At 63.9% G+C, this 228,722-nt stretch carries 209 protein-coding genes, 1 tRNA gene, 1 other RNA gene, 2 pseudogenes and 1 riboswitch (1 of these 214 running past the window's edge); of the genes and pseudogenes, 62 read left to right on the top strand and 151 right to left on the bottom strand.

The window, feature by feature from the left end:
- Positions 1–97: 97 nt before the first annotated feature.
- From AC07NT_RS15785 to AC07NT_RS15820, 8 genes are read right to left on the bottom strand one after another with little or no spacing between them, the layout of a single operon-like run.
- The gene (locus tag AC07NT_RS15785) at positions 98–946 is read right to left on the bottom strand and encodes a hypothetical protein (RefSeq protein ID WP_498600201.1); all 849 of its coding nucleotides are present in this window, start codon (positions 944–946) and stop codon (positions 98–100) included.
- The gene (locus tag AC07NT_RS15790; RefSeq protein WP_498600200.1) at positions 943–1,779 is read right to left on the bottom strand and encodes a hypothetical protein; all 837 of its coding nucleotides are present in this window, start codon (positions 1,777–1,779) and stop codon (positions 943–945) included. Before AC07NT_RS15790 ends, AC07NT_RS15785 begins: the two co-directional genes overlap by 4 nt.
- Positions 1,766–2,707: an MlaD family protein gene (locus tag AC07NT_RS15795; RefSeq protein WP_498600198.1), complete on the bottom strand. Its 942-nt coding sequence runs from the start codon at positions 2,705–2,707 to the stop codon at positions 1,766–1,768. The genes AC07NT_RS15790 and AC07NT_RS15795 overlap by 14 nt, the downstream gene beginning before the upstream one ends.
- On the bottom strand, positions 2,695–3,324 hold the full coding sequence (locus tag AC07NT_RS15800; RefSeq protein WP_498600196.1) for a hypothetical protein: 630 nt from the start codon (positions 3,322–3,324) through the stop codon (positions 2,695–2,697). Before AC07NT_RS15800 ends, AC07NT_RS15795 begins: the two co-directional genes overlap by 13 nt.
- Position 3,325: 1 nt before the next feature.
- Positions 3,326–5,023 carry a caspase family protein gene (locus AC07NT_RS15805; protein ID WP_498600195.1) on the bottom strand — a complete coding sequence of 566 codons (1,698 nt, stop codon included), beginning with the start codon at positions 5,021–5,023 and terminating at the stop codon, positions 3,326–3,328.
- Positions 5,020–6,714: a CHASE2 domain-containing protein gene (locus AC07NT_RS15810; protein WP_498600193.1), complete on the bottom strand. Its 1,695-nt coding sequence runs from the start codon at positions 6,712–6,714 to the stop codon at positions 5,020–5,022. Before AC07NT_RS15810 ends, AC07NT_RS15805 begins: the two co-directional genes overlap by 4 nt.
- Before the next feature lie 11 nt (positions 6,715–6,725).
- Complete coding sequence (locus tag AC07NT_RS15815; RefSeq protein ID WP_498600192.1) at positions 6,726–7,466, bottom strand: ABC transporter permease; 741 nt, start codon at positions 7,464–7,466, stop codon at positions 6,726–6,728.
- A gap of 8 nt (positions 7,467–7,474) precedes the next feature.
- Positions 7,475–9,265 carry an adenylate/guanylate cyclase domain-containing protein gene (locus AC07NT_RS15820; protein ID WP_498600191.1) on the bottom strand — a complete coding sequence of 597 codons (1,791 nt, stop codon included), beginning with the start codon at positions 9,263–9,265 and terminating at the stop codon, positions 7,475–7,477.
- 263 nt (positions 9,266–9,528) lie between these two features.
- Here AC07NT_RS15820 and groES point away from each other — a divergent pair, with 263 nt between their 5' ends.
- Positions 9,529–9,819: a co-chaperone GroES gene (groES, locus tag AC07NT_RS15825; protein WP_174253249.1), complete on the top strand. Its 291-nt coding sequence runs from the start codon at positions 9,529–9,531 to the stop codon at positions 9,817–9,819.
- A gap of 60 nt (positions 9,820–9,879) precedes the next feature.
- The gene (gene groL / locus AC07NT_RS15830; protein ID WP_498600189.1) at positions 9,880–11,532 is read left to right on the top strand and encodes a chaperonin GroEL; all 1,653 of its coding nucleotides are present in this window, start codon (positions 9,880–9,882) and stop codon (positions 11,530–11,532) included.
- A gap of 198 nt (positions 11,533–11,730) precedes the next feature.
- Here the strand turns inward: groL and tal are convergent, their stop codons facing one another.
- On the bottom strand, positions 11,731–12,678 hold the full coding sequence (gene tal / locus AC07NT_RS15835) for a transaldolase (protein WP_498600188.1): 948 nt from the start codon (positions 12,676–12,678) through the stop codon (positions 11,731–11,733).
- 90 nt (positions 12,679–12,768) lie between these two features.
- Between tal and AC07NT_RS15840 the strand changes: the two genes are divergently transcribed.
- Positions 12,769–13,617, top strand: coding sequence for a MurR/RpiR family transcriptional regulator (locus AC07NT_RS15840; protein ID WP_498600187.1), 849 nt, complete (start codon positions 12,769–12,771; stop codon positions 13,615–13,617).
- Positions 13,618–13,642: 25 nt separating this feature from the next.
- On the opposite strand, the gene AC07NT_RS15845 is transcribed toward AC07NT_RS15840, so the two are convergent.
- Positions 13,643–14,251, bottom strand: a complete 609-nt coding sequence (locus AC07NT_RS15845; protein ID WP_498600186.1) for a DUF3047 domain-containing protein — start codon at positions 14,249–14,251, stop codon at positions 13,643–13,645.
- Between the two features lie 271 nt (positions 14,252–14,522).
- Entirely contained in the window at positions 14,523–15,593 is a 1,071-nt protein-coding gene (locus AC07NT_RS15850; RefSeq protein ID WP_498600185.1) for a porin, read from the bottom strand.
- A gap of 294 nt (positions 15,594–15,887) precedes the next feature.
- Between AC07NT_RS15850 and AC07NT_RS15855 the strand changes: the two genes are divergently transcribed.
- Both AC07NT_RS15855 and coq7 read left to right on the top strand, forming a co-directional pair.
- A complete protein-coding gene (locus AC07NT_RS15855) occupies positions 15,888–16,133 on the top strand; it encodes a hypothetical protein (RefSeq protein WP_498600184.1) in 246 nt (81 codons plus the stop codon).
- 18 nt (positions 16,134–16,151) lie between these two features.
- The gene (gene coq7 / locus AC07NT_RS15860) at positions 16,152–16,781 is read left to right on the top strand and encodes a 2-polyprenyl-3-methyl-6-methoxy-1,4-benzoquinone monooxygenase (protein ID WP_498600182.1); all 630 of its coding nucleotides are present in this window, start codon (positions 16,152–16,154) and stop codon (positions 16,779–16,781) included.
- 8 nt (positions 16,782–16,789) lie between these two features.
- On the opposite strand, the gene AC07NT_RS15865 is transcribed toward coq7, so the two are convergent.
- A complete protein-coding gene (locus AC07NT_RS15865; RefSeq protein ID WP_498600181.1) occupies positions 16,790–17,239 on the bottom strand; it encodes an OsmC family protein in 450 nt (149 codons plus the stop codon).
- 59 nt (positions 17,240–17,298) lie between these two features.
- Here AC07NT_RS15865 and ilvA point away from each other — a divergent pair, with 59 nt between their 5' ends.
- From ilvA to AC07NT_RS15880, 3 genes are all read left to right on the top strand, one after another.
- A complete protein-coding gene (ilvA, locus tag AC07NT_RS15870) occupies positions 17,299–18,846 on the top strand; it encodes a threonine ammonia-lyase, biosynthetic (protein ID WP_498600180.1) in 1,548 nt (515 codons plus the stop codon).
- Positions 18,847–18,878: 32 nt separating this feature from the next.
- Positions 18,879–19,658: an enoyl-CoA hydratase gene (locus AC07NT_RS15875; RefSeq protein WP_498600179.1), complete on the top strand. Its 780-nt coding sequence runs from the start codon at positions 18,879–18,881 to the stop codon at positions 19,656–19,658.
- A 31-nt stretch (positions 19,659–19,689) separates the two neighbouring features.
- Positions 19,690–19,766: transfer RNA gene (locus AC07NT_RS15880), tRNA-Met, on the top strand.
- A gap of 73 nt (positions 19,767–19,839) precedes the next feature.
- On the opposite strand, the gene AC07NT_RS15885 is transcribed toward AC07NT_RS15880, so the two are convergent.
- Positions 19,840–21,726: an O-linked N-acetylglucosamine transferase, SPINDLY family protein gene (locus AC07NT_RS15885; RefSeq protein WP_498600178.1), complete on the bottom strand. Its 1,887-nt coding sequence runs from the start codon at positions 21,724–21,726 to the stop codon at positions 19,840–19,842.
- 307 nt (positions 21,727–22,033) lie between these two features.
- Here AC07NT_RS15885 and AC07NT_RS15890 point away from each other — a divergent pair, with 307 nt between their 5' ends.
- Both AC07NT_RS15890 and miaB read left to right on the top strand, forming a co-directional pair.
- Positions 22,034–22,273 carry a hypothetical protein gene (locus AC07NT_RS15890; RefSeq protein WP_498600177.1) on the top strand — a complete coding sequence of 80 codons (240 nt, stop codon included), beginning with the start codon at positions 22,034–22,036 and terminating at the stop codon, positions 22,271–22,273.
- Positions 22,274–22,358: 85 nt separating this feature from the next.
- Complete coding sequence (gene miaB, locus AC07NT_RS15895) at positions 22,359–23,690, top strand: tRNA (N6-isopentenyl adenosine(37)-C2)-methylthiotransferase MiaB (protein WP_498600176.1); 1,332 nt, start codon at positions 22,359–22,361, stop codon at positions 23,688–23,690.
- On the opposite strand, the gene ffh is transcribed toward miaB, so the two are convergent.
- Positions 23,687–25,057: a signal recognition particle protein gene (gene ffh, locus AC07NT_RS15900; protein WP_498600174.1), complete on the bottom strand. Its 1,371-nt coding sequence runs from the start codon at positions 25,055–25,057 to the stop codon at positions 23,687–23,689. The two genes, miaB and ffh, sit on opposite strands and share 4 nt — an antisense overlap.
- Positions 25,058–26,056: 999 nt before the next feature.
- Between ffh and ltrA the strand changes: the two genes are divergently transcribed.
- The 10 genes from ltrA (at position 26,057) to AC07NT_RS15950 (ending at position 38,339) form a co-directional block, all read left to right on the top strand.
- Positions 26,057–27,772, top strand: coding sequence for a group II intron reverse transcriptase/maturase (gene ltrA / locus AC07NT_RS15905; RefSeq protein ID WP_498600173.1), 1,716 nt, complete (start codon positions 26,057–26,059; stop codon positions 27,770–27,772).
- 105 nt (positions 27,773–27,877) lie between these two features.
- The gene (locus tag AC07NT_RS15910) at positions 27,878–28,687 is read left to right on the top strand and encodes a cytochrome C assembly family protein (RefSeq protein WP_498600172.1); all 810 of its coding nucleotides are present in this window, start codon (positions 27,878–27,880) and stop codon (positions 28,685–28,687) included.
- Complete coding sequence (locus AC07NT_RS15915) at positions 28,684–28,911, top strand: PP0621 family protein (protein ID WP_498600170.1); 228 nt, start codon at positions 28,684–28,686, stop codon at positions 28,909–28,911. Before AC07NT_RS15910 ends, AC07NT_RS15915 begins: the two co-directional genes overlap by 4 nt.
- Positions 28,912–30,645, top strand: a complete 1,734-nt coding sequence (locus tag AC07NT_RS15920) for a two-component system sensor histidine kinase NtrB (protein ID WP_498600168.1) — start codon at positions 28,912–28,914, stop codon at positions 30,643–30,645.
- Complete coding sequence (locus tag AC07NT_RS15925) at positions 30,642–32,120, top strand: sigma-54-dependent transcriptional regulator (RefSeq protein ID WP_498600166.1); 1,479 nt, start codon at positions 30,642–30,644, stop codon at positions 32,118–32,120. Before AC07NT_RS15920 ends, AC07NT_RS15925 begins: the two co-directional genes overlap by 4 nt.
- Positions 32,121–32,148: 28 nt before the next feature.
- On the top strand, positions 32,149–32,745 hold the full coding sequence (gene ampD, locus AC07NT_RS15930; RefSeq protein ID WP_498600164.1) for a 1,6-anhydro-N-acetylmuramyl-L-alanine amidase AmpD: 597 nt from the start codon (positions 32,149–32,151) through the stop codon (positions 32,743–32,745).
- Between the two features lie 378 nt (positions 32,746–33,123).
- Positions 33,124–36,024 (top strand): ribonucleoside-diphosphate reductase subunit alpha, encoded by a 2,901-nt coding sequence (locus tag AC07NT_RS15935; RefSeq protein ID WP_498600162.1) that lies wholly within the window; start codon positions 33,124–33,126, stop codon positions 36,022–36,024.
- Between the two features lie 126 nt (positions 36,025–36,150).
- A complete protein-coding gene (locus AC07NT_RS15940) occupies positions 36,151–37,341 on the top strand; it encodes a ribonucleotide-diphosphate reductase subunit beta (RefSeq protein ID WP_498600160.1) in 1,191 nt (396 codons plus the stop codon).
- A gap of 173 nt (positions 37,342–37,514) precedes the next feature.
- Positions 37,515–37,943 (top strand): histone H1-like DNA-binding protein, encoded by a 429-nt coding sequence (locus AC07NT_RS15945; RefSeq protein WP_498600158.1) that lies wholly within the window; start codon positions 37,515–37,517, stop codon positions 37,941–37,943.
- A 69-nt stretch (positions 37,944–38,012) separates the two neighbouring features.
- Positions 38,013–38,339 carry a DUF167 domain-containing protein gene (locus tag AC07NT_RS15950; RefSeq protein ID WP_498600156.1) on the top strand — a complete coding sequence of 109 codons (327 nt, stop codon included), beginning with the start codon at positions 38,013–38,015 and terminating at the stop codon, positions 38,337–38,339.
- An 8-nt stretch (positions 38,340–38,347) separates the two neighbouring features.
- On the opposite strand, the gene AC07NT_RS15955 is transcribed toward AC07NT_RS15950, so the two are convergent.
- From AC07NT_RS15955 to AC07NT_RS15985, 7 genes are all read right to left on the bottom strand, one after another.
- Positions 38,348–39,250 carry a carbohydrate kinase family protein gene (locus tag AC07NT_RS15955; protein ID WP_498600155.1) on the bottom strand — a complete coding sequence of 301 codons (903 nt, stop codon included), beginning with the start codon at positions 39,248–39,250 and terminating at the stop codon, positions 38,348–38,350.
- 17 nt (positions 39,251–39,267) lie between these two features.
- Positions 39,268–40,239 carry a DUF3426 domain-containing protein gene (locus AC07NT_RS15960; RefSeq protein WP_498600153.1) on the bottom strand — a complete coding sequence of 324 codons (972 nt, stop codon included), beginning with the start codon at positions 40,237–40,239 and terminating at the stop codon, positions 39,268–39,270.
- Positions 40,240–40,293: 54 nt separating this feature from the next.
- Positions 40,294–41,190 (bottom strand): 50S ribosomal protein L11 methyltransferase, encoded by an 897-nt coding sequence (gene prmA, locus AC07NT_RS15965; protein ID WP_498600151.1) that lies wholly within the window; start codon positions 41,188–41,190, stop codon positions 40,294–40,296.
- 103 nt (positions 41,191–41,293) lie between these two features.
- Positions 41,294–42,643 (bottom strand): acetyl-CoA carboxylase biotin carboxylase subunit, encoded by a 1,350-nt coding sequence (gene accC / locus AC07NT_RS15970; RefSeq protein WP_498600150.1) that lies wholly within the window; start codon positions 42,641–42,643, stop codon positions 41,294–41,296.
- Between the two features lie 11 nt (positions 42,644–42,654).
- Positions 42,655–43,113: an acetyl-CoA carboxylase biotin carboxyl carrier protein gene (gene accB / locus AC07NT_RS15975; protein WP_498600149.1), complete on the bottom strand. Its 459-nt coding sequence runs from the start codon at positions 43,111–43,113 to the stop codon at positions 42,655–42,657.
- A gap of 127 nt (positions 43,114–43,240) precedes the next feature.
- Positions 43,241–43,786: a TlpA family protein disulfide reductase gene (locus AC07NT_RS15980; RefSeq protein ID WP_498600148.1), complete on the bottom strand. Its 546-nt coding sequence runs from the start codon at positions 43,784–43,786 to the stop codon at positions 43,241–43,243.
- Positions 43,787–43,793: 7 nt separating this feature from the next.
- Positions 43,794–44,348, bottom strand: coding sequence for a hypothetical protein (locus AC07NT_RS15985; RefSeq protein WP_498600214.1), 555 nt, complete (start codon positions 44,346–44,348; stop codon positions 43,794–43,796).
- A 96-nt stretch (positions 44,349–44,444) separates the two neighbouring features.
- Between AC07NT_RS15985 and mpl the strand changes: the two genes are divergently transcribed.
- Positions 44,445–45,836, top strand: coding sequence for a UDP-N-acetylmuramate:L-alanyl-gamma-D-glutamyl-meso-diaminopimelate ligase (gene mpl / locus AC07NT_RS15990; protein ID WP_498600146.1), 1,392 nt, complete (start codon positions 44,445–44,447; stop codon positions 45,834–45,836).
- 21 nt (positions 45,837–45,857) lie between these two features.
- Here mpl and AC07NT_RS15995 read toward each other — a convergent pair whose 3' ends face one another.
- The 6 genes from AC07NT_RS15995 to AC07NT_RS16020 all read right to left on the bottom strand — a co-directional run bounded on the left by AC07NT_RS15995 (position 45,858) and on the right by AC07NT_RS16020 (position 53,384).
- Positions 45,858–46,985, bottom strand: a complete 1,128-nt coding sequence (locus AC07NT_RS15995) for a 3-deoxy-7-phosphoheptulonate synthase (RefSeq protein WP_498600144.1) — start codon at positions 46,983–46,985, stop codon at positions 45,858–45,860.
- A 220-nt stretch (positions 46,986–47,205) separates the two neighbouring features.
- Entirely contained in the window at positions 47,206–48,666 is a 1,461-nt protein-coding gene (gene tldD, locus AC07NT_RS16000; RefSeq protein ID WP_498600142.1) for a metalloprotease TldD, read from the bottom strand.
- 44 nt (positions 48,667–48,710) lie between these two features.
- Positions 48,711–49,601 (bottom strand): NAD(P)-dependent oxidoreductase, encoded by an 891-nt coding sequence (locus AC07NT_RS16005; RefSeq protein WP_498600141.1) that lies wholly within the window; start codon positions 49,599–49,601, stop codon positions 48,711–48,713.
- Between the two features lie 58 nt (positions 49,602–49,659).
- Positions 49,660–50,814 carry a rod shape-determining protein RodA gene (gene rodA / locus AC07NT_RS16010; RefSeq protein WP_498600140.1) on the bottom strand — a complete coding sequence of 385 codons (1,155 nt, stop codon included), beginning with the start codon at positions 50,812–50,814 and terminating at the stop codon, positions 49,660–49,662.
- A gap of 38 nt (positions 50,815–50,852) precedes the next feature.
- A complete protein-coding gene (locus tag AC07NT_RS16015) occupies positions 50,853–52,679 on the bottom strand; it encodes a sensor histidine kinase (protein WP_498600138.1) in 1,827 nt (608 codons plus the stop codon).
- Between the two features lie 3 nt (positions 52,680–52,682).
- Positions 52,683–53,384, bottom strand: coding sequence for a response regulator transcription factor (locus AC07NT_RS16020; RefSeq protein WP_498600137.1), 702 nt, complete (start codon positions 53,382–53,384; stop codon positions 52,683–52,685).
- A 143-nt stretch (positions 53,385–53,527) separates the two neighbouring features.
- Here AC07NT_RS16020 and AC07NT_RS16025 point away from each other — a divergent pair, with 143 nt between their 5' ends.
- The 5 genes from AC07NT_RS16025 to ruvC are packed head-to-tail and all read left to right on the top strand — an operon-like array spanning position 53,528 to position 58,364.
- Positions 53,528–54,115 (top strand): YqiA/YcfP family alpha/beta fold hydrolase, encoded by a 588-nt coding sequence (locus tag AC07NT_RS16025; RefSeq protein ID WP_498600213.1) that lies wholly within the window; start codon positions 53,528–53,530, stop codon positions 54,113–54,115.
- Positions 54,116–54,156: 41 nt separating this feature from the next.
- Positions 54,157–56,226 carry a ribonuclease catalytic domain-containing protein gene (locus tag AC07NT_RS16030; RefSeq protein ID WP_498600136.1) on the top strand — a complete coding sequence of 690 codons (2,070 nt, stop codon included), beginning with the start codon at positions 54,157–54,159 and terminating at the stop codon, positions 56,224–56,226.
- The gene (locus tag AC07NT_RS16035) at positions 56,223–57,080 is read left to right on the top strand and encodes an energy transducer TonB (protein WP_498600134.1); all 858 of its coding nucleotides are present in this window, start codon (positions 56,223–56,225) and stop codon (positions 57,078–57,080) included. The genes AC07NT_RS16030 and AC07NT_RS16035 overlap by 4 nt, the downstream gene beginning before the upstream one ends.
- Positions 57,081–57,087: 7 nt before the next feature.
- The gene (mtgA, locus tag AC07NT_RS16040) at positions 57,088–57,819 is read left to right on the top strand and encodes a monofunctional biosynthetic peptidoglycan transglycosylase (RefSeq protein WP_498600133.1); all 732 of its coding nucleotides are present in this window, start codon (positions 57,088–57,090) and stop codon (positions 57,817–57,819) included.
- Positions 57,816–58,364, top strand: a complete 549-nt coding sequence (gene ruvC, locus AC07NT_RS16045; RefSeq protein ID WP_498600131.1) for a crossover junction endodeoxyribonuclease RuvC — start codon at positions 57,816–57,818, stop codon at positions 58,362–58,364. Before mtgA ends, ruvC begins: the two co-directional genes overlap by 4 nt.
- 12 nt (positions 58,365–58,376) lie before the next feature.
- Here ruvC and AC07NT_RS16050 read toward each other — a convergent pair whose 3' ends face one another.
- On the bottom strand, positions 58,377–60,245 hold the full coding sequence (locus AC07NT_RS16050) for a YhgE/Pip domain-containing protein (protein WP_498600130.1): 1,869 nt from the start codon (positions 60,243–60,245) through the stop codon (positions 58,377–58,379).
- 51 nt (positions 60,246–60,296) lie between these two features.
- Positions 60,297–61,310, bottom strand: a complete 1,014-nt coding sequence (locus AC07NT_RS16055) for an extracellular catalytic domain type 1 short-chain-length polyhydroxyalkanoate depolymerase (protein WP_498600128.1) — start codon at positions 61,308–61,310, stop codon at positions 60,297–60,299.
- A gap of 99 nt (positions 61,311–61,409) precedes the next feature.
- Here AC07NT_RS16055 and AC07NT_RS16060 point away from each other — a divergent pair, with 99 nt between their 5' ends.
- The gene (locus AC07NT_RS16060) at positions 61,410–61,727 is read left to right on the top strand and encodes a hypothetical protein (RefSeq protein WP_498600126.1); all 318 of its coding nucleotides are present in this window, start codon (positions 61,410–61,412) and stop codon (positions 61,725–61,727) included.
- 16 nt (positions 61,728–61,743) lie between these two features.
- On the opposite strand, the gene AC07NT_RS16065 is transcribed toward AC07NT_RS16060, so the two are convergent.
- The 20 genes from AC07NT_RS16065 to mraZ all read right to left on the bottom strand — a co-directional run bounded on the left by AC07NT_RS16065 (position 61,744) and on the right by mraZ (position 84,330).
- Positions 61,744–61,920 (bottom strand): hypothetical protein, encoded by a 177-nt coding sequence (locus AC07NT_RS16065; RefSeq protein WP_498600124.1) that lies wholly within the window; start codon positions 61,918–61,920, stop codon positions 61,744–61,746.
- A gap of 30 nt (positions 61,921–61,950) precedes the next feature.
- The gene (gene lpxC / locus AC07NT_RS16070; RefSeq protein ID WP_498600123.1) at positions 61,951–62,874 is read right to left on the bottom strand and encodes a UDP-3-O-acyl-N-acetylglucosamine deacetylase; all 924 of its coding nucleotides are present in this window, start codon (positions 62,872–62,874) and stop codon (positions 61,951–61,953) included.
- Positions 62,875–62,884: 10 nt separating this feature from the next.
- A complete protein-coding gene (locus AC07NT_RS16075) occupies positions 62,885–65,203 on the bottom strand; it encodes a putative bifunctional diguanylate cyclase/phosphodiesterase (RefSeq protein WP_498600121.1) in 2,319 nt (772 codons plus the stop codon).
- A complete protein-coding gene (locus AC07NT_RS16080; RefSeq protein ID WP_498600120.1) occupies positions 65,200–65,802 on the bottom strand; it encodes a methylamine utilization protein in 603 nt (200 codons plus the stop codon). The genes AC07NT_RS16075 and AC07NT_RS16080 overlap by 4 nt, the downstream gene beginning before the upstream one ends.
- Before the next feature lie 4 nt (positions 65,803–65,806).
- Positions 65,807–66,685, bottom strand: coding sequence for a DUF4394 domain-containing protein (locus AC07NT_RS16085; protein ID WP_498600118.1), 879 nt, complete (start codon positions 66,683–66,685; stop codon positions 65,807–65,809).
- Between the two features lie 134 nt (positions 66,686–66,819).
- Entirely contained in the window at positions 66,820–68,067 is a 1,248-nt protein-coding gene (ftsZ, locus tag AC07NT_RS16090) for a cell division protein FtsZ (RefSeq protein WP_498600116.1), read from the bottom strand.
- A 139-nt stretch (positions 68,068–68,206) separates the two neighbouring features.
- Complete coding sequence (gene ftsA, locus AC07NT_RS16095) at positions 68,207–69,436, bottom strand: cell division protein FtsA (RefSeq protein WP_498600114.1); 1,230 nt, start codon at positions 69,434–69,436, stop codon at positions 68,207–68,209.
- Positions 69,437–69,462: 26 nt separating this feature from the next.
- Positions 69,463–70,254 (bottom strand): cell division protein FtsQ/DivIB, encoded by a 792-nt coding sequence (locus AC07NT_RS16100; protein ID WP_498600112.1) that lies wholly within the window; start codon positions 70,252–70,254, stop codon positions 69,463–69,465.
- On the bottom strand, positions 70,251–71,207 hold the full coding sequence (locus AC07NT_RS16105; RefSeq protein ID WP_498600110.1) for a D-alanine--D-alanine ligase: 957 nt from the start codon (positions 71,205–71,207) through the stop codon (positions 70,251–70,253). The genes AC07NT_RS16100 and AC07NT_RS16105 overlap by 4 nt, the downstream gene beginning before the upstream one ends.
- A complete protein-coding gene (gene murC / locus AC07NT_RS16110; RefSeq protein WP_498600109.1) occupies positions 71,204–72,613 on the bottom strand; it encodes a UDP-N-acetylmuramate--L-alanine ligase in 1,410 nt (469 codons plus the stop codon). Before murC ends, AC07NT_RS16105 begins: the two co-directional genes overlap by 4 nt.
- Positions 72,610–73,671, bottom strand: coding sequence for an undecaprenyldiphospho-muramoylpentapeptide beta-N-acetylglucosaminyltransferase (murG, locus tag AC07NT_RS16115; RefSeq protein WP_498600107.1), 1,062 nt, complete (start codon positions 73,669–73,671; stop codon positions 72,610–72,612). Before murG ends, murC begins: the two co-directional genes overlap by 4 nt.
- Positions 73,668–74,918 (bottom strand): putative lipid II flippase FtsW, encoded by a 1,251-nt coding sequence (gene ftsW / locus AC07NT_RS16120; protein ID WP_498600105.1) that lies wholly within the window; start codon positions 74,916–74,918, stop codon positions 73,668–73,670. The genes murG and ftsW overlap by 4 nt, the downstream gene beginning before the upstream one ends.
- Complete coding sequence (gene murD, locus AC07NT_RS16125) at positions 74,915–76,417, bottom strand: UDP-N-acetylmuramoyl-L-alanine--D-glutamate ligase (protein WP_498600211.1); 1,503 nt, start codon at positions 76,415–76,417, stop codon at positions 74,915–74,917. The genes ftsW and murD overlap by 4 nt, the downstream gene beginning before the upstream one ends.
- A gap of 371 nt (positions 76,418–76,788) precedes the next feature.
- A complete protein-coding gene (gene mraY, locus AC07NT_RS16130; protein WP_498600104.1) occupies positions 76,789–77,967 on the bottom strand; it encodes a phospho-N-acetylmuramoyl-pentapeptide-transferase in 1,179 nt (392 codons plus the stop codon).
- Entirely contained in the window at positions 77,957–79,363 is a 1,407-nt protein-coding gene (locus AC07NT_RS16135; RefSeq protein WP_498600210.1) for a UDP-N-acetylmuramoyl-tripeptide--D-alanyl-D-alanine ligase, read from the bottom strand. The genes mraY and AC07NT_RS16135 overlap by 11 nt, the downstream gene beginning before the upstream one ends.
- A gap of 14 nt (positions 79,364–79,377) precedes the next feature.
- Positions 79,378–80,898: a UDP-N-acetylmuramoyl-L-alanyl-D-glutamate--2,6-diaminopimelate ligase gene (locus AC07NT_RS16140; protein WP_498600103.1), complete on the bottom strand. Its 1,521-nt coding sequence runs from the start codon at positions 80,896–80,898 to the stop codon at positions 79,378–79,380.
- Complete coding sequence (locus tag AC07NT_RS16145) at positions 80,892–82,631, bottom strand: peptidoglycan D,D-transpeptidase FtsI family protein (protein WP_498600101.1); 1,740 nt, start codon at positions 82,629–82,631, stop codon at positions 80,892–80,894. The genes AC07NT_RS16140 and AC07NT_RS16145 overlap by 7 nt, the downstream gene beginning before the upstream one ends.
- Positions 82,628–82,957 (bottom strand): cell division protein FtsL, encoded by a 330-nt coding sequence (ftsL, locus tag AC07NT_RS16150; RefSeq protein WP_498600100.1) that lies wholly within the window; start codon positions 82,955–82,957, stop codon positions 82,628–82,630. Before ftsL ends, AC07NT_RS16145 begins: the two co-directional genes overlap by 4 nt.
- Positions 82,954–83,892: a 16S rRNA (cytosine(1402)-N(4))-methyltransferase RsmH gene (rsmH, locus tag AC07NT_RS16155; protein WP_498600098.1), complete on the bottom strand. Its 939-nt coding sequence runs from the start codon at positions 83,890–83,892 to the stop codon at positions 82,954–82,956. The genes ftsL and rsmH overlap by 4 nt, the downstream gene beginning before the upstream one ends.
- A gap of 9 nt (positions 83,893–83,901) precedes the next feature.
- Positions 83,902–84,330, bottom strand: a complete 429-nt coding sequence (gene mraZ / locus AC07NT_RS16160) for a division/cell wall cluster transcriptional repressor MraZ (protein WP_498600097.1) — start codon at positions 84,328–84,330, stop codon at positions 83,902–83,904.
- A 375-nt stretch (positions 84,331–84,705) separates the two neighbouring features.
- Between mraZ and AC07NT_RS16165 the strand changes: the two genes are divergently transcribed.
- Positions 84,706–87,600 carry an HD domain-containing phosphohydrolase gene (locus AC07NT_RS16165; protein ID WP_498600095.1) on the top strand — a complete coding sequence of 965 codons (2,895 nt, stop codon included), beginning with the start codon at positions 84,706–84,708 and terminating at the stop codon, positions 87,598–87,600.
- A gap of 51 nt (positions 87,601–87,651) precedes the next feature.
- Here the strand turns inward: AC07NT_RS16165 and AC07NT_RS16170 are convergent, their stop codons facing one another.
- From AC07NT_RS16170 to AC07NT_RS16185, 4 genes are all read right to left on the bottom strand, one after another.
- Complete coding sequence (locus AC07NT_RS16170; RefSeq protein WP_498600093.1) at positions 87,652–89,505, bottom strand: type IV pilus assembly protein FimV; 1,854 nt, start codon at positions 89,503–89,505, stop codon at positions 87,652–87,654.
- A 44-nt stretch (positions 89,506–89,549) separates the two neighbouring features.
- Complete coding sequence (gene dksA / locus AC07NT_RS16175; RefSeq protein WP_498600091.1) at positions 89,550–90,512, bottom strand: RNA polymerase-binding protein DksA; 963 nt, start codon at positions 90,510–90,512, stop codon at positions 89,550–89,552.
- Between the two features lie 229 nt (positions 90,513–90,741).
- A complete protein-coding gene (locus AC07NT_RS16180; RefSeq protein ID WP_498600089.1) occupies positions 90,742–91,815 on the bottom strand; it encodes a CobW family GTP-binding protein in 1,074 nt (357 codons plus the stop codon).
- Between the two features lie 129 nt (positions 91,816–91,944).
- Positions 91,945–93,129, bottom strand: a complete 1,185-nt coding sequence (locus AC07NT_RS16185; protein WP_498600087.1) for a class I SAM-dependent rRNA methyltransferase — start codon at positions 93,127–93,129, stop codon at positions 91,945–91,947.
- 87 nt (positions 93,130–93,216) lie between these two features.
- On the opposite strand from AC07NT_RS16185, the gene AC07NT_RS16190 reads away from it, so the two are divergent.
- Positions 93,217–94,962 (top strand): methyl-accepting chemotaxis protein, encoded by a 1,746-nt coding sequence (locus AC07NT_RS16190; protein ID WP_498600086.1) that lies wholly within the window; start codon positions 93,217–93,219, stop codon positions 94,960–94,962.
- On the opposite strand, the gene AC07NT_RS16195 is transcribed toward AC07NT_RS16190, so the two are convergent.
- From AC07NT_RS16195 to dapF, 3 genes are read right to left on the bottom strand one after another with little or no spacing between them, the layout of a single operon-like run.
- Positions 94,959–95,918 (bottom strand): tyrosine recombinase XerC, encoded by a 960-nt coding sequence (locus AC07NT_RS16195; RefSeq protein WP_498600084.1) that lies wholly within the window; start codon positions 95,916–95,918, stop codon positions 94,959–94,961. The two genes, AC07NT_RS16190 and AC07NT_RS16195, sit on opposite strands and share 4 nt — an antisense overlap.
- 3 nt (positions 95,919–95,921) lie before the next feature.
- Positions 95,922–96,584 carry a DUF484 family protein gene (locus tag AC07NT_RS16200; RefSeq protein WP_498600083.1) on the bottom strand — a complete coding sequence of 221 codons (663 nt, stop codon included), beginning with the start codon at positions 96,582–96,584 and terminating at the stop codon, positions 95,922–95,924.
- 15 nt (positions 96,585–96,599) lie between these two features.
- Positions 96,600–97,463, bottom strand: a complete 864-nt coding sequence (dapF, locus tag AC07NT_RS16205) for a diaminopimelate epimerase (RefSeq protein ID WP_498600082.1) — start codon at positions 97,461–97,463, stop codon at positions 96,600–96,602.
- A gap of 82 nt (positions 97,464–97,545) precedes the next feature.
- Between dapF and AC07NT_RS16210 the strand changes: the two genes are divergently transcribed.
- Entirely contained in the window at positions 97,546–98,091 is a 546-nt protein-coding gene (locus AC07NT_RS16210; protein ID WP_498600080.1) for a carboxymuconolactone decarboxylase family protein, read from the top strand.
- Positions 98,092–98,115: 24 nt separating this feature from the next.
- Here the strand turns inward: AC07NT_RS16210 and AC07NT_RS16215 are convergent, their stop codons facing one another.
- Complete coding sequence (locus AC07NT_RS16215) at positions 98,116–99,099, bottom strand: tripartite tricarboxylate transporter substrate binding protein (RefSeq protein WP_498600079.1); 984 nt, start codon at positions 99,097–99,099, stop codon at positions 98,116–98,118.
- A 103-nt stretch (positions 99,100–99,202) separates the two neighbouring features.
- On the opposite strand from AC07NT_RS16215, the pseudogene AC07NT_RS16220 reads away from it, so the two are divergent.
- From AC07NT_RS16220 to AC07NT_RS16235, 4 genes and pseudogenes are all read left to right on the top strand, one after another.
- Positions 99,203–100,054: pseudogene (locus tag AC07NT_RS16220) on the top strand (MBL fold metallo-hydrolase); the annotation flags it as partial.
- Positions 100,051–100,767, top strand: coding sequence for an RNA pseudouridine synthase (locus AC07NT_RS16225; RefSeq protein WP_498600078.1), 717 nt, complete (start codon positions 100,051–100,053; stop codon positions 100,765–100,767). The pseudogene AC07NT_RS16220 and the gene AC07NT_RS16225, both read left to right, overlap by 4 nt.
- Before the next feature lie 63 nt (positions 100,768–100,830).
- Positions 100,831–102,048 (top strand): YjgN family protein, encoded by a 1,218-nt coding sequence (locus tag AC07NT_RS16230; protein ID WP_498600077.1) that lies wholly within the window; start codon positions 100,831–100,833, stop codon positions 102,046–102,048.
- Between the two features lies 1 nt (position 102,049).
- Positions 102,050–103,186: a M48 family metallopeptidase gene (locus AC07NT_RS16235; RefSeq protein ID WP_498600076.1), complete on the top strand. Its 1,137-nt coding sequence runs from the start codon at positions 102,050–102,052 to the stop codon at positions 103,184–103,186.
- 4 nt (positions 103,187–103,190) lie between these two features.
- Here the strand turns inward: AC07NT_RS16235 and nhaR are convergent, their stop codons facing one another.
- Positions 103,191–104,087 carry a transcriptional activator NhaR gene (gene nhaR, locus AC07NT_RS16240; protein WP_498600075.1) on the bottom strand — a complete coding sequence of 299 codons (897 nt, stop codon included), beginning with the start codon at positions 104,085–104,087 and terminating at the stop codon, positions 103,191–103,193.
- A 132-nt stretch (positions 104,088–104,219) separates the two neighbouring features.
- Between nhaR and AC07NT_RS16245 the strand changes: the two genes are divergently transcribed.
- Entirely contained in the window at positions 104,220–104,753 is a 534-nt protein-coding gene (locus AC07NT_RS16245) for an Rrf2 family transcriptional regulator (protein ID WP_498600074.1), read from the top strand.
- 45 nt (positions 104,754–104,798) lie between these two features.
- Here AC07NT_RS16245 and rnpB read toward each other — a convergent pair.
- Positions 104,799–105,118: RNase P RNA component class A (gene rnpB / locus AC07NT_RS16250), an RNA gene on the bottom strand.
- Between the two features lie 90 nt (positions 105,119–105,208).
- On the opposite strand from rnpB, the gene AC07NT_RS16255 reads away from it, so the two are divergent.
- Positions 105,209–106,942 (top strand): NAD(P)/FAD-dependent oxidoreductase, encoded by a 1,734-nt coding sequence (locus tag AC07NT_RS16255; RefSeq protein WP_498600073.1) that lies wholly within the window; start codon positions 105,209–105,211, stop codon positions 106,940–106,942.
- The gene (locus AC07NT_RS16260) at positions 106,939–107,073 is read left to right on the top strand and encodes a hypothetical protein (RefSeq protein WP_498600072.1); all 135 of its coding nucleotides are present in this window, start codon (positions 106,939–106,941) and stop codon (positions 107,071–107,073) included. Before AC07NT_RS16255 ends, AC07NT_RS16260 begins: the two co-directional genes overlap by 4 nt.
- A gap of 9 nt (positions 107,074–107,082) precedes the next feature.
- Here the strand turns inward: AC07NT_RS16260 and AC07NT_RS16265 are convergent, their stop codons facing one another.
- The 12 genes from AC07NT_RS16265 to AC07NT_RS16320 all read right to left on the bottom strand — a co-directional run bounded on the left by AC07NT_RS16265 (position 107,083) and on the right by AC07NT_RS16320 (position 120,274).
- On the bottom strand, positions 107,083–107,376 hold the full coding sequence (locus AC07NT_RS16265) for a hypothetical protein (protein ID WP_498600071.1): 294 nt from the start codon (positions 107,374–107,376) through the stop codon (positions 107,083–107,085).
- Complete coding sequence (locus tag AC07NT_RS16270) at positions 107,373–110,093, bottom strand: bifunctional diguanylate cyclase/phosphodiesterase (protein WP_498600070.1); 2,721 nt, start codon at positions 110,091–110,093, stop codon at positions 107,373–107,375. Before AC07NT_RS16270 ends, AC07NT_RS16265 begins: the two co-directional genes overlap by 4 nt.
- A gap of 147 nt (positions 110,094–110,240) precedes the next feature.
- Entirely contained in the window at positions 110,241–111,116 is an 876-nt protein-coding gene (gene htpX, locus AC07NT_RS16275; RefSeq protein WP_498600069.1) for a protease HtpX, read from the bottom strand.
- A gap of 117 nt (positions 111,117–111,233) precedes the next feature.
- Positions 111,234–111,974: a DUF3025 domain-containing protein gene (locus AC07NT_RS16280; protein ID WP_498600067.1), complete on the bottom strand. Its 741-nt coding sequence runs from the start codon at positions 111,972–111,974 to the stop codon at positions 111,234–111,236.
- Positions 111,953–112,990: a dihydroorotase gene (gene pyrC / locus AC07NT_RS16285; RefSeq protein ID WP_498600065.1), complete on the bottom strand. Its 1,038-nt coding sequence runs from the start codon at positions 112,988–112,990 to the stop codon at positions 111,953–111,955. The genes AC07NT_RS16280 and pyrC overlap by 22 nt, the downstream gene beginning before the upstream one ends.
- Before the next feature lie 61 nt (positions 112,991–113,051).
- The gene (locus tag AC07NT_RS16290) at positions 113,052–113,789 is read right to left on the bottom strand and encodes an amino acid ABC transporter ATP-binding protein (protein ID WP_498600064.1); all 738 of its coding nucleotides are present in this window, start codon (positions 113,787–113,789) and stop codon (positions 113,052–113,054) included.
- 15 nt (positions 113,790–113,804) lie between these two features.
- Positions 113,805–114,473, bottom strand: coding sequence for an amino acid ABC transporter permease (locus AC07NT_RS16295; protein WP_498600062.1), 669 nt, complete (start codon positions 114,471–114,473; stop codon positions 113,805–113,807).
- 1 nt (position 114,474) lies between these two features.
- Positions 114,475–115,197 carry an amino acid ABC transporter permease gene (locus AC07NT_RS16300; RefSeq protein ID WP_498600061.1) on the bottom strand — a complete coding sequence of 241 codons (723 nt, stop codon included), beginning with the start codon at positions 115,195–115,197 and terminating at the stop codon, positions 114,475–114,477.
- Between the two features lie 113 nt (positions 115,198–115,310).
- Positions 115,311–116,210 (bottom strand): amino acid ABC transporter substrate-binding protein, encoded by a 900-nt coding sequence (locus tag AC07NT_RS16305; protein WP_498600060.1) that lies wholly within the window; start codon positions 116,208–116,210, stop codon positions 115,311–115,313.
- A gap of 119 nt (positions 116,211–116,329) precedes the next feature.
- Positions 116,330–117,262 (bottom strand): LysR substrate-binding domain-containing protein, encoded by a 933-nt coding sequence (locus AC07NT_RS16310; protein ID WP_498600058.1) that lies wholly within the window; start codon positions 117,260–117,262, stop codon positions 116,330–116,332.
- 25 nt (positions 117,263–117,287) lie between these two features.
- Entirely contained in the window at positions 117,288–118,391 is a 1,104-nt protein-coding gene (locus AC07NT_RS16315) for a GGDEF domain-containing protein (protein WP_498600057.1), read from the bottom strand.
- A 71-nt stretch (positions 118,392–118,462) separates the two neighbouring features.
- Positions 118,463–120,274, bottom strand: a complete 1,812-nt coding sequence (locus tag AC07NT_RS16320) for an ABCB family ABC transporter ATP-binding protein/permease (protein ID WP_498600056.1) — start codon at positions 120,272–120,274, stop codon at positions 118,463–118,465.
- Positions 120,275–120,314: 40 nt separating this feature from the next.
- Between AC07NT_RS16320 and AC07NT_RS16325 the strand changes: the two genes are divergently transcribed.
- Complete coding sequence (locus AC07NT_RS16325) at positions 120,315–120,734, top strand: acyl-CoA thioesterase (RefSeq protein WP_498600055.1); 420 nt, start codon at positions 120,315–120,317, stop codon at positions 120,732–120,734.
- Here AC07NT_RS16325 and AC07NT_RS16330 read toward each other — a convergent pair whose 3' ends face one another.
- The 46 genes from AC07NT_RS16330 to rfbB all read right to left on the bottom strand — a co-directional run bounded on the left by AC07NT_RS16330 (position 120,735) and on the right by rfbB (position 167,672).
- Positions 120,735–121,220, bottom strand: coding sequence for a thioesterase family protein (locus AC07NT_RS16330; protein ID WP_498600054.1), 486 nt, complete (start codon positions 121,218–121,220; stop codon positions 120,735–120,737). It lies immediately after the preceding gene.
- Between the two features lie 9 nt (positions 121,221–121,229).
- A complete protein-coding gene (locus tag AC07NT_RS16335; RefSeq protein ID WP_498600053.1) occupies positions 121,230–121,994 on the bottom strand; it encodes an enoyl-CoA hydratase in 765 nt (254 codons plus the stop codon).
- A 5-nt stretch (positions 121,995–121,999) separates the two neighbouring features.
- Positions 122,000–122,824 (bottom strand): acyl-CoA thioesterase, encoded by an 825-nt coding sequence (locus AC07NT_RS16340; RefSeq protein ID WP_498600052.1) that lies wholly within the window; start codon positions 122,822–122,824, stop codon positions 122,000–122,002.
- Positions 122,805–123,749 carry an alpha/beta hydrolase family protein gene (locus AC07NT_RS16345; protein ID WP_498600051.1) on the bottom strand — a complete coding sequence of 315 codons (945 nt, stop codon included), beginning with the start codon at positions 123,747–123,749 and terminating at the stop codon, positions 122,805–122,807. The genes AC07NT_RS16340 and AC07NT_RS16345 overlap by 20 nt, the downstream gene beginning before the upstream one ends.
- A gap of 79 nt (positions 123,750–123,828) precedes the next feature.
- Complete coding sequence (locus tag AC07NT_RS16350) at positions 123,829–125,022, bottom strand: acetyl-CoA C-acyltransferase (protein ID WP_498600049.1); 1,194 nt, start codon at positions 125,020–125,022, stop codon at positions 123,829–123,831.
- Positions 125,023–125,042: 20 nt separating this feature from the next.
- Positions 125,043–127,463, bottom strand: a complete 2,421-nt coding sequence (locus AC07NT_RS16355) for a 3-hydroxyacyl-CoA dehydrogenase/enoyl-CoA hydratase family protein (RefSeq protein WP_498600048.1) — start codon at positions 127,461–127,463, stop codon at positions 125,043–125,045.
- Positions 127,464–127,487: 24 nt separating this feature from the next.
- Positions 127,488–127,919, bottom strand: a complete 432-nt coding sequence (locus AC07NT_RS16360) for a DUF2147 domain-containing protein (RefSeq protein WP_498600209.1) — start codon at positions 127,917–127,919, stop codon at positions 127,488–127,490.
- Positions 127,920–127,935: 16 nt separating this feature from the next.
- Positions 127,936–129,732: an acyl-CoA dehydrogenase C-terminal domain-containing protein gene (locus AC07NT_RS16365; protein ID WP_498600046.1), complete on the bottom strand. Its 1,797-nt coding sequence runs from the start codon at positions 129,730–129,732 to the stop codon at positions 127,936–127,938.
- 4 nt (positions 129,733–129,736) lie between these two features.
- Complete coding sequence (locus AC07NT_RS16370; RefSeq protein WP_498600044.1) at positions 129,737–130,483, bottom strand: TetR/AcrR family transcriptional regulator; 747 nt, start codon at positions 130,481–130,483, stop codon at positions 129,737–129,739.
- 123 nt (positions 130,484–130,606) lie between these two features.
- Positions 130,607–131,455, bottom strand: coding sequence for a fumarylacetoacetate hydrolase family protein (locus tag AC07NT_RS16375; protein WP_498600043.1), 849 nt, complete (start codon positions 131,453–131,455; stop codon positions 130,607–130,609).
- A 53-nt stretch (positions 131,456–131,508) separates the two neighbouring features.
- Positions 131,509–132,156 (bottom strand): nucleoid occlusion factor SlmA, encoded by a 648-nt coding sequence (slmA, locus tag AC07NT_RS16380; RefSeq protein WP_498600042.1) that lies wholly within the window; start codon positions 132,154–132,156, stop codon positions 131,509–131,511.
- A 94-nt stretch (positions 132,157–132,250) separates the two neighbouring features.
- The gene (gene argB / locus AC07NT_RS16385) at positions 132,251–133,138 is read right to left on the bottom strand and encodes an acetylglutamate kinase (protein WP_498600040.1); all 888 of its coding nucleotides are present in this window, start codon (positions 133,136–133,138) and stop codon (positions 132,251–132,253) included.
- 40 nt (positions 133,139–133,178) lie between these two features.
- Positions 133,179–135,044 (bottom strand): polysaccharide biosynthesis protein, encoded by a 1,866-nt coding sequence (locus AC07NT_RS16390; protein WP_498600038.1) that lies wholly within the window; start codon positions 135,042–135,044, stop codon positions 133,179–133,181.
- Positions 135,045–135,060: 16 nt separating this feature from the next.
- Positions 135,061–135,438, bottom strand: a complete 378-nt coding sequence (locus AC07NT_RS16395) for an H-NS histone family protein (protein WP_498600036.1) — start codon at positions 135,436–135,438, stop codon at positions 135,061–135,063.
- A gap of 27 nt (positions 135,439–135,465) precedes the next feature.
- Entirely contained in the window at positions 135,466–136,032 is a 567-nt protein-coding gene (locus tag AC07NT_RS16400) for a sugar transferase (protein WP_498600034.1), read from the bottom strand.
- 11 nt (positions 136,033–136,043) lie between these two features.
- Entirely contained in the window at positions 136,044–136,985 is a 942-nt protein-coding gene (locus tag AC07NT_RS16405) for a UDP-glucose 4-epimerase family protein (RefSeq protein ID WP_498600032.1), read from the bottom strand.
- 5 nt (positions 136,986–136,990) lie between these two features.
- Entirely contained in the window at positions 136,991–137,968 is a 978-nt protein-coding gene (locus AC07NT_RS16410; RefSeq protein ID WP_498600031.1) for a glycosyltransferase, read from the bottom strand.
- Positions 137,965–138,972, bottom strand: coding sequence for a hypothetical protein (locus AC07NT_RS16415; RefSeq protein WP_498600029.1), 1,008 nt, complete (start codon positions 138,970–138,972; stop codon positions 137,965–137,967). The genes AC07NT_RS16410 and AC07NT_RS16415 overlap by 4 nt, the downstream gene beginning before the upstream one ends.
- A gap of 74 nt (positions 138,973–139,046) precedes the next feature.
- Positions 139,047–139,610 (bottom strand): acyltransferase, encoded by a 564-nt coding sequence (locus tag AC07NT_RS16420; protein WP_498600027.1) that lies wholly within the window; start codon positions 139,608–139,610, stop codon positions 139,047–139,049.
- A gap of 26 nt (positions 139,611–139,636) precedes the next feature.
- Entirely contained in the window at positions 139,637–140,836 is a 1,200-nt protein-coding gene (locus AC07NT_RS16425) for a glycosyltransferase family 61 protein (RefSeq protein ID WP_498600026.1), read from the bottom strand.
- Positions 140,837–140,862: 26 nt separating this feature from the next.
- Positions 140,863–141,735 (bottom strand): GDP-mannose 4,6-dehydratase, encoded by an 873-nt coding sequence (locus tag AC07NT_RS16430; protein ID WP_498600025.1) that lies wholly within the window; start codon positions 141,733–141,735, stop codon positions 140,863–140,865.
- Positions 141,736–142,965 (bottom strand): class I SAM-dependent methyltransferase, encoded by a 1,230-nt coding sequence (locus tag AC07NT_RS16435; RefSeq protein ID WP_498600024.1) that lies wholly within the window; start codon positions 142,963–142,965, stop codon positions 141,736–141,738.
- 76 nt (positions 142,966–143,041) lie between these two features.
- A complete protein-coding gene (locus tag AC07NT_RS16440) occupies positions 143,042–144,820 on the bottom strand; it encodes an ABC transporter ATP-binding protein (protein ID WP_498600023.1) in 1,779 nt (592 codons plus the stop codon).
- An 18-nt stretch (positions 144,821–144,838) separates the two neighbouring features.
- On the bottom strand, positions 144,839–145,939 hold the full coding sequence (gmd, locus tag AC07NT_RS16445) for a GDP-mannose 4,6-dehydratase (protein ID WP_498600021.1): 1,101 nt from the start codon (positions 145,937–145,939) through the stop codon (positions 144,839–144,841).
- 105 nt (positions 145,940–146,044) lie between these two features.
- Complete coding sequence (locus AC07NT_RS16450) at positions 146,045–147,385, bottom strand: MBL fold metallo-hydrolase (RefSeq protein ID WP_498600019.1); 1,341 nt, start codon at positions 147,383–147,385, stop codon at positions 146,045–146,047.
- Positions 147,386–147,446: 61 nt separating this feature from the next.
- Complete coding sequence (locus AC07NT_RS16455; RefSeq protein WP_498600017.1) at positions 147,447–148,637, bottom strand: acyl-CoA reductase; 1,191 nt, start codon at positions 148,635–148,637, stop codon at positions 147,447–147,449.
- A 7-nt stretch (positions 148,638–148,644) separates the two neighbouring features.
- Complete coding sequence (locus tag AC07NT_RS16460; RefSeq protein WP_498600015.1) at positions 148,645–149,757, bottom strand: LuxE/PaaK family acyltransferase; 1,113 nt, start codon at positions 149,755–149,757, stop codon at positions 148,645–148,647.
- Complete coding sequence (locus AC07NT_RS16465; protein ID WP_498600013.1) at positions 149,757–151,178, bottom strand: AMP-binding protein; 1,422 nt, start codon at positions 151,176–151,178, stop codon at positions 149,757–149,759. Before AC07NT_RS16465 ends, AC07NT_RS16460 begins: the two co-directional genes overlap by 1 nt.
- Positions 151,175–152,077, bottom strand: coding sequence for a transketolase family protein (locus AC07NT_RS16470; protein ID WP_498600011.1), 903 nt, complete (start codon positions 152,075–152,077; stop codon positions 151,175–151,177). The genes AC07NT_RS16465 and AC07NT_RS16470 overlap by 4 nt, the downstream gene beginning before the upstream one ends.
- Positions 152,078–152,148: 71 nt before the next feature.
- Positions 152,149–152,970 (bottom strand): transketolase, encoded by an 822-nt coding sequence (locus AC07NT_RS16475; RefSeq protein ID WP_498600010.1) that lies wholly within the window; start codon positions 152,968–152,970, stop codon positions 152,149–152,151.
- Positions 152,971–152,978: 8 nt separating this feature from the next.
- Positions 152,979–153,746 (bottom strand): SDR family NAD(P)-dependent oxidoreductase, encoded by a 768-nt coding sequence (locus AC07NT_RS16480; protein ID WP_498600009.1) that lies wholly within the window; start codon positions 153,744–153,746, stop codon positions 152,979–152,981.
- Entirely contained in the window at positions 153,730–153,966 is a 237-nt protein-coding gene (locus tag AC07NT_RS16485; protein WP_498600007.1) for an acyl carrier protein, read from the bottom strand. Before AC07NT_RS16485 ends, AC07NT_RS16480 begins: the two co-directional genes overlap by 17 nt.
- A gap of 52 nt (positions 153,967–154,018) precedes the next feature.
- Positions 154,019–154,567: a GNAT family N-acetyltransferase gene (locus tag AC07NT_RS16490; protein ID WP_498600005.1), complete on the bottom strand. Its 549-nt coding sequence runs from the start codon at positions 154,565–154,567 to the stop codon at positions 154,019–154,021.
- Between the two features lie 44 nt (positions 154,568–154,611).
- Entirely contained in the window at positions 154,612–155,643 is a 1,032-nt protein-coding gene (gene pseI / locus AC07NT_RS16495) for a pseudaminic acid synthase (protein WP_498600004.1), read from the bottom strand.
- A gap of 67 nt (positions 155,644–155,710) precedes the next feature.
- Positions 155,711–156,715, bottom strand: coding sequence for a hypothetical protein (locus AC07NT_RS16500; RefSeq protein ID WP_498600002.1), 1,005 nt, complete (start codon positions 156,713–156,715; stop codon positions 155,711–155,713).
- The gene (locus AC07NT_RS16505) at positions 156,712–157,470 is read right to left on the bottom strand and encodes a cytidylyltransferase domain-containing protein (RefSeq protein WP_498600000.1); all 759 of its coding nucleotides are present in this window, start codon (positions 157,468–157,470) and stop codon (positions 156,712–156,714) included. The genes AC07NT_RS16500 and AC07NT_RS16505 overlap by 4 nt, the downstream gene beginning before the upstream one ends.
- A gap of 15 nt (positions 157,471–157,485) precedes the next feature.
- On the bottom strand, positions 157,486–158,790 hold the full coding sequence (locus tag AC07NT_RS16510) for an aminotransferase class III-fold pyridoxal phosphate-dependent enzyme (RefSeq protein WP_498599999.1): 1,305 nt from the start codon (positions 158,788–158,790) through the stop codon (positions 157,486–157,488).
- A 136-nt stretch (positions 158,791–158,926) separates the two neighbouring features.
- Positions 158,927–159,796 carry an aldo/keto reductase gene (locus tag AC07NT_RS16515; protein ID WP_498599998.1) on the bottom strand — a complete coding sequence of 290 codons (870 nt, stop codon included), beginning with the start codon at positions 159,794–159,796 and terminating at the stop codon, positions 158,927–158,929.
- On the bottom strand, positions 159,793–160,953 hold the full coding sequence (gene pseC / locus AC07NT_RS16520) for a UDP-4-amino-4,6-dideoxy-N-acetyl-beta-L-altrosamine transaminase (protein ID WP_498599996.1): 1,161 nt from the start codon (positions 160,951–160,953) through the stop codon (positions 159,793–159,795). Before pseC ends, AC07NT_RS16515 begins: the two co-directional genes overlap by 4 nt.
- A 1-nt stretch (position 160,954) precedes the next feature.
- Positions 160,955–161,953 carry a UDP-N-acetylglucosamine 4,6-dehydratase (inverting) gene (gene pseB / locus AC07NT_RS16525; protein ID WP_498600207.1) on the bottom strand — a complete coding sequence of 333 codons (999 nt, stop codon included), beginning with the start codon at positions 161,951–161,953 and terminating at the stop codon, positions 160,955–160,957.
- Between the two features lie 84 nt (positions 161,954–162,037).
- Positions 162,038–162,715: a class I SAM-dependent methyltransferase gene (locus AC07NT_RS16530; protein WP_498599995.1), complete on the bottom strand. Its 678-nt coding sequence runs from the start codon at positions 162,713–162,715 to the stop codon at positions 162,038–162,040.
- An 18-nt stretch (positions 162,716–162,733) separates the two neighbouring features.
- Positions 162,734–164,161, bottom strand: a complete 1,428-nt coding sequence (locus AC07NT_RS16535; protein ID WP_498599993.1) for a mannose-1-phosphate guanylyltransferase/mannose-6-phosphate isomerase — start codon at positions 164,159–164,161, stop codon at positions 162,734–162,736.
- Positions 164,158–164,703: a dTDP-4-dehydrorhamnose 3,5-epimerase gene (gene rfbC, locus AC07NT_RS16540; RefSeq protein WP_498599992.1), complete on the bottom strand. Its 546-nt coding sequence runs from the start codon at positions 164,701–164,703 to the stop codon at positions 164,158–164,160. The genes AC07NT_RS16535 and rfbC overlap by 4 nt, the downstream gene beginning before the upstream one ends.
- A 13-nt stretch (positions 164,704–164,716) precedes the next feature.
- On the bottom strand, positions 164,717–165,604 hold the full coding sequence (rfbA, locus tag AC07NT_RS16545) for a glucose-1-phosphate thymidylyltransferase RfbA (RefSeq protein ID WP_498599991.1): 888 nt from the start codon (positions 165,602–165,604) through the stop codon (positions 164,717–164,719).
- A gap of 11 nt (positions 165,605–165,615) precedes the next feature.
- On the bottom strand, positions 165,616–166,521 hold the full coding sequence (gene rfbD / locus AC07NT_RS16550) for a dTDP-4-dehydrorhamnose reductase (RefSeq protein ID WP_498599990.1): 906 nt from the start codon (positions 166,519–166,521) through the stop codon (positions 165,616–165,618).
- Positions 166,522–166,616: 95 nt separating this feature from the next.
- Entirely contained in the window at positions 166,617–167,672 is a 1,056-nt protein-coding gene (rfbB, locus tag AC07NT_RS16555; RefSeq protein ID WP_498599989.1) for a dTDP-glucose 4,6-dehydratase, read from the bottom strand.
- A gap of 153 nt (positions 167,673–167,825) precedes the next feature.
- Between rfbB and AC07NT_RS16560 the strand changes: the two genes are divergently transcribed.
- From AC07NT_RS16560 to AC07NT_RS16570, 3 genes are read left to right on the top strand one after another with little or no spacing between them, the layout of a single operon-like run.
- Positions 167,826–168,299, top strand: coding sequence for a phasin family protein (locus AC07NT_RS16560; protein ID WP_498599988.1), 474 nt, complete (start codon positions 167,826–167,828; stop codon positions 168,297–168,299).
- Positions 168,299–168,976: a TetR/AcrR family transcriptional regulator gene (locus AC07NT_RS16565; RefSeq protein WP_498599986.1), complete on the top strand. Its 678-nt coding sequence runs from the start codon at positions 168,299–168,301 to the stop codon at positions 168,974–168,976. The genes AC07NT_RS16560 and AC07NT_RS16565 overlap by 1 nt, the downstream gene beginning before the upstream one ends.
- Positions 168,969–169,223 (top strand): acyl-CoA-binding protein, encoded by a 255-nt coding sequence (locus tag AC07NT_RS16570; protein ID WP_498599984.1) that lies wholly within the window; start codon positions 168,969–168,971, stop codon positions 169,221–169,223. The genes AC07NT_RS16565 and AC07NT_RS16570 overlap by 8 nt, the downstream gene beginning before the upstream one ends.
- Positions 169,224–169,232: 9 nt before the next feature.
- Here AC07NT_RS16570 and AC07NT_RS16575 read toward each other — a convergent pair whose 3' ends face one another.
- Positions 169,233–170,471 (bottom strand): CaiB/BaiF CoA transferase family protein, encoded by a 1,239-nt coding sequence (locus tag AC07NT_RS16575; RefSeq protein WP_498599982.1) that lies wholly within the window; start codon positions 170,469–170,471, stop codon positions 169,233–169,235.
- Here AC07NT_RS16575 and AC07NT_RS16580 point away from each other — a divergent pair.
- Positions 170,470–170,838, top strand: coding sequence for a DUF1840 domain-containing protein (locus AC07NT_RS16580; RefSeq protein WP_498599980.1), 369 nt, complete (start codon positions 170,470–170,472; stop codon positions 170,836–170,838). The genes AC07NT_RS16575 and AC07NT_RS16580 overlap by 2 nt on opposite strands.
- Positions 170,839–170,936: 98 nt before the next feature.
- Here AC07NT_RS16580 and AC07NT_RS16585 read toward each other — a convergent pair whose 3' ends face one another.
- The 9 genes from AC07NT_RS16585 to AC07NT_RS16625 all read right to left on the bottom strand — a co-directional run bounded on the left by AC07NT_RS16585 (position 170,937) and on the right by AC07NT_RS16625 (position 181,620).
- Entirely contained in the window at positions 170,937–171,938 is a 1,002-nt protein-coding gene (locus AC07NT_RS16585; protein ID WP_498599979.1) for a Bug family tripartite tricarboxylate transporter substrate binding protein, read from the bottom strand.
- A 191-nt stretch (positions 171,939–172,129) separates the two neighbouring features.
- Positions 172,130–173,104 (bottom strand): tripartite tricarboxylate transporter substrate-binding protein, encoded by a 975-nt coding sequence (locus AC07NT_RS16590; RefSeq protein ID WP_498599977.1) that lies wholly within the window; start codon positions 173,102–173,104, stop codon positions 172,130–172,132.
- Positions 173,105–173,215: 111 nt separating this feature from the next.
- Positions 173,216–174,484 carry a phenylacetate--CoA ligase family protein gene (locus AC07NT_RS16595; protein ID WP_498599976.1) on the bottom strand — a complete coding sequence of 423 codons (1,269 nt, stop codon included), beginning with the start codon at positions 174,482–174,484 and terminating at the stop codon, positions 173,216–173,218.
- 11 nt (positions 174,485–174,495) lie between these two features.
- Positions 174,496–175,305 carry an ABC transporter ATP-binding protein gene (locus AC07NT_RS16600; RefSeq protein WP_498599974.1) on the bottom strand — a complete coding sequence of 270 codons (810 nt, stop codon included), beginning with the start codon at positions 175,303–175,305 and terminating at the stop codon, positions 174,496–174,498.
- A 148-nt stretch (positions 175,306–175,453) separates the two neighbouring features.
- Positions 175,454–176,770 (bottom strand): ABC transporter substrate-binding protein, encoded by a 1,317-nt coding sequence (locus tag AC07NT_RS16605; protein ID WP_498599972.1) that lies wholly within the window; start codon positions 176,768–176,770, stop codon positions 175,454–175,456.
- Positions 176,771–176,854: 84 nt separating this feature from the next.
- Positions 176,855–177,931 carry a branched-chain amino acid ABC transporter permease gene (locus tag AC07NT_RS16610; protein ID WP_498599971.1) on the bottom strand — a complete coding sequence of 359 codons (1,077 nt, stop codon included), beginning with the start codon at positions 177,929–177,931 and terminating at the stop codon, positions 176,855–176,857.
- Between the two features lie 12 nt (positions 177,932–177,943).
- Positions 177,944–178,873, bottom strand: a complete 930-nt coding sequence (locus tag AC07NT_RS16615; RefSeq protein ID WP_498599970.1) for a branched-chain amino acid ABC transporter permease — start codon at positions 178,871–178,873, stop codon at positions 177,944–177,946.
- 10 nt (positions 178,874–178,883) lie between these two features.
- The gene (locus AC07NT_RS16620; protein WP_498599968.1) at positions 178,884–179,669 is read right to left on the bottom strand and encodes an ABC transporter ATP-binding protein; all 786 of its coding nucleotides are present in this window, start codon (positions 179,667–179,669) and stop codon (positions 178,884–178,886) included.
- 13 nt (positions 179,670–179,682) lie between these two features.
- Complete coding sequence (locus AC07NT_RS16625) at positions 179,683–181,620, bottom strand: AMP-dependent synthetase/ligase (protein ID WP_498599967.1); 1,938 nt, start codon at positions 181,618–181,620, stop codon at positions 179,683–179,685.
- A gap of 142 nt (positions 181,621–181,762) precedes the next feature.
- Between AC07NT_RS16625 and AC07NT_RS16630 the strand changes: the two genes are divergently transcribed.
- Positions 181,763–182,488 carry a Crp/Fnr family transcriptional regulator gene (locus AC07NT_RS16630; RefSeq protein WP_498599966.1) on the top strand — a complete coding sequence of 242 codons (726 nt, stop codon included), beginning with the start codon at positions 181,763–181,765 and terminating at the stop codon, positions 182,486–182,488.
- Positions 182,489–182,504: 16 nt separating this feature from the next.
- Here the strand turns inward: AC07NT_RS16630 and AC07NT_RS16635 are convergent, their stop codons facing one another.
- The 3 genes and pseudogenes from AC07NT_RS16635 to AC07NT_RS16645 all read right to left on the bottom strand — a co-directional run bounded on the left by AC07NT_RS16635 (position 182,505) and on the right by AC07NT_RS16645 (position 186,286).
- Positions 182,505–184,595, bottom strand: a complete 2,091-nt coding sequence (locus AC07NT_RS16635) for a TonB-dependent receptor family protein (RefSeq protein ID WP_498599965.1) — start codon at positions 184,593–184,595, stop codon at positions 182,505–182,507.
- A gap of 30 nt (positions 184,596–184,625) precedes the next feature.
- Positions 184,626–184,940: a c-type cytochrome gene (locus AC07NT_RS16640; protein WP_498599963.1), complete on the bottom strand. Its 315-nt coding sequence runs from the start codon at positions 184,938–184,940 to the stop codon at positions 184,626–184,628.
- A 65-nt stretch (positions 184,941–185,005) separates the two neighbouring features.
- Positions 185,006–186,286, bottom strand: a pseudogene (locus AC07NT_RS16645) (PQQ-dependent sugar dehydrogenase).
- Between the two features lie 344 nt (positions 186,287–186,630).
- Here AC07NT_RS16645 and AC07NT_RS16650 point away from each other — a divergent pair.
- From AC07NT_RS16650 to AC07NT_RS16660, 3 genes are all read left to right on the top strand, one after another.
- On the top strand, positions 186,631–187,935 hold the full coding sequence (locus tag AC07NT_RS16650) for a PQQ-dependent sugar dehydrogenase (RefSeq protein ID WP_498599961.1): 1,305 nt from the start codon (positions 186,631–186,633) through the stop codon (positions 187,933–187,935).
- A gap of 82 nt (positions 187,936–188,017) precedes the next feature.
- On the top strand, positions 188,018–188,584 hold the full coding sequence (locus AC07NT_RS16655; protein ID WP_498599960.1) for a c-type cytochrome: 567 nt from the start codon (positions 188,018–188,020) through the stop codon (positions 188,582–188,584).
- 37 nt (positions 188,585–188,621) lie between these two features.
- Entirely contained in the window at positions 188,622–189,524 is a 903-nt protein-coding gene (locus AC07NT_RS16660; protein ID WP_498599959.1) for a pseudouridine synthase, read from the top strand.
- Positions 189,525–189,569: 45 nt separating this feature from the next.
- Here AC07NT_RS16660 and AC07NT_RS16665 read toward each other — a convergent pair whose 3' ends face one another.
- A complete protein-coding gene (locus tag AC07NT_RS16665; RefSeq protein ID WP_498599958.1) occupies positions 189,570–190,565 on the bottom strand; it encodes a sulfurtransferase in 996 nt (331 codons plus the stop codon).
- Between the two features lie 164 nt (positions 190,566–190,729).
- On the opposite strand from AC07NT_RS16665, the gene htpG reads away from it, so the two are divergent.
- On the top strand, positions 190,730–192,661 hold the full coding sequence (htpG, locus tag AC07NT_RS16670; protein WP_498599956.1) for a molecular chaperone HtpG: 1,932 nt from the start codon (positions 190,730–190,732) through the stop codon (positions 192,659–192,661).
- A 71-nt stretch (positions 192,662–192,732) separates the two neighbouring features.
- Here the strand turns inward: htpG and AC07NT_RS16675 are convergent, their stop codons facing one another.
- The 7 genes from AC07NT_RS16675 to AC07NT_RS16705 form a co-directional block, all read right to left on the bottom strand.
- On the bottom strand, positions 192,733–193,536 hold the full coding sequence (locus AC07NT_RS16675; protein WP_498599955.1) for an SDR family NAD(P)-dependent oxidoreductase: 804 nt from the start codon (positions 193,534–193,536) through the stop codon (positions 192,733–192,735).
- 24 nt (positions 193,537–193,560) lie between these two features.
- Positions 193,561–194,304 carry an SDR family NAD(P)-dependent oxidoreductase gene (locus AC07NT_RS16680; RefSeq protein WP_498599953.1) on the bottom strand — a complete coding sequence of 248 codons (744 nt, stop codon included), beginning with the start codon at positions 194,302–194,304 and terminating at the stop codon, positions 193,561–193,563.
- Positions 194,305–194,427: 123 nt separating this feature from the next.
- Positions 194,428–195,357 (bottom strand): branched-chain amino acid ABC transporter permease, encoded by a 930-nt coding sequence (locus tag AC07NT_RS16685; protein ID WP_498599952.1) that lies wholly within the window; start codon positions 195,355–195,357, stop codon positions 194,428–194,430.
- Positions 195,358–195,435: 78 nt separating this feature from the next.
- On the bottom strand, positions 195,436–196,785 hold the full coding sequence (locus AC07NT_RS16690; protein WP_498599951.1) for an ABC transporter substrate-binding protein: 1,350 nt from the start codon (positions 196,783–196,785) through the stop codon (positions 195,436–195,438).
- Positions 196,786–196,821: 36 nt separating this feature from the next.
- Complete coding sequence (locus AC07NT_RS16695) at positions 196,822–197,724, bottom strand: NAD(P)-dependent oxidoreductase (RefSeq protein ID WP_498599950.1); 903 nt, start codon at positions 197,722–197,724, stop codon at positions 196,822–196,824.
- A gap of 19 nt (positions 197,725–197,743) precedes the next feature.
- The gene (locus tag AC07NT_RS16700; protein ID WP_498599949.1) at positions 197,744–199,675 is read right to left on the bottom strand and encodes a bifunctional 5-dehydro-2-deoxygluconokinase/5-dehydro-2-deoxyphosphogluconate aldolase; all 1,932 of its coding nucleotides are present in this window, start codon (positions 199,673–199,675) and stop codon (positions 197,744–197,746) included.
- Positions 199,675–200,544: a MurR/RpiR family transcriptional regulator gene (locus AC07NT_RS16705; protein WP_498599948.1), complete on the bottom strand. Its 870-nt coding sequence runs from the start codon at positions 200,542–200,544 to the stop codon at positions 199,675–199,677. Before AC07NT_RS16705 ends, AC07NT_RS16700 begins: the two co-directional genes overlap by 1 nt.
- A gap of 175 nt (positions 200,545–200,719) precedes the next feature.
- Between AC07NT_RS16705 and AC07NT_RS16710 the strand changes: the two genes are divergently transcribed.
- From AC07NT_RS16710 to AC07NT_RS16730, 5 genes are read left to right on the top strand one after another with little or no spacing between them, the layout of a single operon-like run.
- Positions 200,720–201,733, top strand: a complete 1,014-nt coding sequence (locus tag AC07NT_RS16710; protein ID WP_498599947.1) for a branched-chain amino acid ABC transporter permease — start codon at positions 200,720–200,722, stop codon at positions 201,731–201,733.
- Positions 201,730–202,473, top strand: a complete 744-nt coding sequence (locus AC07NT_RS16715; RefSeq protein ID WP_498599946.1) for an ABC transporter ATP-binding protein — start codon at positions 201,730–201,732, stop codon at positions 202,471–202,473. Before AC07NT_RS16710 ends, AC07NT_RS16715 begins: the two co-directional genes overlap by 4 nt.
- Positions 202,470–203,201 (top strand): ABC transporter ATP-binding protein, encoded by a 732-nt coding sequence (locus tag AC07NT_RS16720; RefSeq protein WP_498599945.1) that lies wholly within the window; start codon positions 202,470–202,472, stop codon positions 203,199–203,201. Before AC07NT_RS16715 ends, AC07NT_RS16720 begins: the two co-directional genes overlap by 4 nt.
- Before the next feature lie 5 nt (positions 203,202–203,206).
- Positions 203,207–203,827: an ATP-binding cassette domain-containing protein gene (locus AC07NT_RS16725; RefSeq protein ID WP_498599944.1), complete on the top strand. Its 621-nt coding sequence runs from the start codon at positions 203,207–203,209 to the stop codon at positions 203,825–203,827.
- Between the two features lie 53 nt (positions 203,828–203,880).
- A complete protein-coding gene (locus AC07NT_RS16730) occupies positions 203,881–205,386 on the top strand; it encodes a CoA-acylating methylmalonate-semialdehyde dehydrogenase (protein WP_498599943.1) in 1,506 nt (501 codons plus the stop codon).
- 126 nt (positions 205,387–205,512) lie between these two features.
- Here the strand turns inward: AC07NT_RS16730 and AC07NT_RS16735 are convergent, their stop codons facing one another.
- Positions 205,513–207,405, bottom strand: coding sequence for an AAA family ATPase (locus AC07NT_RS16735; protein ID WP_498599942.1), 1,893 nt, complete (start codon positions 207,403–207,405; stop codon positions 205,513–205,515).
- A 255-nt stretch (positions 207,406–207,660) separates the two neighbouring features.
- On the opposite strand from AC07NT_RS16735, the gene AC07NT_RS16740 reads away from it, so the two are divergent.
- Positions 207,661–209,013 carry an alpha/beta fold hydrolase gene (locus AC07NT_RS16740; RefSeq protein WP_498599941.1) on the top strand — a complete coding sequence of 451 codons (1,353 nt, stop codon included), beginning with the start codon at positions 207,661–207,663 and terminating at the stop codon, positions 209,011–209,013.
- A gap of 77 nt (positions 209,014–209,090) precedes the next feature.
- On the opposite strand, the gene AC07NT_RS16745 is transcribed toward AC07NT_RS16740, so the two are convergent.
- Both AC07NT_RS16745 and AC07NT_RS16750 read right to left on the bottom strand, forming a co-directional pair.
- Positions 209,091–209,381 carry a GNAT family N-acetyltransferase gene (locus tag AC07NT_RS16745; RefSeq protein ID WP_498599939.1) on the bottom strand — a complete coding sequence of 97 codons (291 nt, stop codon included), beginning with the start codon at positions 209,379–209,381 and terminating at the stop codon, positions 209,091–209,093.
- 32 nt (positions 209,382–209,413) lie between these two features.
- A complete protein-coding gene (locus AC07NT_RS16750) occupies positions 209,414–210,349 on the bottom strand; it encodes a sensor domain-containing diguanylate cyclase (protein ID WP_498599938.1) in 936 nt (311 codons plus the stop codon).
- 324 nt (positions 210,350–210,673) lie between these two features.
- Here AC07NT_RS16750 and AC07NT_RS16755 point away from each other — a divergent pair, with 324 nt between their 5' ends.
- From AC07NT_RS16755 to AC07NT_RS16770, 4 genes are all read left to right on the top strand, one after another.
- The gene (locus AC07NT_RS16755) at positions 210,674–212,215 is read left to right on the top strand and encodes a WD40/YVTN/BNR-like repeat-containing protein (protein WP_498599937.1); all 1,542 of its coding nucleotides are present in this window, start codon (positions 210,674–210,676) and stop codon (positions 212,213–212,215) included.
- 82 nt (positions 212,216–212,297) lie between these two features.
- Entirely contained in the window at positions 212,298–212,681 is a 384-nt protein-coding gene (locus tag AC07NT_RS16760) for a VOC family protein (protein WP_498600206.1), read from the top strand.
- Positions 212,682–212,689: 8 nt separating this feature from the next.
- Entirely contained in the window at positions 212,690–213,163 is a 474-nt protein-coding gene (locus tag AC07NT_RS16765) for an EVE domain-containing protein (RefSeq protein ID WP_498599936.1), read from the top strand.
- Positions 213,164–213,190: 27 nt separating this feature from the next.
- The gene (locus tag AC07NT_RS16770; protein ID WP_498599934.1) at positions 213,191–213,910 is read left to right on the top strand and encodes a helix-turn-helix transcriptional regulator; all 720 of its coding nucleotides are present in this window, start codon (positions 213,191–213,193) and stop codon (positions 213,908–213,910) included.
- Here the strand turns inward: AC07NT_RS16770 and AC07NT_RS16775 are convergent.
- A complete protein-coding gene (locus AC07NT_RS16775) occupies positions 213,907–214,419 on the bottom strand; it encodes a 6,7-dimethyl-8-ribityllumazine synthase (RefSeq protein WP_498599933.1) in 513 nt (170 codons plus the stop codon). The genes AC07NT_RS16770 and AC07NT_RS16775 overlap by 4 nt on opposite strands.
- A gap of 81 nt (positions 214,420–214,500) precedes the next feature.
- Positions 214,501–214,657, bottom strand: a riboswitch (FMN riboswitch).
- Between the two features lie 161 nt (positions 214,658–214,818).
- Between AC07NT_RS16775 and AC07NT_RS16780 the strand changes: the two genes are divergently transcribed.
- Complete coding sequence (locus AC07NT_RS16780) at positions 214,819–215,307, top strand: c-type cytochrome (protein WP_498599931.1); 489 nt, start codon at positions 214,819–214,821, stop codon at positions 215,305–215,307.
- 22 nt (positions 215,308–215,329) lie between these two features.
- Here AC07NT_RS16780 and AC07NT_RS16785 read toward each other — a convergent pair whose 3' ends face one another.
- From AC07NT_RS16785 to AC07NT_RS16810, 6 genes are all read right to left on the bottom strand, one after another.
- A complete protein-coding gene (locus AC07NT_RS16785) occupies positions 215,330–215,737 on the bottom strand; it encodes a tautomerase family protein (protein ID WP_498599929.1) in 408 nt (135 codons plus the stop codon).
- Between the two features lie 24 nt (positions 215,738–215,761).
- Positions 215,762–217,141 (bottom strand): alpha/beta fold hydrolase, encoded by a 1,380-nt coding sequence (locus AC07NT_RS16790; RefSeq protein WP_498599928.1) that lies wholly within the window; start codon positions 217,139–217,141, stop codon positions 215,762–215,764.
- A gap of 6 nt (positions 217,142–217,147) precedes the next feature.
- Entirely contained in the window at positions 217,148–217,843 is a 696-nt protein-coding gene (locus AC07NT_RS16795) for a molybdate ABC transporter substrate-binding protein (RefSeq protein ID WP_498599926.1), read from the bottom strand.
- Positions 217,844–217,988: 145 nt separating this feature from the next.
- Positions 217,989–218,954, bottom strand: a complete 966-nt coding sequence (locus AC07NT_RS16800) for a tripartite tricarboxylate transporter substrate binding protein (RefSeq protein WP_498599925.1) — start codon at positions 218,952–218,954, stop codon at positions 217,989–217,991.
- 162 nt (positions 218,955–219,116) lie between these two features.
- On the bottom strand, positions 219,117–219,887 hold the full coding sequence (locus tag AC07NT_RS16805) for a hypothetical protein (RefSeq protein ID WP_498599924.1): 771 nt from the start codon (positions 219,885–219,887) through the stop codon (positions 219,117–219,119).
- 60 nt (positions 219,888–219,947) lie between these two features.
- On the bottom strand, positions 219,948–220,976 hold the full coding sequence (locus AC07NT_RS16810; protein WP_498599922.1) for a serine/threonine protein kinase: 1,029 nt from the start codon (positions 220,974–220,976) through the stop codon (positions 219,948–219,950).
- A gap of 132 nt (positions 220,977–221,108) precedes the next feature.
- On the opposite strand from AC07NT_RS16810, the gene AC07NT_RS16815 reads away from it, so the two are divergent.
- Positions 221,109–222,365 carry an HD-GYP domain-containing protein gene (locus tag AC07NT_RS16815; RefSeq protein ID WP_498599921.1) on the top strand — a complete coding sequence of 419 codons (1,257 nt, stop codon included), beginning with the start codon at positions 221,109–221,111 and terminating at the stop codon, positions 222,363–222,365.
- Between the two features lie 21 nt (positions 222,366–222,386).
- Here AC07NT_RS16815 and AC07NT_RS16820 read toward each other — a convergent pair whose 3' ends face one another.
- Entirely contained in the window at positions 222,387–223,865 is a 1,479-nt protein-coding gene (locus AC07NT_RS16820; protein ID WP_498599920.1) for a serine/threonine protein kinase, read from the bottom strand.
- Positions 223,862–224,614, bottom strand: a complete 753-nt coding sequence (locus AC07NT_RS16825) for a metallophosphoesterase family protein (RefSeq protein WP_498599919.1) — start codon at positions 224,612–224,614, stop codon at positions 223,862–223,864. Before AC07NT_RS16825 ends, AC07NT_RS16820 begins: the two co-directional genes overlap by 4 nt.
- A gap of 139 nt (positions 224,615–224,753) precedes the next feature.
- Here AC07NT_RS16825 and AC07NT_RS16830 point away from each other — a divergent pair, with 139 nt between their 5' ends.
- The 3 genes from AC07NT_RS16830 (at position 224,754) to AC07NT_RS16840 (ending at position 227,884) form a co-directional block, all read left to right on the top strand.
- Positions 224,754–226,343: a GMC family oxidoreductase gene (locus AC07NT_RS16830; protein WP_498599917.1), complete on the top strand. Its 1,590-nt coding sequence runs from the start codon at positions 224,754–224,756 to the stop codon at positions 226,341–226,343.
- Positions 226,344–226,485: 142 nt separating this feature from the next.
- Entirely contained in the window at positions 226,486–226,698 is a 213-nt protein-coding gene (locus tag AC07NT_RS16835; protein ID WP_498599915.1) for a hypothetical protein, read from the top strand.
- Positions 226,699–226,825: 127 nt separating this feature from the next.
- Positions 226,826–227,884 carry a DUF6352 family protein gene (locus AC07NT_RS16840; protein WP_498599914.1) on the top strand — a complete coding sequence of 353 codons (1,059 nt, stop codon included), beginning with the start codon at positions 226,826–226,828 and terminating at the stop codon, positions 227,882–227,884.
- A gap of 3 nt (positions 227,885–227,887) precedes the next feature.
- On the opposite strand, the gene icmF is transcribed toward AC07NT_RS16840, so the two are convergent.
- Positions 227,888–228,722, bottom strand: the 3' end of a protein-coding gene (gene icmF / locus AC07NT_RS16845) for a fused isobutyryl-CoA mutase/GTPase IcmF (protein WP_498599913.1). The gene runs 2,459 nt beyond the window's last position; the window shows 835 of its 3,294 coding nt (coding positions 2,460–3,294); its start codon lies beyond the right edge, outside the window — the gene reads right to left on this strand; it ends in the stop codon at positions 227,888–227,890.

A 228,722-nucleotide genomic window follows, 5' to 3' on the forward strand; every position in this document is an offset into this window, starting at 1 on the left:
GGGGATCCGGGACGCTGAGCTCACCTTCTCCCCCACATCTCCGGCACCAACAGCAAACCCCGCCTTGGCGGGGTTTGTCGTTGGGGGGCAGTTGGCTTCAGCGTTCGTGACGAAGCTTCAACGATTGGGCGATCACCGGATAAGTCCCGGGCACCGTCTCCTGCACAAAACTGGAGCCACTGTCCTCATCCTTACGGCTGACTTCCGCCTTGGACTCAGCGGCACCTGCCGCACGGGGATCGCGCAGTGTGATGACCAGCTGCTCGTCGCCCGTGACGCCAGCAAACTCGAAAAACTGATCCGCGCCCAGCGGGGCCAGGACCTCGACACCGGCCTTCAAAGCCACCGCCTCGCTGGGGCTGGGCGGGTAAATCTGCTTGCGCACCCCCTGGGGGTTGATATTTTCGATGACCATCAGCGCGTCGAAGGTCGGCAGTAACTTGATCTTGATGCGGTCACCGCTGCGGAAACCCGCGGTCACAGGACGCAGCCCCGTCACGGCACCGGCCTTGTCGAAGGCAACGACGGCCACGTGCGCACCCTGGTAGTTGGGTTGACCGTTCTCGACCTGTATGGGTTTGGTCGGCAGGTCCGCCACGGTGTTCTCCTCGGCACCCACCGACTTGAAACCGAACAGGCCTGTGATGCCACCACCGACGGTCGAGACAAAACCGGCCTTGGCCGAATTGAGCAGCAACTGCTTGTAGTTGATCGGGTTCGACAGATCATTGGTCAGCTTGCTCTGGCGCCACTCCGTGAAGGCCGACATGGCGAACTTCACGGCGATGTTCAGCAGCAATCCCCAGATAAAGAACTTGGGCTGCACTTCTTCCGAATTGCCCGCGCCCGGCGCGGCGGGCGTTGCCGGCAAGGTCTGCGCCCGCGCAGGCATCAGCAACGAGCACATGAGCAGACCGGCCAGTAGCCGGCTGGCATTTTTCTTCATCGTGAAGTCTCCTTGATGGACTGATCAGCAAGTTGAGCGAGTTCTCTCAATCCGGCCGCCTGCGCCACGGCAGACGCACGCTGGTAGGCCAGGCGCGCTTCGGAAGGAACCGCACGGCGCTGGATATCGCCGATCAGCAACCAGTCGCGAACGATCTTCTCCGGCACGGCCAGTTGACGATCGATGGCCAGGGCCGCCTGTGCGGCTTGCAAGGCAGCTGCACCCTCGCCCTGCGCCCATCGTGCAGCGCCCAGCAAGCGCCAGGCATTGGCCACTTCACGCTCTTCGGATTGTTCGCGCAACTGTGGCAGGGCAGCTTCGGTCAGCGCCACGGTCTGCGCGGCCTTGCCCTGCGCCCAGGCTGCGCGTGCCTGCAGCAATTGCACCCGACCACGCTCGGCACAGCGCGCCTCGCACAGAGATGTCAAACGTGTCAGCTGAGTTGCCGCCGCGTCGGTACGCTCCAGCGCCAGCAGGGCTTGCACCTGCAAGAGCAGGGCTTGCACCTGCAGGGCTTCTTCCCGGACCTCGCTGGCGTGGTCCAGCGCCTGCTGCGACTGCCCCCCCGCCAGCTCCGCCTGGGCCTGCTGCAAACGGTTGCGTGCGGCGGCGCCTGCATCGTCAAAACTGCTGCGCAGCTGGGCCGCCTCGGCGAAATGCCTCGCGGCCGCAACGTAGTCACCCTGGGCGTACCGCCGCGCACCGCTGGTTTCCAGTTCCTGCGCCTGCACGCGCAGACGTGGTTCGGGCGGCGGCTTGGGAGAAGAGCCACAAGCTGCCAGCAGCAGCGCGCCCAGTAAGAGGGCGTAGCGCCATGGCTCAACGCTGCGCACGACTACCCTCCGCGCGCGGATCGCTGTCCGCCTTTAGTGAGGATGAGGCCGGCGCATCGATCAGGTTCTTGATCGGCCAGGCCGTCTTGGCCCCGGTCAATATCTCGCGCACGTCGCCGGCCACGGCGCGACCATCCTGCAGCAGAGGTGGCACCGTGCTCTCAGCCTCTGCCGTGATCTTCTCGATGTGCTCGACGATGCCCTGCGCCTTGTCCAGCAGACCCGGCAGACGGTTGTTGACGGTGGAGAGCGTCTTGTCCAACTGCACCAAGCTGGCCTCGGCCTTGCCCACGGCGCGGGTGGCGGCTTGCCCCACGTCACCCAGCTGCTGGTTGCCGGTCTTGAGCAGGGTGTTAAGCGAGGCCGTGGCCTCGCGCACCTGGCCCAGCGTGGCCGGCAGGCCCTGGCGTGAGTCGGCCAACGTGCCTGTGATGATCTTGATGTCGCCCAGGATGGGCAGTATCTTGTCGCGCAGGCTGTTGGCCATGGCGGTCAGGCCGTCAGCGCGGGTAAAGGCCAGCTTGGCGCCATTGGCTGCAAGCCGCGTGCGGTCCGGGCCCGGCATGATTTCGAGCACAGCCGAACCGACCAGACCTTCCTTGCGCAGCTCAATCACAGCGTCGCGCGTGACGAAACGCATCGAGTCGGCATCGATCTCCAGCTCCACCTCCACCTGGCCATCGGGCCGCAGGGTCACCGCATCTACGGCGCCCACCTTGAAGCCCGCGATCTTGACGGCCTGGCCCTTGTTGATGTCCTGGGCCGATTCGGTCACGAAGGTGAGCACCGCCGTCTGGCGCAGCAGGCCCTGACGCACGAAGATGGCGGCGATGATCAGTACGGTGACCAGCAAGCCGGCCAGCAGGAAGCGCCGTGTTCCCCGGTGCAACAGGGCGACTTCGCTGTCCTGTTCGATCAGGATGGACATGTCTGGACCTCGGGGGACTCCGCCCCCAGTTCTACCGTGCTGCGGCACTGCGGCAACTCCGGCAGGCCATGCGCGTCGAGATCGACGAACAGCGTGGGACGGAAGGGATGGAACTCATGATAGACCGACGTCAGCGCGATCACCGTCTCGGCCTGGCGCCGCGACAGGCCTGCAAAAGCTCGGTCAAACACCAGAAGCTCGGACGGGCGCATCAGCTGCAACATGAAACCGGCCAGCCAACGCTCCTGACGCTCCATGCGCATGGGCTGTTCACGGGCCAGGCTGCGCTGGCGTTCTTCACTGATGCCGCAGAGTTTGAACGCCAAGCGCAGCGTGTGGTCCAAGTCGCGCCGGGCCTGGGCATCGACCTCCACGCCGTAGCTCAAGGCGAGCGACAGATTGGCCGACACCGTCATGGTCCCGAGCAAGCCGCCGTCAGTCGGCAGCACGGCCACACCAGGCACTGTCTCCAACGCGGCCAGGGCAGCATCGATGCTGGCGAGATCCGGCGCCACCAGGCGGTAAGACCCGCCCTGGTCCAGCGGCAGGCGCAGCGCGGCGTCGCCACCATGGCGCAGGCACAGCTGACGCTGCTGGCGTACAGCCTCCCAGCGCACGTCAGCGCACCTCTTCGATGGTCAGCAGGGCAGCGGCGTAACCGGTGGAGCAACGTTTCTTGATCGACAGATTACGCACGCTGGCCGGGTTGGCACATTCCGCATCGGCCGGGGCGGCCGCGCCCACGGTCACCAGCTGGATGTCCTTGGCTGCCACCGAGTCCACCACCGAGAACGGTCCTGCCGGCTTGAGCCCGGCCGAGCTGAAGTCGCGCGGGTTGTCGGTCACGATGGCCAGCAGGGTGTTCTTGCCAGGAGGGCCTTCGGCCGAGAGCTGCCAGGCAGGACGCGGCAGGCGCATGGTACCGCCCGGTTCGATCACGTTGTTGCGGTCGATCTGGTTGGGAAACAATAGATCGAAGGTCTGTCCGTCGGAGCCCACCATGACGAGGTAGACGTAGCCCCCTTCGCGTGAGCTCAGTGTGAAATCGACGGTGTCGACACCGATCTTCAGGGCCGGCTTGGCCGCTGTCAGCGTCACGAGGCGACGGTCGTCACGGCTGTTGTAGATGTCCTGCAGCGCGGCCAGCGTCGAGGGCTTGGCCACTGGCGCCGCTGGAGCGGAAACCGGCGCAGCGGCAGGGGCGGGCGCCGCCACCACACCGACGTTGGCCAGCGGCACCGGCACGGCAGCCGGCGCAGGTGCAAGTGCCGGGGCCGGCACGGCCACCCCGGTGTCCTTGGCGGCATAGCTGAGCACCATGGAAGGGTTGCCGTTCACCGACACATGGTGCGGCAGGAAACCCTGCACATTCTTGAGCTTGTCGTTGATGCGGTCCTGCGCGCAGGCCTGGATCTCGCCGGCCGACAGGCCACCACTGCCATCCGTGTCTTTCGCTGCGCCGGCCAGGCAGGCCAGCCAGGCCTGGGAGGCCACGCCACCGCGACCGGGCTGGTCCAGCGAGACCTCGCTGTCGCGGGCCGCGGCAATGTGCACGAAGTTGGCGCCACCACTACCCGCAGGCTTGGGCGCGTTGATGCTGCGCGTCAGCATATTGGTGGGTTTGACGCAACTCTGCCCGGCGGTATAGGACTTGGGGGCGAAAGGTGCGTTGCCGACCGAGCGTGTGGTCACGCCGCCGGAATGGCAGGCATCGAGGAACACGATGGTTTTCTGCGACTTGGCCGACAGGCGCTTGAGCCGGTCTTCCATCTCGGCATCGGTGAAGGGCTGCCCCTCGACGGTGATCAGGGATTCGGCGCAGCGCTCGACACCCGCCTCCTGCACCAGCTGGCGTCCGCCGTGGCCCGAGTAGTAGATGAACACCTGGTCGTCGCCGCCCAGTTTGCTTTCAAGCTCATCGAAGGCCTTGCGCATCCCTTCGAGCGTGAGCTGCCCGTCGCTCAGCGCGCGGATATTGGCCTGCGGCACACCCATGCGGCGCGCGATCTCCGTGGCCGTCGCGGTGTCAAAGGGCACACCCTTGAGCTTGGGGATATTGCCCTGGTAGTCGCCGATGGTCATGATCAGCGCGTGCGCAGCCACTGCCGGCGGCTTGCTGAAACCGCGGATACCAGTAGTGGCGATCAGGTTGCCTTTTCCGCTGCGTCCATCGTCGAGTTGCAACAGTGCAGCGCCGCCGAGCGGCTTGGCCCCGACCTTCTTGTCGGTGACCGGATCAGCGGCATGACCCAGTGTGGTGATCGAGGCCATGGCCACTGCAGCCAGCCCCCAGGCAAATTGCTTCGTGATTTTCATCTGTGGTTTTCCTGATCAGTGGGAAGTGAAGCGGCCACGCTGACAGTGTCGTTCATCGCAGCGAGAATAGTAGTAAAGGCAGAAGCTGTCCATCCGTTTGTCGTTTCCCAACGAATCAGTTCCTGCCTGCGCGCAAAACGCAAGTGGCCATCGACCACGTCTGCTGCGCGCGTGAGCATCAGGCCTTGCTCGATCATCGCGGCATCTTCCTGCCAGTTGTCAGCAGGGTCTTCGAGCAGCCAGTAGACCAGCATCACATCAGAAAAAACTTTCTGCACAAAACCCGGATCCTCGATCAGATCGACGATGCGTCCGGCCTCGTGCCGGGACCGCGCCACCAGATGGTCCAGGTCACCCTTGAGCCGCCGACGCTGGGCCGCCGCGGCCCCCTCGAGACGAATCGCCAGCACGGCCAGCAGGCGCCGGCCCTGGGTCTGGCTCTCCATGTCCTGCACACGGCTGTTGGCCAGCCAGTTTCTGGCGAGACCGTAGTAAACCCGCGAGAGCGCAAAGTACGACAGCCCCAGCGACAACGGTGCCGAGGCATCGAGGTACCAGTCCGTCAGGTTGACCACGGCAAAGGCCAGCACCACCAACGCACCCTGCAATGCACCGAACACCGTGTCGAACACCTCAATGCGGGTCTGGCGGTACAGGGCGATGGCCATGCACCAGATCAACAGCAGGGCCGCCAGCTTCATCACCCACTTGGGCCGCTCGCGCAGGTAGTCCCCGTTCTTGAAGTTGTCGATGGCCGTGGCCATGATCTCCACCCCCGGATGGATGTGCGCCATCGGCGTGCCCTTGATATCAAACAGGCTGGGCGCGGTGGAGCCGATGATGACGATCTTGTTCCTGAACTCGTCGACCGGCCGTTGCTTCTGCTCGGACTTCAGATCGCGATACACGTCGACGAAGGAGACAAACTGGTAGGAGAAAGGCTTGCCGCGCCAGTTGATCAGCACTTCGGTCTGATCGGCGCCGGGAAAACCGAACTCCTCGGCAATGCGCTGCGGCATCGAGGGGATGCGCCAGCCCGCGTGCTCGATCCAGGTCGGGTACCGTCGGATGATGCCATCCGCATCGGGAGTCACCTGATGCGTACCCAGACGCCCGTTGTCCAGCGCGGCCGGCACCTTGGGCAGGATGATGGCAATCGGTGTCTGCGCTTCGGCCCCTGGTTGGACCGCCCGCGCACTAGGCAGCGCGCCGACCGGGATGCGGCTCAGGCGATCGTTCTGCGGGTCCAGTCGCAACATGGGGAAGAAGGTCGTGGTCGAGCGCGCGATGTCGGCATTGAAGGCCGCGTCACTCTCGGGCCGTTGCACGTCCGGGTCGGAAAACAGGATGTCGAAGACGATGGCGCGCGGCTGCTGCGCCTCCAGCCCACGCACCATGTCCCCCAGCACGCGGTTCGGCCAGGGCCAGCGGCCCTGCTCCCTGGCCATGCCGGCCAGGCTGGCTTCGTCGATGTCGAGGATGACGATGTCCGGATCTGGCTTGGGCGCGAGCAGGCGGTGCGAGATCAGTGTGTCGAAGAGCTTGGTGTCGGCTGCAGCCACCATATTGAGCAGGCCCAGGTCGGCCACTATGAGCGTCGTGAACACCAGGGCGAACAGCAGGTAAGCGCGCGCGCCGAGCCGCCGCACCAGCGAGGCGACCGCGGCCTGCCGGCGTTTGATCCAGTTCATCAAAGACGCCTTCATCGCTTGATCCAGTACACCAGCAAGGCCACCAGCACGTCGACCAGGAACACGGCCACCATACCGTTGCCCACGGCATGGATGGCGATGCCTGATTGATCGCGGGAGGCCCCCCCGGCACTGCTGCCATGGTGGCAGGCGATCACGCCGATCAGCAAGCCCATGATCGCGCTCTTGAGCAGGCTGAGCAGCGTCAACCAGGGATCGGCCAGCTCCAGAAAATGCCCGGTCACCTGCAACAGGGGCAGGCCCTGCAACAATGAGACCGCCAGCCAGCCGCTGGCCACGGCGACGATCTGGAAAAAGATGGTGACCACAGGCAAGCCCAGCGCCAGCCCGATGATGCGCGGCAGCAGCAGGTAATCGGCCGGTGGTATGCCCATGCGACGCAGCGCCTGAAACTCGTCATGCTGGTCCATGACCGCGAGCTCCGAGGCCATGGCCGCGCTGCTGCGCGCCACCATCACCAAGCCCGACAGCAGCGGCGCCAGTTCGAAGAACAAGCCATAAAACAGCCAGGACTGCGCGAGATCGCTGTTCTGCCCAGCCAACGCCGTCAGCTGGGTCACGGCCGCTGCCCCTGTCAACGCCGCCAGCGCACCCGTCACGGGCAGAGCGGCAATGCCCGTTGTGTGGATCTGCCGGTACAGCTGGTAGCGTAGCTGCGGTTCACCCAGACGCGACCAGCGGGTCAGCGCCAGCCAGGTCATGAGGGCATAGCCGTACAGTCGGCTGGTCACCAGTGTCTTCAAGCTTGGGCCGTCCCGTCCACACGCCGGCTCAGCGGCGGATTCCAGCCCCAGACATGCACGTCCGTGTGACCCTTGATGGCCTGTGCGCCCAGATCGACCAGGCCGCCGGCCTGGCCTACGGCCTGTGCCACCTCGTGCGAACAGATCACGGGGTAGCCCAACGTCTTGCTCATGTACTCCAGCTGGGAAGCCGTATTGACCGGGTCACCGATCACTGTGAAATCCCGCCGCCGCCGCGAGCCCACATAACCCGCCACCACCTCACCCACATGGATGCCTATACCGATCTCCAGCGGTGCATGGCCCTGAGCCTTCAGTTCGTCGTTGAGGCGATTCAGGCGCACCAGCATGTCCTGCGCCGCCTCCAGCGCATTGCGCTCCGGTGCGTCCAGCGGCTGCGGCAAACCGAAAGTGGCCATGAGGCCATCCCCGATGAATTTGTCAACGGCGCCGCCACACCCATGGATGGCCGCTCCCATTTCGGCGTAATAGCCATTCAGCAACTCGATCAGCGTCTCGGGCGAGCTTTGCTCGCTGCGGGCCGTGAACCCACGGATATCGGCAAAGAGTATGGTCACCCGGCAACGTTGGCCTGCGGTTTCGGGCTGCAGGCTGCCGCGCAGGATGGCACGCATCACCTGCGGGCTGACGTGGCCGGCAAAGGCCGTGCGCAACGCCTGCTTTTCACGGTAGTGCCGTACCGACTCCCAGGTCAGGCGGGCCAGGAAGGCCAGCAGTGCAACCCCCAGCAGACTGCCCAGGGGCAGGTACCAACCACGCCACAGTCCCAGCACGGAGACACCTGTGATCAAGACCACCACGCTCACCAATGCAAGCGTCTTAACCCAACCATTGCGACCGAACCAGAGCAGCACCATGGCCAGGGCCAGCGGCCAGGACAGGGTGGTCTCCACCGGATCGACCCAACCACGCCCCAGCAGCGAGCGCAGGGCCTGCACATGCACCAGGGCGGCTGGGCCGCTTCGGTTCTCGGGGTCCCAGGCGGCCAGAGCGACCGGCAGGCGGTAACGGGTTTCGTTGGGCAGCAGACTGGCCACCACCACCACCCGCCCCCGGACCAGCTTTTGCAGCTCGTCGGCCTGTCCTTGGCGCAGCCAGGCCAGCACCGTCTGCAGGGAGGTGTATTCGATCGGCCCGCCGACGGTGTAATCGATCAGGCCGCGCGCCGAGCTTTCGCGCCCCAGCACCTTGGCCATCAGGTCGGCCAAAGAAGGGTTGCGGTCCTCGTCGATACAGCGGCGTTGGTTGATGCGACGCACGATGCCATCCCGGTCTTCGCACAGCACCAATGAACTCAAGGCCTCGTCGCCGGCCGCCTGCAGCAACTCGGGGGCGATGGGTCGCAGATGGCGCTCCAAACCCATGGGCTGGCCCAGCACCAGGGGCGTCGTGGCGCGCAGCTTGCGAACCCCGTCCAGCAGGGGCGCATCGACTCCCTTGATCAGGAAATCGTAGGAGCGGACCGGCAGCGGTGCGGCGACCCCCACGACGGCGGGGCGGGCAACAGCCAGACCGGTGAAGAGTTCCCCCAGGTACCGATGCCATAAGGCATAGGGCTCGGGAAAGGACTCGTAGGCCTGCTCGTCCAGGCCGATCACCACCACGTCCTGCGGCAGGGCACCCGGCGCCAGCGCACGCAACCAGCGCGACTGTTCGTCATATAGCGCTTGGTCCACCCGCCGCAGAGTGTGGGTGGCCATCAACCCGAGGACCAGGGCACAGAGAATCAGGAAGCCGACGAAAATCTCGCGTTGTTGCCGAAGCATCTTTTGATTATGGGTCAGGCCTTTGCCCTCCCCTGGCCACAAGCGCTGCGTGCCCCGGCCAGCGTGAACTATTCCCTCCGCCTGTTTCCTGCACACAACGCCGCCCCTGTCCGGCCGCGATCTTGAAAAGGCCTGAAATTGCCTTATGATTAGCACTCACTGGATTCGAGTGCTAACACTCCGGGTCCAATGTCAAGTTAATGAGTGCCAACTTCGGCCCTCAGATCTTCCAACCTCTTGTTTCAAACTCTAGGAGAGCCCTGATGAAACTGCGTCCTCTGGCCGATCGCGTGATTGTCAAACGCGTTGAAAACGAAACCAAGACTGCCTCCGGCATTGTCATTCCCGACAGCGCCGCCGAGAAGCCCGACCAGGGCGAAGTGCTGGCTGTGGGCCCCGGCCGCAAGAACGACAAGGGCGAAATCATCGCCATGAACGTCAAGGTCGGCGACCGCGTCCTGTTCGGCAAGTACAGCGGCCAGACCGTCAAGGTCGGCGGCGACGAACTCCTCGTCATGAAAGAGGAAGACCTGTTTGCCGTGGTGGAGAAGTAAATCGCAGCGCGATTTATCCATCCGACTTAATCATTTGAATTTGAATCTGGAGTAAGACAAATGGCAGCTAAAGACGTAATTTTCGGCGGTGAAGCCCGCGCACGCATGGTCGAGGGCGTGAACATCCTGGCCAACGCCGTCAAGGTGACCCTGGGCCCCAAGGGCCGCAACGTGGTGCTCGAGCGCTCCTTCGGCGCCCCGACCGTGACCAAGGACGGTGTGTCCGTGGCCAAGGAAATCGAGCTCAAGGACAAGCTGCAGAACATGGGCGCGCAGATGGTCAAGGAAGTCGCTTCCAAGACCTCCGACAACGCCGGTGACGGCACCACCACCGCCACCGTGCTGGCCCAGGCCATCGTGCGCGAAGGCATGAAGTACGTGGCCGCCGGCATGAACCCCATGGACCTGAAGCGCGGTATCGACAAGGCCGTGACGGCCCTGATCGAGCAGCTGAAGAAGGCATCCAAGCCCACTACCACCTCCAAGGAAATCGCCCAGGTCGGCTCCATCTCCGCCAACAGCGACACCAGCATCGGCGAGATCATCGCCAATGCCATGGACAAGGTCGGCAAGGAAGGCGTGATCACCGTGGAAGACGGCAAGAGCCTGCAGAACGAACTCGATGTCGTTGAAGGCATGCAGTTCGATCGCGGCTACCTGTCGCCCTACTTCATCAACAACCCCGAGAAGCAGGCTGCCCTGCTGGACAACCCCTTCGTGCTGCTGTACGACAAGAAGGTGTCCAACATCCGTGACCTGCTGCCCACGCTGGAAGCCGTGGCCAAGGCCGGCCGTCCGCTGCTGATCATTGCCGAAGACGTCGAAGGCGAAGCTCTGGCGACCCTGGTGGTCAACACCATCCGCGGCATCCTGAAGGTCGTTGCCGTCAAGGCTCCGGGCTTCGGCGACCGTCGCAAGGCCATGCTGGAAGACATCGCCATCCTGACCGGCGGCAAGGTCATCGCTGAAGAAGTGGGCCTGTCGCTCGAGAAGGTCACCCTGGCCGATCTGGGCCAGGCCAAGCGCATCGAAGTGGGTAAGGAAAACACCATCATCATCGATGGCAACGGCGCTGCCGCTGACATCGAAGCCCGCGTCAAGCAAGTGCGCGTGCAGATCGAGGAAGCCACCAGCGACTACGACCGCGAGAAGCTGCAGGAACGCGTGGCCAAGCTGGCCGGCGGTGTGGCCGTGATCAAGGTGGGCGCTGCCACCGAGGTCGAAATGAAGGAAAAGAAGGCCCGCGTGGAAGACGCCCTGCACGCCACCCGCGCTGCTGTGGAAGAAGGCATTGTGGCCGGTGGTGGCGTGGCCCTGCTGCGCGCCCGTCAGGCTGCTGGCACCATCAAGGGTGACAACGCCGACCAGGACGCCGGCATCAAGCTGGTGCTCAAGGCCATCGAAGCCCCCCTGCGCGAGATCGTCTTCAACGCCGGCGGCGAAGCCAGCGTGGTCGTGAACGCCGTGCTCAACGGCAAGGGCAACTACGGCTTCAACGCCGCCAACGACACCTATGGCGACATGATCGAGATGGGCATTCTGGACCCGACCAAGGTGACCCGCACCGCGCTGCAGAACGCCGCATCGGTCGCTTCGCTGATGCTGACCACCGAGTGCATGGTGTCCGAGTCCCCGAAGGACGAAGGCGCAGCCGGCGGCGGCATGCCTGGCGGCATGGGTGGTATGGGCGGCATGGGCGATATGGGCATGTAAATGCTCCTTGCCTGGGGGCACATGGCGGCGGTGCAAACGCTTGCCGTGTCAAAAGCACTGTCAGCGCGTTTGCGCCTTGCCTTGTGCCCTCATGCTGCATCGGGTGACGTTACGTCACTCGATACTCAAGAAAAAACCCGCAGTGCTAGCACGCTGCGGGTTTTTTCTTGGGTGCCTCTTTGAGCGCGGGCTCAGTCCCTAAGCAGCCCGTATCAACTGATCGAGCTTGGCCGTGTCGGCTGCGAAGGCGCGTATGCCTTCGGCCAGTTTCTCCGTCGCCATGGCGTCTTCGTTGTGCGCATAACGGAAACCCGCCTCGTCGTAATGCACGGCCGGCAGATCCAGCGCACGCGCGGCTTCGGGCTCTAGGGCCCGCTGTACCGGCGCCTCGCTGTCTGCGAGTTGCGCCAGCAGCTCAGGGGCAATGGTCAGCAGATCACAACCCGCCAGCGCCACGATCTGCCCGGTGTTGCGAAAACTCGCTCCCATGACTTCGGTGGCAATGTCGTGGCGCTTGTAGTGGTTGTAGATGGCACGCACGGATTTCACGCCCGGGTCGTTGGCGCCGCTGTTCGCGGCCTCGTCCCAGGCACTGCCGGCGGTCTTCTTGTACCAGTCGTAGATGCGACCTACAAAGGGAGAGATCAGCTGCACCCTGGCCTGCCCGCAGGCCACGGCCTGGCAGAAGGAGAACAGCAGGGTCAGGTTGGTATGGATGCCCCGCCGCTCCAGCTGCGCGGCCGCCTGGATGCCTTCCCAGGTCGCAGCGATCTTGATCAGCACGCGGTCGATGTGGATGCCCTGGGCCTGGTACAGCTCGATGATGCGCTCGGCCCGCGCCACCGTGGCCTGGGTGTCAAAGCTCAGCCGCGCATCGACCTCGGTCGAGACGCGCCCTGGAATCAACGCGAGGATCTCGCACCCAAAACGCACCAGCAGTCGATCAACGATCTCGTCCAGGGCCCGCCCACGAAACTGGTCCACCGTCTGCTGCAACAGCGGGTGGTATTCCGGTTTTTGGACAGCCTTGAGGATGAGCGAGGGGTTGGTCGTCGCGTCCTGCGGCTTGACCGCTGCAAGCTGGTGGAAATCGCCCGTATCGGCCACCACGGTGGTGAACTGGCGCAGCGCATCGAGTTGTTTCATGCCTTGAATTATGAGTGAAATAAAATTACGCTTTGTCGCATTTTCATGTAACCATGCGCGTCTCACCACCGACGCCCAACCGGAGTCCCCATGCTCGACCGCATCCGCGCTTCGCTCCCCTCGCTGGCCCCAGCCGAACAGCGCGTGGGCCAGCTTGTCCTGGCCGATCCGCGTGCCTTCGCCAACCTGCCCGTCAGTGAACTGGCCGACCGCTCGCATGTGAGCAAACCCACCGTGGTGCGCTTCTGCCGCAGCATGGGCTACGACGGCCTGTCCGACTTCAAGCTCAAGCTGGCCGGCACGGTCAGCGAAGGCGTGCCCTTCATCCACCGCAGCGTGGACGTAGACGACAAGACCAGCGACGTGGTGGTCAAGGTGATCGACAACACGGTATCGGCCTTTCTCAAGTACCGCAACAACGCCAGCACCGCAGCGATCGACAAGGCCGCAGCCGTGCTGGCCGCCACCTACAAGACCGGCAAGCGCATCGAGTTCATCGGCGCGGGCAACTCGGGCATCGTGGCGCTGGACGCGCAGCACAAGTTCTTCCGGCTGGGTGTGAACACTGTGGCCTACAGCGATGGTCACATGCAGGTCATGAGCGCGTCTCTGATGGGCCCGGGGGACTGCATGGTGGTCATCTCCAATTCGGGCCGTACCCGCGACCTGATGGACGCCTGCGATATCGCTCGCAAGAACGGCGCCACCACCATCGTCATCACGACCAGCGGCTCGCCACTGGCCATGGCCGGCCACATCCACCTCGCCGCCGACCACCCCGAGGGCTACGACCGCTACAGCCCCATGGTCTCGCGTCTGCTGCACCTGATGATCGTGGACATCCTGGCCACCTGCGTGGCGCTGCGCATCGGCGGCAACCGCCTGCAGCCCATGCTCAAGGAAATGAAAAACAACCTGCGCAACAAGCGCTACGCCTGAGAGACAGCGTCGGGCAGAGCCACGCCTAGGGATGGCGCGCCAGCAGGGCGCCATCCAGCTCGACCGGGCCGTACCAGGCACGGGCCTGTGATTGCGTGTTGTCGCTGTCGGTCATGATGGCCACGCCGATCAGCCGGCCGGGTTCTTCACCAAATACCTTGCGGTAGTCGGCGCGCACATCGCGCTCGTAGTCCAGCCATTGGTTCAGTCGTGCCGGGCCGGATTCCACCACCAGCTTGCGGATGCGCTCGGTACGCGGGTTGGTGATGACGCTGCCGGCCTCGCGTGTCGGGCACCAGACGTACATCAGCGTTGCGTAGGGCAGCGCTTCGCCCGTCATCAACTGGACCATTTCGGACAGCATGCCGTCGCGCAGCGAAAATTGAGAGCGGTCGCCGTCGAAGCTCAAGACCACACGCACCACGGAATCTGCACGGTCACGCCGCGCCAGGTCCGCCGTCGGCATCAATGCCGGCACCCGCCACGAAAAGCGGATCTGCCCCAGATCCTCAGGCGCAATACCCAACTTGCGCCGCAAGAGACTGGCCGAGGACAGGGCCTGTACTTCCATGGCCTCCCGCCCGGCAACGTGCACGGGCAGATAAGCTGTGGCCGCCTTGCCCGGCAGTGGCATGTGCTGCCAGCCATAAAAGGCCTGTGACTCGCTTGAGGCCCGCTCAAGCGAGGATGTCGTTGAGCTGCAGGCCGTCAAGCCCAGCAGCATCAAGGCTATTGCACCGAGCGCAGGAAATACCCCCAGGGTCACTGCTCCCCGTTTGTATTTCGATTGCATCAAAAGCTGAGTCCTGTCCATTAAAAATCAACCATCCCATAAAAAAACCCTGCCACGTTGCCGCGACAGGGTTCTTGACTCTTACCTTCAGCTGGCTTGCGCCAGCGTCAGATCAGAAGTTGTGGCGCAGGCCGACCAGCAGGCGGCTGGTGTCCTTGACAACAGCGGCGCCGGCGTTGTCGGCCTTCTCGACGATGTAGCGTGCGTAGGTGGTCGAACGCTTGCTCAGAGCGTACTGCACACCCAGGCCCGTCATGGTCGAGTCGACGTTGCCGACGAGCTTGTCGTCCAGCTTCTGGATGTTGGCCGACAGGGTCAGGGCGGGAGACAGCGGCACATCGGCAGCCAGGTTCATGCCGGCGTTATCAGCCGTGTCCGTACCAGTCGCGTCGGTAGCCTTGTAGCTGTGACCACCCAGGGTGAACTTGGCGAACTGGAAGTCGTACGACACATAGTAGCTGGTCAGGTCATTCTTGGAGCCAACAGCTGCGGTAGAGGTACCAGCGTTACCACTGCCACCAGCAGTACCACCACTACCGATTTCGCGGGCGAACTTGCTCACGCCAGCAGCGATGGGGCCGTTGGCATAGAACAGGCCGACGTCGGACAGGGCGCCAGCAACGGGGGTGGCGCCGTCGTCAGACTTGGGCGAGTACAACAGAACGAAGCTGAAGCCGGAGAAGTTCGGCGAGGTGTAGGCGATCGAGCTGTCGAAGCGGGTCACGGACAGGCCCATCAGGGTGGAGTAGCCACCAGCACCCAGAGAGACGCGGCCGGCGTCCTTGGTGTTGAAGCTGGCGCCACGAGCACCCTGGACGGTCAGGGTGGGGGAGTTCGGAGCGCCCAGCTTGACGGAACCGAAGGAGCCCGACAGGCCGACGAAGGACTGGCCGGTGCCGTAGGTGCCGCCGCTGCCTTCGGTGGCGGTGTCGGCCGTGTTGAAGTTGGTTTCCAACAGGAAGTCAGCCTTCAGACCGCCGCCCAGATCTTCCAAACCGGACAGGGTGAAACCGGTCGTGCCGATGCCGTCCTTGCTGATACGCGTGCTGTTAACCGTGGTGCCAGCAGTGGTTTCGGTCTTGCTCGAACGATAGGTGGCGTCCAGGGTACCGGAGACGGTCACGTTCTGGGCGAAAGCGCTGGTGGCAGCCAGGGCGGCCACGGCAATCAGGGTCTTTTTCATATTGAAAGTTCTCCAAAGGTTTAACAAGGGGTCCCGAAGGGAGTTTCCGGATCCCCGGGCCAACCTCCTCTAACAAGGAAGTTGGATGTATTGCACCAGAGCCCGATAGCCGGGTCAAAGGAAAACCCCCGAGTCCTCCCGATTCGCCCCAGGTTTCGTTGTGACCCTGCAACATTGCACAAACAAGAGGCAACTCGGCTGGGACGTGGCCACTCCCCCAAAAAATAAGCTCTAAAATTAGACCCATTAAAAGAGTTATTTATGCAAACCTTGCTGGTTGATCGGGCCGTAAGCATGTCCCAATTCAAGAAGAACCCGGCCGCCGTGCTGCGCCAGGCCGAAGGCCGTCCGGTTGCCGTGCTGAACCACAACCGGGTCGGTTTCTATCTGCTGGAGCCCCCGCTGTTCGAAGCCATGCTGGAGGAGCTGGGCCGCCTGCGCCATGCCGCCGCCCAGGCCGAGGGGCCCCCGCCTGAGGCCACCTCCTACAGACCGCTGATTGAGGCCTTGTTGAGCCAGACCAAGGCAGCGCTGGGCTGAATTCAGGACAATTCAGCCATGACCACAGCCACCGACGCCCTACTCTGTGCTGCCGACACAGCCCTGCGCACCCTTTTTGCCCCGCCTCGGGCCAGCCACCCCACGCCTCGCCCGGCCACGCCGGACCGGGAGTTGACGCCAGAGGAAAAGCGCCTTTCGGCCGCATTGATGCGCGTGAACCACGTGGGTGAAGTCTGCGCCCAGGCGCTGTACACCGCCCAGGCCCTGACCACACCCAACCCGGCCCTGCGCGCGCATTTCACGCGCGCCTGCACCGAAGAGACCGACCACCTGGCCTGGACGAAACAGCGCCTGGACGAACTGGGCTCACGCACCTCGCTGCTGAACCCGCTCTGGTACGCCGGCGCCTTTGGCATCGGTCTGCTGGCGGGGCGCCTGGGCAATGCGGTCAGCCTGGGTTTCGTGGTGGAAACCGAGCGCCAGGTGGAAGCCCATCTGATGAGCCATATGGACCGGCTGCCCGCAGGCGACCAGACGTCGCGCGCCATCGTGACGCAGATGGCCGCCGACGAGGTGAACCACGCCGTGGACGCGCAAAAAGCCGGGGCGGTGGAACTGCCCGGGCCGGTGAAGGGATTGATGCGCGCGGCGGCCAGGATCATGACCACCACCGCGCACCATATTTAGTTGGGGACTCAGCCCTCGATCACGTCGAAACTGGTCGTGATCTCAGCCGTCTTGCCCAGCATGATGCTGGCCGAACAGTACTTGTCGTGGCTCATCTTGATGGCACGTTCCACGGCGGCGGCCGGGATGCCCTTGCCGGTGACGGTGAAGTGCATGTGGATCTTGGTGAACACCTTGGGGTCTTCGCTGGCGCGCTCGCTCGTGAGCTTGACGCTGCAGCCGCGCACCTCATGCCGGCCGCGCTTGAGGATGAGCACCACGTCATAGGCCGTGCAGCCACCGGTGCCGGCCAGCACGGTCTCCATGGGCCGCGGGGCCAGGTTCTGGCCGCCGTTTTCGGGCTTGGCCGCATCGGGCGCGCCGTCCATCACCAGCACGTGACCGCTGCCGGTTTCGGCCACGAAGCCCATGTTGGAGCGTGCGCCGGTGGCGCCGGTCCAGCTGACTGTGCATTCCATGTTCTGTTCCTTGTCAAAATGGGGGTCTGGCGTAAATTATCCCCACACCGCCAGCCCTCATGAAAACAAGACCTCTGCAGCCCGCTGACTATCTGAAGAAAATCCTGACCGCGCGCGTCTACGACGTCGCTGTCGAGTCCCCTTTCGAGCCCGCCAAAGCCCTGAGCCGTCGCCTGCACAACAAGGTGCTGCTCAAGCGCGAGGACCAGCAGGCCGTGTTCAGTTTCAAGCTGCGCGGCGCCTACAACAAGATGGCGCATCTGACGCCGGAACAGCTGAAGAAGGGCGTGATCTGTGCCTCGGCCGGCAACCATGCCCAGGGCGTGGCGTTGGGCGCCAACCGCCTGGGCACGCGCGCCGTGATCGTGATGCCCACGACCACGCCACAGCTCAAGATCGACGCCGTCAAGGCGCTGGGCGGCAAGGTGGTGCTGCAGGGCGACAGCTACTCCGACGCCCACGCCCACGCCCTGACCCTGCAGAAGAAGCAGGGGCTCACCTTTGTCCACCCCTTTGATGATCCGGACGTGATCGCCGGCCAGGGCACCATCGCCATGGAGATGCTGCGCCAGCACCAGGGCCCGCTCGACGCCGTTTTCGTGGCCATCGGTGGCGGCGGGCTGATCAGCGGTGTGGCGGCCTACATCAAGGCCGTGCGCCCGGACGTCAAGGTCATCGGCGTGCAGATGAACGACTCGAACGCCATGATCCAGTCGGTGCGCGCGGGCAAGCGCGTCACGCTGCAGGACGTGGGCCTGTTCTCCGACGGCACCGCCGTCAAGCTGGTGGGCGAGGAGACCTTCCGCCTGACCCGCAAGCTGGTAGACGACTACATCGAGGTCGATACCGACGCCGTCTGTGCGGCCATCAAGGACGTCTTCGTGGACACCCGTTCCATCGTGGAGCCTGCCGGCGCGCTGGCCGTGGCCGCCATCAAGCAATACGTGGCCAAGCACAAGACCAGGGGCGAGACCTATGCCGCCATCCTGTGCGGTGCCAACATGAATTTCGACCGTCTGCGCTTCGTGGCCGAGCGCGCCGAGGTGGGCGAGGAACGCGAAGCCCTGTTCGCCGTGAACATGCCCGAGGAGCGTGGCAGCTTCCGCCGCTTCTGCGAACTGATCGGCGACCTGCCAGGCGGGCCGCACAACGTAACCGAGTTCAGCTACCGCATCAGCGACCAGAGCAAGGCCCATGTCTTCGTCGGGCTTTCGACCTCGACCAAGGGGGAAAGTGCCAAGATCGCCACCAACTTCAAGCGCCACGGCTTCCCCTCGCTGGATCTGACACACGACGACCTAGCGCAGGAACATATCCGCCACATGGTAGGCGGTCATTCGACGCTGGCCCGGGACGAGCGCCTGCTGCGTTTCATATTCCCCGAGCGCCCCGGCGCCCTGCTCAAATTCCTGAGCCTGATGCGTCCGGGCTGGAACATCAGTCTTTTCCACTACCGCAACCAGGGCGCGGACTACGGTCGCATTCTCGTGGGCATCCAGGTGCCCAAAGCCGACGACAAGGCTTTCGCCAAATTCCTCGGGGCGCTGGGCTATGCCTATGTGGAGGAGACGCGCAACCCGGCCTATCGCATGTTCCTGCAGGCCTGATCACCCTTTTCGGCAGACACGAAAGAGACACCATGAGTTACGAACTGATCCAGGTACGCACCGAAGCCGACAAGGTCGGCATCATCACCCTGAACCGTCCCAAACAGCTCAATGCGCTCAATGACCAGTTGATGGACGAGCTGGGTGCGGCGCTCAAGGCCTTCGATGCCGACGCGGCGATCGGCTGCATCGTCATCACCGGCAGCGAAAAAGCTTTTGCCGCCGGCGCCGACATCGGAGCGATGGCCAGCTACAGCTTCGCCGACGTCTACAAGGGCGACTACATCACACGCAACTGGGAAACCCTGCGCAGCATCCGCAAGCCGGTGATTGCCGCTGTCAGCGGCTTTGCCCTGGGCGGCGGTTGCGAGATGGCCATGATGTGTGACTTCATCATTGCCGCCGACAACGCCCGCTTCGGCCAGCCGGAGATCAAGCTGGGCGTCATCCCCGGCGCCGGCGGCACCCAGCGCCTGCCACGCGCCGTAGGCAAGTCCAAGGCCATGGACATGACCCTGACGGGCCGCATGATGGATGCGACGGAGGCCGAACGCGCCGGCCTGGTAAGCCGCGTGGTGGCGCTGGACAAGCTGATGGAGGAAACCCTGGCTGCCGCCCTGATGATCTGCGACTACTCGCAGGTGGCCGTGATGGCCGCCAAGGAAGCCGTGAACCGGGCTTTCGAGGGCTCGCTCAACGACGGCATCATGTTCGAGCGCCGGCTCTTTCATGCCCTGTTCGCCACCGCCGACCAGAAGGAAGGCATGGACGCCTTTATCCACAAGCGCAAGCCTGCCTTCCGGGATTGCTGAGCCGCCAAAAAACGCTATAATTTGCGCCTTCGGTGATATAGCTCAGTTGGTTAGAGCGCAGCATTCATAATGCTGATGTCGGTGGTTCAAATCCACCTATCACCACCAGACACGAAACCCCTGCAGGCCCGCTTGCAGGGGTTTTTTATTGCGCCCATGAAATGGCCATGCATGACAGAGGTCAGACTGTCAATTGAATGTGGTCAGGTGGCAGTCCCTCCAAGGAACGTTCATGCATCCGCTGATATGCCTGCTCCAAGTTGCGAGTGAAGGAGCGGGAATCAAACAACGATTTGGTAGCCCGGTGCCGACTTAACTTGTGCTTGATATGCTGCAAAAGTTGCGGCTTTGTTGCCAACTCAATGGCGAGGTCCTCATATTCTTTCTGCGATGAAGTGATCAATTCCGGGAGATCCAATGCCGTGAGCACGCTTGCTGCCACCCGGCTTGCAAAAGATTCCCCCATGCGTGTGAGCACGGGCAACCCGGCCCACAAGGCATCGCTGGCCGTAGTCCCAGCGTTGTAGGGGAAGGTGTCGAGGAAAAGATCGGCGACCCGGTAACGGGCAAGGTACAGCGATCGTTCGACCCGACCCGCGAAAACCAGCCGATCGGCTGCAACCCCGCTCTTGCTGGCTTCTTGCCTGAGATTCTCAGCTACCTGGGGATTGTCTGCATAGAGAAACAAGACACTCCCGTCCACACGCGACAGAATCCGCATCCAGGCACCAAAGGCTTCCGGGGTGATCTTGTAGTTGTGATTGAAGCAGCAAAACACGAAACCGGTCGGGGGAAGCCCAAGCTCATCACGGGTGTAATTTTTGTCTGCGATCTGTCGCTTGGAATCGTTGGCTTGGTAGCTAGGCAAATAGACAATTTTCTCAGCGTAGCCGTCACGGTATGCGTCGGGGATGATCGTCTTATCAGCTATCAGATAATCAATAAAGGACACCCCCATCGTCCCAAGGTAGCCCAGATAACTGACCTGCACGGGCGCCGCCCGCAGGGCGAACACCCGCGTTCTGGCATCTTCGGTGTACCCCCCCAGATCAACCGCGATGTCGATCCCCAAGTCTCGTGACAAGGCCACCACCTCGGCATCGGTCTTTGCATGGCAATCCATGAACCGATCAAATGCCGCGGCGACACGTTGTCGTACCTTGTCCTCCGTGTCAGGAGAAAAAGCAAAACCTATCACTTCAAAATGCGCGCGATCATGTAGCTCCAAGGTCTCTACCAGAAGATGGGAGACTGGGTGATTACGGAAATCGGCCGAAAAATATCCTATGCGTATTTTTTTGCTGGCGCGAGACAACCTCTGCATGCCGCCAGACGCCGCAGATAAGGAAAATTGATGAGCCGCGTAGATTTCTGCCGCCTTGCGCTGTAGAGACAATCTCTCAGTCAATGCCAAAAGTGGGAAAGGCATGCAAACCATCTTGCCTTGCTCCAGATGCTCAATGAGCCTAGGCAGATCCGTCGCCAGGGTTTCCCAGTCACAGGTACGTACTCGCGCGTGAATCAGCGCGCCTTGAAGATATTCTTCTTCGGGATCCAACTCAAGGCTCTTGCTGAAACCGTCTGCCGCCGCCTGATAGCGTTTAAGGCCGAAAAGTATTGTCGCGAGACTATTCCAGGCCTTGGAAGACTGCGGGTTCAACGCAACTGCCTTGCGCGCAGCCAACTCCGCCTGATCAAATCTTTTCTGGTGTGCCCGCAGTTTCGCCAGGTTGACATAAGGAAAGACAAAAGTCGGAACCAGCGTCAGCGCGCGTTTCAGACACCGTTCCGCCTGCTCATGCGCCAGCAATTCAATGAATCTAAGTCCGATGCTGTTTTGGGCGTTCGCATCGTCCCATGCACATGCGCTGGCCTCCTCCAAAGCTCGTATGGCCTCAACACGCTTTTCTACCCCCCCCAAGGCGACGCCCAGGTTAAACCAGGCCTCTGGCAGTCGAGGGGCCAACTCTATGGCTTTCTTGCTCCACCAAATGGCTGTGGCAAATTCGTGCTGCGCGTTGGCTACGTGTGCCGTATTGATGCAATGTGCAATGAATTCCTCGTTCATTTTTCTCCTACTGAATGGGAATTTTCCCATGTCGCCCAGCGCCAAGGTTTCTGGACTCCCAAATGTGTCTCATGCTGCTCGAACCGCAAGGCCATGCCGACCACAGTTATAGTTGGGACTTGTCTCGTTACCGTCCCCCAGCCTCTGGATAAACACCATGAACCGCTGTCTACAGTCATTCTCCCTCGGTCTCCGCCACAAGGGTTTGGGGCTTGCCACCGCCGGACTCCTTGTCTTCGGCAACGCCTCGGCCCAGACCTCAGACCCCCAACGCATTCCCCCCATTTCTATCAGGGCGCAGCGTGGTGTGCTGCAGGTTGTGGCACCGCCCGAAGTCCTCATGGACGGCCAGCCGGCGCGCCTTGCACCTGGCGCACGCATCCGCGACCGCAACAACCTGATGGTCGTCTCCGGCGCACTGCTTGGACAGGAGCTGGTGGTGCGCTACACACGTGACCCGCTGGGACTGATCCATGAGGTCTGGGTTCTCACGGCCAGCGAAGCTGCTGCGGGCGCGCCGCCGCAGCCGGCTCCCACGCAGTACTGACCCTCTTTGCCCGCTGTTGCGGGTGCACGGCGGAGGCCATGCCTCCTGTTGCCATCACCGCAGCGCTCTCTTTCAGGAGCTCATCATGAGCAAAAAAGTTTTCATCAAGACCTTCGGCTGTCAGATGAACGAGTACGACTCGGACAAGATGGCCGATGTGCTGGGCGCCGCCCAAGGCTATGAGCCCACACAGGATGTGGAAGAAGCCGACCTGATCCTCTTCAACACCTGTTCGGTGCGCGAGAAGGCGCAGGAAAAGGTGTTTTCCGACCTGGGCCGTGTGCAGCACCTGAAAAAGAAGGGCGTGAAGATCGGCGTGGGCGGCTGTGTGGCCAGCCAGGAAGGGGCCGAGATCATCCGCCGAGCCCCCTATGTGGACGTGGTGTTCGGCCCCCAGACTCTGCATCGCCTGCCCGAGCTGCTGAACGCGCGCGAGCTGCAGAACCGGCCGCAAGTGGACATCAGCTTCCCCGAGATCGAGAAGTTCGATCATCTGCCGCCCGCCAAGGTCGATGGCGCCACGGCTTTTGTCAGCATCATGGAGGGTTGCTCCAAATATTGCAGCTATTGCGTGGTGCCCTACACACGCGGCGAAGAGATACACCGCCCCTTCGAGGACCTGCTGGTGGAAATCGCCGGCCTGGCCGACCAGGGCGTGAAAGAAGTCAACCTGCTGGGCCAGAACGTCAACGCCTGGCGAGCCCCCATGGGCGGCACGGCCCAGGTTGCCGACTTCGCCACACTGCTCGAATACGTAGCCGATATCCCCGGCATCGAACGCATCCGCTACACCACCAGCCACCCCAACGAATTCACGCCCTCACTGATCGCGGCCTACGAAAGGGTACCCAAGCTGGTTAGCCATCTGCATCTGCCAGTGCAGCACGGCAGCGACCGCATCCTGATGGCCATGAAGCGTGGCTATACCGCGATGGAATACAAGAGCACGGTGCGCAAGCTGCGCGCCATCCGCCCCGGCATGTCGATGAGCAGCGATTTCATCGTCGGGTTTCCGGGTGAGACAGAGGAAGATTTCGGCAAGATGATGAAACTGATCGAAGACGTGGGTTTCGACAACTCCTTCAGCTTCATCTTCAGCCCGCGCCCCGGCACGCCGGCCGCCAACCTGCACGACGATACGCCGCACGAGGTCAAGCTGCGGCGTCTGCAGACACTGCAAGCGGTGATCGAGAACAACCTCAAGCAGATCAGCGCCAACCGCGTGGGCACCGTGCAGCGCATCCTGGTGGAAGGCCCGTCCAAGCGCGATTCCAGCGAGCTGATGGGCCGCACCGAGTGCAATCGTGTGGTGAATTTCAAGGCACCACAAAGACTGATCGGCCAGATGGTTGACGTGACCATCAGCGAGGCCCGGCACTACAGCCTGCGCGGAGAGATCGTGACGGTGGCTGCCTAGAAAGGCATGCCGGGCATGCCTTTGCCCTTCATGCCGCCCAAGCGTTTCATGAGCTTCATCATGCCGCCGCCCTTCATCTTCTTCATCATCTCCTGCATCTGCTCGAATTCCTTGAGCAGACGGTTGACGTCCTGAACCTGCACGCCAGCGCCAGCGGCGATACGGCGCTTGCGCGTGGCCTTGATGAGTTCGGGCTTGCGTCGCTCCAGCCGGGTCATGCTCTGGATGATGCCTTCCTTGCGGCGCAGATCCTTCTCGACCTTGTCGGTGTCCACCTGGCCGGCCTTGGCGGCCATCTGGGCAGGTAGCTTGTCCATCAGGCTGGACAGGCCGCCCATCTGCTTCATCTGCTGCAATTGGGCCAGAAAGTCGTTGAGATCAAAGCCTTCGCCGCTCTTGACCTTGGCGGCCAGTTTCTGTGCCGCCTCCATGTCCACGCCCGCCGTGACCTGTTCAACCAAGGCCACGATGTCGCCCATGCCCAGCACGCGGCCGGCGTGGCGCTGGGCGTCGAAGACCTCCAGCCCATCGATCTTTTCACTGGTACCGGCGAACTTGATCGGCACGCCCGTGACGGCGCGCACCGACAGGGCAGCACCGCCACGGGAGTCACCATCGGTCTTGGTCAGGATGACGCCGGTCAGCGGCAGGGCCTCCTTGAAGGCCCGGGCGGTGTTGATCGCGTCCTGGCCCTGCATGGCGTCGACAACGAACAGCGTCTCGACCGGGTTCAGGACGGCGTGCAACTCGCGGATCTCGCGCATCAGCGCTTCGTCAATGGCCAGGCGACCGGCCGTGTCGACCAGCAACACGTCGAAGAAGTGCCTCTTCGCATAGTCCAGCGCGGCGCGCGCGATGTCGACCGGTTTCTGCTCGGGCGTGCTGGGGAACCACTCGGCGCCGGCCTGCGCCGTGACGGTCTTGAGCTGCTCGATGGCCGCCGGCCGGTAGACGTCGCCGGAGACAGTGAGGACCTTCTTCTTGCGCTTTTCGATCAGGTGGCGCGCTAGCTTGGCCGTGGTGGTGGTCTTGCCAGCGCCCTGCAGGCCGGCCATCAGGATCACGGCCGGCGGCTGGGCCGCGAGGTTGATGTCGGCCACACCCTCGCCCATGGTGGCGGCCAGTTCGCGGTTGACGATGCCCACCAGGGCCTGGCCGGGCGTGAGCGAGCCCATGACCGCCTGGCCCAGGGCCTGGTCCTTGACGCGCGCAATGAAGTCACGCACCACGGGCAGGGCCACGTCAGCCTCCAGCAGGGCCATGCGCACCTCGCGCAGCATGTCGGCCACGTTGGATTCGGTGATGCGGGCCTGGCCGCGGATTTCCTTGACCAGGCGGCTGAGTTTGTCGGTGAGGGCGGAGGCCATGGGTGTATTCCGGTAGACGATGGGACAGCTGCGACTACCGGCGATTGGCTAGGGGCTAAACTGTATCCATGGTGCGACTCGATGTCGCTTCATTCGGCCCCAAGTGGCCGTCTTTCAAAAGAAGGATTCCCCCTCTGAGAAGAGGCGAATTCTACCCTCGTGAGAGGGGTACAAAGTAGCAGTCAAACGGCTCTATTTAGCGGGTCAATTGGATGGGCAACACCCCCAAAACGGCCTGAAATATCCCCTCTCGGGAGGATATTTCGTTGCAAAAAGAGTCTCTGTTACAACTGTTACATCTTCGGATTTAGCAGTACTTTGGAAGGAAGCGTTACCGCTTCCGCTGTCTTGTTTCCTACGAAACCGCCTCTGGAACGAGGCGTCCTTCACCGCACGTGCATCTGGAGCAATCTGGATGTGCGGAGCTGCGGTTAAACGTCCCGTGCTCACGCACACAGGCCTCACGCGAGTGGGGCCGACCTGCTTAACAAGACTGCAGGGAGACGAGAAGGAAAAGGGTACGGGAAATGTAATGTGAACTTGCGCTTGAACCGTCGTTAACAGTAAGTAGCTAACGCTTGTCTCCAACTCTGGTTGGGAGCTACGGCCAAAACGGCAACCGACCTGAGCCAGCCTGTCATGGACTGCTGGCTGTTCCCACCGCGTCGGCGGCGGATAGCAAGTCCCTAACCCCATCACCCCGGCTGCCGCCGGGTTGGGCAGCGGAAGAAACGAGGTAAACCCCACTCATCGCCCGTCCACAAGGACTGGGCAACCGAAGAGTAATCAACGGCGTTGATGGAGGGGGCAGAGGAAGAGGTAGAAAGCGAAGGCCGCTCGGTAATCGAGCGGATAGGGTCAATGACCTACGGCGAAAGCCGGCCAACTTACCTCAGGTGCGACGACGTGAGCCGCCGCGACTTTAACAACGACCCAGAGGGTATCTGACCCTCTGGGTCAGTGCCTTCTTCAATGGGTTCAACCTCATCGGAGAATGGTATGGAAAACACCGGTATCGGTGCTGCGTCTCCGAACGGACCGCTTGATTGGCATTCCATTGATTGGAAGCACGTCATGATGTTCGTCGGGAAGGCGCAGATGCGCATCGCGCAGGCAGAAATGGGTAGGGACTTTCGAAGGGTCAAACGGCTCCAACGAAACCTTATCCGCTCCTGGCAGGCCAAGGCATTGGCGGTTAGGAGAACAACTGAGAACCGAGGGAAGCGGACGAGTGGCGTCGACCGCGTACTCTGGGATACGCCTCAGAAGAAATGGAATGCGGTTGGATCACTGAACCAACCTGGATACCGGGCTCGCCCCCTGCGGCGGGTCTACATCCCAAAAGCGAATGGTAAAGAGCGCCCCCTAGGCATCCCCACCATGCTGGACCGAGCAATGCAGGCTTTACACCTGCTTGCTCTGGAACCCGTCGCCGAATGCGCGGCCGATCCGAACTCCTATGGGTTCCGGCGAGGCCGTTCCACGCACGACGCACGGCAGCAGCTATTCGTGTCTCTCGCCCAAACGGCTTCGGCCAAATGGGTTCTGGACGCGGATATCGAAGGGTTCTTTGACCACATCAATCACGAGTGGTTGCTCCGCCACGTCCACATGGACAGGGCGGTGCTGCGCAAGTGGTTGAAAGCAGGAGTAGTCGACAAGGGTCAACTCCACCGCACGGAGGAAGGTACGCCGCAAGGCGGCATCATCTCTCCGGTGATCGCGAACATCACGTTAGATGGGTTAGAGCGCGACCTCGCCTCGTTCCTCCGAACGACTATGGGGAAGACTCGGGCCGCTGGCGTGAAAGTGAATCTGGTGCGATACGCCGACGACTTCGTGGTAACGGGCAACTCCAAGGAGTTGTTAGAAGCCACAGTCCGACCTTGGATCGAAGCATTCCTGCGCGAGCGGGGACTGCGACTGTCCGAAACGAAGACGCGCGTTGTGCATATCGACGACGGGTTCGACTTCCTTGGGTGGAACTTCCGGAAGTACTCCGGAAAACTGCTCATCAAACCCAACCAGAAAAACGTCAAGGCGTTTTACGGAAAGGTCAGGGAGGTCATCGCCAAGTCACTCTCCAGAGAACTGAAGGAGACGCTCATACAGCGCCTGAACCTCTCCCTCAGGGGATGGGCTCAGTACCACAAAGGCACGGTGGCGAAAGCTACCTTCAATCGACTCGACCACCTGATCTTCTGGCGGTTAATGAGATGGGGGAAGCGGACGCATCCTCGCGAAACGTCCAAATGGGTGTTCACCCATCACTGGAAGCGAATCGGGGACCGCAACGAGTTCGTGGCGAATACCACGGACCGCTGGGGTCAGCCAACACAGCTCCGGCTGTTTCGGCTGGCCGACACCCGTATCGTGCGACATGTGAAGGTGAAGGGGGACTACAACCCCTTCGACCCGACCTGGTTGGTCTACGGCGAGCAGCTACGCGTGCAACGGATGTCCAAAGATATCTGGGACCACCAACGCTGCTCCCTCTGGTTAGACCAACGGGGTCGGTGCGCTCTCTGTGAGCAGGCAATTGATCTTGACAGTGAACGGGATGAGGACCACCACCTCGTCCCGATTGAGCTTGGAGGTAGCGACGCGCTATCCAACCGGGTTCTGCTGCACAGGGTCTGCCACAAGCGTGTCCACGCCCTTGGCTTGAAGGTTGTCAAGCCGGTCCCCAGCACGGGGGACTTTAATCTGGTGTGATGGACGAGGGTTGCTCCCTTAGACTCCATCTCAACAGTGGTCGTGCGTGAGCCGTATGCTGGGAAACTAGCACGTACGGTTCTTTGGGGGGGATATCATCGCAAGATGGTGTCCCTACCCTCCATTTTACCCAGTGCCTCCCCCACCGGCATGGTCTTGGCCGTACTGGCCGCTGCGGCCTATGCCGCCCCGGCCGCCGGCCGCCTGTCAGCGGTGGCGGCACGCCGCATGGTGTTGCTGGCCTGGCTGGTGCACGGTCTGCTGCTGGGCTGGGGCCTGTTGGGAGACAGCCCGCGTTTCGGTTTTGCGCCGGCGCTTTCCGTCACCGTCTGGCTGGTGGCAGCGGTCTACGCCATCGAAAGCCAGATCTACCCCCAATTGCAGACCCGCTGGGCTCTCTCGCTCCTCGGCGCCGGCGCCGTGCTGCTGGCCCTGGTCTTTCCCGGACAGCCCCTGCAAGCCAATGCCTCGGCCTGGTTGCCCCTGCACTGGGCACTGGGCATCGCCTCCTACGGCCTGTTTGCCGTGGCCGTGGTACATGCCCTGCTGATGCTGCGCGCAGAAGAGCGCATCCGTCAGGCGGCCGATCCCCACAGCGGCCTGCCCCTGCTCACATTGGAACGCCTGACCTTCCGTTTCGTCGCCGCCGGTTTCACGCTGCTGTCGGCCACCCTGCTGGCCGGCCTGCTCTTCGATGAGCAGCTCTACGGCCTGGCCTGGAAATGGAGCCACAAGACCGTGTTTTCCGTATTGTCCTGGGGCGTCTTTGCCGTGCTGCTGATCGGCCGTGCGCGTTTTGGCTGGCGCGGCTGGCGCGCCGCGCGCCTCCTGTTCACAGGGGCCGGCCTGTTGCTGCTGGCCTATGTAGGCTCGCGCTTCGTGCTCGAGATCATTCTGGGACGCAGCACCTCATGAAGTTCCTGCTGTTCCTGGCCATCGTGCTGCTGGCCGTCTGGCTCTGGCGCTCGGGCCGCCGCAGCGACAGCCGTTCCGACCAGCCCGCAGCGCCTCCGCCACCCGGCCCGCAGGAGATGGTGCGCTGCGCCCACTGTGGCGTACACCTGCCGCACGGTGATGCCGTCGTCGGCCGCATAGGCCTGTACTGCAGCAACGAGCACCGTCAGAACGCGGAGCCTTGAATGGATCCGCGGGACAACGTGCATTCCTGGTTCGGCCCCTCGCTGCTGGACGAACGGCTGGAAGCCCCCGAAGAACAGCAGGAGTTCAAGCGCCTGTGGCTGGGGTTCATGACGGCGCGTGTCACGCTCGGCCTGGTGCTGCTACTGCTGCAGGCCACCCTCTATGCCCTGGGCCAGGCCGCCAACATCTGGCTGGTGCTGCTCAGCGGCGTCTACTTCACGGCCACGCTTATGGTGCGCGTGGCGCCACGCCCGCGCCCTTTGGGCCAGACCTTCGACCAGTCCTGGCTCTCCAGTATCGGCGTCGACGTGCTGGTTTTCACAGCCCTGCAGCTGCTGCATGGCAGCAGCATCAATTACACCCCGCTGTATGCCCTGCCGGTGCTGCAGGCCGCCGTGCTGGGCTCGCTGACCCTGTCCATGGGCACGGCCGCGGGCATCACCCTGCTGCTGCTGCTGCACAGCGCCTGGCAATCACTTCACCGCCCAGGGGAGGCCACCCCCTTCTTCATCCAGGCGGCACTGACCGGCGCGGGCAGCTTCGTGATCGCCTTTCTGGCCCACCAGCTCTCGGCCCGCCTGGCCAGCGAGCAGCAGCGCGCCCTGCGCAGCCAGCATGCCATGCGCATCCAGCAGCAGGTCAACGATCTGGTGATCGAAGCGCTCACGGACGGCATCCTGGTGGTGGACGTGCGCGGCACCGTGCATGCAGCCAACCCGGCGGCGCGCCAGATGCTGCAGGCTGACGAACGGCCGCTCAAGCACACACCTTTCAACCTGGCCGGTGAACCCGGCTGGCAGGCGCTGGCCGAACTGGCCTTTCAGGTCTTCACCGGGCGGGGTGATTTCCACCATGCCGACATCGGCATCGAGCACGTCGGACAGGGCAATCGGCGCCTGCGGGTACGCACCCGGATGACTGCGGCCCATTGGGGGGAAACCGAGATCCTGTGTGTCATGTTCCTGCAGGATCTGCGCGAGATGGAAGCGCGCATGCGCACCGAGAAGCTGGCAAGCATGGGACGCATGTCGGCCGCCGTAGCGCACGAGATCCGCAACCCCCTGGCCGCCATCACCCAGGCCAACGCCCTGCTGGAGGAGGACATCAAGGATCCACGGCATCTGCGCCTGACCCAGATGGTGCGACAGAACGCCCAGCGCCTGGACCGCATCGTCGACGATGTGCTCAATATCTCCCGCGCCGGCAAGCAGGTCTCCAACTTCGAGTCACGCGTCCTGGAACTGACCCCCAACGTGCAACGCATTTGCCTGGACTGGGCCCAGCAAAGCGACAGCAGCGCCATGCTGGCCCTGCACCTGGCGCCCCATCCCTTGCGGGTGTATTTCGAGCCGGAGCATTTGCGCCGCGTGCTGGTCAACTTGCTGGACAACGCCCGGCGCTATGCCCGCCAACTGCCCGATGCGATCCAGGTCCATGTCCGCGCCGACGCCAGCGGGCAGGCCCTGCTGGCGGTCTGGAGCGACGGCCCGCCCATGGACCCTTCGGTCGAACAGCATCTGTTCGAACCCTTCTTTTCCTCGGAAAGCCGCTCCAGCGGCCTAGGCCTGTATATTTGCCGGGAATTGTGCGAGGGACATGGTGCCGCCATCGGCTATCACCGCGCCCGCCGCATTGCCCGCGACACCCTCATGGACGGCAACGAATTTTTCATCACCCTGCGCCTGGCAGCGCCCGTTCCGCGGCCCGGTGTACGCACGAACGCTGCGCCATGACCACGCCAGCCACCACTGCCAGCCCGCACATCCTGGTCGTCGATGACGAACCCGATCTGCGCACGCTTTACGAGTTGACGCTGCTGCGCGAGGGCTACCGCGTCGATGTGGCGGAGACCGTGGCCGACGCCTGGAATCACCTGCAGGAACAGCGTTATGCGGTGCTGATCACCGACATGCGGTTGCCCGACGGCCTGGGCATCGAGCTGATCCAGCGCCTGCGTGCCCAGCAGCGCAACGAGCGCTGTGTGGTCATCACGGCCTACGGTTCGGCGGAAAACGCCGTGGAGTCCCTCAAGGCCGGCGCCTTCGACTACCTGACCAAGCCCGTCGATCTGCGCCAGTTTCGTACCGTCATCGCCTCGGCCGTGCAGGACGCCCCCCCGCACCGGGCCGTTGAGGTACCGTCGCCCGCCCCCTCCAGCTCGCGCGCAGAGCCCCCCACCTCGGCCGCCGATGCGGCCCTGAAGCGCCTGGTGGGCAACTCGCCTGCCATGCGCCAGGTGCGCGAGCGCATCCTCAAAGTGGCCCGTAGCATGGCCCCGGTATTGGTATGTGGTGAGTCCGGCACGGGCAAGGAGCTGACGGCCCAAGCCCTGCACGCAAGCAGCCACCGCGGCGCGGGCCCTTTGGTGGCCGTCAACTGCAGCGCCATCCCGGAAAACCTGCTCGAGACCGAATTCTTCGGCGTGCGCAAGGGCGCCTACACCGGAGCCAATCAGGATCGTGAAGGCTATTTCCAGGCCGCGTGCGGCGGCACCCTGTTTCTCGACGAAATCGGTGACCTGCCCCTGTCCATGCAATCCAAGCTGCTGCGGGCCATCCAGGAACGCTGCGTGCGGCCCGTCGGCGGCACGCAGGAAGAGACCGTGGACGTGCGCATCGTCAGCGCCACCCACAAGAACCTGGCGCGCGAGGTTCAGGAAGGGCGTTTCCGCCAGGACCTCTACTACCGGCTCAACGTCATCGAGATCGATATCCCGCCACTGCGCGAGCGCCGTGAGGATCTGCCTGCGCTTTGCGAAACCCTACTGGCACGCATCAGTCGGGAGTCCGGCCTACCGGTGCCCCGCTTGCACCCCGAAGCATTGGCGCAATTGGCCAAGCACCCTCTGACCGGCAATGTGCGTGAGCTGGAAAACCTGCTGCACCGCGCCATGGCGCTCAGTGAAGGCGGCGATCTGAGCTTCGACAGCATCGACACCACACCAGACATCCTGGACCCGGCAGCTTCGGATCTGTTGCCCACCGTGCCCGGCGTGCTGCCCCCCACGTCAGAGCACCCGGCCCTGCCTGCCGACCTGCAGGGCCATCTGGACCGCCAAGAACGCGACATCCTGATCAAGGCGCTGCAGGAAACCGGGTTCAACCGCACGGCAGCAGCGGCCAAGCTGGGCCTGAGCCTGCGCCAGATCCGCTATCGGATCGCCCGCCTGAACATCGACACGCCGCAGGGCAACGATTCCGGGGCATGAACACCACCCGGCCGCCCGAAAGTGCCCCATGAGCAAACCACCTGCTCTGGCACACGACCGCCTGTGGGACGGCGGCTGGTACCGCTACGCGCACCGACTGGATTCGCCCAACTTCGGGCCACGCCCACCGGGGTCTGCGGTGGACCTGATCGTCATCCACTCCATCAGCCTGCCACCAGGGCAGTACGGTGGCGACGAGGTACAACGCCTGTTCACCAACACCCTGGACTGGAACGCCCACCCCTACTTCAAGAGTATCGAGGGTATGCAGGTCTCCTCGCACTTTTACATCCGCCGCAACGGCGAGCTCTGGCAGTTCGTGAGCTGCGAAGACCGTGCCTGGCATGCCGGCGTGTCCAGCTACCGCGGGCGCGAGAACTGCAATGACGATTCGATCGGCATCGAACTCGAAGGCCTGGAAGGCAACACCTTCGAGGCTGAACAGTACGAAACCCTGGGCAGCCTGTGCGCTGCCCTCGGGCAACGCTACCCGGTACAGCACATCGCCGGGCATGAGCACGTGGCGCCCGGTCGCAAGGCCGACCCCGGCCCCGGCTTCCAGTGGCCGGAGTTGCGGCGATCCCTGGGCTGGTCATCTCGGTACTTTCCCGAAGACGACGCCTGAGCCACGGGCCCGTGCCCGGCCTCCGCAACAGGGCTTGGAAACCGGTTCGCGCACCCGATGCACGTCCACATGCGGCCCATGCGGCCAAATGCCTTGGAAGGCCGCATGCGTTCTTGTTTTTCATGCGCATGTGCACGCCTTTCAAGGGCTGCGCTACGGTTCTCTTCGCTGCAAGCAATGGCATGCCCGGCGTACTTTTTTATGCACCTTGTCGAGGGAAACGTATCGGCGGCGCTACACTACCGGTAGTGGCTTGTAATCGCAGTTGACCCCATATATAGTGTTTTCTGCTGCAACGCACACCCTGCGAAATGCACCCGCAAGCCGGACCAAAAGCCGAACAGAACCAACAACAGATTTGCTGACGACGAGGAAATAATGCAAACAGCCTTGAACCCCGCCACCCCCGCCCTGCACACCGGTGTCCTGACCATGCAAACCCAGGAAAACACGGCCGCCACGCCACTCAATAATTACCAGATCATCCGCCGCAATGGCGCCGTCGTGCCCTTCGAGCCGAGCAAGATCGCCGTGGCCATGATGAAAGCCTTCCTGGCCGTGCACGGCACCCAGGGGGCGGCCTCCGCCAGCGTGCGCGAGGTGGTGGATGCCCTGACGCAGAACGTGGTGCGCGCGCTCATGCGCTCGCGCCCGGGCGGCGGCACCTTCCATATAGAAGACGTGCAAGACCAGGTCGAACTGGGTCTGATGCGCGGCGGCCACCACGAGATCGCCCGCGCCTACGTGCTCTACCGCGAGCGCCGCACCCAGGAGCGCGCGCAGCAATCCGCCCAGGCTACGCCGAAAGCCCCTTTGCTGCACGTGCTCGATGGCAACCAGCGCGTTGCGCTGGACCTGGGCCGCTTGCAGCAACTGATCGAGAATGCCTGCGCCGGACTGGGCGCTGACATCAAGCCCGATCCCATCATGGCTGAGACCATGCGCAATCTGTACGACGGCGTGCCGATCGACGAGGTCTACAAGGCCTCCATCCTGGCCGCCCGTACCCTGATCGAAAAAGACCCGGACTACACCTACGCCACCGCGCGCCTGCTGTTCCACACCATCGCCCGCGAAGTGCTGGGCCGTGACGTGCCCCAAGCCGGCATGGGCCAGGCCTATGCCGACTATTTCCCCGACTTCATCAAGAAGGGCGTGGACAACGAGCTGCTGAACCCGGACATGCTGCAGTTCGACCTCAAGCGCCTGGGCGCCGCGCTCAAGGCCGATCGCGACCTGCAATTCGACTACCTGGGCCTGCAGACCCTGTACGACCGCTATTTCCTGCACGTGCGCAAGAGCCGTATCGAGCTGCCGCAAGCCTTCTTCATGCGCGTGGCCATGGGCCTCTCGCTGGGCGAGATCGACCGCGAGGCGCGTGCCATCGAGTTCTATGAAGTACTGTCCTCCTTCGACTTCATGTCCTCCACGCCCACGCTGTTCAATGCGGGCACCCTGCGCTCGCAGCTCTCCAGCTGCTACCTGACCACGGTGCCGGACGACCTGGACGGCATCTACGAATCCATCAAGGAAAACGCCCTGCTGTCCAAGTTTGCCGGCGGCCTGGGCAACGACTGGACTCGCGTGCGCGCCCTGGGTTCCCATATCAAGGGCACCAACGGCGAGTCGCAGGGCGTCGTGCCTTTCCTCAAGGTGGTCAACGACACGGCCGTGGCGGTGAACCAGGGCGGCAAGCGCAAGGGCGCGGTCTGCACCTACCTGGAAACCTGGCACCTGGACATCGAAGAGTTCCTGGAACTGCGCAAGAACACCGGCGACGACCGCCGCCGTACGCACGACATGAACACGGCCAACTGGATCCCCGACCTCTTCATGCGCCGCGTGATGGAAAAGGGCGAGTGGACCCTGTTCTCGCCCTCCGACGTGCCGGACCTGCACGACCTGTTCGGCACCGCCTTTGAGAAGGCCTATGTGGTCTACGAAGAAAAAGCCAAGCGTGGCGAGATCAAGCCCAGCAAGACGGTGCCGGCCACCGACCTTTGGCGCAAGATGCTCTCGATGCTGTTCGAGACTGGCCACCCCTGGATCACCTTCAAGGACGCCTGCAATGTGCGCTCGCCCCAGCAGCATGCCGGCGTGGTCCACTCCTCCAACCTGTGCACGGAAATCACGCTCAACACCAGCGATACCGAAACCGCCGTCTGCAACCTGGGCTCGGTCAACCTGCGCCAGCACCTGAAGAACGGTGCCATTGACCAGGAGAAGCTGAAGAAGACCGTGTCCACCGCCATGCGCATGCTGGACAACGTGATCGACATCAACTACTACGCTGTCAAGAAGGCGCGTGACTCCAACCTGCGCCACCGCCCCGTGGGCCTGGGCATCATGGGTTTCCAGGACGCGCTGTACGAACTGCGCATCCCCTACGCCAGCCAGGCCGCTGTGGAATTCGCCGACCAGTCCATGGAAGCCGTCTGCTACCACGCCTACTGGGCCTCGACCGAACTGGCCCGCGAGCGCGGCCAGTACTCCAGCTACAAGGGCTCGCTGTGGGATCAGGGCATCCTGCCGCTGGACACCCTGGACCTGCTGACCCAGGCCCGCGGTGGTTATGTGGAAGTGGACCGCTCCGCCACCCTGGACTGGGAAGCCCTTCGCAAGAAGATCGCCCGTGACGGCATGCGCAACTCCAACTGCGTGGCCATCGCACCGACCGCGACGATCTCCAACATCATCGGTGTGGACGCCTCGATCGAGCCCTGCTTCGGCAACCTCTCGGTCAAGTCCAACCTGTCGGGCGAGTTCACCGTGATCAACAGCTACCTGGTACGCGACCTCAAGCGTCTGGGCCTGTGGGACGACGTGATGGTCATGGACCTCAAGCATTTCGACGGCTCGCTGGCCCCGATCGACCGCGTGCCGCAGGAGGTCAAGGCCCTGTACGCCACAGCCTTCGAAGTCGAAACGCTCTGGCTGGTGGAGGCAGCGGCTCGTCGCCAGAAGTGGATCGACCAGGCCCAGTCGCTCAACATCTACATGGCCGGCGCTTCCGGCAAGAAGCTGGACGATACCTACAAGCTGGCCTGGCTGCGCGGCCTCAAGACCACCTACTACCTGCGCACGATGTCGGCCACGCATGCCGAGAAGTCCACCGTGACAGCCGGCCGTCTCAATGCGGTCTCCTCCGGCGGCGCAGCGAGCGGCGGCATGAGCGCGCTTGAAGCAGCAGCGGCTGCAGCGCAAGCACAGATGGCCACGGCAGCGACCGACATCAAGTTCTGCGCGATCGACGACCCGGGCTGCGAAGCCTGCCAGTGATCACACCGGACTGTCGCGGCAGCTTCATGCTTGCGATGTTATTGAGCAACAAAAATAAGCGGCGATGTGAATGAATACTTTCCATTTCACGTCGTCGCTCTCATAATCCGCTGATTGGAACCTCTTATGTTGTCCTGGGACGAAGAAGTCAAGCCCACATCGTCAATGTCTTATGCCGGCGCTGCCACCAGCAGTCGCCCGACTGAGCTTCCCTTGCAAACGCCTCAGCTGCGTACCGCGCAGCACACGGCAGCGCCGGTCGCTGCCGCTCCTGCCGTCAGCGCGGCGGCGGCCGCCACGCATCGCATCAAGGCCGCCGACAAACGCATCATCAACGGCCAGACCGACGTCAACCAGCTGGTGCCCTTCAAGTACAAATGGGCCTGGGAAAAGTATCTGGCCACCTGCGCCAACCACTGGATGCCGCAGGAAGTGAACATGAACCGCGACATCGCCCTGTGGAAAGACCCGAACGGTCTGACCGAGGACGAGCGCCGCATCGTCAAGCGCAACCTCGGCTTCTTCGTGACCGCCGACTCGCTGGCCGCCAACAACATCGTGCTGGGCACCTACCGCCACATCACGGCCCCTGAATGCCGCCAGTTCCTGCTGCGCCAGGCCTTTGAAGAGGCCATCCACACCCACGCCTACCAGTACATCGTGGAATCGCTGGGCCTGGATGAGTCCGAGATATTCAACGCCTACCTGGAAGTCCAGTCCATCCGCGACAAGGACGAGTTCCTGCTCCCGTTCATCAACGCGATCATGGACCCCAACTTCCACACCGGCACGCTGGAAACCGACCAGACGCTGCTCAAGAGCCTGATCGTCTTTGCCTGCCTGATGGAAGGCCTGTTCTTCTACGTCGGCTTCACCCAGATCCTGGCCTTGGGCCGCCAGAACAAGATGACCGGTGCCGCCGAGCAGTACCAGTACATCCTGCGCGACGAGTCCATGCACTGCAACTTCGGCATCGACCTGATCAACACGATCAAGCTGGAGAACCCGCAGTTGTGGACGCCTGAGTTCAAGGCCGAGATCAAGACCCTGTTCGAGAAGGCCGTCGAGCTCGAATACCGCTACGCCGAGGACACCATGCCGCGCGGCGTGCTGGGCATGAATGCATCCATGTTCAAGGGCTACCTGCGTTACATCGCCAACCGGCGTGCCACGCAGATCGGCCTGGAGGCCCTGTTCCCCAATGAAGAAAATCCCTTCCCCTGGATGAGCGAGATGATCGACCTGAAGAAGGAACGCAACTTCTTCGAAACCCGCGTCATCGAGTACCAGTCCGGTGGCGCGCTGTCCTGGGACTGAAAAATCAATCTATGGCTACCAGAATCACACAGACTGTCTACCGCTCCGCAGAGAGCGGCGCCAGCCTGTGTCACCCCGTTCATGGCGTTGGGGTCCGCCCCAGCCTCATGAATCGCTTCGTGCATCCAACACGCATGAAGTGCTCTTTGTAACTTGATCAAGGAGAATTAGTAATGGCAACTGCAAAAAAAGCGGCTAAAAAGGCCCCCGCGAAGAAGAAGGTAGCAGCAAAGAAGGCTCCGGCCCGTAAAGCTGCAGCGAAGAAGGCTCCGGCCAAGAAGGCCGCTGCCAAGAAGGCTCCGGCCAAGAAGGCCGCGGCTAAGAAGCCGGCTGCGAAGAAGTCCGCAGCGAAGAAGCCGGCAGCCAAAAAGGCTGCTGCCAAGAAGCCCGCCGCCAAGAAGGCTGCGAAAAAGAAGGTAGCCAAGAAGGCTGCCAAGAAGCCGGCTGCGAAAAAGCCTGCTGCCAAGAAGGCTGCGAAAAAGCCTGCGAAGAAAAAGGCCGCTGCGAAGCCTGCTGCTGCCCCGGCCCCCGCGGCTCCTGTGGCTCAGACGACTCTGAACCCGCAGGCCGCATGGCCCTTCCCCACGGCCAGCCGTCCTTAAGACTGCTGAGGCCTCAAGCCCGTTGCCTGCAAAGGCAGCGGGCTTTTTCATTGCACGCCTGAAACCCTGATGAGCACCCTCCTGCCCGCCCTGCCCTTCCTGCACACACAGAACGACGGCAGCGTATTGATCGACGTGCACGTGATGCCCAATGCGGCGAAGACGCAGGCCCACGGCCTGCATGACGGCGCCCTGCGCTTGCGCCTGCATGCGCCGCCCGTGGATGGCAAGGCCAATCTGGCTCTGCAAGCCTGGTTGGCCAAGACACTGGGCATCCCGAAATCGGCGGTAGAGCTGGTGCGTGGTGCCAGTGCCAGGCGCAAGCAGCTGTGCGTGGGTGCCGCTTATGTCGGACAGGCCCGCTGGCAGGGCCTGAAACCCCTGCCTGAGGCCTGAGCCCGCCCTCAGGCGCCGAAAGCCTGAGGCGAGACAGTGTAGTTCTGTGGGCCGCGGTGCGCGATCTTGTGCGAGCCCATGCGGTTGCCGAGTTCGGCGGCCTTGGCGAGCGACCAGCCACGCTCCAAGCCGTAGAGCAGGCCACCGCGGTAGGCGTCGCCACACCCCGTGGGGTCGACCACGGCTGCCGCCGGTACCGGCGGCACCAGAGTCTTGTGGCCCTCGACCCAGACTTCGCTGCCTTCATGGCCCAGCGTGATGACCAGGCCCCGCACCTTGCGAGAGATCTCGGCGGGGCTCCAGCCCGTGCGCTCGCACAGCATCTTGCCCTCGTAGTCGTTCACTGTGACCCAGCTGGCGAGATCAACAAAGTGCGCCAGGTCCTTGCCATCGAACATGGGCAGGCCCTGGCCCGGATCGAAGACAAAGGGAATGTCAGCGGCCTTGAACTGCTCGGCGTGCTGCAGCATGGCGTCGCGGCCGTCGGGCGAGATGATGCCGAGCTTCACATCAGGATGGCGCTCGATGCGGGTGACATGCGCCTGCATCATGGCGCCGGGATGGAACGCCGTGATCTGGTTGTTGTCGCGGTCCGTCATGATCAAGGCCTGGGCTGTGTAGGTCTCGGTGATCTCTTTGACGTGACGTGTGTCGATGCCCAACTCGCGCAGGCGCTGCACGTAACCAGCGCCATCATTGCCCACCGTCGCCATGGGCAGGGGTGCGCCGCCCAGCGCCTTGAGGGCATAAGCGATATTGCCGGCGCAGCCGCCGAAGTCACGGCGCAAGGTGGGCACGAGAAAGGACACATTGAGGATGTGCAGCTGGTCGGGCAGGATCTGCTCGGCGAAGCGGCCCTCGAAGTTCATGATGGTGTCGAAGGCCAGGGAGCCGCAGATGAGAGTAGCCATGGAGTTTTCTTGAAGGTTCAGGGGTAAAAGGCAAGCAGGCGGTAGCCGGCGACGCGCTCGCCGCTGCCGTTGGTCTTGATGGTCAACACCAGGGTGGTCTGGGTCTCGGATGCAGCCGCGATCACACCCGACTTGACGCCAAGCTCCTCAGGCTGGAAGACACGCCGCATGAGCGCATGGTCCAGTGTGTCGGTCAGGGCCAGCTCGATGGCCGGCATGGCCAGATCGACGGGAGCATTGTTCTTGAGGGTCACGCTGAGGCGGTACAGGTCACCCTTGATTTTGCTGAAGGCCGAACTGTCGATCACCACCGACTCGATATCCCGCAGCGGCTCGATCTGGCAGTCCAGCAACAGACAGACCTCCTCGATCAGTGGCTTGAGCCCCGGCTCAACGACGGCCAGGCGGTCTCGCTCCTGCACCAGCAGCTGCAGCGCCAACCCCAGGACCAGCAGCAGACAGATCACCAGCAGGGTGGCACGCACCAGCGGCCTGTGCCAACGTGAAGGCCGCCGGGCGGTGCGCATGAAGGACAGTTCGGCCGTCGCCGCGGCCCGCGGTGCGGGTTCCGTCTCGGTCTCGAACACGGGGTCGGCGCGGCCCTCCGCGCCATAGGCCGCCCCCTCGGGCAAGAGCGTGGCATCGGAGCCCCTCGGTTCGATCACCGTATCGGCATGGGACTCATGCAGTTCCAGATCCACGTCGCTGACGACGGGCTGGGGCGTCTTGGGCGCAGCTTTTTTCCCCGTCTTCTTGTCAGCCTTGCGGGTATCGGCCGCCATGGCGGCAGCCAGGGCCCCTTCGAAAGGGGCGACGTCCTGGGCCGGCGTGTCGCTAGCAGGCACCACCACCTCCTGCTGCATATGGGCCGAGGCGTCAAAGATCTCCTCGCACTTGCCGCAACGGACCCAGCCCTCGGAGATGCGCAGCTGGTCTGGAACGACCTTGAACATCGTCCGGCAGGCAGGGCAACGTGTGATCAGGCTCATGGGTGGCCCATTGTAGAGCCCGGAACCCGGAATCTCAGAGCCCGTCCGCGGCCTCTAGAGGGTGGCGGTCATCAGGATCCAGCCGTCCTCGGCATCGGCCACCTGCAGGGCCGCATAGGGTGCATAGGCCTGCTGAAGTTCCTGGGCCTGGCGCTCCAGGATGCCCGCCAGCACCAGGGCACCGCCTGCGGATCGCACGCGCGAACACAGCAGGGGCGCCAGCACCTTGAGCGGCGTGGCGAGGATATTGGCCAACACGGTCTGGTATTGGCCTTGCGCCAGCTCGGGCAGGCCGGCATTGAGTGTCACGCCGTTGGCTTCGGCATTGAGGCGCGTGGAGGCCACGGCCGCCTCGTCGATGTCCACGGCGTCTATGTCGCGGGCACCGAACTTGGCCGCGCCGATGGCCAGGATGCCCGAACCGCACCCATAGTCCAGCACACGACCCAGCCCGCCATCACGGTCCTGGGCATGGCGCGCGATCCAGCGCAGGCACATGCGGGTCGTCGGGTGGGTGCCAGTACCGAAGGCCAGGCCCGGATCGAGCCGGATGATGGTCTGGGCCTGCGCAGGGGGCTCGTGCCAGGTCGGTACGATCCAGAAATCGGGGGTGATCTCCACCGGCGCGAACTGCGATTGCGTCAGACGCACCCAGTCCTGCTCGGGCACCTCGGCCACACCCAGCATGCGGCAATCAGTGAAGAAGTCCTGGGCCTGCAACAATAGCGCTGCTTCTTCGGCGGCGGCACGGGTGGGGAACAAGGCCAGCACACGTGAACGCTGCCAGCCATCGGCTGGTGGTGGCATGCCAGGTTCGCCGAAAAGCGCCTGCTCGGCCTCGGTCTGGGCATCGGCATCCTCGACGCTGACACTCAGGGCATCCAGCGCATCCAGCGCATCGCCCAGGACCTCGACGCGGTCTTGCGGACAGAGCAAACGGAGTTCGTACATAAGGTGCCCAGGGGTTCAATCCGCGGGCTCCCGTGGAACCGGCTTCGCCGGGCCGCTGGGAGCGCCCCCTTTCAGGGGGAAGGCGCGTCAGCGCCTCAGGGGGTCATCTCTTGTGGTGCCGCATCCACTCTTCGAGGTAATGGATGTTGGTGCCACCCGTCATGAACTTGGCATCGGCCATCAGCTCGCGGTGCAAGGGGATGTTGGTGCTGATGCCCTCGACCAGGGTCTCGCCCAAAGCGGTGCTCATGCGGGCCATGGCCTGCTCACGCGTATCGCCGTGCACGATGATCTTGCCGACCATGGAATCATAGTTCGGCGGGACGAAGTAGTTGGTGTAGACGTGCGAATCCACGCGCACGCCCGGACCACCCGGTGCGTGCCACATGGTGATGCGACCTGGCGAGGGCGTGAACTTGTAGGGGTCTTCGGCGTTGATTCGACACTCGATCGCGTGGCCGCGGATCACGATGTCCTTCTGCGTGAAGGGCAGCTTCTCGCCGGCGGCAACCATGATCTGGGTCTTGACGATGTCCACACCCGTGATCATCTCGGTCACCGGGTGCTCAACCTGCACACGCGTGTTCATCTCGATGAAGTAGAACTCGCCGTTCTCATAAAGAAACTCGAAGGTGCCCGCACCACGGTAGCCGATCTTCTTGCAGGCGGCCACGCAGCGCTCGCCCACTTTCTCGATCAGCTTGCGCGGAATGCCCGGAGCGGGCGCTTCCTCGATGATCTTCTGGTGGCGCCGCTGCATGGAGCAGTCGCGCTCCCCCAGGTAGACGGCGTTCTTGTGCTTATCGGCCAGGATCTGGATCTCCACATGGCGCGGGTTCTCCAGGAACTTCTCCATGTAGACGGCCGGATTGTTGAAGGCCGCGCCGGCCTCGGCCTTGGTCATCTGCACTGCGTTGACCAGCGCCGCTTCGGTGTGCACCACACGCATGCCGCGCCCGCCGCCGCCGCCGGCGGCCTTGATGATGACCGGGTAGCCCACGCTCTTGGCGATGCGCTTGATCTGGGTCGGATCGTCGGGCAGCTCGCCCTCGGAGCCCGGCACGCAGGGCACGCCGGCCTTGATCATGGCCTGCTTAGCCGAAACCTTGTCGCCCATGATGCGGATGGACTCCGGTGTCGGACCGATGAACTGGAAGCCGCTTTGCTCCACACGCTCGGCAAAGTCGGCGTTCTCGCTGAGGAAGCCATAACCAGGGTGGATCGCCTCGGCATCCGTCACCTCGGCGGCCGAGATGATGGCCGGCATGCTGAGGTAGCTCTGGGCCGAAGGCGCCGGGCCGATGCAGACGGCCTCTTCGGCCAGCTTGACGTACTTGGCTTCGCGATCGGCTTCGGAATAGACCATCACCGCCTTGATACCCAGCTCGCGACAAGCGCGCTGGATCCGGAGGGCAATTTCCCCCCGATTGGCCACCAGAATCTTCTTGAACATGGGTGGCAGCCTTATTCGATGATGAACAGGGGCTGTCCGTATTCCACAGCCTGGCCGTTCTCGCAGAGGATCTGCGTCACGGTGCCGGCCTTGTCGGTCTCGATCTCGTTGAGGATCTTCATGGCCTCGATGATGCAGACGGTCTCGCCCTCCTTGACCGTCTGGCCCACTTCCACAAACGCCTTGGCGCCGGGAGAGGCAGAGCGGTAGAAAGTACCGACCATGGGCGACTTGACGACATGGCCACTGGCTGCCGGAGCGGCCACCGGGGCGGGCACCGCTGCCGGAGCGGCTGCAGGCGCCGCCGCGGCCACGGGAGCAGGCGCTGCGACCGGCATCTGATAGGCCTGGACCATGGCGGGACCGCCCTTGACGATGCGCACCTTGCCTTCAGCCTCGGTGATTTCCAGCTCCGACACGTTCGAATCAGACACCAGATCGATCAGGGTCTTGAGTTTTCGCAAATCCATGGGATCTCCAACGTCGTTATTCCATATGGCTCCAATTTAGAACAATTGGTAGCAATTTCCAGCCATCTACGGTGAACGCGATACGCCCGCTCATGGCCGGGCGCCATCATAAGCGATCTTGAGAGCGCTATTTCAGTTCACGCCAAAGCGCCAGATCGCGCTCTGAAAGCTTGCCTATCTTGCGATTCAGGATGTTTCCATCCGTCCCGACCAGCACCGTGAAGGGCAACCCACCAACCTGATTACCCAGGGTTTTGCTCAGTGCCAGGCCATCCATACCTGCCAGAACCACTGGAAAATCCAGAGGCTGGCGAGCCAGGAAGGTCTGCACCGGCGCCAGTTTGTCCACGGCAATTCCGAGAATTTGCCAACCTTTGGCGTTGTTTTCCCGGAAAAAGGCATTCAATAAAGGCAGCTCATCAATGCAGGGCGGGCACCAGGTGGCCCAGAAATTGAGCATCAAGGGCCGTCCGCGCAAGCTGGCCAACGCCAGCCGTGTGCCACCAGGCGTGTCGAATTCCAGGCCCCAGAATTCCTGCGCCAAGGCTGGATCAGGCGTAGCCGGCGTGTAACGCCACCAGGCCACTCCAGCACCGGCCAACCCCGCCGCGGCTGCAACCATGGCATACAGGGTGCGCCGACGACCAGGGGCCTTGTTACTATCTTGTTCCAAAAAAACCTCAATGCTTGTTTACTTCGCCCAAAAGACGACGTACGGCCGCCATATCACCGCGCGGTGTCCGATTCTTGTTGTCACGCAGCAGGGCGCCACGCAAGTCGTCCAAATCGTGGATCATCAAATGTACCCCGACCGTCTCGCCCAACTCGCGGCAAGGGGCATGGAAGCTCAAGGCCTCAACCGGCTCGCGGTGCAGGCCCGTCACAGTGCGCGGCTCATAGGCTACTTTCTGGTCAATCAGTTCGATCTCGGCCGATTTTTCGTCCTCGCAGAACAGCTGGAGATAGATATCTGACAGGCGCGTGGCCGTGCCGTGCCAAACGGCTCCGCTCAGATGCGGCCGGAAACGCTCCAACCGCTCCATCCAGAGCAAGGCCAGGCGACGCAGCGCCAGCAGTTCGGTCGGCTGGGTATCGGCGCAGAAGACCGCGATGTACTCGCGCACCGCATCTTCAACCTCGTCGTTGCCCGGCAAGGGGGTGCGCGGTGGCAGGCCAAGCTGGCGCAGGGCACGCCGTTTGGCCGGGCCGTACTCCAGCCCCTCTTCCACCACCATCTGGGCCGCCGCGGCGGCAATTTCCTGCGTATTCACGGCCGCCATTCTGCTCCTGCCGGCCACAAGAGCCTCGGAGGCTGCACCTAGAATCGCCCGATGCATATTCATATCCTCGGCATCTGCGGCACCTTCATGGGAGGACTGGCCGCCCTCGCCCGTGAAGCGGGCCACAAGGTCACCGGTTGCGACGCCGGCGTTTACCCGCCCATGAGCGACCAGCTGCGTGCTCTGGGCATTGATCTGATCGAGGGCTTCAGCGCCGAACAGATGGACTTGAAGCCTGATATGTACGTGGTCGGCAATGTCGTCAGCCGCGCGCGTACGGCCGACGGCAGTCCGAAATTCCCGCTGATGGAGGCCATCCTGGAAGCGGGTGCCTCCTACACCAGCGGGCCACAATGGCTGGCCGAGCACGTGCTGCAAGGTCGTCACGTGCTGGCCGTCGCCGGCACCCACGGCAAGACCACCACCACCTCCATACTGGCCTGGATCCTGGAGGCCGCCGGCAAGCAGCCGGGCTTCCTGGTGGGTGGCGTGCCCATGAATTTCGGCGTCTCGGCTCGGCTCGGTGCTCCTGCCGCAACTGGCCAACGCCCCCTGTTCGTGATCGAGGCAGACGAATACGACACAGCCTTCTTCGACAAGCGCAGCAAGTTCGTGCACTACCGGCCCCGCACTGCCGTGCTCAACAACCTCGAGTTCGACCACGCCGATATCTTCGACGACCTGGCCGCCATCGAACGCCAGTTCCACCACCTGGTGCGTACCGTGCCCGGCACGGGCCGGATCGTGGTCAACGGATTAGAGGAAAGCCTGGCACGTGTGCTGCATACCGGTTGCTGGAGCGAGGTGCGCAGCTTCGGTGCGACCGTCAGCGACTACAGCGCACGCGGCGAACCGCATGACTTCGAGGTGCTGCAGCAAGGGAAAGCCGTGGCACGCGTACAGTGGAAACTGACCGGCGTGCACAACCAGCTCAACGCACTGGCGGCCATCGCCGCCGCCGAGCATGTGGGTGTTGCACCCGAGGTGGCTGCGCGTGCACTGGCCGATTTCCAGAACGTGAAGCGCCGCATGGAAGTGCGCGGCACCGTCCACGACATCACCGTCTACGACGACTTTGCCCACCACCCCACGGCCATCCGCACCACACTGGACGGCCTGCGTCGCAAGGTCGGGGCCCAGGCCCGCATCCTGGCCATCTTCGAGCCGCGCAGCAACACCATGAAGCTCGGCACCATGAAGGCCCAGTTACCCTGGAGCCTGGAGGACGCCGACCTGGCCTTCTGCCACAGCGGTGGCCTGGGCTGGGACGCGCGCGAGGCCCTGGCCCTCATGGGTGCGCGTGCGCAGGTGGCTGACAGCATTGATGAACTGGTCCAACAGGTGATGGCCTCGGCCCGGCCGGGTGATCACCTGCTTTGCATGAGCAACGGCGGTTTTGGTGGCATCCACCAAAAACTGCTCGATGCACTACAAAAAACGTAGCATATCGAGCCATCGCGGCGTTCAGCGTGAGCGCCGGGCCTTGACCGCATCAGACAGGACCTGCAGGGCCTGGATGGAATCGTCCCAGCCCAGGCAGGCGTCGGTGATGCTCTTGCCGTATTCCAGCTTGCTGGCGTCATCCTTGCCCGGTGTGAATTTCTGGGCACCAGCGATCAGGTGGCTTTCGAGCATGACGCCGAAGATGGAACGTGAACCGCTCGAGACCTGGCCTGCGATGTCGCGCGCCACCTCAAGCTGCTTCTCGTGCTGCTTGCTGCTGTTGGCGTGGCTGCAATCCACCATCAATGTGGCGGGCAGCTTGGCGGCTTCCAGCTCCTTGCAGGACGCCGCCACGCTGGCCGCGTCATAGTTGGGTGCCTTGCCGCCGCGCAGGATGACGTGGCAGTCCTTGTTACCATTGGTCTGCACGATGGCAACCTTGCCGTTCTTGTGCACCGACAGGAAGTGGTGGCCACGCGCTGCTGCCTGGATGGCGTCGGTAGCGATGCGGATATTGCCGTCGGTCCCATTCTTGAAACCGATGGGCGCCGAGAGGCCCGAGGCCAGTTCTCGGTGCACCTGGCTTTCCGTTGTGCGCGCGCCGATGGCGCCCCAGGCGATCAGGTCGCCGATGTACTGCGGCGAGATCACGTCCAGGAACTCGCTGCCAGCGGGCAGGCCCAGGCGATTGATCTCGATCAGCAGCTGACGCGCGATGCGCAAGCCCTCGTCGATGCGATAGCTCTCATCGAGGTAGGGGTCGTTGATCAGGCCTTTCCAGCCCACGGTGGTACGCGGCTTCTCGAAGTACACACGCATCACGATCTCCAGCGTGTCCTTGTACTTCTCGCGTTGCTCCTTCAGGCGCCGCGCATATTCCACCGCAGCGGCCGGGTCATGGATGGAACAGGGGCCGATGATGACCAGCAGGCGGTCGTCCTTGCCGGCCATGATGTTGTGAATGGCGTGACGCGTGTGGGAGATCAGGCTCTCCACGGGCGTGCCGCTGATGGGGAAAAAGCGGATGAGGTGTTCGGGCGGAGGCAACACGGTGATGTCCTTGATGCGTTGATCGTCGGTGCGGCTGGTCTTGTCACCGGGATACGCATACCAGGCGTCGGCGCCGGTCGCGGGGGTTTGAGCAGTCATCGTGTTACTCCTGGAGTTGGGCTTGAATGGGTGGACGGACAAAAAAAAACCGCCGGCTGGGCCGGCGGTTTTGGAATTCTTGACGTTTCTACTGGGTACGCTCAGAACTCTCTCTCGCCGGCGGCGTGTGAGAACCAAAAGTAGCCAAAAAAATAGGAACGGGTCGAAACCATGGATTCAATATAGCACAGAAAAAAGCGCTGCCTGCCGCGCCCGGCCCTCAGGCCGTGCCCCCGACCGTCAGGCCATCGATGCGCAAGGTGGGCTGGCCCACACCGACCGGCACGCTCTGGCCTTCCTTGCCGCAGGTGCCCACGCCGCTGTCCAGGCGCATGTCGTTGCCGATCATGGTCACGCGGGTCAGGGCATCTGGGCCGTTGCCCACCAGGGTCGCGCCCTTGACCGGGTAGAGGATCTTGCCGTTCTCGACCCAGTAAGCCTCGCTGGCCGAGAACACGAACTTGCCCGAGGTGATGTCGACCTGGCCACCACCGAAATTAGGCGCATACAGGCCACGCTCGATGCTGGCCACGATCTCTTCCGGTGCCTTGTCGCCGCCTAGCATATAGGTGTTGGTCATGCGCGGCATCGGGATGTGGGCGTAGCTCTCGCGCCGGCCGTTGCCGGTGGGGCCGGTCTTCATCAGGCGGGCGTTCAGGGAATCCTGGATGTAGCCCTTGAGGATGCCGTCCTCGATCAGCACATTGCGCTGGGTCGGGTTGCCCTCGTCGTCCACATTGAGCGAACCGCGCCGGTCGGCGATGGTGCCGTCGTCCAGCACGGTCACGCCCTTGGCAGCCACACGCTGGCCAATGCGGCCGGCAAAGGCGCTGGAACCCTTGCGGTTGAAATCACCCTCCAGGCCGTGGCCAATGGCCTCGTGCAGCAGCACGCCGGGCCAGCCCGGGCCGAGCACCACGGTCATGTCACCCGCCGGAGCGGGGCGCGACTCGAGGTTGGTCAGCGCGGCATTGACCGCCTCATCCACGTACTGGCGGATCATGGCGTCGTCGAAATAGGCTAGGCCGAAGCGGCCTCCGCCGCCGGAGGAACCCATCTCGCGCCGGCCGCCCTGTTCGGCGATCACGGTCACGCTCAAACGAACCAGGGGGCGCACATCGGCGGCCAGTGTGCCGTCGGCACGGGCCACCAGCACCACGTCGTATTCGCCGGCCAGGCCGGCCATGACCTGCGCCACGCGTGGGTCCTTGGCACGGGCCAGCTTCTCCACTTTTTCCAGCAGAGCCACTTTGGCCGTGCTGTCCAGGGTGGCGATGGGATCTGTGCCCGGGTAGAGCGAGCGCGAGCCCGCAATCTTCTGGGCCGCCGCCTTCACTCGGGCCGACTGGCCAGCATTGGCGATGGTGCGCACGGTGCGGGCCGCGTCCAGCAGGGAGGCCTCGGAAATGTCGTCGGAATAGGCGAAGGCGGTTTTCTCGCCACTGACGGCGCGCACGCCCACACCCTGGTCGATGCTGAAGGAACCGGTCTTGACGATGCCCTCTTCCAGGCTCCAGCCTTCGCTGCGTGTGTACTGGAAGTAGAGATCGGCGTCGTCCACCTTGTGCGCACGGATCTCGGACAGGGCGCGCAACAGGTGCGACTCGTCCAGGCCGAAAGGCGTGAGCAGGAGTTCGCGGGCAATCGCCAGACGTTCGAGGGTGGGTTCGCGTGAAATCATGGGCCCATTGTAGGACGGGCCCTTCCCCAGCAGGGGTGTAGGGGCTAGGCCTGGTCTTCCAGCCAGCGCAGCAGGGCCGCGTCGTCCAGGTCGGCCAGACCGGCGGCACTGGCTTGGGCAAAGACAGCGGCCGCCGTCGCTCCCAACGGCCCGGCAAAGCCCGCGGTCCGGGCCGCCGCCACCGCCAGTCGGGTGTCCTTTTCCAGCAGGGTCATGTGGGCGCGCGGTGCGTAGTCCCCGGCGATGGCCCGGCGCATGCGGTCCGAGCCGATCCAGCTCTGGCCGCTGGACTGCTCGATCACGTCCAGCGTGCGCCCCAGGTTCAGGCCCATGGCGCGCGCCATGGCCAGTACCTCGGCGGCACCTACCAGGTTGATGCCGGCGGCCAGATTGTTGACCAGCTTGGTGCGCGCGCCGTCACCCACACGTTCACTGACGCGGAAGATGCGCGAGGACAACGCCGACAGTAGCGGATCAAAGCGGGCCAGGAGTTCCTCCCGTCCGGCCAGCATCAGGCTCATGCTGCCGTCCCGCGCCCGGGCCGGGCCACCGGACATGGGAGCGTCCAGCACCTCGATGCCATGCCGGGCCAGTCGCCCGGCCAGGGACTCGGTATCTTGCGGGGCGATGGTCGGGCACAACATCACCATGCCACCGGGCGGCATGGCCCCGGCCAATCCCTGAGGACCGAACAGCACCTGTTCACACTGCGCAGCGTCGACCACGCAGACGATCGCCGCCGCACAGCCCTGCGCAGCCAGCGCCGGGCTGGCGTGGGCTGTGGCGCCGGCCTCGACCAACGCAGCCTGCTTCTGCGAGTCGATGTCGTGCACCTGCACCGGCCAGCCCTGGGCCAGCAGGCGCGCCGCCATGGCGCCGCCCATATTGCCGACACCCACCACGGCCACGGGGTAAGGGGCCAGCAGCTGCGTCACTGAAATAGCTCCGTGCCGTGTACTGCGGTGCGAGCGCATGCGGGCGGCCGGGCAGCGCTCATGACTGGATCAGGCGCTTGGACTTGGCGATGGACATCAGCATGCCCAGGCCCAGGCCCAGGGTCACCATGGCGGTTCCACCATAGCTGATGAAAGGCAAGGGCACACCCACCACCGGCAGGATGCCGCTGACCATGCCCATGTTGACGAAGGCATAGGTGAAGAAGATGGTGGTGATGGCGCCAGCCAGCAGGCGCGCAAACAGCGTGGGCGCCTCCAGCGCGATGGCCAGGCTGCGCAGCACGAGGAAAAGAAAGGCACCGATCAGGATCAGGTTGCCCAGCAGGCCGAACTCCTCGGAATACGCGGCGAAGATGAAGTCCGTGGTGCGCTCGGGAATGAACTCCAGATGGGTCTGCGTGCCCTGCATGTAGCCCTTGCCCAGCACACCACCCGAACCGATGGCGATCATGCCCTGGATGATGTGGAAGCCCTTGCCCAGCGGGTCTCGCCAGGGGTCGAGCAGGGTGCAGATGCGCTGCTGCTGGTAATCGTGCAGCACAGGCCAGCGCACGCCCGAAGCGCACAGATCGTTCTCGAAGACGATCAGCAGCAGGACCGCCAGCAGCCCCAGCAGGACGGGCGGCACGATCAGCTTCCAGCTCAGACCGGCAAAGAAGATGACCGAGATTCCGGCGGCCAGCACCAGCAGGGCCGTGCCCAGATCCGGCTGCTTGATGATCAGGCCGATCGGCACCAGCAGCAGCAGGCCCGCCACCAGGAAGTCCAGCGGACGCAACTGGCCCTCGCGTTTCTGGAACCACCAGGCCAGCATCAGCGGCACGGCGATCTTGAGGATCTCGCTGGGCTGGATCACCACCCCTACATTGATCCAGCGCTTGGCGCCTTTTTTCGTGACGCCGAAGATGGCCACGGCGATCAGCAGAGTCACACCCAGCACGTACAGCGGCACGGCAAAACTCATGAGGCGCTGGGGCGGCACCTGGGCCACCACAAACATGATGGCCCCGGCGATCAGCATATTGCGGCCATGATCGATAAAACGCGTACCGTGGTCGTAGCCCGAGGAGTACATGGTCAGCAGGCCCAGGCCGGCCAGCATGAACACGGCAAAGGCCAGGGGGCCATCGAAACCCTGGAACCAGGGCAAAACACGCTGCAGCAGGGTGGGACGTTCAAAGATGACCGGCATGGCGCGCATTATCCCGCCATTGCGGAAAGGCCGGCCGATCAGGAGATCAGGATTTCCACCACGGTCTGACCGGGCTCGCTGCTCACATTCAGCCCCACCCCGATGGCCGCAGCACGTTCGCGCAGCGAGGCCAGGCCCTTGCGCTGTACCTGCTCGGGGGCAAAACCGCGGCCGTTGTCGATCACGCGCAACCGGGCGCCGCCGTCAGGACAGGCGCGCAGCTCGATGCGCAGCTCGCTGGCCTGCGCATGCTGCAGCACATTGGACAGGGCTTCAAAGATCATGAATTGCAGCTGGCGCATGGCCTTGCCATCCAGGCGGGCCAGCGGCGGCAGCAGGTCCACCTCCCAGGCCAGCGCGATGTCCGAGGCCTTGAAACGCGGCTCCAGCCGGTAGCGCAGATTCGCCAGCAGGGTGGTAAGGTCACCAGGCGGCAGGTTCATGGCATCGATGGACAGTTTGAGCTGGTCCAGCGAATCCCGCAGGGTCTGCAGCAGGTCCTCGTCCGTGGCCTTGCCCGATTGCAGTTGACGGATGGCCGCACTGATGTGCGAGCCCACGCCATCGTGCATGTCGCGCAGGATGCGCGTGCGCTCCGCCGCCCGCTCCTGCTCACGCGCCAGCTGTTCGAGCTGCCGGTAGCTGCTGGCCAGCGCCTGTTCCTTCTCCTGGACCTTGGCCGCCATGTTGTCCATCAGATCGCGCGCCTGGGTGCTGGCCTCGCGAAAACGCGTGATCACGATGTAGCCCAGCGCCAGACCGAACAGCACCGACGAATAGCGCATCCAGGAGATCTCGGCAAAGTTGCTGCTGGCGCGGATCACGATCCAGTCGCGAAAACCCACCAGCACGTTGAACACGCCGGCGGTCGCCACCAGCACGTGCTCGGTGGTCGGCTTGCGTACCGAGCCCCAGAAATAGACCGCGGCGTAACCGATGAAAAGGAAGGTGGCAAAGCCGTACCAACCGGTCAGGTAGACGTCGTTGTGCCGGGTGTAGGCGAGCCAGGCGGCCGGTGCGGCCGTCAGCATCAGTGCCCACACCACGGCGCGCACCCAGCGCATGGAAGCGTGCCGGTGCCAGCCCGCCACGTAGTGGCAGAACAGGGCGGAGCCGCAGAACCATCCGGCATAGGCCAGGGTCTGCAGCACACCCCAGCCCGGCCAGACCAGCGGCGGGTCGGTCAGGGCCGTATCTGACAGGCGCAGCATCCAGCACATCTCGGCCACACCGGCGCTCAGGTACAGGCCCACGCGCCGGGGCGCCCCACCCGGCACAGGCTCGACCTGCGTCACCCAGAGCAGCAGCGCGATGACCCCCACCACCAGACTGAAGACCGATACCGCGATGGAACCATTGACCAGCCAGCGGTAGGTCGAGTGGTAATGCTCGCGCACCTCGACCTCCGGGCCCACCAGCATGCTGGAAAGCCCACCGCGCCGCCCGCCATCCGCGTGCACGATGACGCGAAACAGGTTGTCGCGCTGCAGCAGCTGGGCCGGGATCAGAACGTACTGCGGGGCTTTGGCATAGTCCTCGCGATTGGAGCGGTCCAGATCGCCGAAACGCGAAAGCAGCACGCCGTTGAGCCAGATCTCGGCGCGGTTGCCCAGGCGCGAAAAATACACGGCATAGGGCTCGGCCGGAGGCAGCGCAAGCTGCAGCGGGATTTCGAATACCGCCATCCCGGATTGCCCGCCATGCTGGCGGTCCCAGTTGTAGGGCAGGCCGGCGTCTCGCTCGGCCATATCGCCATCGACCACGGTGCTCACGTGCGCGCGCCGCAACTCCAGCAGCTCCGCCTGCGCCAGCGGCAGCAGGCCCCACAACAGCAGCGACAGCCCCAGCACGCGCAACATCACCATGCCTCAGACCCTCGGTGGCAGCAGGCCCAGACGCGAAGCTTCGAAGACGGCCTCGTTCTTGGAATGCACGGAAAGCTTGGAATACAGGTTCTTGATGTGGGTCTGCACCGTGTGCACGCTGACCGATTGCAGGCGGGCAATCTCGGCATAGGAGAAACCCCGCGCGATCAGCATCAGCACCTCGTGCTCTCGAGGTGACAGCAGCGGCCCTTCGGCAGGGGGTTTGGCGGGCGCCACCGGCTCAGGCGCAGCCGCAATCTCGCCCGGGCGGGCACGGCTGGCGTACTTGGCCAGCACCTTGCGCGCGATCATGGGCGAGATCGGCGAAGCCCCGTCCTTCATCTCAAGGATGGTCTGGGCGATGTCGTCCGGCGCGGAGTCCTTGTGGATATAGCCCAGGGCGCCAGCCTCGATGCTGGCCAGCACATTGTCTTCGTCACCGAACAGGGAAATCACCAGGGGTTCACAGCGCGGATGCAGACGTGTGGCGTGGCGTATGACTTCCAGCCCGCTGCCATCGGGCAGGCCCAGGTCGGTCAGCAGCACGTCCACCATATTGGCGTCATTGTCCAGCCAGGCCCGGGCTTCGCCCACGGATCCCACGGCTCCCACCAGTTGCAGGCCCGCGCAGCGCGAAACGCTGGCTGCGAAAAAGTCCCGCATCTGCGCATCGTCTTCCACCACCAATACACGCCACACTTGCATAGTCCTGCCACTCTCTCCACTCTCATTACAGACCATCAGAGCATAGCCGCTGCCACCCTCACTGCCCACGGCACCACCTCCCATGAACATGGGAGGCGTCCCAACCTTTACGATCGGGCGTGACTTCTGCACGCCCCGCCCCCATGCCCACCACCCATCTCCTCTATCTGCACGGCTTTCGCTCCTCCCCGCGTTCGACCAAAGCCCAACTGGTGCAAACGCGCATGGCACAGGAGCACCCGGGCGTGACACTCTGGTGTCCGCAGCTGCCGCCCTCGCCCCGCGAGGCCATGGAGGGTGTGATGCGCGGCATCTCGGCCTGGCCGCGCGAGCACATGGCGGTCATCGGCTCGTCCCTGGGTGGCTTTTACGCCAGCTGGGTGGCCGAATCGACCGGTTGCCGCGCCGTCGTGCTCAACCCGGCGGTCTTTCCTGCGCGCGACCTGGCGCAGTACATCGGCGAACACGCCAGTTGGCACGACCCGCAGGAAAAATTCTTTTTCCACCCCGAATACGTCGAGGAACTGCGTGCCCTGGAGATCACAGCCATCAGCCGGCCCGAACGCTATTACGCCTTGATCGCCAAGGGCGACGAGGTACTGGACTGGCGGGAAATGAGCGCCCACTACCGGGGCACGCATGGGCACTTGCTGGAAGGCAGTGACCACGCGATCAGCGAGTTCCCCGGACATCTGGACGACGTGCTGGCCTTTCTCGACCTGGCCACCTGAGCGCCCCGGCCCGAAGAGGGCGGCATGGGACAATCGCCCCCATGTTTGCATTGTTTGATGAAGCCGGGAAATTCCTGGCCGGGCGCATCCTTTCCGAAACCGAGGCCTCGCTCCAGGTAGAGCTGGATTCCGGCAAGCGCGTCAAGGTGAAAGCAGCCAATGTGCTGCTCAAGTTCGAAAAACCCGCTCCCGCCGAGTTGTTGGCCGGCGCGCAGACCCTGAGCGCCTCCATCGAGCTGGACCTGGCCTGGGAATTCGCCCCCGAGGACGATTTCGGTTTTGCCGACCTGGCTGCCGTCTATTTCCAGGACCCACCCACCCTGCCGCAGCAGGCCGGCACCCTGCTGCGTCTGCACGAGGCACCGCACTACTTCCGCCGCGCCGGCAAAGGCCGCTACAAGAAGGCCCCGATCGAGATCATCCAGCAGGCCCTGGCCGCCATCGAGAAGAAGCGCCTGCTGCAGATCCAGATCGCCGAATGGGCCACCGAGCTCGGACGCGGAGTGTGTCCGCAACCGATCCGCGAGCAGCTCTACAAGATCCTCTTCAAGCCCGACAAGAACGCGCCCGAGTACAAGGCCGTGGTCGAGGCCTCACGGGCCACCCATCTGGCCCCGCTGGACCTGCTGCAGAAAGCCGGCGCCATCGATTCACCCTACCAGTTCCACTGGCGCCGCTTCCTGTTCGAGAACTTCCCCAAGGGCTACGGCTTCCCGGTCCTGGTGGCGCCAGAGATCAAGGATGAGCTGCCGGTGGCCAGCGTGCAGGCCTACTCCATCGACGACTCGGCCACCACCGAAATCGACGACGCGCTGTCGGTGCAGGGCCTGGGCACGGGCACAGTCACCGTCGGCATCCATATCGCCGCCCCGGGCCTGGCCGTGCAGCGCGGCGACCCCATCGACAACGTGAGCCGAGCACGCCTGTCCACGGTCTACATGCCGGGCTACAAGATCACCATGCTGCCCGATGAAGTGGTGCAGCGCTACACCCTGCAAGAGGGCCGCGCGTGCCCGGCGGTTTCGCTCTACGTGGCTTTCAAGGAAGACTCGCTGGAAGTGCTGGGTCACGACACCCGCCTGGAGCGCGTGCCGATCGCCCACAACCTGCGCCACGACCAGATCGATGGCGTGGTCACCGCTGCCTGGCTGGAAGACCTGTCGTTCAAGCACGCGAACCCTGACCCGGCGCATCTGGGTACCGGCCTGCGCACCGAACTGGCCTTCCTGCACCGCTTGGCCCGCCACCTCAAAGCGCAACGCGAAGTGGTGCGAGGCAAACCCGAGACCTTCAACCGGCCGGACTACACCTTCAGATTGACAGGGAACGACGGCGCGGAACCAGCGGGCAACGAGCAGGTGGCCATCGGCACGCGCAGTCGCGGTGCACCACTGGACCTCATGGTGGCCGAGGCCATGATCCTGGCCAACAGCACCTGGGGCCAGTGGATGGCCGAGCTGGGTGTGCCGGGCATCTACCGCAGTCAGGCCTCCCTGGCCCCCGGCGTGAAGGTGCGCATGGGCACCAAGGCCCTCCCGCATGCCGGCATCGGCGTGAAGAGCTATGCCTGGAGCACCTCGCCGCTACGCCGTTACACGGACCTGGTCAACCAGTGGCAGATCATCGCCTGCGCGCGCCATGGCCGCACCGCCGCGCTGGCCGCCCCCTTCAAGCCCAAGGATGCCGATCTGTTCTCCATCATCTCGGGCTTCGATACCGCTTACGGCGAGTACAACGGCTACCAGGCCACCATCGAACGCTACTGGACGCTGAAATACCTGCAGCAACGCGGCATCACCGAGCTGGAGGCCACGGTGTTCAAGGACAATCTGGCACGCGCTGACACCCTGCCCCTGGTGCTGCCGGTCCTGGGCGCGCAGGGCCTGCCGCGCGGTGCACGCGTGCGCGTGAAGCTGGGCGCCATTGACGAGGTGGCGCTGGACGTCAGCGGCACGGTGCTGGAGCGGCTCGACACCGAGGCCGCACCTGTGGAAGAAGACGATGCGGACGACGGTGAGGCCCTGGCCGCCGGGCCCATTGCCATTGCGGTGGATGTCAACGAATCCAGCGAGCCCGCCGTCGAGGCTTCGGGTGATAATTCCGCCTCGTGAAGCTGCGCAATCTCAGCACCCTGCAACTGGCCCTCGGCATCTCGGTCGCCGTGCATGCGGTGCTGCTGACCGTGCGTTTCGTCGACCCCGAGGCCATCGAGCGCGCGTTCCGCGACACGCCGCTGGAAGTCATCCTGGTCAACGCGCGCGGTAACACCCGCCCGGACAAGGCATTGGCCATTGCCCAGGCCAGCCTGGCCGGCGGTGGTGAAGCCGAGCGCGGCCGCGCCACCAGCCCCCTGCCTTCGACCCAGATCTCCGACAGCGGCGACACGCTGGAAGAAGAATCCCGCAGGAGGATGCAGCAACTGCAGAAGCAGCAGACCATGCTGCTGGCCCAGGTGCGCCAGCAGCTCGCCGCCCTGCCCGTACCCGACCCCAAGCAGGCCAAACTCAGCAACGAACAGGCCGCGCAGGAAGAAAAGCGCCGCCTGTTGCTCAAGCAGCTGGCCGAGATCGAGCGCCGCATCAAGCAGGACAGCCAGAAACCGCGCAAGCGCTACATCGGCCCCTCTACCCGCGAGGAGGCCTACGCCATCTATTACGACCGGCTGCGCCGCGCGATCGAGGACAAGGGCACGGAAAACTTCCCCTCCTCCGGAGGCAAGAAGCTCTACGGGGAGCTGACCATGGTAGTCACGGTGGACCGCCAGGGCCTGCTGGTCTCCACCGAGATCGCCGAGAGTTCGGGCAGCCGCGTGCTGGACCGCCGCGCCGAGGCCATCGCCCGCGCGGCCGCGCCCTTCGGCCGCTTCACGCAGAGCATGCGCAAGGAGGCCGACCAGATCGTGGTGGTCTCGCGCTTCAAGTTCTCGCGCAACGAAACCCTGGAAACGCGCATCAGCGCCCCCTGAAAACGACATGAAAGCCGTGCTGCGCTGGTTCGCTCTGCTGCTGCTTGCCCTGCTGGCACTGCAGCTCTTTTTTGTCGCACGCATCGCGCTGATGACGGTGACCCAACCGCAGTCGACCACTTTCGAGCGCTCCGAGGCCTGGCGCATCCTGAAGGAGAAAGACCAGTTGCGCTGGCGCCAGCAATGGGTGAGCTACGACCAGATTTCCGACCATCTCAAGCGCGCTGTCATCGCCTCGGAGGACGACAGTTTTGCATGGCACGAAGGTGTGGATTGGGATGCCATGGAAAAGGCCTGGCAGAAAAACCTGGCGGCCGAGGAACAGGTCACCAAGCAGGCAGCCAACGGCACGCGCACCGTGCGTGCGCCCAAGATCGTCGGCGGCTCCACCATCACCCAGCAACTGGCCAAGAACCTGCTGCTCTCTGGCGAGCGCACGCTCTTGCGCAAGGGCCAGGAATTCGCACTGGCCTTCCTGCTGGAGAAGCTGCTGAGCAAACAACGCATCCTCGAGATCTACCTCAACCATGTCGAATGGGGTGAGGGTGTCTTCGGCGCCGAAGCCGCAGCCCAACACTATTACCGCAAGCCGGCGGCACGTCTCACGGCCAGCGAAGCAGCACGCCTGGCCGTCATGCTGCCGCGGCCACGCTACTACGAGAAGCTGCCGCACTCCACCTATCTGGCCGATCGTGCCGGCGTCATCAGCGGGCGCCTCTGGCGCGCCGAGCTGCCGTGAGAATCATCGGCATCGACCCCGGCCTGCGCACCACCGGTTTCGGCGTGATCGATGCCGCAGGCCACCAGCTGTCCTACGTGGCTAGCGGCACCATCAGCACCATGCACCTGGCCCAGGGAGCGCTGCCGGCGCGACTGAAAGTGCTGTTCGATGGCATCCGCGAGGTGGTGGCGCGCTACCAGCCGCAATCGGCCGCCGTGGAGATCGTCTTTGTCAACGTGAACCCGCAGTCCACCTTGCTGCTGGGCCAGGCGCGCGGTGCCTGCGTCACGGCGCTGGTTACCGCGGATCTGCCGGTGGCCGAGTACACGGCGCTGCAGATGAAACAGGCCGTGGTCGGTCACGGCCGCGCGCAGAAGGCCCAGGTGCAGGAAATGGTCAAACGCCTGCTCAAACTGCCCGGTCTGCCGGGACCGGATGCGGCCGACGCGCTGGGCATCGCCATCACGCAGGCCCATGCCGGCGCCGCGCTCGCGCAGATCGCCAGAGCCTCGGGGCTCACGGGCAAGACCAGCGGCAGCTACCGGGCCGGGCGCAGCCGCTGAAGGCCTGGTTCCTCAGACTTCTACAGCCGGCCGGTAGTCCTTGGCCGATACCGTCTTCCACGGACGCACCAGGCTGCTGAGCAGCAGTGCGCCCAGGCCGATGAGCACGACATCGAGCCACGACGAAAGCCAGCCGTTGTCATAGGCGCCGAACAGGCTGGCACGCAGAGCCTTGATGACCCAGGTGAAAGGCAGCCAGTTGTGCACCGCCTGGAAGAAATCCGCTGTCAATTCGATCGGCATCACCCCACCGCCGGCCGCCAGCTGCAAGGTCAGCAACAGGATGACGATGAGCTTGCCCAGTTCGCCAAAGGCGCGCAGCAGCAAGAGCACGAGCGCCAGAAAAGCCTGCCCCGCGGCCAGCATGATCAACAGGAAACTCGGGACGTCGGGCACGACCACCCCCAGGCCGAAACACAACACCAGCATGGTCAGCACCGTCTGCAGCAGCACCAGCAGCGCTGGCACGGCATAACGCCCCAGACTCTTGGCCAGGGCCGGGGCCGGGGCGTGTTCTTCGCTGATCCGGTGCATATTGAACAGGTAGACCGACATCACCGCCCCCAGCCACAGGGCCATGGCGATCATGTTCGGCGCGAAAGCACTGCCGTTGTTGGGTACGGGGGCCAGCACTTCCAGCGCTGGCTCCACCGAATCGGCCAGGCCGCGCGCGCTGCCGTCGAGCTTGCCCGCGCTGGCCGGCAATGCCGACTCGACCAGCTCGATGCCGCTGCGCAGCTTGGAGGCGGCGCGGACCAGTTCGTCGCCGCTGCGTGCGAAGGCCTCCAGCCGGGCGTCTTCGGGCAGCTGCTCGGCCAGGGCCCGCAGATTGCTGCTCAGCAGCCCCATGCCTTCGGTCAGGCGGGCGGTGCCCTCCTCGATCCGGGTGGCTCCGCGCGCCATCCGCGCGTTGGCATCGAGCGCGACACCCAGGCCATCCCTCAGCTGCTTTCCGCCATCCGCCAGTTCACCGGCGCTCTGCGCGATTTTTTCACCGACAAAGGGCAGGCCCACTGTTTCCTCCTGCAACTGCGCGGCGCCCGCTGTCAGACGGCCTGCACCCAGCTGCAGCTGCTCCAGGCCGGAGCCCATTTCGCGCTGTCGCTGCGCCAGGCGCTGGGTTCCGTTGCGCAGGGTCTTGAGTTCGGCCTCGCTGGGCAAGCGCGGCTCCATGCTGCGGGCACCGGCGCCCACCTGCTTGAACCCCGCCACCAGTTGGGCCGCGACGCCGTTGTAGCGCACCATGCCTTCGCTGTAAGTCTTGGCCCCGGTGCGCAGCTGGGCCATGCCGGCGCGCAGCATGTCCAGGCTCTTGCCCGAACCGTCGGCCGAGACCAGCACCTGCTCCCATCGCTTCTCGTTCAAGGCCTCGTTGACGCGGTGTCCGAGCTCGGCCGCAAAGCGCCTGGCCAGGCCGGAGGCTGCGTAATTGTTGCCCTCGGACAGCACCACCACCACCTTGCCGCCGCCCGGGAGATTCCCGGGCAGCGCACTGGCGCTGAAATCCGGCGGGATGATGACAGCAAAGGCCAGTTGCCCGAGTTTGACGCCCTGACGCGCGTCCTCGCCCCGGTCCATGATCCGGAAACCGAATTCGCCCGAACGCATCAATTCGCTCATCAGCTCGACGCCGACATTGCTGGCCCGCCCCTGGTAGGCAGCACCCGCATCCAGGTTCACGATGCCCACCGGCAGGTCGCTGGTCTTGGCGTTCGGGTCCCAGACGCTGGAGAGGTAGATCAGCGCATAGACCGCCGGCACCAGGGCGATGGCCAGCGCGGCCAGTCCCAGGCGCGGAAAGCGCCGGAACAGCAGCAAGTCAGTGACGATGACGCGCCAGCAGGCCTGGCTCAGTTCCCGGAGGTGTTGTTGTGCTCCCATGGCGCTCATTGTGCGGCTTTCGCCCTTGCGCACAAGTGAAGGCCGCGGTCTTTACCTGGGCTTCACCTGAGCGAAGAACGCCCACATCGCCTCGTTGGCCGAAAGTGCCTGCGAGGGCGCTTCCCCGCGTTTCTTCGTGCCCCCGGGCCAGGAATGGCCACCATTCTGCGTCACGCACAATTGCACCTGCGTCCCGCCCCGGCAGGGCGCATAGACCTCGCACCAGGCGCCCGCCTGGTCCAGTACACGCTGCGGCGTGCGCTGGCAGCCATTGAACGCCACCCAGCGTGCCACGGTGGCTGGCACGGAACGGTAATCGGCCACCAGCGCCTTGTCCACCGAGTCCGGCCCGGCACCGCCTTCATAGAGCACATGGCTGTCGTTACGCGCATGGATGTGCAGCACCGATACAGGCTGCGCCGGCGCACAGCTGCGTGTGTTGTCGGTACCCGCCACCGCGGCAACGGCGCGAATGACATCCGGCATCTCGCAGGCCAGGCGGTAGGCCATCATGGCGCCATTGGACATACCCGTGGCGTAGACACGCTGGCGGTCGATGTTGAGCTGGCCCATGACACGCTCGAGCACAGCGCGGATGAAACCCACGTCATCCACCTCCTCGTCGCGCGCAGCGCCGCAGCAGGCACCCGCGTTCCAGGTCGCGAACATGCCGCCGCGAAAGCGGCTGATGCCATTGGGAAAGACCAGCACCTCCCCGCCCCGCGCCGCATGGCCGAGCTGGCCGTAGTTCTCATCCTTGGCCATGTAGTCCATGCTGCCGCCCCCGCCGTGCAGCGAGACCAGCAGGGGCGCCGGCGTGTCGCTGCGGTAGCCGGCCGGCACGTGCACACGGTACAGGCGTGTGCGCCCGCCGTAGACCAGGCTGTAGCGGTAGTCGCCAGGCGCGGTGATCGCGGCTTCTGACGTCGGTGTTGCCCGGGTTTCGCGAGCGGCACGCTCCTGCTGGCGCTCACGCCAACGCTCCCGCAGGCTCCCGTCCTGGGCGGCCACCCAGCCGGACGCCAACAGGAGACCCAGGAAAATCGACAGAAATTGGGGTTTCATGGCAATCCTTCACGGCCCAAGGCGTCGCCCGCTTGTCACAAATCGTTACACAGGCTAAATTGTGGCCATCAATCAGCGTACTGCACCCAGGACGACCCCATGCTGAAATTCTTCAAATCCGCCCCCAAGCCGGCGCCTGCACCGGCCCGGCCGACCACGGTTGCCAGGCCACGGCCTTCGACCCCCAACTCTTCATCCGCACGCGCAGGCACGCCACCCGTGCCACCGCCCCTGCCGGAAGTGAGCGAGGGCAACCAGGAATCCGATTGGGCCATGTGGGAGGACTCGGTGGCCTTCCAGGACAGCCAGATGCCTTCGGTCTTCAACGAATTCGACGCCGTCAAGACACGCGACGAGGAACCGAAGAAAAGCGGGGGCCCCGATCCTTTTGCCACGGTGCGCAAACGCGGGTCCTAGGGCCCCGCTTCCTGACTCAGGCGATACGCTCCAGGACCAGCACGGCGAAGAATCCGAAAGCGGCGATCAGCGTCCACTTCAGCGTGAGCAGGCCCCAGCGCCGAAAGCGCGCTTGGCCGGTGCCGGCATAAAAGGCGAAACAGACCGCCGAGCCGATCAACAGCAAGAGGATGAGCCAGCGGAACAGCAGCATGGTGTGACGCGTTGCCCGGCGTGCTACGCCTTACCAGGCGCGCGCCGGTTGCGCAAAGCCCTTGGGCGCGAGTTTCTCGTTGTCGAAGGTCACGGCCTCCCAGGCGTCCGTGCGCTGCAGCAGCTCGCGCAGCAGCTTGTTGTTGAGCGCATGGCCAGAACGGAAGGCGCTGTAGGCCGCCAGCAGGGGCTTGCCCAGAATGTAGAGGTCGCCCATGGCGTCGAGGATCTTGTGCTTGACGAACTCGTCGTCGTAGCGCAGGCCGCCGGCATTGAGCACCTTGTAGTCGTCCATCACGATGGCATTGTCCAGCCCGCCGCCCAGGGCCAGGCCGTTGGCGCGCATCATCTCCACGTCCTTGGTAAAACCGAAGGTGCGGGCGCGCGCGATGTCGCGGCTGTAGTTGTGCACGCTCATGTCGAACTCGACACGCTGGCCGGTTGAGTCCACTGCCGGGTGGTCGAAGTCGATCTCGAAGCTGAGCTTGTAGCCGTGGTAAGGGTCCAGGCGCGCCCATTTCTGGTTCAGGCCCTCACCCTCCCGGACCTCGATCGGCTTGGTCACGCGGATGAAATGGCGCGGCGCGCTCTGCAGCTCGACGCCGGCGCTCTGCAGCAGGAACACGAAGGAGGCAGCCGACCCGTCGAGGATGGGCACCTCCTCGGCCGTGATGTCCACGTAGAGGTTGTCGATGCCCAGGCCCGCACAGGCCGACATCAGGTGTTCCACGGTGTGCACCTTGGCACCGCCGTTGGACAGCGTGGAGGCCAGGCGCGTGTCGGTGACGGCCAGGGCCGACATGGGGATGTCCACGGGCTGCGGCAGATCCACGCGCCGGAACACGATGCCGGTGTCGACCTGCGCCGGACGCAGCGTGATCTCCACGCGCTGCCCGCTGTGCAGGCCCACGCCCACGGCGCGGGTCAGGGATTTAAGGGTACGTTGCTGCAGCATAGGCGTGATTTTACTTACTCAGCCATTCCATGAAAGCCGGTGCGGGCATGGGGCGGCTGATGTGGTACCCCTGCACCTCGTCGCAGCCCAGGGCCCGCAGGCGCTCCAGGATGGCTGCGGTCTCGACACCTTCGGCCACCACACTCAGGCCCAGGTTGTGGGCCAGGTCGATGGTGGAGCGCACGATGATGGCGTCGTCGGGGTCGGTCTCCATGCCCATCACGAAGGACTTGTCGATCTTGAGTTCGTCCACGGGCAGGCGCTTGAGATAGGCCAGGGATGAATAGCCAGTCCCAAAGTCATCGATAGACAATTTGAATCCCTGCTCGGACAGGCGGTTGAGCATGGCCTCGGCGCGCTGCGGGTCGTCCATGATGGCGCTCTCGGTGATTTCCAGGCAGAAAGCCGCGGCCGGCACGCCGTGCGCCTCCAGCATGCGCCCCAGGCGCGAACTGAGCTCCAGGTCGAGCAGGTCACGCGTGGACAGGTTGACCGACACACGCAGCCCTGCGGCCTGCGGTGTGGCCAGCAGGCGTGCGGTCTCGTCGAACATCCAGAGCGTGAGTTGACGGATATACCCCGTCTGCTCGGCAAAGGGAATGAACTGCATGGGCGGTACCAGGCCGCGTTGCGGGTGCTCCCAGCGCACCAGGGCCTCGGCGGCGTGGGTCACGCCATCGGCCAGACTCACCTTGGGCTGCAGAAACAGGCGCAACTCACCCTGATCCACGGCGCGCCGCAACTCGGTCAGCAAGGACAGCGTCTGCGTGCTGGCCGAGTCGTACACCGGGTCATACCGCAGCGGCCCTTCGAGCTTGCGCTTGGCCACGTACATGGCGATCTCGGAGCGGCTCAGCAGCGTGTCAACGTCCTGCGCATCGGCCGGCCAGCAGGCGATGCCTATGCCCGCACTCAGGTCCACGGTCTGCTCGGCGATGGCCAACGGCACTTCCAGGCTGCGCGCCACACGCGCGGCCAGCTCGGCAGCCTGCGCCGGGCTGCCCGGCTCAAGCAACAGGGCAAACTCATTGCCTCCGAGGCGCGCTACCACGCCCGAGGCCTCGCCCAGCACCTCGGCCAGCTTGCCGGCCACGGTCTTGAGCAGCTGGTCGCCAAATGCATACCCCAGCACGTCGTTGACGTGCTTGAAGCGGTCCAGGTCCAGGGTGATGATGGCCAGCTCGCCGCCTTCCCCGCTGCGGGCGATGGACTGCTGCACCGATTCACGGAAATTCTCCCGATTGGGCAGGCCGGTCAACCGGTCCCAGTAGGCCAGGTGGCGGATCTCGGCCTGTTGCGCAGCGATGTCCACGCGCATGCGGTCAAAGGAACGTGCCAGGTTGCCGATCTCATCCTTGCGCTCGACGTCTTCCAGCGGCACGCTGTAGTCCCCGCGCGAAAGGCGCTGCGTGGCCACCAGCAGGGAGCGCAGCGGCGTGGCCAGGCGCCGCGCCATCAGGCCGCTGCCCAGGGCGAACAGAAGCACACCGCCCAGGGTGATGACAGCCAGCAGAATCTGCAGATTGCGATAGGGGGCCACCACGTCGTCCATGGAACGCAACAGCAGCACCCGGGTTTCGCCCCCGGTGGCGTTGAGCTTGATCTCGCGCACCAGCAGGGTCGCGCCGCCGGCCTCCAGCTCACGCAACTCGCCCTTCATGGCCTGGAGCGTTTCCAGTGCCTCTGGCGGCAGGGTGCTGACTGGCGCCGCCAGTCGGCCATCAACCTGGCGCACCTGCAACACCAGCTGGACATTGAGCAGGCGCTGCATCTCTTCTGCCAGCGGCGCGCCCACAGGAAAGCCCATCAGCACCCAGCCCACGACCAGGGGCGCGCGCATGGGCACCATGACCAGTTGGTAGGGGCGGCCGCTGACCACCACGATGCGCCCGCCCTGCGCGGGCTCGGCCAGCGCCGGCGCCAGGCCGGCCAGGATGGCGGACAGATCGGCGCCCGGCGTGTCTGCACTGACGGCGCGCACCCGTAAGCCCGTGTCCAGCAGGGCCGTCATGGCCGCGCCGATGCGCTCGCCATGGTTCTCCAGCGCCGAGCTGATGGTGTCCAGGTCGTCGGAACTGACCGCCGAGCGGAAGCCGTAGTCCGCCGCCAGCAGGGCCGCACTCTGGCGCAGCTTCTCGGCGTTCTGGTCCAGCAGGCGCAACCAGACCTTTTCACCGGTATCGAATTCACGTGCGATCTGCATGCGGGCGTTGCGCGCAATGCTGTCGCGCACCACGAAGAAACCCGCCAGCTGCACAAAAAGGAGCAGCAGGAGCGACAGCCCCACCAGCCGGGTGATCAGGCTGCGCCCGTTGAAAGTGAAGTTCATGGCCGCACCCCCGCCATGCGCAGGGTCACGGCCAGCGGGCCTTCGGCCGGGATGGTCACGGCCTGGTCCAGCGCAGGCGCGCCCACGGGCAGGCCGGCATGCCAGCTGCGCAGGCGGTAACTGCCCGCAGGCAATTTGTCCAGGACAAGTTGCCCTTTCTCGGCCGTGCGCCCGAAATAGGGGGTGTCGACGATGACGATCCACCCCACCATCTGGTCGTGGATATTGCAACCCAGCACCGCGATGCCGGGCTGGTCGAACAACACGGGTTTGGTCGGGGTGCCGATGTAGAGCTTGAGCTCGAACTTGCGGACCGGTGAAAAGGAATAGACGTGGTGCCGCACCGTGTCACGGTTGGGGAAATTCACTTCGCTGCCGGTGGTCACCACCAGCACCTGCGGCACGAACTGCTTGCCGGCCTGCCCCATCTCGGCGTTCTCGATCGGGCGCACCTGTCGGCGGGCTTGCGCCGACTCCAGAAACACCACCACGTCGGACAGGGGACGGTCGGAGCCATCACGCGCATCCACCACCAAGCTGCCGGCCCGGGCCGACAGGGCCAGGAACGACAGCAACAGGACGGACAGGCGCGGCGTCACGGTCTCAGGGCTCGATGGCCATGCCGGCCAGAGATTCGCCCTGGCCGATCACCCCGATTTCCGTCGCGCGCCCGCTGGCCAGATCCACCTGGTACAGGCGCGTCTGCGTCTGACCGGCGAGCCGGGCCGCCAGCAGGGCCGTATTGGCAATGTCTGAAATATCGAAATGTGCTTCAGCCAGCGCCCCCGTGCCCAGCAGACCCACGGTGCGCAGCTGGCCTGTGTTGGGCGATACCACCGGCTCGGCCCCTTCGGCCGAGCCCTGCATGAGCAGAGCCCCCAGCGCGCGGTCGATGGCGTAGTTGGTGGTGATCTTCTCGTTGGTTTTGTTGTAGGTGTAGGCCACACCGGACACGTCGGGCGTGCGACCGGCATGGCGATCACCGGCCACAAAGTTCAGGCTGCCATCGAGCTGCAGACCTGCTTGAGCCGGGTTGCCGTCAACCACGGCATTGGTCTCCGGGTGCAGGCGCAGATTCTGTCCACTGCTGCTGACCACGCGGATGCGGTCCACCGTGGGATTGAAGTCGACACCCGTCACGCTGCCCTGCACGGGCCAGGGCTGAGGTGCCGCGGTGGCCACCGGCACCAGTCTGGCCTGCGCCGTGTCGACGGTATAGAGCCGGCCGCTGTCGGCCAGTGCAAAGAGCACACCCCGCGCCACGCGGTAGTCGATGCCACGCAGGTTCTCGCCAGGCATCAGACCGCTGAGCGCGCGGCGCTCCAGCACCTGCCCGGGGCGGTCGGCCTTGAAGCGGATCAACTCGTGTTGCCGGGTCACGGCGTACACCGTTTCTTTTGGCGCACTCGCCGTGCTCACGGCACAGGCCGAGAGCAGCAGAGCCGGGCCCATAGCCAGGGCCAGGAAGAGACGTCGATGCATGGTCATATGTCACTCCTGCGGGTCGAAAAACCAATGCCGCTCCGACATGCAGTCTGCACGCCGAAGCGGCCCGATGATCGATCCTAGACCAAGTTGCGTTGCGCTGCCACCCACGCAGGCGTAAGCCACCTCACTCAATCGGCCTGTTTGCGCAGAAAGGCCGGAATCTCGAAATCGTCCATGCCACCCGACGACAGCGCATCCACCTTGGCCGCGGCCTGGGTACGGTCGCGCGTGCGCCAGACACTGGGCGTGGCCATGGCGTTGTAGTCAGGCTGGGCCACACCGGGGGCCACTGCGGCAGGCGTGCCTGGCAGGGCACCAGGCGTCACGGCATGGTTCAGCGTGGGCACCTGGAAAGGCACGTTATCGGTACCGGTGCGCAACACCTGCAGCGGCGGCGCGGTGCGACGCACGCCCTGGCGCGACAGGCCCGTGGCGACCACGGTGATGCGGATGTTGTCCGCCAGGCTGTCGTCGTAGGCGGTGCCGTAGATCACGTGCGCATCGGAAGACGAATAGGCACGGATGGTGTCCATGGCCAGACGGGACTCCTTGAGCTTGAGCGAGCCCTTGGCTGCGGAGATCAGCACCAGCACACCCTTGGCGCCCGAGAGGTCGATCCCTTCAAGCAGGGGGCAGGCCACGGCCTGCTCGGCGGCGATGCGCGCGCGGTCCGGGCCGCTGGCCACGGCTGTGCCCATCATGGCCTTGCCCGGTTCACCCATGACGGTGCGCACGTCCTCGAAATCGACGTTGATCTCGCCCGGCACGTTGATGATCTCGGCAATGCCACCCACTGCGTTCTTGAGTACGTCGTTGGCATGGGCAAAAGCCGCTTCCTGGCTGATGTCGTCGCCCAGCACCTCCATCAGCTTCTCGTTGAGCACGACGATCAGCGAGTCCACATTGGCTTCCAGCTCGACCAGGCCGGCGTCGGCATTGGTCATGCGACGACCGCCCTCAAAATCGAAAGGCTTGGTCACCACACCCACGGTCAGAATGCCCATCTCCTTGGCCACACGTGCGATCACGGGGGCCGCACCGGTGCCGGTACCGCCGCCCATGCCGGCCGTGATGAAAAGCATATGCGCCCCTTCGATGGCGGCGCGCACATCCGCCACAGCCGCCTCGGCCGCCTCGCGGCCCTTCTCGGGTTTGCTGCCTGCGCCCAGGCCGCTGCCGCCGAGCTGGATGACCTTGTGCGCGCTGCTGCGGCTCAGGGCCTGCGCGTCGGTGTTGGCGCAGATGAACTCTACGCCCTGGACTTCGCGCTCGATCATGTGCTCCACGGCGTTGCCGCCGCCCCCGCCCACGCCGATGACCTTGATCTGGGTGCCCAGATTGAAGGCTGCTTCTTCAAACATTTCGATGCCGTCCATGGTGTTTCTCCTTAATTGCAATTGCCTTGGTGTCTCTACTTGATGTCTTGCTGAACGCTCAGCCCGGCGGTCCCGTGCACCGCCGTCGCTGATGGGGACTCCCCCTTGCCAACCAGAGCCTGTGTTTCATGTTGAGCGCCTAAAAATTCCCGATGAACCAGTCTTTGACGCGCCCCATGGCGTTTTTCATCGAGCCATGTTTCTGCGCTACCTTGTAACCACGCAGACGCGCCATGCGCGCTTCCTCGAGCAGGCCCATGACGGTGGCCGCGCGCGGCTGGCCCACCATGTCGGACAGGGCACCGCTGTACTTGGGCAGGCCGCGGCGCACGGGCTTGAGGAAGATGTCCTCGCCCAGTTCGATCATGCCGGGCATGATGGAGCTGCCGCCGGTCAGCACAATGCCCGAGGACAGCACTTCCTCGCAGCCCGAGTCGCGCAGCACCTGCTGCACCAGCGAAAAGATTTCCTCGATGCGCGGTTCGATCACGCCGGCCAGGGCCTGGCGACTCAGCATGCGGGGGCCGCGATCGCCCAGGCCCGGCACTTCGACCTGGATGTCCGGGTCGGCCAGCAACTGCTTGGCAAAACCGCTTTCGACCTTGATGTCCTCGGCGTCCTTGGTCGGCGTGCGCAGGGCCATGGCGATGTCGCTGGTGATCAGGTCGCCTGCGATCGGGATCACCGAGGTGTAGCGGATCGCGCCGCCTGTGAACACCGCGACGTCGGTGGTGCCAGCGCCGATGTCCACGCAGGCCACACCCAGTTCCTTCTCGTCGTCGGTCAGCACCGACAGGCTGGAGGCCAGGGGATTGAGCATGAGCTGCTCCACTTCCAGCCCGCAGCGGCGCACGCACTTGATGATGTTCTCGGCTGCGCTTTGCGCCCCGGTCACGATGTGCACCTTCGCCTCCAGGCGGATGCCGCTCATGCCGATGGGTTCGCGCACATCCTGTCCGTCGATGATGAATTCCTGCGGCTCCACCAGCAGCAGGCGCTGGTCGGTCGAGATATTGATGGCCTTGGCCGTCTCCACCACGCGCGCCACGTCGGCGCCGCTGACCTCGCGGTCCTTCACGGCCACCATGCCACTGGAGTTGATGCCGCGGATATGGCTGCCCGTGATGCCGGTGTAGACGCGGGTGATCTTGCAGTCGGCCATCAGCTCGGCCTCTTTCAGCGCTTGCTGGATGCTGTGCACGGTGGCGTCGATGTTCACCACCACGCCACGTTTGAGCCCGTTGCTCGGCGCCACCCCGAGGCCGGCGAGCTTGAGCTCACCGCCGGGCAGCACCTCGGCCACCACCACCATCACCTTGGCGGTGCCGATGTCGAGTCCGACGACCAGATCCTTGTACTCTTTTGCCATGTCGTGGTCCTGCTGTGTCCTTGTTCCTAGTTCTTCCTGGATGCGGCCTGCGCCGACACCGTGCTCACACCGCGCAGCCGCAGCGCATAGCCTTGTCCATAGCGCAGATCGGCACCTTCCAGCGCATCCAGCTTGCGACCGTGGTGGGCCGCCACCTGCGCCACCGTGCCGAGAAACTGCCGCGCCCGCGCAGTGAGCTCAGGCACCCCACCGCTGCCCAGCTCGATGGCTGCGCCGCTGGTCAGCTGCAGCTGCCAGTTGCCGCGGCCACTCAGCACGAGTTGCTCGATGGACAGATCCAGCGCCTCGAACAGGGGCTGCAGTTCGCGGTACATGGCCAGCACCTGGGCCGACTGCTCCACCGGGCCGTCCAGGCGCGGCAGTTCGTCCTGCTCGATCTCGCCCAGATTCGCTTCAAACACTTCGCCATGGCTGTTGACCAGGGTCGACTCACCCTCCTCGCCCCAATAGGCCACGGCCTGGTGCTCCTGCAGGATCACGCGCAGACGGTTGGGAAACTCGCGCTGCACCACGGCACGGCGCACCCAGGGCACCGTCTCGAAGGCGTGCCTCACGGCATTCAGGTCGACGGTGAGGAAGGTTCCCTTGAGCTGCGAACCCACGTGCGCGCGCAGCGTCAGCGCACTGGTGTGGCTGATGTCGCCCAGCACGGTCAGCCCCCGGATCGCGAACACCGGGTGCTGCATCAACCAGCGCCCGCCCGTGCCCAGCGCCAGCAGCATGAAACCCAGCAGCAGCAGATTGGCCGTGAAGTTCATGAGCTTGACGTCGAGGGGAACGGGCAGGCTGGGGTTCATGCGTGCGTGCCTCCATGGTCCAGTGCGGCCGCCTGCAGCAGCAACACGCAGAGGTCTTCGTAGCTGATGCCCGCGGCCTTGGCCGACATGGGCACCAGCGAGTGCCCGGTCATGCCGGGTGAGGTGTTGATCTCCAGCAGATAAGGCTTGCGCGTACGGGCGTCAATCATCACATCGGCGCGGGCCCAGCCGCGGCAGCCCAGCACCTGGTAGGCGCGCAGCACGATCTGCTGGATCTGCTCCTCCTCGCCCGTGGGCAGGCCACAGGGCACCAGGTATTTCGTATCGTCGGTAAAGTACTTATTCTGGTAGTCGTAATTGCCATCGGGCGCCACGATGCGGATCACCGGCAAGGCACGCGCTTCAGGGCCGCTGCCCAGCACGGGCACCGTGACCTCTTCGCCGCTGATGAACTGCTCGCACAGCACCTGTTCGTCGACCTGCGCCGCCTGGGCATAGGCGGTCTCGCAATCGTCCACCGTCATGACCTTGCTCAGGCCGATGGACGAACCCTCGCGCGCGGGCTTGACGATCATGGGTGCGCCGAGCGCGGAGAAGGCAGCCCGGGTGGCGTCGGCACTGGCCACCTTGCGCCATTGCGGCGTGGGCAGGCCCTCGGCCAGCCAGATGCGCTTGGTCATGACCTTGTCGATGGCGATGCTCGAAGCCATCACGCCCGAACCGGTGTAGGGGATGCCCAGCAATTCGAGTGCGCCCTGCACGGTACCGTCCTCGCCGAAGCGGCCGTGCAGCGCAATGAAGCAGCGCGCAAACCCTTCGCGCTTGAGCTCACCAAGATCTCGTACCGAAGGATCGAAGGCGTGGGCATCCACCCCGCGCGACAGCAGTGCCTTGAGCACACCCGTACCCGACATGATCGAAATGTCGCGCTCGGCGGACGAGCCGCCCATCAACACAGCCACTTTTCCCAGATTCACAGCGTCCTTGCTCACTTCTTTCCCATCCCCTGCAGTTCAACCACCTTGGCCGGCACGCCACCGATGGAACCCGCGCCCATGCACATCACCACGTCACCAGCCTGCGCGTTGTCCAGGATGGCCTGCGGCATGGCGGTGATGTCGTCCACGAACACCGGCTCCAATTTGCCGGCCACGCGCAGCGCGCGCGCCAGGCTGCGACCGTCGGCCGCTACGATGGGCGCCTCGCCCGCGGCGTAGACCTCGGCCAGCAGCACGGCGTCGGCCTCGCCGATGACCTTGACGAAATCCTCGAAACAGTCGCGCGTGCGTGTGTAGCGGTGCGGCTGGAAGGACAGCACCAGGCGCCGCCCGGGAAAGGCGCCGCGCGCCGCGGCGAGCGTGGCCGCCATCTCCACCGGGTGGTGGCCGTAGTCATCGATCAGCGTGAACGTGCCGCCGTCTCTGGCCTTCACCTCGCCGTAACGCTGGAAGCGACGGCCCACGCCCTTGAATTCGGCCAGGGCCTTGAGCAGCGCGGCGTCCGCGATGTCCAGTTCGGCCGCCACGGCAATCGCCGACAGGGCGTTGAGCACGTTGTGTCGGCCCGGCAGGTTGAGCACCACATCCATGTCCGGCAGCACCACGCCGTTGCGTCTTTGCACGGTGAAGTGCATTTGCCCGGCCACGGCCCGCACGTTCACCGCGCGCACCTGGGCCTGTTCGTTAAAACCGTAGCTGGTGATGGGACAGTTGACCTCGGGCAGGATCTCGCGCACTGCCGCGTCATCGGTGCAGAGGATGGCCGTCCCGTAGAAAGGCATGCGATGCAGGAAATCGACAAAGGCTTTTTTGAGGTTGCCGAAATCGTGCCCGTAGGTTTCCATGTGGTCGGCGTCGATATTGGTCACGACGGCCATCACCGGCAGCAGGTTCAGGAAAGAGGCGTCCGACTCGTCGGCCTCGACCACGATGTAGTCGCCGCTGCCCAGCCGCGCATTGGCGCCAGCACTGTTCAGGCGCCCGCCGATCACGAAGGTCGGGTCCAGCCCAGCCTCGGCCAGCACGCTAGCCACCAGGCTGGTGGTGGTCGTCTTGCCATGGGTGCCCGCGATGGCAATGCCTTGCTTGAGCCGCATGAGCTCGGCCAGCATGACGGCGCGCGGCACGATGGGGATGCGCTTCTCGCGTGCGGCCAGCACTTCCGGGTTGTCGGGCTTGACGGCCGTGGACGTGACCACGGCATCGGCGCCGATGATGTTGCCCGGTGCGTGGCCCACACAGGTCTTGATGCCCAGTCCGCCCAGGCGCTTGAGCGTGGCACTGTCGCTGAGGTCCGAGCCCGAGATCGTGTAGCCCAGGTTGTGCAGCACCTCGGCGATACCGGACATGCCCGAGCCGCCCAGGCCTACGAAGTGGATGTGTTTGATCGCATGTTTCATCGTGCGAGCTCCTCACACGCCGCCACCACCTGGCCGGTGGCATCGGTCTTGGCCAGCTTCTGTGCCTGCTGCGCCCACTGCAGCAGGGTGCCGCGGTCTGTGGCCTGCAGCAGGTCGGCGAGTCGTTCCGGAGTCATGTCTTTCTGGGATAGCAGCAGGCCCGCGCCTTGGTCCACCAGGAAACGGGCGTTGGTGGTCTGGTGGTCGTCGACCGCCGCGGGGAAGGGTACAAACACCGCGGCGGCGCCGATGGCGGCGATCTCGGTCACGGTACTGGCACCGGCGCGGCAGAGGATGAGGTCGGCCGCAGCGAAGGCGGAAGCCGTGTCATCGATGAAAGGCGTGAGTTCGGCCTGTACACCGGCGGCCGCGTAGCCTGCGCGCAAGGCGTCGATCTGTGTGGCACCGCTCTGGTGAATCACCTGCGGACGTCGCTCGGCCGGGATCAGCGCAAGCGCGCGCGGCACGGTGTCATTCAGGGCGCGAGCACCCAGGCTGCCGCCCACCACCAGCAGGCGCAAGGGCCCACTGCGGCCAGCAAACCGCGTAGCGGGTGCAGGCTGCTGCAGGAACGCTGCACGCAGAGGATTGCCCACCCACTGAGCCTTCTTGATCGCACCGGGGAAGGCGGTGTACACGCGGTCGGCCACACCGGCCAGCACCTTGTTGGCCATGCCCGCAACCGAGTTCTGCTCGTGCAGTACCAGAGGCTTGCCTAACAGGACGCCCATCATGCCGGCCGGGAAGGTGATGTAGCCACCCAGACCCAGCACCACATCGGGTTTCACTTTGCGCACCACCTGGATGCTCTGCCAGAAGGCCTTGAGCAGGCGCAGTGGCAGCAGGGCCAGTGTGAGCGGGCCCTTGCCACGCACGCCGCCGAAATCGATGCTCTCGAAAGCGAAACCGCGCGGCGGCACGAGCCGGCCCTCCATGCCGCTCTGGTTGCCCAGCCAGTGCACGCGCCAGCCGCGTTCACGCAGGGCCTCGGCCACGGCCAGGCCCGGGAAGATGTGCCCCCCCGTACCGCCGGCCATCACAAGAGCGCACTTGCTCATGAGCGCCCTCCGTGCATGAGTTGTCTGTTCTCGTAGTCGATACGTAGCACGATGGCAACCGCCACCATGTTCATCAGAATGGCCGAGCCCCCATAACTCATGAAGGGCAGGGTCAGACCTTTGGTCGGCAGGGCGCCCAGGTTCACACCCATGTTGATGAAGGCCTGGAAGCCCATCCACACGCCCACGCCCTGGGCCACGAGGCCCGCGAAGACGCGGTCCAGCGCGATGGCCTGGCGGCCGATGTGCATGACACGGCGGGTCAGCCAGAAGAAAAGTGCGACGATGGTCAGCACCCCCAGCAGACCGAACTCCTCGCCGATCACGGCCAGCAGGAAGTCGGTGTGGGCCTCGGGTAGCCAGTGCAGCTTCTCGACGCTGCCACCCAGGCCCACGCCGAAGATCTGGCCACGCCCGAAGGCGATCAGCGAGTGCGAGAGCTGGTAACCCTTGCCCAGGGTATGGCGTTCGTCCCAGGGGTTGAGGTAGGCAAAGATACGCTCGCGCCGCCATTCGCTGAGCGCGATCATCAGCACGAAAGCCACCAGCAGGATGGCGGCGATCAGGAAGAACATGCGGGCATTGACCCCACCCAGGAAAAGGATGCCCATGGCGATGACCGCGATCACCATGAAGGCGCCCATATCGGGCTCGGCCAGCAGCAGCACCCCGATGAGCGCCACCGCGGCTCCCATGGGGGCGACGGCACGGAAGAAATGCTCCTTCACGTCCATCTTGCGCACCATGTAGTCGGCCGCGTAGAGCAACACGGCCAGCTTGGCGAGCTCCGACGGCTGGAAGTTCATCACCCCCAGTGAGATCCAGCGCCGTGCGCCGTTCACGCCCTTGCCGATACCGGGGATCAGCACGGCCACCAACAGGGCGAAGGCGATCAGCAGCAGCACGGGCGCCATCTTTTCCCATTTCGCCATGGGAATCTGGAAAGCGATCAGCGCCACCACAAAGGCCACCACCAGCGAGAGCAGGTGGCGGCTGAGGAAATGCGTGTGGGCATAACGGCCGAATTTCGGATTGTCGGGCAGCGCGATGGAGGCCGAATAGACCATCACCAGGCCCCAGGCCAGCAGGCCGACCACCACCCAGATCAGTGCATGGTCAAAGTCGGACAGGCGCACGGGCTGACTGCTGCCGCGCCCATAGCCCTGTGGCCCCAGACGCACAGGCAGGGCATCGCTCGCCGGTGCAGCGCCGAACCAGCCTCTGATGCGTTGGGCCATGGCTGTCATGCCAAGCCCCCTTCATCTGACAAGGCCCGCACCGCCTCGACAAACACGCGCGCGCGTTCCTCATACCCCTTGAACATGTCGAAACTGGCGCAGGCCGGCGACAGCAGCACGGCATCCGCCGCCTGCGCCTGCTGCTGCGCCAGGGCCACGGCCTGAGGCAAGGTGGTCGCATCGAACAAGGGCACACCTGTGCCCTGCACGGCAGCACGGATGGCCGGCGCGTCCCGTCCGATCAGCACCACGGCTCGCACATAACGCTGCACCGGGGCATACAGGGGGGAAAAATCCTGGCCCTTGCCGTCACCGCCCAGGATGACGACGATGCGCCGCTCCGTGCCCAGACCGGTGAGGGCGGCCACGGTGGCGCCGACATTGGTGCCCTTGCTGTCATCGAAGTACTCGACCTCGTTGACGATGGCCACCGGCTCGACGCGATGGGGCTCGCCGCGGTATTCGCGCAGGCCATACAGCATGGGTCCCAGTGCGCAGCCGGCGGCCTGGGCCAGCGCCAACGCGGCCAGCGCGTTGGTGGCGTTGTGCCGGCCACGGATGCGCAGCGCGTCGGCAGGCATCAGGCGCTGGATGAAGAGTTCCTCCTCTTCACCCTTCTTCCGTTTCTGCGTCTCGTCGGCTTCCTGCGCACGCACCAGCCAGGCCATGCCGTTGACCATCTCGATACCGTAGTCACCCGGGCGCTGCGGCATTTCGGCGCCAAAGCTCAGGTACTCGCGCCACTGTGGTTTTTGCAATTTGACGCGTACCGGCTCGGGCAGCATGGCCATCACCGCAGGGTCGTCCCGGTTGAGCACCAGCAGGCCCTGGCTGCCGAAGATGCGGGCCTTGGCGGCGCCATAGGCTTCCATGTTCCCGTGCCAGTCCAGGTGGTCCTGCGTGAGGTTCAGCACCACGGCGGCGGTAGGTTCAAAGCCCGACACGCCATCGAGCTGGAAACTTGAGAGCTCCAGCACCCAGACTTCGGGCAGGGTGCCGGCATCGATGTGCCGGGCCAGCACGTCGAGCATGTTGGGGCCGATATTGCCGGCCACCGCCACGGACTTTTCAGCATGGTCCACCAGCTGGCCCGTGAGCGAGGTCACGGTCGTCTTGCCGTTGGTGCCGGTGATGGCCAGCACCTTGGGGGCATAGGCCCGCTCGGCCTGCAAGTCACGCAAGGCCCTTGCAAACAGATCCAGTTCACCACCCACCCACAGACCCATGGCTTGCGCAGCCGACCAGACCGGTGCCACCATGGCCGGCGACAGACCCGGGCTCTTGAAGACCGCGCGGATGTCCTGCCCTTCGACCAGGCCGGCCTCGAAAGCGCCCGAACGGAAGACCACCTGCGGCAACTCGGCCTGCAGCTGGGCCAGCTGGGGCGGTGCTTCACGCGTATCGGTCACCGTCACACGGGCGCCCTGGCGCACGCACCAGCGGACCATCGCCAGGCCCGACGCTCCCAGGCCGAGCACGAGCACGTGCTGGCCTTGCAGCGGCGACACCACGGGCTCGCGCACCAGCTCGCTGGCGGGGATCTCCTCCTGGGGCGCGACACCACTGTTTTCATCCGGCACGACCGGAGTCGATGGTTCGGACGTGCTCGCCTCGGTAAACAACTGGGCAACAAAGGCCGCCGCGTCACGTGCGGCTGTCAGGGTTTCGGGCAGGGGCCGCTTGGCCAACTTGCCAGTCGCGGGCAAGGAACCTTGGGATTCGGTATCGGCAGAAGACGGCGGCACGTCCTGTCCAGCATCTGACGCCATGGCATCGCTCGCGCCCACTGTCGGCTCATTCACGTCCGGCAAATGCGCCGAAGCCGCCTCGTCCTGAGGCGGCACCGGCTGGGGCAGATCGTCGGGTATTTCGTTCTCGTTCATCGCAATTTCAAAGTCGACAGGCCCACCAGGCACAGCAGCATGGTGATGATCCAGAAGCGCACGACCACCTGGGTCTCCTTCCAGCCGCTCTTCTCGAAGTGGTGGTGCAGCGGGGCCATCTTGAAAAGGCGCCGGCCCTCGCCGTATTTCTTCTTCGTGTACTTGAACCAGCTCACCTGCAGCATCACGCTCAGGGCCTCGGCCACGAAGATGCCGCCCATGATGGCCAGCACGATCTCCTGGCGCACGATGACGGCGATCGTTCCCAGCGCGCCGCCCAAGGCCAGCGCCCCCACATCTCCCATGAAGACCTGGGCCGGATGCGTGTTGAACCAGAGGAAGGCCAGACCGGCACCCGCCATGGCCGAGCAGAAGATCAGCACCTCACCCGAGCCCGGGATGTGCGGGAAGAACAGGTACTTGGAATACACGGCGCTGCCCGTGACATAGGCGAAGACACCGAGTGCCGAACCCACCATGACCACCGGCATGATGGCCAGGCCGTCCAGGCCGTCGGTCAGGTTCACCGCGTTGCTGGCGCCGACGATGACCAGATAGGTCAGTACGACGAAGCCGATCACACCCAGCGGGTAGGTGACCTCTTTGAAGAAAGGGAGCAGCAGGCCGGCTTTCGCCGGCAGATCGACCGAGAAACCCGAACGAACCCAGGTGACGAATAACTCCCAAACGCCCTGGTTGCTGCTGCCGGAAATCGAGAAGACAAGATAGAAGGCGGCGATCAGGCCGATCACCGACTGCCAGAAATACTTTTCGCGCGAGCGCATGCCTTCGGGGTCCTTGTTGACCACCTTGCGCCAGTCGTCCACCCAGCCGATGGCGCCGAAACCCAGCGTGACCGTCAGCACGATCCAGACAAAGCGGTTGGACCAGTCGAACCACAGCAGGGTCGAGATGCCGATGGCCATGAGGATGAGCACACCACCCATGGTGGGCGTGCCGCTCTTGGAAAGATGCGTCTCCATGCCATAACCGCGCACCGGCTGGCCGATCTTGAGCTCGGTCAGCCGGCGGATCACATAGGGCCCTGCCACCAGGCCGATCAGCAGCGCCGTCAGCGCGGCCATCACGGCACGGAAGGTCAGGTACTGGAAAACCCGGAAATAGCCGAACTCCGGCGAGATGGTCTGGAGCCACTGGGCCAGGCTAAGCAGCATGATGTTCTTCCTTGTTCTGTTCGGCGTAGACGCTCACGGCCTGCACCACACGTTCCATGCGCATGAAACGCGAGCCCTTGACCAGCACACTGGCCAGATCCGGCAAGGCCTGCAGCACGGCGGCGTTCAGCGCCTCGATGTCGCTGAAGTGGCGCGCTCCCTGGAAGTGCGCCGCACTCTGGGCGGTCTGCTCCCCCAGGGCGTAAAGCCGATCGATGCCACGTTCGCGGGCGTAGGCACCGACCTCGGCATGGAACCGCGGGCCCTCGCTGCCCACCTCGCCCATGTCACCCAGCACCAGCAGGCGCGGGCCCGGCAGGCCGGCCAGCACGTCGATGGCGGCGCGCACCGAATCCGGGTTGGCGTTGTAACTGTCGTCCACCAGGGTCAGGGTACGGCTGCGCAGCTGCAGCGCCAGGGCACGCGAACGCCCCTTGACCGGCTCGAAAGCCCCCAGCCCCAACGCGATGTGCGACAGGGGCACACCGGCCGCCAACGCACAGGCGGCAGCGGCCAGCGAGTTCTTGACGTTGTGCAGACCCGCCACGTGCAGTGTGTAGTGCAGAGCACCGGCCGGCGTACGGGCCTGGACCTGCCAAGCAGCGCCCGTCCATTGGGGCGCAGCGCAGCTGACATCGGCCGCGTCGGCCCGATCGGTGATTGCGAAAGTGAGTTGCGGCCTCGCGCTCGCCAGCTCATGCCACAGGGTGCTGTATGTATCGTCAGCGGGGAACACCGCAGTGCCACTGCCTCCCAGCGCTGAGATCACCGAGCCGTTCTCACGTGCCACGGCCTCGATGCTGCTCATGAACTCCAGGTGCTCGCGCTGCGCGTTGTTGACCAGGGCCACTGTGGGCTGGGCCATGGCGGCCAGCAGGGCAATCTCGCCCGGGTGGTTCATGCCCAGTTCCACCACGGCCTGTTGGTGCGTGCCGCGCAGGCGCAACAGGGTCAGGGGCACGCCGATCTCGTTGTTGAAATTGCCTTCGGTGGCCAGGGTGGCCTGCGGCTTCCAGGCGCGCAGGATGGCGGCGATCATCTGCGTCACCGTGGTCTTGCCATTGCTGCCGGTCACGGCGATCAGCGGCAGCCGGTGCTGCGCGCGCCAGCCTGTGGCCAGCTGCCCCAGTGCCCGCTTGCTGTCGGCTACCACCAGACCACTCAGGCCGCTGGCTCGCAGGGCCGTCTCGTCGCTGCACAGGGCTGCCACGGCACCGGCGTGCTGGGCCTGGGCAATGAAGGTGTTGCCATCGAAACGTTCGCCCTGCAGCGCCACGAAGAGGTCGCCGTGCTGCAGGGTGCGTGTATCGCTGTGCACGCGCTGCACGCCGACCAGGCCATCACCCACCAGGCGTGCGCCGGGCACCCAGGGCAGCGCCTGTTGCAGGTTGAACATGATGGTGTGGGCGCTCATGCGACCTCTCCTGTTGCACGGGTGCGCAAGGCCTGCTGCACCTGCTGCCGGTCCGAGAAGGGCGTGCGCGTGCCAGCGGCTTCCTGGTAGTCCTCGTGGCCCTTGCCGGCCACCAGCACCACATCGCGCGCATCCGCCTGCCCCAGCGCAAGCGCCACCGCCCGCGCCCGGTCGAGTTCGATCTGCACCGCGGCATGGCCCACCAGCCCCGGCCGGATCTGCGCCACGATGGCCTCAGGGGCCTCGCCGCGGGGGTTGTCGTTGGTCAGTACGATGTGATCGGCATGGCGCATCGCCGCAGCGCCCATGAGCGGGCGCTTGTGCGGATCACGGTCGCCGCCGCAACCGAACACGCACCAGAGTTTGCCGCCGCGCTGCGTCGCCAGCGGCTTGAGCGTTTGCAGCACCTGGGCCAGAGCGTCCGGCGTGTGCGCATAGTCCACCACGGCCAGCGGCAGGTCGACCCCGCCCTGGAATTCCATGCGCCCGGGTACGGGCTGCAGCGCGTGGCAGGCCAGCACCGCGTCGACCAAGGGCACATCCAGGGTGCGCAGCGTGGCGATCACGCCAAGCAGATTGCTCACGTTGTAATCGCCCAGGGTCTGCGTGCTCAATGGGATGCGAGTCTCTCCTTCACAGACCAGAAACTGAACACCTCGCGCACCCATGCGGATGTCTTGCGCGTGCAGGCGCGCGCCTGCATCAGCCCGCAAGGAGACCGTCCACAGGTCCACCGCACGGGCGGCCAGCGACGCTGCCAACGCGACACCCTTGGGGTCATCGAGGTTGATGGCTGCGGCACGCAGCCCCGGCCAGTCGAACAGCTCGGCCTTGGCCTGCCAGTAGGCCTCCATGCTGCCGTGGTAGTCCAGGTGGTCCTGGGTGAAATTAGTGAAGATGGCGGTGTGGATCTGCGTGCCATCCAGACGGCGTTCTGCGACGCCGATGGACGAAGCTTCGATGGCGCAGGCCGCCAGTCCTTCGTCCACGAATCGGCGCAGGGTCTGCTGCAGCAACACCGGATCGGGCGTGGTCAGACCAGTGCTCACCACAGCAGCGCCTTCCGAAGAACCCGGCACCGGCACGCGGCCCACACCCAGGGTGCCGATCAGGCCGCAGGGCACGCCCGGCTGCAAGGCCTCCAGGGCCTGCGCCAGCCACCAACTCGTCGAGGTCTTGCCATTCGTCCCCGTGACGGCCAAAACCTCGATCTGCTGCGAGGGTTGTTCGTAATAAGCCGCGGCGATCGGGCCGCTGGCGGCCTTCAGGCCGGCGTAGCTCGCGACACGTTCGTCGGCAAAGCCGAAGGGCTCAGCGCCGCTGCGCTCAACCAGGCAGGCCACCCCGCCCTGAGCCAGCACGCCCTGCACAAACTGGCGCGCATCGCGCGCCGCGCCGGGCCAGGCGATGAAGCCATCGCCCACGGCCACCCGCCGGCTGTCGGTCTGCAGCGTGCCACGCACACGGCCATGCAGCCACTGCGCGGCCTGGACGGGGGTGTGCAGTTCGGTCACCATGCGGCCCCCTCACCCACCTGCGCCACGATCTGCGGCTTGACTTCGATATCGGGCTGCACGCCCAGCAGGTGCAAGGTCTGCTGCACCGTTTCGCTGAACACCGGCGCGGCCACATCGCCGCCGTAGTACTTGCCGGCATCGGGCTCGTCGATCAGCACGGCCACAATGATGCGCGGGTTGGCGATTGGGGCCAGGCCGACGAAAAAGCTGCGGTATTTCTTGTCGGCGTAGCCGCGACCCTCCTGCTTGCGCGCGGTGCCGGTCTTGCCGCCCACCGAGTACCCCATGGTCTGGGCCTTGGGTGCCGTACCGCCCGGGCCGGTGGCCAGCTGCAGCATCTGGCGCACGGCGCGTGCGTGGCGCGCCTCCATCAGGCGCACACCGCTGACCGGCCCCTGGGCCTTTTGCAGGGTGACGGGGATCAGCTCGCCGTCGTGCGCGAAGACAGTGTAGGCGTGGGCCAGCTGCACCAGGCTGGCCGACAGGCCGTAGCCGTAGCTCATGGTGGCGTGCTCGATCGGGCGCCAGGTCTTCCAGGGGCGCAGACGACCGCTGACCGCGCCCGGGAAGGGCAGCTGCGGACGCTGCCCAAAACCGATCTGGCTGTACATCTCCCACAGGTCCTGGGCCGGCATCTGCATGGCTAGGCGGGTGATGCCGATGTTGCTGGACTTCTGGATCACCTCGCTGACGGTCAGCACCGGGTAGGCATGCGTATCGCTGATGGTGGAGCCACCCACGTTCATGCGGCCGCTGGCACTGATCTGCACCGATGTGGCGGGAGTGACCAGGCCCTTCTCCAGCGCGAGCGCGGCGACAAAGGGCTTGACGGTGGATCCCGGCTCGAAGGAATCGGTCAGTGCGCGGTTGCGCAGCGCATCCTTGAAACCCTGGCGCTTGCCCGGCATGTAGCTGGGGTAGTTGGCCATCGCCAGCATTTCGCCGGTCTGGGCGTCGAGCACCACCACGCTGCCAGCCTTGGCCTGGTTGTCGCGCACGGCCTGCTTGAGGCGCTGGTAGGCGAAGAACTGGATCTTGCTGTCGATGGAGAGCTGCACGTCGCGCCCTTCGACCGGTGGCACCTGCGTGCCCACAGCCTCGATCACACTGCCCAGACGGTCCTTGATGACACGACGTGAACCAGGCTTGCCAGCCAATGTCTGGTTGAAGGCCAGCTCCACCCCCTCCTGGCCCTGATCTTCCACGCTCGTGAAACCGACCAGGTGGGCGGCGACCTCGCCCTCGGGGTACTGGCGCTTGTACTCCTTGCGCTGGTAGATGCCCTTGATGCCGAGATCGGCGATCTGCTTGGCCACGGTCTCATCGACCTGGCGCTTGAGCCAGACAAAGGTCTTGTCCTCGTCCTCCAACCTGCGGTTCAGGTCGGCCAGCGGCATCTCCAGCAGGCGCGCCAGCCGCTGCAGCTGCTTCGGCTCGCGCTCCACATCTTCTGGAATGGCCCAGATGCTGGGGGCCAGCACGCTGGTTGCGAGGATCTGGCCATTGCGGTCCAGCACGCGGCCGCGGTTGGCCGGCAGCTCCAGGGTGCGCGCGAAGCGCACCTGGCCCTGCTTCTGGAAGAAGTCGTTGGACAGTACCTGGATATAGGCGGCGCGCCCGGCCAGCACCACAAAACTGAGCGCCAGCATGGCGACGACGAACTTGCTGCGCCATACCGGCGTGCGGCTGGCCAGCAGCGGGCTGGAGGTGTACTGGATACTGCGGCTGCTCATTGCAGGCGCCCCCCGGATATCCGCGGCTGCACAACAGCGGCGCCGGGCGCGCTGCCGCTGTAGGGCTGGTAACTCACGTAGTCCGTGATGGCCGGCGTGGCCGCACGCATGTCCAGCTTGTCCTTGGCCAGTTTCTCGACGCGCTGCACCGTCGCCTGCTGGCGTTTCTCCAGCTCCAGCTGCTCACGCGCGGTCTCGATGTGGCGCGCCTCCAGCACGGCGCGATCGAGCTCGGCGAACAGGCGGCGCGACTCGTATTGCACGCTCACGAGATAGAGCGCGCTGGCCAGGACGGCAAGCAGGAGAACCAGGTTGACCCGCGTCATACCCCGGTCCTCACAGCCACACGCATGATGGCGCTGCGCGCGCGCGGATTGGCCGCCACCTCGGCAGCGCCGGGCTTGATGCGGTCGATGGCGCGCAACTTCATGGGTTTCGGCTCGGCAAAAGGCGCACGGCGGTCGTAGACCTCGCGCGAATGCTGCGCGATGAACTGTTTGACGATGCGGTCTTCCAGCGAATGGAAACTGATCACGACCAACCGCCCTCCGGGTTGCAGTACATCGAGACTTGCCTCTAGCGCTTCTTGCAGCTCCTCAAGCTCGGCATTGATGAAAATCCGAAGAGCCTGAAATGTGCGCGTTGCAGGGTTCTGGCCCGGCTCGCGGGTTTTGACCGTGTCAGCCACGAGCTGGGCCAGTTCCCCGGTGGTTGAAATTGGGCCCCGCTCCTGTCGGCGCGCGACAATCGCCTTTGCAATCGGGCCAGCAAACCGTTCTTCACCGTAGTCACGTATCACCTCCGCGATCTGTCCTGTTTCGGCTGTCGCCAGCCACTGCGCCACGCTCTGGCCTCGCGTGGTGTCCATGCGCATGTCCAGCGGCCCGTCGAAACGGAAGCTGAACCCGCGTGTCGGATCGTCGATCTGGGGCGAGCTCACACCCAGGTCCATCAACACGCCGTCCGCGCTGGCCGGCGGCAGTTCTTGAAGGTGACGGAAACCCTGGTGCCGGATGGCAAAGCGCGGATCGGTAATCGACCGCGCTTCGGCAATGGCGGCCGGGTCTTTGTCGAAGGCGGTCAGCCGCCCTTGTGGCGACAGCCTCGACAGGAGCAGGCGGGAGTGCCCGCCGCGACCAAAGGTGGCATCGACATAGCGGCCATCGGCCGGCTCGGTGGCCGACTCGTCCGGCTTGTTGAGCAAGGCTTCTATCGCTTCGTTCAACAAGACGGTGGTATGTGTCCATGGGGCGTTTTCCACCGTCTTCCTTCAGAAGGAGAAGTCCTTGAAGACGTCGGGCATGTCGCCCTGCATGGCCTGGGCCTCCTGCGCGTCGTAAGTGGCCTTGTCCCAGAGCTCGAAGTGGTTGCCCATGCCCAGCAACATGGTGTCGCGCGTGATGCCAGCCGCGGCGCGCAGTTCGGGCGAAACCAGCACGCGGCCAGTGCCGTCCATCTCCACGTCCATGGCATTGCCCAGGAAGATGCGTTTCCACCACTGGGCCGCCATGGGCAGGGCGGCGATGCGCTCGCGGAATTTCTCCCACTCGGGGCGCGGGAAGACCATGAGACAGCCGTGCGGGTGCTTGGTGATGGTGAGCTGGCCGCCGGCCGTTGCGCTGAGCACGTCACGGTGCCGGGTCGGCACCGACAGCCGCCCCTTGGCATCCAGACTCAGCGACGAAGCCCCTTGAAACACGCGCGCAACCCCTTTTTCTGCACCAGTACGGGAGGATGAAAAGTGCAATCGCACCTTTCACCACTTAATCCCACTTTTTTGCACTGTAGCAGCAAAACCATGGGCCACAAGAGGGATGACACGAAAAATTTCAATGAAATCAATGACTTAGAACTGATTTCATTGAAATTCAGAATGAAAATATTGTTCTAAATTAAGCACTTAGCAAACGTTATGAATGTGATGCTTGAACCACCAAGTGAACCAAGAAGGTGCAGCAAACCGGCCACGTCTGGCCGCTGGATGTCAGGCTGCCAAGGGCTGCGCCAGTCACGGCCCCTGGCCTGAGCAGCCGTGTACATTCAGAGCAACAACAGCGTCTCGGGGACTCTTGCCATGACCAACGCCTCCGCCCTGCCCCGCCCCACTCCACGCGCAGGCTGGTCCATCCGCCTGCAGTCGCTCATCGCTGCGGTGGTCGTGACGTCCATGCTGGCGCTCGCCGGCGTGTTGCTGTGGAACAGCTGGCTGTCGGCCCGTGCCGCCCTGCTGGATGCAGCCAGCCAGAACTTCAGCGATCTTGGCAACCTGGTCAACGAGAAGAGCCGGCGCATCATCGGCCCGGCGCAGTCCACTCTGCGGCAGCTCTCCTTTGACCCCCTGACGCGCGCAACCCGCCTGGAGCAGCGCTTCGAACGTGTTGTCGTCCTGGCCGACATCCTGCAGCACAACCCCCTGCTGGCGGCCGTCTATGCGGGCTACCCGAATGGCGAGTTTTTTCTGCTGCGCCGTCTGGGCACGCCGGAGCTGCGCCAGCTCTTCGACGCTCCGGGCCAGGCCCGCTGGCTGGTACAGAGCATGTCCCTCGACCAGGGGAGGCACCTCGTCGGCCAGTGGCACTACCTCGATCAGAACCTGCGCAGACTGCGCACCCAGAACCTGCCCGACTACGGATTCGACCCGCGCCCCCGTCCGTGGTACCACAATGCCCTGCGCGAGCCGGGGCAGCAGTTGACCCAGCCCTACGTCTTCTACACCTCGCGACAGGTCGGCGTCACGCTGAGCGAACGCAGCCGCGACGGGCTGGCCGTGCTCGGCCTGGATGTGGACATCTCCGACATCGGCCAGGAGATGGCCGCCCTGCGCTACACGCCGGACACCCAGATCGCAGTCATCGATGAGAAGCAGCAGGTGGTGGCCTATCCAGGCACTGATGCCCACCTGCTCCAGAAGGGCGACAGCGTCAGTTTCAAGACGCTGGCAACCCTGGGCGTTCCGGCTCTGCAAAACCTGGCCGACGCCGCAGCGCTGGCCAAGCGGCCCTACAGCTACGAAGCTGACGGAGAACGCTGGTACGGCATGCGCATGCCGCTGGACGCCGTGCCGAACAGCCAGCTGGACATCCTGGTCGCCATTCCGGATCACGATCTGCTCGGCAACCTGCGCCACGCCCTTCGGCAGCAGGCTCTGAAAGGCCTGATCATTGCCCTGTTGCTGTTGCCTCTGGGCTGGCTCGCTGGCCGTCAGATCGGCCGTGCCATACGCAAGCTGTCGACGCACGGGCAAGGTCTGGCGCGTTTTCATTTCGAAACGACACTGCCCCCCGATCCCAGTCACCTGAAGGAAGTGCAGGAACTCGACCGCGTGCTGCAACACATGGGCCAGACCGTGCAGAATTTCCTCGGCATCACCGAGACCATCAGCCGCGAAGCCAAGACCGAGGTCATGCTGGAAAAGGTCCTCGACCAGTTGGTAGAAGCGACGCGCTGCATCCAGGGGGTGGTCTATCTGGTCGGCGCGGACGAAAGCGAACTTGCCCTCACTGCCGTCTCACGCCGGCGCGATGGCGCCGCGGACAGTGCCCACAACCTGCCGCAACGGGTCCCCATGGCGACCGGCCTGGCCTGGGCCGGCAAGGAGCAGTCGGCCGACAGCCTGGCCATCCAGCTGCGCAGCCGGCAACAGGAACTGCTGGGTCTGCTGGTGCTGCAATTCGGAGCCGATCAGCGCGAAGCCGGTGACGATTTCCGCACCTTTGCGGAAAAGCTCTCTGGCGTCCTGGAGGTCTCCATCGAGACGCGCCGTCTGATCGAATCGCAGCAGCGCCTGCTCGACGGTGTCATACGCCTGCTGGCCGATGCCATCGACGCCAAGAGCCCTTACACCGGTGGACACTGCGAGCGCGTACCGTTGCTGGCGGAGATGTTCGTCGACCGCCTCAACGACGATCCGTCCAGCCCTTACGCGGGGCGCTGGAACGCCGAGCAACGCTACGAGTTCAAGCTCGGCGCCTGGCTGCACGACTGCGGCAAGATCACCAGCCCCGAGCACATCATCGACAAGGCAACCAAGCTCGAGACGATCTACAACCGCATCCACGAGATCCGTACCCGTTTCGAGGTGCTGCATCGCGATGCCCTCATCGACTACTGGCAGGCCCTGGCCGAGGGTCATGGCGATGCGGTCGCCCTGCGCCACAGGCTGCAGCAGCGGCAGCAGCAACTGCAGGATGATTTCGCCTTTGTCGCGCTGTGCAATGTCGGCACCGAATCGACCGACAGCGACGCGCTCATACGCCTGCAGCGCATTGCCGGAGAAACCTGGCAGCGCCACTTCGATGACCGCCTGGGCCTGTCGATCGAGGAGATCCGGCGCGCGAGCACGCATGCCCCGCAGCCGCTGCCGGTCACCGAGCCGCTGCTGGCCAACCGCCCCGAACACGTCGTGCCCTGGGGGACACGCCGCCCCCCGGTGGAACGCGACAATCCTGCCAATGTGTGGGGTTTCGACATGCAGTTGCCGGCCAGCGAACGCGACCTGGGCGAACTGCATAACCTCTCGGTGCGCAGCGGCACGCTGACGGCCGAGGACCGCTTCCGCATCAACGACCACATCGTCCAGACCCTGATCATGCTGCGCCGCCTGCCCTGGCCGCGCCATCTCGCCCGCGTGCCCGACATCGCCGCCACGCACCACGAAAAGCTCAATGGCCAGGGTTACCCGCGCCGCCTGCGGGCCGACCAGCTCACAGTGGAAGACCGCATCATTGCGATTGCCGATGTCTTCGAGGCCCTGACTGCGCCCGACCGGCCCTACAAACAGGCCAAGACACTGAGCGAGTCCCTGGGCATCATGGCGCGCATGGCACGCGAAGGCCATCTCTGCCGGGACATGTTCGACATCTTCCTGCACCAGGGCATCTGGCGCGAGTTCGCCGAACGCCACATCGCCCCCTCACAGATCGACAGGGTGGACATCCAGACGCTGAGCGCGTACGCCCAGGAGCGTTGAGGGCGGCAGCGGGTCCGGCGCTCCGCAGAGCTGGCCCGCCGGGAAGCGCCCTCAGGCGGCGCGCGGCACCACCCGGGCGTGCTCGGAGATGCCGATCACGTTGAAGAAGGCGGCGACGATGCGGTTGACATCGCGGAACTGCACCTGGCAGCCCTTGCCCTGCTGCTCGGCCACCCAGTTCAGGATGCTGCCGGCCGCCGAGAAGTCGACCCGGATCAGGCGGGCACAGGACACCACCATGCGGGTAGCGCCTTCCATGCCGGCCTCCAGCCTGGCCAGCACCTCGGCCGCGTCGCCCAGGATCTCGCCGTACAGCTCGACCACCGCGGGCGGCTCGTCTTCCAGCCCCATCGGCACGGTCAGATGCTGCAGTGGCTCGTCCCAGGTGGAGTTCGGGGCGTCCCAGCGCGAACGGATGTCCTCGGCTTCGGCGGTGGCTGCATCCATCACCCCCTGCAACTCGCAGCTGCAGCGCGGCTCCTGCCAGGACGGGGGTGACACCTCATAGGTGACGCAATAGTCCAGCGCCACCAGCTCAAAAGCATCCTGCAGACGCATGATGCGCAGGGCATCCATGCGCAGCTGCCAGCACAGGTTGTCCACCGTGCGGTCACCTGAAGGCGTGAGCGCCAGCAAAGCGCGCTCCAGGCTGGCGTGGCCGCGAAAGACCAGCGTGGCCGGTGTGACGCACCACTGCGCCACCATACGGGCCAGCACAGACACGGCGTCCAGGCCGATGACGGTCAGGCCCTGCCAATCCAGTACCAGGGCACCGGGCACGCGCATCAGCGCCTGCAGCTCCTCCAGCGAGGCAGCGTCCAGCTGGGCCGGGCTGGTCCAATCCGCGGGACTGGCGGCCGAGGCCGGGGCCCGGGCTGCGGGCGCCGTGTTGGTCTTGGAACGGCCCAGCAGATCAGGCGTGGAAAACCAGGCCGGAGCCGAGCGGCCGAAACGGTTGGCAAATTCAATGGCCACGCTGTCAAAGCGCGCCTGCTGACCGGTGGCACGGTAAAGGTCGAACAGGGCCGACATCCAGGTCTCGGCCAGGTCGGGGCGCAGGCCGTCGCCCTGCAGCGCCGCCAGCAGACTTTCCTCGGCGCCAGCGTCATCGCCATTGGCAAAGCGGATGGCAGCGTCCTCCAGGTCGGGGTCGGTCAGGTTGTCGGACGGCACCGCGGCATACAGCCGTTGAGTCGAGAAACCGGCCCCCATGGGGGCGCCGCTGCGCACAGCCGCGGGCTGTTGCTGAGGGTGCGCGCGGCCAGGCGCGGCGCGGCCGACGGGCGCCGGCGCATCGCGCAAGCCCATGGGCGCAGGGATGGTGGGGGCGTTCTCGGCCAGCTGGGTGGGGGGGTACCCGCCGCCCCTGGGCGCATCGGCCCACTGGGGACTGTCGGGGCGCAGCTCCGAGGCCTCGGTCGCCTCGAACCGGCTGTCTTCGTCCTGGTTCGACACGGGCGCAGAACTGGGCGGCTCGGTCGGGCCGGCGTCGGGGCGAACGCCCTGGGCAGGGGAAACTGGAAAGGCACCGGCGCGTGAACCGGCCTCTTTGCCCTTCCACCACTGGCGCGACATCTGCGCCTCGATCTCGTCGATCTTCTTCAGCGTCTCCGCGCGGTCATCGTGGTTGGAGGTCAGGCTGCTCTGGAAGAAGGAGGGGCGACCGGCCTGGTCGGCCGGGCCCAGCGGTTCGCGGCGGCGCAGCTTGCGCAGATGGTCGAACTCGCGCTTGCGTACGAAGTCGTTCTGCCGCTTGCGCTCGATCATCTCCTTGAGCGCCTCCTTGCTGTAGCCGCTGTCGGCTTCCGGCTCCTTCTGGTCGAGCTCGGACCAATCCTTGGTCGGATTGCGCACGAACTTGGCCACCTTGGACAACAAGCCGGACCTGTTTTCGTCTTCAGCCATGTCAGGATTATGGAGTGCGCGTCAGAGGAAGGGCCTGTTCTGGATCAATCCCCGAACATCTTCTGCTTGAGTTCGCGGCGCTGCTGGGCCTCCAGCGAGAGCGTGGCCGTGGGGCGGGCCAGCAGACGGCCCACACCGATGGGTTCGCCGGTCTCGTCGCAGTAGCCGTAGTCGTTGGCATCGATACGGCCGATCGACTGCTCGATCTTCTTGAGCAGCTTGCGTTCGCGGTCGCGCGTACGCAACTCCAGCGCATGCTCTTCCTCGATGGTGGCGCGGTCGGCCGGGTCCGGCACGATGACAGTGTCCTCGCGCAGGTGCTCGGTGGTCTCACCGGCGTTGTTCAGGATGTCCTGCTTGAGCTGCTGCAGGCGCACACGGAAGGCGGCCAGCTGCTTGTCGTTCATGTACTCGCTGTCGGGCATGGCCATCAACTCTTCATCGCTGAGTTGGTCGGCCGGCTTGGTTTTCCAGTTGTTGGCGAGCTTGGGGTCTTTTTTGACGGAGGAAGGCAGGGGAGGAGCAATCAGGGTCTGGGACATGGTCGGGGTGTAACTGGCCTTGACGGCGGTGGAAGCCGTCGTCTGGGCCATGGAGGGAACGGTCAGCTGCGCCAGCCGGGCCGAAGCCTTGGCCGTGCGGGCTGGCGCTTCGGGCACGGGCGCCTTCACCGGCATCGGCACGGGGGCCTTGGCCAGCGGTTTGGCGACAACGGGTTTGGCCGCCGGCTTGGCAGGCGCCTTGGCGACAGCTTTCTTGGCCACCGGCTTGGCAGCCACCTTGGCCTTGGGGGCCGGCGCCTTCTTCGCTACCGGTTTGGCAGCAGCTTTCTTGGCCGCCGGCTTGGCAGCCGCCTTCTTGGCGAGCGGCTTGGCCACGGCTTTCTTGGCCACCCCAGGTTTGGCGGGCTTCTTCACGGCCGGTTTGGCCTTGGCCGCCGGTTTGGCAACAGCTTTCTTGGCGGCCGGTTTGGCCTTGCCTGCAGCAGATTTGGCTTTGGAAGACACGGACACCTTTCCTGGTTGGGCTTTCACTTCTTGTCTCCTCGCAAGCTGGGCCTGCGCTAGATTTCTTCTGGCCTGCTGTTATACCCGCATTGGGGACTCGAGGGCCGCTCCAGACCAAAATTTATGGGGCGCGAGTGTACATACCTTCACACGGACGGCACGGGGGTTGCAAAACCGAGACAGCCCGGGCCACCGGAACCCCCGGCGCCCACTCGCGCCGGCAGGGGCCTCAGACTAGGCTCTGCTCCAGCCCCTGCAGGAGGACATCCTTGGGCAGGTCGATGCCGATGAAGACCATTTTGCTCAGGCGCTGCTCACCCTCGGCCCACTCCGGGCCCAGGTCGCTGCCCATGAGTTCGTGCACGCCCTGGAAGATCACCTTGCGGTCCGTGCCCTTCATGTTGAGCACACCCTTGTAGCGCAGCATGCGCGCGCCGTAGATGTTGATGATGGCGCCCAGGAAATCCTCGAGCTTGGCTGCATCAAAAGGGCGTTCGGAGCGGAAGACGAAACTTTTCACGTCGTCGTCATGGTGATGGTGGTGGCCATGACCGTGCGCAGCATCGTGCTGGTGCGAGGGATGGTCGCAATGCTCACCATGCTCGTGGTCATGGTCGTGGTGTGCATGGTCGTGTCCATGGTCCTCCTCCTTGAGGAAGTCAGGATCGATCTCCAGCTTGGCGTTCAGATTGAAGCCGCGCAGATCGAACACCTCCTTGAGCGCCACCTCGCCGAAATGCACGGCCTTCTGGGGTGCGCGCGGGTTCATGTGCTTCAGGCGGTGCTGCAGCGCACTCACCTCTTCGGCCGAAACCAGATCGGTCTTGCTGATGAAAATCTGGTCGGCAAAACCCACCTGGCGGCGCGCCTCCTGGCGATCGTTGAGCTGCTGGGCGGCGTGCTTGGCGTCCACCAGGGTAATGACGGAGTCGAGCAGGAAACTCTCGGCGATTTCGTCGTCCATGAAGAAGGTCTGGGTCACCGGGCCGGGATCGGCCAGGCCCGTGGTCTCGATCACGACACGCTCGAAGTCCAGCAGGCCCTTGCGCTTCTTGGCCGCCAGCAGTTGCAGGGTGGCGCGCAGGTCTTCGCGGATGGTGCAGCAGATGCAGCCATTGCTCATCTGGATGATCTGCTCTTTCGTCTCGGAGACGAGGATGTCGGTGTCGATGTTCTCTTCACCGAACTCGTTCTCGATCACGGCGATCTTCTGGCCGTGCGCTTCCTGCAGCACGCGTTTGAGCAGGGTCGTTTTGCCGGAACCAAGAAAGCCGGTAAGGATGGTGGCGGGGATCAAGGCCATGGATGCAATCTCGAAAATGGAGTGGCTGCCCAGTGCGTCATGCGCCGGGGGCAGGCAGGATGGAAAGGGATAGATGGGGAGTTTAGCGAGAACCTCAAGGGACGGCCCGCGCAGGGCCATTCGCCACCCTCAGCCCTTGCGCATCACGACCAGGCCCTTGAGATACTCCCCCTCGGGGAAGTTGATCGTCATGGGATGGTCCGGCGCGCCGCCCATGCGCTCATGGATGTAACCGTCGACGCCAGCGTCCGTGCCGGCCGAGGCCACGATCTTGTGGAAAAGATCGGCGCTGATGCCGCCCGAGCAGGAGTAGGTGAACAACACTCCACCGGGCTCAAGAAGCTTGAGCCCCAGGCGGTTGATGTCCTTGTAGGCGCGCGCGGCCCGTTCGGCATGCGCCACCGTGGGCGCGAACTTGGGCGGATCCAGCACGATGGCGTCGAAGCTGCGTCCTTCCTCCAGAAAGCGGCGCAGACTGGCGTTGACATCGGCGTCGAGGAACTCGGTGCGCGCCGCATCGAAACCGTTGAGCGCGACATTGGCCCGTGCCTTTTCGATGGCCGGTCCGGAGGAGTCGATGGACGTGACCTGCGCCGCACCACCGGCCAGCGCCGCCACGGTGAACCCCCCCGTGTAGCAATAGCAGTTGAGCACGCGCTGGAACTGCAGACGCCGCGCATAGTCGGCAAAACGTTTGCGGCTGTCGCGCTGGTCGAGGTAGAACCCGGTCTTGTGCCCCTGGGCGATGTCCAGGCCCAGACGCCAGTCATGCTCGCGCAGCACCAGCCCTGTCGGCCCCTCCCCGCGCAGCCAGCCGGTCACCTCCGGCAGACCTTCGAGCCCGCGCGCGCTGGCGTCTGAGCGCTCGTACAGCCGGCTGAGCCCCGTCTCGGCCAGCAAGGCGTCGGCCAGCACGCTCTTCCAGCGCTCGGCACCCGCGCTCAAAAACTGCGCCACCAATGTATCGCCGTAACGATCGACGATGAGCCCGGGCAGGCCATCCGCCTCGCCATGGATGAGGCGCAGGCCGTCACTCTGGATGTCAAAACGCGCACGGGCACGAATGGCCGCGGCTACCAGCCCTGTGAGAAAAGTCGCATCTATGCGTTGTTTTTCATCAAAGCTCCAGACCCGCGCGCGGATCTTGGACTGCGGGCTGAAGGCCGCCCAGGCCAGAAATTCGCCCTGGGCCGACTCGACCCGCACTGTCTCGCCGGCGTCGCCGCCGCCCTTGGCAAGGGCCGATTCGAAGAGCCAGGGGTGGTGGCGCAGCAGCGAGCGCTCCTTGCCTTCCTTGAGTCGGATCAATTTCATGCCAGGGATTGTCGGGCTTTTCCGGGGTTCCCTTCTGCGCCAATTTGGTTAGAGTGGAACAAAGGGCCATAGCCCGAGGAGATAACCATGAGATTGAAGGACGTCAAGATCGGGGCCAAGCTGATGGGCGGCTTCGTCCTGGTCTTGTTTCTGGCCGCCATCCAGTCGGCGCTGGCCGTGTTCGGCACCAACGCGCTGAACAACAACACGCGGCAGATGTCCGACCACCTGCTGCCCAGCGCCCTGCACACCGGTTTTCTCGGCACCCAGGCCAGCCGCCTGCGCGCGGCGCAGTTCCAGCACCTGCTGGTTTTCGGCGAGGACGATCGCCGCGCCCTCGAGAAGCAGATGGACACCCTGCGCGAGGCGGTGGACACCGAATCGCAGGCCTACGCCCGCATCCTCGAGGCCGGCGAGGAAAAAACCCATTTCGAGAAATTCCAGGCGGAATGGAAAAAGTACCAGGCCCAGCAGGCCGAGATCACGGCGCTGGCACGCCAGCGTCGCGATGAAGAGGCCATGGACATCCTCAAAGGCATCGGTCTGCAGACCTTCGAGGCCATGCTGGGCGCTCTGCGCGCCCTCTCGGAACTGTCCCAGGGCGGCGCCAACCAGGCGCGCGACACCAACACCAACCTGCAACGCAGCGTGATGATCGCCAACCTCGGCGCGCTGTTCGTGACCATCGTGCTGGGTCTGCTGATCGCTCGCACGCTCAACCGCACCATCTCGGGTGGCGTGGGCTATGCGGCCCAGCTCACACGCAAGGTGGCCCAGGGCGATCTGAGTTCGCGCATCACGCCCAACACCCAGGACGAGATCGGCCAGCTGCTGCACGCCGTGCTCGACATGCAGAACGCACTGACCCAGCTGGTCACGCGTGTACGCCAGGGCAGCGACTCGGTATCGACCGCCAGCGCCGAGATCGCGCAGGGCAACCATGACCTCTCGGCCCGCACCGAAAGCCAGGCCAGCGCCCTGCAGCAAACGGCCGCGTCCATGGAAGAACTGTCGTCCACCGTCAGACAGAACGCCGACAACGCGCGCCAGGCCAACCAGCTGGCCCAGAGCGCCAGCACCGTGGCTGTCAAGGGCGGTGAAGTCGTGGCCCAGGTGGTGGACACCATGAAAGGCATCAACGAAAGCGCGCGCAAGATCCACGACATCATCAGCGTGATCGACGGTATCGCCTTCCAGACCAACATCCTGGCGCTCAACGCCGCCGTGGAAGCCGCACGGGCCGGCGAGCAGGGCCGCGGCTTTGCGGTGGTGGCCGCCGAAGTGCGCAGCCTGGCCGGTCGCAGCGCCGAAGCGGCCAAGGAGATCAAGGCCCTGATCACCGACAGCGTCGGCCGGGTCGAACAGGGCAGCACCCTGGTGGACCAGGCCGGCAACACCATGAACGAGGTGGTGGCCAGCATCCGCCGGGTGACCGACATCATGGGCGAGATCAGCACCGCCAGCAGCGAGCAGAGCACGGGTGTGGCCCAGGTGGGAGAGGCCGTCACACAGATGGACCAGACCACCCAGCAGAACGCAGCCCTGGTGGAGGAGATGGCGGCGGCGGCCAGCAGCCTCAAGAGCCAGGCCCAGGATCTGGTGCAGACCGTGGCCGTGTTCAAGCTGGCGGGCGATACGGGCACCTCGGCAAGCCCCACACGGACCGCCCTGCCCAAAGCCGCGCCGACGGCCTCAGCCCGGGCCCCCACCAAACCCGCGGCCGCACCGAGCCCCACGCGCCTGCCCGCGCCCGTGCGACCCGCCAGCACCGCGCCCAAGGCACCGGCGGCCAAATCCACCGGAGCGGCCGACAGCGACTGGGAAAGTTTCTAAACCTTGCCCGGCTTGCTGCGCGCGCGCGGATGCGCCGCGTCGTAGGCCTTGGCCAGGTGCTGGAAATCGAGCCGTGTGTAGACCTGGGTGGTGCTGATGTTGGCGTGGCCCAGCAACTCCTGCACTGCGCGCAGGTCGCTGCTGGACTGCAGCACGTGGCTGGCGAACGAATGGCGCAGCATGTGCGGATGTACCGGCGTGGCCAGCCCCGCCTGCAGGCTGCGCCGCTTGAGGCGCTGCCAGATCGATTGCGCCGTCAGCCGCGTGCCATTGCGACCGGTGAAAAGCGCCGCCTGTTCGACCGGCACACCAACCTGGGCACGCACATCGAGCCAGCGCTTGAGCGTCGTCATCGCGGCCTTGCCTACCGGCACGCTGCGCCGCTTGCTTCCCTTGCCCAGCACATGGGCTTCGCCGGCCTGCAGGTCGATCCAGCCCCGGGCCGACCCGCTGGCGACCACGTCCAGACCGGTCAGCTCGCTCACGCGCAGGCCGCTGCTGTAGAGCAGCTCCACCATGGCAGCGTCACGCGCCTCCAGCCAGGGATCGTTCTCTTCAGAGTGAAAGCTGGCCAGCTGCACGGCGTCGTCGACACTCAATGCCTTGGGCAGGGGCTTGGCCGCCTTGGGCGCACGCACGTCTTGCACCGGATTGCTAACCACCAGGCCTTCGCGTCCGAGCCAGGCATAAAAGCCGCGCCAGCCCGACAGGATGAGTGCAATGCCGCGTCCGCTGCGTCCGCCGCCGTGCATCTGCGCGATCCAGCGGCGCACGTGCGCACTGTGCGCCTGACGCAGCGGTATCTGGGCTGCAACGGCAAACTCGGCCAGCTTGCGCAGGTCCAGCGCATACAGCTCGACCGTGCGCTGTGCCAGACGCTTCTCGACCCGCACGTGCTCCAGATAACGCTCGATCAGAGTCTGATCGTCGCCAGCCGAGACCGCCGGGCTCGTCACGACTTACCTCAGCGGTGTCAGCGCCGCACTCGCCACCTCGGCGATGCGGGCCAGGAACTCCGTGCCCATGGTGCTGGTGTAGCGCTGGGCATCGGGCGACGCCAGCACCAGCATGCCGAAAGCCGGGCCGCTGGTGCCGGCCTCCAGCGGTCGCAGGGGCAGCAGCGCCAGCGAGACGGCCTGCGAGGGATGGGCCAGCCAGGCCGTGGCTTCAAAACCGGAATTGACGCCACAGAATGGTTCGCGCAGCGAGTTGGCCAGCAGGCGCGCATCCTCGCTCACGCCCTGGGCGAAAGCGGCAGCGGTGTGGGCAGGAGCCACGTCCCAGACGCGGATGGCCACCTGGGGCACGGCGAATTGCAGCTGGATGGAGCTGGCCACCAGTTCGGGAATCTCGGCCGGCTCCTGCGCCAGGAAGAGATCGCGGGCCCAGCACAACATGCGGTCCGACAGCGCCAGGTTGTCGCTGCCGTGGCGGATCATCTCGATGAGCCGGCCTTCAAGCATGCGGATCTTCTCGCGCAGCATCTCGGCCTGGCGCTCCTGCAGGCTGACGGTGCGCCGGCTGTGCGGACTGATCAGGCGCACAGCGGCCAGCAGGTCGGACTGGCGCTCGAAGAATTCCGGATTGGCGTGCAGGTAGTTGGCGATGTCTTGTTCGGTCATGGCTTGCGGTTGGGGTTATTTCAATTCGGGCACGTCGACTTCGCCCTGGAACACGGTGGTCGCAGGGCCGGTCATGAGCACAGGCGCTCCGCCCCCGGCCCACTCGATGGTGAGCACACCACCGCGTGTCTGCACATCCACGCGGGCATCGAGTTGACCCAGGCGGATGCCGCTCACCACGGCCGCGCAGGCGCCGGTGCCGCAGGCCAGTGTTTCACCGGCTCCGCGCTCCCACACGCGCAGCTTCACGTGCGCACGGTCGACCACCTGGAGGAAACCGGCGTTGACCCGGCGCGGGAAGCGCGCATGGTTCTCGATCAAGGGTCCCTGCGCATGCACGGGAGCAGTCTCTACATCAGCCACCAGCTGCACCGCATGCGGGTTGCCCATGGAGACCACGGCCACCGGCACGGTGACGCCGTCCACCTCCAGCGGCCAGGTCTGCCAGGGGCCTTGCGACCGGGGCGTGAGGCCGGCTCCATCGAAAGGAATGCGCGGGAGTTCGAAGATGGGCGCACCCATGTCCACGGTGACACGACCATCGGGGTTGAGGCGCGGCTCGATCACCCCGCCCAGGGTCTGGACACGAATGCGGTCCTTGCCCGTGAGGCCGGCGTCGTGCACATAACGCGCGAAGCAGCGCGCACCATTGCCGCACTGCTCGACCTCGGTGCCGTCGGCGTTGTGGATCACGTACTCGAAGTCGACGCCGGCCGCCGGGGCCGGGCGCACGGTGAGGATCTGGTCGGCGCCGACGCCGAAGTGGCGGTCGGCCAGCCAGCGGTACTGGGCGGTGGACAGGCCAAGACGGCCGCGCGTCTCGTCGAGCACGACGAAGTCATTGCCCGCACCCTGCATCTTGGTAAAGCGAATACGCATGGCGACAAATTATCCGCCGTTTCAACGCGTATCCTTGAGGCTGCCGGTTTCTATTCACCCATCCACTCACGAGAAAACAACGATGCGCCTGCCCGAATGGACCCCCGAACGCAAACCCCAGCCACAGGAACTGGTGGACGCCATCCTGGCGCGCCGCGGCGGCACCCTGATCAACCTGGACAAGGCCCTGCTGTGGAGTGAACCCCTGGCCCGCGGCTGGAACACCTACCTCAAGGCCGTGCGCAGCGAACTGCCCACCAGCCTCAAGCTGCGGGAGCTGGGCATCTGCACCGTGGCCCTGCTGACCGGCGCCAGGTACGAGTACCACCACCACGCCCCGGACTTTCTGGGTGCGGGCGGCACCCAGGCCCAGCTCGACGCCCTGAACGCCTTTGTGAAAACCGATCCGCGCGGTGTCCCGCGCGATGCTTCATTGAACGAGCTGGAGGCGCTGGTCATCCGCTACGCCGCGCAGATGACGCTGGACGTGAAGGTGACGGACGAGGTGTTCGATGCCTTGCGCCAGCATTTCAACGAGACGCAGATCGTCGAACTCACCAGCGCCATTGCCACCTACAACATGGTGGCGCGTTTCCTGGTGGCGCTGCAGGTCACGCCGGAGGATTAAACACCCTCCCCGTGGGGGCCAACATCAGTCCGGCTTGATGTCGTTGTCCTTCACCACCTTGGCCCAGATGTCGATCTGGCGGTCGATGAAGGTGCGCGCGGCCTCGGGCGTACCGCCCAGCACGTCGATGCCCTGGGAGTCCAGGCGCTTGGCCACCTCGGGGGACTTCAAGGCCTTGTTGATTTCTTCGTTCATGCGCTTGACGATCTCCGGCGGGGTTTTCGCCGGGGCCAGCACGGCCCACCAGGCCGGGGCCTCGAAACCGGCAAAACCGCTCTCGGCGACCGTTGGCACATCGGGCAGCTCGACCGCGCGCTTGCTCGATGTGACGGCCAGGGGACGCATGCGCTTGCTGTCGATGTGCGGCTTGGTCACGAAGACCGAGCCGATCGAGAGTGGCACATGGCCGGCGACGGCATCGTTCATCAAGGGGCCGCCCCCCTTGTAGGGCACGTGCTGGAAGTCCAGTCCACCACTCTTGCCCAGCAGGGCCATGGCCAGGTGGCCCAGGCTGCCCGAGCCGATGGAGCCGTAGCTCACCCCCTGTTTGCTACGCGCCGCAGCCAGCACGTCGGCGAAGGACTTGTAAGGCGAGCCGGTGTGCGTGGCCAGCACCATCGCCGAGGTGCCCACCACGATGATGGGGGTCAGGTCCTTCTTCGTGTCGAAGGGCAGGTTGGGGATCAGGCTCGGGTTGACACCATGCGTGTCAAACACCACGGCGAAGGTGTAACCGTCGGCCGGTGCCGCAGCCACCATACCCGTGCCGATGGAACCCGAAGCGCCACCCTTGTTATCGACGATGACGGTCTGGCCCAGCTGCAGTTGCAGAGGCAGTTGCAGGATACGCGCCACCTGGTCCACCGACCCTCCGGGCGGGAACACAGCCACCAACTTGATCGGCTGCTTGCCCGGCCAGGCCTGCGCGAGCGCGCCGTGGCTCCATCCCAGACAGGCTGCGCCGGCCAATGCCAGCATCAGGCGCAGGCAGGTTCTTTTTTGCGTCATGGTGTCTCCTCGTTGTGTCGTGCAGAATCGTTCCATGGTAAGTCCAAACCCCAGCGCGTCCACCCCGCACGAACCCCAAGCCAGCCTGCTGGCCGCGCCCCCCTGGCAGCATGAGCAGGCCGTAGCCCTGCTGCCCCATGTGCTGCGCCTGACCGCGCCCAACCCCGGCGTCATGACGGGCCCGGGCACAAACAGCTATCTGCTCGGCGAAGCCGACACAGGCTGGATCGTGATCGACCCTGGCCCCGATGAACCGGCACACATCGAGCGTCTTTGGCAGGCCTGCGGCGGCGACATCCGCATGATCGTCTGCACCCACTCGCACGCCGACCATGCACCGGCTGCACGCCCCTTGCAGGCGCTGTGCCTGCAGCGCGGTGGCAGCCGCCCCCCGGTGCTGGGCCTGCCCTCGGCCCCCACGGCCAACCCCGTCAGCCACTTCGTCCCGGACCGTGCGCTGGCCGATGGCGAGCGACTCAGCCTGGAAACCGCGGACGGCGGCACGCGCCACACCCTGCAGGTCATCCACACGCCGGGCCATGCGGCCAACCACCTGTGCCTGATCCTGGCGCAGGACGGCCTGCTGTACTCGGGTGACCACATCCTCAACGGCAGCACCACGGTCATCAATCCGCCTGATGGCAATATGACGGCCTACCTCGACGCGCTCGATGCGCTGGATCGGGCCTGTGAGGTTCATGCCCTGCACTACATCCTGCCGGCCCATGGCCATGTGATGAGCGAGGCACGCACAGTCATCGCCAAACTCAAGGCCCACCGCCTGGCCCGCGAAGCCAAGGTGCGCGTGGCCATGCGGGCCCGGCCCCAGGGCACGCTGGACGACTGGGTGGCGCTGGCCTATGACGATATACCGACCAGCCTCTGGCCGCTGGCCAAGCGCTCGCTGCTGGCCCATGTCGAGCGCCTGCAATCACTGCCTGGCGGTGCGCCATGAACGAGCCCGTACGCCTGTCCAAGCGCGTGGCGGCCCTGCTGCCCTGCTCGCGCAGCGAGGCCGAACGGTACATCGAAGGCGGCTGGGTGCGTGTCGATGGCCGGGTGGTCGAGGAACCGCAGCACCGGGTACTGAACGAGAAGATCGAGATCGACCCCGCGGCCCGACTGACGGAGTTGCCGCCGGTCACGCTGCTGCTGCACAAACCGGCCGGCCAGGCCTCGCCACAGCTGCTGCTGAATGCGGGCAGCCATAGTCCCGACGACCCCAGCGGTATCCGCGTTCTCAAACGCCATTTCAGTCAGCTCGTGCCTGCCGTTCCCCTGGAGCCCGCAGCTAGCGGCCTGCTGGTCTACACCCAGGACCCACGGGTGGCGCGCAAGCTGAGCGAAGACGAGCGCGTGATTGAAGTGGAAATGACGGTCGAAGTCCAGGGCGAGGTCTCGCCCGCCCAGCTGGCACGACTCATGTGGACCACCGACGATCGCGGGCAGCCGCTGCCCCCCCTCAAGGCCAGTCTCAACAGCAGCGGCGAGGGCCGCAGCAAGTTGCGTTTTGCGGTCAAGGGCGCGCACCCCGGTCTGATCGCCTACGTGTGCGAACGCGCCGGTCTGCAGATCCTGTCCATGAAACGCATCCGCATCGGCCGCGTGCCCATGACCCAATTGCCCCCCGGACAGTGGCGTTACCTGCAGTCACACGAACGCTTCTAGAGGCAGGTCTTCGTGCTGATGGCGCTGCTAAACTGCCTGCGCTAGCCCACAACAAGGAGAGACATGGACAGCACGACACAGCGCCACGGCATCGCCGCCTATCGACTTCGGTTCTCCGGCAGTGGCGGTGAATACTTCCGGGTCTGGATCGTCAATCTGCTGCTGTCCATCGTCACACTGGGCCTGTACACGCCCTGGGCGCGCCGGCGCACCGCACGTTATTTCTACGACCACACCGAGATCGCCGGCAGCCCGCTGGAGTTCACCGCCCCGCTGCGCAAGATGGTTGTCAGTTTCATCCTCTTCGCCCTGCTCTACGTGGCCTACAAGATAGCGGCCGAGACCGGGCAGGAAACCATGGTGCTGTTTTTCATCGTCGCCGCCGCCGCGCTGGCGCCCTACTTCTGGGGCAGCGCCATGCGCTTTCGCCTGGCCAGCACGCGCTGGCGTGGCCTGCAGCTGCACTTCGCCGCCAGCTGGAAGGATGTCTACATGGCCAGCTGGCCGATCTTCGCGATGGCGGGGATCTGGGTCGGCGTCACCTACGGACTCGACTTCCTGTCTGCCGACGCAGCGACACCCGCCTCACGTGGGCAGAATGGCAAAACCGGCCCGGCCTGGCCCCAGGTGGACGCACCCATGCTGGGATTGATCGCCATCGGCCTGGTGCTCAGCGTGCTGTGCATCATCCGCGTGGAGTTCAACTACAAGAGCCTGCTGGTACTGCGCGCGGGCATCGGCAAACAACGCGGCCGCTGGAAACCGCTGTACAGCGATTTCGTGCGCATCTGGGGCGCCACCATCGGTGTTTTCCTCGCCGGTGTGGCCCTGATCCTGGCCCTCGCCATGGGCGCAACCTACACCTTGGAGTCCATGTTCCGCGCGACCCGCGGCCCGGCCATGTTCCTGCTGATCTTCCTGGTCGTGATCGCCGCGCTCCTGGCCCTGGTTCTAGCCTCGGCCCCGGCCCGCGCCTACCGCGAAGCGCGCATGTTCCGGCTGATCTGGAGCAATGTGGGCCTGGGCCATATCGCCCGCTTCAAGTGCGATCTGCAGCACTGGGCCTTTGTGCGCCTGCGCATCAAGAACATGTTGCTCACCCTGCTGACCTTGGGTTTTTATCGGCCCTTCGCCCGCGTCAGTGAATACCGCATGAAAGCCGACGCCGTCACCCTGCACGTCAAGGGCGGGCTGGACCAGCTGGTGGGCGAACTGGTGCGCCAGCAGGACGCGCTGGGTGATGCGCTGGCCGACGTGGCCGGACTGGACATCGTGGGCTGATATGAGTGCAGCGTCGCAACCTGCTGCCACCCCCCTGCGGGCCAAATGGTTCAACGGCCGCCACAGCCGTGCGCGCGATGTGCTGATCGTGCTCGAGCCCGGCCCCCGGGGCCCGGCCCTGCATTTGCACGTGGTGGACCTGGCCCATGCGGCTTCGCGCCGCTTTGAATACGACGAGGTCGAATGGCCGCCGCAGTGGAGCGCGAACCGTGCGCCCGAGCGCATCACCGTGGCGCTGCGTGACCACGGCAGCGTGGAAATCGACCAGCCCCAGGCCTGGCAACAGGCCCTGGCCGCGGCGGGTGCCCGCCCCAGCCTGGCCCAGCGCATGCAGACCCGCTGGCCCGTGCTGCTGGGTGTGCTGCTCATCGCGGTGGCCAGCCTCTTTGCCTTCTACCGCTACGGCACGCCCTGGGCCGCAGCCCAGCTCAGCCGTCACGTGCCGCTGGAATGGGAACTCAATCTGAGCCAGCAGGCCCTGACCCAGGTGGACCAGGCCTGGCTCAAGCCCAGCCAGCTGCCCCCTGAACGCCAACAGGCACTGCGCACAGAGTTCACTGAGTTGCTGACGCGCATCGAACCCTCGCTCAAGCGCTACCCGGCCTACGCCCCGCGCTACGAGCTGCTGTTCCGCCGTGGCATCGGCCCCAATGCCTTTGCCTTGCCTGGTGGCACCGTGGTGATGACGGACGAACTGGTCGAAGCGGCGGCCAAGCAGGGCCTGGGTGACGATGCGTTGCTGGGTGTGCTGGCCCACGAGATCGGCCACGTCGAACACCGCCATGGCACCCGCCTGGTGGTGGAGCAGGGTGTGCTCAATGTCGGCCTGGGCCTGGCGCTGGGGGATGTCTCCAGCCTGGTGTCCATGACCAGCACGGTGATGACTGGCCTGGCCTACCGGCGCCAGCACGAAAATGAATCCGACTGTTTTGCCCTCGCGCTGATGGCCAGGGCGCAGCGCCCGACGGCCCCCATGGCCGACCTGCTGCTGGGGATGTCCCAGGCCCGCGAGGGCCAGCCGCCGGCCACCCAGGGCGAGCCCGCGCAGCAGCGCAGCACCCTGGGGGATTGGCTCAGCACCCACCCGGCCACTCCGCAACGCGCCGAACTGCTCAAGGCTGGAACACTCTGCCGCTGAGCCCTCAGGCGCGAAACAACTGACCCCGGGCGGCCTGGGTGATGGCCGCCACCGCCGGGTGCTTGATGCGCTGCTCGACCGAGACCGCATAGAACTCCTCGACCAGTTCCTCGCTGCGGCCGATCACCTCCACACCGTAGTGCGCCACCGTCTCGGCCTCGAGCACGGTGGGTGACATGAAGACCCCCCGCCCCTCGCGGCCGAAAGCCGTCATGAGCGCGCCGTCGTCGAATTCGCCCACGAAACGCGGCTGGATCTGCTGGCGCACCAGCCAGCCGTCGAGCTGCTGGCGCACCGAAGAAGCCGCGCCCTGGATCAACATGGGTGCGCCGTGCAGGCATTGCGGGAAGTCACCCTGCAATTGCCCCCGCAGGGCCGGCGCGCAAAAGAAGCTCATGGGCGAGGTCCCCAGCGCGTGGTTGTAGGCCTTGACGCTGATGCGCCGGGTCAGCGGCTCGTCGGCGATCACCAGGTCGAGCCGGTGCAGGGCCAGTTGCGCCAGCAGGTCGGGGAACTTGCCCTCCACGCCGATCAGGCGCACCGGCTGCTCCAGGTCCATGGCCGGCTCCAACAGACGGTAGGCCACCGACTTGGCCACCGAATCTGCCACCCCTACCCGGAAGTCCAGCAGCCGCGCCCCGCCCGCGGGCTGGCGCAGGGCGGCCTCCAGCTCGGCCCCCAATGTGAAGATCTCGTCGGCATAACCCAGGGCGAGGCGGCCCTCATCGGTCAGCTCCAGCTGACGACCGCTCTTGCGAAAGAGCTTGCGACCCAGCCGCTCTTCCAGCAATTTGATCTGTCCCGACAGGGTCTGCGGTGTTGTATGTAACTGCTCACCCGCCTTCAGTATGCCACCAGATCTGGCTGCCACCCAGAAATAGTGCAGATGCTTGAAATTCATGAGGCGCCTTTACTTCGATTTTTTCGAAGTATTTCATATGAAAATTCGAATTTACCGGATTATCGAATACCCCTACAGTTCTTTGTGCGGGTGCCCCCACCTGTACAACCTGTCTGTTGAAAGGAGACTGCCATGCGTTTAAGCGCCAAGAGCCGGTTTGCCGTCGCCGCCATGATTGATCTTGCCCTGCGCGAGACCGGCGGCCCCGTCCCCCTGAACTCCATCGGGTTGCGGTTGCAGATCTCCCTGTCTTACCTGGAGCAACTGTTCAGCAAGCTGCGCCAGCAAAATCTGGTGGAGAGCACGCGTGGACCGGGCGGGGGTTACACCCTGGGCCGCAACCCGCAGCAAATCAGCGTGGCCGACATCATCCGCGCTGTCGAAGGCGCGCGCGCCCTGCAGTCTGAGGAAGCCTCCGAGACCGGTGAAGCCGGCTGGCAGCTGACACAAGACCTGTGGAGCGGCCTGAACAGCCGCATGATGGAGCACCTGCAATCCATCAAGCTACAGCAGCTCTGCGAGGAGCAACGCGCCAAGGGCGTGCAGGTGGAAGCGCGGCCGGCCAGCCGGCGTGGGATCTTCAACCGGCGCAAGGTCGAGCCCGTCAAGACCTCGGCACCCAACTCGGTGTTCGCCCTGGCCGCCGCCCTGACCGGCAAGCGCTGAGCGCCAAGAAAATGGGCGCTGCCACAGCAGCGCCCATCGTTATAAGTGTGAAGTCCGCCGATAAGCCGGATTCTGTGCGCCCGCAGTTGCCTGCGGTGTGACCGCCATTAATCTGGGCCGGGGGTCGCCCCACCGGCTCGGTGCTACCTACCCGCACACTCGGGGGGCCCCGTCAACGTGTGCCTATTTGGTATTGCTGCGCGTAGAGATTGCCCGTTTCACCCGAACTGAATCGGCTCGTCTCTGTTGCTCTGATCCTCACCTCACGGTGGAGAGGTATTACCTCCTACGCTGCCCTGTGCAGTCCGGACGTTCCTCCAGTGCCTGGTTTCCCAGATTGCACCAGCGGCGGTCTGGCTGACTTCACAGGCAGGATTATCCCCGCAAGACCGGCATTCCGCCGCCGCGTATCATGGCGGCCTCTTCTGCTTGATCAATACAAGCCAAGGAAAGCCATGATCCGACTGACTGAACTCAAGCTGCCGCTGGAGCACGCACCCGAAGCGCTGCCCGCGCTCGTCGCAAAGACGCTGGGCGTCACGCCTGCCGACATCCGCGGCCATACGATCTACAAGCGCAGCTTCGACGCGCGCAAGGCCGAGTTGCAGCAGGTCTACATCGTCGATGTCGACATCGCCCCCGAACTCGAAGAACGCCTGCTGGCGCGGCTCAAGGGCCAGCCCCATATCGGGCCCAGCCCGGATCTGGTCTACCACCCGGTGGCACAGGCCCCGGCAGGTCTGACCGAACGGCCCGTCGTTGTGGGCTTCGGCCCCTGCGGCATCTTTGCTGCGCTGCTACTGGCGCAGATGGGCTTTCGGCCCATCGTGATCGAACGCGGCACCACGGTGCGCCAACGCACCCAGGACACCTGGGGCCTGTGGCGCAAACATGTCCTCAAGCCGGAATCGAACGTCCAGTTCGGAGAGGGCGGCGCCGGCACCTTCTCCGACGGCAAGCTCTACAGCCAGATCAAGGATCCGCGCCACCTGGGCCGCAAGGTCATGCACGAATTCGTGTCGGCCGGTGCGCCCGAGGAGATCCTCGTCGAGGCCCACCCCCACATCGGCACCTTCAAGCTGGTCAAGGTGGTGGAGAGCATCCGCGAACAGATCATCGCGCTGGGCGGCGAGATCCGCTTCGGACAGCGCGTGACGGATGTGTTACTGGACGAGACGGCAGGAAAGAAGCGGCTCCGCGGCCTGCAGGTGCTGGACCAGGGCACAGGACAGAGCTACGAGCTGCCAGCACACCATGTCGTGATGGCCCTGGGCCACAGCTCGCGTGACACCTTCGCCATGCTCTGGGACCGTGGTGTGAGCCTGCTGGCCAAGCCCTTCTCCATCGGCTTTCGCATCGAGCACCCCCAGGGCCTGATCGACCGCGCACGCTGGGGCAAGTACGCGGGTCACCCCCTGCTGGGCGCAGCCGACTACAAGCTGGTGCACCACGCGAAGAATGGCCGTTCCGTCTACAGCTTCTGCATGTGCCCCGGCGGCACGGTGGTGGCCGCCACCTCCGAGCCGGGCCGGGTGGTCACCAACGGCATGAGCCAGTACTCGCGCAACGAGCGCAACGCCAACGCAGGTATCGTGGTCGGAATCGAACCGGTCGATTACCCCAATGGCCTCACCGACGCCGCCGATTGGCAAGCTGCCTTCGGGGAGGAAGACGGCCTGCGCTACGCCCTGCAGGCCGCTGCCATGGCCCAGCAGCACCCACCGCAGTACCACCCGCTGGCAGGCATCGTCCTGCAGCGCAAGCTGGAAGGCCGGGCCTATGTGCTGGGCGGCAGCAACTACGAGGCACCAGGCCAGCTGGTCGGCGACTTCATCGCCGGCAAGCCCTCGACCAACTTCGGCAGCGTGCTGCCCTCCTACAAACCAGGCGTGCATCTGGGGGACCTGCACCCGGCCCTGCCCGCCTATGCCATCGAAGCCATGCGCGAAGCGCTGCCGGCCTTCGGCCGCAAGATCAAGGGCTTTGACATGTCCGACGCGGTGCTGACCGGCGTGGAGACCCGCACCTCCTCACCCCTGCGCATCCCGCGTGGCGAGGACCTGCAAAGCCTGAACGTGCGCGGCCTTTATCCGGCCGGCGAGGGCGCGGGTTATGCGGGCGGCATCCTGTCGGCGGGCGTGGATGGCATCAAAGTGGCCGAAGCATTGGCACTGGACATGCTGTCGTGACGGCGGCCGGAGTCGACGCGCCGGCCTGGACCCGTCGGGACCGGTACACACTCTGGTTCTACCGGGTCGGCGGCTACCTGCTGCTCAACGTGCTGGACGAACCCGCCTGGCTGGCACTGATCTTCTGCTGACATTCCCGCTCAAGGCGTGGTCTTGGGTTTCGGTGGTGGTGGTGGCGGCGGTGGTTTGTGCGGCTTGCGCACGATGGGATAACGCGGCGTGTCGGTGCCGGGTGGTACCGGCAGGGCATCGGGCCCGCAGGCGGCGCGCACCGTCGCCCCGTAGGTCGTCAGCGCATACTGCGACGGCTCCATCTTGTTGCGCTTCTTGAACTCGTTGTAATCGGCCCAGGCCTCGTCGCAGCTTTGCGCCGCAGTGCCCAGGGAGACGATGGCCAGGGCCAGCCCGGCCAGGATCTGCCAGCGGTATGTCATGGCGTGCCTACTTTCTCTTTCAAAAGCCGTTCAGTGGTCTGCGCCATGAACCCGGCAAAGGCCTGGGCATCCATGGGGCGCGCGAAGTGGTAACCCTGGGCCTCGTCGCAGGCGAACTCACGCAGCAAGGCCAGGGTGGTGGCGTCCTCCACCCCTTCGGCGATGGTGCGCAGGTTCAGACTGGCCGCCATCTGGATGATGGCGCGCACGATGGCCGCATCGTCCGGGTCGGTCGCCAGATCACGGACGAAACTCTGGTCGATCTTGAGCTTGTCCACATCGAACCGTTTCAGATAGGACAGGCTGGAGTAGCCGGTGCCGAAATCGTCCACGGCCAGCTTCACGCCCATCTGCTTGAGCTGGCGCACGCTGCTGAGCACACTCTCGGTGTCGCGGATCAGGATGGACTCGGTCAACTCCAACTCCAGCAGTTGCGGATCAAAGCCTGTGCTCTGCAAAGCCTGCGCGATGGACTGCTGCAGGTCACCACGGCGGAACTGTACTGCCGACAGATTGACCGCCATGATCAGCGCAGGCAGGCCGGCAGCGCGCCAGGCCATGGCCTGGCGGCAGGCCTCCTGGATCACCCATTCGCCCAGGGGCACGATCAGCCCGCTGTCTTCGGCCACCGGGATGAATCGCGCCGGCGAGATCAAGCCGTCCTCGGGATGACGCCAGCGCAGCAGCGCCTCCACCCCGACCACCCGCCCGCTGGCCAGTTCGAGCTGGGGTTGGTAATGCAGCTCGAACTCGCCCTGGGCCATGGCACGACGCAGGCCACTCTTGAGGCGCAGGTGTTCGACCGCCTCGACGTTCATCTGCTCGTCGAAGAAGCGATAGTGGTTGCGCCCGGCATCCTTGGCACGGTACATGGCCGTGTCGGCCTTCTTGAGCAGGGTCTCGAAGTCGCGTCCGTCGTCCGGGTAGAGCGCCACGCCGATCGAGGCCGAGGTGGTGAGTTCATGGCCGTCCACCACGAAGGGAGCCTGCAAACGCTCGCGTATCTTGATCAGTACGGGGGGGATGGCCTCGGTACCGCCCAGGTCGGACAGCACGATCAGGAACTCGTCGCCGCCCTGGCGACTGATGGTGTCCGTCTCGCGCACGCACTCGCCCAGGCGCCTCGCGATTTCCTGGAGCAGGGCGTCACCCACGGCGTGGCCCAGCGAGTCATTGATGGTCTTGAAATTGTCCAGATCCAGGAACAGCAGGGCGATCTTGTTGTGCGAACGCTCGGCGTGTGCCATGGCCTGGCCGAAGCGATCCTGCAGAAGCAGGCGGTTGGGCAGGCCGGTCAGCACATCGCGGTAGGCCAGGAACTCGACCTGCTGCTCGGCCGCTTTGCGCGCCGTGATGTCGGCCGCAATCGCCAGATACCCCGTCACCGCACCGCTGGCATCGCGCAAGGGGGCCAGCGTGGTGCTGAGATCAAAGAGGGTGCCGTCCTGCTTCTGGCGCTGCACTTCGAGATCGATGATGCTTTCGCCCTCCAGCACCCGGTCGCGCAACTCGGACGTCTCCCGCTCCTTGCCCTGCGGCACGGTGAGCAAGGCCTTGCCCAGGATCTGTTCAGCGCGCCAGCCAAAGAGCTTCTCGGCGGCCGGGTTCCAGGCCGTGACGATGCCGCGGCGGTCCCGCGTGTAGATGGCAAAGGGAGACGAGCGGATGATGGTCTGGTTCAGCTGCTTCTCGGCGTCCAGCGTGCGGTAAGCCTGCTCCAACGCCCGCACGGCGGCCGACTGGCTGCGCCAGGCCCGCTGGATCAGGTAAGACACCATGAGGCTGGCCAGGATGAACAGCAGGACCACGAGCAGGGCCTTGTATTTCTCTTCCCGCCAACCGGCCAGGTAATCGTCCGCGGCCATGCCCAGGACCAGATAGAACTGGGTGCCGGAGATATGGCGGAAGGCAGAGATACGCTCGATGTTGTCAATGATGGAGCGGGCCTTGTAGACACCCTCGCTGCGCCCGCCGTTCACGAGCTCGCGCAGCTCGGGCGAGCCGAAGGGCATGCCGACCGCGTCGCTTGTACCGGCCGGGGTGGGGTGCCGGACCACCAGTCTGAACTTCTGGTCAAAAAGCGTGAAAGACCCCTTGGTGCCGACCTGCAAGGGTATGAACTGTTCGATGAAATGGCTCAATGGCACCGAGCCCTGGACCACACCGGCAAAGCTGCCATCGTGATGCCGCAGGGGGCGGGAGAAATTGATCACCCACCTGCCGGTGATGCGGCCCTGTATCGGATTGCTGATGACCAGGCCGACATCGGGCTGCTCACGCACGAAGATGAAATACTCACGGTCTGCAATGCTCACCCGGACTTGGGGGGTGACATTGGTACCGTGGGTCACGCGCCCCTGGGCATCCGTCACCCGCAGGCCATCAAGCTCGGGCAGCTGCTTCAGTTTCTGGGCCAGCAGCGCATCGAGTTCACGCGATGCCACCGGACGAGGGCTGCGTGGCTCGATGGCCTCTGCCAGATTCTGCAAAGCCAGATCAATCACCCGCACGGAAGCGGAGATATCGTGTTCCATGAGGCGCGACAGATTGTCCGCCGTCACGGCAGCATTCTGCTCGAACTGCTGGCGGCTTTGCTGCAAAGCCCAAGCCACGAAACCGATCAACACCAGATTGAGTGCCAGCACAGCCAGCCACAGTCGCACCATGAAGCCCCGCGCGCTGGGTACCGCACGTGCTGGCGACTGCTTAGGCTTCATGAATGGCATCGAATGCGCGCCCTGTCTCCTCAAGCGCCCGTCTGTTCATGGTTCCATTGTGGGCATGTCCCTGTCACCACGCAAGCCTAATGCAAAAACCCGTGGGGCCTCCTGCGCCTCCACGGGTTTATCCGGATACAGAAACGTTCAGCCCTGTGCGTTCTGCAAGGCAGCGATGCGCTCTTCGATCGGCGGGTGTGTCGAGAACAGCTGGCCGATGCCACCGGCGATGCCCATGGCCGCCATGCTCTTGGGCAGCTCGGCCGCATGCAGGCCACCCAGGCGGGCCAGGGCGTTGATCATGGGCTGACGGCGGCCCATCAGCTGGGCGGAACCGGCATCGGCGCGGAACTCGCGCTGGCGCGAGAACCAGGCCACCACCATGGCAGCCAGGAAACCGAGGATGATGTCCATCACGATGGTCGTCACGAAATAGCCGATGCCGGGGCCGGAGCTTTCGTCGTCGTTGCGGCGCAGAAAACTGTCCACCGCATAACCGACCACCCGGCTGATGAAGACGACAAAGGTGTTCATCACGCCCTGGATCAGGGTCATGGTCACCATATCGCCGTTGGCGATGTGGGCCACCTCGTGGCCGATCACGGCCTCCACCTCTTCACGCGTCATGTTCTGCAACAGGCCGGTGGACACGGCCACCAGGGCCGAGTTCTTGAAGGCACCGGTGGCGAAGGCATTGGGGTCACCTTCGAAGATGCCGACCTCGGGCATGCCGATGCCAGCCTGGTCTGCGAACTTGCGCACGGTGTTGACGATCCAGGCCTCGTCCGGCGTCTGGGGTTGCTCGATGACCTGCACGCCCGCGCTCCACTTGGCCACGGGCTTGCTGATCAGCAGGGAAATGATGGCACCGCCGAAACCCATGATGAGCGCGAAGCCCAGCAGCGCGCCCAGGTTCAGGCCGTTGGCGGTCAGGAAGCGGTTCACGCCCAGCAGGCTGGCCACAATGCCCAGCACCACCACGACGGCGAGGTTGGTCAGGACGAACAGAATGATGCGTTTCATGGTTTCCTTCTCATGCAGCCCGACACAAGCGGACCGATGGCGCAAATGGTAAGGGTGAATGTGACGAATTCAAGCGAGGGAGGCTGATTTCCACACCAACTGTGGCGATTTGGGTGCTCAGGCCTCGGGGCGCAGCGGGCGAAAGACCTGGGCATCGTCATAAAAGGCCGGAGCTTCGTTCTGCGGCCACCAGCCCGGCACGCCGAGCACCGGCAGCGGCACAAAGGGCTTGCTGGCCAGCCGCTCGCCGTGCAGATCCTGCCCCAACCAGGCGTCGAGCGCGGGCGGGGCCAGGTCCGGCGGCGCGCGGTAGACATGGGCGGTGATGGCCTTGCGCGGCTGCACCAGTTTTTCCAGCAGGGCGTGGCCGAAAAGTGTCAGCCGCGCCTGCGCCCACAAAGGCCGCAGGGTGACAAAAAGCCGAGGCCAGTTGCGTGCGGCCAGCGCGTCCCACAACGCGTCGGGCGCCTGCAGCAAGGCGGCGTTTTCGTCCAATACTGTGAGGGCATCGCGCAGCGGTCCACGCACGGGCTGCACACCATGGGTCGCGATCTGCGCCGCCTGCAACTGGTTGAGGCGGCGCTTGGCCTGCGGAAAGTGCAACCAGACCAGCCCGTTGAAGAAATCATGCAGGCCATCGCGCGTAGGCACACGCTGCTGCTCGAAAATGAACTGCTCGTAAGCCACGCCCGGCGGCAGTTCGGTCTGCGGCACAAAGTGCACCACGGCACCGGCGCCCTCAAGAACTTCGGCGCAACTGCGCCCAGCCAGGGCCTGCTGCGCCAGGGGAGCCCCGATAGCGCGATACGGCGTCAGCCAGGGCGCGCCCCAGTTGATCAGCTCCAGACCATGCGCCACGGCAGCGCCTCGCCCGAGCGCAGGGGTTTGAGCTCAGTGTCTCCAAAGGGGAAGCTCTCGGGTGGCGTCCAGCTCTCGCGACGCAAGCGGATGGTTTCCGTGTTGCGTGGCAGACCGTAGAAGTCGGCGCCGAAGAAACTGGCGAAGCCCTCGAGCTTGTCCAGCGCGCCTGCGGCATCAAACGCCTCGGCATACATCTCGATGGCGGCGTGTGCGGTGTAGCAGCCGGCGCAACCGGTGGCGTGCTCCTTCAGGTGCACCGGGTGCGGTGCGCTGTCGGTGCCCAGGAAGAACTTGGGGCTGCCGCTGGTGGCAGCAGCCACCAGGGCCTGCCGGTGCACTTCGCGCTTCAGCACGGGCAGGCAGTAGTAGTGCGGGCGGATGCCACCGGTGAAGATGGCGTTGCGGTTGTAGAGCAGGTGGTGGGCGGTGATGGTGGCGCCGGTGTATTGGTCACTTTCCATCACGTACTGCGCTGCCTCCTTCGTCGTGATGTGCTCGAACACGATCTTGAGCTCGGGAAAATCGCGGCGCAGAGGCTTGAGCTGCTGCTCGATGAACACGGCCTCGCGGTCGAACAGGTCGATATCGGGGCTGGTCACCTCGCCATGCACCAGCAGCAGCAGGCCTTCGCGCTGCATGGCTTCCAGGGTTTTGTAGGTCTTGCGGATATCGGTCACGCCGGCGTCGCTGTTGGTGGTGGCACCGGCCGGGTAGAGCTTGCAGGCGACCACGCCGGCGGCCTTGGCGCGCTCGATCTCCTCGGGCGGCAGCTTGTCGGTGAGGTAGAGCGTCATGAGCGGCTCGAAGGCCACGTCGGCGGGCAAGGCCGCGCGGATGCGCGCGCGGTAGTGCGCGGCCTCGTTGGCCGTGGTCACGGGCGGCTTGAGGTTGGGCATGATGATGGCGCGGCCGAACTGGCGCGCCGTATGCGGCACGACAGCGGCCAAGGCGGCGCCGTCGCGCACGTGCAGGTGCCAGTCGTCGGGACGGGTGATGGTGATTTCCTGTGTCATCCCGCTATTGTCCCAAAAGCGGAAAAGGCACCCGAAGGTGCCTTTTCCTGAGGGCGCGCGCTCAGTGCGCCAGGATCTTGTTCAGGAAGTCCTTGGTCCGTGGCTGGCGGTTCTCGGGATGAGCAAAGAATTCGTCCTTGCTGCAGTCTTCCAGGATGCGGCCGCCGACGTCGATGAAGATCACGCGGCTGGCCACCTTGCGGGCGAAGCCCATCTCGTGCGTGACCACCATCATGGTCATGCCCTCCTTGGCCAGGGTCACCATGACGTCCAGCACCTCCCCCACCATCTCGGGGTCCAACGCAGAGGTGGGCTCGTCGAACAGCATCACGATGGGATCCATGGACAGGGCGCGGGCAATCGCGACGCGCTGCTGCTGTCCACCCGAAAGCTGACCGGGGAACTTGTCCTTGTGCGCCATCAGGCCCACGCGATCCAGCATCTTGAGGCCGCGTGTCTTGGCCTCATCCAGGCTGCGGCCCAGCACCTTGACCTGCGCAATGGTCAGGTTCTCGGTGACAGACAGATGGGGAAAGAGCTCGAAGTGCTGGAACACCATGCCCACGCGGCTGCGCAGCTTGGGCAGCGCGGTCTTGGGGTCGTGCAGGGGCACGCCGTCGACGAAGATTTCCCCCTGCTGGATCGGCTCCAGGCCGTTGACCGTCTTGATCAGGGTGGATTTGCCAGAACCCGAGGGGCCGCAGACCACCACCACATCACCCTTGTTGATACTGACCGAGCAGTTGTTGAGCACCTGCACCGGGCCATACCACTTCGAAACGTTCTTGATTTCAATCATTGTCTTCTCCAGCACTCAGCGAACGATGGCAATCTTGGCCTGCAGGCGCTTGACGAGCCAGGACAGGGCAAAACAGATCACGAAATACACCACGGCAGCCAGCAGATAGGCCTCTTCGGGCCGGCCGTAGATCTTGCCGGCATTGGTGAAGCCCTTGAGCAGGTCATAAGCGCCGATGGCGTAGACCAGCGAGGTGTCCTGGAACAGGATGATGGTCTGTGTCAGCAGCACTGGCAGCATGTTGCGGAAAGCCTGGGGTAGCACGACCAGGCGCATGTTCTGGCTATACGTCATGCCCAGGGCCTCACCGGCAAAGACCTGACCGCGCGGGATCGACTGGATACCCGCGCGCATGATCTCGCTGAAGTAGGCCGCCTCGAAGGCAATGAAGGTGATGATGGCCGACACTTCGGCGCCTATGGGCTTGCCGATCAGGAAGGGGATCAGCAGATAGAACCAGAGGATCACCATCACCAGCGGAATGGAGCGCATGCCGTTGACGTAGATGACGGCAGGCAGCATCAGCAACTTGCGCCCCGACAGGCGCATGAGTGCCAGCAGGGTACCGAAGAAGATGCCGCCCAGCGTGGCGATCAGCGTGAGCTTGATGCTGAACCAGAAGCCGCCCAGCACGAACTTGCTGATGATGTCCCAGTCGAGGAAGGTGAGATCGAGGCCCAACATGTCAGTGTCCTCCGCCCGTGCCGCCAGCGACGATATAGCCGGGAATCTGCACCCGCTTTTCGATGTAGGCAAAGACGCGGTTGACCGCGAAGGCCGAGAGCATGTACAGCGCCGTCACGGCTAGGTAGACCTCCACCCCGCGCGAAGTTTCCTCCTGCGCCTGCATGGCGAACATGGTGAGCTCGGCAATCGACACGGCAAAAGCCACCGCCGAGTTCTTGAGAAGATTCATGGACTCGCTCGTCAGCGGTGGCAGGATGATGCGAAAGGCCATGGGCAGGATGACGTAGCGGTAGGCCTGGGCGGTGGTGAAGCCCATGGCCAGGGCCGCATAACGCTGCCCGCGCGGCAGGGCCTGGATGCCCGCACGCACCTGCTCGGCAATACGCGCCGAGGTGAAGAAACCCAGGGCAAACACCACCAGCAAGAAGCCCGGCACCTGCTGGAAGGCCGGGAACATCTTGGGCACGACGAAATACCACAGGAAAACCTGCACCAGCAGGGGGATGTTGCGAAACAGCTCTACCCAGACCGTGGCCAGGCGCACCAGCCAGGGGCTGTCCTGCAGGGTGCGCACGGTACCCATGAGGGCACCCATCACCACAGCCACCACCCAGGAACTGCCAGCCACGGCCAGCGTCCAGCCCCAGGCGTCCATCATCCATTGGAGATAGGTGCGGCCACTGCCGTCGTCGTTGAGAAATACCTGCCAGTCCCAGCTCATGTGCGGTGTCTCCGTGTGGAATGACGCGTCCTGTGTCGTCCTTCATGCGCAAGCAAAAACCCCGCCCGGATGGTGACCGGGGCGGGGTTTGTCATGCGTTTCGCCCTGCGCCCTTATTTCTTGGCGTAGTCTTCCATGGGCTTGTCGTTGGGGGCAGCCCAGGCGCCCTTGGTGCTCTCGCTGACAGCCAGGCCCACCTTGTTGTTCTTCGGCGGGATGGGCTGCATGAACCACTTGTCGTAGATCTTGGCGATCTCGCCGGACTTCATCATGTCCATGAGCGTATCGTCGGCCAGCTTCTTGAAAGCGGGATCGTCCTTGCGGATCATGATGGCGATGGGTTCGACCGACAGCACCTCGCCGGCGATCTTGAAATCGGCCGGGTTCTTGGCGTTGGCGATGTTGCCGGCCAGGATGGAGCCGTCCATCACGAAGGCATCGGCGCGGCCGGATTCAAGCAGCAGGAAGCTGTCGGCGTGGTCCTTGCCGTAGATCTCCTTGAAGTCGATGCCCTGGGCGCGCTCATTCTTGCGCAGGGTCTGCACCGAGGTGGTGCCGGTGGTGGTCGCAACGTTGCGGCCATTGAGCTGGGCGATCGAGGTCAGGCCGGAATTGGCCTTGACAGCCATACGCACTTCCTCGACGAAGGTGGTGACCGCAAAAGCCACGTCCTTCTGGCGGGTGGCGTTGTTGGTGGTGGAGCCGCACTCGATGTCGATGGTGCCGTTCTGCATCAGCGGAATGCGGTTCTGCGACGTCACCGACTGGAACTTCAGCTCCAGCTTCTTGCCCACCGCCTTCTCGACATTGGCAACGATGCGCTGGCAAAGCTCGACATGGAAGCCCGCGTACTTGCCGTCGCCCAGGGTATAGGACAAAGCGCCAGAGGAGTCACGCACCCCCATGGTGATGCTGCCTGCGGCCTTGACCTTGGCCAGGGTGTCGTTGGCCTGGGCGTAGGCGCCCCCGGCGAGGGTCGTGGCGATGGCAAATGCCAGCAAATGCTTCTTCATGCGTAACTCCTAAAAAGAGAAAAGTCAGACCGTGAGTATCCAGCAAATCCCGTGCCGGGAAATGCCCCATATGGAGATTAAAGAACGGCCGCCCGCATTTTGGCAAGACAGGTCTACCCTCACCCACCCTGCCCGCCCCCGGCCAGAAAGCTCCAGAGCGCCTGTGCCGTGCGCTTGGGCACCTGTTTGCCTTGGGGTTTTTCCCGATACAAGCGCATGTCCATGGTGATCTGCAGGCTGGTCAGCGCCGCGGGCACGGCGCTGACCAGGCGCCCCGCACGCAGGTCATTGCGCACCGCGCTCTGCGGCAGGAACGCCAGGCCGTGGCCTTCGAGCGCCATGGCCTTGAGGCCTTCGGCCATGTCGGTCTCATACACACGGTCCAGGTGGACCGCCATGCCCGCCTGCTTGAGCATGACATCCACCACTTGCCCGAGGTAGGCGCCCGGGGCGTAACCCAGATAGGGCAGGGGCTGGTCCGCGCGGCCGGGCAGGGGGAACAGGGGCAGACCCTGGGCGTCAGGCCGGGAGTAGGGAGCGATGGTTTCCTGCCCCAGGCTGACCAGTTCGTAGCGCTCCGCGTCGAGCTGGAAAGGATGCGAGGCATGGTGGTAGGCCAGCAGCAGGTCACAGCTGCCTTCGGTCAGACGGATCACCGCGTCGTGCACATTGAGGGCGATCAACCGGCTCTTGAAGGGCCCGAAATTCTCGCGCAGGCTGGAGACCCAGGCCGGAAAGAAAGTGAAAGCCAGGGTGTGGGGCACGGCGAACTCGATCACGTCCTCCCCCGCCTCGGTATGGCTGCGCAGCATGGCGCGCGTGTGCTGCAGCGCCTGCAGCATTTCCAGGGCCTGGCCGTAAAGGGTCTCGCCGGCCGGCGTGAGGCGCGTCGGATAGGCGCTGCGGTCCACCAGGTCGGTGCCGGCCCAGGCTTCCAGCGACTGGATGCGCCGCGAGAAGGCCGGCTGCGTCACATGGCGCAGCTGGGCTGAACGGCTGAAGCTGCGCGTCTCGGCCAGGCTGACGAAGTCCTCGAGCCACTTGGTTTCCATGGCGCAGATTATGTGCGGGTGGAACTCAGGCGCTGACCGTGCTGTTGCGTCCGGCTTCCTTGGCGCGGTACAGGGCCTGGTCGGCCAGCTCGATCACCGCGTCGATGGACTCCCCCGGCGTGCAGACGGCGAGGCCGGCAGAAAACGTCAGCTGCAGGCCGGGCGCGATCGCCTCAAAGGAGACCTGGGCCAGGCCCTCGCGCATGCGCTGCACACAGTGGAGCGCCTCCTTCTGGCCGGTCTCGGGCAGCATGAGCAGGAACTCCTCGCCGCCCCAGCGCGCCAGCACATCGGAGCCGCGCAGCAGCCCCCGGGCACTTTGCGCGAAGCTGCGCAACACGGTATCCCCTGCCTGGTGGCCATGGCTGTCGTTGATCCTCTTGAAATAGTCCAGGTCCAGCAGCACCACACTCATGGCATGGCCGGTGCGCTGCTGGCGCAACTGCTCGCCCGTCAGCAGCGTGCCCATGTGGCGCCGGTTCACCAGGCCGGTCAGTTCGTCCTGCGTGGCCAATAGCCGGATCTGCTCCAGCGAGGCTTCCAGCTCCTGCTTGTGCCGGTGCAGGCGCTCACGCAAAGACCCCATGCGCACGGACAGGGCCGAAATGCCCAGCAGCACGACGACGCTGAAGGCCAGATGCACGACCTCGACCCCGCCGGGATAACGCAGCGGATCGGTCCGGCTCTTCCAGGCCATCACCCATGTCAGGCCACCCAGGGCCATGGCCGCCAGCAGGCGCGCCTGGGCCACCGTCAGGCTGAACATGCCATAGGTCAGGATGAGCACCATGATGGCCAGCACCGCACCGCGCGCCGGGCCGGTGATGGCGTACGCGCCCACCACGGCCCCCACGCCATGCAGGGTCTGCCACAGGGTCAGAGACGGATCGGCGGGCCACAGTCGTTCGCTCCAGCGACTGCGTACGAGCAGGTAGAAAAGCAGAGAGCCGCCCAGGCAGTACAGCGCCAGCCAGACCGACGCTAGCGGGTCTATGAAACCCAGCAGGACCTCGGCATGCTGCAACAGCATGAAGAGGGCGTACAAACCCACCGTGAGCAAGGTCATGCTGGCGCGCACGCGCCAGATGCGTGGCTTGGAGGCTCCCAGCAGCAGATCGAGGATCTTCAACTTGTTTTCAGGCAGCAGGCACCGTCCGGCACATGCCTGACAGCGCTTATGCGGACAGCATACCCGATGCCCTATTCGGCACTTTGCTGCAGCGCCCACATCCGCGCGTAGGTGCCGTTCTGCGCCAGCAAGGCTGCGTGCGAGCCGCGTTCGACAATGCGACCAGCCTCCATGACCAGGATCTCGTGCGCGTCGACCACGGTAGACAGGCGGTGGGCAATGACCAGGGTGGTCTTGCCCTGGGCAACGCCCTTGAGTTCAGCCTGGATGGCGCGCTCGTTGGCGGAGTCCAGCGCCGACGTGGCCTCGTCAAAGATCAGCACGGGCGGGTTCTTGAGCAAGGTGCGCGCGATCGCCACGCGCTGTTTCTCGCCGCCCGAGAGCTTGAGACCGCGCTCGCCCACCATGGTGTCGTAGCCCTTGGGCGTGGCGCTGATGAACGCATGGATGTGGGCAGCACGCGCTGCTTCCTCCACCTCGGCCCGCCCCGCGCCGGGACGGCCGTAGGCGATGTTGTATTCCACCGTATCGTTGAACAGCACGGTGTCTTGCGGCACGATGCCAATGGCCTGGCGCAGCGAGGTCTGAGTGACCTGACGGATGTCCTGTCCGGCGATGGTGATGCGCCCGCCGCTGACGTCGTAGAAGCGGTAGAGCAGGCGCGCCAACGTGGACTTGCCCGCACCCGAGGGGCCGACCACGGCCACCGTCTTGCCCGCCGGGATCACGAAACTCAGGTCGTGCAAGATGGCGCGCGCCGGGTCATAGGAAAAGCTCACGTGCTCGAAACGCACCTCGGCCTGCCCCACCTGCAGGGGCCGGGCATCCGGCGCATCTGCCACCTCGCGCTCGCGCTCCAGCAGGGTGAACATCTTGTCAATGTCGGTCAGGCTCTGCTTGATCTCGCGATAGAGCACGCCCAGGAAACCCAGCGGGATGTAGAGCTGGATCATCAGGGCGTTGATCATGACCAGGTCGCCGAGGGTCATGCGGCCGTCAATCACGCCCTGGGTGGCACGCCAGAGCATGGCCACCAGGCCGGTGGCGATGATGAGCTGCTGTCCAGTGTTGAGCAGGCTCAGGCTGGTCTGGCTCTTGACTGCGGCGCGGCGGTAGTGCTCGAGGTTCTCGTCATAGCGCTGCGCCTCGAACTCCTCGTTGTTGAAGTACTTGACGGTCTCGTAGTTCAGCAGGGAGTCGACGGCGCGGCTGTGTGCGGTCGAGTCCAGCTCGTTCATGCGGCGGCGGAAACGCGTGCGCCATTCCGTGATGGTGACGGTGAAGGCGATGTAGCTCACCAGTGCGGCCAGCGTGATCCAGACGAACATCAGGTCGAACTTCACTGCCAGCAGCGTCAGCACCAGAGTGAACTCGATCAGCGTGGGCACGATGCTGTAGAGCGAATAGGAGATCAGCGAGTGCACGGCGCGCGTGCCGCGCTCGATATCACGTGTCATGCCGCCGGTCTGACGCTCCAGGTGGAAACGCAGGCTCAGCGCGTGCAGGTGACGGAAGACCTGCAGCGAGATGGTGCGCGCGGCCCCTTCGGTGGCCTTGGCGAAGACCAGTTCGCGCAGCTCGGTGAAAAGCGAGGTCATGAAACGCAGGGCGCCGTAGGCCAGCAGCAGCGCGGCCGGCACCAGCCACAGGGCGGCCGGATCGCTCAGGCGCAGGCCCATGCGGTCGACCAGCTCCTTGAGCAGCAGGGGCACGCCGACGTTGGAGACCTTGGCCCCCACCATGAAACTCAGCGCAGCAATGACCCGCCATTTGTAGTGCCAGAGGTAGGGGAAAAGACGCTGCAACGTGCCCCAATCGGAGCGCACTGTGGCGGCCGGGCTGGAGGGGGAAGGATGGGCGGCAGTTTCGCCGAAGCGTCGCATAGGGGACAATCAGGATCAGTCTTTACACCGATTGTCACCCATGAGCGAATTTCCCAGCACCGCCCCCCTCCAGCCCCCGTCCGACGAAGAGTTGGTGCTCAAGGTCATCCCCATGCCGGGGGACAGCAATGCCAACGGTGACATCTTCGGCGGCTGGGTCATGGCCCAGGTCGACCTGGCCGGCTCGGTCATCCCGGCGCGTTATGCGGGCGGTCGTATCGCCACCGTGGCGGTGAACGAGTTCATCTTCAAACAGCCCGTGCGCGTGGGCGACATCCTGTCCTTCTACTCCAAGCTGACCCGCATCGGCAAGACCTCGATCACGGTGAAGGTGGAGGTGTATGCCGAACGCTTCCAGGCCCAGGGGCGCTTCGTCAAGGTAACGGAGGCCAACCTGACCTATGTGGCCATCGACGAGCAGGGCAAACCCCGCCCGGTGCCCCATCGACCTGAGGCCTGATCAGGAAACAATGTAGGCCGCGGCGCCGGCCGACAGCAGCTTGCCGTCGGCATCCAGGAACTCCATGCGCGTGGAGGCCACACGCGAGCCCAGGCGCAGTACTTCGGCACGCAATTCAAAGGCCTCGCCCAGACCCGGACGCAGGTAGTCCACCCGCAGGTCGATGGTGCCCAGCTTGGCGAAGCGCTGCAGGCGCTGCAGCGGCGCCTCGTCCATATGGCGCGCGCCGATGGCGGCCATGATGGCCAGGCCGCCCATCGCGTCCAGACCCGCACTGATGACCCCTCCATGGATGCGCTGGTGCCCGAAGTGGCCGATGAGTTCGGGTTTCATGGCGATCCGGGCGCACACGCCCTCGGGCGCGATCTTCGTGATCTGCAGGCCCAGGACCTGGTTGAAGGCAATCTGCCGCTCGAAAATGTCCTTGAGCGCGGTAACGAACTCGGGCTCGAAACCGCTGGCTGGAAAAGGGGCGGGGTGTTTCATGTCACCGGTTCAGAGCTGGCTGAAATCCGGTTTCCTTTTCTCCATGAAGGCGCCGAAGGCCTCGCGCGCCGCCGGCTCGCGCAGCATGCGGCCGAAGCTGGCGCCCTCCTCGCCCATCTGCGCCATGATCTGGGCCGCCTGCCCTTTTTTCATCAGGCGTTTGGTCTCGACCAGCGAAGACAGGGGCTTGGCTGCGAGCTTGCGCGCCTGCGCCTGCGCGTAGCCATTCGCCTCGGTGGGGGGCAGGACGCGATTGACCAGGCCGGTTTCCAGGGCCGCCTCGGCCATGAAGGGCTCCCCCATCAGCAGAGCTTCGGCCGCGCGGTGGTAACCGAACATCTGTGTCACCGTCAGACTGGAAGCGAACTCGGGGCACAGACCCAGGTTCACGAAAGGCATGGAGAAGGCCGCGTTGTCGCCAGCGTAGACCAGGTCGCAGTGGAACAGCAGGGTGGTGCCTATGCCCACGGCCGGGCCGCAAACCGAGGCGATCACCGGTTTGGGGAAGGCGGCCAGGGCACGCATGAAACGCCAGACCGGCGCGTCCCCGTCCGAGGGCGGCGTATTCAGAAAATCACCGATGTCATTGCCAGCCGAGAACACGGTCTCGTGGCCCTGGAAGACCAGCACGCGCACGGCCGCATCGCCCGTCGCTTGCGTCACCGCATCAGCCATGGTGGCGTACATGGCCGAGGTGATGGAGTTCTTGCGCTCCAGGCGGTTGAAGCTGATCGTGGTGATACCGGCTTCGGTGTGGACGAGGATGTCGGACATGGTGTTCATTCCTTGAAGTAGACGATCTGATGCGAGGTGCACAGCAAAGTGCCGGCCTCGTTCCAGAGTTGGGCCGATTGGTCGAAGAAACCGTTGCGGAATTCCTGGCCGCGCGCCTGGCCCAGCAGGTAGCCGCTACCGGTGGCCTGCAGTTCCTTGTCGCCGGCGTGGAAATAGGTGGTGATGGAGACGGTACCGGCCGGTACCCGGGTAGCGCGCTTGAGCCAGACGCGCGGGTAGAAGATGTCGGACAGCGCCAGCAGCGAGCAGAAGTCCAGCGGGCGCGGCGGTACGTCGCGCATCCACAGCCGCGTCACGCTGTCATCGCGTTGACTGCCATCCCAGGTCTGCGGGATCATGCCGCTGACCGGACGCAGCTCGTAGTGGTCCAGCCAGGCCATGGCCTTTTCGTAACGCATGGCCTGCACCTCGGCTGGCGCGGGCACGCGCGGCATGGGCTGGTCCGTCAGGCTCCAGGTCTCACGGCGCGCGGCGGTCACCGCCGTGGCCGTGGTCACGATCACGGGCTTCCCCTGGGCGTCGTCCTGCACAATGGCCGCCGTCCAGTGCTGGGTGGAACGGTTGGTGCGCGCCGCGTGCAGCTGCACCTCGAAAGGCCCCTGGGCCAGGGCCGCCGCGAAATTGACCGTGATGGACAGCGGCGCACCGAGCAGGTCGGGGTGGCGCAGGATGGCCGCCAGCACCGTGGCGGCCGTGCTGCCTCCGAAGGGACCGACCATGTTCCAGTAGTCGACGCTGGTGTGGCCGGCGTAACGGCCAGGGCCCAGCGCCTGCAACTTCAAGGCCTGATCAAACGCGTGTGAGCTCATGGGGCTGAGTATCCAGGTTGCGCTTCTCCTCATCCGTCGCGTGCGGGACGACCGGGCCGGCGCCCAGGGACTGCAGAACCTTGAGGCTGCGGAGCCACAGCGTGGGCGCCATGACCTCGCGGAAGAAGCCGAAGTGGCCGATGCGCCGCGACGGCACTTCGACAGGATGGATGGTCTGCACCTGGTGCGCCGACGCGCTGTAGAGCCCCAGCAGGCTGCGCGTACCGCGCAGGGTCATCAACTCGTCGTCGCTGAAGGACCAGGCCAGCACGGGAAAACGCGCGCGCGCATAGCGTTGTGCCACCTCGGGGCCCTCGGCGCCGACGCTGTAGCGGGGATGCATGCACCAGCGCCGCCACTGATGGATCACGCCGGCCGGCAGATTGCCCACCATGCCCAGGCGCTTGCCCGGAAAATAGCCGCAAACGCGCGTGGCCAGCGGCACCATGACGTGCCAGAAGAAGAGCACCTTGCGCTTGAGCTGGGGCGCGTTCTCGCGCCAGTAGCCGCTGCCGGCGGCGATGCTGAACAGGCCATCGACCTGTTCGGGATGGCGGAACAAGCCCGGCAGCTGCGCACCCAGGCTGTGGCCCAGCAAGTAGAGCGGCAGTGCGGGCCGCTCGCGCCGCGCCGTGAGCACCACGGTCTCGTAGTCGCGCGCCCAGTCGAAGAGGTCGGCCTGGAAACCGCGCAGGGAACGCCGGGGCACATGGGCCAGCGAATCGCCGTGCCCGCGGTAGTCGAAAGTCCAGATGCGATAGCCTTGCTGCGCGAGCCACTGGGCATAGGGTGCGTAGTAGCCCTGAGGCACGCCCATGGCGCCGCCGACAACCACGGTGGCCTTTGCCGCCACGGTCGGCTCGTAGACCCGCAGCGTGATCACGCCGCCGTCTTCACCCGTGATATCCCGACGCTCTGCTTCCATGGTGTTCCCCTCGTGTGCCCGCCCGGTCTAGACGCCGGGTCAGGACGGGCGGGCGCAGACAGCGCCCGCCCCTTCAGCTTCAAACGCGTTCGAATATCCCAGCCGCGCCCTGACCCGTGCCGACGCACATGGTCACCATGCCGTACTTCAGGTTGTGACGGTGCAGGGCGTGCACCACCGTGGCCGCGCGGATGGCGCCGGTGGCGCCCAGCGGATGGCCCAGGGCGATGGCACCACCCATGGGGTTCACCTTGGACGGGTCCAGGCCCAGGCTGTTGATCACGGCCAGCGACTGGGCGGCGAAGGCCTCATTGAGCTCGAACCAGCCGATGTCCTCATGCTTGAGGCCGGCGTAACGCAGTGCCGCGGGAATCGCCTCGATCGGGCCGATGCCCATGATCTCGGGCGGCACACCGCGCGCGGCGAAGCTCACGAAACGCGCCAGCGGCTTGAGGCCGAATTGCTTGACGGCCTTTTCGCTGGCCAGGATCAGCGCGCCGGCACCATCACTGGTCTGCGAGCTGTTGCCGGCGGTCACGCTGCCGCGGGCCGCGAAGACCGGCTTGAGCTTGCCCAATGCCTCCAGCGTGGTGTCGGCACGCGCGCCTTCGTCCAGGTTGACGGTGCGCTTCTTGGTGCTGACCTCACCGGTCGCCAGGTTGGGCGTGCGCTCGACCACGTCGATGGGCGTGATCTCGGCCGTGAACTCGCCGGCTTTCTGCGCCCTGATCGCCCGCTGGTGCGACTCCAGCGCAAAAGCGTCCTGCATCTCACGCGTGACCTTCCACTGCTGTGCCACCTTCTCCGCCGTCAGGCCCATGCCGTAGGCGATGCCGACGTTCTCGTCACGCGTGAAGACCTCGGGATTGAAGGAAGGCTTGACACCGCCCATGGGCACCAGGCTCATGGACTCGGCGCCGCCGGCAATCAGCACGTCGGCCTCGCCCACGCGGATGCGGTCGGCCGCCATCTGGATGGCCGTCACACCGGAAGCGCAGAAGCGGTTGACGGTGACACCGCCCACGGGGTGGTTGAAGGCCAGGCCCACAGCGATACGCGCCATGTTCATGCCCTGCTCGGCCTCGGGGAAGGAACAGCCGATGATGGCGTCCTCGATGGCCTTGGGGTCCAGCGTGGGCACCTGCAGCATGGCGCTCTTGATGGCGGCGACCAGCAGGTCGTCGGGACGGGTGTTGCGGAAGAAACCGCGGCCCGAACGGCCGATGGGCGTGCGCGTGGCGGCAACGATGTAGGCGTCTTGAACTTGTTTCATGTTGATTCCTTTGCAGCCGATCAGTTGCGCACGGGCTTGCCGGTGCTGAGCATGCCCATGATGCGTTCCTGGGTCTTGGGATGGACGATGAGCGCGCAGAAGGCCTGGCGCTCCAGGGCCATCAGGTATTCCTCGCTCACCAGAGCGCCGGCGTCCACGTCACCGCCACAGACCACGTTGGCGATCAGGGTGGCGATGTGGAAGTCGTGTGCGCTGACGAAGCCGCCGTCGCGCATATTGACCAGCTGGGCCTTGATGGTGGCCAGGCCGTTGCGGCCCGCCACCGGGAAGAGGCGCTTGTGCGGCGCGCGCCAGCCGCCCTGGTACATCGCACGCGCCTCGTTGAGCGCGGTGTAGAGCAGTTCGTCCTTGTTGGGCACCACGATATCGCTGTCCAGCAGATAGCCCAGCTTGCGCGACTCGAGCGCGCTGGTGCCCACCTTGGCCATGGCCGCTGCGGTGAAGCCCTCGGTCAGGAAGGGCAGGATGTCCTTGCCAGTGGAAGTGGCCATGTTTTCGGCCGCGCGACGCGCTATATAGGTCAGACCACCGGCGCCCGGGATCAGGCCCACGCCCACTTCCACGAGTCCGATGTAGGACTCCATGGCCACGACACGGCGCGCCGAATGCACGGCCAGCTCGCAGCCACCGCCCAGGGCCATGCCGCGCACGGCGGACACCACGGGCACACCCGCGTAACGGATGCGCAGCATGAGATTCTGCAGTTCTTGTTCGGCACCGTCGATGGCGCTGACGCCGGCGATCATGAACGCGGGCAGCATGGCCTGCAGGTCGGCACCCACGCTGAAAGGCTCGTCGCCCGACCAGATCACCAGGCCCTGGTATTGCTGCTCGGCGAGTGCGACACCACGCGCCAGACCTTCGGCCACGTCCGGGCTGATGGCGTGCATCTTGCTCTTGATGCTGGCGATCAGCACGCTGCCGCTGGCGGCTTCGCGATTCTCATCCAGCGTCCACAGGCGAATGGCCTCGTCTTCGAACAGCGTCTTGCCGGCCGTCTTGTAGTCGGGCGAACCGTCGCCGCGCAGGCTCTCGCGGAAATACTGGATGCCGTAGACCGGCAGCTGGCGACGCGGCTGGAACTTGCCCGTCGTCGGGTTGAAGGAGCCTTCAGGTGTGTGCACGCCGCCGGCCTTGGCCACGGGGCCTTCAAAGACCCACTTGGGCAGCGGCGCCTTGCTCAGCGCCTTGCCGGCATCGATGTCTTCCTGGACCATCTTGGCTACTTCAAGCCAGCCGGCTTCCTGCCAGAGTTCGAAAGGGCCCTGCTTCATGCCAAAGCCCCAGCGCATGGCCAGGTCCACGTCGGCCGCGGTGTCGGCGATGGTCGCCAGATGCACGGCGGCGTAGTGGAAGCTGTTGCGCAGGATGGCCCAGAGGAAGCGGCCCTGTGCGCCTTCGGCATTGCGCAGCAACTTGAGGCGCTCGCCCGCCGGCTTCTTGAGCATGCGCTCGTAGACGGCGTCGGCCTTTTCACCCCCTGGCACGTATTCCTTGCCTTGAAGGTCGAAACGCAGGATGTCGCGGCCGACCTTCTTGTAGAAACCAGCCTTGCTCTTCTGGCCCAGGTTGCCCATCTCGATCAGGGTCTTGAGGACGGGCGGCGTGCCGAAGCTGGCGTAGAAGGGGTCGCTCTTCTCGTCCAGGTTGTCCTGCAGGGTCTTGACGACGTGGGCCATGGTGTCCAAGCCCACCACGTCGGCGGTACGGAAGGTGCCCGAGCTGGCGCGGCCCAGCTTCTTGCCCGTGAGGTCGTCCACCACGTCGTAGCTCAGACCAAAGTTCTCCACTTCCTTCATCGTGGCCAGCATGCCGGCGATGCCCACGCGGTTGGCGATGAAGTTGGGCGTGTCCTTGGCGCGCACCACACCTTTGCCCAGGCCGCTGGTGACGAAGGTCTCGAGCTGGTCCAGGATGAGGGGTTGCGTGGTCGGGGTGGGGATCAGCTCCACCAGGTACATGTAACGCGGCGGATTGAAGAAGTGGATGCCGCAGAAGCGCGGCTTGATTTCCTGCGGCAGCACCTCGGACAGCTTGGTGATGGACAGGCCCGAGGTGTTGGAAGCCACGATGGCGTGCTTGGCGACAAAGGGGGCGATCTTCTTGTAGAGATCGAGCTTCCAGTCCATGCGCTCGGCGATGGCCTCGATGATGAGGTCGCAGTCCTTGAGCAGGTCCAGGTTCTCTTCGTAGTTGGCGGCCTGGATCAGACCTGCGTCGTCGGCCACCCCCAGAGGCGAGGGCTTGAGCTTCTTGAGGTTGTCGATGGCCTTGGTGACGATGCCGTTCTTCGGGCCTTCCTTGGCCGGCAGGTCGAACAGCACGACCGGCACCTTGACGTTGACCAGATGGGCGGCGATCTGCGCGCCCATCACGCCGGCACCGAGCACGGCAACTTTTCTGACTTGGAATCGAGACATGGTTGTCTTCCTGGTTAACAGTTCTTACTGGACGCGGATCCAGACCTGGGTCCGGTAGAAGGGGCCGACATAACCCCGGATCTGCAGTTTGCTGCCGCCTTCGAGCGGGGTCATGCGCAGCGTGTAGTTCTTGCCGTTTTCGGGATCGAGGATCTTGCCCTGCTCCCACACGTCGCCGTCGTCGACCTTTTTCGCGCCGCGGATGATCTCCAGCCCGAGCTTGGGCTTGCCCTTGCGGTCATCGGTACAGAGATCGCAGTTGGGCTGATCCGAAGTAACGAGCGCGCGTTCGACGACACCGCTGAGCACGCCATCGGCGCCCGCCCGGATGCGGATCTCGGCCTTGGCCGTGCCGGTCTTGTCGTCGATGCTGCGCCACAGACCCACGGGCGTGGACTGGCCCACGACGGGCCATGCCGCCAGGGCCAGGGTGCACGCCAGCAGGGCTTTGCGCATCATGGGCTGCACCACCTCAGGCCAGGGCCAGGTCGGTGTCCATCAGGACCTTGGAGCCGGCACGGGCAGTGCGCATCAGCGATGCGGTCTCGGGGAAGAGCTTGGCGAAGTAGAAGCGCGCGGTCTGGAGCTTGGCCTGGTAGAAGGGGTCGGTGTTGCCAGCAGCGATTTCCTTCAGCGCAACCGAGGCCATGCGGGCGAAGAAATAACCGAACACCAGGTGGCCGGCCACGCGCAGGTAGTCCACGGCGGCAGCGCCCACTTCGTCGGGATTCTGGAAGCCCTTGAAGCCGACTTCGGTGGTGAACTTGGTCATCTGGTCGCCCAGGTAGGCCAGGGGGTTGATGAATTCGGCCATCTTCTCGTTCACGCCCTCTTCTTCCACCAGCTTGCCGACCAGCTTGCCAAACTTCTTGAGCGTGGCGCCGTTGTTGCCCAGGATCTTGCGACCCAGCAGATCCAGCGACTGCACAGTGTTCGTGCCTTCATAGATCATGTTGATGCGGGCGTCGCGCACGAACTGCTCCATGCCCCATTCCTTGATGTAGCCGTGGCCGCCGAAGACCTGCTGGCACATCACGGTGGCCTCAAAGCCGTTGTCGGTCAGGAAAGCCTTGATGATGGGGGTCAGGAGGGCCAGCATCTCGTCGCTGTCCTTGCGCACCTTCTCGTCAGGGTGGTACAGGTGCTGGTCCAGCAACAGGGCGCAGTAGCAGGCCAGGGCGCGACCACCTTCGGCATAGGCCTTGGCGGTGAGCAGCATCTTGCGCACGTCGGGGTGCACGATGATGGGGTCGGCGTCCTTGTCCTTGGCCTTGACGCCGGAGAGCGAGCGCATCTGGATGCGGTCCTTGGCGTAGGCCAGGGCGTTCTGGTAGGCCACTTCGGTCAGGCCCAGGGACTGGTTGCCCACGCCCAGACGCGCTGCGTTCATCATCACGAACATGGCCTGCAGGCCCTTGTTGGGCTGGCCGACCATCGTGCCGACGGCGTTTTCCAGAATCATCTGGCAGGTGGAGTTGGCATGGATGCCCATCTTGTGCTCCAGACCACCGCAATAGATGCCGTTGCGCGTGCCCAGGGAGCCGTCGGCCTTCACGTTGTACTTGGGCACGGCGAACAGACTGATGCCCTTGCTGCCCTTGGGCGCATCGGGCAGGCGGGCCAGCACCAGGTGCACGATGTTCTCGGCCAGGTCGTGTTCACCGGCACTGATGAAGATCTTGGCGCCGTTGAGCTTGTAGGTACCGTCGGCCTGCGGTTCGGCCTTGCTGCGCAGCATGCCCAGGTCGGTGCCGCAATGCGGCTCGGTCAGGCACATGGTGCCGGTCCACTCGCCGCTGACCAGCTTGGGCAGGTAGAGCTTCTTCTGCTCGTCGGTGCCATGGGCGTGCAGTGCCTCGTAGGCGCCGTGCGAGAGGCCGGGGTACATGGTCCAGGCCTGGTTGGCCGAGTTCATCATTTCGTAGATGCATTGGTTCAGCACAAAGGGAAGACCCTGGCCGCCGTAGTCCGGGTCGCAGCTCAGCGCGGCCCAGCCGCCTTCCACATACTGCGCGTAGGCCTGCTTGAAGCCCTTGGGCGCGGTGACCTCGTGCGTCGTCTTGTCCAGCTTGCAGCCTTCTTCGTCGCCGCTGATATTGAGCGGGAAGATCACGTTGGCCGCGAATTTGCCGCCCTCTTCGAGCACCGCGTTGATGGTGTCGACATCGGTGTCGGCGTGACGCGGGATCTGCTTGAGCGTTTCCGTGGCATTGAGCACTTCGTGCATCACGAACTGCATGTCGCGCAGGGGCGGGTTGTAGCTGGGCATGGCTTTACTCCTGTTTGGATTGGGTGAGGGATTTGCGGATGGGCCTGACGACAGCGGCCTTGGGTGTCACGGTCTTGACGGGCCGGCTGTCGGCACCGTAACGAGCCAGGATCTGATCGAAGGCCTTGTTGGCGCGTTCGAGCGATCCGGGGGTCTTGAGAAAACGGGCCTCGTAGTGCACGGCCAGAATCAGGGCGTGGATCTCGAAACCTATCTGGCGTTCGTCGGCATCGGGGGCCAGCTGCCCCTCATCCTTGGCCTGCACCACGGCGCGCTGCACAGCGGCCAGCCAGGTCTTGACCGAACTGGCGAGGGCGTCGCGCACGGGGCCGGGCCGGTCGTCGAAATCGACGGCGCCGCTGATGAAAATGCAGCCGGACTGGATTTCCACTGTCACGCGCTTCATCCAGTTGGAGAACAGGGCCTGCAGGCGCGGCAGGCCACGCGGCTCCTGAAGGGCCGGGTAGAAGATTTCCTGCTCGAAACGGCTGAAATACTCGCGGATGACCGAGATCTGCAGTTCCTCGCGCGAGCCGAAGTGGGCGAACACGCCGGACTTGCTCATGCCCGTGACCTCGGCCAGCACGCCGATGCTCAAGCCCTCTAGACCGATCTGGGCGGCCAGGCCCAGGGCAGCGTCTATGATGGTCAGCTTGGTCTGCTGGCCTTTGTGCAGGGCTCGCCCATCGCGGCTTTTCTCGCGGGGGGTCGTGCTGCGCTGCGGTTTGCTGGCCGGTGAGGCAAGGGGCATGGCGGACAAAATAAAACGAACGGTCGTGCTATTTTGCATGAAAAAACCCGTCCGTCAATCCACCGGCCCAAAAAGATTACGCCGGCGCGGGGCCGGCGTCCAGTCAGGGTATGCCCCAGCCCCTCAGCGCTTGAAGGGAACCACGCGCTGGGTCTGGGTACCCAGGCCCTCGATACCCAGGGTCATGACATCCCCGGCCTTGAGGAAACGCTGGGGTTTCATGCCCAGCCCTACGCCGGGTGGGGTGCCGGTGATGATGACGTCACCCGGCATCAGGGTCATGTACTCGCTCAGGTGGCTGACGATCTTGGCCACGCTGAAGATCATGGTGCGGGTGTTGCCGGTCTGCATGCGCTGGCCGTTGACGTCCAGCCACATGGCCAGCCGTTGCGGATTCTCGATCTCGTCCTTGGTGACCAGCCAGGGGCCCAGGGGGCCGAAGGTATCGCAACCCTTGCCCTTGTCCCACTGGCCACCACGCTCGAGCTGGAACTCGCGTTCGCTGACGTCGTTGGACAGGCAGTAGCCGGCCACGTGATCCAGCGCGGCCTTCTGCGTGACATAACGCGCCCGCTTGCCGATGACCACGCCCAGTTCCACCTCCCAGTCGCCTTTGACCGAACCCCGGGGCAGCATGACGTCGTCGTCCGGGCCCTGGATGGCGCTGATGGCCTTGGTGAAGACGATGGGCTCCTTGGGGATGGGCATGCCGGCTTCCTTGGCATGGTCGCTGTAGTTCAGGCCGATGGCGATGAACTTGCCGACGCCGGCGACGGGGCAGCCCATGCGGGGCTTGCCGCGCACCAGGGGCAGCTTGTCGGTCTTGAGCTTGAGCAGCTTGCCCAGCACGGCGTCGCCCAACTGGGCCGGGCCAAAGTCCGGCACTACGCCGCTGAGGTCACGCAGCTTGCCGGCCGCGTCAATGAGGCCGGGCTTTTCCTTGCCAGGATTGCCGTAACGCACGAGTTTCATAGGGTCTCCTCTTTTCTCTTGGAGCGCGGCCAGCGGACCGCGCGGCGGGCCGCTCAGCGCAGCATCTGGCCCAGGCTGGCGTCCAGATGTTCGGTGGGCGGGCGGCGGAACCCTGAGCGGGCGAAGCGCTGCAGGCGACCGACCACAAAGGCCGTGAGCACCGAAGACTGCACCTGGGCATCGGCCGTGGGCGTCATGGAGCCACCCGATTGCGCGCCATCACGCAGGCACTGCTTGAGGGTGGCTTCAATCTTGTCGAAGAACTGGTTCATGCGCTGCTGCAGGCGTTCGTTCTCGAACACCAGGGCGTCGCCCACCATGACACGCACCATGCCGGGGTTTTTCTCGGCAAATTGCAGCAGCATGGTCACGACCTTGCCTGCATGGCGACTGCCTGCGGCGGGGTCGGTGGCGGTGGCTTCGCGCTCGGCAATCTGACCCACCAGGGTGAACACGGCCTGCTCGATGAATTCGATCAGGCCTTCGAACATCTGGGCTTTGCTGGCGAAATGGCGGTACAGGGCGGCTTCGCTCACCTCCAGCTTGGCGGCCAGGGCCGCGGTGGTGATGCGCTCGGCGCCCGGCTGTTCCAGCATGCTGGCCAGGGCCTGCAGGATCTGGACCCGGCGCTCGCCCGGCTTGGGACGCTTGCGGACCGGGGTTTCGGCAGCGGCTGGGGTGGTGTTTTCGGCGTCAGACATGGTGTTCGGAAATCCCTTTTCTTGATTCTCGCACAGGCCCGGCTAGGGGTTTTTCCTCAGTGGTCGCCCACTCTCCTTGGGCGATCCGGCTCCCTCAATGGGAGCGGATCATGGTCCCGTAGGCCTGGTCGGTCAGGATTTCCAGCAGCATGGCATGGGGCACACGGCCATCGATGATGTGCACTGCGTTCACCCCGCTCTTGGCTGCGTCCAGCGCGCCGGCAATCTTGGGCAGCATGCCACCCGAGATGGTGCCGTCGGCCACCAGTTCGTCGATGCGCTTCATCGTCAGTTCGGTCAGCAGCTGGCCCTGCTTGTCCAGCACGCCGGGGATGTTGGTCAGCATCAACAGCTTCTCAGCCTGCAGCACGGTGGCCAGCTTGGCGGCCACCACGTCGGCGTTGATGTTGTAGCTCTCGTTGTGTTCACCGAAGCCGATGGGACTGATGACCGGGATGAAGGCATCGTCCTGCAGGGCCTTGACCACGCCGGGGTCGATGGACTCGATGTCGCCCACCAGGCCGACGTCGTGCACCTTGGAAGGGTCGGCAGCGTCCACCATCCGGAGCTTCCTGGCGCGGATCAGGCCGCCATCACGGCCCGTCAGGCCCACGGCCTTGCCGCCGGCCTGGTTGATCAGGCCCACGATGTCCTGCTGCACCTCACCGGCCAACACCCACTCGACCACCTCCATGGTCTCGGGGTCGGTCACGCGCATGCCCTGGATGAACTCCCCCTTCTTGCCCAGGCGCTTGAGCGCCGTCTCGATCTGTGGGCCGCCGCCATGCACCACCACCGGGTTGATGCCCACCAGCTTGAGCAGCACCACGTCCTCGGCGAAGGCGGCCTGCAGCGCCGGGTCGGTCATGGCATTGCCGCCGTACTTGATGACCATGGTCTTGCCATGGAACTTGCGGATGTAGGGCAGCGCCTGGGCCAGGATCTGGGCCTTGTCACGCGGGAGGATGGGGGTGTCGGTCATGATCGGGTCGAGCGGGAATCTATCTCTGGATTGTGCCCGATCAGCTTGCCGCCCCCGCCTGGAAACCGTGCACGCAAACCTGCAGCACGGCCCGGATACCGGCCTCGTCGTCCGCCTCCGCCGCCTGTCGCAAACGGTCGAGCTGCCCGGCCAATTCGTTCCAGGGCAGCAGGTCTTCGTGGGCCTTCATGATGCGCGGATGGCTGGTAGGCGTGGGGTTGTCGCCGATCAGCAGCTCCTCATAAAGCTTTTCGCCGGGGCGCAGGCCCGTGACCGCGATCTCGATGTCGCCATGCGGGTTGCCCGTGTCGCGCACGGTCAGTCCGGACAGCTCCACCATGCGCCGCGCCATGTCCAGGATGCGTACCGGCTCGCCCATGTCCAGCACGAACACCTCACCCCCGCCCGCCATGGCACCAGCCTGCAGCACCAGCTGGGCGGCCTCGGGAATGGTCATGAAATAGCGTGTCACCTCCGCATGCGTGACCGTCAAAGGCCCACCCGCGGCCAGCTGGCGGCGAAACAGGGGCACCACGCTGCCACTGGAACCCAGCACATTGCCAAAGCGCACCATGCTGAAACAGGTCGGCCCCGCCTCGGCGGCGAGGGCCTGCAGCACCAACTCGGCCATGCGTTTGCTGGCGCCCATGACATTGGTCGGGCGCACCGCCTTGTCGGTCGAGACCAGGACAAAACGTGCGACCCCTGCGGCCTGGGCCGCACGTGCCATGTTCAGCGTGCCAAAGACGTTGTTCCGTATGCCCTCGGCGGGATTGGACTCCACCAGGGGCACGTGCTTGTAGGCGGCGGCATGGTAGACCGTATGCGGGCGGTGCACACGGCATATTTCAAGGAGACGGGTCTCCTGGTTCACGCTGCCCAGCAGGGGCACCAGTTCGGTTGCGCCACCCAGCTCCGCGCAGACAAGCAACAATTCCTGGTGGATGCTGTAGAGCGCGAACTCGCTGTGGTCGAGCAGAAGCAATCGACTGGGTTGCTGCCGCAGGATCTGACGGCACAGCTCGCTGCCGATGCTGCCGCCGGCCCCCGTAACCAGCACGACCATCCTGGCCAGGTCGCGGGCCAGCAGTTCGGCGCTGGGTGGCACGGGGTCACGCCCGAGCAGATCCTCGATGTCAAGTTCACGGAAGTCCTGCACGGTGACACGGCCGCTGGTGAGATCAGCCATGCCGGGCAGGGTGCGGATGTGCAGGGGCAGATGCCGCAGGCTTTCGATGATGCGGTTGCGACGTTCGCGTGTCACGCTGGGTAAAGCCAGCAAGATATCGGTCACGCCTTCCTGCGATACCAATTCCGGCACGTCCCGGCTGGCATAGACCGGCGCACCATTGATGCTGCGGCCGACCTTGGCCGGGTCATCATCGACAAAGCCGACGAGCGCGTACTGGCCACTCATGCCCAGAGCGGCTGCGGTCTGCGCCCCGGCCAGCCCTGCGCCATAGATCAGGAATCGGCCTTGGCCCTCCTGGGTGCGCCCCCAGCCGGCCAGCCAGAAGCGCGCCAGCGCACGGCTGCCGCCGACCAAGAGCAAGAAAATCACCGGCTGCAGAATGCCGAGACTGCGCGGGACATTATCCCAGCGCGCCCAGAGCAAAAAGCCCAGCAGTAAACCTCCATAAATCGCAATCGCCTTGGCGGTGGTCAGCAGCGCAGCCTGACCGGTGTACCGAAAAATGGCGCGGTAAAGCCCCATGCGGATGAACACCGGAATAGCCAGCAACGGCGCCAGCACGTAGACACGCAACTGCATCTCGTCCGGCCAGTTCGCATTGTCCAGGCGCAGGGAAAAGGCCAGCCAGGTCGCCAGCAGCGACAAGACCACGTCCATGGCCACCACCACCAGCCGTTTGATGGCTCGCGGCCAGGCAAGAATCTTCTGCTGCATTGCTGTCGCCGGTTCCTCAGCCTTTGACGGCGAAACTTTCCCGGGGCTTGCCTTGACCTACCAGGGCCGCCAGCCAACGCGGCATGGAGCCGCGGCCGCTCCAGGTTTCACCCTTGGGGCCGCGGTACTTGGCCGCCACCTTGGCGCCTGCTTTGCCCGAAGGCTTGCGCGCAGTCTTTTTCACCACCGTCTTCTTGACAGGCGCCGCCTTGGCCTTGCCGCGCCGCTGGTGCGGCTTGCCCGTGGCCTGCTGCAGGTCTCGCAGCGTGATGCCGAAAGCTTGCATCTTGGCCAAGATGTCCTTGACGGTCTTGTCAAACTCACGCGTCTTGATGTCAGCCGCCTGTTTTTGCAGCTTTTCGATCTGGTTTTGAATCTCGATCAGATTGCCCACAGCGTACTCCTTGGAAAATTCCAGCGCCTAATGCGCGATGCTTTCGCGTCGTATGACCTTGACTGCCGTCCGAAGAATTATCTTCAAATCAAACATGAAGGAACGGCGCTGCAAATACTCGACATCAAGTGCGACCTTCTGCGGTATCGGCAGCTCGTCGCGTCCGTTGATCTGGGCCCAACCAGTCAACCCCGGCACCAGCAGATGAACGCAATACTGCGTACGCATCGCCACTAGGTCGTCCTGATTAAATAGTGCGGGTCGTGGGCCTACAAAACTCATATCCCCCTTGAGAATGCTCCATAGCTGGGGAAGCTCATCAAGACTCGTCTTGCGCAAGAAGCCACCGATAGGTGTCAACCAAGCCCCCGGGTTGTCGAGCAGATGCGTTGCTACTGCTGACGTGCCGACTCGCATGCTACGGAACTTTGGCATTCTGAATATGCTGTTGTGCCTGCCCACGCGATCAGACCAGTACAAGATCGGTCCACGACTGGTTAACTTGATCATCAACCCAATCACAACCATGGGCAGCAACATCCCCGCCCCGATCGTCAATGCCAGAAAGATATCAAGCACCCGCTTCGAACTCATTTTCTGCATCCTCAAACCCTCGCCGCTCTGCGCAGGCCTTCGTCCACGCTGACCGGCGGCGCCCAGCCCAGCATGCTTCGGGTCTTGTTGATATCGACCTGCAGGGAGTCGCACAAGCGCTGCGCCACCTCTGGCTTGTTGAGCAAGGCTGCGACCGCCCGCAACAGGTAGGGCGGAATTGTGAGCAGACGCGCTTGCCTGCCCATCGCCTTTCCAATGCGTAACAGCAGCTCCCTAGTTGACATGTCGCATCCGTCGCTTACGAGGAACGTCTGGTTCGCAGCCGCCGGATGCCGGATGCAGGTCACGACCAGATCCACCAGGTTATCCAGTGCAACGAAGCTGCGCCGATTATCTTGGATTCCTCCCAGCGGCAGGGGCACCCCTCGGCGTACCCCGCGCATCAAGGCCCCGAAATTTCCCGGCGCCGCCGGCCCATAAACCAGGGGGGGACGAATAATGACGACCTCAAGCCCGGTCTGGTCGGCTAGCGAACAAAGCCCCAATTCGGCTTCATATTTGCTCTGCGCATACGGGGAGTGGGGATTCGGCCCATCTTCAGCGGTAAAGGGATAACCATTTGTTCTTGCGCCGTTCACGCCAATTGTGCTTATGAACACAAATCGTTTGACACCAGCTCTTGCGGCCTGCGAGGCCAGATTGAGAGTGCCGTCGACGTTGACTTTGCGGAACTCAGCCAAGGGGTTCGCGCAGCGTTCTCGCAACACATGCGCTCGGGCGGCCATGTGCACTACGACATCAACATCTTCCAGCGCCCCGGTCCACTGCGTCTCGCCGTCGATTGGGCCGCTCACAAATGATCCAATTTGACCGCCATCGGAGATCCCCGGCACGCGAGTCGAGGCCAGGACCTGGCACGCCGAGTCCTCCGCCAGTCTCTGAACCAGAGCTTTGCCCACAAAGCCGGCTGCGCCGGTGACCAGTACTTTCATGATCTTTATCCGGTGACGCGACCCTTGATGGCCAAGGCAAGGCACGAAATAAAGAACAAGACCTGATCCCTGAATCTCCGCCGGCATCTTCTGGCCTGAAAGGCCAGCCATATCAACTCCCGCGCCTCCCTTCGTGACCACTTGACCACGAACGGGTTTCCCGATAGCCCGACCAGTCGGGCTATCAGATACGACTGATTCAACCCCCAACCGCTCATGACCTTTCTAGCGCGGAAAAGATACGCCCGCCAACCTGCGTTGACACCGATCTGGTTGCTGCCATGCTGTCGATAGAGCAGCCCCGAATGCTCGTCAATGACCCAGCTGAAGCCGTTCGCCCGGGCAAACGCGTAAACAAACCAGTCATGCAGGCCAAGCTTCCCGACATCATCAGAGTTCATGGCCAGACAGTCCTTGACGCGCTGGACCAGTTCGAGGCGCATGACAAAAGTGCATCCTGGTCCGGCCGATTCAAACAGGAAGTCCCATTCGCGTTGGGGTTGCGCCTTGTTGGTCCGGACTCTCCTCCCTCCATCCCAAAAGGCCGTGACGTTGCTTGAATATCCGTCAGCCTGGCACCGCTCAAGCGTTTCCACTGCCCGTTTCAGCTTGCCATCGAACCATTCATCGTCCTGATCCGCGAATGCGACATACTGGAATCCCGAGAAATCCAGATCTGACAACAGGCGGAAAAAATTTCTGGCGGCGCCGCCAAAGCGCGCTCCATACGGCAAGATAACAATCCTAGGATTGTCGCGAGCCATGTTGTCGACCAATTCCAGTGTGCCATCCGTTGAGAGGTCGACACTGATGAATAGGGTGACCTCTACGCCTTTCTGATCCTGTATGGTTTGAATTTGCCTGGGGAGCCACCGAGCGCCGTTGTAGGCAGCCAAGCACACAGCAATAGACGGCTTACTGTCCAACATAGATATTGGCGTGCACACCTCGTCGACTTGCTCGCAAGCTGGAATTTTGCTCATTGCAAAAGACTCTCTAGCGACTGCTCACGGACACAAGGGACGTCCTGTTCTTTTCTGATGAGTTCGGCAATCGACTCAATCAGGCTGGCATCATTTGCAAGGCTCATACAGTAGCCATTGTCGAAGAAATTATCGGCGTTGAATCTTCCGTCAAAAATCTGTATTGCCAGCTTTCCTTGAGCAGACACATCTCTTAGCAGGGACGACGAGAAGCCAATAAAAACATCCGGCCAGATCAATTCCGATTTCGAAATCGTTCGCATCTCGGCATTGATGCCATAAAACTGATTTTCCGAGGGATGCGGCTTGTAGCAAACAGCGATTGAACGCCCCTTTGCTAACGCCATGGCAATTTCACGATATCGGCTCACAAGTTGCATTTTGAGCTCGTGGAAACCATATCGCTCCCAATCCTCGCCGACAAAGCAGATCGTCAACGCATCATTTGGCGGACTCCACTTAAAACGCTCCCGCGCCCCCAATACGAATATCTTGGTGGGATCAATATTTCTGGCAACAATCGACGCCTGGATTTCATCTAGGGCTATATACCGATCAACGATATCTTCCTCCTGCGCATAGTCAGGTATCGCCCTGCCATAAACCCCATGCTGCAGACAAATTGTCCTGATGCCATGCTGGCGCGCCCTGCTCAGCCACAATCTGTTTATTGGATCTATCGTCGAATTCGCGATGAAGACCATGGGCTTCGCCCTTTCGATCACCCGTGACATTCTCTCTGCGAGATCTGCCAATCGATCGAATTTGTAGGTAAATACCGCTTGGTAAATTTCACTGTAGGCCTTGAGATCGTATGAGAAGGAGGTCGGCACTCGGCCTAGGCGAATAGGATCCTTCGCGCTCATGACCAAATGGGCATTCTTCGCGCCGTGTACGGACAACTTGCCAAACACCCGAGACCCCAGAACAAAGTAGTCTCGCGGCCTCACCCAAGAGATGGGGGGGATATGCTTGAGGACAGCCACTTTCTCGTAGGCTTTCATGATCGAGGCGCCCCAGATCGAGATCTGCCCCCTGTCGTCAAGCAACCGTCTTGCGACGAAGCTAAAGTCTTCCATCACTGTAGGTATGGCGAATAATTCAATGTGTACCTCAAGTCCCTCGATCTAACGCCGATCTCCTTCGCGGGGACACCGGCATACACGGCATAGTCCGGGATATTCTTTGTAGCCGTTGAGTTTGCTCCAAGAATCGCCCCCACCCCAACGGTAACTCCAGGCGATATCATCGCGCGCGCGCCAATCCATGCATAGCTCTCGATGAGCACCGGTTTTGTATAGGCATCAAACACCGGGCTGTCTTTGTAGTGGGAGCTGCTGAATATGTATGACTGCGCTGTCACCGATACGTTGTCCTTGATGGTGATATTCCCCAGCAGGTGGCAGCTCCGCCCAATCACAGTGTGGGATCCGATGCTGACATTCTCATAAAACACGCAGCCCATGTGAATGAACGACTTTTCGCCGACGCGAATCCCCATCAATCTTCTCAGGTAGAAAAGCCGGATGAAGTGGACCGGCACGTAGGTCACCCAATAGTTGAACATGTAATAAATCAGCGCGACCCGGAACTGCCCGACCCGTCGGAAGCCTAGCCGGATGAGCTGACGTACTGATTGCATATACATGTCCTCTTATGACTTCGGCATCAAAGGCACTTGCGCGCCATTCCTGCAAAAGCTCTTACCATCCGCCATGGGCTGTTATTTGCCTTTTCATACAGCGGGCGAAGGACGTCTATCAGGGCACGCCGACTTATACGGACCATGTACCGCATGAAATAGGCCGGGTACGCCCGGTGCAGAGACCAACCCCGATATTCATAGTCTCTCGATCTGAAGAATGCCTTCACATGCCTGGTCGGAAACAGCAGAAACGGCCCTGCGCTCCAGTTCCCAGCCGAGGCAAAGACAAAGGCATCGACGTAGACAGCCTTCAGGTTTTTCATCCGGTCGATCATGATCTGAATCGGATGAAAATGGGCCGAACGATTGAGGCAGACCGAGTATGCCCCGTCTTCCAGGAAGATGGCGTTGTGACTATTGGTCCCCGAGGTTGCGGCGAACATCCTGGCCCCCCTGAGTACTGCGATGGTCTCGTACAGACTCATACGCTCCGGAAAATAGATGGCATACCCATTCCGGGCCAACACCTCTTCAACAGGCGCCTCGCCAATCGCTCTGTCATTTTTCCTCTCCATTTTTGAGAAGTACACCTTCTCATTTTGGACCGGCGTGATCGCCTCTTTGACTTTGTCGACCGTCAGCTTGTAGTTTTCATGAAAATAGTCATGCAGCCTGATGGATTGCTCTGGCACGATCACGGTTCTGAACTTTGTCGGTCGTTCTATTTTCCGGATATTGGCCAATTCGATTCCGAAGAATGTCATCAGCTCAAGAAATCGGTCTTCCCCATCGTCGGAGATATACACCGCACGATAGCCCCTGTTCGATACCTCGAGATAAAACCAGAGCCGTGATAAGCCCTCCAGGATGAAATGCCCGTAATGCTTCGGCAGTGCGCCGATGAAAACGACTTCCTCATCGACGTATTCAATGTCTTCCGCCGACAGGCCAGGCGCGGCCCCCTTGAACCAGTCATGGAAGTCACACCGGAAATTCGGCGGGCTCACTCTTTTCGTCAGACTCAGCTGTTCGAACTGGAGATCCGCAGCACACACCCCTCCGTACTGGTGGTTCTCAGCCTCATTCGTTTCAGACAGCCGCAAAGGCCAAACGACACCGCCTGCAACGCGCTGAACCTGCAGTGGCGTCAGCCTTTCGTACGCAGTGCGTGCCTCGTGCTCGTACTGCGCCCGCGTCTTGTCGGAGCAAAATAGTTCCACCATCCGGTCACTTCTTTCCACTCAGGCAGTCAACCGCCCAGCATCATGTCGGCAAGTTGCTCAAAGCTTACTTTGGGACGCCACCCCATTGACATCAGCAAGGCATTGTCACTGACCAATCTCTTGTACTCAGGTCGGAAACCCGGTTTAACCGCGACATGCTGCCGCCAGTCTTTGCCGATTGCGCGGAAGCAATAGTCGACCCATTCTTCGATAGCATGCGCCCGGCCTGCGCCAATGACGACTTCGAATGTCGCTTCCTGATTCACCAACCGCCACATCGCCTCGACCACGTCCCCGGCAAACCCGAACTCCTTTTCCACGCTCAAATCACCCAACTCCAGGCGTTCCGTGCTGCCACCTGCGATGCGCTTGACCGCGCTCACAATCATTTGATTAACATGGTTTTTCGTACGCAGCGGACTGTCGTGGTTGAACAAATACCCACAGTAAACACGCATAGCGAACGTACTACGGAAATACCGGGCCGCATAGACCGCTTGGATCCGGGCGATGGAATAGGGGCTGCTTGCTTCGAATGGCGTGCGCTCATTGATGGGCGCGCCGGAATTTTCAAACTGCATGGCACTCCCCGCAATGAATATGCGGGCGCCCGGACAATGCACTCTTGCGGACTCGAGAACGTTCAACGTCCCGGTGCTGATCGTCTGATGATTCTCAAACATAACCTCATGCCGAGTCGATGAATTCGCTGCCAGATGGAAAATATAGTCCGGCTTGTGCGCACCCATCAGATTTTTCACCAGGGCATAGTCGCTCACATCCCCCACCACCTCACCGGTCCTGCGAGAAACCCGGATCACCTGGATTCCACACCCCTCCAGCAAGGCGGACAGATAATGCCCGTCCTGTCCTCCAGCGCCAAATATGACGGCCTTCATCTAGACGATTTCAATCTCGGGCAGGGGGAAGATGAATTTGCCGCCTCGGGCAATATATTCCTGCTCGCGCTCCAGGATGTTGTTCTTGAAATGCCACGGCAGAACCAGGAAATAGTCCGGGTTCATGGCCTTCGCCTGCGCCTCTGAAACGATGGGGATATTCGTGCCAGGTGTGTAGGCTCCATATTTGTCCGGATTTACTTCCGCGATGCACGTGATCTGCCGGGACGTCAGGCCGCAAAACTGCAAAAGGACATTCCCTTTTGTGCTGGCGCCGTAGCCAACGATCTTCTTGCCATCAGCCACCAGCGCATCGATAAGGGCCAACAAGCTGCCCCTGTGCTCGAACGCCTTTTTTGCGAAATTCAGATAAGGGGCATTTGTCTGCAAGCCCATCTTCTCCTCTTCCCGAAGCATCCAGTCAATGACTGGCCTGTTGGCCCGAAATTTCGCACCTTGCTTGCACGCGGTGACAGCGAAGCTGCCGCCGTTGATGTCATTGAGCTGGACATCCAGCACCTCCAGCCCGTGCCTTTCAAGCAGATCCTTGACGACGCGTAGCGAGTAAAACTCCAAGTGCTCATGGCACAGGGTGTCGTAGGAGTTGGTCTTGAGCATGGAGGGCATATAGCTTTGCTCAAAATGCCAGAGGCCTTGCGCATCGAGGATGTCGTGGATATCCTTGACAAACTGCCCCGGGCTCTCCAGGTCGTAGAACATGGCAATCGAGGTGACGACTTTCACCTTCTGGTCTGGATAGTTCTCCCGGAACAGTTTTGCCGAGAAGAAGTCAGGAATCAGGCGTATATCGTCCGTGTAATGTTGCTTGAACTTGACGCCTGTGGGGTCGATCCCGACTTTTTGATAATTCCCTGCGTAAGCCTTGAGCGAAGTCGCGTCATTGCTGCCGATGTCGACCACCATGTCGCCCGCCTGGAGCCCCGCCATCCGTTCGAGCATCTGTATCTTCTTCTGAAGATGGCGAACCATGGATACGTTCAGGCCAGAGCGGTAGCCATAATTGTCGCCATACATCTCATCCAGTGAATACGACTGCTTGAGCTGGAGCAAGCCGCACTCATGGCACCAGACCAGATCCAACGGCCCGCGCGTGATTGCCTGAGTCGTGGATTTCGGGAAGACTCCCGTCAAAGCCTGCTCTCCCAGAGACAGCACATTTTCCATTCCCTTGCCCTCGCACACGCGGCATTTCGTAATTTCTGTGTACATCCGAATTCCTCTTAGACCCGTTTATTTCTCACGTCCATCCATGTCCAACACACTCGAGCCGCATGTGCACGAGGGATCACACAGTGAGCACCACTTCCTCGTAGGAGCCCACCCGACTCACCCGGCCATTCGCCAGCTCGATGACTTGCGAGCAATTCCTCAACGTTGTCACACGATGCGCAATGACCAGTATCGTCAGCTCGTGACTCAGGTTATCTATAGCCTGCATCACTGACTCTTCGGTTTCGTTGTCGAGCGCGCTGGTGGCCTCGTCAAACACCAGCACGTCCGCCTGCTTATAAAGCGCCCGAGCAATTCCAATCCGCTGCCGCTGCCCGCCCGACAGTCGGCCGCCACGCTCCCCTACGACCGTCTGGTATTTCTGCGGCCAGCTTTCTATCAACCCGGCGAGTTGCGCTTGCTCTGCGGCTCGCCGGACACGCTCCCTGTCAATCTGGTTTCTGGGGACTCCAAGGGCAATATTTTCCTCGATGCTGCAATCCGCCAAGAATATGCTCTGCGGAACGTGGGCGATATGTGCCTGCCAGGCCCGGCGGTTGCCTGCATCGATGGCCTGACCATCAATCTCCAACGCCCCCTTGTCGGGCGAAAGCAAACCCATGACGATGTCCAACAAGGTTGTCTTCCCGCTGCCAGTCTTGCCTAAAAAGCCGATCCTTCCCCCCTTGGGAATGCGGATGCTCAGGTTATCAAGCACCCACGCGCCTTCGGGGGCATAGCGGTAGAACAGCCCCTTCAATTCAATCCGCTCATTGAAAGGCATGGGTTTCGCAACAGGCTCCGCCGCAGAGTTCGGCAGTGGCTGCTCAAGCAATACCAGTGTGTCCTGCAGCGAAACCAAGCCGCCTCGGATGCAGGCCCAGGACCAGTAGGCGTGCTGCAGCAGCGGAAGCATGCGTTGTGCCCCCAGCGCCAATGCACCCAGAACAGGAATGGCCATGGCGACGCCCCCCGCCCCCTGCATCAGACCGTAGGCGAGCCCGGCGATAAGGACCATGCCAAGGGCCTCCATTGCATACCGGGGGCTCTGGCTGATGAACTGGTTGCCGCCTTGGGCCTTGCGCAACTGCAAATCGGCGGTGCGGTAGATATGGCAATAGACTTCTTGTGTCCCGTCGAGCAGTACGTCCCTGATGCCACCCAAGCCTTCCTGCAAAGTCTTGATGACTTCACTCGACTCACCGGCAATCCGCTGGCTATTGGCCAACAGACGGTCACGGGTCAGCCTGATGATGACCATGTAGATGGTTCCAAAGCCACCCATGGCGATCAGGGCGATGATGGGGTTAATCCAGACCAGCGCCCCCAGTATGCCGACCAGCATGATCGTCGAACTGAGAAGTGTCAGCACGGGATCCAGCACATTGTTGATGACCACATTGGTCTTCGTCGAGATGCCGCTGATGATCTCGCTACTGTTTCTAGACACGTGCACCGCATACGGCTGGTACAGCGTGCGGCGATAGATGCTGATGCTCAGATCGGCGCCCAGACCAAATGACAGTCGGGTATTGGTCCATAGGAGAATCAGACGCAGCCCACCGGCGATCAGGGCAGCCCCGCAGAACGCCAGGGTCAGTGGTAGCAACAGTTCACCCGGCTCGGTGTAGCCCATGAACTGCACCAGCGGCTGCGCCAGGCGATGGGTGAACAGCAACTCCGGCGCCGTCAGCACGCCCAAGAACGGCAGCACGGCGCCGAGACTCACGATCTCGGCCACCGAGGCGGCGACCATCAGCACCAGCAGCAGCAATAGTTGGCCGCGCCGTCTGCGGCTGACATGCGGCCACAGCCTTCGCAATAACCCGAGAACCGAGGGTTGGTCTTTCACCATGAGGCGACTGTCTGGCATCTACTCGTGAAAATTCATGGGCTTGTAGCCATGATGCTTTATCAGCTCATCACGCTCAGCCGACTCGAGATCAGCACGCACCATCTCTTTCACCATTTCCATAAAGGTGATCTTGGGCGTCCACCCAAGCTTCTCCCGGGCTTTGCTGGCATTTCCAAGCAATGTTTCAACCTCGGTTGGGCGGTAGTAGCGTGGATCAACCCGAACGATTGCGCGTGTTGCCTGGCCCGAATCATTGAGGAGTAAGCCGACCTCTTCTGCTCCCTCTCCACGCCACTCGATGCTCATTCCAAGCTCTTCGGCCGCAAAGTCGACAAAATCGCGGACACTGTATTGCACGCCTGTTGCAATCACAAAGTCCTCCGGTCTCTCTTGTTGCAGCATCAGCCACTGCATCTCGACATAATCTTTGGCATGGCCCCAATCGCGTCTTGCGTTGAGGTTTCCCAAGTACAGACAGTCCTGCAGTCCCAGCTTGATTCTTGCCAGTGCCCGGGTGATCTTGCGTGTCACGAAGATTTCGCCCCGGACCGGGCTTTCGTGGTTGAACAAGATCCCGTTGCAGGCATACATGCCGTACGCCTCCCGGTAGTTCACCGTGATCCAGTAGGCATACAGTTTCGCAACAGCGTAGGGGCTGCGCGGATAAAAGGGCGTGGTTTCGGTCTGGGGCGTTTGCTGCACCAGGCCATACAGCTCGGAGGTCGAGGCTTGGTAGAAGCGGGTTTTCTTTTCAAGCCCCAACAGGCGAATCGCCTCGAGCACACGCAATGCACCCAGCGCATCGGAATTTGCCGTGTACTCCGGCTCTTCAAAACTCACAGCCACATGCGACTGTGCGGCGAGGTTGTAGATCTCGTCAGGCTGCGTCTGCTGAATTATCCGCACAAGGCTGGACGAGTCCGTCATGTCACCATAGTGAAGAATCAAGCGAACATCCTGTTCGTGGATGTCTTGATAGAGATGATCGATACGATCGGTATTGAATGAAGACGCACGCCTGCGCAGGCCATGAACCTCGTAACCTTTGTCCAGCAGCAACTCCGCCAGATAGGCACCGTCCTGACCGGTAATTCCAGTAATCAGTGCACGCTTTCTCATGTTCTATTTCCTAATACAAGTCAGTCGCGCAGTTCTCGGTGCACGGCATCAATTGGACAGCCTCGGACAATAAGTCTCCGCTTTGGCCATGTTCTTTACATGGGCCTATGCAAGACTCTTCACCTGTTCGTCTCTCAAGGCCAGGTAGTTGAGCGAGAAGAAGTCCGTCGGGAAGTGCCGATTTGGTCGACGTTCATAGAGACACAGCGAGCCCAGCACGCCATTCCATACAAAGCGCCGAGTCAGACAACCGCACAGGGCACGCTGATCGATGTGGATGATCAGATCTCCAGCCTCTTTGTCGTTGGACTCATAAAGTTGATAGCCTCCAAGCCAGCGCGCTTGGTCGGGCTTGCCGTCTTTCACGGCCAATTCTTTGTAGACCTCGAAGCGGATGGACTGCGTAATATTAAGCGCATCCGCCTGGACTTTTCGCAACCAGTTCTCTCGAGCAGCGTCCATCATCTCGACGACTTTTGCGTAAGGCGGCGCGACGACCACTTCGTAGTCGTACGGATCGGCGCTGTGCATGCGAATAGCCTTCTGCAGGTCAGCCTCGATCGGCATGACCGCCGGGCCGGTCCGGATCTGTGTCTTTCCCGCCGGCATCTCGATGGAGTAGCCGCCCTCCAGCGCCAGAGGTTGCACCCTGAGATTCAATTGTTTGATCAGTTGATTGATCTCTTGAAAGCTGGGCTGCGCGATGTTGTCGCCGTAGATACTCAGCCACCCGGGAATCAGATAGGTGCCCCCGGCCGGGAAGTAGCAAGTGGGGTCCAGCAGCCGCAACCAGGCCATCAGTTCGTCCAGTGAACGCTCAACAATTCGACGCTTTTCACCCGCCTGATCGATGCCCAGGAACAATTGGGGATACTCACCAGCGGCGCCGCACATCAGGCAGGCAATGTCGATTCGACCCATATGATCGACGATCCAGTCTCGCACCTGGGTCACGTCCGCAGTCGACAGCGGGTTATCAACCTGGTTAAAGAACACCGCCCCGTCTGCCTTGAAAGCGATGGAGGTGTCCAAGTCATAGTTCACATCATCATCCAGACCAGATGAGTTGCTGGTCATCTGCGGAAAGACAGCAACCTCAAAAGGGCCAAAGCGGTTGGCCGCAAACGGATCGACCTCATGTATGCGCGTTACCCCCAGCTTCTTGAGGCGCTCTCGCATCACCGGCGCCCGGAAGCGCTTGATGATGAAATCCTTCCCCAGCAAGTCAAGGGATTTCAGGGTGGCGGCGTGGAAATGATCGTCGTGAAGATGTGAGAGGTAGACCCATCGCGCGTCGGACAAGTGTTGCGCGAGTTGTTCGGCAGGATACTCCGGGAAACTCTGCCACCCCCCCGTATTTGCCTTTCCCATCCATGGGTCGCACACGATGCGCTCGCCCTGAGACTCGACAGATATGAAGGAATTGCTGAAATGAGTGATCTTCATAGCCAACTATGTTCAAAGAGTCGCCACCCCTTGCACAAGGGCAGGTGGGCCGCGAAGTCCATCAGGAGACTGTTATGAGGCGGCTTAATGTATGCACAAGATTGTAGCCATCCCACTCCAGCGAAAAATCAAGCGTCCGCCCAATGGGAACTATGCGGTCGATGCCGGCAAGACGCCCTTTGACGACGAGTTCCTGCAAAGCGGCTTTGTCTAACCCCGCATAAGATAAGGTCTGATAACGGCGACTGACTATCGGCAGGATCCGATCGAGTTCCTCGATGTGGCTTTCAAAAAAGAGCCCGCAATTGCCATGCCAATCCTCGATTCCCGGCTCAAGCCCGGTGAGTTCCAGTCTGCTGATGAGGTTGTCACCGCCCATGATGATGTGGCTTTCGGCATGCAGGGCGGCATATCGCAGCGCAGTGGCCCACTTGTCCACTGCGGACTTGGGCTCAAGTCGGTACCGCCCTTGGGCATAGGAGTGCAATTCGCTCCAAAAGACTTCTCGAGCCCGATCCACGGGACCTCGGGCACCCAACCACAAGACGAGATGAGGGGCAGTGCATGCGTTTTGGTCGAACAGATAGGTATCGTTGTAGAAGCCTCTAGCGATCAAAGCATGATCAGACTCGCTCAGGTATTTGTCGGCGCCAATCACGCATGCGGAATACCGGTCTGCGAACGTGACATCAAAGGCGCGAGACGCGACTTGGTGCCGACGGATGTTGTTGATGGTTGCATCCCCCCCCCATATCACGCGCACATCGCATGCGCCGGAAAAATCCGCCGTGGCGCTTTGATCAGTGCGGTCATATCGCACCAACCGTATATGGTCGCGCAGCCCCTGATGCGATTTCCGATTCATCACGGCGTCAGTGAGCTCAGCAATGATGCCAACCTGGACAAATTCCTCGCTCGGCACCCGCACGATATTGGCATTGCCCGCAAGAAGCCCTGCCGCGAGAGAATAGGCGAAGTTCACCGGAACATTGCCAGGCGCAATATGGAACACAACACCACGCCCGAGCCTTCGATCAAGGTCGCGATAGTCACGCTGCATGGCCGCCAGCGATGCACGCCGGCACCAAAACCCGAACGAGTACACGTCCGGGAGAGAGCGCACACGGGGATCGGATACGAGGGCCTCCGAAAGATCGCCGAGGAAGGCCACGACTTCCGGGGAAAATGGTCGCAACGGCCGGGCGTGGCGAATTGACAGCAAGTCCCCCCCCGCCGGGGCCAGAACCTGCACGCGACTCCTACCCTCCATGAGTCAGCCTTTCATGGTTCGTGGCTGTTCCAGTGGCGTAAGTATCACTGCAGCCACGAAGTTCGGCATCCTTGACACGACCGATCACCCGAAAGTACTTGCCCAGCCTCCCGCACTTGCAATCGTCCTCGCCGAGCATGACACCCTCATCTTCAGTGAGCAAGGCATGCCCGGGATAACTGCCGGGCAACATAGACAATACTTCGATGAGACCGGTCTCACCCACGTCGGCCAGAGAGAAGTCGTAGGGACGTCGAACAATGACGTCGGAATAAATCGAGGCGTGTAGATGCCCCATCTCGCATTCGATGAAGATGGAACCCGTCTGCTCCACCATGCCGTAATAGTCATGCACCTTGGCAATCCCGCACACCTCCCGCAAACGCTCACGGAATACCGAGGAGGTCACCGCATCCCGGACCAGCGTCTTCCACCCGCCGCCGTGAATCAAAATGGCATTGGACAGGTCGAGCTTGCCCTCCCTGGCAACCAACTCCTTGTACAGATGCTGCCAAACCATAAAAGTGAAACCGAACAGCAACACCGGCGAGCCGGCGTGCTTTTCTAGAAATCTGGACAAGCCCTCCATGTCCAGCCGCATATCATTGTCCAGCGCAAATATTCTGTCGCGGGCAAAGATCGAGAAGCCCAGGATCCCTGCTCCCCGGGCAGAGAACAGCGCGCGATCCTTGATTACTGCCGGGCTGTCTACCACGATCATCGGCATCCGCTGGGCTCCGGTCACGGCATGCACAATGCGGGTCAGCACCTTGGTCTGGTTCGCCGACGTGGACCGATCCAGATAGATGCGCGACGGCACCTGGCCCGTGGTCCCACTGGACGTCATCGTCTTGACGATCTCTTCACGCGGGACGCTGAAAAGTTCAAGCTCCTTGAACAGCCGAACCGGAAGAAAGGGGATATCGGCCGTCGATTTTGCTGCGCTAGGATTGAATCCAAGGGCATCGATCATCTGCCGATAAGGCAGACATCGCTCCGCATGGCTCATCGTCAAATCGACAAGTCCCTTGGTGAGCATCGCCATTTTCGCATTGCGGTCAAGTGAATAGGGCGGCAGCGTATGCCAGGCAGTGAGATCCATCACGCGGACACCTCCTCAACGCTCAGCGCTCGGTAATCAATCTTGCCCGCGGTGGTACGCGGCAGTTTCGATACTACACGTACCTGGTAGGCGGATGCATGGATGGCCGTTCGCTCAGCGAGAAAGCGCGGCAACTCAGCCTGATGTCGACCGTCAGTGATCCAGACCGTCACACGATCATCGATGCCGGAACATGCCGCTTCGGCAACCAGGTCAAGGCAGATCTGCTCCAGATCCTCGAGACTCACACGCTTTCCAAATAACTTCACGAAGCGACTGAGGCGGCCGGTGACGTAGTAGTACCCGTCCGTGTCTCGCCGGGCGAGATCGCCAGTTAGCAGCACTCCGTTCCGTTCATCGCCCTTACAAAGATCCGCGCGGTGCTCGGCGTAGCCCATGGTGACGTTAGGGCCGCGATAACCGAGCTGGCCCTCGATACCGATCTGCGCGATCTCATGACCCTCCTCATCGACCAAGAACAGCTCGCCGCCGGGGATTGCCACGCCAATACTACCGGCCTTCTCGAGCGCTCGCTCCGAGGGAACGTAACTCATTCTTGCCGTAGCCTCTGCCTGGCCGTACATCACATAGAAGTCGATCCCTACACGCACAGCATATTCCGCGAACTCCTTTATCAGGGCCTCCGACAGTTTGCCTCCCGCCTGCGTCAAGGTCCGCAGGGACCCTGGGGCCTTGCGCGCGAACCCCAGGCGCCGAAGCATCTGGTAGGTGTATGGAACCCCGGCCAAAGAAGACCCCCGGGCTTCGGCAAAGAATTGCCAGAAAGGCTTCTCCATGACCGACCGTTCGGTAACCAGCAGGGTTGCGCCTGCGTGAAGGTGGCTACTGAGCACGGAGAATCCGTAGGTGTAATGGAGCGGCAGACTGGTAATCGGGCGGTCGTCCGGGGTGATGCGCAGGTAAGCCGCTATCGCCTCCGCGTTGGCTTGCAAGTTGCGCCGGCTTTGCCGGACAAGCTTGGGACTGCCGGTGCTGCCGGAGGTACCCAGCAGCAGTGCGAGGTCTTCATGCAACGGAGGAATCTCAGAGTCATTCCTGGCCGCAAGCATCGCATAGTCCATGATGCGCAACAGGCCCGCGTAGTCCGTGCGCTGATCTTCCATACCGGCCGGCACGACGAGCAGCTCCGGTCGATACCGGATCACGTACCGATCAATCGTCTCCCCGCTTGCACCGGCATCCAGCAGGATCGGCACCACACCGTGGCGCAGCATGGCCACAATGGCCGCAATGCACCCGAGCGAATTGCAAGTCAGGACCAGCGCGACCGTCCTGGATGGGGCTCTCTCAGCGAGCGCTGCCGTGGTTTCGAGCAAGGCCCCATAGGAAAGCTCGCGCCCAGCATCATCGATTGCTGCAGGACGCCCCGCAGGAAACGACTCCAGGGAAAACAGGCTCACGCGACGCTGCTCCAACGATCACGGATGGCGGTGGCAATCTGGGGGGCGGTCAGGCCCGTCTCAGCAAGCAAGTGCCGATAGTCGCCAGCGTGCGGGAAGTAGTCGCGAACCCCGATGATCAGTTGCGGAGGAACAGATGCAAACTGGCTCTTGTGCTCGGCAACTGCCGCGCCAAGCCCCCCGATAACGCTGTGCTCCTCCACCGTCACGACCAGGCGCGCAGATGCATAGACGTCCCGCAACGTCTCTGTATCCAGTGGTTTGATCGTGTGCATATTGACCACGCCCACGCGCAGCCCTTCGGATTCCAATAGTTTGGCCGCCTCCAGCGATTCGTGAACAGCTGGCCCCGTGGCGACGATTGTGAGATCGTCGCCACGGCGCAGTCGAATGGCCTTGCCTATGGAGAACTCATAGTCCTCCGTGTACACGATGGAGTGAGGGACACCGCCGCCAAGCCGCAGGTAGGCCGGCCCCTGATGCTGGGCAAGCGCCAGCACGGCCTTGACAGTTTCGCCACAATCGGCGGGAGATATGACTGTCATGTTGGGGATGGCACGCATGAACGCAATATCTTCCAAACTGATATGCGTAGGCCCTAGCACCCCAACCGAGAAGCCCGCCCCCATGCCTACCAACTTGACGCCCAGCCCCATGTATCCCATATTGACGCGGACTGGGTCTGCACTGCGCGCCGCCGCAAAGGTGGCATATGTCGTCGCGAAAGTGGAGAAACCTTCATTGCACAAGCCTGCAGCCATGCCGACCATGTGCTGCTCAGCGATGCCGACATTGATGAGCCGATCCGGATAAGCCGCAGCAAAACGGTCCAGCCCCGAAAAGTTACGAAGGTCAGCCGTCACGATGAGCGTCTCAGGGTTGACGTCCGGCAGTCCCATCGCCGTGAGTCCAAAGGTTCCAGCCGACCCCAGCATAGACCACGTCCGGAGATTGGCCCGGGTAAAAGCAGTCATAGATGCACCGCCCTTTCCGCGGTCAGCTCATCAAACTGCGCCTGGGTCAGACGGCTGTGGTGCCAAGCCGGGTTGTGTTCCATGAACGGGACGCCCTTGCCCTTCACCGTATTGGCAATGATGACGGTAGGTTTGCTTTCGCGCCTGTCAAACGCTTCCAGCAGTTCACTCACGTTATGTCCATCCACAACGTGTGCCTGCCAGCCGAAGCTCTCCCACTTCTCGGCCATCCCGTCCATGTTCAATATTTCCCGAGTGGGACCGTCGTATTGCAGCCCGTTCTTGTCCACGATGGCCACGAGATTTGAAAGGCCGAAATGGGCCGCCGACGCGGCACTCTCCCAGACCGACCCTTCATCGCACTCGCCATCACCCATCAGCACGAACACTCTGGATGTGTTGTTACCACGTTTGCGTAGCCCCATCGCCGTTCCAGCGCCCAATGCCAGCCCCAGCCCCAAGCTCCCGCTAGAAAACTCAATCCCCTTGTCAAGATTCATGGATGGGTGTCCATACAGGAAAGTGTGATTACTCTTGAAAGTCATCAACTCTTCGTCGGTCACGAAGCCTGCCTGCTTGAGAGCCGCGTAGTAGGCCATCGCGCCATGCCCCTTGCTCAGAATGAAGCGGTCGCGCTCCGGCCAGCGAGGGCGGGCAGGATCTACACGCATGACTGACAGGTAAAGCACCGCCATGATTTCGACCAGCGACAATCCGCCACCGAAATGGGCGCCATTCGATCCGGTCTTCAGACCCATGCGCAGGATGTCATAACGAATCTCTTGCGCGGCCCGCTCACAGGCCTCAATTGCGCTCACTGAAGGTTTCATACACCGCCCCCATCCACTCGGACAACCTGACCGTTCACGAACGATGCCGCGTCTGATGCTAAGAAGAGCGCGACTCGCGCGACCTCCTGGACCAAGGCCATACGCCGCATGGCACTGCTCTCGACCATTCGTGCACCCGCTTTCTTTTCCATCCTCGTCGCCATCTCGGTGTCGGTAAGTCCGGGCGCCACCGCGTTGACCCGAACCCCTAGCGGGGCCACCTCGGCAGCCAGCGTCTTGGTGAACGCCATGAGTGCGGCCTTGGAGGTACCGTAGGCGACGTTGCCGGCAGAGAGGTCCAGCCCCGCGATCGAGCCGAAGTTGACGATCGCACCGGATTTCTGGCGCACCATCCGACGCACGATAAGCTGGGTCAACTCCAACTGGGCAAAGAAATTGATGTCGAAAACCTCTCGGACCGTGGCGAGCGGCGTCATCTGGAACAGCCCGCCATGGGCAATGCCGGCGTTGTTGACCAGCACGTCGATCCGACGCCCGGCAGGCAACACGCCATTGACAGCGGCTTTCATGGCATTGACATCCCCAAGGTCGAACGCAATGCGATCCACTTGAACACCATACCGGCCGGCCAGGGCGCGCATATCCTCTGCGAAGACATCTGTCTCGTTACGACTATGCACGATCAGCCCCCCCCCTGCCGCGGCGAATTCCTCGGCAAGTGCCCGACCGATGCCCCTATTGGCCCCGGTGATGAGAATCGTCTTACCGACGAATGTGGGCGTGGCCCTAGATGTTGACTCCATACTTTCGAAGTATTTCCATACCCTTCTCGTAACTGGAAAAATCCAGGATGTCCTCCATTTCGAGGGCGATCCCGAATACCTCCTCGAGCTCGGTCATAAGCTGCATATGCCCTACCGAATCCCAACCCGCGACAGCTTGATAAACCAAGCCGGGAAGCTGATCTTCGGCGACCCCCATCACCTCAACGAACGCTGCGTTGTATTTCTTCAGTTCCGTCATTTCATTTCCTCGAACTCATTCCTCGATACACCCTGCCGTACGTCGAGGTACGTCACCAGGGGTTCAACCGTTCCGTCCTGTCCATCAGTTTGAGCAACTGAGGGGCCTGGGCAGTATTTTGCTCCCATTGAGAGCGAGTTATCTCAATTTGCTCCATGTCCTGCCCGCATCCAGCCGACGGACCGCATCGATTGAGGCCAAGCAAGGCATTCAGCCTGATCGCGCCATGGTTGTCAGCCCGCTGACAACCATAGATGCGGTCGATACCGTAGGTTCTGAACATGTAGTCCATGCCATGAAAGACCACATTCAGGGCCAGAAATCTCTGCCGCGTATAGGCACTGACCCAGAATCCGCCCAGCGCGGAGCCATCAGCAATATCGTTGAGCGAGTAGACACCCGAAAAACATCCTGCGCGCTCGATCCGGACATAAATGGCTTTGTCATTCCGCTTCAATGAATCCATGAAGCGCCGATGTTCGTCCGGGGTGATGCGCCGGTCGGATGTCATCCAGCGTCGCACCTCTTCATCGTTGCGCCCCTGCAGCACCTCGTCGGACTCCTGCTCGGTCAGATCCGTGAAGTTCTTGAAACTGTACATGGGACTCATCGATCATCCCGGCCTTTGCGACCTGCGAACCTGGTTCACGGAATGTCCTGGCTGCCCAAGGGCTCTCCCAGGGCGATACTGCGTCCGGAGGGCTTGCCCAGGAGGCCCTGAAAATAACGCGGATGCAGTCCGTACCCCGGCCGGATGACACGGATGTTCTCTTCGGTGAAAATCTCGCCAGCCGCGATGTCGCGAGCAGCATAGATAGACCTCTTTCCCGCACTGACCTTGCCCTCGGCCTCTTCCAGGCCGTAGAACACGCGACCCAACGCATCAAACGCGCGGTTGGTCTCTGTCACCAAGCTGGCGAACTCTTGGGGCTCCATGGAAAACGACGAATCGACCCCGCCATCGGCGCGCGACATCGTGAAGTGCTTTTCAATACAGGTGGCCCCGAAGGCGATGGAGGCCACCGCCACGCCGATACCGAGCGTGTGGTCCGAAAGCCCCACGTCGCAGCCAAACAAGGCAGCCATATGGGGGATGGTGCGCAGGTTGATTTCCTTGGGGTCAGCCGGGTAGGCACTTGTGCATTTAAGCAGCGTCAGATCCTTGCAGCCATACTTGCGCAGTGTGTTGACTGCCTCGTCAATCTCCGAGACGGTAGAGCCACCTGTCGACATGATCACAGGCTTGCCGGTTTCTGCCACGGCCTGCAACAGTGGCACATGATTAATTTCGAACGATGCCACCTTGTAGATCGGGTTATCCAAGGTTTCCAGAAACTCCACGGCCTTGGTGCTAAATGGCGTAGAAAAACAGGGGATGCCTTCCTCCCGCGCAACTTGGAACAGCTCTTGGTGCCAGTCCCAAGGCGTACTCGCTTCTTCGTAGAGGTCATAGAGCTCACGACCGAACCAGGGCGAACTCGCCTCTTTGATGGTAAAGGCGCCCCGAATCGTCAGACACGCCGGGGTATAGGTTTGCAGCTTGATAGCAGACGCGCCAGTCTTTGCTGCAGCTCGAACCAGGTCAATGGCCCGCGCCTTGGATTGGTTGTGATTGCCGGACAACTCCGCAATCAGAAAAGGTTTATCTCGGTGTGGAATTCGATTCGTCTGTTCCATGGCTGCAAATCGCTAACGTACAAAAATATTGAAGAATGTGGGTGGAGCGCTTTCAGAATGGCCGCTCTTACGCAAGGACCGCTTCTACGACTTCCCCGACCCCCGTTTGAGCCGATTCGACGTACCTCCGCTGACGCTGAATCATCCGACCGACCTGACGACTCACACGACCGCAGGCCTGCTTCAAGCGACCGCTCGTCACGTGGCGCAAATCACCCACGTTGACGATCAACCCCCGACGATCATAGAAATCGAGCGAATTACGCTGATTGTCCGCGACCCAGCCCGAAATCAACGGGCAACCGGCGGCAAAGGCCTCAAGCATCAAGGTGCTGGCCGGTGCGACGAGATACCGCGCCCGCCGGTAAAGCCCCATCATGTGGCCAGCGTCCAAGCCGCTAAAGAAACGTAGCTTGCTTCGACATTGACCCGATCGGCGCACCACTTTGGTCACCGGCAAACGTCGACCCGAAAGCACCCACACCGGGGTTCGCGGATCGACCAGGGTCAGCCTCTGCAGCATTTCGACAACCCACTGCTCCTGCCTGGTGCCACCCACAGCAAGTACGACTGCCTGGCGTGGAACCGGACGATCCATCAGCCGCGCTGCCGCCCTGATTTCGGGTCGCAACAAGAGGTAGCGGCCACCCAGGTACAAGCGGGAACCCTCTCGAAGTCGAAACTGATTGGCGTTGACGCCTTCGTTGTAGCAAATCACGATGTCGGCAACATACTGGACATCGCGAAGATCATCAATGCACACGGTACGACACGGGCGGGCATCCACAAGGCGCCGCCAGAATGCATCGTCGAATTGGTAACCGTCAACCACGACAACGTGGCCTCTCCAGTCCATCTGAAGAAAGGCCTCGTCATCCAGTAGCTGTACTACCTGAATGCCACCACGCTCAAGCGCGGCCCTCGTGACCCCGCGAATACTGCGACAGCAAAACGAGACCTGAGCGCCAGCCAGCAGTAGGGCGTCCGCGAGTGCACGACAGCGCGACATATGGCCGAAGCCGATCTGCGCCGATTCATCAACCCGAAACGTCACCTTTCCAGAGGAGGTCACGCAGACGCTCCATCAGCGGCAATTGACTTCAGCAACCCCTCATTGCGCACGATGCCTTGGTTGGTCTGCATCATTGCAGGCTCGCGCTCCAGTATGTCGAGAATGTCTTGCGTCAGAAACGGTTGTCCGTCCGGACGCTGAAGTCTCTCGAAAATCGCCTGCAGAAATACCAGATCGCGTGGCTCATCCAGCGTCCAGCGATGATGCCCAAGCCCCTTGAATTTTTCCAAACTGCCGATGCGGAACCACTCGGGATGATTCACCACGTACGGCCCAACGTGCTCGCGCTCCGACTTGAGCGTCGCCTCCTGCCAAGCCCGCTCCAACGCAGAGAAGGAGAAGACAGCGCAATCCAACCCATCCGGAAACTCGCCCCCCAGATAGTACAGATCGTAGTGGCCCGAGGTGAAACCGCGCACGACCTCGTCGATGATGGTCGGGTCCAAGGCGGGGCAGTCAGCCGTGATGCGGACAACCGCATCGGCTCCGGCCAGCTTGGCACACTGATAGTAACGGTCCAGAACATCTTCGAGGCTGCCGCGGAAAACAGGAACAACCCGGCTGCGGCACCACTGCTCCAGAACATCGTCGGACGCATGGTCGGAGGTAGCCACGATGACCTTATCAAGGGTATTGCATGCCGACAGGCGGTCGACCACATGCGCAAGGACTTCCCGTCCCGCCAACGGCAGCAAAACCTTGCCCGGCAGGCGGGTGGAGCTCATACGAGCCTGGATGATGCAAACAACGCGCATAGGCAATGCAACAGGTCAATTTAGGCGCTTGAAACCGGCATGACACACAGGCCCCTTAAGCAAAGACATCACGTCACGGCCGTCCTCACACTCCTTGATCAGGCGGAAGATAGGTTCCAGAGCGTCGAAATAGCCATCAATGACCTCTGGGGTATGGTCGGTGCATACATACACCCCCGTTGTCGCCAAGTAACCCTTGGCAAGCATCTCCTGAGTAATCAACGTCTTGTACTCCAGCGCCTTCGGGCTTTTGATGGTAAAGCCAGTGAGCGCAGGCAGACCCCAATGATCCAGCTCCAATCCCGTCGCTTCGGCCAGAGCCTGCCAGCGCGCCCGGATTGCCAGGCCAGTCCTGGTGATGGTCTCCCAAGATTTGACTCGTTCCATGACTTCCAAGGTCTTCAGTGCAGCGGTTGGGCCGATGCGCTCAGTCCAGAAAGTACTGCTGATGAACGTGGACTGTGCCGCCTCCATCACTTCCCGTCGGCCAATAGTCGCAGTGATCGCATAACCATTGCCCAGCGCTTTGCCGAACATGGCCATATCCGGTTCGACGCCATAAAGCTTGTGCAGGCCGCCAAAGGTCTGCCGAAAGCCGGAAGTGCACTCGTCGAAGACCAGCACGATACGCCGCTCGGTAGCCAGCTGCCGCACCTTTTGCAGAAAGTCGTTTTCGGGCCCGCGGTTGCGCGAAACCTCCATTTTTATCACGCCTATATCGTGTTGGTCGACCAAGGCCTTCAGTTCCTCGAAGTTGTTGTAGTTGAACGGAAAGACAGTGCCTTTCAGATTGCGCGGAACCCCTTTGGGTTCCAAGCCCGGCAAGAGGTGGCCGTCCAGGCCACCTTCGTCGCTTAGGTTGGCGGACAGATACCAGTCATGCCAACCGTGATAGCCACAAATGGCCACCTTGTCGCGACCAGAAGCAGCCCGGGCAATACGAATTGCGATGGCATTGGCTTCGCCGCCTGAACGGGCAAATCGCGCCATTTGAGCCCAAGGATGCATCTCTACCAAGCGCTCGGCGAGGTACACCTCTTCAGGGCAGTTGAGCGTAGACATGTTGCCGGCCTGGACTGTCGCAGCCACAGCGGCATCAACCTCGGGATGGCCATACCCAAGCGTGTTTGTGCCGATCCCCATGATGCACATGTCGGTGTAGCGATTTCCGTCCAGATCCCACACTTGACAGCCTTTGGCCTTGCTGAAATAAGCGGGCCATTGCTCCGGCAGAAACATCTCTGCTCGTTTTGAAAGGAGCATGCTCCCGCCGGGAATCAGATTCTTTGCACGTTTCCAGAGATCTTGGCCAGAATTCATTTCAACACCTCAAACCTAAATAAGTCTACGAAAAACCCACCAAAAGACAAGAACAGCCAACCCCTTCTTGGCATCAGCAGTATCGACCCGTGCAGCAAACCATCACTCCCAGCCCAAGCCACGACGAACGACGCAATCACCCAAGGTCAGCCCATCTCGAAGGATTCACAAGCCTGTCATCATCGGACTCGATGTGTGGCCACTCCCCTGCAAAGGAGGTGCGAAGCGCATCGTATATTTGAATTAGATGCTCAGGGCTGTCCACGCCGACGACTACACGATCCACCTCGTCAAAGGCTTTCGGGAAAGCCAGGCAGGCCTTCAAGGCCGAACAGCCTGTGGATGTCTGCCATTGGTCCCACGCCTGCCAGATCTTCAACCAAGGTGAGAACTTAGCCGGCATGCCATTTATCGGGGTCAGTAGCAGCCCTTGGAGAAAAGCAGAGCGGGTATGCACTTCAACTTGCTGGTCCTTCAGCCTCTTCAACCATCCGGAGCTCAGTAGCCGGCGATCGACCAAGTTCAGAGGCGCCTGGACCAGATCCAATGCCCCTCGCGCAAATACGTCGCCAAGCTCATCGGGCGAGTAGATCGAAACGCCAATCTTCTGGACTTGGCCATTCGCCTTGAAGCCCTCAAGTGCCCGAAAAAGACTTCCTCCATCAGCGCCCAGCAGATCACTGGAACGATGCAAGAGAAGGCCGTGGACCGACTCTACGCCCAATCTACGGAGAGATCCGGACAACTGATCCCGCGCCCAGGCCTCCACATCGCCTACCTGCGCGGGCAACGGGGGAAGCTTGGTCACCACACGAAAATCCCGCACCCCGATCTGCCCCAGCGCCGCCTCCGAGTCACCGTAGGCGATAGCAGTATCTATGTCACCGACGCCGTAGCTGCGAGCCAGGGAAATGATCTCGGCCGCTTTGGCACGCGACACCTGCCCTGACCGGTTGGCGATGCCGTAGGGCAAACCGAATTGAACCGTCCCCAGGGATAGCTTCACGACAGCAAGGCCTCTTCGAGGCCACAGACGACGCGGTCCTGATCGTCACCGGACAAGGCAGGATAAAGAGGCAGACTGATGGCCTCCGTGTAGTACCGCTCGGCCTCCGGAAAATCCCCAGCGGAAAATCCCATGTCTTGGTAGTACGGCTGAGTATGCACGGGTATGTAGTGGACGTTGACCCCTACTCCTTGGGAGCGCATCGACTCAAAGACTTCTCGCCGACCCTTACCGTCTGGCCGGGAAGTCAAGCGTACGACATATAAGTGGAAGCTGGAATACGCATCCGGATGTTGCCAAGGAGTGGCAAGGGGCAAATGCGCAAGCTTTTCGTTGTAACGCCGCACGATCTCATGCCGCTTGGAGACATAGGCCTCTAGGCGGCTCATCTGGCTCAGACCCAGAGCCGCCTGAAGATCGGTCATCCTGTAATTGAAGCCGAGTCCGATCTGCTGGTAATACCAGGGGCCTTCGGAAGCCTTGGTCATTAGCGCGGGATTGCGCGTGATGCCATGACTGCGGAGCAGTTCCATGGCCTGTGCAAGCCCAGAATCATTCGTCAATGCCATCCCTCCCTCGGCTGTCGTAATGATCTTGACCGGGTGGAAGCTGAAGATGGTGATGTCGCTATAGCGGCAATTTCCGACAGGCTCTCCGAGATAACGAGCGCCAATGGCGTGCGACGCATCCTCGATCACCTTGAAGCCATATTTCTTGGACAAATCGTGAATAGCTCTCATTTCGCACGATTGCCCACACATGTGAACTGGTACCACGATCTTCGGAAGACTCCCCATACGCTGGGCGCGCTCAAGCTTGGCCTCCAGAGCAGAAACAGACATGTTGAATGTCAATGGATCGATATCAACGAAATCGACAGTTGCTCCACAGTAGAGGGCGCAATTCGCAGAGGCAACAAAGGTGATGGGGCTGGTCCACAATCTGTCGCCAGGCTTCAGACCAAGCGCCAAGCAGGCGACATGAAGCGCTGAGGTAGCGCTGTTCGCAGCGACCGCGTGCGTTACTCCCGTGTACCTTGCCACCGCGTTCTCGAAGGCAGGAACGGCGGGGCCCTGTGTCAGGAAGTCGGATCGAAGAACTTCCGTAACCGCCGCGATATCGGCCTCAAGAATTTCCTGCCGCCCATAAGGAATCATGTCAGATCTTTCCAATCTTTTCCTGATTGGCCTGAATCCAATCTCGTAGCGACTCGACGGTCATCCACTCGGTGTTATTGTCCGAGCTATAAACAAAGTCTTCAGGCACCCTTCGGCCGTCGCCTATACGCTCCGGATCACTGCTCCAGTTGTGGATGGCGGGAAGTATCTTGTAATAACCATCGTAATCGTAGGTATGGGGCGCATCTTCAACCCCGATCATCTGCTCGTGCAGCTTCTCGCCGGGACGAATGCCAATCATCTCAAGCCGAGCCGAGGGGTCTACCGCTTTTGCGATATCGCCAATCTTCATCGATGGGATTTTCTTCACGTAAACCTCCCCTCCGACCATATCCTCGAAAGCACGCCACACGAGCTCCACGCCTGCCTCAAGCGATATCATGAATCGCGTCATTCGCTGATCGGTAATCGGCAGGCACCCGGTTGATGCACGCTCGATGAAGAACGGGATCACGGAACCGCGAGAACCCATCACGTTTCCGTACCTTACGACGGAGAACCGCGTGTCTTGGCTTCCCGCATACGAATTGCCTGCAATGAACAGCTTGTCCGAGGCCAGCTTGGTCGCGCCATAGAGGTTCACCGGACTGCTGGCCTTATCGGTCGAAAGAGCCACTACACGCTTGACCCCCTGATTAATGCAGGCTTCGATAAGGTTCATCGCGCCAATGACGTTCGTCTTGATGCACTCGAACGGGTTGTATTCCGCGATGGGAACAATCTTGGTCGCCGCCGCATGCACAACGTAATCAATTCCTTTGAGCGCGCGGTTTAGCCGATCTTGATCGCGAACGTCACCAATAAAGAACCTGATGCGTTCGTCCGAGCCGTAAATCTTGGCCATCTCCCATTGCTTCATTTCATCTCGAGAATAGATGACCAGCCTTTTCGGATTAAAGCGAGCCAGCGTCATGGGAATAAACGTGTGACCAAAGGAGCCTGTACCACCGGTAACAAGAATCGACGAATTAGTAAGCATGGCGGGTAATTGAATTTTGTCTGACGGTACTGGCCACTGGAAACGATAGCGGGTTTCGGGCCGCGTCGTCGCCATCCATTGAGTTCACTTTAACGGCTTCCGTGCAAGACCAAAGATCGACCTCGCATGCCCTCTCAGGAATCCAGGCACAGGAAAAGGGGTATCGTTCCGGAACGGGAGCAGGTAATAGGCCTTTAAGAATCTGTTTTTCCCACGGTACCAATGTATGTTCTTGCATCTCAGGCCCGGGAAGGTGGCGGCTGACTCGAAGCCATAAAGCCTCAGCATCTCCGCCAGCGACTCCGGCGTGTACGGTCGAACATGCGTCGGGTCATTGTAGAAATTTTTCCAGTCCAGCTGGAAATTCGGTGTAGACAAATAGACCAGCCCACCCGGCTTCAAACACCTGAATATCTCGGAAATGAAATTTTCCGGCTCCCGGAGATGCTCAATCACTGCGAGGCTTATGGCGATATCGACAGAATTTTCCTCCGCGGGGATTCTGCCAACCTCGAAATCCACATCGGCATAGTCCAGCCCCAGATAATTCCATCCTTGCGCCTCGCACGCGGGCTCTAAAAACCGATCCGCGCACCCTAGGTCCAAGAGCGTAGCCTCGGGGCCAGCCTTGAACCCTATCTCTTCGGCCAGGAGCTTGAGTGTCTGCACCTCCCGGTGGCCCAGATGCTGTCGCGCCGAATCAAGTTGCGCCGTTGTGGTCTTGGACTGCAGATATGCAGCTTTTATATTGCTGTTGGTCATTTTCGATTTGCCGCCGAATCAGCCAGCTGTTCTTCCGTAATCGTCCTCAAAACGAACGATATCGTCCTCGCCAAGATAGGCGCCGCTCTGCACCTCGATGATCTCCAGCGGCTCCTGGCCCGGATTGGCCAGGCGATGCACTTGACCGATGGGAATGTAGGTACTCTGGTTTTCACCCAGCACCATGACCTTGTCGCCATTGGTCACCTCGGCCATGCCGCGGACCACCACCCAGTGCTCGGCCCGGTGGTGATGCATCTGCAACGAGAGCGAGGCGCCCGGCTTGACCATGATGCGCTTGACCTGGTGACGTGCGCCCAGATCGATGCTGTCGTACCAGCCCCAGGGGCGTGCCACGCGACGGTGCTGCACGGCCTGGGACGCGTCGAGCGCCTCCAGCCTGCTCACCACTTCCTTGACCGCCTCGGCATGGGAAGCGTCCGCCACCAGCAGGGCGTCGGGCGTATCGATGACCAGCAGATTGTTCGTGCCCAGCGCCACCACGGGCCGCAGCCCCCCCGCGTGGATATAGGTGTTGTGCGCGTGCAGGTGGTGGGCGTGCTGCGCATCACCACCGGCGCGGTTGCCATCGCTGTCAGGCTCGGCCAGTTGCGCCACGGCGTTCCAGCTGCCCACGTCGCTCCAGACCCCGGCAAAGGGGAAGACACTGACGTTGCCAGCGCGCTCCATCACGGCATAGTCGATGGACTGGCTGCGACATGCTGCAAAGGCCTGGGGCTCAGGCCGCAGAAAATGGCCGTCGCGCCGGGGCTGGTGCATGGCCTGGCGGCAGACCTCCAGGATGTCGGGCGCATGGGCCTGCAGAGCGTCCAGCAGCGCCTGTGCGCGCATCAGAAAGATGCCGGCATTCCAGAGGTACTGCCCGCTGGCCAGGAATTCGAGCGCCTTGTCCTGCGCCGGCTTCTCGACGAAGCGGGCCACCTCGAACCCGGCACCGGCCACCGCCCCCTTCTGGATGTAGCCGTAAGCTGTGCTCGGAAAGCTGGGTTGAACACCAAAGGTCACCAGCCGGCCCGACTGTGCCACCGGAGCCGCGCCCTGCACCATGGCGCAGAAGGCCTGGGCATCGGGAATGTGGTGGTCGGCCGGGCAGAACAGCAGCAGGGCATCGGCCGGTGCGGCCAACGCAGCCAGCGCCATCGCGGCCGCCGTGTTCTTGGCCTGAGGTTCGAGGATCTGTCGCACGGACAGGCCCGCGTGTGTCGCCACGTCCGCCACCAGGAAACGATGCTCTTCGGCCGCCACGCAAGTGATGGATTCGGCCACTCCCTGCGCCAGGGGGGCTACGCGTTCCAGCGTCAGCTGCAGCAAGGACTTCTCTCCGATCAGCGGAATGAACTGCTTGGGGAAGGCCTTGCGTGACAGGGGCCACAGGCGCGTGCCGCTGCCCCCACAGAGGATGACGGGATGGATAACAGTGCTCATGCATAAACCTCGGCCTGCGCCAGCAACTTGCCTTGTTGATCTTTGCTCGAAAGCTGCGGAAAACCCTGGACGGGCCACTGGATGCCAATGGCCGGATCATTCCAGAGGATGCACCGCTCGTGCTCCGGCGCGTAGTAGTCAGTGGTCTTGTACAGGAAATCGGCCGACTCGCTGGTGACCAGGAAACCATGGGCAAAACCGGCCGGCACCCACATCTGGCGATGGTTGTCCTCGCTCAGCTCGGCGCCAACCCACTGCCCAAATGTCGGGGAGCTCTTGCGCAGATCCACCGCCACGTCGTACACACTGCCGCGCACCACACGCACCAGCTTGCCCTGTGCCTGCCTGAGCTGGTAGTGCAGACCGCGCAGCACCCCTTTGGCACTGCGGCTGTGGTTGTCCTGCACGAAGTCCACCTGCAGACCTGTGGCCTGGGCGAACGCCTGTTCGTTGTAGCTTTCGAAAAAGAAGCCGCGGGCGTCACCGAACACCTTGGGTTCGATGACAAGCACGTCGGGAATGGCCGTGGGTATGGCTTGCATGGTGCGCCCCCGGTCAAGCCGGTCGTCTTTCCCTCAGCAGGCGCTGCAGGTACTGGCCATAGCCGTTCTTGGCCAGCGGCTGCGCCAGCTTCTCGAGTTGCCCGTCACCGATCCAGCCATGGCGCCAGGCGATCTCTTCCGGGCAGGCGATCTTCAAGCCCTGGCGGTGTTCCAGGGTGGCGATGAACTGGCTGGCCTCCAACAGGCTGTCGTGGGTGCCGGTGTCCAGCCAGGCATACCCCCGCCCCATCATCTGTACGCTGAGCTGACCCCGGTCCAGGTACATCTGGTTGACCGTCGTGATCTCCAGTTCACCCCGGGCACTGGGCTTGACGGCCTTGGCGATGTCCACCACCTGGTCATCGTAGAAGTACAGGCCGGTCACCGCATAGTTGCTCTTGGGCACCTTGGGTTTCTCCTCGATGCTGCTGGCCTGGCCCTGGGCGTCGAAGGCCACCACGCCGTAACGCTCGGGGTCGTTCACGTGATAGGCAAAGACCGTAGCGCCGCTCGTTTTCGCATCAGCCGCGCCCAACAGGCCCTGGAAGTCATGGCCGTAGTAGATGTTGTCGCCCAGCACCAGCGCACTGGGGCTCTGGCCCAGGAACTGCTCGCCGATGATGAAGGCCTGCGCCAGGCCATCCGGACTGGGCTGCACGGCGTACTGCAGGTTCAGGCCCCACTGGCTGCCGTCACCGAGCAGCTGCGAGAACCGTGGGGTGTCCTGCGGCGTGCTGATCAGCAGGATGTCGCGCATGCCCGCCAGCATCAGGGTGCTCAAGGGGTAATAGACCATGGGCTTGTCGTAGACCGGCAGCAGCTGCTTGCTGATGGCCAGCGTGGCCGGGTGCAGCCGGGTGCCGGAACCGCCGGCCAGGATGATGCCCTTGCGTTGTGTCATGGTTGTTGTGCTCAAAGTATCTCGTCCAGCAAACGCGCCACCCCGGTCTCCCAATGCGGCAGCGTCAGGCCGAAGGTGTTCTGGAACAGGGTGCTGTCCAAGCGTGAATTGTGGGGCCGTTTGGCCGGGGCCGGATAGCCCGAGGTGGGAATGGGCAGGACCTGTTCCGGCCCGGCCTTGAGCTCTCGACCGGCCTCCCGGGCCCGCTGCAGCACGAAGCGCGCATAGGCAAACCAGGAGGTCTCACCAGCGGCCGTCACATGGTAGAGACCCGATGGCGCCGGGTCCTTGCGCTGCATCGGGGGCAGGACATGGCGTATGGCATGGGCCGTCACATCGGCCAGCAGATCGGCGCCGGTCGGCGCGCCGACCTGGTCGTCGATCACCTTCAGCAGCTCACGTTCCGTGGCCAGACGCAGCATGGTCCGGGCAAAATTGCCGCCACGCGTGCCATAGACCCAGCTGGTACGCAGGATCAGGTGCCGGCAGCCGCTGGCAGCGAGGGCCTGCTCACCCTCGAGCTTGGTGCGGCCGTAGACGCTGAGGGGTGCGGCGGCGTCCGACTCTTTCCACGGCGCGCTGCCGCTGCCGTCAAACACGTAGTCGGTGCTGTAGTGGACCAGCCAGGCGCCCAGCTGTGCCGCCTCCCGGGCCAGCGTCGCGGGGGCCAGGGCATTGAGGGTGCGCGCCAGATCAGGCTCGCTCTCCGCCTTGTCCACCGCGGTATGCGCTGCGGCATTGACGATCACCTGCGGCCGCACACGACGCACGGTCTGCGCCAGGCCCTCGATGTCGGTGAAATCGCCGCACAGATCCTTGCTGTCATGGTCCAGCGCCACGACCTCGCCCAGCACCGCCAGGGAGCGCTGCAGCTCCCAGCCGACTTGACCATTTTTCCCAAGTAGCAGGATCTTCATGTCAATGACTTACCCAGCGCACACCACGGAACCCGCTTTGCCGGGCCGTAGGTGTGGTCCCCCTTGAGGGTGAAGACGCGCAGCGGCTCAGGGGGTTATGCATATTGCTTCTGCACCCAGTCGCGGTAAGCGCCGGACTGCACATGCGCCACCCAGTCCTGGTGCTCCAGGTACCACAACACGGTCTTGCGGATGCCGGTCTCGAAGGTCTCGGCCGGTTTCCAGCCCAGCTCCTTTTCGAGCTTGCGCGCGTCGATGGCGTAGCGCCGGTCGTGGCCCGGGCGGTCCTTGACGTAGGTAATCTGCTCGCGGTAACTCTTGCCGTCGGCGCGCGGACGCAGCTCATCCAGCAACCGGCACAGGGTCTGCACGATCTCGATATTGGGCTTCTCGTTCCAGCCCCCCACGTTGTAGACCTCGCCCAGCCGGCCCGCCTGCAACACGCGGCGGATGGCGCTGCAGTGGTCGCGCACATAGAGCCAGTCGCGGATCTGCATGCCGTCGCCATAGACCGGCAGGGGCTTGCCCGCCAGGGCGTTGACGATCATCAGCGGGATCAGCTTCTCGGGGAAATGATAGGGGCCGTAGTTGTTCGAGCAGTTGGTGGTCAGCACCGGCAGGCCGTAGGTGTGGTGGTAGGCGCGCACCAGGTGGTCGCTGGCAGCCTTGCTGGCGCTGTAGGGGCTGTTGGGCTCGTAGCGGTGCTGCTCGGTGAAGGCCGGCTCGGCCGGGGCCAGGGAGCCGTAGACCTCGTCGGTGGAGACATGCAGGAAACGGAAAGCCGCCTTGCCCGCTTCGTCCAGTCCACCCCAGTGGGCCCGCACGGCCTCCAGCAGGCGGAAGGTGCCCACGATATTGGTCTGGATGAAATCTTCAGGGCCGTGGATGGAGCGGTCCACATGGGATTCGGCCGCGAAGTTGAGCACGGCACGCGGCCGGTGCTCGGCCAGCAGGCGAGCCACCAGGACCGGGTCGCCGATGTCGCCCTGGACGAAGACATGGCGCGGGTCACCCAGCAGGGTCGCCAGGTTCTCCAGGTTGCCGGCGTAGGTCAGCTTGTCGAGGTTGAGTACCGGCTCCTCGCTCTGGGCCAGCCAGTCCAGCACGAAATTCGCGCCTATGAAGCCTGCGCCGCCGGTGACCAGAATCATGCATTCCCCCGTGACCCGGTGGCCCTGCTACAGGCGGACTCCGGACGTTTGTAAAGTGTCAAATTATCCCATGGCGCCAGGGCCCCCTGCCCCACTGGCGTTGGGCCCGCAGAGGGCGTAAAGTGCCAAGAACCACTGTCCGAGGAGCCCATCATGCCCAGCAAACCCGCTTCCAGCAGCACCCCACCCGGCGCCGACGCCGTGCGCGACTCGGCCCACCAGATCTGGCTGGCCGGCCTGGGCGCCTTCACCAAGGCGCAGCAGGAAGGCGGCAAGGTCTTCGACGCCCTGGTACAGGAGGGCCTGACCATGCAGCGCAAGGCCCAGACTACGGCCGAGGCCAAGTTGAGCGAGGCCAGCCAGAAGATGAGTAGCATGGCCCAGGAAATCGGCAGCCGCGCCAGCGGCCAATGGGACAAGCTCGAAGGCCTGTTCGAGGAACGCGTGGCGCGTGCCCTGCAACGCCTGGGCATCCCCTCGGCGCGTGATGTGCAGCTGCTGGAGGCGCGCCTGGCCGAGCTGGAGCGGCAACTCCAGGCCCGCGCGCCCCGCAGCACGCCGACCAAGAAGGCGGCTCCTGCTAAGAAGGCTGCACCGCGCAAGGCCACCCGCAAAACTGCAGGCTGATGGCCAAAAAGGCGCCACGCCGCACCGCCCAGCGCATCCAGGAGGCGGCGCTGGCGCTGTTCAACCGCTACGGTGAACCCAACGTCTCCACCACCCAGATCGCCGGCGAACTCGGCATCAGCCCGGGCAACCTCTACTACCACTATCCGGCCAAGGACGGCCTGGTCAACATCCTGTTCGAGCAGTACGAACAGGCCCTGGCCAGCCTGCTGCCGGCCGCCGGGGAGGTGCGCGACGTGGAAGAGGCCTGGTTCTTCATGCACAGCCTGTTCGAGCGCATCTGGGAATACCGCTTCCTCTACCGCGATCTCAACCTGCTGCTCAGCCGCAACCGCCGGCTTGAAGCCGGCATCCAGCAGGCCCTGCACGACCAGACCGTGGCGCTGAGCACCCTGCTGGCGCGGCTGCAGGGCAGCGGCGCGTTGCAGATCGAAGCGGTGGACGCCGCCGGCCTGGCCACCAGCCAGGTGGTGCTGCTGAGCTACTGGTTGAGCTACGAGTACGCGCTGAACCCGCGCCATGCGCTGGAGCCCGAGGGCATGCAGGCCGCCGGCCTGCGCGGGGCCGGGCAGGCCCTCGGTTTGCTGCTACCCTATCTGGTTCCGGCGCAGCAGGCCCACCTGCGGCATCTGCTGCGCGCCTACAACCCGCCCCATCCGGAGCCACCCCATGAGTGACCTCAAGTCCAAATTCGAAGCCGCCGTCGCCGCGTCCAAAGACCTCAGCGAGCGCCCCGACAACATGACCCTGCTCAAGATCTACGCCCTGTACAAGCAGGCCAGCGCCGGCGCTCCCACCGATCCGCGCCCCGGTTTTTCCGACATGGTGGGCCGCGCCAAGTGGGACGCCTGGAACGCGCTCAAGGACAAGAGCCAGGACGAGGCCATGCAGGACTACATCGACCTGATCGAATCCCTGAGCTGATCGCCCGGTTCAGCCGATGACGCCGCGCGCCCGAAGCGCGGCAATCTGTTCTTCCGTCAGCCCCACCTCGCGCAGCACGGCCTCGCTGTCCTGCCCGAGGGCGGGCGCTCCGCGCCACTGGCCGCCCGGCGTGGCCGAAAGTTTGGGCACCACGCCCGGCACCGTGAGCGCACTCCCGTCGTCCATCGTCACCGTCTGCAGCATGCCGCGTGCCGCGTAGTGCGGGTCGGCCGCGATATCGGCCACGGTGTAGATCTTGCCCGCGGGCACCTGGGCCGCATCCAGCGCAGCCAGCACGGCGTCCACCGCCATCGTCGCGGCCCATCGTCCAATCGCCTCGTCCAGCTCCTGCACACGCGCCACACGGCCGGTGTTGTCGGCCAGGGCCGGGTCCTGCCCCAGATCGTCCCGGCCTATGCAGTGCATCAGGCGCTTGAAGATGCTGTCCCCGTTGCCGGCAATCAGCACATAGGCATCATCGATGCAACGGTAGGCATTGGTCGGCGCGATGCCCGGCAGGGCACTGCCCCCCGGCTCCCGCACCATGCCAAAAGCGCTGTACTCGGGCAACAGGCTCTCCATGCAGTTGAACACCGCCTCGTACAGCGCCACGTCGATCACCTGGCCGCGCCCCTTGGGTGCTTGCGGGCTCACCGTGGCATGACGATGTTGCAGCGCCAACAGGATGCCTATCACTCCGTGCAAGGAAGCCAGCGTGTCGCCGATGGACACGCCCACACGTACCGGCACGCGCCCGGGTTCGGCCGTCAGATGGCGCAAGCCGCCCATCGCTTCGGCCACCACGCCGAAGCCCGGCCGGTCGCGGTAGGGCCCGGTCTGGCCATAACCACTGATGCGCAACATGATGAGCCCCGGGTTCAGCGCCTGCAGCGCCTCGGGTCCCAGACCCCAGCCCTCCATGGCGCCGGGCCGGAAATTCTCTATCAGCACGTCAGCCTCGGCGGCCAGCCTGCGCACGATGTCCTGCGCTTCCGGCGCTTTCAGGTCCAACGCCAGCGAGCGTTTGTTGCGCGACTGCACCTGCCACCAGACCGAGGTACCGTCCTTCAACAGGCGCCATTTGCGCAGCGGGTCGCCGGCGCCCGGCGGTTCGATCTTGATCACCTCGGCGCCGAAATCGGCCAAGGTCTTGGCCGCAAAGGGGCCGGCGATCAGCTGGCCGAGCTCGACCACCTTGAGCCCGGTCAGCGGGCCGGACGGCTTGCGCAGGTCTTGTTGAGTCTCCATGCCCCGCATGCTACCCTCGGCGACAGCTCTCGGAACCACCATGCTCTACAAGTTCAAGTCCCGCGCCACCGCCGACCTCATCATGCTCGAGCCCACTGGCCGGCGCATGCTGCAGATCATCGGCAAGCCGCTGGACGAGAAGCAGGGCATCCTGCAGCCGCAGGACATGGCAGCGGCCCTCGCCGCACTGGAAGCCGCCATCCTGCACGAAGAAGCGCGGCTGAGGAGCGCCAGGGAAGAGGCCGTGGCACGCGGCGAAGAGCCCCCAAAGAGCGAGGAAGTCTCCCTGCGCCAGCGCGCCACCCCCTTCATCGACATGCTGCGCCGCTGCCAGAAAGCCGACTCAGAAATCGTCTGGGGCGTGTAAGTAAAGCACCCCTGAAGCGGCTACGCCGCTACCCCCTCAAGGGGGCAACGCCAGTGGCCCGGCAAAGCCGGTTCCACGGCGTTCCGCGATAGAGCCTTTCAATCTACTTTTGCGCCGGAGGCTTTCACGACGGCCGCCCACTTCTTGTGTTCGGCGTCGATGAAACGCCTGAATTCCGCGGGCGTGTTGCCGCTGGGGATGGCGCCCAGCGCCAGCAGCCGCTCCTTCATGGCCGGTGTGGCCAGCGCCTTGGCCACCTCTTGCTGGATGCGGTTCACGATGTCGGGCGGCGTTCCGGCCGGGGCCAGCAGGCCGAACCAGCTGCTGGCCTCGAAGCCCTTGAGACCGGCGGCCTCCTCGATCGTGGGCAGCTCGGGCAGCGTGGCCGAGCGCTGGCTGCTCGTCACAGCGAAGGCCTTGAGCTTGCCCGACTTGATGTGCGGCATGCTCGATGGCAGGTTGTCGAACATCACGTCCATATTGCCGGCCACCATGTCCAGCAGGGCCGGGCCGGAGCCGCGGTAGGGAATGTGTGCCATGAAGATGCCTGTCATGGACTTGAACAGCTCACCCGCCAGGTGGATGGAGGTACCGTTGCCGCTGGACGCCATATTGAGCTTGCCCGGGTTGGCCTTGGCGTACTTGATGAAGTCCGGCACGGTATGGATGTTCAACGCCCTGGCCTTGTCGGCGTTCATGATCATCACATTGGGAACCCCCGCCACCAACGTAATGGGCGCAAAGTCCTTCTGAGGGTCGTAGGGCAGCTTGTCATACAGCGCCTTGTTAATGCCATGCGTGCCCACCGTGCCCATGAGGATGGTGTAGCCGTCATTGGGCGCCTTGGCGACCTGCTCGGCGCCCAGGTTGCCGCCGGCGCCCCCCTTGTTCTCCACCACAAAAGATTGACCGAAAGCCCTGGTCAGCTCGGGCGCCATCGCACGCGCCAGGATATCGGTGGTGCCGCCAGGCGTGAAGGGCACGATGATCCTCACCGGCTTGTTGGGCCAGGCATCCTGCGCCCAGGCAGCTGGCACCAAGGCCAGCAGCGTTGCGGCCGCAAGCAGATGGCGGCGGTACGAGGCATAGGTATTGCACATGGCGGGGTCTCCTGGATTTGATGCGGTCCAGTGTAGGCAGGGCCTCCGCTTCTGTGACCTAGGGTTTGCCTCCGGTCGGACCCGTTCTTTGCCTGGCTTCGCGGGCAGACGGCGCAAGCAAAAACGCAGACAGGAAAAAGAAAAAGCCACCTGAACGGTGGCCTTTCCAGCTACGGAGCAGAACGAAGCGATCAGTCGGCGTAAACGCCCGCCGCCTTCAGCACAGGACTCCACTTGGCGATCTCGTCGGCCACGAACTTCTTGTGCTCGGCCGGCTCGGCGCGCTTGTCAGCCACGACCACGGCGCCCAGGCCTTCCTGCTTCTTGATGAAGTCCGGATCCTTGAGTGCCGCCTTGAGCGCGGTATTCAGCTTGGCCAGCACGTCAGCCGGCGTGCCCTTGGGCGCGTACAGGCCGTGCCAGATCGTCACTTCAAAGCCCTTCAGGCCCGACTCGTTGAGCGTCGGCAGGTCCTTGAGCGCGGGGGTGGTCAGGCGCTTGGCCGTGGTCACGGCAAAGGCCTTGACCTTCTTGCCCTCGATCTGGCTCGTGGTGTTGGTGGTCTGGTCGCACAGCAGGTCGATCTGGCCGCCGATCAGGTCGGTGATGGCCGGAGCCGTACCCTTGTAAGGCACGGTGGTCATGTCGATCTTGAGCGCGTTCTGGAACATCAGGCCGCAGAGGTGCGAAGCAGCGCCGATGCCGGCATTGCCCAGATTGACCTTGCCCTTGTTCTCGTTGATCCAGGCCAGCAACTCCTTGTAGTTGTTGGCCGGCAGGCTCGGGCGTGCGATCAGGGTCATGGGCACGTCGTTGACCATGCCCAGGTATTCGAAGTCGCTTTCGACCTTGAAGGGCAGGTTACGCACCAGGGTAGGCATGGTGGCCATGCCGATATGGTGCAGCAGCAGGGTATGGCCATCGGGTGCGGCCTTGGCCACCTTGTTCGCGCCGATGGAGCCACCGGCGCCGGCGGCGTTGTCCACCACCAGGGTCACGCCGCCCAGGGGCTTGCGCATGGCCTCGGCCAGGTCACGTGCCACGCGGTCGGTCGGGCCACCGGCCGTGAAGGGAACCACGATGGTGATGGGCTTGGTACCCGGGAAGGACTGCGCCTGGGCCGCAAAAGCGGCAACGGCAGCAGCGAGCAAGAGCAGACGTTTCATGGTGCTTCCTCCAAAAGTTGCCGTGAGTCTAATGCGGACCGCCCGGATTGACAGCACGGAAAATACTTAGACCACGCCTTGTACGGGCCCTTTGGGCCGCCGCATAGGGGTTTACTTGTAACTGCGCGTGTCCTGAATGACCAGACCGTCGTTGGGCAGGGTGCCGGGCAGCACCATTTCCACCTCACCACGCAGTTTGGTCACATCACGGATGGTGTCAGCAATCCGTAAGGCAAGCTCGCCCGGGCCGCTGCAGTCGGTTTCCACCTTGAGTGTCATGCGGTCATTGGCCATTTCGCCGGCCACCACCAAACGCGCACGCACCACCTCCGGGTAGCGCTTGACGATGTCGGCGATCTGCCCCGGGTGCACGAACATGCCGCGCACCTTGGTGGTCTGGTCGGCGCGCCCCAGCCAGCCCTTGATGCGTGTGTTGGTCCGCCCGGTGGGGCATGCGCCTGGCAGGACGGCCGAGAGGTCGCCCGTGCCGAAGCGGATCAGCGGGTAATCCGGGTTCAGCACCGTGACCACCACCTCACCCACCTCGCCTTCGGGCACGGGATCCCCTGTACCGGGCCGCACGATCTCCAGAACGATGCCCTCGTCGAGCACCAGGCCCTGCCGCGCCTGCGTCTCGTAGGCGATCAGGCCGACATCGGCCGTGGCGTAACACTGGTAGCCTGTGATGCCACGTTCGGCCAGCCAGTCCCGCAGGCTGGGCGGAAAGGCCTCGCCGCTGACCAAGGCCTTGTTGATCGACAAGCTGTGGCCTGCCTCTTGCGCCTTCTCGACCAGGATTTTCAGGAAACTCGGCGTGCCGGCATAGGCCACGGGCCGCAGATCGGCCATGGCCGCCAGTTGCTGCTCGGTATTGCCCGTGCCGCCGGGAAAGACCGTGCAGCCCAGGGCTTGCGCACCGGCTTCCATGATCCAGGCGCCGGGTGTCAGGTGGTAGCTGAAGCAGTTGTGCACCAGGTCACCGGCCTCGAAGCCGGCCGCGGCAAAGGCCCGTGCACTGCGCCAGTAGTCCGGCGCCTGGCCTTCGGGTTCGTAGATGGGGCCGGGCGACTGGTAGACGCGCCGCGCGCCGCTGCCACGCAGCAGGCCGCGCCAGCCGATGGCCGCAAAACCGCCAAAGGGATCGCTCGCGTCACGCGCGCGCGCCGCCTGCTGGCGCTCCAGCAGCTCGTGCTTGCGCGTCACCGGCAGCTTCGCCAGGGCCGCGCGGCTGGTGACGGCAGCCGCATCCACGCCGCGCAGGATCTCCGCGAAAGCCGGGGCCGCACGCTGGGCCTGCGCTACGTGGCCCGGCAAGGCCACCAGCAAAGCGGCCTCGCGCTGCGCGGGGTCACGCGTTTCCAGTGCGTCGTAGTGTTTCATATCCCATCCCCTCACGCGAGCCAACGCTTTCTGCGCTTGTAGCTTTTGACGTCACGGAAACTCTTGCGCTCGCCCCCACCCATGCCGAGGTAGAACTCCTTCACGTCCTCGTTGCTGGCCAGGTCGGCCGCCGCGCCATCCATCACGATGCGGCCCGACTCCATGATGTAACCGTAGTCCGCGTACTTGAGCGCCATGTTCGTGTTCTGCTCGGCCAGCAGGAAGGTCACACGCTCCTTCTGGTTCAGGTCCTTGACGATCTCGAACACCTCTTCCACGATCTGCGGCGCCAGGCCCATGGAGGGCTCGTCCAGCAGCACCATGCTGGGGTTGGCCATCAACGCGCGGCCGATGGCGCACATCTGCTGTTCACCGCCCGAGGTGTAGGCCGCCTGCGAGGTGCGGCGCGTCTTGAGGCGCGGGAAGTAGCTGTAGACCTTCTCCATGCCGGCAGCCACCTCGGCCTTGCTCTTGCGCGTGTAAGCGCCGGTCAGCAGGTTCTCCTCGATGGTCAGGTGGGCAAAGCAGTGCCGCCCCTCCATCACCTGCACCACACCACGCTGCACCAGCTCGGAAGGCGTCAGGTTCTCGATGCGCTCGCCGCGCAGCTCGATCGTCCCCTTGGTCACTTCACCCCGCTCGCCCTTGAGCAGGTTGGAGATGGCGCGCAGCGTCGTGGTCTTGCCAGCGCCGTTGCCCCCCAGCAGTGCCACGATGCCCCCCTCGGGCACCTGCAGCGACACGCCCTTGAGCACCAGGATCACGTGGTTGTAGATGACCTCGATGCCGTTGACGTTGATAACGATGTTTTTCGTTTCCATGACTCAACTTTCTGACCAGATGAAAGACCCGCATCGCGGCCCTTTCATCTGGCGGCCCCAAGTGGGGCCGCTGCCCCTCCCTCCGGGAGGGAGGGGTTGGGGGTGGGTGCCTACATGACAAGACAGAGTCTTGGGCGGCGTCAGCCGCTCAAGACTGGCAGTCAGCCGGGGTACGCGGCGTCAGCTTCTTCTCCGCCGCGTACTTGGCTGCCGTGCTCTTCACCAGCGGCTTGATGATCTGCTCGTCGGCCTGCAGCCAGTCGGAAGTGAATTTCCACGCCTTGCCATCCCAGGTGTGGATACGGGCCCAGGAGGCGCCCATGTGGTCCACGCAAGAGGTGCTGATCGGGCGCATCACACCGGCGAAACCCAGCGCGTCCAGCTTGGCCTGCGTGAGGTTCAGGTTCTCCAGGCCCCAGCGCACTTGCTCGCCGGTCATGACCTTGCCCTTGCCGTAACGTTCCTGCGCTGCGCGGATGCCCTCGACACCCAGCATGGCGCTCATGGCGCCGCGCATGTACAGCACCTGGCCGACTTCTTCCTTCGGGCCCGTGCCCTGGCCCTTGCCGTGCACCATGGCCATCACGTCCTTGACCAGCTTGGACTGCGGCTCGGCGCCGTGCTGCATGGTCACGGCGTTGTAGCCCTTGGCGCCTTCGGCCACGTCCTTCACGTCCGGCTCGGCACCGGCCCACCACACGCCGTACATCTTCTCGCGCGGATAACCGGTGGCCTGGGCCTCCTTGATGGCCGTGCTGTTCATCACACCCCAGCCCCACAGCGCCACATAGTCAGGACGGTTCTGGCGCACCTGCAGCCAGGTGGCCTTCTGCTCCACGCCCGGCGCGGTCACGGGCAGCAGCTGCAGGCTGAAGCCGTGCATGGCGGCGCGCTCCTGCAGCAGCGGGATCGGTTCCTTGCCAAACGGGCTGTCGTGGTAGACCAGCGCGATCTTCTTGCCCTTGAGGTTGGCCAGGCCGCCTTCCTTCTTGGCAATGGCCTGCACGATGGCGTCGGCCGCCACCCAGTAGGTGCCGGCGATGGGGAAGTTCCACTTGAAGACCGTGCCGTCGGCGCTTTCGCTGCGGCCATAACCCACGGTCACCACGGAGATCTTGTCGGCCGGAGCCTTCTCGGTGATGGCGAAGGTCGCGCCCGTGGACAGGGGCTGCACCAGCGAAGCACCCTTGCCCTTGAGGCGTTCGTAGCATTCGACGCTGCGCGCCGTGTCGTAGCCGGTCTCGCACTCCTCGAAAGAGAGCTTCACGCCGTTGATGCCGCCGCGCGCATTGACCAGCTTGAGGTAGTCGACATAGCCATTGGCCCAGGGCACACCGTTGGGTGCGTAGGGCCCGGTGCGGTAGGACAGCACCGGGATGAACTGCTCCTTGGCCTGCGCCAGGGCGGCCAACGGCGCGGTACACGCCACCACCGTGGCGGCCAGAACGAGATGACGTAGCTTCATACTTGTCTCCTTAGAGTTGATCGAATACCACCAGCACATCAGCCATCAGAAAAACACGAGCGGGGGCAGGCTGCATGTCCACACTCAGTGAGGGAAAGGCCACAGGCGCATCTTCTGCTTGCCCACAGACCAGAGCCGGGCCAGTCCGTGCGGTTCCACGATCAGGAACCAGACGATCAGGCCGCCAAAAATCATCAGCTCGGCATGCGAGATGCCGGCCGTGGAAATCTCGATGCCAAACAGGCCCAGCAACATGGGCAGGAACTGGTTGAGCGCGATGGGCAGCACCACGATGAAGGCCGCGCCGAAGAAGCTGCCCATGATGGAACCCAGCCCGCCGATGATCACCATGAAGAGCAGGCGGAAGGAGTAGTCCACCGAGAAGGCCGCCGGCTCCCAGGCGCCCAGGTAGACAAAAGCCCAGAGCGCGCCGGCCACGCCGACGATGAAGGAACTCACGGCAAAGGCGCTGAGCTTGGCGTACATGGGGCGGATGCCGATCACCGCGGCCGCCACGTCCATGTCGCGGATGGCCATCCACTCCCGGCCGATCGCGCCGCGCACCAGGTTCTTGGCCAGCAGGGCCACGACGACAAGGATGACCAGGCAGAACCAGTATTTGCTCAGTGCGCTCTCCAGCGGCCAGCCGAAGACCTGCAGATTGGACACCGAGACCGAGCCCGAGGGTGTGTCCAGCGTGAACCACTTGATACGCAGGAACATCCAGTCGGCGAAGAACTGGGCCGCCAGCGTGGCCACCGCAAGGTACAGGCCCTTGACGCGCAAACTGGGCAGACCGAACAGCACGCCGAAGAACGTGGCGCACAGGCCACCCAGGATCAGCGCCGGGATCAGGGGCAGGCCCGGGATGCGCACGAAGAAGTTGTAGGCCCCGTAGGCACCCACGGCCATGAAGGCCCCCGAGCCCAGCGAGATCTGGCCGCAGTAGCCGACCAGGATGTTCACGCCGATGGCCGCCAGCGAGAAGATCAGAAAAGGAACGAGGATGGCGCGGAACAGGTAGTCGCTGGCCAGCGCGGGCACGAGCACGAAGGCGGCCACCAGCAGCAGGCCGATGGCGATGCGGTCCTGCAGGATAGGGAATATCTGCTGGTCCGCGCGGTAGCTCGTCTTGAACTGGCCGTTTTCCCGGTAGAACATGGTGTCAGTTCCTCACACGCGATCAATGATCTTCTCTCCGAAGAGCCCTTGCGGCCGGAAGAGAAGAAAAACAAGTGCCAGCACATAGGCAAACCAGATCTCGATGCCGCCGCCCACAAAGGGCCCCAGGTAGACCTCGGACAGCTTTTCGCCCACACCGATGATCAGGCCGCCGATGATGGCGCCGGGTACCGAGGTCAGGCCACCCAGGATGATCACGGGCAGCGCGCGCAGCGCGACGGTGGCCAGAGAGAACTGCACCCCCAGCTTGCTGCCCCAGATCATCCCGGCCACCAGGGCCACCACACCGGCCAGGCACCAGACGATGAACCAGATGCGGTTGAGCGGGATGCCGATGCTCTGCGCGGCCTGGTGGTCATCGGCCACGGCACGCAACGCGCGCCCGGTAGCGGTCTTCTGGAAGAACAGCGAGAGTCCGGCCACCAGCACGGCGGCAATGGCCGCGGCGAACAGGTCTTCCTGGTTGATCAGCACGCCGCCCTCGAACACCGTGTCGAAGGCGAAGATCGGATCCTTGGGCATGCCGATGTCGATCTTGTAGATGTCGCTGCCAAAGATGGTCTGGCCCAGGCCTTCCATGAAGTAGGTGATGCCCAGCGTGGCCATCAGCAGCGTGGCACCTTCCTGATTGACCAGGTGGCGCAGCACCAGGCGCTCGATGACCCAGGCCACGACGAACATGACCGCGCCGGCCAGCACGAAGCCGACTGCGTTGGCCAGCAACTTGCTCTCGATGCCGGTCCAGGCCGGAAACCATTCGGCGAAACGCGCCATCGCCAGGGCCGCGAACAGCACCATGGCGCCCTGTGCGAAATTGAAGACACCCGATGCCTTGAAGATCAACACAAAGCCCAGCGCCACCAGCGAATAGAGCATGCCGGCCATCAGGCCGTTCAACAGAGTTTCCAGGAAGAAAGCCATTTCGTATTCCTCAGTGCTCCGTGCCCAGGTAGGCCCGGATCACTTCTTCGTTGTTGCGCACCTCGTCGGGTGTGCCGTCGCCGATCTTCTTGCCGTAGTCCAGCACCACCACGCGGTCGCTGATGTCCATCACCACGCCCATGTCGTGCTCGATCAGCACCACGGTGGTTCCGAACTCGTCGTTGATGTCGAGCACGAAGCGGCACATGTCCTGCTTCTCTTCCACGTTCATGCCGGCCATGGGCTCGTCCAGCAGCAGCACCTGCGGCTCCATGGCCAGGGCCCGGCCCAGGTCCACGCGTTTTTGCAGGCCATAGGGCAGCTGGCCCACCGGCGTCTTGCGGTGCGCCTGGATTTCGAGAAAGTCGATGATCTTCTCGACAAACTCTCGGTGGCGGATCTCCTCGCGCTCGGCGGGCCCGATGCGCAGCGCCTGCAGCAGCAGATTGCTTTTGATCTTGAGGTTGCGCCCGGACATGATGTTGTCCAGCACGCTCATGCCCTTGAACAGGGCCAGGTTCTGGAAGGTCCGCGCCACGCCCATCTCGGCCACCTGGCGGCTGTTCATGTGGTCGAAGGTCTGGCCGCGGAAGGTGATGGTGCCGTGCTGCGGCGTGTACACACCATTGATGCAGTTGAGCATGGAGCTCTTGCCCGCACCGTTGGGGCCGATGATGGCGCGGATCTCGTGCTCACGCACATCGAAGGAAATGTCCGTCAGGGCCTTCACACCGCCGAAGGCCAGCGAGATGTTCTTTACATCCAGGATCACGTCGCCCAATTTTCTTTGCGTCATTTTTCTTCTGCTCTCAAGCGGCCTTGGCCACGCCCGGGTAACGCTGGGCGTCGCGGATCGGCAGCGTGGCCGAGACGGTGCCGCTGCGGCCGTCCTCGAATTTCACCTGCGTCTCGATGAACTGCTCCTTGCGCCCCGCGTAAAGCGCCTCGATCAGCACCGCGTATTTGTCGCCGATGAAACCGCGGCGCACCTTGCGCGTACGCGTGAGCTCGTCGTCATCGGGGTCCAGTTCCTTGTGCAGCACGAGGAAACGCGCGATCTGCGTGTCGGCCATGCCGGCCTCGGTGGCCAGGTCGGCGTTGACCTGCTGCACGCACCCGGCCAGCATGTCCAGCACCTGGGGTTTGCTCGCCAGGTCCACATAACCGCTGTAGGGCAGGCCCTGGCGCTCGGCCCAGTTGCCCACGGCCTCGAAGTCGATGTTCAGGAAGGCGCAGACCTGGTCGCGACCATGGCCAAAGACCACCGCCTCCTTGATCTGGGGGAAGAACTTGAGTTTGTTCTCGATGTAGTTGGGCGCGAAGATGGCGCCCGCGGCCATCTTGCCCACGTCCTTGGCCCGGTCGATGATGATCAGGTGTCCGTCCGGGTCGATCACACCGGCGTCGCCCGTGTGGAAGAAGCCCTCGGCGTCCATCACCTCGGCCGTGGCGTCGGGGCGCTTGTAGTACTCCTTGAGCACCGAGACACCGCGCACCAGCACCTCGCCGTTGTCGGCGATCTTGATCTCGATGCCCGGCGCCGCCTCGCCCACGCTGTTGAGCTTGACGCGGCCGTTCTTCTGGATGCAGACATAGGCGCAGGTCTCGGTCTGGCCGTAGAGCTGCTTGAGGTTGATGCCGATGGAGCGGTAGAAACGGAACAGGTCGGGCCCGATGGCCGCGCCCGCCGTGTACGCCACGCGGATGCGCGACAGGCCCAGCACGTTGCGCAGCGGCCCGTAGACCAGCACATTGCCCAGGGCGTAGAGCAGGCGGTCGCCCAGTGCCACCGGCTTGCCGTCCAGGATCTCGGCACCGCAGCGCCGTGCCAGGGCCATGAACTTGCCGTACAGCCAGCGCTTCGGCGCCGCCGCATCCTCCATGCGGATGGAGACCGAGGTCAGCATGCCCTCAAAAATGCGGGGCGGCGCAAAGTAATAACTCGGCCCGATCTCGCGCAGGTCGATGCTCACGGTCTCGGCCGACTCGGGGCAGTTGATGGTGAAACCCGCCACCAGCCACTGGGCGATGGAAAACAGATGGTCTCCCACCCAGGCCGGCGGCAGGTAGGAAATGATGTTGTCCTCGGGCACCAGGCCATCCACCTGCACCCCGCCCTGCGCGGCACGGATGAAACTCTCGTGCGTCTGGCACACGCCCTTGGGCCGGCCCGTCGTGCCCGAGGTGTAAAGGATCACCGACACGTCAGACGACTGCCCCGACTCGACCGACTTCACATAAAAATCCGGATGCATGCGCTCGTAGGCGCGCCCCAGCTCGAACAGGCGCTCGATGCTGATCAGCCCTTCGTGCTGGTAATTGCGCAGGCCACGCGGGTCACCGTAGATGATGTGCTCCAGCAGGCCGGGCAGGTTCTCGCGCAGCTCCAGCAGCTTGTCCACCTGCTCCTGGTTCTCGGCAAAGGCGTAATGGATCTCGGCGTCCTGCAAGACGAAGGCCATCTCGCTGGCGATCGCGTCCTGGTACATGGGCACGGGCACCCCGCGCAGGCTCTGCGCCACCACAAAGGCCTGGTAGAGATGGGGCCGGTTGTCGCCCACGATGGCCAGGTTCTGCCCGGGCTTGAAACCCAGGGCCGCCAGGCCGCAGCTCATCAGCTTCACGTCCTCGGCCGCGCGGGCCCAGCTCCAGGTCTGCCAGATGCCGTATTCCTTCTCGCGCATGGCGGGGGCCAGCGGCCGTTGCGCCGCGTGCTGCATCAGTAGTCGAGGGAAAGTCGTCTGCATCCCGTTTCCTTGTCTGCTCGCCTGGGCCACATCGGACCCTGCTTGCAGCCATGGTAGGACTCGATTTGACGTTATGTTGTCGTTGCGATGACAATTGAGGGGAATCCCTAGCTGGTACTTTCCCGCCCTGTCGCACTTGTCTATGACAACCACCGCCGAACCCAGCCTGCACCAACGCCGGCGCCCGCTCACAGCGTCCGAACTGGCCGGCATTCCCTGGTTGAGTCAGCTCACACCCGAGGAATACCAGATCGCCGTGGCCGAGTTGCAGATCAGCGAAGCCCAACCCGGCGACCTGGTCTGCCGCATCGGCCGCCCGGTCACCTACTGGTTCGGCGTGGTCGACGGCCTGCTCAAGATGAGCAGCGAGAACGCCGAAGGCCAGTCCCTGACCTTTGCCGGCCTGCCCCCGGGCGGCTGGTTCGGCGAGGGCACGGTGCTCAAGCGCGAGAGCTATCGCTACAACGTGCAGACCCTGCGCAAGAGCCTGGTCGCCGGCCTGCCTGTAGACACCTTCCACCGTCTGCTGGACCAGTCCATCGGCTTCAACCGTTTTGTGATGAACCAGCTCAACGAACGCCTGGGCCAGTTCATCGCCGCGCGCGAGATCGACCGCATGAACAGCCCCGACCTGCGGGTGGCGCGCAGCCTGGCCGCCCTGTTCAACCCCGTGCTCTACCCCGGTGTGGGCGAAGTGCTGCGCATCACGCAGCAGGAACTCGCCTACCTCGTGGGCCTGTCACGCCAGCGTGTCAACGAGGCCTTGGCCACGCTGGAGAGCCAGCGCCTGATCAAGGTCGAGTACGGTGGCCTGCGCGTGCTGGACCTCGAAGGCCTGAGGTCCATGAAGCACCCTCCGAGCGGTTGACGCCGCCCGGGGCACCTCACATCGGCAGGTTCAGTCGCAGGCCCAGCGTCCAGTTGAAGCCGGGAGCCGGTTCGTAGAACTGGTTGGCCGCCTGGTTGACGATGACCGAGCCCACGTAGCGCTGGTCGGTCACATTGTCCAGCCGCCCATAGGCCGTCAGGCTGCCCCTGCCCGCTACCGGCCAGCCCTGGCTGGCCTTGAGGTTCAGCGTGTTGTAGCCCTCGGCCGACGCCGTGTTGCTGTCGTTGGCGTAGAGCTTGCCGGCGCTCACCACCTCCGCGCCGGCCTGCGTGCCCAGCCCCGGCTTGCGGCCCGCGTTGTCCAGGGTCTGCGCGGACCATAACAACTCGGTGTAGAGAAAGTGCTGCGGTATGCCCGGCATGCGATTGCCTGCGTTCACCGTCACGTTGTTGGTGGTGAAGGTCTCCGTGAACTTCGCTTCGATCGCCGAAGCCGATAGCGTGGCACGCCAGTTCGGGCTCAGCAGGGTGCGGCCGGCCAGTTCCCAGCCCGTGCGTGTGGTGCCCGGCGCGTTCTTGTAGGCCGTGCTGCCGCCGCTGCTCACCGCCACCACGATCTCGTCCGTGGTGTCGATCTGGTAGAGCGTGAAGTCCAGGCGCGACCGCACATCGGGGGCCCACTTGGCGCCCAGCTCGTAGTGCTGGCTACGCGCCGCGTTGATGTTGGGATTGAAGCTGGGTGCGCCGGTGCCGGTGTAGGCCACCTCCACCAGCGTGGGCGTCTCAAAACCGCGGCCGTAGTTGGCGTAGAGGTTCAGTGTGTCCAGCGTGTGCCAGGTCAGGCCCAGCACCGGGTTGGCCGCGCTGTAGCTCACGTCGCCCGAGCCGTTGCCATTGCCCAGGAAATAGTCGTCACTCGCGATGCGCACCGAACTTGCACGCAGGCCCGCCGTGGCCGACAGGCGCTCGGCCGCCAGCACCGTGCCCTGGACAAAGGCGTCGCTGTTCTGCGCGCTGTTATCTTCGTTGCGCGTGAGCGCGCCGGATTTCTCGCCCCCGCTCACGCCGCCGGACTGGCGCCGCTCCTTGGAATAGTCGTACTCATAACCCGCCACCCAGTTCACGGGGCGGCCGCCCCAGCGCGCCTGCTCGTTGTACTGCAGGCCTGCGCCGTAGTAGTCTCGGTTCAGGCCCACCCAGTTGGTGGGCAGGTACTGCAGGTTGTCACGTTTGCCGTAGTACAGGCGCGCCGTCACCGATCGCTGTGCATCCAGCTCGTGCGTCACGGACGTACCCGCCTGGCTCTGGCTGGTGATCTTGCGCAGGCGTGCACTCAGTGCGCTGGTGCCGGCCTGCGTGGCGTCCTGCGCGAGTTGCGCCGCCGTCAGGCCCACCGGGTCCTGGGCCAAGGGCATGTCGAACTGGTTGAAGACCAGGTTCACGCGCGTGTGCGCGTCGGGCCCGAAGCTGAGCTTGCTGTTGAACTGCTTGCGTTCCGTCGTGCTGTTGTCGCGAAAGCCGTTGGTATCGAAGGTGCTGTAGTCGGCCACCAGGCCCACCGTGCCGATGCGCCCGGCGTATTGCCAGTCGCTGCGGTGCATCTCGTAGGCACCTGTGTAGTACTGCAGGCCGAACTCGGGCACCTCGGGTGCTTCGCGCGTGAAGGCCTGGATCACCCCGCCGGCCGAATTGCCGTACATCAGCGCCAGCGGCCCGCGCAGCACCTCGATGCGCTCGGTGGAGGTGAGCGCCACCGAGGAACCCTGGCCCTGCCCGTCGGGTGTGGTGGCCGGGATGCCGTCGATCAGCAGGCGGATGCCGCGTATGCCGAAGGCCGAACGCGCACCGAAGCCGCGGATGGACACCTGCGCATCCTGCGCATAGTTCTGCCGGTTCAGGATGGTCAGGCCCGGCACGCGGGTGAGCGATTCCGACAGGTTGACCTGCGGGCCCGCGCCCTGGAGGGTCTCGCGGTCCACGGCCTCGACCGCCGCCGGGGCGTCAAAGCTGCGCTGCGCCGCGCGCGAGGCGGAAATCACCACGTCGTCCAGCGCCTGGCCCCAGGCCGGCACCGTGCCCAGGCCGGTCACCAGCAGCGCGAGCAGCGTGCGGGCCGGCGGTCTTCTTGTCTTGCTTGTGTGTGTCATGTCTCTTGTTCTTGTCGTTCCGACCTGTGCTCAGGGCAGCTCCACACGCAGTTGCAGCGAGGCGTACCACTGTGCCAGATCATCGATCTCCTGGTTGCTCAAGGGCTTGGCAATCACGCCCATGACCTCGTGCGCACGTTTGCCGCTGCGGTAGTTGCGCAGCTGCTCCACCAGATAGATCTCGGGCTGGCCCGCCAGGTTCGGCGCATTGGGCTGCAGGGACAGGCCCAGCGGCCCGTGACAGACCGCGCAAGCCGCTGCAGCGCGCACCTTCCCGGCCGCCGCATCCGCCTGCGCCGTGCCGGCCAGGGCCAGCAGCAGCGCAGCGAGCAGATAGTTGTGCATGAAAACGTTCCTCTCAAAAAAACGACGGAGATCGTGACGATCTCCGTCGTATCGCGTCGCTGCGATCAGTTGCTGTAGGTCACGCGGTAGATCGCGCCCACATAGTCATCCGAGATCAGCAGAGACCCATCCTTCATGGGCGCCACGTCCACCGGCCGGCCCTTGTAGACACCGTTGGCGTCCAGCCAGCCTTCGGCAAACACCTCGGAGGCGCCGGCCGTGCCGTCGGCCTTGATCGGCACGAAGTTGATCAGCGCGCCGCTGGGCTTGGTGCGGTTTCATGAACCGTGGGCCGCCACGAAGACGCCGCCCTGATAGCGTGCCGGGAACATCTTGCCGTTGTAGAAGGTCATGCCCAGCTGCGCCTGGTGCGCCGGGAACTCCACCTGCGGCTTGGTCCAGGCGGCCGGGGCCTTCATGTCCTTGAGGTCGGGCGCCGCCGCCGTGCCGGCGATCTGGATGTTGTTGCCGTGGATAAAGGGGTAGCCGAAGTGCTCACCGCCGGCCTTGGTGATGCGGTTGAGTTCCCCCGGCGGGATCTCGTCGCCCATGCCGTCGGTCTGGTTGTCGGTGAACCAGACGGTCTTGTCCTTCGGGTTGATGTCCATGCCCACCGAGTTGCGCACGCCCATGGCCACCACCTCGCGCTTGGAGCCGTCAAACGGGTCCAGCCGGATCATGCCGCCGATGCCGATCTTCTCGTACAGCGCCACCTTCTCCTTGGGCTGCACGTTGTAGGGCTGGCCCAGGGTGATGTAGAGCTTGCCGTCGTCACCGACGCGGCAGGTGCGCGCCCCGTGGTTGTAGGACTCCTCCTCCTCCGGGATCAGCTTGCCCTGCGACACCACCTCGATCACCGCCACGTCCGGACCCTCGTAGAAGAACTCGGCTGCGGGGAAGTTGAGCACGCGGTTGTGCTCCACGACGACCAGGAAGCCGTCCTTGGTCCAGCACACGCCGTTGGGCACCTTGAAGTTCAGCGAGGGCGCGAAGGCCTTCACCTCGTCGGCCGTGCCGTCACCGTTGCGGTCCGTCACGGCCCAGACCTTGGTCTTGCGCGTGCCGACGAAAAGCATGTTGGTGGAAGGCGCCACGGCCATGTGGCGCGCATCGGGCACCACGGCATACAGCTCGATCTTGAAACCCGGCGGCAGCTTCACGTTCTTGAGGTTGGCGCGTATGGCTTCTGCGTTGCGCCCTTCCTGCGGTACCGGTGGAATGTTGAGGTCGGTCGTTGCGACCTTCATCTGCTTGAGGGTAGACAGGTTGTCCTTGCCCGACTGTGCCCCTGCACCGACAGCGAATCCCGCTGCCAGCAGGGCCAGGCCCAGCTTGCGTCCGATCATGGTTGGCTCCTCTGAGTTTTCTTGCTGTTGTACGGAACGCCGACCGGCACTCCGTATACGGAATTAAGCCGGCGCCATCCACCGCCTGCAAGACGCAGCGCAGCAAACCACGCGAGGTGTCGTGGCATTGGGCGCGCATGGAGCGCTCAAGGTGTCGCGATTTGAACCACTCTGTCGCAGAGAGCGACAGCCCGAGGAGCCGTTCATCAATGCCGCTTATATCGCTTAGTGCCTTGACTGCATGAAGTCCGGGGGGAAACCCTAGGCGCACCACCCTGGGGCAGGCATAGGATTTCAGATGGTCGATACACAACAACCATAGCCTTTGCACGGAGACCTTCCCCATGATCCGATACACCCCCCTCGTTGGGACACTGCTGGCCACGCTGTTGAGCGCCTGCGCCACATCCACGCCGCCCGCCCCGCAAGCTGCTGCCCCCGCTCCGCAGGCCGTGGCTGCGCAGCCTGCCGCAGCCCCCGCTCCCGCCCCGATGGCGGCACCGGCGCCCCAGGCCGCTCCTCCCGCCTGGCAGCAGGGTCGACCGGCCAGCATGGCCGACTCCCGGCTGGCCCCGGTGGCCGGCAAGAACACCGTGACACCCGCCTCCGAAATCCCGCTGGACAAGCTCAAGCTGCCGCCGGGTTTCAAGGTCGAGATCTGGTCCACCGGCACGCCCGGCATCCGCGCCATGTCGCGCGGCGCCAGCGGCAAGATCTACGCCGGCACACGCGGCCTGGGCCGTGTCTACGAAATCACCGACAACGGCAAGGAGCGCACCAGCCGTGTGGTGGTCGACAAGCTGGACCAGCCCGCCGTCACCCTGCACAAGGGCAACCTCTACGTGATGGCCGTGGACAAGGCCCTGCGCTTCGATGGCATTGAGAAGAACCCCAACGTCGCTCCGGTCGACATGACGGCCGCCTTCAAGCTGCCGCCGCAGAAACACCACAACTGGAAGTACCTGCGCTTCGGCCCGGACGGCAAGCTTTACGTGCCCTTCGGCGCGCCCTGCAATATCTGCACCCTGCCCAGCGATGAATACGCGCAGATCCGGCGCTACAACGCCGACGGCTCGGGCATGCAGGTCATCGCCACGGGTGTACGCAACACCCAGGGCTTCGACTGGCACCCGGTCACCAAGCAGCTCTGGTTCACCGACCACGGCCGCGACTGGCTGGGCGACGACGGCCCCGAGGACGAACTCAACCGCCTGAGCAAGAACGGCCAGTTCTTCGGCTTCCCCTCCTGCCATGCCAACGGCATTGCCGACCCCGACATCAAGAAGGCCGACGCCTGCCAGGGCGTGACCCTGCCTGTGCGCACCATGGGCCCGCACGCCGCCGCCATGGGCCTGCACTTCTACACCGGCAAGATGTTCCCTGCCCAGTACCGCAACGTGGCCTTCGTCGCGCGCAAGGGCTCCTGGAACCGCACCACCAAGATGGGTTACGACGTGGTCACCGTGGCCGCCGACGCCCAAGGCCGCAACCCGGTGATGACCCCCTTCATCACCGGCTTTGCCGACCCGGCCGCCAACACCTTCTGGGGCCGTCCGACCTACTTCCTGCAGATGCCCGATGGTTCCCTGCTGCTCTCCGACGAACAGCTGGGTGCGATCTACCGCATCTCCTACAGCGCCAAGAAGTAAGACCCCGGTCTGACCCGGCAAGCAGGGCCACTGGCAACAGCGGCCCTGCTTTTTTTAGGGCGACCGATACACGACCGATCCCATGCGTTTCATCCACACCATCCTCCCCGCCCTGGCCCTGTTGCTGGCCGCGAGCGCCCTGGCCCAGCAACCGCAACGCCTGGAACTCTGCGTGGCCTGCCACGGCCCGCAGGGCAACTCGCAGGTTCCGCAGTTCCCCTCGCTGGCCGGGCAGCCCAAGATCTTCATGGAGAACCAGCTGGTGCTGATCCGTGAAGGCCTGCGCGACATCCCTGCCATGAAAGGCGTGCTCGACGGGCTCAAGGACGCCGACCTCATCGTGCTGGCCAAGTACTTTTCGGAACAGGTGCCCGTGCCACTGGCCACCCCGCTTGATGCCGAGCGTTACGAACGCGGCAAGGTGCTGGCGCGTTCCATGCTGTGCGGCACCTGCCACCTGCCCGACTACAAGGGCCGCGAGCAGATGCCGCGCCTGGCCGGCCAGCACGAAGCCTTCCTGCGCGCCGTCATGGAGGAATACCGCGACAAACCCGGCCCCGGGCGCGACACGGTCATGACCAATGCCCTGGGCGGCCTCAACAACCAGCACCTGGACGACCTGGCCCACTTCCTCTCCCACGTCAAATAAGTCGGCGTCAGGGGGTGGCGCCTACAATCGATCCCCGATGAAGGACACCCCCGAAAAGCCCGCCGCCCCCACCCTGCGTCGCGCGCCCCGCCCCGAGGGCGCCGCCGCGCCCAAGCCCGGCGGTGCAGCCGCCACCAGCCGCATCAACAAGCGCATGGCCGAACTCGGCCTGTGCTCGCGTCGCGAGGCCGACGCCTGGGTCGAGAACGGCTGGGTCAAGGTCAACGGCCAGGTGGCCGAGATGGGCCAGCAGGTCACGCCCAGCGACCGCATCGAAGTCGACAAACAGGCGCAGAACCAGCAGGCCACGCAGGTCACCATCCTGCTCAACAAGCCCATCGGTTACGTCAGCGGCCAGGCCGAGGACGGGCACGAACCCGCCGTGGTGCTGGTGCAGCCGCAGAACCGCTGGCGCGACGACCACGCCCCCATGCGCTTCAACGGCGCACAGCTGCGCGGCCTGGCCCCCTCGGGCAGGCTCGACATCGACTCCACCGGCCTGCTGGTGCTCACGCAGGACGGTCGCGTGGCGCGTCAGCTCATCGGCGAAGACTCAGTGATGGAAAAGGAATACCTGGTGCGTGTGGTCTACCTGGGCACACCCGCCGCCGACGCCGCGCCCACCCAGCTCACCCGCATCGACGACGACGACCCCATCTCCACCAATGTGCAGGCCGTCTTCCCCGCCGCCATGCTGGCCAAATTGCGCCATGGACTGAGCCTGGACGGCCAGGCCCTCAAGCCCGCCAAGGTGGATTGGGAGAACCCCGAGCAGCTGCGCTTTGTGCTGACCGAAGGCAAGAAGCGCCAGATCCGCCGCATGTGCGAACTGGTCGGCCTGAAAGTGGTGGGCCTGAAACGCGTGCGCATCGGCCGCGTCATGCTGGGCCAGCTGCCCGTGGGCCAGTGGCGCTATCTGGCCCCGCACGAGAAGTTCTGAATTCCGTGCCCGCGTATCGCCGGGCACGGAAGACTGGCTGACTGACTACTTCTTCGCTGCGGCCAGTTCTTTTTCCAGCGCGTCGATGCGGGCCTGCATGGCGCCGATGCGCGAATTGAGCGCCCCCACATTGAACACCGTGACGTTGTTCGCCGGCGCATCGAGCTTGTTGCCATAAGCCAGCCAGGAAGCGTCATAGATCTTGACGTTCTTGAAACCCAGTTCCTCCAGCACCCCTGCCGTCTCGGAAGCGCGGGCGCCCGACTGGCAATACACCACCGTTTCCTTGCTCGGGTCGAGCTTGGAATAGAGCGCCTTCAGGTCCTGCGAGGCCTTGAGCGACATGCCACGCGAGTCGTTCACCTGCTTGCGTGTGAGCTTCTGCTGGGTCTCCGGGTCGGCCCAGTTCTGCTCGTAGGGAATGTTGACGGCACCGGGGATATGGCCGCCGCGCAGCGCGCGGATGTCCTTGCCCGAAAACTCCAGGGGCGTGCGGGCATCGACGATCTGCACATCGCTGCGCCCGGCGCGTTCCACCATCTCCTGCGTGCTCACCATCAATGCAGGGTTGGCCTTGAGGGAGAGCTTGACCGGTGCGGCCTGGGCCGTCCCGGTCGCCACCGGCAGGCCTGCCGCCTGCCAGCCCTCGATGCCATCGTGCAGCACCGTCACCTTGCTGGCCCCGAAATAGCGCAGCGTGTAGCGGCCGAAATAGGGGTTCCAGGTGCCGCGCGCGCCGTAGACCACGGTCTCGCGGGCCGGGTCGATACCGGCCTCGCCCAGGATCTTTTCGATCTCCTGCGTGGAGATAAAGTCCTCGGCATTGGCGTCGCGCAGCACGGTGGCCGCATCCCCCACGGACAGGGCGCCCGGCAGGTGGCCTTTGGCGTAATCCTTGTCGCCGCGCACGTCCCAGACCTGCACATTGCGCTTGAGCGCCGACTGCACGTATTCCACGTCCACGATGACCTGCGCCAGGGACCACACAGGCAGACCGCCCAGCGCCAGGGCCAACACACAACGACGCAGCATATGTTTCATGTTCTCGTCTCCTCAGGGGTGAAAATTCAGACCCCGCAGCATACGCCCGCCCCGCATACCCGGGACGCCGGGCCGGTCTTGAAACCGGCCCGAGCGCCCATAATTCGAGGTTCGGCGCGCAGACCTGCGCAGATCCCGCTTATTTCCAACCTTCTCGCAACCCCATGAGCAAGCAAACCCATTCCTTCCAGGCCGAAGTCGCCCAGCTGCTGCACCTGGTCACCCACTCGCTGTACTCCAACAAGGAGATCTTCCTGCGTGAGCTGGTCTCCAACGCCTCCGACGCCTGCGACAAGCTGCGTTACGAAGCGCTGAACAACAGCGCGTTGTACGAAGACGCCCCCGAGCTGCGCGTGCGCATCAGCTTCGACAAGACGGCCAAGACCCTGACCATCACCGACAACGGCATCGGCATGAGCGCGCAGGAGGCCATCGACCACCTGGGCACCATCGCCAAGAGCGGCACCAAGGACTTCATGAGCAAGCTGGGCGCCGACAAGCAGGCCGACGCCAAGGAACAGGGCCAGCTCATCGGCCAGTTCGGCGTGGGCTTCTACTCGGGCTTCATCGTGGCCGACAAGATCACCGTGGAAACGCGCCGCGCCGGCCTGAAGGCCGAAGAAGGCGTGCGCTGGGTCAGCGGTGGCACCGGTGATTTCGAGGTGGAGACCCTCACCCGCGCCGAGCGCGGCACCAGCGTCATCCTGCACCTGCGCGAAGACGCTGCCGACTACATGAGCAGCTGGAAGCTCAAGAGCATCATCGCCAAGTACTCCGACCACATCGCCCTGCCCATCCAGATGCGCAAGGAAGAGTGGAAGGAAGGCGAGAACGACCAGCCCGGCGAGATGGTCACCACCGACGAATGGGAAACCGTCAACAAGGCCAGCGCCCTGTGGAGCCGCCCCAAGAAGGACATCACGAAGGAAGAGTACGAAAACTTCTACCAGGCCATCAGCCATGACCACGAGGCCCCGCTGGCCTGGAGCCACAACCGCGTGGAAGGCAGCACCGAATACACCCAGCTGCTGTTTGTGCCGGCCAAGGCGCCCTACGACCTGTGGAACCGTGACAAGAAGGGCGGCCTGAAGCTCTATGTGAAGCGCGTCTTCATCATGGACGAGGCCGAGGCCCTGCTGCCCAACTACCTGCGCTTCGTCAAAGGCGTGGTGGACAGCGCCGACCTGCCGCTCAACGTGAGCCGCGAGCTGCTGCAGGAAAGCCGCGACGTGCGCGCCATCCGCGACGGCAACACCAAGCGCGTGCTGAGCCTGCTGGAAAATCTGGCCAAGGCTGATGTGCCCGCCGCCGACGCCAGCGAAGAAGACAAGGCCGACGCCGGCAAGTACAGCGCCTTCTACGCCGAGTTCGGCGGCGTGCTCAAGGAAGGCCTGGGCGAAGACTTTGCCAACCGCGAACGCCTGGCCAAGCTGCTGCGTTTTGCCAGCACCACCAGCGACACGGCCACCGTGTCCCTGGCCGACTACAAGGCCCGCATGAAAGAAGGCCAGGAGGCCATCTACTACATCACCGCCGACACCCTGGCCGCGGCCAAGAACAGCCCGCAGATCGAAGTCTTCAAGAAGAAGGGCATCGAGGTGCTGCTCATGACCGAGCGCGTCGACGAGTGGGCGCTGAGCTACCTGACGGAATTCGACGGAACGCCGCTGCAGAGCGTGGCCAAGGGCGCCGTGGACCTGGGCAAGCTGCAGGACGAGGCCGAGAAAAAGGCCGCCGAAGAAGCCGCCGAGGCCTTCAAGCCCGTGCTGGCCAAGCTGAAAGAAGCGCTGAAAGACAAGGCCGAAGACGTGCGCGTCACCACCCGCCTGGTCGATTCACCGGCCTGCCTGGTGGTGAAAGAGGGCGATATGAGCAACCAGCTCGCCCGCCTGCTCAAGCAGGCCGGCCAGAAGGCCCCGGACAGCAAGCCCATCCTCGAAGTGAACCCCGAGCACGCGCTGGTGAAGAAGCTCGACGGCTCGGTGCACTTCCACGACCTGGCCCAGATCCTGTTCGACCAGGCCCTGCTGGCCGAAGGCGGCCTGCCGGAGGATCCGGCGGCGTATGTGAAGCGGGTGAATGCCTTGCTGGTGTAAGCCGGTTTCAGGCCCTTGCCAAAAAGCCGCCCGAGGGCGGCTTTTTCTTGTGGGGCTCGTTTCCAGAAAAACTACTGCGACGCGGTGATCCCACCATCCAGATAGAGCACCTGCCCGGTGACAAAGGCTGCACCAGGAGAGGCAAAGAACACGGCTGCGCCGGTCACGTCCTGCGGATCGGCCACACGACCCAGCGGGATGCGGTCCAGCACCTGCTTGCGCGTGTCGGGGTTTTCCAGCCAGTGGCGTGCCATCTCGGTCTTCACGACCGTGGGCGCAATGCCGTTGACGGTGATGCCGTGCGGTGCCAGTTCGCTGGCATGCTGGCGGATCAGCATGACCAGGCCCCCCTTGCTGCTGCTGTAGGCCGAATAACCGCGGCCACGCAGCCCCAGTTGGGAGCGCACCGACAAGAGGTGCACCTGGGCGCCGCCACGACCACCTGCGATCTGCTTCTTGGCCACCGCCTGCGCCAAGAACATCGCGGCCTTGAGGTTGACCTGGATGACTTCGTCAAACGCTTCTTCGGTCACGTCCAGCAAGGCCTGCTCACGCTGGATGCCCACGCAGTTCACCAGGATGTCCAGACCGCCAAAGTGCTGCGCGACCGCATCGACCGAGTCCTGCATGTGCGGTACCGAATGCGCGTCCATGGACAGGCCCAGGGCCTCATGGCCCGCGGCTTTCAGATCCGCGGCCACGTCCCGGGCCTTGCCCTCATCGCGGCCGGACACGGCCACGCGCGCCCCGGCCAGGGCCAGGCCCCAGGCGATGGCCTCGCCGATGCCGCCATAACCACCGGGCACATAGGCCGTCTTGCCGCGCAGGTCAAACAGGCCGGCCAGCGCCTGGGTGAAATCGATCTTGGGTGTCATGGTCATTGAATTCTGCGCGAAGCCCTAATCCATCAACAGACCGCCGTTGATGTCGACGATCTCGCCGGTGATGAAACCCGCCAGCGGCGAGGCCAGAAAACGCACCACATGGGCAAACTCCTCGGGCTCGCAGAAACGGCCCACGGGAATGTCCTTGAGGAGCTTCTGGCGCTGCTCTTCGTTGAGCTGTTCGGTGATCATGGGTGTCTTCACATAGGCGGGGGCAATGGCATTGGCGGTGACGCCAAAACCGGCCAGTTCACGCGCCAGCGAAAAAGTCAGCGCACTCATGGCGCCCTTGGAGACCGAATAGGCCGTGCCCGCGGTCAGCCCGCCGGTCTTGGCCGCCAGGGAGCTGGTGTTGATGATGCGGCCAAAACGCTGCGCCTTCATGGCAGGCACCACCTGTTGCGACAGGTAGAAAGCCCCGTCCAGGTTGGCCCCCATGACACGGCGCCATTCGCTGGCGTCGGTGGCTTCCACCTTGTTGTTGGACAGGATGCCGGCATTGTTGAGCAGGATGTCCACTGCGCCCAGGGTTTTCACGATGCTGGCGTGGCCGGTGCGTACGGCTTCGGCGTCGCTGATGTCAAAGGAAAACGCCAGGGCGTTGGGCCCCAGCTCCTGCGCCAGCGCTTCGTTGCGTGCGCGGTTGAAATCGACCATGGCAACCTTGCAGCCGTCTTCGAGCAGCACACGCGTGGCAGCCAGACCCATGGTACCGGCCGCGCCGGTGACCAGGGCCACCCTGTCGAGCAGCGGCTTCATTGCGCACTCTCCATGAACGCCCATGTCTTTGCCAGGGCTACCGCAGAACCGGCTTTGCCGGGCTGCTGGTAGCGCCCCCTGAAGGGGGAGGTGGCTGCAAGCCACTTCGGGGGGGAGTCATGGTTACACATCCAGCACACTCTTCTTTCCAAACAGGCCGCGTGAACGGAAAGTCACCACGGCGATGAACAACAGATACATGGACAACAGCGACCACTCGGACGCATAGGCGCCGGTCATGCCCACCACCATGCCGACCATGAGCCCGGCCATCACCGCGCCCCAGAGCGACCCCACGCCGCCCAGCACGATGATCAGGAAGGCCGGCACCACGGCATCCACCCCCACGTGCGGCCGGATGCCCCAGATAGGCGCCATGACCACACCAGCAATCGCGGCCAGCGCCACCCCCAGGCCAAACACAAACAGGCGCAGGCGCGACAGGTTGATGCCCAGGGCACGGACCATCTCGCTGTCATGGGCGCCGGCCTTGATGATGGCGCCGAAAGGCGTCTTCTGCAAAAAGACCCACAACAGGAAGATCATCACGATGGCAAAACCGCTGGCAAACAGCCGGTAGTTCGAATACATGATGTCGCCCACCATGAAAGCCCCCGAGATGGCGGGTGGCAGCAGCAATTGTTTCTCGGAAGAGCCCCAGACCAGGCGGATGCCTTCTTCAATCACCAGGGCCGCGCCGAAGGTCAGCAACAGACCGTAGAGCGGGTCGCGCCCATAGGTGCGGCGCATGCACAGCTCCAGCAGCATGCCAAACAGGCCGACAAACACGGGCGCCAGCAGCAATGCCAGGGCGTAGCGCGTTTCAATGCTCAGGGCCATGTACCAGGCCTGCGCTTCGGGAAACATGCCGAACTTGGGTGCGACGATGAAGAGCGCGAAATACATGCCCAGCGCAAACAGGGAGCCGTGCGCGAGGTTGATGGTTTCCATCACCCCCACGATCAGCATGAAACCCAGCGCAATCAACGCAAAGAGCAGGCCCAGCGAAATCCCGTTGGCCAGGTGCGGCAGCAGGTGAACGAGTGCATCCATGAAGGTATTTTTATAGACGGCATGGGGACGCCCCGGCGTGCACCTTGCACCACGGGGGCGGCTGCATGCCGTGCGGATTCAGACTTCGTACGTCGGCGTGGCTTCGTAGCTTTCCAGCTTGCAGGCGCCCTGGGCATCCTTGTCCTGCACGTCCTTGGGGTCGGCCTGCGTCAGGATCTTGTAGATATCGTCCTTCTCGGCGGGCTGGTCGTTGTAGCTGGCCATGTAGATGGTCTGCTGGCACTGGTGGGTGACCGGGTCCATCCACGCATCAAAGTGCTGCAGACGATCCGCGGCACTCATCTTGCGGCCTTCGAGTTTCTTGATCACGGCGATGTTGTTGGTGGTGCCAGCCTCTTCCACGCAGCGCAGCAGTTCACGCGTGGCCATGTAGCCGTTGTGATAGACATTGCCCGGCACACGGATGGCCATGCCCGGGTATTGCTTCTGGTAGGCCGCCACAAACTCCTTCACCCCCGGCAAGGCCAGGCGCCAGTACCAGGTGGTGCCAAACACACCGAAGATCTGTTCCGGGCCGAGGCCGTAGACATCGGGCCAGTCTTGCTGGTTGTTGATCCAGGCCATGGTCTGGTTCATCTTCAGTTGCACCACCTGCTGCCGCAGGGCCTTGATGTCGTCCCCGCCCACGGCGGTGGCCACGACCTGGGGCTTGAGTTGCTGCAGCTTGAGCAGATAGGCCGAGAAGTCGCGTGTGTTCTGCGGCACCAGCAGTTCTTCAACGATCTTGCCACCGTTGGCTTCGACGATGGCGCGCGTGGCCTTGGACGTGGTGTGACCCCAGACGTAGTCGTTGGTCAGCAGCACCCAGTTCTTGCCGTTGGCGCGGATGGCGTTGCGCACCGTGGCGTTGGAGAAGTTGGTGCCATTGCCGTCCCAGACAAACTTGGTGCGGTGACAGTCCTTGCCGGCTTCGGTGGGCGAGCTGGAGTTGGTGTTCAGGAAGATCGTGCCGTACTTCTGCGCAACCTGCGAGATGGCGTTGGACACGCCCGAGTGCACCGCGCCGATCAGGAACGCCGCTTCGTTGCGGGTGATCATGCGTTCGGCCACGCGCGAGCCGGTGGCCGGCGTGGTCTCGGTGTCGATATGGATGGCTTCAATGCGCCGACCCAGCACACCGCCCTTGTCGTTGAATTCCTTGATGGCCATCATCGCGCCCAGGCGCTCTTCGCCACCCGATGCCGCGTACAGGCCCGATGCGTCCATGGTCAGGCCGATGGTCAAGGGTTTCTTCTGCGCGGCCTGGGCCCACACGGTGTTGTGTTTCCACGGCCCCATGAAAGGCGCCGCGCCGTACAGGCCTGCGCCGGCCACGACCAGGCCGGTGTTTTTGAGCAGTGAACGGCGCGAGGCCGACACTTTCCTGGAGGGGGTGTCGCTGGTGGTTTTTTTATCGGTTGCGCTCATGGTTGTCTCCTCGGTGGTTTAGGGGGAACAGAACGGCTAGCGGGGAACGATCTTGACGCCGTTTAATTTCTCTTGTGCTTCGAAAAGGGAGGAAATCAGCTTGTCGCCAAAGCCGGCGTTGCTGGCCTGGATCAGGCTCTGGTGTGTGGCCTCGCCCATGAGGCTGGCCACGGGCAGCATCTCGGCCAGATGGGTGTAGTAGCGCAAGTCCTTCTGGGCATTGGAGATGCCGAACTTGAAGCCGGTGACATCGCCCTCCTTGAGGGTCTTGGTGGCCATCATCTGGAAGATGCCGCAGTTCACACCGCCGGCGCTGACCACGTCGTACAGGCGGTTCAGGTCCAGCCCGCTCTTGGCGGCGACGGCAAAGGCTTCGGCAATGGCGGCCGCGAAGGTCATGGCCATCATGTTGTTGACGAGCTTGAGCACATGGCCGTGGCCGGGCGGCCCCACGTGGAAGATGTTTTCGCAGAAGGCCTTGAGCACGGGCTCCAGGGTTTTGAAGTCTTCGGGGTCGGCGCCCACCATGGTGTTGAGGCGGCCTTCCTCGGCCTCCTTGGGGGTGCGCGCCAGCGGGGCGTCGATGAGCTTGATGCCCTTGGTCGCCAGATCGTTGCGGATGCGTGTGCTCGACGACGGCTCTGCGGTGGACGTGTCCACCACGATCAGTCCTTTGCGCCCGCTCTCCAGCAGCCCTTGCGCGCCATAGACGATCTGCTCCACCTGGGGCGAGCCGGTCACGCAGATGAAAACAATGTCCGAGGCCTGCGCGCACTCGGCGTTCGTCCTGGCCTCCTTCGCACCTGCGGCGATCAGGTCGGCCAGGTTGTCACGGTTGCGGTTGACCTTGAAGGTCAGCGGGTAGCCCTTGGCCAGCAGGTTCTTGGCCATGCCGTGGCCCATCATGCCGATGCCGATGAATCCGATTTTGGGTGTCATGGTGTGTTCCTTGGAGGTTTTAAACAGAGGTGGCCGTGGCTTCGGCGGACCGGGTGGCGCGTGCGCTGTCCCACAGCGTGATCAGGCGCGCATAACGCTGGGCAATGTCCTGAACCACATCGGCGTCGCTCATCTGGCCGGAGAACCAGCCGGTGGCGGCGTCGGCAAAGATGGATCGGCCCACGGCAAACCCGCGGCAGATGGCATGGGGCGCCGCGACATGGAAGCTGCGTTCCAGCTTGTCTTCGCTGGCCTCCAGCCCCAGGATCAGCACGCCGCGGCAATGCGGGTCGTGGCGTGTGATGACCTCGGTCAGGCTTTCCCACTCCTGTGCGGTGGCGGCGGGCGGCAGCTTCCACCAGTCGGGGAAGATGCCGGCGCGGTAGATCTGCTCCAGCGCTGCGGGCAGCGTGCTGCCGTCCGCGGGCATGTCGCGCGGCGGAATGACCTCGACCAGGAACTCGTGGAAGGTGTCCACGCTGGCTTTCTGCAATTCGGCCAGGCGTGCCAGCTGGGCTTCGCGCAGAGCCAAGGTGTCATGCGGGTGGTAGCTCACCAAGCATTTGGCGACATGCTCGCCGGGCCAGCTGCGCATGGCGCTGGCCAGGTGGGCGCCGGCCTCGAACTGCAGCGGGCGGGACCCCGGCAACTCGACAGGCCGCGCCACCCACCAGCCCTTGCCGGTCATGGGCGGGAACACGTCTTCGCCAAAGCGCCCGTCCACGATGATGCCCACGCCTGAGCGTTGACCCGCGCCCTGGCGTGCACCCTGGGCAACCAGCTGCTTGAAGGCGGGGATGCGTGCATGGCTGGCGCCGTGGCGGTCGGCCAGCTCTTCCAGCTGCATGCGGTGGTCAAACGCGAGGATGACCAATTCTTCCCAACGCCGGGTGCGTGTGCTGACGCGGTGCAGATGCTCCAGTGGCGCGTCTTCACGCAGGCGCCGGGTGCTGGAGCCATGCAGCAGGAAATACTGCAGCTCCTCCCAGCTCGCCATGGCCGGCGCGCAACCGTGGCGCGAAACCACCAGCGCGCCGCAGGCGTTGGCATAGGCGCAGCAACGGGTCAGCGGCTCCTTGCGGATCCAGCCGCGCAGGAAACCCGCCATGAAAGCATCGCCCGCGCCGAGCACGTTGTACACATCCACCGGAAAGCCAGGGCCCTTGAGCCCGAGCTCAAGGTCATCGGGGATCGCCCCTTCGAACACCACGCAGCCCATGGGACCGCGTTTGACCACCAACGTGGCTTTGCTCAGTTCACGCAGGCGGCGCAGCGCGGCCAGGGTGTCCGTGCTGCCACCGGCGATATGGATTTCTTCTTCGGTACCGACCACCAGGTCACACTGGCCGATGACGGTTTGCAGATGGGCGCTGACTTCGGCCGAGGGCACAAAACGCTGCTCGCCCAGGCCGGGGCTGGTCAGGCCCCACAGCACGGGGCGGTAGTCGATGTCCAGCACCACCCGCGTGCCGGCGGCCAGGGCCAGCGTGATGGCCTTGCGGCAACTGGCATAGGTGCCGGGCTGCGACAGATGGGTGCCGGAGAGCAGCAAGGCTTGGCCGGAGGCAATGAAGGCCGGGTCGACATCGTCCTCGCTGATGGCCATGTCGGCGCAGTTGTCGCGGTAGAAAACCAGGGGAAAGGTGTCGCGGTCCTGGATGCCCAGAAACACCAGCGCGGTCAGGCGTTTGGGGTCGGTGCGGACATGGCTGACGTCCACGCCTTCGGCTTGCAGCGTCTCGCGCACGAAGCGGCCGTTGTGCTCGTCCCCTACCCGCGTCAGCATGGCGGGTTTCAGGCCCAGGCGCGCCATGCCCACAGCCGTGTTGGCGGGTGAGCCCCCCATGTATTTGGTGAAGGTGAGCATGTCTTCCAGGCGCCCCCCGATCTGCTCGCCATACAGATCGACCGCGGCGCGGCCCATGCAGATCACATCCAGTGGTCGACTCATCAGGTCCCCTTTCGGCGGGGTGCGCTACGCCCCGGTGTGGCGCTCGTTTTTTCGGCCAGCTGGTGCCCCACGCTGACCACCAGCGCCTGGGCCAGGCACAGGGGGCCGACCAGAGAGCGGAAGGGCTTGCTGGAGTCATCGGCCAGTTCCAGGCAGACGTGGGCAGAAGGCTTGAGCGGTGAGAGCGGACCATCGGTGATGGCAATCACCTGCACGCCCTGCGCGCGCGCCTTGGCGGCGGCATCAATCACTTCAGGCGAGTAGCTGCGAAAGCTGGCGACCAGCAGCACGTCCCCTTTGGCCATGGAGTGCAGGCTTTCACGCAACATGCCGCCCGTGCCATCCAGCAGATGGGTGCGCAGCTCGAGCTGGCTGAGCGCATAGGCCAGGTAGCCCGCCACCGGGAAGGCGCGGCGCTGGGCCAGCACATGGATGCGTGGTGCGGACGCGATGAGCTTGACCGCCGCCTTCAGGTCCGACTGCAGGATGTGTTCTTCCAGTTGGCCCAGCTCGGCCACGGCCTCGCTCACGAGGTCGTGCAAGACGCCGGCGGGCGCGCGCGCACTGCCGGTCTGCTTGCGGCGCATCTTGTCGATGCGCTCGCGGTAGCTGTCGGAACGCTCCAGCAAGTGGCCACGGAACACCTGCTGCATTTCCGAGAAACCCTTGTAGCCCAGCGCATTGGCGAAACGGATCATGGCCGAGGGCTGCACTTCCGTGGCCTCGGCCACGGTAGCCACCGTGCCCAGCGCCAGCTCGTTGGGTTGCTCCAGCGCGAAGCGCGCAATGCGCTGCAATTGTTTGGACATGTCCGGGTAGGTCCGGGCGATCAGGTCCTTCAATTCTTCGTAGGTTGTCACGGGGTCCATAGGGTGCTCATAAGCCATCAGGGGAATGGGAGGTCTTGTCTCTTCAGCGCTGTCTTCTGGTTCTAAAAATCAGAACAAATGTTCTTGCTTGTTTGAATAATAGAACGTATATTCTGTTTTGTCCAGCGACTTTCAGAACATTTGTTCCAAAACTCAAAACCGAGACGCCTTCTCCATGCAACTCGCTTCAGGCCGCGCGCCACTGATCCCTTTGCCCATGCTGATCGCGGTGGTCGTCTTCTTGTCGACCCCGCTCTGGATCACCCAGGTGGGCCTCTACCAGTACCTGGCGCTTGAAATCATGATCTGGGTGTTGTTTGCCATGGGCTACAACCTCTTGCTGGGCTACACCGGGCTGCCCTCTTTTGGCCACGGCGCTTTTTTTGGCATCGGGGCCTATGCCTTTGGTCTGTTGCAGCACAAGATCTGGCCCAACCTGTGGTTTGACCTGGCCGGCGCCGTGGTGGTGACGGCTGTGCTCGGCGGCCTGGTGGCCCTGTTCATCTCGCACCGCCGCGGCATCTATTACTCCCTGCTCACCATCGCCTTTGGCCAGGTGTTCTGGTTCATCGCCAACAAATGGAGCAGCGTGACCGGCGGCGAAGATGGCCTGCTGAGCATCAAGCGCCTGCCCGCCGACCTGGGTTTCGTCTCTTTCAACCTGGCCAGCAACAACGCGCTGTTCTTCTTCTGTCTCATCCTGTTTGCCCTGGTGCTGGTCGGCCTGTGGCGGCTGATCCATTCGCCCCTGGGGCGCATCTTCAGCGCCATCAAGCAGAACGAAACCCGCGCCGCGTTTGTGGGCTACAACGTGTGGCTCTACAAGTGGCTGGCCTTCACCCTGTCCACCGCCGTGGCTGGCCTGGCCGGCGCCATGTTTGCCATGGCACAGCAATCGGCCTATCCCAATGTGATGAGCCTGCAGACCTCGGGCTTCGTGGTGATGATGGTGCTCATCGGCGGTGGCCTGGTGAGCTTCTGGGGCCCGCTGATTGGCGCAACCTTCTTCATCCTGGCGCGCGATCTTCTGGGCGCGTACACCGAGACCTGGTTGCTCTGGTACGGCCTGATTTTCATGGCCATGGTGGTCTTCAAGCCGGAGGGCATCGCCGGTGCCTGGCAAGCCTGGCGCAAGCGCCCGCGTAAACCGCTGACCCGCACCGCCACCGCGACTGGGGGTGCGCTGTGAAGCTGTTCGAAGCCACGGGCCTGTCCAAACGTTTTGGCGCCCAGGTGGTGTTGCAAGACATCACCCTGGGGTTTGAAGAGGGGCAGCTCAACGGCATCATGGGCCCCAACGGGGCCGGCAAGACCACCTGCTTCAATGTGCTCACCGGGCGCTACAAGCCCGACCGCGGCCGCGTCACCTTTGCGGGCGAGGACATCACGGGCCTGTCCCCGCGCGAGATCGCCTGCAAGGGCATCTCCCGCTCCTTCCAGATCATGAATCTGTTCGACAGCTATACCGCGCTGGACAACGTGCTGATGGCCACCCCCCATGTGCGCAAGCAGGGCTTCAACCCCTGGCGCGACCTGGGTGCGGACCGCACCGCGCAAGACCTGGCCGCCGCCGTGCTGGAACGCGTTGGGCTGAAGGGCAAGGAGCGCGTGCTGGCCAACAGCCTCTCCTACGGTGAACGCCGTGCGCTGGAGATTGGTGTGGCCCTGGCGGCTGAACCCCGCATGCTGTTTCTGGACGAGCCCACCGCCGGCCTGGGCGCCGAAGGCACGGTCCGGCTGGCCGAACTGGTGAAGAGCCTGAAACGCCAGCTGACCATCGTGATCATCGAACACGACATGAATTTTCTGTTCAGCCTGGCGGACCAGATTTCCGTCATTCACTGGGGCCAGGTCATCGCCCAGGGTACGCCCGATGCGCTGCGCCAGAACGAATGGGTCCGCCGCTCCAACCTGGGAGCCCTCGCATGAGCGCTGTTCTGAAACCCCTGGCCTCTGAGCCCATGCTGTCCATCGATCACATCGACACCTTTTATGGGGAGACCCAGGTCCTGTTTGATGTGTCGCTACAGGTCGGCCCCGGTGAAGTGGTGGCCCTGCTGGGCCCCAATGGCGCGGGCAAGACTACGACGCTGCGTTCCATCCTGGGCCTCACGCCACCACGCAAAGGCGCCATCGCCTTTGATGGCAAGGACATCACCCGCACCCCCACCCACGAGATCGCCAAGGCCGGCCTAGGCTGGGTGCCGGATGACCGGCGCATCTTCCCCGCGCTGACCGTGGCGCGCAACCTGGCCATCGCGCGCAAGCCCACGCGCTTTCGCCCATGGCACGAGAAAGAGTGCTTCGAGATCTTCAGCGCCCTGGAGTACCTGATGGGGCGCGAGTGCGAAAACCTCTCGGGCGGCGAGATGCAGATGGTGGCCATCTCGCGCGCGCTGCTCGGCTCGCCCGGCCTGGTGCTGTTTGACGAACCCAGCCAGGGCCTGGCGCCCAAGGTGGTGCAGGACGTGATGAAGACCATCACCCGGCTCAAGGCCGAAGGCATTGCGGTGCTGGTGGTGGAGCAGAACGTGCAAAGCGCACTGGCCGTGGCCGACCGGGTCTATGTCATGAACCTGGGCAAGGTCATCCACGAAGGCCCCGCGGCCGATCTGCGCGACAACGCGGCCCTGCGTCTACAGCTACTGGGAGTCTAGTCCGCATGAACCAAGCCCTTCTGCGCGTGGAAAACCTGGCCAAGCAATACCAGCGCGGCGTTTTCAGGAAGACCACCACCTTTTCGCTGAACGCGAATTTCGAGATTGAGAAACCCTGTGTCGTCGGCGTCATGGGCCCCAACGGTTCGGGCAAGACCACCTTGTTTGAGCTGATCACGGGCAGCAACCTGCCCACCAGCGGCCGCGTGATCGTCAACGGGCAGAACATCCATGAGGTGAAGACCCTGCAACGCGACCGCATGGCGGTGCACTACCACCAGTCCTACCAGGTACGTTCGTTCCAGAAGAAGAAGCCCGACTTCATGCTCCGGCAGGCGACAGAGAAGTCGCCGCTGATCCACCTGTTTGACGAACCCCAGTTCAACACCCAGGACGGCTACATCGGCTTCATGCTGGACTTCTTCACGCGCCTGAAGAAGAACGGAAAACTCGTGTTCCTGTGCATGCACCCCAACGAGCCTTTCCACATCGACATCCTGCGCGAGCAGTGCGACCGCTACCTCTTCGTGCAAAAGGGCGTGGTCACCCAGGCGCCGGACTTCAGCACCCTGACCCGTGACGAGCGCGTGCGCGCCTACCTGGGCGCACTGGCACCCCGGCAATAGCGCGTAGCGCGCACCGCCTCCCCTTCCCTCTCACCACCCGCGAACCTCTATTGATGTCTACCCTTCCCGTCATCCAGCACCTGATCCACGGCGAGCTCGTGAACGGCGGCAGCCGCAGCCAGCCGGTCTACAACCCCGCCACCGGCCAGGTGCAGAAAACCCTGCTGCTGGCCGACAGCACCACCGTGGGACAGGCCATCGCCAGCGCGCAATCGGCCTACCCCGCATGGCGCGCCACACCGCCGCTCAAGCGCGCGCGGGTCATGAGCAAGCTCAAGAATCTGCTGGAAGAAAATGCGGCGGCCATCTGCGCGCTGGTGACGGCCGAGCACGGCAAGGTGCTGGCCGACGCCATGGGGGAGCTGCAGCGCGGCATAGAGAACGTAGAGTACGCCAGCTACGCACCCGAGCTGCTCAAGGGCGAACACAGCAAGAATGCGGGCCCCGGCATCGATTCCTGGAGCGAGTTTCAGCCCATGGGTGTGACGGCCGGCATCACGCCCTTCAACTTCCCCGTGATGGTGCCTTTGTGGATGTGGCCCATGGCCGTGGTGTGCGGCAACACCTTCATCCTCAAGCCCTCCGAACGCGACCCCAGCAGTGCCCTGCTGGTAGCCCAGCTGGCCCTGCAGGCCGGCTTGCCGCCCGGTGTGCTCAACGTGGTGCACGGTGACAAGGAAGCCGTGGACGCGCTGCTGGCCGACAAGCGCGTGCACGCGGTCAGCTTTGTGGGTTCCACACCGATTGCACAGACCATCTATGCCACTGGCTGCGCCAACGGCAAGCGCGTGCAGGCCCTGGGCGGTGCCAAGAACCATGCCGTGGTCATGCCAGATGCCGATATCGCCAACGCCGTGACGGCCTTGATGGGCGCGGCCTACGGCTCCTGTGGTGAACGCTGCATGGCGATTCCGCTGGTGGTGGCCGTGGGCGATGCCACAGCCGACGCCGTGGTGACCCGCCTGCAGATCGAGATCGGCAAGATGCGTGTGGGGCCCGGCACCAACCCCGGCCACGACATGGGCCCGCTGGTGACCCAGGCGCACCGGGACAAGGTGAAGGGCTATGTGGACCAGGGCGTGCGCGAAGGCGCCACGCTGGTGGTGGACGGCCGCGGATTAGAAGTGGCCGGGCATGAAGAGGGCTACTTCCTCGGTCCCTGCCTGTTTGACCACGTGAAGCCCGGCATGGTGATCTACCAGGAAGAAATCTTCGGCCCGGTGCTGGGCGTGGTGCGGGTGCAGACCCTGCAAGAGGCCATGGACCTGATCGACGCGCACGAATACGGCAACGGCACCTGCATCTTCACCCGCGACGGAGAAGCCACCCGCTACTTCACCGACAACATCCTGATCGGCATGGTGGGCGTGAACGTCCCGCTGCCCGTGCCCGTGGCCTACCACTCCTTTGGTGGCTGGAAGCGTTCGCTGTTTGGTGATCTGGGGGCTTATGGTCCCGACGCCGTGCGCTTCTATACCAAGCGCAAGACCATCTCGCAGCGCTGGCCCTCGGCCGGTGTACGCGAGGGGGCGGCCTTTAGTTTTCCCAGCAGCCGGTAACCGCGAGCACGCACCGGTGAAAAGCTGGGCCGCTCGGTGAATACGTTGTTGGTACTACCGCGCAACGTGCTTTGCGCGAGCCTGGGATGTGTGGCTAACAAGCAAGCCTTAAGCGAGAGAATTGCTTTAACTGGCTATGCGGGACTCAAGAAAATCTAATACTGAGGTAAGCCGAGAAATCGAATCTGCGGCCAGCCTCTCATTGACCGGGGCATCCTCAGCACATGCCTCCGCCAAATACCAGCCAATTTGCTTTTTATTCGGTGGGGACGAAAGCGACAGGTGCGCTTGAATAATTTTCATAGTGCTTTCGCCCATGAGCTCTTCCAATCGCAGACCCGAAAACTTGGAATCAATCTCAGCAAGAGTGAATGCAGTACCGGAGCGCAAGTACCATTCAGCTTGATATCGCTCAGCCTCTTTTCGACCCGCCTTATCGTCATCTAGAAGAATAAGGAACTTCTCTCCGCGACCCAGCAGCATGCTGACAAGTGGTCCGGATGCGCCAGACCCAACGCCTGGCATCAAATTAAATGTGAATTTAGAAGAAGAAGCCTTGCGCGCCAAAACTAACGCATAGTAGTCAGTGATTCCCTCAACGATGACAAATGGAGCCACTCCAACGATCTCAGGCGATACGTACTCAAGCTTCTCGATCACCGGTTGAAAATAACTAGATCGGGTTGGAAACTTCGAGACAAACTCACGATATTTAGTCACCTTGACGTTTGTCGCTTTGGTACTTAGTTCAAAACTATCCGTTGCGTCGTAATCGAGTGCAGTGTTTTCCACAATATAGGCACCACTCAACCATTTCGGGTTGATCATGTGGTGACTGTGCGTTGAATATATGACTCGATTTCCATCAGATGCGATTCTTGAAAAGCTAGTCAGTAGTTCTGCCTGTGCCTTTGCGTGCAAGTTTGCCGCTGGCTCGTCAAAGACGAAGATCGTGGGTCGTGTCTTCGCCTGTTTAAAAGCAGTAAACAGTAAAAAAGAAAAAAACCATCTAAACCCAAGAGAGCGCTCGTGAATAGCGTATCGCGATTCCCCATCCGAAACGTTGAATGATGCGTAAGGCAAATCACCCTTTTCGGTATCAATGTTCCATTCCACGAAAATACTTTTAGCGGATATGGCGCGCTGAAATACTTTTTGCCAGCTCCCAAGAACTTCTACAGTCACCGCGTTCGATATCTTTTGGAAGACAGAGTCAACAATATTCTTGCTGGGGCTTCCAAAGAACATTGAGAACCAGTTTGGCGATGCCTGGCTTGCGCGAAATTCCGAAATTCTTTTGGTGACATGCCTATCGAGAGTTAGCCCATCCCCAAGACTGTCCAGGATGTCTTGAAAGACGTAACGATAGTGCCTATTGACCGGCTTTTCCCCTTCATGCTCAGTCAGATAGATACGACTTGGCATGTCGACAAGGAAAGTGGGGAAGTACGAAATAAGCGGAAGTGACTCTTCAATGTAATTGGCAATCTCCAGCCAGAGATCTGACGCTCCTTTCTCCGTGGGCCTGTCGTATTCCTTGAAGTTGTTGGCACCACCTTTCCTGTTCGCCCGTACAGCAAGAGAAAAGGCATATCGGTTGGAGGTCTCTTTCAGAGAACTGTCTTCAAAATCAAATTCCTTGGAAACAGTAAATGGCTGAGAAAGAAGCGGCTCATCGACAATTAGTTTGTACGATTTAGCTAACGCTCCGATGGCCTCGATGTCAGCAGCATCGAGCTGAACTGTTGCGATGACTTCTACCGTGGATGTAAATGCTGCTTTTTTGTTAACCGGTATAAGCCCAACGCCTGATGTTTTTGAATGAATACCATCGAATAGTCCGGAGACAGATCGATCGCCAGTGACGAAGTGCGAGAGGCCTTCCAAGATCGTGGTTTTACCGCTCTCATTCAGCCCGATCAAGGTGATTACTGGCGAATGTGCTCTATCGGCAATTTCGATGACTACTTCTTCAATTCCCTTGAAGTTTCTCAACGTAAATTTGATTAGTTGTGCCAATTTGACTCTCCCGTGTGTTTTTCTGACCAGTTGAGTGGCGGTATGTGTCCGTTTTATAGCAGGGTTTCTCGATTGTCACGAGGCATGTAAATCACTAGGCAGATCCACAAACCAGAACACCTTTACCGCGGGCAAGGTGGCACTACGAATAGAAAAATCGGTGCGGCTTTAAACAGCGTGTACCGCAGGCAATTTGCTTTTCATCGTCTCCCCCTCTAGCATCGCACCACCAGACAACAACAACGGAGACAAGGCATGACCTTCCCAACCTGGCAGCGTTTGGCGCTGCCCCTGCTGCTGGCCGCATGGCTAGCCGGCTGCGCACAGAACCCCGCCACTTCTACCGGCCCGGCCGAAGCCGCGCCCCAGGCCGCCGCCTGCCCCAAGGGCACGCCCGAAGGTGCGCGCTGCCTGCGCGGGCAGGACTCCGCCAAAGCGCATTACCTCATCGTGATCCCCGCGCAGTGGAACAAGATGCTGGTGGTGCATGCCCACGGCGGCCCGGCCCTGGGCGAGCCCAAGGCCAGCCGCGCCGACGAAGACATCGAGCGCTGGGCCATCACGGTGCGCGCGGGTTACGCCTGGGCCGGTTCGGTCTTCCGCCAGGGTGGCGTGGCCGTGCGCAGCGCGGCCGAGGACACGGAGCGCGTGCGCCGCATCTTTGTGCAGCACGTGGGCCAGCCCACGCGCACACTGCTGCACGGCCAGTCCTGGGGCGCCGGTGTGGCGGCCAAGACGGCCGAGATGTACGCCGGCCCGGGCATGCGCTCGCCTTATGACGCCGTGCTGCTGAGCAGCGGCGTGGTAGCAGGTGGTTCACGTTCCTACGACTTCCGGCTGGACCTGCGTGTGGTCTACCAGTACCTGTGCAACAACCACCCGCGCAGTGACGAACCGCAGTACCCGCTGTGGATGGGCCTGCCCGCCCACAGCAAGCTGACGCCCGCCGAGCTGAACACCCGCGTGGAGGACTGCCTGGGCACACGCAAGCCCGCCGCGCAGCGCACGCCGGAGCAGGCGCGCAAGCTCAAGACCATCGTGGACGTGATCAAGATCCCCGAGTCTTCCATTGCGGCCCATCTGTCCTGGGCCACCTGGCACTTCCAGGACATTGCACAGAACCGCACCCAGGAGCGCAACCCTTTCCGCAATGACAACGTGCGTTACCAGGGCTCGGCCGATGACGCCGCGCTCAACGCCGGTGTGCTGCGCTACAAGGCCGACCCTGCCGCCGTGGCCCGTTTCTCAGCCGACACCGACCTGACGGGCCGCATCGCCGTGCCGGTGCTGACGGTGCACGGCATTGCCGACCCCACGGCTTTTGTGGAACTGGAAAGCGCCTTGCGCCAGACCTTCGAGAACGCCGGCAACAGTGCACGCCTGGTGCAGGTCTACAGCGACCACAACACCCACAGCTACCTGAGCGACCCGACCTATGTGGCCCTGTTCGAAGCTCTGCTGCAGTGGGTGGAGCGCGGCGAGAAGCCCACACCGGCCAGCGTGGCCGCAGGGTGCCAACGCGCCGAAGCAGGCTATGGCGCAGGCTGCAAGATCCGCCCGGAGTACCAGCCCCCGCCGCTGGTGGCACGCGTGGCGACGCGGCAGTAAATGCGCAGAGGGGTTGACGCCCCAGGCCACCCCAACAATAGCCGCCTTCGGGCGGCTTTTGTTGAGCGCGGAGACGGCTACATGAGCACGTCGCGGATAGCCGGGTCCTTGCCGAACTGGGCCTTGGCGTAAGGACACAGGGGCATGACCTTGGTTTTTGTCTCCCGCGCCCAAGCCACCAGTGCATCCAGCAGCTTGCGGCCTATGCCCTGCCCGGTCAGGGAGGGATCGACATCGGTGTGGTCGATGATGATCAGCGTGGGGTTGGCCCGGCTGTAGGTCATCTCGGCGATGTGGCCGCCCTCGGGGCGGGCGATGAAAAAGGCGCCCTTGGAATCGGACTCTTGGTGTTGAACGGTGTGGGTCATGGGGTTGGGGGTGTGTTGGCGCCGTCGGGGGCTCAGGCGCATTCGATGCGGTTGCGGCCCTTCTGCTTGGCCGCGTAAAGCTGCTGGTCCACGGCCTGCAGCAGCTCGTTGTGCTGCTGCGCCGCGCCGGGGATGGCGGTGCCCACGCCGATGCTCAGCGTCACGCGCTGGCCATGCGGGGAGAGCTTGTGGTCCAGGGCCTGCTTGTCGAGCAGGCGCTGGCAGCGCTCAGCCACCTTGCGCGCGCCCAGGGCGTCGGTTTCGGGCAGCAGGATGACGAACTCTTCACCGCCGAAACGCGCCACCACGTCACGCGGCCCCACGGCGGCCAGGCCCAGGGCCTGGGCGATGTCGATCAGGCATTTGTCGCCTTGCAGGTGGCCGTAGAGATCGTTGTACTGTTTGAAAAGGTCCACATCCAGCATGAGCAGCGATAGCGGCTGCTGGCTGGCGCGCGCCAGGCCCCACTCCTGCTCCAGGCTGGTGTCGAAGCGGCGGCGGTTGGCGATGCCGGTGAGGCCGTCCTTGAAGGACAGGGCTTCGAGCTCCTGCTGCAGGACGGCGAGTTTCTCTTCCGTCTTCTTGCGCTCGCTGATGTCGAACATGAAACCAACCAGCGACTCCACTTCGCCGGCCGCGTTGCGCACCACGTGCACCACGTCGCGGATCCAGACATAACCGTTGTCCTTGGTCAGGGCGCGGTAATCGGCCTCGTGGTCGACGCCGGACTTGGACTGGCTGATGCAGAAGTTGACCACCTGCTCGCGGTCTTCCTCATGGATGCGCGCGGCCCAGTCTTCGGCGCTGACCCAGCTCTCCGGGCTCCAGCCCAGCAGGGGTTCGATCTGCGGCCCGATGTAGGCAAAACGCATGGTGGCCCAGTCGATCTTCCAGGGGATGGCCCGGGTCGATTCCAGGAGGGTCTTGTAAACAGCGCTGTCGCTGCTGAAATCACTGGCGTCTGGCATCGGTGAACAAACCTGTCTGAAATGGCAATACAGGTAATTTAACGGACGCAGCGTTCGCCCGCGGAAAGGCCGCGGCCAGGGATTCGAGTTCAGCAATGGAGGTCGTGAAAGGCGCGGTGGTACGGACCGTAGCGATCTTCGCAGATCGACGATCATGGCCCGGGCGATCGACTCGCCGCCGTGACACAGACCACGCATGTGACCGGCCCATTCCATGCCGTGTGACGACCCATGCGTCCATGGGCAAAAACTGATGAATAGGGCGTGTGGATTTCCTAGAATCAGGCGGTATCGCCCGCATCAAACCACAACAAGGAGACAACGATGAGGATCACGAAACCATGGCGCCTTGCCCTGCGCCCGGCGCTGCTGTGGGGCATGGTCTTGTTGCTGGCTGGCTGCGCCACGACCCCGGCACCGATCTCGACCGCGCAGCAACTCACGGGGCAGGAAGGCGCCGTTGTCTTCAAGTTCATCACCAACGGCAGCGCGGCCTCGGACCCGGCCGAAACGCTTTCGTCCATCACCCTCAGGCGTGAACTGGCACCGGGTGCCACGGCCACGCCCCAGGACACGGCTGTGCTGACGCGCTCGCGCGAAGTGACGAACACCACCGCCGTCTTCAGCGGCATGGTGGCGCCCGGCCGCTACCGCGTGTCCCACGCCACCGGCTACGCGGGCAACACCACCTACACCTTTCCGCTGGGCAGCAACTTCACCCCCTTCAGCGTGAAAAAGGGTGAGGTGTCGTTGCTGGGCACGATGCTGGTCCAGCCGCTGGAAGGCACGCGTTTTGTCGTGGGTTATGTGCCACCCGACGCGGAGCTGACCCAGACCTTCGAGGTGCTCTTCCCCGCGCTGGCGCAGCAGACCCGCGGCCAGCCCGTGAACACCTTCGAGCCCTCCACAACGCTCACCCAGCGCATCGCCGTCGCCCCGCTTTTCAAGCAGATGACCACCGCCTACAACGGGCTGCAGGCCACGAGCGACGGCACCCTGCTGGCCGGCAGCAAGATGGGCCGGGTGATCTGGCGCAAGACCGGGGAAAACCGCTGGCGCACGCTGCATCTCGACACCTGGAGAGAGGTGCTGAGTGTGCGGACCTACCGTGACGGCCTGCTGGCCGCGGGCGAAGAAGGCCTGCTGCGCTACTCCGCCGACGAAGGCAAGACCTGGAAAGCCCTGACCCCGCCGGACCAGGGGCTCATCGCCGTGGCCGAGCCCCTGCCCAATGGCAAGGTCATCGCGCTGGTGCGACGCAATACCAACTGGTCGGCCTATGTCAGCGACGACCTGATGGCGGGCAACTGGCGCAAGGTGGGCGTCTTCCAGCAGGAGCGCTCGCTCAACGTGCCCTGGCAGAACGCCATCGCCCTGGCCAGCGGCAACCGCGCCGGCATCATGATGCCCAACGGCGAGTACCTGGTGGTGGACGGCAGCAGCGAAACCATCGAACGCCGATCGACCGGTGTTTCCACCTTTGGCGCGCAGGTCATGCCCGACGGCATGCTGGTGGTGCAAGGCGGCACCATGACCCGCACCACCATGGTCTCCACCGATGGCGGCAAGACCTGGACCGACCTGAACACCAGCCGCTTCGTGGTGGCCATCACCTTTGCCAACCCGAAGACGGCCTACGCCATCGGCCCGGTGGACCCGGGCATCTTTGCCGGCACCTACGCACTGATGGTCAGCCGCGACGGCGCCAAGACCTGGAAAAAGGCCGGCGAAGTCCCCGGCGGAAAGCCCGGCGACACGCGCAACCTCTTCGTCGACCGCACCGACGGCTCGCTGCTGGCCTTCATGCAGAACGGGCAGGTGATGCGTTCGACCGACGAGGGCAAGACCTGGACACGCAATCTCTGACCGGCCCCGGCCCCTGCTGACATACCGTTGTCAGCAGGGGTGGCGCAGCATCACGGCTCCTCAACACAACGGAGCTGACATGCTGCATCGCGCGATCGCCTGGTTCGAGATCCCCACGAACCAACTGGACAAGGCACAAGCCTTTTACGAAACCATCCTGGGCCGCCCCATGCAAAGGGTGTCGATGGGCGGCAACGAGAACGCCGTGTTTGCCTACGACCGCGAAGCGGGCGGCACAGGTGGCTCGCTGATCAGCGGCCCTACGGCCCCCAAGGTCTCCGGCGCCGAGGGCGGCACGCTGGTGTACCTGGACGCCTCCCCCTCGCTGGACGCCGCGCTGGCGCGCGTGATTGCACAGGGCGGCTCAATCGCGCTGCCGCGCCTGGCCCTGCCCCCGGGCATCGGCTTCATTGCGCACATTCGCGACCTGGACGGCAACCGCGTCGGCCTGCACGCGCTGGCCTGAGCCGCACCATGCCGAGCAACTGGATCGCCGTGGCCAGCGCGCAGCACGCGCGCCGCGGCTGCGCCCTGCCCGAACAGGGTTTCATGCAGGTATGCCACGGCAAGTGCGCGCCGCTCAAGCGGGTCTTGCCAGGCGACCGCGTGGCCTATTACGCGCCCACCCTCACCATGGGTGGCAAGGACAGGCTGCAGAGTTTTGTGTCCATCGGCATCGTGCAGCCCGGCGTGCCCTATGCATACGACATGGGTGGTGGCTTTGTGCCCTACCGGCGCGACGTGCGCTACCTGCCGGCGCAAGAGGCGCCCATCGCCCCGCTGCTGAACGCGCTGGATTTCGTGGAGGACCGCACGCGCTGGGGCTACAAGTTCCGCTTCGGCCTGTTCCAGGTGAACGACCACGACATGGCGCTGATCGCCCGCGCCATGCAGGCGGACGCGGCAGCGCTGGGGCTGGCCCTGCCGGCAGCAACCGTATCATCGTGAGCAAGCTCCCAGCCACCTGCCCCACCCATGCGCCGTGCCGACCGCCTGTTCCAGATCGTCCAGATCATCCGTGGCCGACGCCTGACCACGGCGGCGCTGCTGGCCCAGCGTCTGGATGTATCGGAGCGCACGGTCTACCGCGACGTGGCCGACCTGCAGCAGCAGGGCGTGCCCATTGAGGGTGAGGCCGGTGTGGGCTATCGGCTGGGGCAGGGCTTCGAGCTGCCGCCGCTGATGTTCACCCACGACGAAGCACGCGCGCTGGTGGCGTCGGTGCGCATGGCACAGGCCTGGCAGGACCCGGCGCTGGCCCAGGCCTCCCAGCTGGCCCTGGGCAAGATCCTCTCGGTGCTGCCGCCCTCGGCGCGCGCCGCCGCGCAGAGCATGGCGGTCTTCGCGCCACAGGTGGGCCTCACGCCTGCGGTGCAGGCCACCCTGCACACGCTGCGCGTGGCCACCCAGGAACACCGCAAGCTGCAGCTGACCTACCGCGACGCGCAGGACGCGCCCAGCCAGCGCACCGTGCGGCCCCTGGGCTGCTTCTACTGGGGCAGCGTCTGGACGCTGGCCGCATGGTGTGAATCGCGCACGGCCTTTCGCAGTTTCCGGCTGGACCGCATCGCCGCGATCCAGCCCCTTGAGGGCCCGCCCGGCCTCTTCAGGGACGAGGCGGGCAAGACCCTGGCCGACTACCTGCGCAGCGCAGCACCGCCCGACGCGCAGGCGCGGCTGACGCAGGACACCTAGGCCATCGCGCTCGGCAGGGCCTCCAGGCTGGCCAGCGTTGCCAGGCAGGCACGCGCCGCTTCCGTGCCCTTGAGCACAAAGTGCTCGCGGAAGAATCGCTGGTGCTCCTCGTGTTCATGGAAGTCCCGCGGCGTCAGCACCACGGACAGCACGGGTGTGTCGGTGTCGATCTGCACGCGCATCAGGCCGTCGATGACAGCCGAGGCCACGAACTCGTGGCGGTAGATGCCGCCATTGACCACCAGGCCGCAGGCAATGATGGCGTCGTAACGGCCGGTGCGTGCGAGCCGTTGGGCGTGCAGTGGGATCTCGAAGGCGCCGGGGACTTCGTACACCTCGACCTGTTCGGGCGACCACCGACTTCGCTCGAACTCGGCCTGGATGGCGGTGGTGCCGCTGCTGACGATGTCTCGATGCCAGCTGGCGGCGATGAGGGCCACACGCGGTGGCCGTGGGCGCGCCGGGGACACGCCAGATGCTGCGGGGAGAGTTTGAATAGACTGATTCATGGGTGTCCTCAATAGACGGGTTACCAGAATCAGGGCGCACGCAAACACGGCGCCTGCGCGCACGCGCGCCGACGCCGGGATACGCGATCTCTTTCATCCGGACTGTGACCGTCGGCTCTGGCATCGCACCAGATCTGCTGACCCCGGCGCAGACATGGGCCTGCACCGGGCGCTCGCGGGCTCCTGCCGTGAAGCAGATACCGCCGGTGGGGAATTTCGCCCCGCCCTGAGAACGCTGTCGGCCTGTGAGGGCCGACGACCCGATTCTAGGGGCGTCCGCTTAACCCTGCTTTGCGAGCGCAGGGCGTCTTTTCTTGAGCCACGTCAAGACAGCAGCGGCATCGACGCGCACAATGAACTTGAACGGCCTGCGCCCCCGGCGCAGTGGAAAGGAAGCCCATGCGCAAGACGGCACAACGAACCCATCTGACCGGCTACGCCCTGGCCGTCACCCTGCTGCTGGTTGGCTGCGCGGTGGTCTGGGAGAACCCCAAGGCCGCGCGCGAAGTGGCGCAACAAAGCCAGCCCCCGGGTTCGGTCTATCTGGGCTGGCGCGTCTACCAGGACCGCTGTGCGCGCTGCCACGGTGTCGATGCAAAAGGAAGCGCCAACGCCCCCGACCTGCTGCCACGCGTGCAGGCCCTGGGCTCGCGCCAGTTCGTGAGCCTGGTGCTCTACCGCTACGACGCCACCCTGCAGGGCCAGCCCGCCGCCGGCCGCACAGCCCGCGAAGCACAGGTGGAAGTCATCATGGAACGCAAGGACCAGCCCCTGGCCATGCCCGCCTGGCAGGACGAGGCCAGCGTGAACGCGCACATCCTGGATCTGTACGCCTATCTGTCCGGACGGGCGGAGGGGCGGGTGGGGCCGGAGAAGCCTGCACGCTGAGTGCCGTCGCAGGAGCCGCAGCTCAGGTCTCGGCCTGCTTCTGTGACTGGACGTGGTCTGCATAGGCCACGCCATGGCCCAGCGACCAGTCCATGCGTGAGTTCTCCACGAGCGCGATCATCACGTCATCCGGACGAAACCCCGCCTGCACAGCGAGTGCGGTCAGCCGCTGGTAGAGCTGTCGCTTCTGATCGTCCGTACGCCCCTGGAGAAAGGTGATCTCCACGATGCAGGCGTCTAACGAGCGGCTGACACCGCCGAAGGTCGGATCCAGAATCATCTCTTCGGTATCGAAGCGCTGCAGCAACTGGAAGAGGTCTTTGGGCGGCACGTTGCAGGTGCTGACCAGCGCCTCCTGTGCCGCATCGGCCAGCGCCTTCACCTGGGCGTGGGGCAGATGCCTGGGCGCGGAGATACGGGTCAGTGGCATGACCAAGTTTCAGGTAACGAGCGCTCAGTACGTCAGTTCCAGCACCGTCACGTGCTGCTGCGCCGCAGGCCAGACGCGGCCCACGAGCTTCTCGTCGTTGAACTCGGCCGCGATGGCGCGGTCTTCGGCCTTGCCCAGCTTGAGCTTGGAGCTGGACACACCGGCACCGGCTGGCGGCACACCGGGCGGCAAGGCCTGGCCGTCGAAACTCAGGCGGTCCCGTTGCGCGTCGAAGTAACCCCGCGGACGCGTGAAGATGGCCAGGGCCTGGGCATCCTGGTCGGCCGCGGCGATGCGCTCGGGCCGCAGGTTGACGATGTTGCTGGAGCGCGGGAAAGCGCTGCGGTAGATGTGCGTGGTGGCATAACCCGGGGCCTTGATCTCGAACTCGTAGGCCGTGCCGGCCTTGGCGACGAAGGGGCCCCAGCGGCCGTCGGCGCCGGCCTTGTGCGTGTAGGCCGCCGCGCCCATGCGCTGGCCCGTGACGGGATTGCTCTCGTAGACAGCCAGCTCGGCGCCGGGCAGGGGCAGGTTGTTGGCAAAGTTGCCGCTGGCGGGGTTCAGAGAGTCCACCCCCAGGCCGGTCAGGGTGCCGCCGAGTTCGATGCGTGCTTCGGGCACGATGTCGCGCACGAGGGTGGCACGGCCAGTGATGAAGCTGTAGGCCGCGGCGAAAGCTGCGGGTGAATAGGACGTCTCGCGGTGGTCGATGCGCGGGACGACCACGTTGGTCGCGCCCTTGAGTTCGGGGCCGGCAGCGGTGACGTTGGTGGGCGTGCCCTTGGCGCCTATCCACAGGCCGTCGGCCTGGGCGAATTTGTCGTTGTTGTCGCTGCGGATGGTCATCCAGCGCACAGGGCCCGTGACTTCATCGCCATTGGCGTTCTTGGGTGCGTTCAGGCCCGTGAGGAAGGGGCCGGTGCCCGAGAACTCATTGCCCTCACGGAAGCCCTTGATGGCCCAGACGCCATGGTTGGGTGTGCCGCCCAGGATGGCGTGCGACACGGTGGCCGCGCCGCCGCCGTTCTGGATGTAATTGCGCATGGCGTTGCCGCCGCGTGAGTTACCGATGAGCACGACCTGCTGCGCACCGGTGGCGCGCAAGACCTTCTCGACCTCGGCCTTCAGATAGGCCATGTGCTCGGCGGTGGACGTGCGGCCGGGCTGGGCCTTGCTGTCGTCGTCACGCGCCAAGGGGTAGGGCAGCTCGATGGCGTGCAGGCGCTCGCGCGGCCAGCCGTTGGATTCAAAACGCCAGAACGTGGTCTGCCACAGCGCGGCGGTATCGCCGTTGCCATGCACGAAGACGATGGGCGGCGCCTCGCTGAGCGAGGGTGCGGTGGTGCAGCCAGCCAGCAGGGCCAGGCTGGCGCAGAGGGAAAGGAGCAGGCGACGTGTCAGCATGGTGGTTCACTCAAAACCGCCGGAGCGGCGAAGTTCTGCCGCAGCGGGTGCGGCCAGCAGGTCGATCATCATGCGAGCGGCCTGGGGCTGCTCGGCCTTGGTGGCGATGGCGGCGGTGTAGACGGTGGCCAGCTCGAATTTCTTGGGCAGCACGTTGATGAGCTGCACGCCTGGGGTGTAGAGGATCTCGGTGACCTGGGTGCAGCCGATCAGGCCCGGGCCGCTGGCGGCGGCCATTTCCTTCATGGCGGTGGCGCCGTTGGGATAGGGACGCAGCACGCCGGCCACCTGCTGGTCTATGCCGAGTTGCTTGAGCACGCTCATGACATGGATGCCGGCCGTGGCCTTGATGGGGTCGGGGAAGTAGATGCCCTTGGCGGCCAACAGCGCGGCCTTGAGGTCCTCGGGCGTGTCCACCTTCGGTTGCGGCGCGCCGCTCTTCACGGCCACGCCGGTCTTGACCACGCCCAGAGGCGTGGCGCTGCCGCGCAGCACATGGCCCTGGGCCGTGAGCTCGTCGATCAGCGCCTGCGTGAGGATGACCACGTCGCAGGGTTCGCCGGCCAGCAGCTTGTCGCGCATGAGGCCCACAGCGCCAAAGCTGCCTTCGACGGCACGGCCGGTCTCGTTGTAGATGCTGCCGCGCAGCGCGTTGACCAGCCCATGTGCGGCGCCGCCGCTGATGATGTGGAGTGAACTCATGGGTACCGATTATTCAGCCGAAAGATGTCAGGGAGTTTGCAGTAGGGGTTTCACCGGGAACACCGCGGAACCGGCTTCGCCGGGCCGCTGGTGTTGCCCCCTTGAGGGGGAGGCGGCCTCAGGGCCGCCACGGGGGTGCTTCACTTTAATCCGCCTTGATGCCGGCGGCCTTGATCACACGCGCCCACTTTTCGACGTCTTCACGCATGTACTTGTCGAATTCCTGCGGGCTCATGCGCATGGGCGTGGCACCCTGCTTGTTCCAGAGCTGGGTCACATCAGGCTGGCTCACGATCTTGCTCACCGCTTCGTTGAGCTGCGACACGATGGCGGGCGGCGTGCCCTTGGGCGCCATGAGGCCGAGCCAGATGGTGGCTTCGTAACCAGGCAGGCCGGCTTCGGCCAGGGTGGGCACATCGGGCAGCACGGCCGAACGCTGGCGCCCGCTGGTGGCGATGGCGCGCACCTTGCCGGCGCGGGCCTGCTCGGCCATGGTGGTGACAGCGTCGAACATCATGTCGACCTGGCCGCCGATGATGTCGGTGCGCGCGCCGGTGCTGCCGCGGTAAGGGATGTGCACCAGGTAGATGCCGGCCATGCTCTTGAAGAGCTCACCGGCCATGTGGTACGGGGTACCCGGCCCGCTGGAAGCGTAGTTGTACTTGCCGGGCTTGTCCTTGGCGAGCTTGAGCAGTTCCTGCAGGTTCTTGACCGGCAGCGCGGGGTGGGTCACCAGCACGAGGTCGGAGTAGTTCACAGGCGCTACGGCCACGAAGTCGCGCATGAGCACGAAGGGCTTGGTGGGGATGAGCGTCTCGTTCACCGTGTGGGTGTTGGACATCATCAGCAGGGTGTAGCCGTCGGCCGGGGCCTTGGCCACGAGGTCGGTGCCGATGATGGAGCCGGCGCCGGGCCGGTTGTCGATCACAAAGGGCTGGCCCAGGGTCTCACTGAGGCGCTGGCCGATGAAACGCGCGTAGTTGTCAGCCGGGCCGCCGGCAGCGAAGGGGACGACGATGCGCACCGACTTGCTGGGGTAGTTCTGGGCGTGGGCTGCGGTGGCTGCAAGCAGCAGCACGGCCAGCAGGCCGCGCAGGATGGGGAATCGCATGATGCAGTCTCCTGATGGGTTGCCTGCATGCTAGCCGCGAGCGCGAAAGACCGCACCCGGGCTATCCCTGAACTTGGCTCGCATTGGTTGGCTGCGAACCGGGCCCTATCTCGGACAGCAGGAGCAGGCACATACCCGCTCCTGTCTCTGGTACCAGAGCTCCTAGTTCGTGGCCCACCACTGCTGTGCCTTGGCCCGGTCAAAGGCAGGCAGCACGGCTTTTTGTATCGTCACCCCGTTCAAGGCGGGGAACTTGGCACGGAAGACCGCTTCATCACTCGCGAAGCGGTCGCTGATTTCCACATCGAAAGTCCCACCCGATGCGCCAACCACCGATTGATCGATCAGAGGTACCGAAGCACCCGCCTTGAACTCTTCGCCCTGGCGCTCGCGCACTGTGGCGGAGACATGTCCGAGGTAATACACGCCGGGCTTGCTGACGTCGAGCGGCGCATGCAACGGCGTGAAGAACATACCGACAAAGGGGAATGACATGGCCTGGCTGGTCAGCCCCCGGATCTCGTAGCGGCCAGCCTCCAGCTCCAGACGCAGCAGGTAGCTGTTGCCCGCATCGGCCGTAACAGCCTTGTTCACGGCCTTGTCATCCATCGTGAAGTTGAGTCGGTCCGCAGCCTCTTTGGCACCCGCCTTTTCCACGTTCACGACAATCAGCTTCGGCTGATACGAGGGCTTGTAGTTGTTCTTGATGGTCGCCGTCATCAGGAAAATGGGCTTGCTGGTTTCTGTCACTTTCTGGGCATCGTCCTCGAACGCCATCTTGGTCCGCGTGGCGCACCCGGACAGCGTCAAGGCCAGAAAAGCCAGTGTCCAGACAATTATTCTTTGCTTCATGATGAATCGGGTCCCCATAGTTTTGCTACCTGCCAAGTGCAGGCCGGCGCATCCTAAAGGGATTCGGGTCTGATCGTCCATCCCCCAAACGGGGGATGTGCAGACAAAACGCAACGAAGGACCCAGGCCTTGCAACCCCGGTTAAACCAGCAGGGGTTCTTCCTGCATGGCTTCGATCTGGTCTTCCAGCATCTGCACCTGGCCCTGCCAGTAGTCGCTGCTGCCGAACCAGGGAAAGTTGATGGGGAAGGTGGGGTCGTCCCAGCGGCGCGCAAGCCAGGCGCTGTAGTGGATCAGGCGCAAGGTGCGCAGGGGCTCGATCAGCGCCAGCTCGCGGCGATCGAACTCACGCATCTGTTCGTAGCCGTCAAGCAGGCAGGAGAGCTGGTAGGTGCGCTGGGCGCGGTCACCCGAGAGCAGCATCCACAGGTCCTGCACGGCCGGGCCCATGCGCGCGTCGTCCAGGTCCACGAAATGCGGGCCGGGCCCGGCAGCTGCAGGCACGTCCACCGGGGTCCACAGCACATTGCCGGAATGGCAGTCGCCATGCAAGCGCAGACGGCGGATGTCGCTGGGTGCGCCCGTCAGCACAGGCTGCTGCGCGATCAGGGCCAGAGCCTCTTCACATTTGCGCTGCCAGGTGGACTGCACGTCCAGGGGAATCATCTCGTGCTTCAGCAGCCAGTTCATGGGTTCGCGCCCGAAGGAAGGCAGGTCCAGCGCGGGACGACTGGCAAAGGGGCGGGCCGCGCCCACGGTGTGCAGGCGCGCGAGAAAACGACCGATCCATTCCAGCACCTCTTCGTCGTCCAGCTCGGGCGGGCGGCCACCGCGGCGCGGGCAGACGGAGAACATGAATCCGGCATGCCGGTGCAGCGTGGCGCCCTGCAACACCAGTGGCGCCACCACCGGCACCTCGGCCGCAACCAGCTCGGCCGCAAATGCGTGTTCTTCGAGGATCTGCGCCTCGCTCCAGCGCTGGGGACGGTAGAACTTGGCCACCACGGGCTGACCATCTTCCAGCTGCACCTGGTAAACCCGGTTCTCGTAGGAGCTCAGGGCCTGCAGCCGGCCGTCGCAGGCCAGGCCCAGGTCTTCCAGCGCATCCACCACGGCGTCGGGGGTGAGCAGCTCGAAAGGATGGCGGGCGGCGGTGTCGGAGGTGCTCATGCCCCGATTGTCGCCTTTGCGATCAGTGTGCGATGTCGCTGGCGTTTTCCCTACCTACGTTTTCCCTAGGCCGCGCGCACGGGGGCGTGGCTACACTGGTTTCGTACCCTCCACCCGTCTTCGACACCCGCCATGGTCCCCATGCTGCCCTTCCACCGCAAGCTCGCGCTCGGCACCGCAGGTGTGGCGCTGGCCGTGGCCGTGTTGGCGGGCTTGGCCGCGGGTTTCATTGCCCATGACAAGGCCGAAGATTCGCTGGTGGCCCAGGCCACCGAAGACACACAACGACTGCTGCGCCAGGAGGCCTACCGCCCCGACGGCGTGCAGGCCACACGCAATGCGCAGGCCGCGGTGCAGGCACTCGCAGCCTCCTATTTCGACATTGCGCAGCTCTACACCGCGGGTGGCCTGCTGATGGCCGAGCAGTTCAGCGCTGACGGCCGGGCGCTGGACGCCGAACTGCCGCAAAGGGGTGCACGCAGCTACACCCAGCCCTGGTACGAGCGGCGCTGGCTGCCCGGGCGCCGGCCGGTGCTGCGCATCTTCATTCCGCTGCGCAGCGACGAGCAGACCCTGGCCGGGTATTTCGAGGGCGCGCGCCTGGTGCCCGACTGGCAGCGCCTGCGCATGCTCGCCGACGCTCGCCGCACGGGCCTGCTGACCGCGCTGGCCGTGCTGCTTTGCGGCCTGGCGCTCTACCCCCTGGTGCTGCGCCTGAACCGCGACAGCCAGGAACGCCAGCGCGAGCTGCTGGAATCGCACATCGCGATGATGGAGGCGCTGGGCCGGGCGATCGCGCGGCGCGACTCCGACAACGGCATCCACAACTACCGCGTGGCCTGGATCTCGGCCACGCTGGCCGAGGCCGTGGGCCTGCACGGCACGCGCATGCAGGAACTGATTGCCGGCAGCTTCCTGCACGACGTGGGCAAGATCGGCATCCCCGAGCACATCCTGCTCAAGCCCGGTCCGCTGAGCGCCGAGGAAATGCTCATCATGCACACGCACGTGGCGGCAGGCGAGGACATCGTCAGCGGCTCGGGCTGGCTGGCCGGCGGGCAGGCCGTGGTGGCCGGCCACCACGAGAAATGGGACGGCAGCGGCTACCCGCGCGGCCTGGCCGGTACCGACATTCCGCTGGTGGCGCGCATCTTCGCGATTGCCGATGTGTTCGATGCCCTGTGCTCGCGCCGCCCCTACAAGGAACCGGTGCCGCTGGAAGTTGCCATGGAGGCGCTGCGCGCCGAAGCCGGCAAGCATTTCGACCCGCATCTGGTGCAGGTCTTCGACCAGCAGGCCGCCATGGTCTACCGCACCTTGGTCGAGGCCGACGAGGAACAGCTGCAAGCCCTGCTCACGCGCATGGTGCGCAAGCACTTCAGCCTCTAGGGCCTCGCCTCTTTCCTGGGCCTAGAACGGCACGTCCCGGTCGTCCCGCTCCGCAGCAGCCCGTTCCGCGGCGTCCTGCGCCACCAGTTGTTCGAAAGGCAGGGTCTGCTTGACCAGGATGACGGTGCAAGGCGCATCCATCGCGACCTTGATGGGCACGGTGCTGATGAAGCGCTGGGTCAGCAGGCCGTGCGTGGCGGCCCCGATGACGATCACCCCCACACGGTTGCCGCGCGCGTAGTCCAGCAGCGCCTGCGCCACGTCACCGGCCTCCAGCACATGGCAGGAGATCTGGTGCCCCGTCTGCTCCAGCGGCTGGGCCCACAACCTGAGCTGCGTGAGGTAGCGGCGGTGCACGCTGGTTTCGCTCTGGCGCTCGCTCACGCTGTTGGTCGCGCTCGATGAGATCACGGTCACGCAGGCCAGACGGGCGCCGGGGCGCGTGCCCAGGGAACGCGCCGCCGCCTGGCGCAATGAATACAGCGTGGCATCGCTTGCATCGCCGTGCGGCACGGCCACCATGACGATGGGCACCTCGGCGATCTGGCGCTGCGGCGGCGGGCTGGGCTGGTAATGCATGCCCGCCGCGCGCACCCAGCGCTTGAACAGGGACCAGGCCCTTGCACCGCGCCGACGCTCGCCGCGCGCACTCACGCGGACCTGCTGCGGGTGTTGCAGGTCAAAGGCCAGGTGCGCCGCCGAGGGGTAGCGTTTGGCGGCCTCGGGGGCCAGGCAGCGCAACACCACTTCCTGCAACCAGGCCGGCAGCTCGGGGCGGTAGCGGCGCGGTGGCGGAGGCTCCATCCACAGGCGCTGGCGCAGGCCACCGGAAGTCACGGGCGCACCGAAAGGCAGCTCGTGCGTGAGCAGCTGGTAGAGGATGACGCCGATGGCGAAGACGTCGCTGCGCGGGTCGCCGCGCACGCCCACCACCTGCTCGGGTGCCATCCAGGCCGGGGATCCCACGGCGCGACGCAGCTCTTCGGCCAGCAGGTCGGGGTAGTGCGCGTGGCAGGACAGGCCGAAATCCAGCAGCACGACCGAGCCATCCTCGCGCACCAGCACGTTGGCGGGCTTGAGGTCCAGGTGCACCGTGTTCTGCTCGTGCAGGCTGTGCGCGGCATGGGCCAGGGCCACGCCCAGCTGCACCACTTCCTCCATCGCCGGCAGCGCGGGCTGGTCAATCCAATGCTCCAGGGTGCGACCGGGCACGTACTCCATGACCAGGTAGGGCAGGCGCTCCAGGTCGCCGGCGGCCACAAAGCGCGGCACGTGCGGGCCGCTCAGGGCCGGCAGGATCTGCTGTTCGACCTCGAAGCTCACGATGTTCTCGGCGCCGTCGCCCTCGGCCATGCGCGGGACTTTCATGACCATGGGGAAACCGCGGTCCGGGGCGCCGTTGGCGTAGTGCACACGGTAGATGTGGGCCATGCTGCCCTGGTGGATGCACTCTTCCACCACGAAGCCGTCCAGCTCGCTCCCCGGCTCCAGCAATTTCATCGTCCCAGCTCCAGGCGGTCGGCAAAAAATTCGGGCAGGCCGGCCTCACGGATGGCCTCGGCCGCGGCGTGGTGGTCGTAGGCCACGCGGTGGAAAGTGAGCTGCGTCTGCTCGGTGTCGAACAGGGCGTACATGGCGCGCGGGCTGCCGTCACGCGGCTGGCCGACCGAGCCGATGGTGGCCAACCAATGGCGTCGCGGTGACATCGGCACCGCGACGCCGGACGTGGGCACGAAGGGGATGAGCTTGTCGTCCGCACCGCGGTAGTAGAGCGACTGGCGATGCACGTGGCCGCCGAAGACATAACGCACGCCCTCCAGCTTGCCCGCGGCCTCCAGACTAAGGCCGGCGACCTGCGCGTCGTAGACGTAGCGCCACAGCGCGGGCTCGTCGGCCGTGGCGTGCACCAGCAGCAGGCGTTCATCCTGCAGGGTCATGGGCAGCTGGTCCAGAAAATCCCGCTGCCCGGGCTCGAGATGTTCGTGGGTCCACCAGGCGGTGCTTTCACCCAGGGTGCTGTTGCCTTCGGGGGGGTGGGCGGCCATCTCGTCGTGGTTGCCCTTGAGCACCAGGGCGCCTTCGCCAGCCAGTTGCATCACACGTTCCACCACCGGGCCCGGATCGGCCCCGTAGCCGACCAGATCCCCCAGGAAGGCATGGCGCTCGGCCCCCTGCTCCCGGGCATGGGCGAGGCAGGCCTCCAGGGCCTGAAGGTTGGCGTGGATGTCGGACAGCAGGGCCAGGCGCATGTGCCCAGTATGCCCTGTCGGCCCCGGCCAGCCATGGGGTTTGCCCCCGGCTTTTGATGCAGGTCAAGCCGGCATACGGGTATCACCCGGGCCGGTGCAGTTGAGGCCGGGGCTACCATGCCCGGCAGGAGGCAGATACATGGTCGACTACATCATCATCGGCGGCGGCTCTGCGGGGTGCGTGCTGGCCGCCCGCCTGTCCGAAGACCCCACCGTGCAGGTCGCGCTGCTGGAGGCCGGCCCGCGCGACGACAGCGTGCTGATCCACTGCCCGGCCGGCCTGGCCCTGCTGGCCAAGAGCGGCCAGGCCAACTGGGGCCTGCAGACCGTGCCACAGCCTGGCCTGAACGGGCGGCGCGGTTACCAGCCGCGTGGCAAGGTGCTGGGCGGCTCAAGCTCGGTTAACGCCATGATCTATGCGCGTGGCCACCCGCGCGATTACGACCACTGGGCCGCCCAGGGCAACCCGGGCTGGGCCTGGGCCGATGTGCTGCCCTGGTTCAAGCGCGCCGAGCACAACGAGCGCGGCGCCGATGCCTTCCACGGCAGCGGCGGCCCGCTCAATGTGATGGATCTGCGCAGCCCCAACCGCCACAGCCCGGACTTCGTGCAGGCCGGTGTGCAGGCCGGCTACCCGCACAACACCGACTTCAACGGCGCCGAGCAGGAGGGGGTGGGCCTGTACCAGGTCACGCACAAGAACGGCGAGCGCTACAGCGCGGCCAAGGCCTACCTCACGCCGCACCGGGACCGCGCCAATCTGCAGGTGATCACCGGCGCGCACGCGACGCGCATCCTGCTCGAAGGCAAGCGTGCCGTCGGCGTGGAGTTCCTGCAGGCGGGCCAGCTGCGCACATTGCGTGCCCGCCGCGAGGTGCTGCTGAGTGCGGGCGCCCTGCTCTCGCCCCAGCTGCTGATGCTCTCGGGCATCGGTGCGGCAGATGAGTTGCGCGCGCACGGCATCACGCCGCAACACGAACTGCCCGGCGTGGGTCGCAACCTGCAGGACCATGTGGACGTGGTGCTGGTTTACGACGCGCCGCGGCTGACCGAGCTCTTCGGCCTGTCCTTCAAGGGCGCGCTCCGGGTGCTTCGCGGCATCGTCGAATGGCGGCGCCAGCGCAGCGGCATGCTGACCACCAATTTTGCCGAGGCGGGCGGTTTCATCCGCAGCCAGGCCGGCGAGGCCATCCCCGACCTGCAACTGCACTTCGTGGTGGGCAAGCTGGTGAACCACGGCCGCACCACCACCTTCGGCCATGGTTATTCCTGTCACGTCTGCCTGCTGCGCCCGAAAAGCCGCGGCAGCGTGCGCCTGGCCAGCGCCGATCCCCTGGCAGCGCCGCTGATCGACCCCAACTTCCTGGCCGAGCGCGATGACATGGACCGGCTGGTGCGTGGCTTCAAACTGATGCGCAGCATCCTCTCGCAACCGGCGCTGGCGCGCTTCGGCGCACGCGAACTGCCGGCCTCGGCGGCGGCGCACAGCGACGCGCAGATCGAAGCCTTCATCCGCGACCATGCCGACACCATCTACCACCCGGCGGGCAGCTGCCGCATGGGGCCGGGTGCGATGGACGTGGTGGATGCGCAGCTGCGCGTGCATGGTCTGGATGGGCTGCGGGTGGTGGATGCTTCCGTCATGCCCGAGCTGGTGGGTGGCAACACCAACGCGCCGGTGATCATGATGGCCGAGAAGGCCGCCGAGATGATCCGCCGGGCCGGCTGAACTGGCTGCCGTCAGGCGAAACGCGGGGGCTTGTCAGGTTTTTTCTGACATGCGAAACCGGCAGATGCCGATTCAAGTTGGCTGACACGGGGCCTACAGTTATTTCACCACATCGGGAAATGGTGTGATGCAAGGAAAACCTGTGAGAACCAACCCTATTTCGCTCAACCCCTTCAGCCTCATGATGGAGCCCGAGATCGTGCTCCACGCCATGGAGCATTCCAAATCCCTGCGCGCCCTGCGTCGCCACAAGCTGCGCCCGCTGGACAAACCCCTGATTCCCTACGCCATCAGTCCGCTCGACGACGATGAACCGGACGAAGAGACCATCCCGGGCGAACTCGACAGCCACTGAGCTTCGGGCCACGCCATGCCGCCGGTGCTAGCATCGGACGCATGCCTGTCCTGTCCCTGCTCACGCGTTCTCCCCTTGCACGCCTAGACCCTCCCTTCGGCTTGTGCGCGGCCCGCGCCGCACAGCCATGAATTTCTGGCCCGCCTGCGGTTTTGACCGCCTGCAACGCAATGCACAAGGCTGGCTGGTCGTCACGCCGGATTACCTGCGCCTCTTCCTCGACCGGCCCGAGCTGGCCCTGGTGCCCGAATCCTGCAAGACCGAGCGCCGACTGCATCTGGCGCTGCGCGAAGACCCCCTGCAGACCGTGCCGCCCGAGACCTTGACCCGTTTCAAGGACCCCGACGCGCGCGAGAACTACCAGCTCTTCCTGAACTTCCGCGACGCCCTGCTGGCGGCCGGCACGCTGCAGGCCTATTACCTGCAACTCATGCGCAGCGGCCGCATCACCATCCCCCCGCTGTTCATCGACCTCATCGTGCAGGCCATGCTGCGCGGCCTGCTGGCCGACTGTGACGACGCGCAGCAGCTGCGCGCCGCCGAGCTGCTGTTCCGCCCGCAGCGCCTGACCGTGCAGGAAGGCCAGGTGCTGGCCGCCGACCAGGCCGTGGTGGACCTGTACAGCGAGAACGCCGGCCTGGGCGAGATCGGCCGCCTGCTGATGGAAAACAAGTCGCGGCTGCGCGAGGCGGAGCTGGCTGTGCTCGATGCATCCAACGCGGCGCGTTACTGGGAGCGCAGCGAGCGTTACCACTACCTGCTGGACCTCACGCACGAGGTGCAGCAGGAGCTGAGCCACGGCCTTACCCTGCGCATGACCCGCGCGCGCAGCGGCCTGAAGGCGCTGGCGCGCGTGCTGGAACTCTGGGTGCAACACCTGCTGGGCGTGGCAGTCACGATCGAGCCGCTGGCGCGTGTGGACGATGCCACCTGGCGCTGGCACATCGGCCTGGACACCGAGGCCACGGCCATCCTCAATGATCTGTATGAAGAACAGGCGGTGGAGCCCGAGCGCATGCAGCGCCTGGTCAGCCTGTTCCGCCTGACTTTTGCCGACCCGGCCCAGATGCAGACCGAGCTGGCGGGCAAACCGGTCTACCTGGGCCTGGCCATGAACGCGCAGGGCCTGCTGCGCCTGAAGCCGCAGAACCTGCTGCTCAACCTGCCACTGTCAAACCAGCAATAGGTTTCACATGTTCCGGCGGTATTGGCCGCCGACCTCGAACAGCCCGGTCGTGATCTGGCCCAGGGAGCAGACGCGCACGGCGTCCATCAGCACGGCGAAAACGTTTTTGTTCTCGATCACGGCCTGTTGCAGCCGCTGCAACTGCGCCGGCGCCTCGGCCGCGTGGCGTGCATGGAATTCGCCCAGACGCTGCAGCTGACTCTGTTTCTCCTCGTCGGTCGAACGCGCCAGCTCCAGCTTCTCCATCACGGTGTCGCCATGCGGGTTGCGGAAGGTATTGACGCCAATGATGGGCAACTCGCCCGTGTGCTTGAGCATCTCGTAGGTCATGCTCTCGTCCTGGATCTTGCCACGCTGGTAGCCGGTCTCCATGGCACCCAGCACGCCACCGCGCTCGCTGATGCGTTCGAACTCGGACAGCACGGCCTCTTCCACCAGCTCGGTCAGCTCCTCGATGATGAAAGCGCCCTGGCTGGGGTTCTCGTTCTTGGCCAGCCCCCACTCGCGGTTGATGATGAGCTGGATGGCCATGGCACGGCGCACGGAATCTTCGGTGGGCGTGGTGATGGCCTCGTCGAAGGCGTTGGTATGCAGCGAATTGCAGTTGTCGTAGATGGCGATCAGGGCCTGCAACGTGGTGCGGATGTCGTTGAACTGGATCTCCTGCGCATGCAGGCTGCGGCCGCTGGTCTGGATGTGGTACTTGAGCTTCTGGCTGCGTTCGTTCGCACCGTATTTCTCCTTCATGGCCACGGCCCAGATGCGGCGCGCCACCCGGCCCATCACGGTGTACTCGGGGTCCATGCCGTTGGAGAAGAAGAAGGACAGATTGGGCGCG

It is taken from the genome of Hylemonella sp. GW821-FHT10B10 (genome assembly GCF_059415585.1).

Bases quoted from the DNA above. Each gene is read 5' to 3' on its own strand.
- AC07NT_RS16420 (WP_498600027.1), bottom strand. From the start codon at position 139,610: ATGCAATCAGTACGTCAGCTCATCCGGCTAGGCTTCCGACGGGTCGGG.
- AC07NT_RS16725 (WP_498599944.1), top strand. From the start codon at position 203,207: ATGAACCAAGCCCTTCTGCGCGTGGAAAACCTGGCCAAGCAATACCAG.
- AC07NT_RS16200 (WP_498600083.1), bottom strand. From the start codon at position 96,584: ATGACCGAACAAGACATCGCCAACTACCTGCACGCCAATCCGGAATTC.
- AC07NT_RS15940 (WP_498600160.1), top strand. From the start codon at position 36,151: ATGTTGTCCTGGGACGAAGAAGTCAAGCCCACATCGTCAATGTCTTAT.
- AC07NT_RS16265 (WP_498600071.1), bottom strand. From the start codon at position 107,376: ATGACATACCGCTGGCAGATCCTGGCCGGGCTGGCCCTGGCCATCGTC.
- AC07NT_RS16430 (WP_498600025.1), bottom strand. From the start codon at position 141,735: ATGAAGGCCGTCATATTTGGCGCTGGAGGACAGGACGGGCATTATCTG.
- AC07NT_RS15945 (WP_498600158.1), top strand. From the start codon at position 37,515: ATGGCAACTGCAAAAAAAGCGGCTAAAAAGGCCCCCGCGAAGAAGAAG.
- AC07NT_RS16375 (WP_498600043.1), bottom strand. From the start codon at position 131,455: ATGAAACTCGTGCGTTACGGCAATCCTGGCAAGGAAAAGCCCGGCCTC.
- AC07NT_RS16330 (WP_498600054.1), bottom strand. From the start codon at position 121,220: ATGAAACACCCCGCCCCTTTTCCAGCCAGCGGTTTCGAGCCCGAGTTC.
- ltrA (WP_498600173.1), top strand. From the start codon at position 26,057: ATGGAAAACACCGGTATCGGTGCTGCGTCTCCGAACGGACCGCTTGAT.
- AC07NT_RS15955 (WP_498600155.1), bottom strand. From the start codon at position 39,250: ATGGCTACTCTCATCTGCGGCTCCCTGGCCTTCGACACCATCATGAAC.
- AC07NT_RS16560 (WP_498599988.1), top strand. From the start codon at position 167,826: ATGCCCAGCAAACCCGCTTCCAGCAGCACCCCACCCGGCGCCGACGCC.
- AC07NT_RS16355 (WP_498600048.1), bottom strand. From the start codon at position 127,463: ATGTCTCGATTCCAAGTCAGAAAAGTTGCCGTGCTCGGTGCCGGCGTG.
- pseC (WP_498599996.1), bottom strand. From the start codon at position 160,953: ATGATTCCTTATGGGCGGCAGGAAATTCTTGAGGCCGATATCGCGGCG.
- AC07NT_RS16790 (WP_498599928.1), bottom strand. From the start codon at position 217,141: ATGCTGACACGTCGCCTGCTCCTTTCCCTCTGCGCCAGCCTGGCCCTG.
- AC07NT_RS16640 (WP_498599963.1), bottom strand. From the start codon at position 184,940: ATGCACAACTATCTGCTCGCTGCGCTGCTGCTGGCCCTGGCCGGCACG.
- AC07NT_RS16305 (WP_498600060.1), bottom strand. From the start codon at position 116,210: ATGAAGAAGCATTTGCTGGCATTTGCCATCGCCACGACCCTCGCCGGG.
- AC07NT_RS16625 (WP_498599967.1), bottom strand. From the start codon at position 181,620: ATGCAGACGACTTTCCCTCGACTACTGATGCAGCACGCGGCGCAACGG.
- miaB (WP_498600176.1), top strand. From the start codon at position 22,359: ATGAGCAAAAAAGTTTTCATCAAGACCTTCGGCTGTCAGATGAACGAG.
- rodA (WP_498600140.1), bottom strand. From the start codon at position 50,814: ATGCCGGTCATCTTTGAACGTCCCACCCTGCTGCAGCGTGTTTTGCCC.
- AC07NT_RS16610 (WP_498599971.1), bottom strand. From the start codon at position 177,931: ATGTTCTACCGGGAAAACGGCCAGTTCAAGACGAGCTACCGCGCGGAC.
- AC07NT_RS16830 (WP_498599917.1), top strand. From the start codon at position 224,754: ATGGTCGACTACATCATCATCGGCGGCGGCTCTGCGGGGTGCGTGCTG.
- dapF (WP_498600082.1), bottom strand. From the start codon at position 97,463: ATGCGTATTCGCTTTACCAAGATGCAGGGTGCGGGCAATGACTTCGTC.
- AC07NT_RS16415 (WP_498600029.1), bottom strand. From the start codon at position 138,972: ATGAAAGCCTACGAGAAAGTGGCTGTCCTCAAGCATATCCCCCCCATC.
- AC07NT_RS16535 (WP_498599993.1), bottom strand. From the start codon at position 164,161: ATGAGCACTGTTATCCATCCCGTCATCCTCTGTGGGGGCAGCGGCACG.
- ffh (WP_498600174.1), bottom strand. From the start codon at position 25,057: ATGGCCTCCGCCCTCACCGACAAACTCAGCCGCCTGGTCAAGGAAATC.
- tldD (WP_498600142.1), bottom strand. From the start codon at position 48,666: ATGATTTCACGCGAACCCACCCTCGAACGTCTGGCGATTGCCCGCGAA.
- AC07NT_RS16775 (WP_498599933.1), bottom strand. From the start codon at position 214,419: ATGAATCAGTCTATTCAAACTCTCCCCGCAGCATCTGGCGTGTCCCCG.
- pseI (WP_498600004.1), bottom strand. From the start codon at position 155,643: ATGGAACAGACGAATCGAATTCCACACCGAGATAAACCTTTTCTGATT.
- AC07NT_RS16530 (WP_498599995.1), bottom strand. From the start codon at position 162,715: ATGACCAACAGCAATATAAAAGCTGCATATCTGCAGTCCAAGACCACA.
- ilvA (WP_498600180.1), top strand. From the start codon at position 17,299: ATGAAAACAAGACCTCTGCAGCCCGCTGACTATCTGAAGAAAATCCTG.
- AC07NT_RS16730 (WP_498599943.1), top strand. From the start codon at position 203,881: ATGTCTACCCTTCCCGTCATCCAGCACCTGATCCACGGCGAGCTCGTG.
- AC07NT_RS15910 (WP_498600172.1), top strand. From the start codon at position 27,878: ATGGTGTCCCTACCCTCCATTTTACCCAGTGCCTCCCCCACCGGCATG.
- AC07NT_RS16695 (WP_498599950.1), bottom strand. From the start codon at position 197,724: ATGACACCCAAAATCGGATTCATCGGCATCGGCATGATGGGCCACGGC.
- accB (WP_498600149.1), bottom strand. From the start codon at position 43,113: ATGGATTTGCGAAAACTCAAGACCCTGATCGATCTGGTGTCTGATTCG.
- AC07NT_RS16165 (WP_498600095.1), top strand. From the start codon at position 84,706: ATGACCAACGCCTCCGCCCTGCCCCGCCCCACTCCACGCGCAGGCTGG.
- AC07NT_RS16425 (WP_498600026.1), bottom strand. From the start codon at position 140,836: ATGGTGGAACTATTTTGCTCCGACAAGACGCGGGCGCAGTACGAGCAC.
- AC07NT_RS16020 (WP_498600137.1), bottom strand. From the start codon at position 53,384: ATGCAAGTGTGGCGTGTATTGGTGGTGGAAGACGATGCGCAGATGCGG.
- slmA (WP_498600042.1), bottom strand. From the start codon at position 132,156: ATGTCTGACGCCGAAAACACCACCCCAGCCGCTGCCGAAACCCCGGTC.
- AC07NT_RS16620 (WP_498599968.1), bottom strand. From the start codon at position 179,669: ATGACGCAAAGAAAATTGGGCGACGTGATCCTGGATGTAAAGAACATC.
- AC07NT_RS16480 (WP_498600009.1), bottom strand. From the start codon at position 153,746: ATGGAGTCAACATCTAGGGCCACGCCCACATTCGTCGGTAAGACGATT.
- AC07NT_RS16660 (WP_498599959.1), top strand. From the start codon at position 188,622: ATGAAGGACACCCCCGAAAAGCCCGCCGCCCCCACCCTGCGTCGCGCG.
- AC07NT_RS16585 (WP_498599979.1), bottom strand. From the start codon at position 171,938: ATGTGCAATACCTATGCCTCGTACCGCCGCCATCTGCTTGCGGCCGCA.
- AC07NT_RS16060 (WP_498600126.1), top strand. From the start codon at position 61,410: ATGCTGAAATTCTTCAAATCCGCCCCCAAGCCGGCGCCTGCACCGGCC.
- AC07NT_RS16680 (WP_498599953.1), bottom strand. From the start codon at position 194,304: ATGAAGCCGCTGCTCGACAGGGTGGCCCTGGTCACCGGCGCGGCCGGT.
- AC07NT_RS16565 (WP_498599986.1), top strand. From the start codon at position 168,299: ATGGCCAAAAAGGCGCCACGCCGCACCGCCCAGCGCATCCAGGAGGCG.
- htpX (WP_498600069.1), bottom strand. From the start codon at position 111,116: ATGAAACGCATCATTCTGTTCGTCCTGACCAACCTCGCCGTCGTGGTG.
- AC07NT_RS15925 (WP_498600166.1), top strand. From the start codon at position 30,642: ATGACCACGCCAGCCACCACTGCCAGCCCGCACATCCTGGTCGTCGAT.
- AC07NT_RS15810 (WP_498600193.1), bottom strand. From the start codon at position 6,714: ATGAACTGGATCAAACGCCGGCAGGCCGCGGTCGCCTCGCTGGTGCGG.
- AC07NT_RS16365 (WP_498600046.1), bottom strand. From the start codon at position 129,732: ATGCCCAGCTACAACCCGCCCCTGCGCGACATGCAGTTCGTGATGCAC.
- AC07NT_RS16320 (WP_498600056.1), bottom strand. From the start codon at position 120,274: ATGCGACGCTTCGGCGAAACTGCCGCCCATCCTTCCCCCTCCAGCCCG.
- AC07NT_RS16190 (WP_498600086.1), top strand. From the start codon at position 93,217: ATGAGATTGAAGGACGTCAAGATCGGGGCCAAGCTGATGGGCGGCTTC.
- AC07NT_RS16055 (WP_498600128.1), bottom strand. From the start codon at position 61,310: ATGAAACCCCAATTTCTGTCGATTTTCCTGGGTCTCCTGTTGGCGTCC.
- AC07NT_RS16435 (WP_498600024.1), bottom strand. From the start codon at position 142,965: ATGTACACAGAAATTACGAAATGCCGCGTGTGCGAGGGCAAGGGAATG.
- AC07NT_RS16185 (WP_498600087.1), bottom strand. From the start codon at position 93,129: ATGAAATTGATCCGACTCAAGGAAGGCAAGGAGCGCTCGCTGCTGCGC.
- AC07NT_RS16460 (WP_498600015.1), bottom strand. From the start codon at position 149,757: ATGGATCTCACTGCCTGGCATACGCTGCCGCCCTATTCACTTGACCGC.
- AC07NT_RS16270 (WP_498600070.1), bottom strand. From the start codon at position 110,093: ATGAAGCCTAAGCAGTCGCCAGCACGTGCGGTACCCAGCGCGCGGGGC.
- nhaR (WP_498600075.1), bottom strand. From the start codon at position 104,087: ATGAATTTCAAGCATCTGCACTATTTCTGGGTGGCAGCCAGATCTGGT.
- AC07NT_RS16225 (WP_498600078.1), top strand. From the start codon at position 100,051: ATGAACGAGCCCGTACGCCTGTCCAAGCGCGTGGCGGCCCTGCTGCCC.
- AC07NT_RS16335 (WP_498600053.1), bottom strand. From the start codon at position 121,994: ATGTCCGACATCCTCGTCCACACCGAAGCCGGTATCACCACGATCAGC.
- AC07NT_RS16770 (WP_498599934.1), top strand. From the start codon at position 213,191: ATGCGCCGTGCCGACCGCCTGTTCCAGATCGTCCAGATCATCCGTGGC.
- argB (WP_498600040.1), bottom strand. From the start codon at position 133,138: ATGACCGACACCCCCATCCTCCCGCGTGACAAGGCCCAGATCCTGGCC.
- AC07NT_RS16685 (WP_498599952.1), bottom strand. From the start codon at position 195,357: ATGGATGCACTCGTTCACCTGCTGCCGCACCTGGCCAACGGGATTTCG.
- AC07NT_RS16325 (WP_498600055.1), top strand. From the start codon at position 120,315: ATGAGCGAATTTCCCAGCACCGCCCCCCTCCAGCCCCCGTCCGACGAA.
- AC07NT_RS16015 (WP_498600138.1), bottom strand. From the start codon at position 52,679: ATGGTGATGTTGCGCGTGCTGGGGCTGTCGCTGCTGTTGTGGGGCCTG.
- AC07NT_RS16370 (WP_498600044.1), bottom strand. From the start codon at position 130,483: ATGCCCCTTGCCTCACCGGCCAGCAAACCGCAGCGCAGCACGACCCCC.
- ftsL (WP_498600100.1), bottom strand. From the start codon at position 82,957: ATGACGCGGGTCAACCTGGTTCTCCTGCTTGCCGTCCTGGCCAGCGCG.
- AC07NT_RS16230 (WP_498600077.1), top strand. From the start codon at position 100,831: ATGGACAGCACGACACAGCGCCACGGCATCGCCGCCTATCGACTTCGG.
- AC07NT_RS16245 (WP_498600074.1), top strand. From the start codon at position 104,220: ATGCGTTTAAGCGCCAAGAGCCGGTTTGCCGTCGCCGCCATGATTGAT.
- AC07NT_RS16145 (WP_498600101.1), bottom strand. From the start codon at position 82,631: ATGAGCAGCCGCAGTATCCAGTACACCTCCAGCCCGCTGCTGGCCAGC.
- AC07NT_RS16135 (WP_498600210.1), bottom strand. From the start codon at position 79,363: ATGTTCAACCTGCAACAGGCGCTGCCCTGGGTGCCCGGCGCACGCCTG.
- coq7 (WP_498600182.1), top strand. From the start codon at position 16,152: ATGACCACAGCCACCGACGCCCTACTCTGTGCTGCCGACACAGCCCTG.
- AC07NT_RS15840 (WP_498600187.1), top strand. From the start codon at position 12,769: ATGCTCGACCGCATCCGCGCTTCGCTCCCCTCGCTGGCCCCAGCCGAA.
- AC07NT_RS16805 (WP_498599924.1), bottom strand. From the start codon at position 219,887: ATGGACGATCAGACCCGAATCCCTTTAGGATGCGCCGGCCTGCACTTG.
- AC07NT_RS16580 (WP_498599980.1), top strand. From the start codon at position 170,470: ATGCCCCGCATGCTACCCTCGGCGACAGCTCTCGGAACCACCATGCTC.
- AC07NT_RS15850 (WP_498600185.1), bottom strand. From the start codon at position 15,593: ATGAAAAAGACCCTGATTGCCGTGGCCGCCCTGGCTGCCACCAGCGCT.
- AC07NT_RS15950 (WP_498600156.1), top strand. From the start codon at position 38,013: ATGAGCACCCTCCTGCCCGCCCTGCCCTTCCTGCACACACAGAACGAC.
- AC07NT_RS16600 (WP_498599974.1), bottom strand. From the start codon at position 175,305: ATGGAAACGAAAAACATCGTTATCAACGTCAACGGCATCGAGGTCATC.
- AC07NT_RS16140 (WP_498600103.1), bottom strand. From the start codon at position 80,898: ATGGTGACCGAACTGCACACCCCCGTCCAGGCCGCGCAGTGGCTGCAT.
- AC07NT_RS16820 (WP_498599920.1), bottom strand. From the start codon at position 223,865: ATGAAATTGCTGGAGCCGGGGAGCGAGCTGGACGGCTTCGTGGTGGAA.
- AC07NT_RS16170 (WP_498600093.1), bottom strand. From the start codon at position 89,505: ATGGCTGAAGACGAAAACAGGTCCGGCTTGTTGTCCAAGGTGGCCAAG.
- AC07NT_RS16030 (WP_498600136.1), top strand. From the start codon at position 54,157: ATGTTTGCATTGTTTGATGAAGCCGGGAAATTCCTGGCCGGGCGCATC.
- ftsA (WP_498600114.1), bottom strand. From the start codon at position 69,436: ATGGCAAAAGAGTACAAGGATCTGGTCGTCGGACTCGACATCGGCACC.
- ftsW (WP_498600105.1), bottom strand. From the start codon at position 74,918: ATGACAGCCATGGCCCAACGCATCAGAGGCTGGTTCGGCGCTGCACCG.
- AC07NT_RS16590 (WP_498599977.1), bottom strand. From the start codon at position 173,104: ATGAAACGTCTGCTCTTGCTCGCTGCTGCCGTTGCCGCTTTTGCGGCC.
- AC07NT_RS16570 (WP_498599984.1), top strand. From the start codon at position 168,969: ATGAGTGACCTCAAGTCCAAATTCGAAGCCGCCGTCGCCGCGTCCAAA.
- AC07NT_RS15865 (WP_498600181.1), bottom strand. From the start codon at position 17,239: ATGGAATGCACAGTCAGCTGGACCGGCGCCACCGGCGCACGCTCCAAC.
- AC07NT_RS16050 (WP_498600130.1), bottom strand. From the start codon at position 60,245: ATGGGAGCACAACAACACCTCCGGGAACTGAGCCAGGCCTGCTGGCGC.
- rfbD (WP_498599990.1), bottom strand. From the start codon at position 166,521: ATGAAGATCCTGCTACTTGGGAAAAATGGTCAAGTCGGCTGGGAGCTG.
- rfbB (WP_498599989.1), bottom strand. From the start codon at position 167,672: ATGATTCTGGTCACCGGCGGCGCAGGCTTCATAGGCGCGAATTTCGTG.
- AC07NT_RS16025 (WP_498600213.1), top strand. From the start codon at position 53,528: ATGCCCACCACCCATCTCCTCTATCTGCACGGCTTTCGCTCCTCCCCG.
- AC07NT_RS16755 (WP_498599937.1), top strand. From the start codon at position 210,674: ATGAGGATCACGAAACCATGGCGCCTTGCCCTGCGCCCGGCGCTGCTG.
- AC07NT_RS16215 (WP_498600079.1), bottom strand. From the start codon at position 99,099: ATGACGCAAAAAAGAACCTGCCTGCGCCTGATGCTGGCATTGGCCGGC.
- AC07NT_RS16210 (WP_498600080.1), top strand. From the start codon at position 97,546: ATGCGCCTGCCCGAATGGACCCCCGAACGCAAACCCCAGCCACAGGAA.
- AC07NT_RS16665 (WP_498599958.1), bottom strand. From the start codon at position 190,565: ATGAAACATATGCTGCGTCGTTGTGTGTTGGCCCTGGCGCTGGGCGGT.
- AC07NT_RS16065 (WP_498600124.1), bottom strand. From the start codon at position 61,920: ATGCTGCTGTTCCGCTGGCTCATCCTCTTGCTGTTGATCGGCTCGGCG.
- AC07NT_RS15960 (WP_498600153.1), bottom strand. From the start codon at position 40,239: ATGAGCCTGATCACACGTTGCCCTGCCTGCCGGACGATGTTCAAGGTC.
- mpl (WP_498600146.1), top strand. From the start codon at position 44,445: ATGCATATTCATATCCTCGGCATCTGCGGCACCTTCATGGGAGGACTG.
- prmA (WP_498600151.1), bottom strand. From the start codon at position 41,190: ATGTACGAACTCCGTTTGCTCTGTCCGCAAGACCGCGTCGAGGTCCTG.
- AC07NT_RS15995 (WP_498600144.1), bottom strand. From the start codon at position 46,985: ATGACTGCTCAAACCCCCGCGACCGGCGCCGACGCCTGGTATGCGTAT.
- AC07NT_RS16440 (WP_498600023.1), bottom strand. From the start codon at position 144,820: ATGGTGAAAGACCAACCCTCGGTTCTCGGGTTATTGCGAAGGCTGTGG.
- AC07NT_RS16840 (WP_498599914.1), top strand. From the start codon at position 226,826: ATGAATTTCTGGCCCGCCTGCGGTTTTGACCGCCTGCAACGCAATGCA.
- AC07NT_RS16510 (WP_498599999.1), bottom strand. From the start codon at position 158,790: ATGAATTCTGGCCAAGATCTCTGGAAACGTGCAAAGAATCTGATTCCC.
- AC07NT_RS16390 (WP_498600038.1), bottom strand. From the start codon at position 135,044: ATGCAGCAGAAGATTCTTGCCTGGCCGCGAGCCATCAAACGGCTGGTG.
- AC07NT_RS15805 (WP_498600195.1), bottom strand. From the start codon at position 5,023: ATGAAAATCACGAAGCAATTTGCCTGGGGGCTGGCTGCAGTGGCCATG.
- AC07NT_RS16810 (WP_498599922.1), bottom strand. From the start codon at position 220,976: ATGAGCACCTCCGACACCGCCGCCCGCCATCCTTTCGAGCTGCTCACC.
- AC07NT_RS16290 (WP_498600064.1), bottom strand. From the start codon at position 113,789: ATGATTGAAATCAAGAACGTTTCGAAGTGGTATGGCCCGGTGCAGGTG.
- AC07NT_RS16450 (WP_498600019.1), bottom strand. From the start codon at position 147,385: ATGAAGATCACTCATTTCAGCAATTCCTTCATATCTGTCGAGTCTCAG.
- AC07NT_RS16405 (WP_498600032.1), bottom strand. From the start codon at position 136,985: ATGAAAGTACTGGTCACCGGCGCAGCCGGCTTTGTGGGCAAAGCTCTG.
- murC (WP_498600109.1), bottom strand. From the start codon at position 72,613: ATGAAACATGCGATCAAACACATCCACTTCGTAGGCCTGGGCGGCTCG.
- AC07NT_RS16800 (WP_498599925.1), bottom strand. From the start codon at position 218,954: ATGCGATTCCCCATCCTGCGCGGCCTGCTGGCCGTGCTGCTGCTTGCA.
- groL (WP_498600189.1), top strand. From the start codon at position 9,880: ATGGCAGCTAAAGACGTAATTTTCGGCGGTGAAGCCCGCGCACGCATG.
- AC07NT_RS16505 (WP_498600000.1), bottom strand. From the start codon at position 157,470: ATGCGCGTTGTTTGCATCATCCAGGCTCGTATGAGCTCCACCCGCCTG.
- AC07NT_RS15935 (WP_498600162.1), top strand. From the start codon at position 33,124: ATGCAAACAGCCTTGAACCCCGCCACCCCCGCCCTGCACACCGGTGTC.
- AC07NT_RS16180 (WP_498600089.1), bottom strand. From the start codon at position 91,815: ATGGCCTTGATCCCCGCCACCATCCTTACCGGCTTTCTTGGTTCCGGC.
- AC07NT_RS16655 (WP_498599960.1), top strand. From the start codon at position 188,018: ATGCGTTTCATCCACACCATCCTCCCCGCCCTGGCCCTGTTGCTGGCC.
- AC07NT_RS16815 (WP_498599921.1), top strand. From the start codon at position 221,109: ATGGTCCCCATGCTGCCCTTCCACCGCAAGCTCGCGCTCGGCACCGCA.
- AC07NT_RS16710 (WP_498599947.1), top strand. From the start codon at position 200,720: ATGCAACTCGCTTCAGGCCGCGCGCCACTGATCCCTTTGCCCATGCTG.
- AC07NT_RS16470 (WP_498600011.1), bottom strand. From the start codon at position 152,077: ATGGGACTGCCGGACGTCAACCCTGAGACGCTCATCGTGACGGCTGAC.
- AC07NT_RS16675 (WP_498599955.1), bottom strand. From the start codon at position 193,536: ATGACACCCAAGATCGATTTCACCCAGGCGCTGGCCGGCCTGTTTGAC.
- AC07NT_RS16780 (WP_498599931.1), top strand. From the start codon at position 214,819: ATGCGCAAGACGGCACAACGAACCCATCTGACCGGCTACGCCCTGGCC.
- AC07NT_RS16700 (WP_498599949.1), bottom strand. From the start codon at position 199,675: ATGAGTCGACCACTGGATGTGATCTGCATGGGCCGCGCCGCGGTCGAT.
- groES (WP_174253249.1), top strand. From the start codon at position 9,529: ATGAAACTGCGTCCTCTGGCCGATCGCGTGATTGTCAAACGCGTTGAA.
- AC07NT_RS16360 (WP_498600209.1), bottom strand. From the start codon at position 127,919: ATGCGCAAAGCCCTGCTGGCGTGCACCCTGGCCCTGGCGGCATGGCCC.
- htpG (WP_498599956.1), top strand. From the start codon at position 190,730: ATGAGCAAGCAAACCCATTCCTTCCAGGCCGAAGTCGCCCAGCTGCTG.
- AC07NT_RS15795 (WP_498600198.1), bottom strand. From the start codon at position 2,707: ATGTCCATCCTGATCGAACAGGACAGCGAAGTCGCCCTGTTGCACCGG.
- AC07NT_RS16635 (WP_498599965.1), bottom strand. From the start codon at position 184,595: ATGACACACACAAGCAAGACAAGAAGACCGCCGGCCCGCACGCTGCTC.
- AC07NT_RS16765 (WP_498599936.1), top strand. From the start codon at position 212,690: ATGCCGAGCAACTGGATCGCCGTGGCCAGCGCGCAGCACGCGCGCCGC.
- rfbA (WP_498599991.1), bottom strand. From the start codon at position 165,604: ATGACACAACGCAAGGGCATCATCCTGGCCGGCGGTTCCGGCACCCGG.
- AC07NT_RS16490 (WP_498600005.1), bottom strand. From the start codon at position 154,567: ATGTACAGTTTCAAGAACTTCACGGATCTGACCGAGCAGGAGTCCGAC.
- AC07NT_RS16400 (WP_498600034.1), bottom strand. From the start codon at position 136,032: ATGAGTTCGAAGCGGGTGCTTGATATCTTTCTGGCATTGACGATCGGG.
- gmd (WP_498600021.1), bottom strand. From the start codon at position 145,939: ATGAGAAAGCGTGCACTGATTACTGGAATTACCGGTCAGGACGGTGCC.
- AC07NT_RS16350 (WP_498600049.1), bottom strand. From the start codon at position 125,022: ATGAAACAAGTTCAAGACGCCTACATCGTTGCCGCCACGCGCACGCCC.
- mtgA (WP_498600133.1), top strand. From the start codon at position 57,088: ATGAAAGCCGTGCTGCGCTGGTTCGCTCTGCTGCTGCTTGCCCTGCTG.
- AC07NT_RS16235 (WP_498600076.1), top strand. From the start codon at position 102,050: ATGAGTGCAGCGTCGCAACCTGCTGCCACCCCCCTGCGGGCCAAATGG.
- AC07NT_RS16785 (WP_498599929.1), bottom strand. From the start codon at position 215,737: ATGCCACTGACCCGTATCTCCGCGCCCAGGCATCTGCCCCACGCCCAG.
- AC07NT_RS16300 (WP_498600061.1), bottom strand. From the start codon at position 115,197: ATGAGCTGGGACTGGCAGGTATTTCTCAACGACGACGGCAGTGGCCGC.
- AC07NT_RS15855 (WP_498600184.1), top strand. From the start codon at position 15,888: ATGTCCCAATTCAAGAAGAACCCGGCCGCCGTGCTGCGCCAGGCCGAA.
- accC (WP_498600150.1), bottom strand. From the start codon at position 42,643: ATGTTCAAGAAGATTCTGGTGGCCAATCGGGGGGAAATTGCCCTCCGG.
- AC07NT_RS15985 (WP_498600214.1), bottom strand. From the start codon at position 44,348: ATGGTGGTGGAAGAGGGGCTGGAGTACGGCCCGGCCAAACGGCGTGCC.
- AC07NT_RS15885 (WP_498600178.1), bottom strand. From the start codon at position 21,726: ATGAACGAGGAATTCATTGCACATTGCATCAATACGGCACACGTAGCC.
- ampD (WP_498600164.1), top strand. From the start codon at position 32,149: ATGAGCAAACCACCTGCTCTGGCACACGACCGCCTGTGGGACGGCGGC.
- AC07NT_RS16605 (WP_498599972.1), bottom strand. From the start codon at position 176,770: ATGAAGCTACGTCATCTCGTTCTGGCCGCCACGGTGGTGGCGTGTACC.
- AC07NT_RS16630 (WP_498599966.1), top strand. From the start codon at position 181,763: ATGACAACCACCGCCGAACCCAGCCTGCACCAACGCCGGCGCCCGCTC.
- AC07NT_RS16825 (WP_498599919.1), bottom strand. From the start codon at position 224,614: ATGCGCCTGGCCCTGCTGTCCGACATCCACGCCAACCTTCAGGCCCTG.
- AC07NT_RS16750 (WP_498599938.1), bottom strand. From the start codon at position 210,349: ATGCCAGACGCCAGTGATTTCAGCAGCGACAGCGCTGTTTACAAGACC.
- AC07NT_RS16615 (WP_498599970.1), bottom strand. From the start codon at position 178,873: ATGGCTTTCTTCCTGGAAACTCTGTTGAACGGCCTGATGGCCGGCATG.
- AC07NT_RS16255 (WP_498600073.1), top strand. From the start codon at position 105,209: ATGATCCGACTGACTGAACTCAAGCTGCCGCTGGAGCACGCACCCGAA.
- AC07NT_RS16745 (WP_498599939.1), bottom strand. From the start codon at position 209,381: ATGACCCACACCGTTCAACACCAAGAGTCCGATTCCAAGGGCGCCTTT.
- AC07NT_RS16075 (WP_498600121.1), bottom strand. From the start codon at position 65,203: ATGAACTTCACTTTCAACGGGCGCAGCCTGATCACCCGGCTGGTGGGG.
- AC07NT_RS16705 (WP_498599948.1), bottom strand. From the start codon at position 200,544: ATGGACCCCGTGACAACCTACGAAGAATTGAAGGACCTGATCGCCCGG.
- mraY (WP_498600104.1), bottom strand. From the start codon at position 77,967: ATGCTGCTTAGCCTGGCCCAGTGGCTCCAGACCATCTCGCCGGAGTTC.
- lpxC (WP_498600123.1), bottom strand. From the start codon at position 62,874: ATGCTGCAGCAACGTACCCTTAAATCCCTGACCCGCGCCGTGGGCGTG.
- AC07NT_RS16295 (WP_498600062.1), bottom strand. From the start codon at position 114,473: ATGTTGGGCCTCGATCTCACCTTCCTCGACTGGGACATCATCAGCAAG.
- AC07NT_RS15820 (WP_498600191.1), bottom strand. From the start codon at position 9,265: ATGCTTCGGCAACAACGCGAGATTTTCGTCGGCTTCCTGATTCTCTGT.
- AC07NT_RS16410 (WP_498600031.1), bottom strand. From the start codon at position 137,968: ATGAGCAAAATTCCAGCTTGCGAGCAAGTCGACGAGGTGTGCACGCCA.
- AC07NT_RS16650 (WP_498599961.1), top strand. From the start codon at position 186,631: ATGATCCGATACACCCCCCTCGTTGGGACACTGCTGGCCACGCTGTTG.
- AC07NT_RS16100 (WP_498600112.1), bottom strand. From the start codon at position 70,254: ATGAACCCCAGCCTGCCCGTTCCCCTCGACGTCAAGCTCATGAACTTC.
- pyrC (WP_498600065.1), bottom strand. From the start codon at position 112,990: ATGACACAGGAAATCACCATCACCCGTCCCGACGACTGGCACCTGCAC.
- AC07NT_RS15785 (WP_498600201.1), bottom strand. From the start codon at position 946: ATGAAGAAAAATGCCAGCCGGCTACTGGCCGGTCTGCTCATGTGCTCG.
- AC07NT_RS16575 (WP_498599982.1), bottom strand. From the start codon at position 170,471: ATGGAGACTCAACAAGACCTGCGCAAGCCGTCCGGCCCGCTGACCGGG.
- AC07NT_RS16720 (WP_498599945.1), top strand. From the start codon at position 202,470: ATGAGCGCTGTTCTGAAACCCCTGGCCTCTGAGCCCATGCTGTCCATC.
- rfbC (WP_498599992.1), bottom strand. From the start codon at position 164,703: ATGCAAGCCATACCCACGGCCATTCCCGACGTGCTTGTCATCGAACCC.
- murG (WP_498600107.1), bottom strand. From the start codon at position 73,671: ATGAGCAAGTGCGCTCTTGTGATGGCCGGCGGTACGGGGGGGCACATC.
- AC07NT_RS16345 (WP_498600051.1), bottom strand. From the start codon at position 123,749: ATGGAAGCAGAGCGTCGGGATATCACGGGTGAAGACGGCGGCGTGATC.
- AC07NT_RS16085 (WP_498600118.1), bottom strand. From the start codon at position 66,685: ATGCATCGACGTCTCTTCCTGGCCCTGGCTATGGGCCCGGCTCTGCTG.
- pseB (WP_498600207.1), bottom strand. From the start codon at position 161,953: ATGCTTACTAATTCGTCGATTCTTGTTACCGGTGGTACAGGCTCCTTT.
- AC07NT_RS15845 (WP_498600186.1), bottom strand. From the start codon at position 14,251: ATGCCACTGCCGGGCAAGGCGGCCACAGCTTATCTGCCCGTGCACGTT.
- AC07NT_RS15875 (WP_498600179.1), top strand. From the start codon at position 18,879: ATGAGTTACGAACTGATCCAGGTACGCACCGAAGCCGACAAGGTCGGC.
- AC07NT_RS16740 (WP_498599941.1), top strand. From the start codon at position 207,661: ATGACCTTCCCAACCTGGCAGCGTTTGGCGCTGCCCCTGCTGCTGGCC.
- ftsZ (WP_498600116.1), bottom strand. From the start codon at position 68,067: ATGGACGGCATCGAAATGTTTGAAGAAGCAGCCTTCAATCTGGGCACC.
- AC07NT_RS16595 (WP_498599976.1), bottom strand. From the start codon at position 174,484: ATGAAACACTACGACGCACTGGAAACGCGTGACCCCGCGCAGCGCGAG.
- AC07NT_RS15920 (WP_498600168.1), top strand. From the start codon at position 28,912: ATGGATCCGCGGGACAACGTGCATTCCTGGTTCGGCCCCTCGCTGCTG.
- AC07NT_RS15915 (WP_498600170.1), top strand. From the start codon at position 28,684: ATGAAGTTCCTGCTGTTCCTGGCCATCGTGCTGCTGGCCGTCTGGCTC.
- AC07NT_RS16690 (WP_498599951.1), bottom strand. From the start codon at position 196,785: ATGAGCGCAACCGATAAAAAAACCACCAGCGACACCCCCTCCAGGAAA.
- AC07NT_RS16340 (WP_498600052.1), bottom strand. From the start codon at position 122,824: ATGAGCTCACACGCGTTTGATCAGGCCTTGAAGTTGCAGGCGCTGGGC.
- AC07NT_RS16795 (WP_498599926.1), bottom strand. From the start codon at position 217,843: ATGAGTTCACTCCACATCATCAGCGGCGGCGCCGCACATGGGCTGGTC.
- tal (WP_498600188.1), bottom strand. From the start codon at position 12,678: ATGAAACAACTCGATGCGCTGCGCCAGTTCACCACCGTGGTGGCCGAT.
- AC07NT_RS16310 (WP_498600058.1), bottom strand. From the start codon at position 117,262: ATGGAAACCAAGTGGCTCGAGGACTTCGTCAGCCTGGCCGAGACGCGC.
- AC07NT_RS16485 (WP_498600007.1), bottom strand. From the start codon at position 153,966: ATGACGGAACTGAAGAAATACAACGCAGCGTTCGTTGAGGTGATGGGG.